This window comes from Acetobacter sp. AAB5 (assembly GCF_050106715.1).
Taxonomy (GTDB): Bacteria; Pseudomonadota; Alphaproteobacteria; order Acetobacterales; family Acetobacteraceae; genus Acetobacter; species Acetobacter oryzifermentans.
Window position 1 is genome coordinate 115,344 of the sequence record NZ_JBNIEW010000003.1, and the last position, 227,969, is coordinate 343,312.

Sequence of the window (227,969 nt, forward strand, 5' to 3'; positions counted from 1 at the left end):
CACCAGCACCTCCGGAAAATACCATCATCCTGAGCTCGGAATTTAAGGGAGCCTTCCGTGCTGACGTTTCCATACACATTGACATCAGCACCGTTATAGAGACCGCTATCCCTGATGATCTCCGTAATCACCCTGCGGGTTTTTCCCGACAGTCAGGGAGTCCTGTATCCAGGCTGATCCCGAACCGCTTCCACCCTGATTGACGACCAGATTGCCATGGTTGATCCATTCATCTCCATTATCGAGCATCAGATAACCATCCGTCATTTCGACATTATCGTTTTCGGTAACTTTCTTATCGACATCCAGGGTGGAGGACAGATGTTCCGTTACACCTTCAATGTGACCCGTTTTGTCCATGTAAGAAAGAATTGTCCCGCCTGATCCTGTGCCAATTTTATCTTCGGAATACAGATCAAACGTATGCACGCCATTCCAGCCAGCAGGCAAACCATTGTCAGGAGACAGACCATTTGTCGCAATATTCCCGGCAAACTGAGCTTCATTCAGATGGGACAGACCAGATGGAATCACGTAATAGGCGTTGTTATTTTTATCTAACAGTTCAGTGGCCTGAACAATCTGGGTGCTGACACCCTGGAAACCTGATCCTCCGGCAATATTTATCCAGCCACCAGCATAAGTCGCAGAAGCTTCGACGGTTCCTGTTGTCGCTGGATTGGCAGACCACTGAATGCCGGCCACATCAGATGTTACGACACCATTTTCTGTAACGGTCTTTCCCTGAACATCCAGGTTATCGTTTTTGATTTTCAGGCCGGTGCCGGGGTTATTTCCCTGATAGGTGATCCACCCATCATTCTGGTCATAAAACCCACCATCATCGGAGATGTCGAAGTGACAGCCGGTGGCGTTACCCTGACAGGCTATCCCCCCGTTATACATATCGACCCGCCCGGTATGGGATGAATTCCCCATCTGGATATCGCTGTTGCCATCTCCATTCACAGCATAGGTGTTGTTCAGACTGTTGTTGTTCATGTCGATATTCGTATGCATCCGGTTGGCTTCAGGGTTTCCGGTGTCATAGCGGTTAAGCCATTCGGAAACAGGAGAGCCGGACGTTGTGAGGTCATACGCTACGTGGCCATATGTCGGTGTGACACCACTGGAAGCCCATGTTGAAATTGGCTGAGACCACGATGCAAACGATCCCTGGATATTCGATGATGAAACACCGGGGGGAGGGCTTTTCATGACCCCGCCACCATTTCCACCCATCTTCGCCATGGCCAGTCCAACCTGCCTGTCATCCATAGCGACTGCCTCCGGATGTCACCAGCATCCCTTCCAGATGCTCGGGGATGGTTCCATTGGCCTGGATATCACGCACCAGCAGATGAACTGTCTGACCCATTGGCATGTTGGTTGTGAAATCATCCGGCAGAAGTCCGGTCGAACGCAGATCGCCTATTCCGTCCCAGTCACTGTTGCCGGTGATGGGGATTTCAACTGGTGTTTTGGAGATGGAGGTGAGCAGTTTGTAATTTGCGGTGATATACGCATTGGAAGCCGAAGCGAGCATGGCCATTCTGTCTGCGGTGGCCTGTGCGTGCAGATTGTTGGTCATATCATTCTGCAACTGGGCGATGTTGGCATACATAGCGGCAGATATCCCCAATGCCAGCAGGACATCCAGAAACGAAAAGCCTCTTCTCCTTTTTGTTGTGGTTCCTGAAATATCTCCTTCTGTAATCATGTCTGTTCTCCTGCAATACATTGATTGTATCACAGAAGAAAACGGGATAAGTTTTTACGGTTTCATACCGGTATAGCACCTGTAATTTGCCGTGTTTATGTAATTTGTTTGTATATAATACTGATACTCTGAAGTCTGTATTATAATACTATTGCCAGAGGTGGCATCCGGCTACCCCTTTCAGGGCTATCCAATGCCATCTGGCCAGGGTTGCACCCGTGGACCCGCTTATAGAATTCTACAATTTGAGGATAATTATTATGAAGCCAAATTTGAACAGAACACAGACCCGTCTATCCGTCAGAGCTTCACGAGATGAATTACAATCATGGAACTCAACCGCCAGGGAGTGCGGATATAAGACGCTGGCGAACTACTTTCGCAGTCTGATGAACTCCGCTCCGATGCTCAATGCTGATAAGATTTCGTTACTCACGGAATTGAAAAACACCAGAGAAGAAGTCAGTCGGATAGGCAGCAATCTGAACCAGATCGCAAGGCAGTTGAATTCCGGCGAAGGCTTCACTGATGCGAATAACAACATGAAACAATGTCTGAAAATTCTTGAGCAGATAGCCGGCATGATTGCTACTATCCGCCGGTAGTTTTTTGCCATGATAGTGAAGTCAGCACGATTGCAAACATCACCCCAGGGAATAGCATCGACCTGTAGACATGTGTTTCGTGGTTCTGACAATGAGAATATTGAAGTGCTCCAGGGTTCTGAATTTGATGTCAGAGCGGAACTTGGAAGAGCCAAGTCTGTCAATTCACGCTATGCTGTTCGACACATAAAAATATCATCATATGAAGACATGACGGATGCACAGGCGATTGATGTCGTGCATATGTATGCTCATGAATTCAAAACCGACCCTGCCACAGCGACCATTGTAAAACACACGAAGCCACGAGCAGATAACAAAGCATCTAATCAACATTATCATGTTTATTTTCCGGAAGTGTTATCTAACGGAAAAATATTGCATTCATCATTTTCCAAAATACGTGAAGAGAAAATTGCGCGTATCGCGGAGATTGATTTCGGGCATAAGCCAGTTCAGGGCAAACACAATGCCTCGGTTATCAAGGATTTAGAACGAACAGGCGGGAAATCATATGCTGATACCATCAGAAGAAACACACCATCATTAGAATCAAAAAATTCTCCTGACGCTTCATATTCTGAGAAGCAGTTCAGACGTTCAAAAGCCAATTGTATTAATCTCAATGAAATTCGGCAGTCGTTGAAAGACCTTCGCATATCATCTGAATCTTTCGGTCAGATGATTGAAGGTCTTGATAATCTGAATCTCAGAATTCAGAAAGGAGATAAGGCCAAAACATACATTATTGTGACTGACGATAATCATATTCTGGGTTCTGCTAATCGTCTTTTCAATATGAAAAAATCTGAGTTCTGTCAGCAGTATGAATCCTATCTCCGGGGGCTGGATACGAAACAGGAATCAGTTCAGGCGCTTCAGCATGTAACGTCTGAAGCGAAAACATCTTATGAGAAAACAGCACAGGGTATTTCTGCAAATACCCGTCATGACCAGATACAACCATCAGAACCCCGGAAACCGACTCAGGCTCCTGTATCTGGTCATGTTCATGCGGATTTATCGAGTGACACGATACAGACGACTGAATCTATGTCATCAGACGAGAAAACTGCTATTAACAGCCAAAACTCGGATAGAATTCAAGCACGCCAGACGACCCGGCAGGCTCTTGCATCTCAGGAAGAATTTCACAAAAAACTGGCAGAACTTGAACAGAAATTCATGGCCCGCTGGCATCATATCAAACCAGAGCCATTTCCTGACGCTGACAGTTGCAATTCTGTTCTTGTTCGTCAGAAGCATGAAAACCGCCTGCGACCGCTTCGGGACAAATATCATCAGGCAAAAGCGTCATGGTTTAACGGCTCTTCGACCCGCAAGGCGTTATCTGAGTTCAATGATGCACTTAAAAAGCTACGTTACGATTTTAAGAATCTCGATATTCTGAACAATGACGATCATTTCAATTATTCTCTCAATTATATGTCTGATCTGTATGTTGTCGGTCGTGAAAGGTCCAGGAGAGAGTGGTCTTCTGACTTATCTGTTCAAAGCTATATCAAAGCGAAGAAAGACTTTGATGAATTGCTTAGATATATAGAGAAAACTGAGAATATTGAGTTGTTAAAGACAGCTCTCGGAAACCCTGTGCGAGCGTTACAGCAAATGAGAGAATTGAAGCAATTAGAACAGCAAGAGAAAGCCCAGATATATAAAAATTCCGGGCGTTCTCATGCGTTTTCGTATGATAAAAGATAATTTCGCATTTCTGATATCCCGCCGGATTGTTTCCGGAGGTTTCCTATGTTTCTGATTTGATTGTGTTTTTCAGCTTAATCGTTCGTATCATTGATTTTCGTGAGATTCCGCACCTTCCAATGAAATTTATGATTTTTGTGCCAATCTGCTTGATGATCTGATATTGTCTATTTTCTGTGACTGATTAAGCTATTCCTCACCCTGAACGGGTGGGGGTTGCCCACGACTCAATTCACATTCCCAATAGAAACTTTCCGGCATTATACCTTCTTGGTTACTATATAAATAAATATAACCAAAATCATCATAATAACTTCTTTTTGTCTCGTTTTTCCGTGGTTTTTCTACTTTGAATACTGATTCTTCAGGATTCAGATATTTCCACATTCCAATCAGATACGAGTATGCATCTGCAAAATCTGTCTTGCTGATATCAGTGCATCTATCGGCAAGCGCATTAATGCGTGAATCACGAAAACCACGTATCACAAACAATGTGTAACCTGGAATATGTTCAACATAATCGTCAATTGATGTTTTTCGAATGAGTTTCCGGAACATCCAGATACGATCATCTGACAGATATGAGAGCGATTTATTTCTGAAATCACAGGTATACAGAGAATGCCAGACTTTCTTGATATCTCTCCGAAGTCCGATAAATCCGATACGAACATTCGGTTCACCGTGATCTTTGAAGAGATAGCGAAGGCATCCGTCAAAGTTCCATATGCTTTGATTGATCGACGAATTTTGTTCGTATCTCTCTTCTTCGTTTTGAAAATATTTGAAAAATATTTGATTCAGTCTGTCTCTATCTCGATCATTCACATAATAGATAATGTGCAAATGAGGGGTTTCATCTTTGTGTCCGTGAATCTTGTAGACCCCAAGCCATGTGATGTTGGCTCTATCGGCATCTTTTTTAATGCTGTTCAGGTGTTTGTTGATTTCGGTGTTTGCGGTCTCAAACGTGCTTTTGTGAAAACGCGGGGGTAGTGTCAGTGATACGAAATAACCGCTATCTGCTTGGCTTGGTGTCAACCACAGAAGCCTTGCCGACTGATCCAGACATTGAGAGATAGCCCAGTCGCGTGCGTAAGCTTGCTTTTGTTTTTTCTCTATCGAATCTAAAACATTGATACCGTTAAATTTCAGACGTTTATAATGATTTTTTTTGGTCGTTATCAAAACGCTGTTGAACGTCATCTTCATCAATCAGAAAACCCAGGGCTTTGCGTAAATTTGTGCGTGCTCTGTTTGCTTTTCTGGTTAATCTGCTTTTCGTGATTCGTTGAATCTCTAATAATTTTAAGTATGAATATGATACGAGTTCGAACGATTCGACGATTTCTTTTCGTAGTCGTGGCAACATTCTGACCATAGCATCAGCCCATATCTCAGGGTTACAGTCGCCGTTTAATCGGCTGTTTTCCTTGATCTTTTCGTATAGCTTGTATCTGTATGTGGGGTGAAGAGCGTCTAAAATGTCGTAAGTTGAAACGTCATTTTTGTATATATATTGCTCTATTTTTTCATAATTCATATTCTCCTTCGCCAAAAAAAACCATTGACATTCGGAGACTTGTGGTATTATAAAAACATCAGTGTCTCCTTGATGTTGTTTTTGTGGTGAAAATATTATACCATAGAAATTAGGAAAAGGCCGGTAATTTTTACCGGCTTTTTTATTGCATGAGCTTTCTGATATCCCAGAAAGCCGGGTATCTAACAGCATCAGTGACTTTTTTCAGATTCTCGACATCGACTTCATCACAATAATCAATTGCTCTGACTGATTTGTTTTCGCTTTCATGTCCCAGGAAATCATCGATCCAGATTTCACGCAGACCGCCTTCGCCGTGTTCATGTATGTTCCTGAGCTTTGTTGAGACATAATGCCGGAAAGAGTGGAAAACCGTAGTCGGAGGAATTTTCAGTCTTGTTTTGTGTGTTGAAAAATTCCTTTGGAACAGTCCGGATCGTTTTTTATCTTTTCCGGAGAATTTCAGATCAGAAAAGATATATCGGCTTTTGTTCTTTCTGGCTTTTTCTACAAGATCAAGAAAACCTGCTTCGATAAGTTTTTCAGCTATTGGAATAACTCTTGTTCCTGCTTCCGTCTTTGCTGACCATTTTGTCCATGGTTGTCCCTTCATTTCGTCGTGATCCTGAACGATGATGCTGGGGATTCCTCTAATGGTTACGATATCCTAGCATCTGAGACGACATATTTCCTCAAGTCTCATGCCGGTATATGAGCCAACTCCGACGATATAAGCATATGTTTCTTTTGAAATCGAAGTGGCGATATTAAATGGAGTATCAACAAGGAGACGCAGATATTCGTCTGACCATCTGACCCGGCGTATTTTCGCTTTTGTGTTGAAATCCCATCCCGTAAAGATGTTTTTGTCCGTGAGATCACGCTGAAAGAAATATTTCCACATGGATGACATTTTGCTGAAATGGTTTTTGACGGATTTCCCGGAAACCCGGCTCAGGTTCTTTTTGTCAGCGTCTTTAACGAGTTGTGGAACGGTTCGGGTGTCTGTTCTGTTCCGTCCATAGTTGTCAGGAAGTTTTTCCATCATCTCTTTGAAGAGACCAGCATCGGCTCCGGTATAGAGCCGGATTTCCTTGTCTCCGCAGACTTCCATGAATCTTTTGAAAGTATTCCGGTAACTACGAAAATCAGCGTCTTTCCACTCTTTGGAACTGGCGAGAATGAACGCTTCTGATGCGTCGCTGAACAGAGGAGATTTTTCCGGTTCTTTTGGCTTTGTCCATTGTTCAATGTTTTGGAAGTGCTTGCTGATCTGCTCGATTTTCTCCGCAATGCTGGATTTGGGAGTATTTTTCATCATGTCGTGAAGGCTGGTAACGTCCTTAATCGCTTTTTGGACAAATTGATCGAACCTGTCCTGCTGTTCAACACGGGCCAGAAGGTGCTCGGCATTCATGACTTTGAATTGCGACCGCATGGATACCAGTTCGATTTCATATCGTCGGATAATTCCGTCAAACAATGTTCTATCATGTTCGGGAAGGTCTTTCCGGATGAAATCGTTTGCGTCCTGGCAGAGTTCGCTGTCAGCCATAATTCTGAGGAGTCCGAATAATTTATCTGTCAAGCAAAAAATCGCACATCCGCGACTTTTTGCAAGTGACCGGTCGTTGGTTTCGAGCGTGACCCATATTTCCCGTTTTCCGAGGAGTGGCCGGAGTGGGAGAGGAATTTTCTGACGATATGAGTAACCGGAGGGGCGACGAATCAGCACGGCGATGCTCTGGTGTAGCAACCCGGTGTAGCAAAATCCGGGTTTCAGGTTGTGGATAACCTGAAAAACCGTTATAAATCAGATGATTGCTGTGGTGCGAACTGCGGGACTCGAACCCACTGAAGTAAATCGTACAATTTATAACGTATTGTTTTCAAACAATATTCTGAACGCTTGTGTGAGAGTTTGTGTAAGACTTTGTGTGAAATCGGTCAAGGTTTTTAAGGGAAGCAAATGCTGGGACACACAAGCTGACTTTTGGAGCGCGGATGATCCCAGAAGATTTGGTTTTCTGCTTGCAAACAGCGTGGTCAGCAGTTTCTACATGACATGCTCATTTGTAGGTATGTCTGCATCAACATTAATGGGCAAACCATAGCAGTTGAGAATGCGGTAAATATGAGTTTTTGATATCCCTGTTTGTCTCATAATTTCCGCTACACCTAATCCGTTGGTTTTGAGTTGTTTCACTCGACCATGGTCATAAGATTGCTTACGGCCTTTATAGACACCTTCTGCCTTGGCTTTGGCGATACCTTCAAGCTGGCGTTCCTTTCTCAGTTCAGTCTCAAATTGAGCAAAGACACCAAGTAGATTCAGGAACATTTTCCCTACAGCGTTGGATGTATCTATGGGTTGCTGAGTGCAAATTAATGATATCTTTTTATCTTCCAGGTATCTGACAATATCCTGCAAATCACTGATTGATCTCGCTAACCTGTCGATACGAGTGACCACCAACGAATCACCCGCCCTTAAAAACTGGAGTAAATTATCCAGTTCCTTTCTGCCTTCCCGGCTAGTTCCAGAGACCTTTTCACCCCGGACAATTTCACATCCTGCTTTTTGGAGTGCTGTTTCCTGTATGGTCAGGTCTTGATCTGATGTGCTTACTCGTGCGTATCCGTATTTCATACCTTTCGTTCCTTATGGGTTATAGGGATGGCGAGACTAACCGTTCCCTAATTCCATTATAGACCCTAAAGGCACATAATACCGGGGTAGGGGGCTATGTCCCTTTAGGGACTACCTAAAAAGAACGTAGGCAATAAATTTTTGTGATTCACATAATCATATTTTAAAAATTGTGCTGATCTTTTTATACTCCATTTTTTATTGGAATCGTTTAATCGATTCCTAATTTTTCAAAAAAGGCCTGATTTCGAGCTTTTGCTGAGCTCAATATCTCTTTGAAAGATGAGATTTCAATGAAAATATTATAATTGGCATCCCACCAATAATACGATGAAGTTCCGGCTCGCTGGGTAAATTGTCCTAGTCCTTTCATTGTTGCTTCCAAGCTAGGAGTAATATCAGCCACAATGTGGCACGTAAAAGGTGTTTCAGGTGATATTGTTCTTAACGGAGTTCCATCAAATTTTATGGCTTCTTTTGACCTGCGAATTTGTTCAACATAGCTTCTAACTTGAGTGATCGGGTTATCCATTAGCGTGTAATCGTCTCTTTTTGGACGCTTAAACTCTACAATTGTGATTGGATAATTATTATCATCTGCTGTAAAGCCGATGCTAATGTCAAGAAGCGTTATATCTGGTCTATCTTTTGAAGCGCTTTTGTCACTTAATTGTTTGCTCATAGGTTTATCGGAATTAAAGTAGGTGTAGAAAGCCAGCCGATCATCTAAGAGCCAAAGGTTATGATTTTCATAAGTTAGTTCTTCGGTGGTCGAGTTTAATGGACAAATAATCCCGTGAACAATTTTTTCATAGTGAGATGTTTCTTTTTCTATATTAGTAAACTTTAGACCCGCTTCAAATATTTCAAGTATTGACTTTCTGCGTGCGACATATTCAGCCAAAGAAGATGTCGCATCTTCTTTCAGAGTTTGCATAAATTTTTCTGTTTGTTGTGCGACATCGGGTAACGATTTGCTATATGCAGTCTCATATGTTTTTTTACGTTTTTTATATTCCCTTAGATATCTTCGGGATAGTTCGATAAAAATTTCTTCTTCACTTTGTGTGGATAGATGCAGGCGGTTTGCTATACTATCTGCATTTCTTGCATCGTAAAAAAAACGTGGGTAATCTTTTCCTATGCTAATTATTTTATCTTTTTGAGACTGCCTTATTTCCTTAATCTCAGGTTCAAGAAATTCTTTTGCTTTTTCTTTCGCTTTATCAATAATTTCTGATATTTGATCTTCGTCTAGGGAAAATGATGTTCTACTATCATTTACGTTTTTGTCGAGGTAAGAAGACTCTACGTACCCTAAAAAAGCATATTGCCCGCTAATGGCTTTCATGCCGAGCACACTGTCCATGTCGTGACGTGAGACTGCCCGGCCATTTGCGCCAAGATAGAGGGCGTTTACACTTTTTTCATCGTCAGAAATGGCTTTTTGTAATAAAAAACAATGTATGACAAAATCGTCTATTAAATTTTCTAGAGTAAATGAGTAGTCTCCATCTCGTTTTACTTTTTCTGAAAAATTATCAAATAAATCAATTTTGGTGTGCTGATCTTCTATTATTATTGTAGGATGAGACATATTTGTAAAAAAACTTACAAAATGTGCTACAATTCTATTAGCTATTGTATCTAGTTTTTTAGGTAACTTTGTAGCATATTCACTTTTGTAAGGATTTATTGTTATAGAGGTAAATGGATTTTTAGGTGTTGCATCTTCAAAATGTACATTATCAATCGGATTTTCGATGTTAAAATCGAATGTAATATTTTTTATTTCACCATTTTCATCCAGATATGTACTTGATACTTTTGTTTTTTCTGAGACTTTTAACCAGAGTAAACGACCAACTCCTTTCCCTCCAATTTTAATTTTTTTCCGACTGTCAAATTTCTGGAACGACTCAATATTGGATTTATTAAATCCTATTCCATTATCAACTATTGTGAAGCCACAATAGGCATTATCTGTGTTTTCGTGTACGGTTATATTTATGGTTCCTTGAGATAAATTGTCTGGACCAAACCGCTCTTCAATAGCATGAATAGAATTCATCACTGCTTCGAATAGAGGGAAAAGAGCATTTTTGGCATTCGGAGCAAGCGAAATATTATCCACTCGCCCGCGACTATCACTAAGCCAGCCTGTCGTCATATTAGCCTCACTTACAACTAAATGATGTTATTTTGAATTTTATGTGTTTTCGTATTGATATGGGTTCATTTATGTATCCAAAATACTCATTTTCGGAAAATTGTTAATAATTTTCATTGTTTCTAGACTAATGGTTATCACACGTAGGAACAGTTCTAGTGGATAGCGAGGGTTATTCATGGTCTCAATAGCCCAGTCATTGGCATCATTGACGATACCGCTGGCTTTGTCGGTCTTCACGCACTGGCGTTCGACAACCCAGTCTAAGGCAGACTTGCCATTCACCACATATTCATAGGCTTCCAGAGGGATGCCTGTGACGGTGATGCGGTCATTATAATGCAGGACGCTTTTGTCTTTACCCTTACCGTATTTCATCTTTTCAACCCGGAAGGCTTCAGGTGTCAGCGATCCCTTGCCGTAATCGACCTTGACGCCCTCATGAATGGGCTGGCTGTCAAAATTGACATGCATCTCACCAAGCCTGCGACCGGCATCAGAGAATGCCTTGAAAGCCTCATATGTCTTTACACGGGGGATGCGGGGTAGTTCTTTCCGCAGGGTGTCGGCATAGCGTTCCCGATATTCCGGGGAGTGCAGAAGCCCATAGACATAATAGAACAGGTCTTCTTTGGTGATGGAATGATCAGGATAGGCATCTTGGAAGTGCTTCAGTCCCTCATCTGTGATGGCTTCCTGTTTGGTCAGGCTGGACTGTGATTTTTCAGCGAACAGGTCGCTGTTGTCTGATGGATCATTATTTTCGTGATATACGAAAAAAGGAAAGCACTGAGAATTTCGACCATCTGCCACGCACAAATCGGGTGTAAGATTCACCATTAATGGTGAAAAATCGTTTAGACCACCGATGCCTCGGAAGCAGATGGCCAGATTATCTGCCTTAGCATCAGGAAACAGCCGAGGCATCTGATAAATCATATCGTTCATCTGCCGGTCAAAATACATCCATTGGTGGAAAAATGGTCGGTAAACGGATTGCACGACATGTTCAGGTTGAAAGGATGACGGTTTATCTCGGGCAAAATCCTGAAGTAATGAACGGTTCCAGCTTATCTTACACGAGTCATTATCGACAAAGTTGCCAGATTTTTCAGATCGTTCTTTCGAAGATGCATCAGGGTATTCACTCCGAAAGCGCTGTCTTTCCGAATTATATACGTCAATCATGGAGAGCATGTTTTCGGTCAATACCTGATGGGATGAGTTGTAGCACCATGCATCACGAGCCGTTGCAACCCCACGGGAAAACAGGTCGAACAGAACTAGCCCGGCATCCTTCTCTTTACTTCCAATAGCGATGAACTTCCCGAAGCTGTCATCTCTCTGCCTGAGCCAGTCTCCATGTTCGTCGGGCGTGATAGTCTGCCATAGACCGGCATCAGTGAGCCCATTGAGGCTGGCCAGTTCCTGAATGCGTTTCAGCTTCTGCTCACAGGTCAGATAATCTCCGATATCATGAAACAGGATACGTCCCTGTTCTTTGGCATCTGGGTTTTTGACCATGATGGAAATGGCAGGAGCGACCATGATGTCGAAAATATTCCCACCTTCCCGTTTGGCTAAATCCCCTGATTTTCCTCGGACACCACCCCGCAGATGGACCACATGAATGGACGAAAACTCTTCTGTCAGACACTGACGCAGACCATTGGCTGTATTGGCGTCCAGAAAGCCCGCATTGGTTACAAACCCGATGACACCACAGTTACCAATGCGGTCGGAAGCCCAACGGATAGCCCGTATGTAGCTGTCATACAGGGCACGTTTGTTGATGGCTGATGAGCGTTCCGCATAGGTCCGGGCAATACGACTATCCAGAGCGGGATAGGACACGTTCTGATTGTTGTCGTTCCCGCTTGTCTGCCCCACAGAATAAGGTGGGTTTCCCATAATAACGCGGATATCAAGCTTTCTCTGTTTTCTGATCCGTTTGTTATTGTCTTCGAGTGTGGACCCGATCAGATCATGTGTTTCATTGAGCCGGAAAGTGTCTGTCAGGCAGATACCTTCAAACGGCTCATATACGTCGTCCATCAATCCAGAGAATGTGGCTTCAATATTAATGGAGGCAATGTAGTAAGCCAACAGGACAATTTCGTTGGCGTGCAGTTCCTGCTGGTATTTGTGCAGAAGTTGTTCCTTCGTAATTAGACCACTTTGCAATAACCGGGTAATGAAGGTTCCCGTCCCGGTGAAGGGGTCCATGATATGAACGCCCTGGCTTCCTAGCGTCTGACCAAACTCACTTTCCAGCACGTCATTGATAGACCGGATAATGAAATCCACCACCTCGATGGGAGTGTAAACGATACCAAGACGGTCTTTCAGGCGAGGGAAGGCGGTCTGGAAAAACCCGTCATACAGTTCCTTGATGACCTTCTGACGACCATAGGCTGTATCAATCCCGGAAGCGCGTTCCCGCACATTGGCATAGAAGTCTTCCAGTGTGTCCGCTTCCTTGTGCAGGCTGTGCTTGTCCAGAGCGTTGAGCACGGACTGCATGGCCTTGGACATGGGATTGTCGGAAACAAAGCTGTGGCCTGAGAACAGGGCTTCGAACACCGGACGGGTAATCAGGTGCTGGGCCAGCATCTCGATGATTTCCTCATCGGTGATGCTATCGTTCAGTTCTGAACGCAGGTCTGTCGCAAAATGGTCAAAGGCTTTACGGGCATCGACATTCTCCGGGTTCTCAAGAATGGTGGTGATACGGATAATGTGAGTCTGGGCGATTTTTGCAATATCACCGGCCCAGTCTTCCCAATGGTGGCGATTGCCAACTTTCTTGACAATTTTTGCGTAGATGGCGCGTTCGATTTCCCCGACTTCGAACTCCATTTTGAACTGTTCTTCACCGGGACGCGAGGCTTTCTTGCCAATATCGTAGGAAGAATGAGCCTTCTGGGCTGTCCCTGTGGTTAGGGCTTTTGTCTTCGGGGTGATCGTCTTTGTAACCGCGATCACTTCCATGCGGGACGTGTCAGGTTTTGCCTGAAGGTCCATCTTGTTGACCATGCTGTCAAAGCGGTCATCGTGGGACCGTAAAGCCTGAAGCACCTGCCAGACCACTTTGTAAGCCTGATTATTATCCAGTGACTGCTCAGGAGGTGTTCCCGCCGGGATGACGACAGGCAGAACAACGTAACCCCGTTTCTTGCCCGGAGCATTCCGCATTACGCGACCGACCGACTGCACTACATCGACCTGAGAGTTGCGGGGTGTCAGGAACAGGACAGCATCCAGAGCAGGGACATCTACTCCTTCGGAGAGGCAACGGACATTGGACAGCACCCGGCAGGTCTTGTTCGAGGTTTCCTCTTTCAGCCAGGACAGCTTGCCTTCCTTTTCACTGGCATTCATCCCGCCATCGACGTGTTCCGCTTCGCAGGTCAGGCGTGCTTCTGGCTCGATACCGTCCTGTTGCTGATATTCTTCCACCACCTTCTGGAACATGTCGGCAATCTGGATGGAACTGACTTTGTGAGCGCGTCCTTTGTAGTCAGGAGAGATAACCTGACAGAACGCCACAGCCCGTTTCATGGGGTCGGGGTCTTCAACGCCATCCTGTGACAGACCGATCTTGGCCAGAGCTTTCCAGCATCCGACAATCTTTGAGGCATCATCAACCTTCAGGCCATTGTCCGGATCATCCAGAAGCTTCTGGAGTCTTGCACTGACTGTTCCTTCATCCACAGCCAGAACGATGACCTTGTAATCGACCAGAAGTTTGCGTCTGACAGCCTCGGAGAAGGTGATGACGTGGAATTCGGGACCAAAAATCCCGGCATTGTTCATGCCATAGACGACGGCCCCTTCCTTTTCGGCCTTCTCCTGAGCTACATCGCCATAAATGCGGGGGGTGGCGGTCATGTAGAGACGACGCTGGCCGTACAGATAATCCTGATTGTGGACCTTCACAAAGGCGCTGTCGTTCTCTTCTCCACCAAAGGTCACGCCGGTTGTCCGGTGAGCCTCATCACAGACAATCAGATCGAATTCAGGGAAGTCATAGTCTTTCTGGGCCTGACTGATGACATCAATGGAATGATAGGTGGAGAACACCACCGTCATATGGGTGGCGTCATGCCGTTTCTGATATTCAGTCGCCAGTCGCTCAGGATTTGTAGTCGCAGGGTAGCGAAGCTCGTGGACCTTGACCTTGATTTCGTCGTCGTCGGACGCCTTCTTCTTTCCCACATCACTATCTGAGCAGACGGCGAAGCTATGCAGGGGAACATGACTTTCCTGGGTCCACTCCGTCAAGGACTGGGAAAGCAGGGATAGGCTTGGAACCAGAAACAGGACGCGACCACCAGCCCCAACCAGTTCTTCTGCCAGTTTCAGGCTCGTGAAGGTCTTACCCGTTCCACAGGCCATGATGAGACGGCCTCGGTTATGGGTCTTGAAGCCAGCCAGTACATTTCCGATGGCTGTTTCCTGATGTTCGCGGGGCTTCTTTTTCTCCCGCAGGACAGGCTTCTGTTTTGGTTGATACTGCGACCAGTCAATGACACTGGTTTCAAGGTCCAGCAGATCAATCTTGCTGACTGGCGGGTGCTGGTTGGCCAGTGTGTCTTCGGCGTTGCTGTTCCAATGGTTTGTGGTTGCAACAATAACGCGATGAGAGAACCAGCTTTTGCCGGATGCTGAGAAGAAGGTGTCGATATCCTTCTTGGTTATCTTGTGGTCAGGAGCATAGAACTTGCACTGGACAGCATGGAGATTGCCTGTGCCCCGCTCCCTGGCCACAAGGTCGATGCCTGTGTCCTTGACGGGATGGCCTTCTTCCTTTGCCCATGCCTTGTAGGGCCAGACCTTGTCATAGAGGTCGACATAGCTGGGTTCTGTCCGCAGGTAGCAGACCACCAATTCCTCAAAATACGTCCCTTTTTCGCTCTCTGTGACGGCCATATGGCGAAGCGTATCGAGAAGCTGAGACAATGCGGACATGGAAGAGGAACCCTGACTTGTAACAATAGGTCTATTTTGCCCTCTGGCCGGACAACCAGCAAGGGAGGGAGGACCTGTCATGATAGCGGAGAGCGCTTTCCTGCTCTGGTGGGGAAAAATTCCGTGATTCACATAATAAGAATTATTTTACCTTTATTGCCTGAATTTCCTTGTGTCGGGCTTTCAGCTCTTCGTCAGACAAGGAGTAGGCGATAGCGATGCATTCTTCTTTGAAAAGATCACGATCAAGTTGCTGATCATATTTTTCCCGTCTGGGACGGGTTTGAGTTTCGTAGGAGATGACTTCCTTCCGTATATTCGTCATCCGGGTAGTATGGGCCTTCATGGCAGGTGAATATTCTTCTTGTTTCTTTTGTTGTTCTGAGAACTGCCTGCAATGTGTATTCCATTCAGCGTCATACACACTTCTGTATGCCACATAGATATCAATATATTTCTGCTCGTCTTCCGGCTTTATACCATTGACGATGAACGGTAATATATCGAGAGCCTTCTGAATTGGCCTGTCATATTCGTTCCGATGAACCATTGTTCCGTAGACCAGTTCCCATATGAATATGTCTCTGAATCTTACAGTTGCATGCATGGTTCTCCGGACGTCTTGATTTTTTTTGCTCTCCCTCAGATCATGTTGAAAACTTTTTCTGGCAATGGAGAGCTGGATGCGGGACCAGAACTCATCGTGCAATTCCACTGGAATAAAGGAGAGAACATCCTGCGTGGTAAACTGGAAAGAGATGTCTGAGCGACGTAAGAAAGCATTGTCCAGAAATCCCGCAGTAGAAGACCACCCCTTATGGATAGGACGAGCCATCACCTCAATCACGGCGTCTGTGATCCCACCGGTCAGAGCCTGACGACGCTTTTGCCGTTCCAAGGCTGACATGGGCTTGCCTGTTTTTGCTGGCCTGCCACGTTTTCTGGGAGCCGGAATTTTCGTTTCAGTCATGTGTTTAATAATGCATAGCTGATACAGAGGTTATGGGACGGCTTTCAGGCTGTTCATGGCTCTCCATGCTGTCATACGTGATACCTGAAGCAGTTCACTGACTTCACGCGAGGAGAGTCCTCTTTGCTTCATGGCGCGTGCCAGAGCCGTTTTTTCAGGCGATAGAGTGGAACGTCTTCCGGGGCGTTTTCCCTTGGCTCTGGCGACATCCAGGCCAGCCATGATCCGCTCACGAATAATGTTGCGTTCAAACTCCGCGAAACCAGCGAGAAGCAGAAGGAACAGGCGACCACCAGCGCCTGAGGTATCAATTCCGAGGTTAAGAATACGCACAGCAATCTGCCGTTTTTTCAGTATGTCTATTAAAGAAAGAACATCCACCGCATTACGGCCAAGCCTGTCGAGTTTGGCAACGGTGAGTGTATCGCCTGCCTTCAGTCTATGAACCAAACGGCTGAGTTCTGGTCTTTGCTTCCACGAGGTAGCACCTGAAAGCGTCTCCGTAATGATGAGGTTGGATGGTATCCCTTCCTTCTGGAGATCGCTGGTCTGGCTGTCGGTGCTCTGTTTTGTCGTGCTGACCCTGGCATATCCATATCGTGTCATTGTTACTCTCCCTTATTGATACATAATTTTGGTATCCGTTCTCTTGTTAGGATTCTTAAGGAGAAGTGTAACAAAAACAGGTGTTTAAGGGATAACATCCAGTGGATTTTTCCGGGATTTCCAGGGGTGTTCATAGGATGGAGACATGACAATGACGATGAAATCCCGCCAGTTTCCGCCTGTTTGGTAGCTTCTTATGGATATTGAGGTTATGGGCCAGAAATACTGGCTCTACGGAATCCGGGGAACTGTAAAAGATGTCCAAAAATGGTCTTCAACGTCTGTACAGTCCAGCAGTGGCTCCCTTCAGAGAGTAGCCGACGGCGTTTATCATATGAACGCTCCACAGATTTCCAGTACGACGAATCAACATCAGGAGTTCTGGATTGTTTCGGCAAGTGGGCGAGAGTGGAAGGTTGCAGGTAATTATGATGTCAGGGCAGGACAGACTGCCTTTGTGATCTGGGGAAACATTAAGGGGAATAACAGCGGGTATAATCTCGTAATCAAGAATGATACTACAGGAAGCACGTGGACTAACGCGGATAGTCTTCATGGAAAAATCAATCGCTCTGGTACTGGAAATCTCACATTTCGCTATTTGATAGTCATGGTGATTGGGGTCTTATTCATCACGACTACAAGTCACCCCAGATATTATCATGATGGAGCAATGTATGTGGGGGACATTGTTGTACCTTGCATCATGTGGATTCTATTTATGATGGTTATCGGATTTTTCCATTTAGTTCGTAAAATTAGAGAAAATCAGAAAAAAGCATTAAGCGAAATTCTCAATGTAATCGACAAAAATCCTCAATTCGTCAAATCATTGGAAGCCTAATGAAGAAAATCATGCCCATGGTTCTTATTGCCATGCCTTTGCTGTTGTGTGCCTGTTCGACTGCATCAGGAGGCACACAGGCTCTCAAGACAGCCACGCCAGAAAGTCTCAATCAGACCATTCATGATGGGGTCACGACTTCTGACCAGGTAAAGGCTCTGTATGGCGCACCTGAAGATGTCAGCTACACGGATAACGGAAGTGAGGTCTGGCATTACCTGTATGAGCAGACAGGCAACAAGATTGCTGATGCATCTTTGTTAGACCCTACCGGGATATCCACATTCCTTGGTAGTAAAAGCAAGAGTCACAATAGATCACTGATCCTGCTTATCAAGAACGGAATAGTTGTTAAGCACACCTTTAACGACGCAAAGAAAACAGTTGGAACCGGAATTTTCAGGCAATAAGATGATAAATTATATAAAATACTCAGGTTTTGTATGTGCATTAAGTTTGCTGACGGCTTGTAGCGGTGGGGAGCCATCCAAAGATGAGATCGCGGATTATTTTATTCAAAAAAATCTGAATCTGGCGTTTATGTTTTAACACCCATCGACTGAACAACGCGCTAAATTTATTGAACAAATAAAGAAAGAGTTAGATATACAAAGCTACGACTGTAAGGCTGTTGAAGGGTTTCAGAAAGTCTGGGATTGTAAAATAAACATCATGGCTGAAAACCAGCCCCAAACCGCCACTGTTCGTTTCAATCGTGATGCAAGCGGAAAAATACACGGGCAAGAGTAATGCGATAGAGATATTTTTATAAAGTCACAGGATAAAAATTTTATCCTGTGATTTTAATCAGAAGGTAGGGATTCATCATGAGAAGATGCTGTAATCGTGCCTTTCCTGATATCTCCAGCCATTTTGTTAAGCATCGCACTTATTTGAACTGATAGTCTGTCAGGAATGCTTATCTCCGCATTCTTTATCTTGGTGATAAGATCAATAAAGTTATTCACGGAATGCATATCCATAGATTGTTTTCCAGTTTTCATGGCAACAATGGATTTCTCGCTGTTCCTGTCATTTTTAATCTTTTCACGGATAGCCAGTTCCAACCACTCACCAATGGTTATTCCAGATTTTTTTGCACGGCTTGATGCACCAGCCCTGACATCTTGGGAAATACCTCTTATACTCCATGGAGTATGAGAAGTTTTGTCTAAGGCTTCTTTGTCCTGTTTTGAATCTTTTTGTATTTGAATGCCTTGCATGTTTTTATCCTATAAATTTTCTTAAAGAGAATTATAAAATACAAAACATGATTTCATATTTTTTGTATGATTTCGTGTAGTGCGTATCAACACTCAGGGACTACATATGGTCAATTTTGTAGTGAAAACATGGAAAATTTATATAACTCAGAAGCAAATACCGGATATTGTATGATGGAATCCATCTGAGGCACTACATATCGTATTTACAGGTGATCAAAAAATAATTACAAAAAACTAAACAAAAATATTGTAATATTACAAAAAATATAGTATGAGAATTTTTACCGGCACAAGAGACCGGGAATATTTGGAATTTATGAAAAAGGAAAATGTTATACGCATTCAGTCAATGATTGACCGGATTAAAGCTCCTGATTTTGATCTGTCAAAGTCTGATAATTATATTAAAGAAATTAGCGAAATATGCCCTCTTCCAGAAGCAGTTGAGATTCTTCGATCACTTCGGGACAAGGCAATTTATGAAAAAAAAGATCAACCAACCAAAGCCACTCTGAACTGTCTGACACATATTGTTGGCTGGACAGTATTTCCGGCAGAAGTGCAGGCGCATTTACGTAATGTTTTATATGAATTGAACAAGCTTGATGATGATTGTTCTATTCTGGTTAAGGATTTGATGGAGCGTGGACGTTATCAGGTTCGATCAACATCCACAGGACAAAAATATATAGAATTCTGTCCAAGAACGGAGGCTGACTCAGAAAAAATATCAAAAGCCAAGAGCCTCCAGATACGTATGAAAAAGTTATCTGGCATTATCGTCGGTTATGATGATTCATTAAGAAAACTTCCAAATCCAGAATATGGATATATTTTTTCTGATCGTCCCAAAGCTTCTCCTAACCTGATTATTACGAATGAAGACCCTATGGAATTTCTTTCCCGCTGGATTAGCGAGAATGGAAGAGTTTAATGGGACGTAAACCCATATTTGAGAAACCCATGACACAGGTAGAACGTAACAGGCGTTATCTGAATAAGTTGAAATCACGGGCCAAAAAGAATATCTCCGGAATTGAGCTGGTAGAGAATAAGAAGGATGCCGATAATAATATATTAAATTCATATCGGTATAACCCCGGTGTGTTACGTTATTGAATAATACAAATTCCTGAAATCCGTTATAATATGAAACCTGTATTATAATAGTATTGCCAGGCGTGGACTACGTTGACCCGTTTCACGGTTTACTCTGCCCAGACTGGCAAGGGGTTTCACCCCGTTGACCCAATTTGAGTGCAGGAATTTTATATAATGAAAAATAACGAAATAAATAAAGGCAAAGCAGGAAGGCCAAATATGAGACGAATGGAAACCCGTCTCTCCATTCGTGCGAACCGTGAAGAGCTGGAGGCATGGAAGCAAACTGGACGTGTGGCCGGGTTTCATAATCTCGCCAGTTATTTCCGCTCTTTGATGTCTTCCAGATATTTTGTGAATGACGAAAAAAAACATCTTCTGGCAGAGTTGAATGAAGCCACCAATCAGGTCGCACGATGTGGGAATAACCTGAACCAGATAGCCCATCATCTGAATGCTGGTGGACATGAGGACGCATCACGAGCAGTTTCTGAATGCCGTGACATCATCAAGACCATGAAGCGTATTATCATGGATATTCGAAGATGATTATCAGCTCAGAGCCTCTTATTGCCTCTCGTGGGTGTGGGGAGACCTGTGATCATGTGTTTCGTGGCTCTGGAAATGAGTCCATAGACGTGATTCAGGGATCAGAGTTTGATGTTATGCAGACTTTTGATGAAGCCAGAGATAACCACGACAAATATGCGGTGTGCCATTTCAAGATCAATCCCAAGCGAAACATTACGCATGAGCAGATGTTACAAAGTGTCAGTATGTTGGCTATGGAATTTGGCTTTGACCCGGATACCTGCACAATAGTTAGGCATAGGAAGGCCAAGGCAGGTGAACCTGATGCGGATGAGCACTATCATCTCTATGCATTATGGCGGAATAGTGCTGGTAAATGCCTGGACAGCAGTTACATGAGAGTCAGGCAGGAAAAGATTTCACGTACGTCTGAATTCCTGTTTGGTCATGACATCGTAAAGGGACGCCATCAGGTTGCAGTCATCCGCCAGCTCCGAGATGAAGGTAAGACTGCCATGGCGGATCATATAGAGGCTCATACACTAGACCTGTATGAACCAGTGCAATCTGCTTTTACAGCTATCCAGCATCAATCAGCCTTGCGTCAGGGGGTTAACCTCGGAAAGCTGAGACAGGCCATCAGAGACCTACGTATAACCTCAGAATCATTTTCAGAAATGGTTGAGGGGTTAAGTTCTCTGGGCGTGAGTATCCAGAAAGGAGAAAAAGCCAATACATACATTATCGTGAATAACGAAAATAATAAGTTTTTTGGTTCTGCCAACCGTCTGTTTGAAATGAAGAAAGGGGAATTTGCCAACCTGTATGAAGCCTTGCAACAGGGAAAGGATACGACCTTTGCACTGCCTGAAGGTCACACCCCCCGTAAAAGCTTCTGAGATGACTGGTGAGGGAGTTCTCGCTCCTGCGCCTCAGGCTATACCGGAGAGCACTCCAATGCCGTCTGTGCCAAAAGTTACTAAAAGTTTTATCCCAAAGCTTACTGCCAAAGGCATTCCGTCAGGAAGTGGAGTTTCTGACATCAAGGCAGATCATTTTGCGATGACTGATGGTATGTCGCGTGAACAGAAGGCTTCCATTGCTTTCCATTTTCAGAAGATATTTTCCTGCGACAGAAGAGGGAATGCAGGGAATCAGGGAATTGATAGACAGCAATAAATTTGATGCACTTTATCGTTCTCAGGCATTCTTTCCGAAGATTAGGAAGACCCAGAGGAAAGAGGATATTTCCGCCATATCCCACGCATGGCTTGATTTGGACATCAATAAGATTGGTGAAAAACGTAAGCTTATCAAGGGAGACAAGGTAAAGGGTATTCTCGATAGATGGGTTGATAATGAGCACTATCGTCCAGAGCTCTTTCAGGAATGGCAATCTCTGGACGATGTAGGCAAAGCTGAATGGCTTATTTCTCATTGCGTGAATAACGAAATACCAGAACCCACTGAAATTGTGTTGTCTGGTGGGGGTGCCTACCTGTTATGGCAATTCACAGATACTGTGTTTATCAGAAGACGACGCAGGAAAGTTGGGCAGAAAAATCCACCTCGCTCTTATATTGATGTGATTGAGGATATTCATAGGAACATCCGAAACAGGCTGGATTATTTGATGGCAGATATCACACCGTGTTCTGCTCAGACTGTTTTGAGGATTCCAGGATCAATCAATTATAAATATTCTCCTTTGGGGCATTCATGCAGGTCAGTGTGGTTTAACGCAGATAATCGTTATAGCTCGGAAGACTTCAAACAGCGTGTTCTGAGTATTGCACCATATGCAGGGGCTCAACGATATCAGCAGGCAAAAGAGATTGACGCTATTCGTGCAAAGGCAAGAAAGCAGGGAGAGAAGACCTACAGGGACAATGCCCTGAAATGGAGCCAGAAGGCATCTCTGAAGGCTGACAATCCTGATAATGGGAATATCGTCCAGTTTCCTGTTAAAGCCTCTAAAAACTCACCCTATAAGCAATCAAGGCGTATCATTGGTGATCTGAAGGAACTGGCAAAGCTGAGATGGGGTGGAAGTGTCATGGAAGGCTACAGGGATATGTTCTGTCATATCGCTGTTTCCATGGCGTCAGCACATTTCCAGAATAATCCCAATGAGCTGTTGCCCTATGTGAAAGCCCAGATGGAAGATATTATTCCCTCTGATTATCTGACTCAGCATTTTGAAAGCGATAATATCACGAGCCTGAATAAACTGATGACTGCGTGTGATGTGTCTGATGTAAAACCGGGTTTCTGTTCATGGCGTTATGCCTACAGCATTGATCGGATCATTGAAAAACTGGCGATCACCGAAGATGAAATGAAGCATCTGGATTGTCTGGTTTCCAGGAGCATTAAGAAAGAAAGGCGGAAACAGACTGACAAGGTTTATCAAGCCAAAAAGCGCAGGAATGCAGGGTCTGTCAGAAGAGAACACTATGAAGGGGAGGCACTGTCAAAAACAAAACCATGGGGAAAACTTGGAATATGTCGCAGGACATGGAAAAGACGACAAAAGAAATCCCAGAGAGCTTCTGTTGATAGTGACGTTAAAAGCTCTGAATTAAAACTTCTGTTAAATGTTGGGTGACTAAAATTTTTTCACCATGATTTGCTATAGGTTCTTATTCTGTTTCCATGTGTCGCAAGTCCATCGCAAATAATATATAGGTTCGTAGGTTGGGGTGTAGGGGTATAAGTTTTCCTAGACCAAAGATTTATTATAAATGTTTCCAATTTATTGATATTCAGAATCCAGAAATTTTTTATGTTTTCGCATGAAAAGGAAGAAGAGAAAAGGGAGGGGTAGGTCCAGGATGCCCCTTCCTGCTTCTTCCATAGATAAGATGCCGGCAACTGATATGAGAAAAAATTATTAAAAATTAAAAAGTTTTCTCATCAAGCCTATAGCCGTCTTACAGGATAAATTCTGTAATTATTGATATTACGTGTTGTTTGGGATGAGATGCCACTCAAAGCCCTATGGAAATGAGTTTTATGCGTCTCCCATAAGGGTCCTGATATCCCAGAAATCCGGATACTGCATGGACTCAGCCACCTGAACGATATTTTCAAGATCGATACCATCCAGATATCGCTTTACACCTTCCGACTGGTGCCCTGACTGATGTCCGTATTCATGGCCAAGAAAGTCATCAATCCAGAGTTCTCTGATGCCTGTGTTTCCTCCGGGTGTGCTTCTGAGCTGGGTGGAAACATTGTGGCGGAAACTGTGAAAGACGACGGTAGCCGATTTGATGCCAAGCCGGTTCTTGAAGGTTGAAAATTTCCTTCCAAAACCCACACTCCGTTTTTATCCCTTCCGCTGAACGTCAGTTCGTTAAATAGATAATAATTGGCACTCTTGGCCCATTCCAGAATCCCGGCTTCAATCAGTTTGTGGTGGATGGGAACAACCCTTTCACCGGCCTCAGTCTTGGGGTTCCACGCCTCCGCTGGTCTGTTGTGTCGTGGCAGATGCTCACAGATATTGAAACACCAGACACCTTTGATGTTGATAACGTCCAGCTTTCGCAACCGGCATATTTCCTCCAGCCTTATCCCTGTATACGATCCAATTCCAACAATCATGCCGAATGTCCGCTTGGAGATTCTGTCTGGTGGCCATGGGTTTTCGACCAGTTTTCTCAGGTCGTCATCCGGCCATTTTACATAGTCATCGCCTTTCTGTTTCCGTCCGAACGACCAGTCCCTGAAGACATTGGAACCCCGATCAACTAGTTCCTTTTTCTCATAAGAAGGTCCACAAGATGGACAGCTTGGAGAAGTGGTTCTTGATGGTCTTGGTTGTCAGAAGAGCTTTGATCCGGTTCCGCTTCGCATATTTAATAAGTTCATCAACCGTGAGTTCCTTGGTTTTGCCCTTGCCGTAGTTGCCGGGAACCTTGCTCATCATCTCGATGTATTTATCGGCATGCCTGCTGGAGTAGGTGCGGATAGGTTCATTGCCATTGATTTCGATCCATCTGCGATAGACGTTAGTCATCATAGCCAGTTCGCTGTTTGGCTTGGTTTTGATGTCTTTTGACGCCATGAAAGTAGAGACTGCTTCTGAGAACAGGGGAGAGGGTTTTACTTCCAGTTGTTGGAAGACAGGAGACAATGTTTCCCGTAACAGTGCGGACTGATTTTCGAAGACTTTGATGGTTTCCTGATGACCCTGAATTCTGGAAGCAAGGATTTCACCTGAACGGATCAGCTTTTCCATTGCGGGTTCGGCTGTATCCTTGAGATATCCGGTGAGCGCGGTCATGCGGTCTGTCTCTTTGACATGGGACAGGAGATGTTCAGCGTTGATGGTTTTGTATTGGGAGATCAGCGACTCAATTTCGAGCTGATATGACCGGATTATGGCCTCAAGGAAATTTTTGGCATCATCATTTTCAAGATATGACCGTACGCACTCTGTCAGGCTCTCTCTCTTGTTTCCTGAGCTCCGCTGGTTTTCGGGGGAAGGATGGAGCGTCTGAGAAGGTCAGCATAGTCCTGCTTTTCCTCATCCGATATAATCCACGGTTCATGAGCCATCGCGTGTTCGATCTTTGCAAAAAGTGCCTGTGTCTGTTCGTATGCTGTTCCAGCACGGATCAGTGCGATTTTCCTTGATCTGGTGAACAGCGAAAAGCAGATTTCATTCTTTTTTACGACATCACGGAATCGTGACGGAACCCGCGTTCTGAAATAGAAACCTGTTGCCCGGCATTGGAGCATGTTTCTGCCCTGTTCATCGTCCCCCGCCAAAGCCTGTGTAAGACCTTGTGTAAGAGTTTGCGGGGTCTGTGTTTCTGGAAATCCAGAATAATGAACAAAAACAATGAGTTATGGTGGTGCGAACTGCGGGACTCGAACCCGCGTCAACCCGCAGTGACATCTATCTAACCCGTTGAAGCAGCAAAAAAAATGACGTGCTGTCTTCTTAATTTAACGGTTATTTTCTATCATTGGGATAACAATCTGGGAAGAGTGATACTTTTGTCGTTAATGGAAGGAAGGTTTATGCCAGCGTGATCTTGATGAAGGGAATCGATTCATGCATTGATGCTATGCTTCTCGCTCACAATAATTCTGAAAAATATCTTGAATTCAGAATGGCCGATATGTTTTTGAACTAGTTTGTAAGAAGAGTTAAACTGAAGTGACTTTTCCAGTCTCTAATGAAAGTATAAAAAAAAGCCACACATCTATTGATGCAGTAGATATGTTTTGTGGGGCTGGAGGGCTAACTCACGGTTTGGAACTGGCCGGGGTTGACGTTCGCTTGGGAGTCGACATTGATCCAGCATGTGCGTATCCATACGAGCATAATAATAAATCAGTATTTCTCTTGAAATCGATTGAAAATTTAGAAAAAAAAGATGTTATTCCGTATATAAATAATAGTAATTTTTTGCTTTTAGCAGGATGTGCGCCTTGTCAGCCTTTTTCTACGTACCGGCAGAAGAATAATATATTAATAGATAAAAGATGGTATTTAATTGAACATTTTTCAAGGTTAATAGATACAATAAAACCTCATTTTGTTACCATGGAGAACGTTCCAAGACTTGCAAAGCAAGATGTTTTTAAGGAATTTGTAAGTAATTTAGAGTCTAAAAATTTCTTTGTTTCATTCTCTATTGTAAATTGTGCAGATTATGGTATCCCGCAAAAAAGAAACAGACTTGTGCTTTTGGCATCGAAGTTGGGTCCTATTAGTTTAATGAAGCCTACGACGCCCATGCCTTTTTCTCTTACCGTCAGAGATGCAATAAAAAATTGCCCACTATTGCATGCAGGAGAAGTCCATTCTCACGATCCATTGCACCAAGCTCCGAGTTTGTCTAAGGTAAACATGCTGCGCATTCAGGCCTCAAAACCTGGGGGAAGCTGGCGGAGCTGGGATAAAGCGCTAGTTACCGATTGTCATAAAAAGACTACGGGTCAGACGTATCCAAGTGTGTACGGAAGGATGGTGTGGGATGCACCGTCTCCCACGATCACGACTCAATATTATGGGTTTGGAAATGGAAGGTTTGGGCATCCAGAACAAGACAGGGCCATCTCACTACGAGAGGGGGCCATTCTACAAAGCTTTCCTCCTAAATATTCTTTTGTTCCGCCCAACTCAAAAGTGAGCAAAAAGACCGTAGGAAGATTGATCGGAAATGCCGTTCCTGTAAATTTGGGAAAAATTATAGGCGAAACTTTCATTGAACATTTACGTGAGATAATTGAGAAGGACATATGAGCATGGAAAATAATTTTGAAAAAAAAGACGATTTTTCTATAAAAGGAGAAGAGCAAATAAAGAGACACATGAGGGATATTGACTATATTATTAGAGAATACCCAATAGAAGTTCTGGTTCCAAAATATTTAGTTGGGGCAGAAGATGGTAAAAACGATATTTTTGTTCCAGATTACCAAAGAGATTTTGTATGGAGTGAAGAGCAGCAATCAAGATTCATAGAATCTGTAATTATTGGATTGCCTATACCTTATCTTTTTGTGGCAGACATAAGTAGTGATGATGAAGATATTGCAGGACGTTTAGAGATAGTAGATGGAACGCAAAGAATAAGAACTTTAAGCGCATATTTTACTAATGAGTTGAAATTATCTAATTTAGAAAAACTGACATTTCTCAATGGGACTTATTTTTCTGATTTACTTCCGTCTAGAAGAAGAAGATTTGGCAGAACAACTATTAGATTAATCGAGTTAACAGAAAAAGCTGATGAGGAAACCAGAAGAGATATGTTTGATCGTATCAATTCTGGCGGAGAACCTTTAAATCCAATGGAAACGCGCTATGGAGTTTTGAAAGGTGAGTTTCTAAAATTCATACGCAGATTGGCAAGTTCAGAACATCTAAGACTTTTAGCCCCACTATCGGCTGCTTCAATTAAGCGTCGTGATTATGATGAGTTGCTATGTAGATATTTTGCATATTCAGATAATTACGAATTATTTCAAAAAAGTGTTATTGATTTTGTGGATCAATATGTGAGAAGCAAGTCTGATTTTATTGAAAGTATAGATGGTCCCCGTCTAGAAGCTGAGTGGAACAAAATGCTTAGTTTTGTAAGTAATAATTTTTCTTGTGGTTTTAGGAAAGACCCCCAAAAAAGAACTACACCAAGAGTAAGATTTGAAGCGATTGCAGTGGGAGTAACTTTAGCTTTACGTGAAAAACCTGATTTAATTGTAATTCCAGAAAAAATTGATACATGGGCGTATGGAGAAGAGTTTGATAAGCTTGTGACTTCTGACGGGGCAAATTCTAGGCCTCGTTTAATTAAAAGAATTAATTACGTAAAAGAAAAAGTGTTGAAATCATGCTAGGAGTTTCGAGTGATTTTTCTAAAAGAAAGCGAGAAGTCAGGAGATATATTACGAGGTTAGTTGTTTTTGAAAAGGAATTACCGTTAACCTCCGGGACTAGGCTTTTAGAAGATTTAAAGATATATAGAGCTTGTGCATTCTTGATGTTATACAACATAATTGAAGCTTCAGCTCGAGAGTGTCTTTTGTCTATTTATGATAAAATAAAGACTAATAATGTTCTCTTTGATCATTTAGTTGAAGGAATAAAAATTAAGTCTCTTGATGATTTTAAAAATCACTGTGGTAAAGAAAAATTTTCTGCATTCCAAAATATTTCTTTAGATATAATAGATGCAGGCTTTGATGTTAAGAAGACATTTAATGGAAATGTTGACGCAAGAAAAATAAAACAAATAGCAGAAAAATATGGTTTTGAAAGTAATACAGACTATAGAGAGACACATCATGGAAAAGAGCTTCTGACGATTAAAATACAACGGCAAAATCTTGCTCACGGAGAAAAAAGTTTTTCTGATGTTGGAAGAGATTATACAGCTTTACAGATTAGAGAAATAGCAGAGTTTTCTTTGTCATATATGGCAGAAATATTGAAAAATGTAGATCTATATGTGGGTCATTGCGATTTTATATTGAGTGATGAAAAATATAAATATTCATAATAATGCAAAGGATATATATAATAAATATGCAGTAGGGTTCTAAAAACCCTTTTTTTCACCGATATAAAAATTGTAACCTATTGATATTTTAAATATCAAAAAGATCACAATGATTTTTTGAATCCTCTGCGTGATCCCTGAACTAGGCAACCACTGTTACTTACCAACTGTTCCCCATCTCCAGTTTGCGTTAGCCTTAGCAGCTTCGTTCGCGTGTGTGACTGTAGAAAACAAGCTGTGCGTTAATGTCTCATGGTTGGTTGGGTCGTGGTTGCAGTCATATTTTGCACTACTCCTTTTGGTATAATCAGTTTTGAGCGCAGGCGTACTATTTCCTGTCTTGCTCTTTCTTTTTCAGGTTGATGGGCCATGTCCCATTGTCTGATGCGGTCTGTTCTCGCCTGCACCAGCCTTTCAAAACGGGAAGATAGCCATGGTTCGAGTTTATCCAGATCAGCTATGGCGGTGAATTCAGCATCATACTTTTTACGAAAGCTCTCAAGGGCCGGTCTGTCTCGTTCTGTTAAAACAGGTCTGACAGGTTCTAGTGGTGTTGAGCGCAACCCCACGATATGCAGCAACGCCTGTATAACAAACCGCAGGACTTCGAGGAATTCGAGCAAAAGTTGCTGGCAGACTTTCTCGAGTTTCCCGGCTCCTCCGGTCATGCGTTGCCAGCGGCTTTCGTCAGCTTGTTTCCACTCTTTTTTGGCACAATGGTAACGCGCAAAGCTGCTCCGCAGTTGCTTCTGGTAGGGTGTGAGCGCTTTTCGCCATTTCGCGAGCATTTCTTCCCTCTTCAGCGGTGCCCAGTCCGCTTCTGGCGCACTCTGGTCGAGAATAGCCTGTTGTTGCGCAATAGCTTTCTTGATCTCTTTCCGAAAACGGGCCTCCCCTGCACTGATGATCCGGATAGAAGATGTGGGGCTGAGTGGTTCTGTTGCTGTCGTATCAACATCAGCCATACGTTGGAGCCAGAGTTCTCTTTGCCATTTGCGCATTTGGGGCCGTTTTATAACGGGTCGTTTTCTGGGGGCAGTCTGAGCGACCGTAGTTTTGGGGATAGGATATTCCTCATAAAAATCAGCGGTTGTCCGGCGGATGGGTAAACGGGTATTCTTAATATCCGCCTCTGGCTTGCTGACTGTGGGGTGCTGTTCTTCTGCAAGAAGCTTTCTGAATTCCGTCATTCTGACTTTTGTGAGACGGGTAAAGCTGCCGATCAGTTTTCCGTCCTGATCTTCAATGATGTGCGCTCCTGGCCGTTTATCTGCCCGGTCTCCTTTGCGTATGGTCAAGCTGTGTTCCGTCAGTGCTGCACGGAAAGACTTTAATCCGTCAGACTGGGTCCAGAGAGAGGCAACAAGCTGTTTGAGTTTTGGCAGGTTAAGTCCCTGTCTTTCCGCTGTGCGGTGGGCCTGCGAGGTATAGGCAGCACGTGGCTTGTCTGCTGGTTGCTCTGGCATAAGGGCATTGATCAGGTCTGCTTCCCGATGTTTGCCTTCTTTACGAAGAGCTTTGGCAATCGAGCGGTCATGACCTCCCGCGACAAGTGCATGACCCAGCCTGATTTCTTCCAGCCTTGCCAGCTTCTCCAGCCGTATCCAGCTAAAACGACTGTCTAAAATATGGTCCTGCTGCCATTCAGGCATGAGGAGGTGACCATGAGTGCTGCCATCCTTTTGATGGATGATCAGCGTCATATGCTCAGGGTCTGCATGGAACTCGTGACAGATTCTTCCGGCAAATTCTGCCAGTTGGTCATCTGTCATCGGTTCGGCAGGATTAAAGGCGATATGGCGCAGACCATAGGTGAGTTTTTCGCGTCTGGCTTCTCGCATAGCATCATGAACCAACCAGTCTGACCCAGCCATGATTCTGATCGCCTCATTCTTGGGGCCATGAAGAACATGCCGGACAATCGCCTTGGCACCGCTTCTGGTTTTAATCCTGCTTTCCTGAATAATCATGGCTCATGACCCGGACAGCTTTCAATGAAGTGTCCTGGCAGGCCGGGCGCACCTGCGTCCGGTTGACTGCCGCCCTGAGCGAGCCAGAAGCAGGTCAATCTGTTGCAGTCTGTTTTCCAGTTCGCTCAACATCGTTTCGCAGTAAACGGTGTCACCACAATGGGCGGAATGAGCCAACTGATTCAGATTGTTGCCAATGCGTGAGAGGGCATGACGCAGACTGTAAAGTTCTGAGCCGACCTGCTGGCCATTGTCACCAGCAAGTTCAGAAGTGGCCAGAAGTGCCCTGATCCAATGGGCGGTGGTGGCGTGGCCAAGGTGGTGGGCAACGCTATTCCAGCGGTCCAGTTCAGCGGGGCTGGCTCTCACAGAGAGATGAGAAGTGCGGACAATCGGCATAACAAGGTTCTCCTTAAAGGGGGTCAACGGGGGAAGTATTCCCCTTTGCCAGATGCTGAATGGGTAGCCATTCAGCACTGCTGGCTCCTCTTAAAGATAACCTATTGAGATGCCCGATTTCCTGTTTTTGTTTTTATGCAAACAAGACTGTCACCATAAGGCTTTCAGAAAGGCATGATGCACTCGGGTGGATAGGTAAGTGCTTCAATGACCTGCTTGAGATTGGCAACTTCAATCCCGCTTGTGTAGTTCATTGTTCCTTGACTCTTGTGGGTTGCTTCATGGCCGAGGACAGTATCAATCCATAACTCTCTAATGTGCGCTTCCTGATTTCTAAGTTTTGTGCTGACGGTATGGCGGAAAGAATGGAATGTCACAGCTTCTGGCAGACCGAGCCTTTTTTTATGCTTTGAGAAAGAGCGAGCAAAGTTATCACCACGTTCACCTGATGCTGAAACAGTCAGATCAGGAAAGAGGTATTTTTCACCATTGTCCTGAAGCAGTTTCAGCCTTTCTATTCCGAGCAGACTGGAATGAATAGGAATGATACGGGTGCCCGCTGTGGTCTTTGGTGACCAGCCATCTTCGGGGTGAGGGCGCACATGGAAGCAAGGCGCACCGTCAATGACTTCAATATCCTGTCGCCTGAGGTTACAGATTTCACCCAAGCGCATGCCTGTAAACATGCCGATAGTAATGATGCCAGCCCATGTTCGGTGAGAGACAGCCGTTCCTGACCAGTCCGCATGCGCGAGTTGTGTAAGCTCGCCATCCGTCCATCCCCTGCGAACAATCTTCTTGGTGACATTGAAGTCCCAGCCAGACCATGGGTTCTTGTCGGCGAAATCCCGTTTGACCAGATGCCCCCACAGTGCAGACAGTCGAGAGAAATGGTTTTTGACAGTTTTTCCGCCAACTGTTTCCAGACCCCGTTCCTGCGCCTGTGCAATGACAACACGTAACGGGAGAACTGTTTTACCCTTCCCATGCGTGGCTGGCAGAGAAGAAAGTAAGTCAAAAAACTCTCCCGCCACGTTGCCCGTAATCTGTCGCACGGGCATATCGCCAAAAGCTTCAATGAACAGGTCAATAGTCTTCTTAGTGGCTTTTATAGTGTCGGCGCTCTTTGCCTTGTCGGAATAGATGAATCGTTCAGCCATGGTCGAGAGAAGAGGGGAGGACGTTTTTGGGGCAGGCTTTCGCTCTTCTTGTACGGGCGGGGCAGGTTTCTGTGGCACCAGCTGGATACTATGGACAGGCTGACGACTCTGGATGTCAACGATCATGCCGGACAGACGGTCAGCTTCCGCCTTGAGCATTTTCTTTTCCTGTTGGCTTAGAGCAATGCCGGTGGTGAGCTGCTGACGCATGCTTTCAAAGTGCTGAACGATCTCGCGTATCTTGTTCGAGCTTTCATCAAGGAAGGCATTTTCGCTTTCAACCCGTTCCAGCAGCGCCATGTTATGGGTGGCGTCGCGGATTTTGCGGTCAAGGGCGTGACACTCTTCAGCAAGGGCAAGTGTCTCTTCCTGGTCCCTGATTGTCTGGGCCTGAACAGCCAGCAGGTCTTTCATCAGATCAGTGTCAGGTTTTTCGTCCATCATCCTTGCTCTTTCAAACAGTGCGCCGGTGGACGCATAGAGGGCCGCCGCCCGCTCTCGGGCGATGAGCTTACTCTGAGTCTGTAAGGAAAGGGAGATTTCGGTTCTGCCGAGGCAGGCTTGCACGGCCTGAGGGACTGCGCGACGGAAGTGGTAATGAGAGCCAATGAGGCGGAGCATCTGCGTTTCCCGTTCTGGGAAGACAAACGGGAAAATCCCGCAGACCCGTCAAATTCTCATTTTACTGTTATATTTCAACAGGTTAGTGGTGCGAACTGCGGGACTCGAACCCGCACGCCTTTTACAGGCTGGAGATTTTAAGTCTCCTGCGTCTACCATTCCGCCAAGTTCGCGCAGATGCAATGGTGCACCTCTGGTGATTGAAAGCGTTTTAGCATGGTCGGAGAGAACTGCAACAGTATGTTTTATCGAGCAGCGTGTAAAATCGGCCCAAAGTGTTGTAGCCAATTTTCTGCTTGCTGTCTGTGAGGGGTGAATGCGTCAACCACTTTCCAGAACTGGGTACTATGGTTCATGTGTTGCAGATGGCTTAATTCATGAGCAATCAAATAATGGCGTACAAAAAATGGTGCCATTATTAAACGCCACGACAACATTATACGTCCAGAAGATGAACAACTTCCCCAACGGCTTGATGTGTCACGAATATCTAACCGTGTAGGGCGTAATCCAACAGCTTGGGCCAGGCAGTGCATTTCTTGAGTAAGAATTTTGGTTGCATGTTGCTTAAGAAAGTCTTCCACACGTCGCGCAAGAAAAGACGGATCTCCGCTTACAAAAAGACAATCATTTTCTAGCCACGCACCACCTTTGCGATCAGGGGCGTGGCAAATTGTGTAGTATTTGTCTTGAATAGGAATATGGGAGCCAATAGCAAAACGTGGCGTTTGCACTAATTTTTCAAGGCGCATTGTAATCCATTGCGCTTGTTTATGCACAAAAGCCAAGGCCTGAGTGTAAGGGAATCCTTTAGGCAAAGTAACAAGAATAGCCTGTTCTTTTGCAGAAATTCGTAAGATGCAGCGTTTGGCTTTTGTTGAAACGCGCCAAATTATTTTTGCAGAACCATATCCTTGCAGCATAACATGCTCTGGCCAAGATGAGTGTTCTTTGCAATTCAAGAAAACATCTTTCTGGGCAAAGGTTTTTTAGAGAGATTCCTCAGCAGGAAGGCCGGGCCAACGGACAATGTAATCTTCCAGTGCCCCTGCGCGTCTTTCACTTATACAGCGTCCTGCAGCAGATTCACCTGCGGTGATAACAGATTGGGCAGTATGCGTCAGCAATGGGTGCCACTGTGGCAAACCGCGCCCTTCCGAAAGACGGCGATATGCACAATCAGGCGGCAACCAATCAAGTTCAGGAATCATCTTTGGTGTTAGAGTAATGCAGTCTTGCACTTTGCGATGACGTTGCGCGTAATCTGTGCATTGGCATGTTTTAACATCTAAAAGACGGCACGCAACAGATGTGTAATGCAGTTCTTCCGTGTCATCATCACGCAGTTTGTGCAAGCAGCAGCGTCCGCATCCATCGCACAGACTTTCCCATTGCTCTGTGGTCATTTCTGTAAGTGGGGTTGTTTCCCAAAAAGGTGCCGTCATTGTGCAATGCCAAAAAAGAGGGAGAGGAAGAAGCTTACGATTAAAGGTTTCCTAAGAAGGGGCCAGATGATGAGCTGTAGGCATGTGCTTCGGTTGGCCCCCAGTTCATGTGCTGTAGGTCCCCATGCTTCTGGTAGGGTTTCAAGTTTGGCAAGTGGCCATAGTGCAAGCAAAGGTAAGCTTAAGGCGCCCTGTAAAAAAGGGGTATAAGGTGCGTTGATGACAACAGGCAAAAAAATACTAAGAACCGATGCTGGAATAAATAACATAAAGAATGAAATATAAAAAATGCGCCCAGCATGTATGGCAAATGCCAGCATGAGCAGAACAAACACAAGAAATATGCTTGTCATGCTTATGCTGATAAACCCCCATAAAAAAGAATAAGGCAATGGGATTTGCATCAGAGAAGGAATCACTTGCGGAGCGCCCATTGTTCAAAGTGTTCTGCAATGATGTTTAAATGATTTATCCAGAAGATATCATCAACAACAAGGGGCGCAGCCAAGTGGCGTAAGTTATTATCCACGGCCATATCTCTCATGGATGGTAGAGATGGCCATGCGTTGGAAAATGCTTGCTGCTGCTGTGCCTGGTCAAGCCATGATACAAAACTGAGTGCGGTAGCGGTGGTGGCAGAACTATGTGGCACTCCCCAGCCGTAACGCACCTGTAAGCGTTGTTGCCAACAGATACCAAAACGCTTGGTATCTCCATCGGCTGTGTTCAGCATTTCCCCGGTAGGCGCAAGCCCCATAAGGGCGCCACCGCTTTTTAAAATCTGTCCGGCTTCTTCCGGGGTGGACCACCACACAATATAAGGCCGTAGCTGATCCAGTTTTCGGAAGGCGCGCATTAACCCATCTTGGGTGTTGAGTGTGCGGTAAACCATTTCGGATGGTACGCCATCAGCCAGTAGGGCAATTTCTAGCGTGGTGCGTGGGTCTCGCCGTAGGCTGCGCCGTCCCGGATGGCGGGCAACGTCCCAAAAGTCAGCCCAGTTGGGGGGCGTGTCAAAACGTGAGCTATCCCACGCAATGGCGTAATCAATGCTGGTGGAATAATTGGGTTGTGCTGCATCTTCAGGCAAAGGGGCAAGCAGGCCTGCGCTGCCTCCTATCGCCAGACTGCTATTTTCCATCATGACCGCAGCCCAATGCTTGGGGCTGTTTTTTTCCTGTTGCTGGAGAGCGGTTAGAGATCCGTCCCATCCAGAGGTGATGATGCGGTGATGTGTCTGACGTGTGTATCCGGCAAAAAGAATTTTTTTCTGTATGTCACAAATCCTGCCCGAGAATGTCAGAACCCGTAAGGCGTCTGTATGCGCCATCGTGTGTTTACGCGCCGGACGCGCCTGAACCATTTGAGGGGCAAGAGAGATTACGCCGCCGCCCAACCCAGCCAGCAGGGCTTTCCGTCGGGAAATGGTCCCGGCAGAAGGCGCTTGTTTCTGAGGGTGGGGTGACGGTGTCCCGCTGGAGCGACCGTGCAGGAAAGAAAAAGAAAACAGGGTGACCTCGCGCATATAGTGCAGCCAGATGAAGGCAGATGAGTTTAGCCTTATTTTGCATCCATCGGAAAGGCGATAGCGTTCTGTGGTTGCCAAGCCAATATGGCCTTGTTGCCGGGGCGGAGTTCACGCGGCAAATGGACCAAGGGGCGGTGAGCTATAATTTCCGTGCCATCCAAGGTGCGAAACCGCATGGCAATGGCGTGGCCAATGTGATGGGCGGAAACAAGAGTGCAGGCAATATCTGTTTTATCTTCTATCTCCATGCCACCAGAGCGAGGAAACAGAACGGAAAGTCGGTCAGGCAGAATGCAAATGCTGGCCAGATCATTTTCTTCTAGATTGTAATCGGCCACGGCTTCCACTGTCTCGCCCGATGGTAGGCGCAATTCGGCAATGTCATCCTCTATAAGTAATACCTTGCCGCTGATAACATTGGCATCTCCAAACTGTGCCGCCACGCTTAGGCAAGCGGGGCGGTTTAGTAGGGTGGCAACATCTCCTATCTGCAACAGGGTGCCATTTTGCATAACGCCAATCTGGTCTGCCGCTATCATACAGTCCTGCTTCTGGCGTGAAAGCAGCAGAATGCTCAATCCTATGGCATGGCGTAACCGATCCAAAAATGTGATCGCACGCCGGATGGTGGGCTGGTCCATGTTTTCGAAAGGCTGGTTCAGAACCACAACGTCGGGCTGCATGATCAGGGCGCGCGCGAGCTGCGTCCGAAATATCTGTTCTGCATTGAGTATGCGGGCCGGTTGGGTGCGCAGGGCTTCCAAGCCAGTTAGGGCCAGTATTTCAGCCCCGCGATGTGTGATTTCAGACTTATGGAGCGTGCCTTTGGCGCGAAGGGGCAGGAGAATATTGTCCAGAACGGAAATGTGCGGAAACAAGGGCGCATGCGGGCCTATTGTTGCCAGTTTTTTATGGCCAGATGTGCCTAAGTTATATGGTGTGCCGTTAATTTCTATCTGCTCAACCGTACAGGGGCGTCTGCCAGCCAATGTTTCTGCCAAACAGGTCAGATCTTCATTGTCTTGCCCGATTCCCAGTATGGCTGTGCAACTTCCCGCCGGTAGAGAAAGCGTGAGGGGTTCTGCGTTGTGAAAGAACGCTAGATTGTGAACCGCCAGTGCTGTGGATGAGCCATGCGTGGTATGCATGCAACTATGTCCCTTTCCGTGGGTTAGAAGTAAAGTGCACTATATTTCAGGCAGGTAAACGGAGGTTTCTTTCATGTCTTCAGATAAAATCAAAGAAGTAAAAGCAGCAGGTGAAGCCGCAGCCGACACGGCGCGGGACGAATTGGAAGCCGTAAAAGCGCATCTTGAACGCCTTGTGACCCAGCATCTGGTGCCTGCGCTGGGCCGTGCAGGGGATAAAGCCGGCACGCTGAAAGAACAGGCGGTTGCCAATGCGCGCGAACTGGCCGATCATGCACAAAGCGATCTTGCTAAGCGTAATCGTGGTCAGTCTTCCTGGTTGTCCATTGCCATTTCTGGCGTGGTGGGCTTTATCCTTGGGCGTCTGTCACGCTGACGCTTGTGCGTCATCTGAACAAAGGTAGCCTCGGAGCCCATGCGTATCTTTGATCTTGGTAAATCCGCCCTGAATGCTCAGTCTAACCTGATGCAACAGATGGCCATACGATACGGCAAGCAAGCTGTATTGTTGGCAATGGCGGCAGTATTTGGACTATTTGCCCTGATTACAGGGCATGGGCTCCTTTGGGTGCTTCTGGTTTTTGTCGGGCATTTTGGCCCGGTAGGTGCGGCGTTTACAGTATTCGGGCTGGATGTGTTTGTGGCTCTGGTTTGTGTGCTGTTTGGCCGTCGTTCTTACCTGACAGTGCAGGAAGTGGAAGCCCGCATTGCCCGTGACCGCAATATCACCATGATGCGCGACTCCATGACCATGGCAGCCGTAACGGCAACCGTTGCAACAGCCATGGGCCGCGGTGGATCTCGCAAAGTGTGGGACGTTGTGCGGCGGAAAAAGGACTGAAATCGTCCAGTCTGGACGAAACCATAGGTTCCATTCCAAATTTGCATTGGCGCGCAGGATTTTTTCTGTAAATGATGGCGCTGTCTTTCGTGAGTGTGCAAATTGTTTGCACGCTCACTAGTGTGGGTAGGGAATGGAACCGAATCATCATCCCGTTATGGCCAATGAGCCCCGCCGTTTCTTTGGGTATCGGCTGGCGCGTCTTGCTGCTGTGTGGCGGCGGGAGATTGATGCCGATCTGCGGGCCTTCGGCCTGACAGACGCCACATGGCGGCCCATTTATTATCTTAACTTCTCCAAAACACCCATGCGCCAGACAGATCTGGCCCGCTCCCTCTCCTTGGAAGCCCCTTCACTGGTGCGGCTTTTGGATGTGCTGGAAAAGCGTGGCTACGTGGTGCGTGAAACGGATGAAGAAGATCGCCGCTCCAAACTGGTAAGTATTACGGAAGAAGGGCGCAGTGTTGCTGCTCTTGTCAGCCGTGTGGCGGATGAAGTGACAGCCCGCCTAACGGAAGATGTTTCCACCAAGGAGCTGGAAGAATGCTGCGGCGTTCTTGACCGGGTTGAGCAAGCCGCCCAAAACCACCGGGATACCATTGGTGGTGATAAAAGAGGCATGCGGTAATGCCAGTTTCCAGAACAGTGCCATGCTAGCTGAATTCAATATATTTGGTGTTTTTATTGCACCTATTGTCGTGTACGCCCTAGCGGCGCTGCCGATTACAATGTTTGTTCGCTTCGTGTTGTGGTGGAGCGGCCTTCTGGGCTGGTTCTGGCATATCGCGTTGTTCGAAGTATCGTTATACGTCAGTATTCTTTGCCTGCTGATCCTCTACGTCTGACCCGAAAAGGCTTTTGAGTCTCCGCAATGCCCCTTCTGCGCACCCTGATACGAGTTGTTCTGACCCTTGCGGTCGTCTCACTGGCCATCGTTCTGGGGATTACCCTGTGGAACGTGTATATGATTGCACCCTGGACCCGCGATGGCCGTGTGCGTGTTTACGTTGTGGACGTGGCCCCCGAAGTTTCTGGCACAGTGGTGCAGATTCCCATCGTGGATAACCAGTTTGTGCATAAGGGTGACCCACTGTTTGTGCTTGATCCGGTGCGTTTCCGTCTTGCTATCCGTGAGGCACAGGCCCGGCTTGATGGCGCATTGGAAGATTTGAAGCTGAAACGCAATGATGCCCGCCGCCGTATGGGCTTGGGTGGCATTGTGTCGGCCGAAGAACAGGAAGTCTTTAACTCCAATGTGGCCACACAGATTGCATCTGTGGATGCAGCGCGTGCCGCTTTGGATGTGGCCAAACTGAACTTGCAGCGTTCGGTTCTGTATTCTCCGGTAAACGGTTACATCACCAACCTGAACCTGCGGGTGGGCGATTACGCCTCTGCCGGGCAGGCACGTATGGCCGTTATCGATTCCGACTCCTACTGGGTTTACGGGTATTTCGAAGAAACAAAGATGTGGGGCGTACACGTGGGTGATGAAGCCCGCGTTAAGCTGATGGGCTATAAGCCTATCCTTACAGGCCATGTTGTCAGCATTGCGCGCGGTATTAACGATACCAACGGCACACCGGATAAGCTGGGGCTGCAGGATGTAAACCCAATCTTTACCTGGGTGCGTCTGGCCCAGCGTATTCCTGTTCGTATTCACATTGACCACGTGCCCGATAGTGTCACGCTGGCAGCAGGTATGACGGCAACTGTGAGCGTAGGCCCTGAACCCAGAGGCCGCCGCGGAAAGTTGACGACCTGGCTGCAAGATCATCTGTAAGCGCAGGACATGAGACAGAACATGAAGGGTCGTCGTCGCCTTGGGCTGTTTCTGGCAACATCCATGTTGTTGTCAGCCTGTACCGTAGGGCCAAATTATCAGCCAGACCGCATGAAGGTTCCGGCAGCGTTCAAGGAGACGGAGGAAGAGCATCCGGCTACGCCTGAAGAGATCGAACGCACCAACAAGGAAATGACAGAGTGGTGGTCTTTGTTCAAAGATCCCATTCTCACGCGCTTGGTGGATGATGCCATTAAGGGCAACTACGATCTGCAGATTGCCGGACAGCGTATTCTGGCCGAACGGGCCATTCGTGATCGGTCTGCCGCACAGTGGTATCCACAAATGGATGCCAATATGGGCGGTGGTGATGTGCGCTATTCCATCAACATCGATAACTGGCCACTGCGTCCGGGTAATCCGGCCAACCAGCCAGAAGCTTCTATGTTGACGTATGGTGTGATGGCATCGTGGGAGCTGGATATGTTCGGGCGTATCCGCCGTGATGTGGAAGCGCATGAACATCAGGTGGAAGCCAATATCGAAGGCCGCCGCGCACTGCTGATGGGTCTGCTGTCCGAGCTTGCGTCCGACTATATGTTGCTGCGCGTTACGCAGCTTCAGATCAAGATCGCCACGGATAACATTCGCGTTGCCAAGGATGCGTTGGACCTTACCAACAAGCTGTATCTGGAAGGTGTGGGCAACACCTTGCAGATTGCACAGGCACAGGCCGAAATGGATGCGCAGATTGCTGCGCGTGAACCGCTAAAAACACGTGTTTCGCAGGTAACACACGCCATTGCCGTGCTGTTGGGCAAAATGCCGGGTGAGCTGGAAGAGGAATTGAAGATTCCGCGGCCCTTGCCAACTGTTCCGGAATTTCCTGCCACACTGCCATCTATCGTTATTGCCAACCGTCCGGATATCCGCATGGCGGAGCGGCAATATGCCGTTGCTACGGCGCAGATTGGTGTGGCTGTTGCCAACCTGTATCCACATTTTGTCGTACCGCTTACATTCAACCCGAATGCATCGGCCATGTATCAGGCGTTTCAGGCAAATGCCATGAGCTGGCAGTTCATGCTGATGGCCAGCTTGCCTTTGATGCATGGTGGCAAAATGACAGCAGAAATCCGTGCTGCACAGGCTGCGGCAGAAGCCGCGCGTCTCACGTATCGTCAGACTGTTTTGCAGGGCTTCAAGGAAGTGGAAGATGCCATGGCTGCATGGCATGATGATATTGAATATGCCGAACAGCTGCATAAAGCCGCAGAAGATAGCGCAACTGCCAGTGAGCGTGCGCGTAAGCTCTACGGTGCTGGTCTGGTAGGATTTCTGGAAGTGCTGACAACTGAACGTACCACCTTGAATGCCCAGAACATGGAGGCTCTTGCCAAGTTGGAGCGTCTGCGTGATGCGGTAAATCTATACACGGCTCTGGGTGCTGGGTGGAAAGGTGTTGCTCTTACCAACACCACTTTGCCCGTTTCTCTTGAAACGCAGAACTTCCTTGCCCGCGCCTTCAAACAATAAGCCGCAGCAGAAGGGCGGGTTAGCCTCGCCTTACGTCAAGCGTATTCTGCTGGTTGCCCTATTGATGACCGGTGGCTTTACGCTGATGTGTTTTACGGGGTGGTCGGTCGTGGCGTACAGCCATCCACAGGATAGCTGGGGCATGCTGGCTTTTCGGTGGTTGTTTCCTGTTATGGGTGCAGCGATGGTTGGAGGCAGCTTTGTGCTTCTCAACCGTCCTGTAGACAATGTATGGGAAGAATTTGAAGCATCCTCAGATGATGAGGATGCAGATGGAATCGTATCCAATATGGATGGGCGCTAGGCAGAATTAGTTGCCTGCAAGCCGTTTAAAGGCAGGGGTTTGCGCCTGTGTCGTTAGAAACGAGATCATGGCTTTACGTGCCAAAGCTGCATCTTGCCCAAGGTGAATAAGCCCACCAATCTGTGTTGGGTGGCGCACGATATCACACATTAACTTACCGATTTGCAGGCCCCCTTCAGGGGAAAGAACAGAGCCTGCAATGGGGGGCAGGGAGCGGTCTGCCGGATCGCAGACAACCCGCAGCACAGCAAAAGGCAGCCCGGCTTCTTCTGCCGCTTTTGCAAGAAAACCGCTTTCCATATCTAATGCTGGGCAATGAGACTGTGCAAAAAGCTGCGCCTTATGGGCTGCATCCATTACGACGGTATCACTATGCAGCAGCGTTCCGCCCTGCACACCCGCCTGATCTCCACCTAAAATATGGCGTAAAGTGGCATCGCATACGGCGTTTGTGCCCCAGCAGGAGACCTTTTCTGGAATAACAATGGTGCCAGCAGATAATGCCGGGTTCAGCCCCGCAGCCAAGCCAAAGGAGAGCAGACAATCTGCCCCGCTGGCAACCAATCTGGCAGCTTCGCGCTTTGCTCCGGCGTGCGTCGCGCCACTGGCGGCAATGGCAGCATGCGGGAAAATAGAGCGGATAAGGCGTGCTTCCGCTTTTAACCCCACCAGAATACCGGGGCGAGATGGCGAAGGCTGAGCAGAGGCTGATGTCATTGATTTAGAACCCAAAGGAAACGCGGCGGGTATTGCTGCTTTCAAGGTTGCGATAGCGGGCTAATGCCATAAGCGGGAAGAACTGCTTGTAGCCGTGGTAACGCAGGTAAAACACCTTGGGGAAGCCAACAGCATTATAGGGGTCTTCATGCCATTCCCCGTTCGCATCCTGCTGGTCTGCCAACCATGCGATACCGCGCGTTACGGCTGGATCATCCCGCCGGCCTGCGGCCATCAGCCCCAGCACAGCCCATGCAGTTTGCGAGGGCAGGCTTTCGCCATACGTGCCGTGTGGGCCGCCTTCATAAGATTCGCAACCCTCGCCCCAGCCGCCATCTGCTCGCTGGACAGAGCGGAGCCATTCCACAGCTTTCACCACGGCTGGGTCATCGTGGGAAATGCCAGCGGCATTTAAGGCGCACAGTGCAGACCATGTGCCGTAAATGTAATTTGTGCCCCACCGCCCAAACCAGGAACCGTCTTTTTCCTGCTCTTTGCGCAGATATTCCAGCCCACGCTTGATAACGGGTTCATCTTCTGGGTTTTTCAATTGGGCCAGAAAGGAAATACAGCGTGCGGTGACATCTGCGGTGGGTGGGTCGAGCAATGCACCATGATCGGCAAAAGGAATGTGGTTGAGAACATCCTTGTTGTTGTCGATATCAAAAGCGCCCCAGCCACCATCTGTGCTTTGCATGCCCACAATCCATGTGCGTGCACGCGCAATGGCTTCAGCATTTGCCGGGTCGCCCTCACGGTGCAACAGCATACCCACTACGGCTGTATCATCTACATCGGGGTAATAGTCGTTGCCGTATTGGAAAGCCCAGCCACCGGGGGCCAGATTGGGGTTACGAACGGCCCAATCTCCCTTCACATTCAGGATCTGCTTACTGCGGAGCCATGCAGAGGTTTTTTTCAACTCGCCAAGCGTTTTTTCTGGCGCAATTCCATTGGGGCCAGAGGCTGCCTCAATCATGGCATGGCCAGAAAGCCCGGTGTCCCAAATAGGGGAAACGCAGGGCTGACAGTAGGCTTCATCGTCTTTTTCAACGATCAGGGCCTGCACGGCTTCCCATGCCGTTTTTGCACGCGGGTCTTTATCCGGCACGCCCATGGCCCGATACATCATCACCACGTTGGCCATGGCAGGGTAAATAGCCCCCAAGCCATCTTTGCCATTCAGACGAGGTTCGATAAAATCAAGAGCGGCTTGAATGGCTTTTTTGTGCGTTTTTTCGGGAATAAACGGTACGATGGGCCGCAAAACGCTATCCAGCCCTTTAAAAACATACCCCCATGCCGAGCGATAAGGACCGCGAACCCAGTCCTGCACTTTTTCTGGCGGAGTAACAAACAACTCACGCACATGGATCTGGCGCGGATTTGCCGCCACAGGGCGGAGGGCTGCCAGCACCAGAAGCGGCGCAATAACTGTGCGGGACCAGTAAGACATGTTCCACACGGAAAAGAATGCCTTGGCAGGCAGCAGCATCAACTCTACTGGCATAACCGGGGTTGCGCGCCACGGCACTTCACCAAACAAAGCAAGCTGGGAGCGTGTGAACACGTTTGAGCGTTCCGCTCCACCATGATCCAGAATGGCTTCTCGTGCACGCTGCATATGGGGGGCATTAATATCATCCCCCACAGCTTTGAGCGCAAAGTAAGCTTTTACAGTGGCGGAAAGGTCAAACTTGCCATTGTGGTAAAGGGGCCAGCCCCCGTGCTCTTCACTTTGGATACGGCGCAGGTAGATGGCAATTTTCTGCTCCAGCGCATCGTCAATCCTGTCCATGAAGTGTTCGAGCAGGATATATTCGGCAGGAATGGTGGCATCGGCTTCTAGCTCATAGACCCAATGGCCATCATCTTGCTGGGCCTGACTGAGAGCGGTATGCGCACTCAGGACCGCACGATCCAGAACCTCTGAAGAAAGGCGTGATTCGGAAAGAGCACTCCCATCGGCGGCCATGTCAGAAAATCCTTTCTGCTTGCAAGCGTAAAGCTGTTTAGAGCGCAGTGCGTTTTAAGGGGATATTACCGAGGGTGCTTGAGGCCCAAAGTATGAACAGCTTGCACGCCAGACCGCATGGCCCCTTCAAGGGTTGCGGGCAAGCCGGTGTTTGTCCAGTCTCCGGCCAGAGCCAGATTTACCAAAGGTGTAGCGGGGCCGCAGCGCAGGCGGTTTTGTTCCGGCGTGGCTGCAAAGGTTGCGCGTTTTTCCCACACAACACGTTGGGCCGCTGGTGTGGCCGGAAGGGGTTGCTCCAGCACGGCATCACAAGCCCGGCAGACTTCCTGCCAGATGGTGCGGGCCAGATCATCCTGATTCTGGTCTGCATAGCGGTTGGCGGCGCTTACGGTAACAGACAGAATGTTTTCGCGCAGGAAAACCCATTCCGTCACGCCGCCAATAACACCCATAAACCCACATTGCGCAAAAGAGCCTTGTGGAATGGGGCGTTCATCCAGCTTGAAATGCAGGTTTAGAATGCTTTCAAATTCTGTTGGGGCGGTTATGCCTGCAATCTTGTTGGCTAAGAGACTCTGCGCCACAGGAGCAGGTACAGCCATGATGATGGAATCATCAGGCCCCAAGGTAATGTCTTCTTCGGGCGTATGCAGGGTTGTAATGCGGCCGCGCGCTTCTTCCACACCGGTAATACGGCTTTGGGTGCGCACTTCTACATTCATGTCCTGCAAATGCTTCAGGGCCGGATCCACCAAGGTTTCGGAAAGGCCGACCTTGGCAAACCACGGAATACAGGCCGTACCCCCCAAGGAAAGAGATTCGCGAATAACAGCGCCCAGCAATGCGGCACTTCCGGTATCGGTAAGCGTATTAAGGGCGGAAATAGCAAACGGCTCTAAAAGCCGCCGGGCGAAGGCACCGGGCAGTAGGCAATCTGCAACTGTTTCGTTTTCACCTGCGTTCATCAAGCGGTACAGGCTGCGCAAATCAGGCAGGCGCATATCTGGCACCCGCCGATGTGGCTGAAATACCCACCACGGCATACGCCCGCGGGAAAGGTTTAATGTCCAGCGCGCATCTTCGGCCAGATCTACAAAAGGGAAAAGTGGCGCGTGGGGGCCGGTTAAGGTGTCCAGCGCGCCGGTAAGCCCCAGATAACGGAAAACGGTTTTGTTGGCAGAAAGCAGCAGATGGTTACCGTTATCAATGCGGCAACCAAGCTGACGGTCCATATAAGAGCGCGCGCGCCCCCCACAGGCGCGGCCTGCTTCGTGCACGATAATGCGTGGGCCAGAGCCCGCCGCTTCTACCGCAGCGGCCAAACCGGCCATGCCCGCGCCAATAATATGCAAAGTGCCTGTCATCACCGTTTCCTTATCGTGCGATCAGGGAAGATAAGAGCAGGCGAGCGCGTAAACCTTGCCTACGGTGGAGCTTTCGGGCCGCTGGCGCAGCACATCAGGTCCCCATCCACGTTTGCGCAGGTTTTTCAGCACCGTTTCATAGCTGGCCCCCATAATGCGGGCTGGCAGCATGGTGCGGGGGCGGCAAAGCTTCATGGTGGCAAATGCCGTTGTGAAGTGATCCTGCGCACGAGCGGCTATAATTTTGGTAACTTCCTGCAAGCCGGGGGCGGTAAGTGCCTTTACCGGATCATGCGGCACGTTAAACCGATCTAGCAGATCGGATGGCAGATACAGGCGGCCACGTGCGGCATCTTCGGGCAGATCACGCAGGATGTTGGTTAACTGCAGGGCACGGCCCAGATGATAGGCAACCTTATTGCCTTCATCAGAGCACTCACCAAAGATACGCACAGACAAACGGCCAACGGCGGCGGCTACGCGATCACAGTAAAGATCCAGCGTTTTTTCATCCGGCGCTACAATCGGGGTGGCTGTATCCATCAGCATGCCATCAATGATGGCATCAAAATCTGCCTGTTGCAGCGCAAAGAACGGAATGGCGGCTAGCAGAACGCGTTCCAGCGGTTCGTGCGGGGCTTCAAGCCTGTCCTGATACAGGTGGGCAATCTTTTTGTGCCATTCTTCCAATGCCTGTGTGCGTTCTGCCAACGGGGCCAGGCCATCGGCAATATCGTCCACCACACGGCAGAAAGCGTAAATGGCATACATGCCATAGCGGCGCATGGGTGGCAGGATACGCATGCCGGCAGCAAAGGAAGTTCCCGCCTGTTTGACCGTGCTTTCCACCCAGGCAAGATCAGCAGGATCACACCCAAGGGGGGTCGGCTCGTCATGCATCTGGATGTCTGGGGTTGTCACGCGCTTCTCACTTGTTGTTCGATTGTCAAAGTTATTTGGTCAGGCTCTTTTTACAGAAGTTCTGCCATTCGGAAAGGTCATGCCCATGCCCGCAGGGCCGCAATGGCTGCATGCATGCCGTCTGCCCGGCGCAAGGCCACACGCCCTGCCAGTGGGTCTTCACGCCGCAGGCGGCGGGTAAGGCAGTGTGCCAGTTCTACAATAGCAGCACATTCCATACGGAACCGGCGGTCACGGATATGGGCAGCTAAGGCAGAAGCCTGCTGGTTAAGGGCATCTACCCCGTCCAGCATGGTGTTGAAAACACGCCGCAGAGCAGGAGAGGTGCTGCCAGCCAGCAGGTCCTGTTGCGATGTGCCGCACCGTTGCATCATATCTGCGGGGATGTAGCAGCGTTTCAGGCGCTTGAGATCACCAGCGCAATCCTGAAGGTGGTTTAAAATTTGCAGCGATGTGCACAGCGCATCGGAGGGCACAAAGGCGGCGGCAGATTCTTCGTGCAGGCCAATCAGATAACGGCCCACAGGGTTGGCGGAATACCGGCAGTATTGCAGCAGATCATCCCATGTCTGATAGACATGCCCGCGCGAATCGTCGCGGAAGGCAATCAGCAGATCCGTTGCTGTTTCAAACGGAACATGTGTTTGCAGAAGAGACCGGCGTAACGTTGCTGCACTTTGGGCATCGGGCCGGTTGATTGGGTCCCGCTTGCCAAGCAGAACCTCTTCCATTGCATTCAGGCGTGTAATCTTGTCATCGGGGGCAAGGGTTTCACTATCTGCAATGTCATCAATAACACGCGCGTAATCATAGTAGGCATGCACGTGCGGGCGCAGCTTTTTGCTGATTAGCAGGGAACCGACGGGAAAGTTTTCATCCGAAGCTCCCTTGCCGGATGAAACGTCTGCTGTTCCCCATACGCTGGTTGTGTTGGTCATGCCTGGCTCAATATGATTGCGCGGTAAGGGCAGCCCCGTGATTTACATGAGGCTGCCGGGAATGCCTATCCCTTAACTGCGGCCCTGCCCAGAGGGAGGCTTCAGATATATTTCAGGCGCGCCGGCTTTTTTGCTCCAGCGTGCGCCCATCATTGGGTATGGCTTCGGTATAGGCGCGGTCTTTCCAGACCACACCTTTGCCCCGGTGGTGGTTAAGGGCAGACCCGATAGTAGCGGCTGTATAAAACAGCGCAATAAACGGCAACGCCAATGCCCATAAAGGCGAAAGGCGAAAGCGCCGCAGCGTAGGTATAAAGGAACAGAGAGAGACGGTAAACGTGGCTGCTCCAACCCATTGTGCAGGCCCATGCGCCAGAAAAGCAAGTGCAGCAGGGGCAAGCCATACCACAATCATGGCTAATACGGTTAACACCAATAGCGTAGGTGAAAAGCGCAACTGCACGTAAGCCGTACGCGCAATCATACGCCAGATATCGCCAGCCGTTGGATAGGGGCGAACAGATTTGGCCAAGCAGGAATGGCCTAGATACAAGTGGCCGCCAGCTTGTTTGACGCAGCTTGCCAGTGTGCAATCATCTATCAGGGCGCCACGCAGGGCTTCAATGCCGCCAATCTGGCGGAGCATATCGCGGCGCAGCAAAATGGTGCCCCCTGCGGCTCCGGCTGTTTTATCTTTGGGGTTGTTCACCTTGGCGAACGGATAAAGCAGGGCAAAAAAGAACACAAAAGCTGGCACCAAAGCGCGCTCAGCAAGGCTTTCGCACTGAAGTTCCACCATTTCGGAAACCATGTGCAAACGGTCTGTTTGTGCCTTGGCCACCAAGGTAGAAACATGTGCAGGAGCATGCAGAATATCTGCATCTGTAAACAGTATGTAACCGCTGCCATCTGCACATTGGCGCTCGGCCTCTGCCACCCCTTGGGCAACGGCCCATAATTTGCCGCTCCAGCCAGCAGAAGGATCTGCCCCATCTACAACGGTCAGGCGGTTGTGAGGGTCCGGCAAAGCCCGCGCGAGATCCCCTGTGTTATCCGTACTGCGATCATTTACCAAAATAACGGAAAGACGGCCCATGTAATCCTGCGCCAGCAAAGAAGAGAGGGCTGGCTGAATGGATTCAGCTTCATCCCGGGCAGGCACAACCACCGTAACATCCGGTGCAATATCCATGCGCGTCCGGCCTGCCTCTGCGGGTTGCAGAATGGGGCCAGCCTGCCAGAACTTTCCATGAAAAAATATCAGCCCAATCCAGATAATGGCGCATAAAATAGCTAGAGCCAGTATCACTGCTGCTCTCCTATTTCAGCATGCCATTATTGCGGAACCAGGTAATGGCATCTTCCACCGCCTTGCGTGCCGGACGCGGGTTATACCCTAGTTCACGCTTGGCCTTATCGGATGAGAAGAACATTTTTTTGCGGGACATGGCCAACATCTCACGCGTTACACGTGGGTTGATGCCAAAGGAGCGGGAAAGCCATTCGGACACAATTGCCACGGGCCAGATGACTTCCTGCGGCAGCCTGATTTTTGGCGGCGGCACGTGGGCAATTTCTGAAACCATGGCGAACAGATCACCCAGCAGGTAGTTTTCTCCGCCCAGAATATATTTTTCGCCAACGGTACCGCGTTCCAGCGCTAGCGCATGGCCTTCGGCCACGTCATCTACATGTACAATATTCACGCCTGTATCTACATAGGCGGGCATGCGGCCTGCGGCGCAATCCAGAATCATCTGCCCGGTGGGGGTGGGTTTGATGTCTCGCGGGCCAACGGGTGTGGAAGGGTTTACGATAACCGCCGGTAGCCCCTGATCGCGCACCAATTGCAGCACTTCCTGCTCGGCCCGGTATTTAGAGCGCTTGTAAATGCCAATAACGGCATGTTCCTGTACGGGGGTGTTTTCATCGGCAATGGAACCATCACCAATCAGGCCCAATGCCGCCACAGAGGAACAATACACAATTTTTTCAACACCAGCCGCTTTTGCGGCCAGCATAAGCTGGCGCGTGCCCTCTACGTTTGCTGTCATCATAGGGGCAGGGTCTGGCACCCACAGCCGGTAATCGGCAGCAACGTGGAATACGTAGCGGCACCCTTCTACCGCACGGGCAAAGGTTTCTGGGCGAGAAAGATCTCCGTCCACCAAATCGGCAGGAATATCCGCAATATTGCGTCTATCGCTGCCTTCGCGCACCATTAGCCGCAGGGAATGCCCCCGTTCCAGCAAAGTGCGGGCTACGGCGGAACCAACAAAGCCTGTTGCGCCGGTTACGAGGGTATGGGCAGTCATGAGAATATACGCTCCCCCAGAGGTACGATACGTAAATAAAAGTGGTAAGGACGTTAATCCCGAACGGCAGGTCTGTTTCTTTATCCTGCTGTCCGAGGTGGCGCCAGACCCCGTGGTGGTGTAAGGGGACGGACCAATCACACACACACACTGATGCGCCGCTTGCTTTTTACCACATGGCAAAGGGCCTTGGGTGTGCTGGACAAACAGAGCTGGGGCCTTGAAGAAGCTTACGGTTTTTCTTACTTTTCTCGGGCTTGTGGCCGTTACGGCAGCAATGGCATGGAGCGGTTTCGATTCCGTTTTGCATGCCGTTATGCGTATAGGTCTGGGCGGCTTTCTTGTAATGGTATGCTGCCAGTTGCTGGTAGATGGCGTTCTGGGGCTGGCTTGGCATGCGGCTTTTCCCGAACTGGGCTATTTTAGGCTGCTATCCGCCCGCATGGTGCGCGATGCCGCAGCAACATGCCTGCCTTTTTCCCAGCTCGGGGGCATTGTTATCGGGATTCGGGCCACGTGCTCATCGCATGGGTTTTATAAAGGCGATAAGCGGGAAGTGGCATTGCCAGAGGCAGCTTGCGCCAATCTGGTAGATATCACCACGGAAGTGATGGGGCAGGTGGCGTTTGTGCTGCTGGCCGTTGCTTTTTTGGTGGCGCATCAGCGTTCCAGCCCGTTTGTGGTGCCCGTAGTGTGCGGTGCGGTATTCCTGATTGCAGGCACGGCCGGGTTTATCTGGACCCAGCGGCACGGTGGTAATCTGTTCCGCAAATTTGGTGGAACATTTACCCGCAGCCTTGCCTCCCAATGGCATGAAAACCTGACCCAAGGCGCTGATGATCTGCAAGAGCAGATGGAAGCGGCATGGAGCCGCCCGTGGCATATCTGCCGCTCTGCGTTGTACCATTTTGTAGGGTGGCTGGGCAGCGCGGCCATGCTTTGGCTCACGGCGCGTTTTCTGGGCGCGCATCTTTCCTTCCCCAATGCCGTTGCTGTGGAAGGCGTAACCTGCGCCATTATGTCTTTAGGGTTTCTGGTGCCCGGTAGCTTGGGTGTGCAGGAAGGCGCCTATATGGCGCTGGGCCATGCTTTTGGTATCGATCCTTCTGTCTCACTTGGGCTTTCTCTGCTGCGCCGTGGGCGTGAGATCGTCATCGGCATTCCTGTTCTGCTGGCATGGCAGTTCATGGAAATGCACGGTTTACGGGACAATAATAAAACTGATGAGGACAAGGCAGCGTATCCTCCCGCTTCTTCTGTGGTGAAGGATACTCACCTTGGCTGAGGATACTGTGCCTGTTTTTGATACGCTGGCTGTTATTGGGCCAGGGCTTATCGGATCTTCCGTATTGCGGCGTGCGCAGGCGGAGGGAAATCTGGCCCGCAAACTCATAGCAGTGGATCAGAGCCCGGATGTGTGTGCCCGTGTGGCAGAGCTAGGTATTGCGGATGAGGTGACAACAGATGCCGCAGCCGCAGCCGCGCAGGCTGATTGCGTGATGCTGTGTGTGCCAGTAGGCGCTATGGGCACAGTAGCTGCACAGGTTGTTCCGGCCATGAAGCCCGGCGCAATATTGACTGATGTGGGCTCTACCAAGGTATCTGTAATTGAGGCTATCAGCCCTTCACTACGGGCAGATGTGCCATATGTGCCCACGCACCCTATGGCAGGCACAGAGTTTTCTGGCCCAGATGCCGGGTTGGCAGATTTGTTTGAGAATCGCTGGTGCCTGATAACGCCGTTAGATTGTACTACGGCAGAGGCGCTGGAAAAAATGCGCACCTTGTGGGAGCGCTGCGGTGCCCGCTTGCGGGAAATGACACCCGCGCATCATGATCGTGTTTGCGCCATTGTTAGCCATTTGCCGCATTTGCTGGCCTTTACCATTTGCGGCACAGCAGATGATCTGGCGAGTGAAACCCGGTCTGAGGTGTTGGATTTTGCTGCATCCGGCTTCCGGGATTTTACACGTATTGCAGCTTCAGACCCCATTATGTGGCGGGATATTTTTCTTTCCAACCGTGAAGCACTGCTGGAAATGCTGGGCCGGTTTATGGAAGATGCACAGGCTATGGCGCGGGCTATCCGATGGGAAGATTCCGATTACATTGTGGATCGGATTGAACGGGGCCGCAAAATTCGCAAAAGTCTGATCGAGAATAAACAGGCCTAAAGGCCAGACCTGCTTGCTTAAAAATCAGGTCGGCTGCCCGTAGGCCTTGATGTGTAGCGCATCCAGCCGTTTGTGGTTGCGGTCTGTCATGGGGCTGAGTTCCAGCACTTTCTGCCAGGCTTTCAGGGCGGCTTTGCCATCATTACGGTGTTCTTCAACACTGGTCAGAAGGCTCCAGCTTTCCGCATCTAGCGGATCGCGCTGCAAGGCTTCGCCTATATCAGCGATGGCTCCTTTAAGATCCCCCGCCACAAGGCGCATTTGGGCGCGTGTGCGCCACAGAATGGCTTGGTCGGGCTGTAGGGCCAGTGCATCGCCTATGTCTTCCACCGCATCATCAGGCTTATCGGTTGTCAGATCTTTTTCTGCCCGACGGACCAAAAGCTGTGTGGTGGGGGAAAGCTTGGCTGAACGGAGGGCCTCCAGTTGTTCTTGCAGGGTATGCGCTTCCTCTGGTGTTTTGGCGTGAGCCAATGCCGTGGAAAGCTGCTTTATTTGTTCTGCAACGCTGCTGGAATGTTGTGATGCTGCATGTGCTGGTGGGGGGGCTGGTGGTGTGGCGGTTTGCGCCCATCCCGTAGCCGGAAGGCCCATATGTATTGCGCAGATGCCAGCAAACAAAAACCCGCTCCTCCGGCAAGCGGAAGAACGGGTTTTACGCATGACATGCGTGTTCAACCAGCCAAAAAGGGCCGGATGATGCATGAGATTAGCCCTGACGAGCTTTCATGCGAGGGTTCTTCTTGTTGATAACATAAACCCGGCCGCGACGACGCACTACACGGCAGTCTTTATCGCGCACTTTGGCCGACTTCAGGCTGTTTCTGATTTTCATGGCCCGTTTTCTCCGCCGATGCTGATGGACGTACAAAATAAGTTGGCTCGGCACATACCGGGTGCGTGCGTGAGAGTCAATATTTCTCGCATTTCTGGGCGCATTTTCTCATAATTCAGATGGATTTTCTGCTTTCCGAGAGGGTGTTGCGGGTGGGGCCAGTGCCGCAAAAGTTGTGGCAAGTGTTTGAAAATCTGCTGCGCGGGGAGATCTTGGCCGCCACGCTAGCCCAATGGTACGCCGCGCCAGATCGCTGGTAAGGGGGCGTGCTACAAGATTACGGCCTCGCAGAATGCCTGCATGAATGGCCAGTTCGGGCATAATGGCAATGCCTAACCCCAGTTCCACCATTTCTGCCATGGAGTGGAGAGACATGGCGGTAAAGGTGGAGTCGCTTTCTCCTTCAGATCCGCTGCGGCTTGGGCTTTGGCGGCAAATGGCTAGAGTTTGATCGCGCAGGCAGTGTCCATCCTCCATCATGATCATGCTGTGTTCGGATAATTGAGAGGCTGGTACGGCAGGTAGGGCAGAAAATGGATGGTCTGGCGGCATAATCACCCGGAAGGGGTCTTGCCATAACGGGTGTGTTTCTGTGCCATCGCACAGGCAGGGCATGGCCACCACCAGTGTATCTAACTGGCCGAGCGAGAGTTTTTCCAGCAGGTGTTCGGTGGTGTCTTCCGTAATGGACAACAGAAGGCGCGGAAAGTGCTCGCGCAAGTTAAGCACCAATTGTGGAATCAGAAATGGCCCAATGGTGGGAATAATGCCGACTCGCAGCGGCCCAGTTAGCGGCGTGCGGGCCGCGGCAGCCAATTGCGGCACGGCTTCCAGTGCCGCCAGTGCTTGCCGGGCCTTGAGTGCAATTTCGTGCCCCAAAGGGGTGAACACCACTTTTTTGCCCACGGTGCGGTCTAGCAAAGGGGCATCAAGCTGGCGTTCCAGCGCCATAATGCCGGCAGAAAGGGTGGATTGTGTGACTGCACAGGCAGCGGCAGCCCGCCCAAAATGGCGCAGTTCTGAAAGGGTGATCAGATAGCGTAATTGCTGGGCAGAAGGCAGCGGCAGCACGGTATGATTTCCTGATGCAATGTATCTGAGAGATAAATCTTCGGCATTTCATCGAATAGTTCAATGATTTTGATATAAAATATTCATTGGCTTAAATGAAAAAGCCGCGCCATACAGGACAACACAGCCGGTGGCACGTTGGTGCTGCATGGCGTGTGCCAAGCTATAAGGAGCAAGATTATGCTGACAGTTGGCGATAAATTTCCAAGCTTTGATCTGACCGCCGTTCCTGGTGGCCCGGAAGGCCTGAAGGGCGAATTCGTTCAGATTTCTGACAAGAGCGATGCCGGCAAGTGGAAGATCGTATTCTTCTGGCCGATGGACTTCACGTTCGTCTGCCCGACAGAAATCGTGGCTTTCGGTAAGCTGGCTAAAGACTTCGCTGATCGCGATGCCGTTGTGTACGGTGTGTCCATCGATAGCCAGTTCGTGCACCTTAACTGGCGCCTGCATAAGGATGATCTGAAGGATCTTCCGATTCCGATGCTGGCTGATATCAAGCGCGAGCTGACAGAAGGCACAGGCGTTCTGGCTAAAGAAGCCGGTGTTGCCCTGCGCGCCACCTTTGTTGTGGACCCACATGGGGTGATTCGCCACGTGTCCGTCAACGATCTGTCTGTTGGTCGTAACCCGCAGGAAATCCTGCGTATTCTGGACGGGCTGCAGAGCGATGAGCTGTGCCCCTGTAACTGGAAGAAGGGCGACGACTTTATTAAAGTCTGAGCCTGAAAATTTCATCCGGCCTACGGGGCGGATGAGGCGGTGCGGGTGGCATATGCCACCCGTTGCCTTCTTTCATGAGAAGAGGGCGGTAGCCTTGATGTGGTTACCAACTGCGCCAAATAGTGGGGCAGTTTACGCGGCAAAAACCGCGCAGGCGCTATGCGTCTGATTTTTCCGAACAACCTGAATATTGGAAAATGCTATGTCCATTGATGCAATCAAGGATCGTATTCCCGATTATGCCAAGGACCTGCGGCTGAATCTCAGCTCTTTGGCGAATGATGTGACACTTACACCGCAGCAGTTGGGCGGCACATTTGTGGCGTCTGCACTCGCGGCGCGGAATGATGAAGTTACATCAGCTATTGTGGCGCAGTTTGCTTCAACACTTTCACCAGAAGCTCTTACGGCAGCCAAATCCGCTAATGCCATTATGGCCATGAACAACATTTACTACCGCTTTGTGCATATGGCAGGTGGTGAATATTCCCAGATGCCTGCACAGTTGCGCATGAGCGTGATTGCCAAGCCGGGCGTAGAAAAAGCTGATTTTGAGCTGTGGTGTCTGGCTGTTTCCGTAATCAATGGATGTGATCTGTGTGTGACCAGCCATGAAAAAATCGTGCGCGAGGCATTAGGAGCATCTGCCGTGCAAACAGCAGCACGTATTGCGGCAACAGTTCATGCCGTTGCAGTTACCCTACAAGGTTCCAGTGCTTTAGGTGATTGAAGCTGAAAAGCCTTGCTTCCGGCTGCTTGGCAGCCGGACAAAAGCAGGTCGCACCACTTTGTGTTCCAAAAAGAAATAAGTTTTTAAGGAAATAAAGTGGCGCGAGTGACGGGGCTCGAACCCGCGACCTCCGGCGTGACAGGCCGGCGCTCTAACCAACTGAGCTACACCCGCAGTTTCAACGCGCTTTCGTGCGTTGGTATGTCGCACTTTATAGCGATGTTTTCGCGTTTGGCAACAGGGTTTTCATAAAAAAATTCATTTCAGGAAGATTTTCTCTCGCTACGCGCAAAAAAGCGGCAATTTCTTTTGAAAGGAATGGCTTATTTGGCCTTTTCAAACGCGCCGGCAATAGAAAGCAACACCTTGTCCGCCACCAAGGGCACATAGGTTTTTATACCATAAGCGCTGCGCTTCAGTTCCCCCGTAGCCTGAAAGCCCACAGTATAGGTTTTGTTCATGGGGTTCTGCCCTGCGCCTATAAAACGTGCGTGCAGGGTAAGTGGCTGTGTAATGCCATGCAGCGTGAATTGCCCTTCAATATCAGCCGTGTCTGTTCCGGTTGGTGTGATTTTGGAGGAAACAAATTCAGCCTTGGGGTAGTGGGCCACATCAAGCCATTCAGAGGTTTTGAGCTCGTTAGTCAGCTTGGTGCTGGGGGTTAGGACGCTGTCTGTGGGAATAGAAACACTGAGCCGCGATGCTTCCGGTTGAGCAGGATCAAGCGCAAGCGTGCCCGATGCGTTTGAGAAAAAGCCGGAATAATTGGTAAAGCCCAGATGGAGTACAGAAAACACCACCTGCGTATGGTTGGGATCTACGGCGTAGTTTCCTTGTTCAACAGCGGAAAAGGCTGGAGCAGCTTGAGCTGTGGAGAGAACAAAAGTTAATCCCGCAATCATAAGGAAAGGGCGCGAGAAAAAAGTGCTCATAAGCTTGTTCCTTTAAAAACGAGGGCTTTTAGAGGGATAGCTCCTGAGCAAACAGAAAGTTGCCGGTAAGTTTTTACGGCCTTTAACCGAAGCGGAAACCAGATAGCGCTTTACCCAAAACGGTATCGCTATAAGTGCGAATCCCTTCATCCTGCCCGGCAGCGCCTGCTGCCACCATAAGTGGCAGCAAATGTTCCTCCCGCGGGTGGCAAATACGTGCGCCGGGGGCAGCGGCCCAGTGCACAAGCTGGGTATCGCGCTTAACTGGTGGGGCTGTAACTGCTTTTTCCAGCCATGTATCAAATTCTTGTGCAGCCTGATTGGTGGCTGGGGAACCGTTCATGAAGTGGCGCAGGTTATGATAGCTCATGCCTGTGCCAATAATCAGCACATTCTGGGCACGTAAAGGCTCCAGCGCGGCCCCGAGAGTAATGTGGGCGGCAGGGTCCATGCTTTTTAGCAGGGAGAGTTCCACAATCGGGATATCAGCTTCTTCAAACGCCAGCATGAAGGGAATAAAGACGCCGTGGTCAAACCCGCGTTTGTCATCTGTGGCGCATGGGATGCCTGCTGCGTGCAAAAGGTTGCAAACACTTTGGGCCAGCGCAGGGCTGCCGGGTGCTGGGTATTGTAGCTGATAGGTATGTGGCGGAAAGCCAAAGTAATCATAAATCAGGGATGGATTGGGCGCAGCCGTAACGGTGGGAATGTCTTCTTCCCAATGGCCGGAAACCACCACAATGGCATCGGGTTTACGGGGGAGCGTGCTTTGCGTGCTGCGGAGATACGCCGCCATTTTGTCCCACGTATTGGGCCAATCCATAAAAAAGCATGGGCCACCACCATGAGGAAGAAAGAGAACGGGTTGGCGCGAGGGAAGGGAAGACCCCGTAATGGGCATGCTGGTTTTCTCCAATATCCGTGCGTCATATTGGAGGCGAAGGGGGCGCTTGATAAGCCGTTTTCTAGGAAAACTGTTTTTGCATAGGGTATGAGGCAAGAAAAAAGCTGCGGGGCAGAAGCCACCGCAGCTTTTTATAAGCAGAGTGCAAAGGCGGCTTATTTGCCTTTTGCAGCTTCCAGAGCTTTCACAATGAACTCGCCCGCTTCTTCCTTTGTGCCCCAACCGGTCACTTTCACCCATTTACCTTTTTCAAGGTCTTTGTAGCGGGTGAAGAAGTGCTCAATGGCCTGCACGGTAATTTCCGGCAGATCGTCCACGCTCTGCACCTTGGTAAACTGTGGGTGCACTTTATCGTGCGGCACGCAGATGATTTTTTCGTCCTGACCGGATTCGTCTTCCATCTTCAGAACGCCAATTGGGCGGGCGCGAATCACACAGCCGGGCACAACATTGTGCGGCGTCAGCACCAGAGCGTCCGTCGGGTCTCCATCAGCGGCCAGCGTGTTGGGGATAAAGCCGTAAGCCGTAGGGTAAGCCATGGGCGTGAACAGGAAACGGTCCACCACAAGGGCGCCGCTTTCCTTGTCGATTTCGTATTTGACAGAAGAACCCTGCGGAATTTCGATCACGACGTTAATATCAAACGGCACATCTTTGCCGGGGGAAAGTTTTGAAACGTCCATTGAAGACTGCTCCAGAGCTGAAAAATTAAAGGCGGCAAACCCTATCTGGCAGATGCCCGCTTGCCAAGAGTAATGCGTTTTTCATGCCAACTGGCAGTTTTCAGCACAGAAACCCTTGCCAAATTGCTCAGGTTGCGTAATCAGGAACCCGCCTGCGCGCCCGTAGCTCAATTGGTTAGAGCGGGCCGCTCATAACGGCTTGGTTGCGGGTTCAAGTCCTGCCGGGCGCAGGCGATAACAGCTTGCTGCGCCGATGTGGTCGCACCCGCCCTTTATCTTACCCATCCGCATTACGGGAGTTCATTATCATGGCATCCTATCAATACGTTTATGTCATGAAGGATCTGACAAAGTCCTATCCCGGCGGGCGTGAAGTGTTTAAAGGCATCACGCTGTCCTTCATGCCGGGCGCCAAAATTGGCATCTTGGGTGTGAACGGTGCAGGTAAATCCACACTGCTGAAAATCATGGCCGGCATCGATAAGGAATTCGGTGGTGAGGCATGGGCCGCAGAAGGGGTGCGCGTTGGCTATCTGGAGCAGGAACCGCAGCTAGACCCTAAGCTGACCGTGGGCGAAAACGTGGCTCTGGGCTTTGGTGATCTTAAAAAGGCCGTAGATCGGTTTAACGAGATTTCCGCCCGCTTTGCCGAACCCATGGAAGATGAGGAAATGAATGCCCTGCTGGCCGAACAGGCCGAATTGCAGGAAAAGATTGATGCCGGTGATGGTTGGGAGCTGGACCGCAAGCTAGATATTGCGCTGGATGCCCTGCGCTGCCCGCCCGCAGATAGCCCGGTAGATAAGCTTTCTGGTGGTGAGCGCCGCCGCGTGGCGCTGTGCCGCCTGCTGCTGGAAAAGCCCGACCTGCTGCTGTTGGACGAACCAACCAACCATCTGGATGCCGAAAGTGTTGCATGGCTTGAGCGCACACTGAAGGATTACGATGGCACCGTTATGGTTATTACCCATGACCGTTACTTCCTGGACAACGTGACCAACTGGATTCTGGAAATCGAGCGTGGCCGCGGTATTCCGTTCGAAGGCAACTATTCCTCTTGGCTGGAGCAGAAGCGCAAGCGTCTGGCACAGGAAGAAAAGGAAGAAAGCTCCCGCCAGCGTGCATTGGCTGCGGAACAGGAGTGGATTAACGCCAGCCCCAAAGCACGCCAGACCAAAAGCAAGGCCCGTATTACCAAATATGAGGAAATGCTGGCGGCCAGTGCTGAAAAAGTTAGCGGCGTTGCAGACATTGTTATTCCGCCCGGCCCACGCCTTGGTGGCACTGTTATTGAGGCCGAAAACCTCACCAAAGGCTTTGGTGAACGCCTGCTGATTGATAACCTCAACTTCAAGCTGCCGCCGGGTGGTATTGTGGGTGTTATTGGGCCGAACGGTGCTGGTAAATCTACCCTGTTCAAAATGATTATCGGGCAGGAAAAGCCGGATGCGGGTGCGCTGAAGATTGGTGAAACCGTAAAGCTTGGTTACGTAGATCAGTCTCGCGATGATCTCGATGCAGACAAAACCGTATGGGAAGAAATTTCCGGCGGTACGGATGTTATCTATCTGGGCAAGCGGGCTGTGCCTTCACGCGCTTATGTTGGGGCCTTTAACTTTAAAGGTTCTGATCAACAGAAAAAGGTTGGCGTGCTTTCTGGTGGTGAACGCAACCGTGTGCATCTGGCCAAGATGCTCCGGCAGGAAAGCAACGTGATCCTGTTGGATGAACCTACCAACGATTTGGACGTGGATACCCTGCGTGCGCTGGAAGATGCGCTGGCAGAATTCCCCGGTTGCGCAGTGGTGATCTCGCATGATCGCTGGTTCCTGGACCGTCTGGCAACGCATATTCTGGCCTTTGAGGGCGATTCCCACGTGGAATGGTTTGAAGGGAACTTCCAGGCCTATGAAGAAGACAAGCGCCGCCGTCTGGGGCCAGATGCGACAGAACCTGGCCGTATCCAGTACAAACCTCTGGCCCGCTAAGTAAGGGGCAATAGGAGCCCTTACTTCATTGGGCTCCTATCTTGATGAAGGCACCATGTATTACCGGCAGCATGCGGAATTAGAGGAAGGGCTTTTGCCTTTCCTTTTCTGCAAGGCGTGAATTGTGGATTCGCGTTCTGTTAGAACTCCGCGCCTGCTGCTTAAGCCCGTAACATGGCGGGATATGGAAGATATGGTGCGCCTCAAAGCAGATGGCGGTGCCTTTGGCCGCATGTTGGGTGGCGTGCGTAGCCGTCAACAGGCGGAACTGGAAATGGCGGATGATATCGCTTTCTGGGCCTGCCATCGGGTAGGTATTTTTACCATTCATGAACAAGGCCGCTTTGTCGGCATGACCGGTATTCATGATCGGCCAGATGGGCGTGGCTTTGCCTTACGCTTTGCGCTTTTTCCGTGGGCCAGTGGTCGAGGTATTGCGCGAGAAGCCGCAAGTGCTGCGCTTAACTTTGCGCATGATGCCGGAATTAATAAAGTGATAGCCGTTGCAGCAGAAAGCAACGTGGCGTCCCGCACCATTTTGGGTGGTATTGGTATGCGGGTGGAAGAAACGTTTCAAAGAGATGGCCAAACAATGCTGGTTTATGAAAGCGTTTGGCCCAAGCCATAAAAAAGGCGCTCCCAGAGGGAACGCCTTTTTCTGCAAACCAAAAACTCTGTATTTATGCGTTAGTTGGCCGCTGTGTGGTGGCTTAACTGGCGCTGCAATGCATCCAGAAGGGCCCCTACGTTACCGCCATTACGTGCGATGTAGGAGGAATAGTCATTCCGCTGTGTTAGGCGCAGGCTTGCACCTTCACCAATCACGTCCACCACTTTGGGGCTGCCAGAGGCTTCGCTAACAATCCACTGCATGGCGGCAGCAGGCTGCTGTGGGCGCACCAGCGTGCTGTCCACGGCGTATTCATCTGGGCCAGAGCTGGTTACATTCCCCAGCGTAAAGTTTACGCCACGGTATTCACCCAGCTTGTCCGTAATGGCGTTCACCAGAACCTGATGGAACAGGCCCAGATAACGCTGCTGCTGGTCTGGTGAGGCTGTTTTCCAGTAACGGCCCAGGCAGTAGCGGCCGATTCCGTCAATATCGACGTTTTTCTGCACCAGCGGCAGAACTTTCTCTTTCTTTTCGCTCAGCGGAATAGGGCTGTTGACGATAGCGACAAGCTGGTTGCCAAACACCTGAATAAATTGTTTTGCGTTTTCCGCAGCACGAGCGGGAGCGGAAAAAAGGCCACCAGCGCAAAGCAGGGCAAAGGCACCCAGAATAACACGGCGGCTTGAAAGAAATTTCATGTCTGTGTACCCTTTTGGCTGTTTTTCTTAATGGTACCAGTCTGGCACGGTCGCGCGGTTATCATTCTTGATGGCTTCAGCCTGTGCCCGACGCTGCTGCTGATAGGCGCTACGAATAGTAGCATAAGGATCCAGCGCGTCACGCTCCAACGCGTCTAGTTCATCCAAATGCTCAGAACGGGCATGAACAACCCCAAACAGGTTATAAGCCCAGTTAAAGCTAACCAACCCGTACCCGCGTGGCACATAGTCCCATGGGGAAAGGCCTTGGTCAATGGCGTAGCCAATACCATCACGGATAGAAGATGGCCCCATTGGCAGGAACAGATATGGCCCCGCAGGAATGCCCCAGTTAGCCAGTGTCATACCGGCATCGTTATCATGGTGCGGGAACCCGGCCATTTTGGCCACGTCAATCAAGCCGCCCAAGCCCACTGTCATGTTCACGCACCAGCGCACAAACATATCACCTGCGCGGCGTGGCTTGCCTGCCCCTACATCGTTAAAGAAAACGGAGGGTTCGTTCATGGTTCTGACAAGGTTGCCCAATGAATTACGTACCGGGCGCGGCACGGCCCACACGTAAGCTTTGGCCATGGGGCGCAGGCCCCATTTATCGAACTTCATGGTTAAGTTGAACATCTTGCGGTTCAACGGTTCGTAGGGGTCGTTCGCTGCCTTGTATTCAGCCAGAGCGTCCGGGTCTTTGGGTACGGGTGCCTTAATAGCGCTGCATCCTGCCGTGCCCAGCAAAGTGGCGGCCAGGCAGAATGTGCCCAAACGAAAACGGCGCTGTGCCGAGGAACCTTCCCGCGTCTGACTTTTTTTTGCCTGCGCGCGAGGGCGGAGCCTTGAGCCGTTCCGTCCTGAAATCATTGCCACCTTTACCTTTGCTCTGTGACGACCGTCTGGCCCATGCTGCATGCAGGCCAATTGCTGTCGCTTTCTCTACCACGAGAAACCAGCGGCGCAATGGCAGGGCTTACTTGCATAACAAACAGGGGCGTAAAATAGACCTGTGTGTGCGATCTTTGACAGGAGAGTGAGAGATTTTTGTGCAACCTGTTGCCAGAAAGTCGCACTTCCTATCTTGCTTCAAAAAGAAAAGAGAATCCTGAAATCAGAGCCCACGATCCCGCTTGATGATATCCCACGCAGCGTTAATGCGTGAAATTTTGACGGATGCGGCTTCAATTTCAACGGCGCTTGCATTGCGGGCCAACAGAATATCCGGGTGGTACTGCCGCACCAGTTTCTTCCACAAGGCACGCAGTTCTTCATTTGAAAGATCTGGCGAGGCACCCATAACAGTATAGGCATCATCTTCGGCCATGGCTGGGGTGGAGCGCCCGTGGGCTGCACGTTCCCACGCACCACGGCTTAAACCAAACAGAGCATGTACCCGTTTGAGAAAACGCTCTTCTTCAGGAGTCAGGGGCTCATCCGCTGCCAGATCGGCGCGCGCAATGGTAAACAGAATGCCCATCAGGTCTTCCAACGGGCGTTTATCTGTTGCGTAAACTTGCCCCAGTTCACGCGCGAAGGCTTCGTAATCATCCGTACGTTGGCGTGCCATATCAAACAGGCGGCCAACTTCACGCATGTTTTCATCAGGCACGCGGAAACGAGATTTAAAGGCGTTGATTTCTCGCCGGTTAACGGGCGCATCGCACTTGGCCAGTTTGGCGCTAAGGATAACGCAGGAAAGCCCGTAAAGCTGTTCCTTCTTGCCAAGGGCCGCAGCCAGTTTGGCAGCCACAAAGGTAGCGGCCCCGTTAGGGTCTGGCCTTGCGCGCGCAGCCCATTTATCGCTCCAGCCACCTGTTGGGGGCTGAAGAATCGCACCTGTATCTGCTGCGTGGCCGAGTGCTGTGCCAACCGCTGCGCCAACCGGACCGCCTACGGCAAAACCGGCTACGCCACCAAAAATTTTACCCCAGATCGCCATAGAAACAGTTTATCACGTTCTGGCAGCCTGCCCAAACATCCCAGATGCTTTAAGCGGACACAGCAGTTCTGCGTTGCTTTCAGGCAGAGGGAATCGCATGAGTGGTAAGCTGCTGTTTCAGCCATTCCAGTGCGTAAACCCGTAAGGCAGAGGCAAGTGATTGCTCGGGGGAGCGTGCGGCATCCACTTTGGTAACCATCTGCGGCAGTGTTTGTGCCTGCTGGTTGGCTATATCTTCCAGCACATCCCAAAAGGTGGGTTCTAACGCCACGCTGGTATCATGGCCTGCCAGAATCAGGCTGCGTTTGCGTAAATGGCGGCTCAAGCTGCATCTCCCATCAGGCGCTGTGTGGCCCAATCTGCTGCTTCCGCCACAACGGCATCGGGGTCTTGCTGCAATGCTTGTGCATAAGGCAGCAAATCCGGGTGGTCAGAATTGCCAATGGCTATCAGCACGTTGCGGATAAATCGGTTGCGCCCGATACGTTTGATAGGAGAGCCAGAAAACATGGCACGGAAAGCCGCATCATCCAGTTGGCTGAGTGTGGCCAGTTCTGGTGCTATCAAATCTGGCCTTGGTTGCAGCTTGATGTGGCGAGATGTCTGGGCAAAGCGGTTCCACGGGCATACGGCCAAGCAATCATCACAACCATAAATATGTGTGCCAATGGCTTTGCGGAGCGGCAGTGGAATAGGCCCTGCATGTTCAATGGTCAGGTAGGAAATGCACTTGCGCGCATCCATTTGATAAGGGGCCGGAAAGGCCTGCGTAGGGCATGCGTTCAGGCAACGGGTGCAGCTTCCACAACTGCCCCCAGAATCGGCAGAGGCTGGAAGTTCCAGCGTTGTGTAGATTTCGCCCAGAAAGAGCCAGCTTCCGTGCTGGCGAGACACCAGATTGGTGTGTTTGCCTTGCCAGCCTAGCCCGGCCTGTGTGGCCAGAGGTTTTTCCGCTACGGGGGCTGTATCAACAAACACTTTCACATCTGGGGCTGTATCCAGCACCATGCGGGCTTCGCGCACGACAAACTGGGCCAGATGCTTAAGCATGCCTTTAACAACATCGTGATAATCACGGTGGCGCGCATAAACGGAAATATTTCCGCATGTGCGATTGTGGAGTGTGCTTAGCGGATTCTCTGCCGGTGTGTAGTTCAGGCCTAACGCAATAACGCTGCGGGCTTCTGGCCATAAGGCCGTGGGTTGGCTGCGCTGTTCCGTGCGGTCTGCCAACCAACCCATTTCACCATGATACCCTTCGGCTAAAAAATCTTTCAGCCGTGCGCGTACTTCTGGCCCCAGATGGGCGGGGCAGAAGCCTATGGCATCAAACCCAAGTTCCAGCGCCTTTATGCGTATTTTTTCCGTCAGTTTTGCTGCTGGTGCAACGGGTTGTAGCGCAGGCGCGGAAAGGGCGATCATAGAAAGACTTATTCAGGGAACAGGTGGAATAGTGGGTTGCGGCATTTCATCTTCCGTCCAATCCTCTGCTGCCCATTCTGCACGTAAAGCGGTGGCCAGTGCATCCAGCCGTTTTTCAACAATAGCCTGCCGAATCTGGCGCATCAGGCGCTGATAATAGGCAATATTATGCCATGTTAGCAGCATGGGGCCGAGTATTTCATTGGCACGGAACAAATGGTGCAGATAAGCGCGGCTATGGCGTGAGCATGCCAGACAGTCACAGTGCGGAGAAATAGGGCGTGCATCTGTAGCATGGCGGGCGTTACGCAGGTTTAGCGTGCCGCGCTCGGTATAGGCGCGGGCAGTGCGGCCTGCGCGGGTGGGCATCACGCAGTCAAACATATCCACGCCACGTTGCACGCTACCAAGCAGATCATCGGGGGTTCCTACGCCCATAAGGTAACGTGGCTTGTCCTGCGGCATGATGGGGGTGGTGGTGTCCAGCGTGGCGAACATGAGCTCTTGCCCTTCGCCTACCGCCAGGCCACCAATGGCGTAGCCTTCGAACCCAATATCGGTGAGCGCTTTTACGCTTTCCGCCCGCAGATCAACTTCTGTACCACCTTGTACAATACCGAACTGACCATATCCTTCACGTTGCACATAGGCTTGGCGGGAGCGTGCAGCCCAGCGCATGGAAAGCCGCATGGAAGCTGCAATGGCTTCTGGGGGTGCGGGCAGGGCAGGGCATTCATCAAAACACATGGTGATGGTGGCATCCAGTGCGTGCTGGATGTCTGTTGAACTTTCCGGCGTGAGCCGATGTTCAGAACCATCGATGTGAGAGCGGAAGGTGACGCCATCCTGATCCAGCCGCCGCAGTGCGCCCAAGGACATCACCTGAAATCCCCCGGAATCTGTTAGAATCGGGCCGGACCAATCCATGAATTTATGGAGCCCACCCAAAGCGCGTATGCGTTCCGCCCCTGGCCGCAACATGAGGTGATAGGTGTTGCCCAGAACAATGCCTGCACCTGTAGAGCGCACGGCATCCATAGTCATGGCCTTTACCGTGCCAACTGTGCCAACCGGCATGAAGGTAGGGGTGGCCACAGGGCCGTGGGCTGTGTGCAGCATGCCAGCGCGCGCAGCGCTATCTGTGCTTTCACACGTCCAGTTAAAGCGGGTCATTTTACTGTTCCGAGGTGGGGGGCATGGATGGAATGGGCGCAGCGCAGCAGGCAGGCATCGCCATAGGAATAAAAGCGGTAACCGCTGGCAACAGCATGGGCATAAATCTGCCGCGCGCGTTCGACGCCCGCAAAGGCGGAAACCAACATGAACAGCGTAGAGCGTGGCAGATGGAAGTTGGTGAGCAGCATATCCACAGCGCGGAATTGATAGCCGGGCCGAATGAAAATGGAGGTTGTGCCATCAAACGGATGCACAATGCCGTTTTCATCGGTTGCGGTTTCCAGCAGGCGCAGGCTGGTGGTGCCAATGGCAATAATACGCCCGCCAGCCTTACGGGTGGCGTTAATACGCACTGCTGTTTCCGGGGTGATGATCCCGCGTTCTGAATGCATTTTGTGCTCAGAAATCTCGGCTTCCCGCACTGGCAAAAAGGTGCCAGCTCCTACATGCAAGGTGAGCGTACAGCGCTGAGCACCTGTGGCATCTACAGCTTTCAACAGGGCTGGCGTAAAATGCAGCCCAGCGGTGGGAGCGGCCACAGCACCTTTGTTACGCTCAAAAATGGTGGCGTAATCGCTGGTGTCCTGCGCAGTTGGCCCTTCGGGGCGATGAATATAGGGCGGCAGTGCCAATGCACCGGCTTTTTGCAGGAATGCATCAAAAGCATCCCCTTCCGCACTGAAGCGGAGCACCGCACCTCCGCCGGGCTCTAACGCCAACACGCGTGCTATGTCCTGCACACCGGGGAATGCAATAGTATCGCCAACCTTGAGCCTGCGGGCATTGCGCACCAACACATGCCAACTGCCATCTGGCTGAATCTGGTCCAGCGTAATACCAATTTTGGCTTCTCCGCGCAGGCCATGCAACTGGGCACGAATAACGGCCGTATTGTTTGCAACCAGCAAATCTCCCCGCTTCAAAAGCGAGGGCAGATCACGGATATGCCGGTCAGCAAATATGTCAGGCTGCGTGGCATCCAGAAGGCGCGCGGCTTCTCGCGGGCGGGCGGGTTCCTGCGCGATCAGGCTTTCTGGAAGGTGAAAATCAAAATCTTCGGTGCGGTCACTGCTCATGATGGCACCGTTTACGCAATAGGCTGGGCCAAGACCAGAGGCAAAGGTGCAGTTCTGCAGGTGGCATGCAGCTTGTGGGGGTTGAAGAGAGGAAGCTTAGGGGCCAGATTCCTTTTTCAGTAATGCCGGAGGGTATTCCGGTGAACAGATATTTAAAGGATGACAATTTATGTCTTACGCTCTTTTGGATGCCGCACGTGTTGCCAAGGCCGCTGAAGTTTCTTTGGGTGTGCTGAAAACCAGCGATGAAACCACAGAAGCGCACCAGCGTAAGGTTATTATGATTGAACGGATTGAAGCTCTGGCCAAAGCAGCAGCAGAATCCAAAGCAGGCGTTACGCTAACATCCGAAGAATTCTGGTTGATCAGCCGTAACTGGTAACAGCACGGGAGCCGCTTTTATGGCATTTGTTCTTACAAGCCCTGCCTTTGTAAATGGTGATACGCTGCCACAGGCGCAGGTTTATAATGGTATGGGGCAGCACGGGCAGAATCTTTCCCCCGCGCTGGAATGGAAAGATGCCCCAGCAGGCACCAAAAGCTTTGTGGTAACAGTGTATGACCCAGATGCCCCAACCGGTTCGGGCTGGTGGCACTGGGTAGTGGTGAATATTCCCGCTACTATTACAGAACTGCCAACAGGCGCAGGTTCTGCCGGAGATAAGCTGCCCAAAGGCGCCTTACAGGTGCGTACAGATTTTGGCGTGCCCGGTTATGGTGGCGCTGCTCCGCCACCAGGGCGCGTGCACCGTTATGTTTTTACGGTTTATGCGTTGGACGTTCCTACGCTGGATGTGCAGGCAGATTCCAGCCCGGCATTGGTTGGTTTTATGGTGAACCACCACAAGTTGGCTTCTGCCAGCCTGACGGCTTTATATGGTAGCGGTGGCTCCCGCGACTAAGCGTTTCTTCCCTGAACCTTTTATAAAAGGTTCAGGGAAAGAGCATGGCAATGGTTGAAATTGCCTAGCGTGCATAGGCTTTAAGATCGTTTAAAACATCATCCGGCGTTACAAGCCCTGTTTGTTCATGCTGCGGCATAACCAGAAGGGGTGGGCCATCATTTAAGAACCGGATGGAAAGTTGCGCCCAGCGAGAAGCCACAAAGCGGCGAAAGACCTGAGCTAATACGCAGCGGTCCATGTCTGTATGATACGGGTTGCTTGGTGAGCATACTGTATTCAAGTAATCGCTCATAAAGGCGGCAATAGCGGGCACAAGCTCGGCTTCACCAAAATAGGCCAAAGCCGTATTCATGCTCCACGGTGCGCCATATTGCTGCTGGCCGTTGTCATCAAACTGAGTCAGATCAAAGCCATATGTTGCATGGGCTTTCATATCTCGCAGCAGGCTGACAAAATTGGCAGGGAAATAGCCTGCGCAATCTCCTATCAAAACGGGCACCCTAAACTGGGCGGCAATATCAGGCAGGATCAGATACCGTAATGCGGGTTCCAGCGCGGCGGCATCTGATTTTGTTTCTCCGTGTCCAAAGCTGAGGCGCAATGTTGTGGAATGTTTTTCCAACCATTCTGAAAGAGTGGACAGAAAGGTAAGCTGATCCACAGTTGGGTTTGCAACACCAAGGCAGATCTGGATTTTGCCAGCGGAGCGGTCTTCTCGGCAGGCATGGATAAGGGAAAGTACAAGCCCCGGAACCAGATCAAAATGTTGCGCTGTGCAGGCAAAGGCTAAGCAGGTAGAAGGCCGTTCTTCTGGCATACTAAAGTGCCATTGCCAGTTTGCTACGCCCGTTACATCCGGTATGGCGCGGCTGGCCAAGCGCCCGCATTCCTGCGTGCTTAACCATGAAAACACCCCTTGATCATACAGAGCCGGGGCCATGTTATCCTGCAAGGCCAGTTTGCGGGCAATGGCGTAATGCGTATCTGCTTCTGCCTGTAGGCCAGCCAACCAGCTTGTATGGCCCATGCCCAGTTCTTCCCACCAACTCAGACCATTTAACCGGGCTTCCGCCGTTAAAAGGCGCAAACGGCTTTCTGTATCCAGTTTCTGGAACGCTTTTTCAAACAGGGAGCTATAGATGCGCCGGATATCTGGGCCATTGTTGGATGAAAGGCGCATAGGCACCAAAAGCGCCTCAAATGGTGTTTCAAAAGCTGGCAGACCTATATTGCTTAAAGCACTAGGCACCAGCAAAAGAGCGCATTCTCCGGCCTGTTGCCGTGCCACTAATGGGGCGAGTAGCGTGCCTATGTCGCGATCAGGATAACGCGTGGCAAGAGATTGCTCCATTAACGTGGCAGCAGTATCGTAGTTTTTGGTGCGTAAGGCCAGAATGGCGGCCATCCATTGCAGTTCGGGCCGTGCATCATGCTGGCGCGCAATGGTTAAAAACCCGTCTGCCAGTTCCCATTGCCCAAAAAGAGCGCACAAACGCGCCAATTGTACGCATGTGGCCGTATCACGCGGAGTAACGCTTAAGCGTAAAATCTGTTCGCGCAGATCATCCAATGTGGCCCACGGTGTTGTGGCGGGGCGCAGAGTGTTTGTTTGTAAAAGATGCAGGGCATCTTCCATTAACCCAGATAGAGCGTGGGAGGGGCAGATAGTAAATGTCACCTTCTCTGGGGCGGTATCGCTCCAGAGTGTTATGGTGTCTTTTGTGCGTTCGGCCTGTAGTTGCTCTGCGGGCCATTTGCGCCCATCCAGTTGCAAATGATGCTCTGCACAGGTGGCACGTCCAACAAAGCGTGTGCCATTATACCATTCCTGTTCCGTAAGATCGCGCAGGACGGAAAGCAGCTCTGGCGGCAAAAGCAGAAAGTGCTCCCATGTAGCGCAAAGCGGCACAACATCGAACACATTCTGGTCTCGGCTAGAAAGATAGCCTTTGCCTGCCCGGATAGACATAAGCGGGCGGCCTGCAAAATTTTCTACAGCTTCTGCTTTGGTAAATGCCCCACCAGGATTTAACGCCGCAGATTGCTCATCCAATGTGGCTGGAGTTGTGCCACGCATAAAGGATTGCGCAAAGGAAACAGGATGCAGACGCAAGCCCGTATACCCCACCAGTGCACCATGCCAGGAGAGAAGATAGAATGGCATGGGCTGATCCTATAAAACGATCGGATAGGTGGGAATAATACAGGAAAATTGCACGGCTTTTATGCCACGGCATCCAGCAGAGCAGGAAGATACTGTTCCAGCTTGATGCGCACGGGCATAAGGTAGGCTTTGCCTTTTTCCTGCGCTAGTTCTTTAAGTACCGTTTGTGCAAACAGGATGTTGGCTTCCAGCGTGGGGGAAAAATCACGCGGGAAAACAATGTGGTTTGTTGTTTCCCAGTAAGAGCGTGATTTGGGGCCGATAACAGGGGAAAGGCCCCAAAATACGCATTCGCCCTGCATCCATTCCCGGCACAGCTCAAACAGCTTCAGGTCAAATACGGGCTGCGTGAAAAAACCAATAGCTCCGGCTTCTTTTTTACGGGCCACATCTTCCAGCTCTTTCCACGGGGCACGGCGGTATGGGTCAAACGCTGCATAGACTTTGAGGTGCGGAGCTTCACGCCGGTAGCGGCGGATAATGCTTTCCGTGCTGTTGGGGTATGTGCGGTGGCTGAGATCTGCCGGTGGGTCACCATGCACAACCAGAATTTCTTCCAACCCTGGTTGATCTGCTCCGGGCAGAGGCGCATCCGGCGCAATATCTATGGCCCGGATATGCGGAATAACGTTTCCAAACTGTGGGCGCACAAGTGCTGCGGCATCCCAACTGCGGAGGGGAAAGCGCATTAGGTCAGGAATATTCAGCGTATCTGCTGCGGGAAAAGTGGTTTTAACTGTGGCCACATCTGCCGCCAGAGCTTCAGCAGAACGCGGAATTAGCTCAACCGAAAGGCGAGAAAGGCTCATTCTGCACTCCCCTCAAGCTGCAATTTGGCTGCGGTGAGCGTGTTTTTCAGCAGGCAGGCAATTGTCATGGGGCCAACGCCACCCGGCACCGGGGTAATGCGGCCAGCCACTTTAACTGCTTCATCAAACGCGACATCGCCTACAAGGCGGGTTTTGCCGTCATCGGTTTTAATACGGGTGATACCAACATCAATCACGATAGCGCCGGGTTTAATCCAATCCCCACGCACCAGTTCACGGCAGCCAGTGGCCACCACCAGAATATCGGCTTCACGCGCCAGTGCCGCCGTATCGCGCGTGTGGATATGTGCAATGGAAACCGTGCAACCTTCTGCCAGCAGCAACAGGGCCATGGGTTTGCCCACCAGGTTGGAAGCCCCGATAACCACGGCGTGCTGGCCTTTCATATCCCCGAGCTGATCACGCAGCAGGAACAGGCAGCCCAGCGGTGTACAGGGAATAAGGGAGGGCAGGCCCACCGCCAGACGGCCAGCGTTGATTTCCCCCAACCCATCCACATCCTTTTCAGGCAGAATGGCATTGGTGACGCGGCGTCCATCCAGCCCGTTTGGCAGGGGAAGCTGCACCAGAATGCCGTGAATTTCGGGGTCTTTGTTCAGGCGGTCTATCAGCGCCAGAAGTTCAGCTTCCGATGTATTTTCGGGCAGCATGTGCATAAAGGAGCGCATGCCAGCATGGTGGGTTTGCACGGCTTTGTTGCGTACATACACTTCGCTGGCAGGATCATTCCCGACAAGAATCACCGCCAGACCGGGTGTTACGCCATGTTTCTCGTGAAACGCCAGAACATCCTCTCGGATATGCTGGCGCATTTTGGCGGCAAAGCCTTTGCCATCAATCAGGGAGGCCTGATGATCGGAGGGAAGGGAGGATGAAGATGCGTTGGTCATGGAGCTGCCAGTTGGTCATGCAGAAGCGTGTGGAGTTTCAAGCCGGGGCATACGCAAAAAAACGCCAAACGACAACGTTTTCAGGTGTATATGTCCGGTATGTGCACGAAATTTCAGGTCATGTTTCACCCTGCCGATAGGGAGAAAGCGCGTTAAGGGCTTCGGCTTCCGCCAATATGGCCGGGCGTTCTGCCTGAAGGAAAGCCCCAACACCGTTGCGGAGTGAGGGATTTTCCAGCCAATGGGCAGAATGTGTAAGGGCGGGTAGATAGCCACGCTGGATTTTATGTTCACCCTGCGCCCCGGCTTCTACTCGTTTGAGGCCGTGGGCAATGGCAAAATCTATGGCGCGATAATAGCACAGCTCAAAATGCAAAAACGGCCAGTTGCCAACGCACCCCCAGTTGCGGCCATACAATGTATCGCCCCCCAAAAGGTTTAGGGCTGCGGCGACTGGTGTACCCTCATGCCGTGCTATCATCAGCACAACACGGTCTTGTAAGCGTTCAGAAAGTAGCGGAAAAAAATCGGGCGTCAGGTAGGCGTTGCCCCACTTTTTATCAATTGTATTTTGGTAAAATGTGTAAAAAGCTTGCCAATCTTCAGGTGTAATGTCTGATCCGCGCAGGGTATGAAAGCTTAGGCCAGCGGCATTGGCATCACGCCGCTCCCGCCGGATAGCTTTGCGTTTGCGAGATGAAAGCGTTTCCAGAAAATCATCAAAGCTGGTGTAGTTTTTATTATGCCAGTGATACTGCAAGCCTAATCGGGGCAGCCATCCGCGTTCAGCCAGATCATCGCTTTCCTGCTCGGTGCAGAATGTAACATGGGCAGAGGAAAGGCCGGTATCGTGGCAGATCTGGCGCAAAGCATCTGCCATAACTGCTTTGGTTTCTGCCGGTGCATCTGGCCGCGTTAAAAGGCGTGGGCCGGGTGCTGGGGTAAAGGGCACGGCAATTTGCAGTTTGGGGTAATAGCGCCCCCCAGCGGCTTCAAAGGCGCGCGCCCAACCTTGGTCGAACACATACTCGCCCCATGAATGGCCCTTGATATAGGCAGGGCATGTGGCGGCCAGTTGTCCATCTGGCGCATGCAGGCTGACATGCTGCGGCAGCCAGCCTGTTTCACGGCGTACGGAACCGCTGTCTTCCAATGCAGAAAGAAAGGCATGGCTGACAAAAGGGTTGTCCACCCCTGCACAGGCATTCCACTCCATTTCTGGAATGGCATGGATACTGTTGTGCAGAGATACGGACCAGTCAGGCATGTCTGTGTCTTTCCTGCAAACTTAGCCGATTTCGAACAGCCCTTCTACTTCAACCGGCGCATCCAGCGGCAGAGAAGGCACGCCAACGGTGGAGCGTGCATGGCGTCCGGCATCACCAAATACGGCAACGGCCAAGTCAGATGCGCCATTCATGGCGGCTGCGTGCGAGGTGAATTCTGGTGTGCAGGCAATAAAGCCACCCAACCGTACCACGCGCTTCACGCGGGAAAGGTCACCCACTGCGGCACGCACCTGTGCAATCACATTGATCATGCTGTAACGCGCGGCTTCAACCGCTGTTTCAACAGAAACGGCATCACCCAGCTTGCCAGTAGCAAACAGCTTGCCATCTTTAAGAGGAAGCTGGCCGGAAACCACCAGCAGAGAACCTGTCTGCACGCAGGCGACATAGTTGGCAACAGGTGCGGCAGGGGTGGGGAGTTCGATACCAAGTTCAGCCAGACGGGATTCAGGAGTGCTCATCACGCTGTATTCCTTGTGTTAAAAAGCTGGGCAAGAAGCAGAAAATTGCCTCTTGCCCCGCAGAATGGACCGTATGCCTTTAGCAGACAAGCCGCAGATTACGGCGCTTGCGCCCAGTGGGCGGCGTATCATCTGCTTCTGGCAGATCTAGCGGCAGAAGCGGGTCTGGGTCAGATTGCGCATCCTGATGCGGGCCATCTGGCAGCCGAACACCTAAATACGTGTCTGACAAAGCACGGAAGGCGTAGTCCAACATAGATGTGGCGTAGGAGGCAACGGGGTCTCCCTCCACGGTGCCAGCCGGGCCAAAACAGGTATAGGCAAAGTTTTCCACAAAGGCTTCCAGCGGGGCACCGTATTGAAGGCCAATGCTCACGGCTTCGCCCAAGCTTTCCATCAGCCCGCGCACCATGCCGCTTTCCCGCGTGGGGGTAAGGGCCAGTTCACCCAGCGTGCCATCCTCATATTCCCCAGTGCGTAGGAACAGGCGATGGCCGCCAATAGTGGTTTTTTGTGTAAAGCCACCGTGCCGTGGGGGCAGCGTGCGGCGCACACCGCGCTCCAGTTTGTTGCGGGTAGGCTGGTTTTGCACTTCTGGCCGTGCGGGCATACGGTCCACAAATCCAGTGAGAGCCCGATACATGGCCAAATGTGCATTGGGGCCGGGTTGGGGGAGAACAGTTTCACCAGCCAGCGCGGCAGCCAAAGCTGTTTCAACCGTAAAGCCGCGAGCTTCCAACCGCAGCAAAGCGCTTCTGGAAAGTTTGCCATCTGGCCGCAACATGGAAAAAGCTGGCGCCAGCCCACAAGCTTCTACGCCCAAAAGCCCGTCTATCGGGTTGGAGGAAGAAAAGCCGGTTTCAATCGGGGCCAAAGGTGTTTCTGTTTCTACGGCCGCTTCGTTCCAAACCGCGCGCAGGGTTTCTCCCAATCCGGGCAGAACAGTGCGCACTGGCGGCAGTGGGAGGGATTCCGGCCCCCGGCCTGCATGGGCAGTTAAGGTGGCCAATGCAGCTATGGCGCATGCAGCGGCGCGGCCATCTTCACTATCATAATCCAGCCCAACGCCCGCAAGGCAGGCATCCAGATTGGTCAGCAAAATATCACCGGCTAGCGGGGTAGGGGCCAGTGTATCTGTTGGCGCGGTGGGGGCTGCTTCTGCTTGTTCCGGTGCAAATAAATCTGGCAGCGGTAGCTCACCATTACGCTGGTTTGCCAGTGTGCTGGCGGCATGGCGCAATACGGAGCAGATCAGCCGCAGGGCCGCAACAAATGTGCGCGCAGCAAACCCTTCACCGGGGGAAACAAAAGCCGCCAGATTAACAATAAAGCCGGGCGGGCGGTCAAAACGGCAATGCCATACGGCTTCTGTTGGCGCGGCCTGCCGCGTAAGCAGCATCCACACCAAAGATCGGGCCGTGGCATCATCTGGTGCCAGCGCATCAATCCAGCGGGAGGCAAGGCTGGGCAGATCCAGCGCTTCATCTCCTGGTACAAGCTGGGCCAATGCCGTTGCGGCATCTGTATCCCATTCTGCGGGCAGCGTAACGGAGCGAAGGGGAGCGTCCGGATCTGCTGCGGCCTCTAGCGTGCTCATCAGCACGCCATTCCAGTGGCGTCTGGCTGTTGCGTTCATGTGGGCAGTTTATCGTTTCCGCCCATCGCGTCGGAACCCGGAATCGTGCTGCCAAAAGGCGGTTAACACTCTGCATAATGAGGATATGGGGGATAACTTTTTGTGAAGTTGCGTTTCCTGTCCAAATACCGGCTGCTCGAGCGCAGTTGATCGGAAGCGCGTGCATATTTCATGGACCGGCTGGTGTGTGGAGTCCTATCATCCACAACATGGCAAACTTTGGAACATGGCTGCATACGCGCCGGAAGGGGCGGCTGGTTGGCAAGGATGCCGATGGCCGCAGTTATTACGAATCAACAGGCCCGGCCCGTCAGGGTGGCGGGGTGGAACGGCCCGAACGCTGGGTGATCTACCTGAAAGGGGAGGATGCCTCTGCCGTGCCGCCAGAGTGGTGGGGGTGGCTGCACCATACGCTGGACGCTCCTATTCCGGCGGAAGAACGTAAGCCCTGGCAGCTTCCGCATCAGCCGAATATGACAGGCACGGCGCAAGCTTACAGGCCAGCGGGCAGCCTGTATTCCACCGGCCAGCACCCACCCGCGACAGGAGATTACGAGGCATGGACACCTGATGCGTGATCTGCTGCGCATTTCCTGCTAAACCGAACAGGTAATACAGGGAGTGCGATGCGGCTTATGGCTTCAGCAATGGCAGAAAAATCTCGGCGTAGTCTGACAGAACTGCTTACAGGCACAGTTGTGCTGGTGGCTATCGGCGGTATGCTGGTGGCCGCCGTGGTGGGCGAAGGCCGCAAGACAGATACAACCGGCTACCAGCTTAATGCCGATTTCACGCACATAGATGGGCTGGATATTGGCTCTGATGTGCGGTTGGCAGGCGTAACAGTTGGGCAAGTGGTAAGTGAAACAGTAGATCCGCACAGCTTCAAGGCGCATGTCACATTTACTGTGCGGCCTGATATTCATCTTTCAGATGATACAGCGGCTATTATTACCAGTGATAGCCTGCTGGGCGGTAAGTATATTGCCCTCTCCCCCGGCGGGGATGACAAAACCCTTAAACCCGGTGAAACAGTTGGGCAGACACAAGGCTCCATCAGTCTGGAGCAGTTGCTCAGTAAGTTTATTTTCTCGGTTACGGATACGCTCACACGTGCCAACAAAGCAGCACCTACCAATGGTGGTGGCACGGGCGGGAATGATCTGCCCTGAAACAGACATAAAAATCCGTTAATTTTAGAGTGAAGCCGGGAAACAACAGCATGGAAAAGCCACGCTTCTGGCCGCAGGATGATGGAAACCCCATAACCTGCCATGAAAAGCTGCGTGTTTTGGAAGAAAACTGGCAGGAAGTGCAGGATATTATGCGCGATGCGTTTGAGGATGCCATGCTGATGGGGGTGAGTGAACAATTTATGCGGGCGCGTTTGAAGGATATGGTTGAGAGCCTCGCCTCCCCTAAAAACGGAGGGCAAGCCGCATGAAGCGCGCAACATATAAAGCCGTGGCTTGTGGGGTTATTTTGGCCGGAGCGCCTGTTTTGGCGCAGGCTGCGGGCTCTGCTTTAGCGCCTCCGGCAGTTTATGCGCCAGATACGTGGCAAGGTAAAAATACGGCTGTTGTGCGTGTTCTGGACAGGCTGGATGCCCATGTAGAGGTGCTTTCGGTTCCGGTAGGCACAACAGCACATTATAAAAGTCTGGACATTACGCCTTCACGCTGTTTGCAGCGCCCCCCAACGCTTTCGCCCGATGCCGCGGCATGGCTGGCCGTGCAGGATAAACACCCTAACGGGGCCGCCTTTCAGGGCTGGATGCTGGCAGCGGAGCCTGCATTAGGTGTGTTTGAAAGTCCGGTTTACGATGTGCGGATGGTGCGGTGCGAGGGTGCGGATACAGAGCCTATGTTGCCCCCACTGCCCAAACCTGTAGCCCCTGTTGTGCCCCCTGCATCTGGCTCGGATACGGCGCCAGCGCCTGCGGGGGATGGGGCATCTTCCGGCCATGCGGGCAGCCCGGATATTCCCGATGCCATACCAGACAAGCAAGAAACCGGCGGCGTTTACTAACGTTAGGTAAGGAACCGTTTCGTTTTTGTGCCGGTTCCGCGCGGCAGGTCTGTAAGATCGGTGGTTGTCGAAGCAGGGGGTGTTCGGCAACGTGTCAAAATACAATGGTCTAGCTGCAAGTGCCTGGCACTCTTGTCATTATAGCTGGACATCACAACAAGGATTGAGGTGCAAACGTGCTAGGTTCTCTCGGTGCGCAGGATTTCCGTTTTCATCTACCCCCGTTAAACGAAACTGCCTTTCTGCTCGATTTTGATGGTACTCTGGTTGATATTGCTCCCACGCCAGAATCTGTTGTGGTGCCAAATGGGCTTCTTGATAGCCTGCGCCGCCTGCGTGAAGCATGCGGAGATGCCTTGGCCGTTGTTTCTGGCCGCCCCATTGATCAGATAGATCATTTTCTGGGTGATGTGCCTTTTGCCGTTGCAGGTGAACACGGGGTAGCTATTCGGCATCGGCCTGGTGGCCCAATTGAACGTGCAGCATTGCCTACCCTGCCGCCTGAATGGCTGGCTCAAGCGCGGGATTTGCTGGCAACATTGCCCGGCACGCGGTTAGAGCACAAAGAAGGCGGTTTTGTTCTGCATTACCGTGCCGCACCGGAAGCAGCAGAAACGTTGCGCCAGGCAGCTAGTGAATGGGTTAAGCACTCTAAAGGCACATTCTTGCTTTTGCCGGCAAAAATGGCGTGGGAAATTCGCCCAGCCGGAATTGATAAGGGCTATGCCGTCTCTCTGTTAATGGAAAGTCCTCCCTTTACGGGCAGAAAGCCTGTGTTTGTAGGGGATGATGTAACGGATGAAGACGCCATAGCTGCTGTAAGCAGAATGGGGGGCGTTGGGCTGCGTATTCCATCTGATTTTCCAACCCCTTCTATTTTCCGGGCTTGGTTGGCCTCTCTTACAGGCGGGAGCCGGTAAGGGATGGGGCGTCTTGTTATTGTTTCCAATCGCGTTCCGGCTGTGCGTGAGCGTGCCCAACCTGCCGGTGGCTTGGCTGTTGCTCTGCGTGATGCTGTACAAGGGCAGGAGTGCCTGTGGTTTGGATGGTCTGGGCAACAAATTCCAGATGATGAAGGGGAGGATCGGCGCGTAAGCATAGACACGGTAGATAACGTGACTTACGCCACTGTAGATCTGACCAAATCAGAATATAATGGATTTTACGAAGGTTATTCCAACGGAATCCTGTGGCCGCTTTGCCATTACCGCGCAGGGCTGATGAGCTATAGCCGGCAGGATCGGCACACATATCATGCCGTGAACACCATGTTCGCGCAGAAGCTTGCCCCCCTTTTGAAATCTGATGATTTGATATGGGTGCATGATTACCATCTGTTCCCGCTTGGGCTTGCGCTGCGGGAACAGGGTATAAAGTGCCGTATCGGGTTTTTCCTGCACATTCCATTTCCACCATGGAGCCTGATGCGGGCCTTGCCTGGTGCCGAAAAGCTGATGCGATCTTTGCGCGCCTATGATGTGATGGGTGTGCAGACGGAAGATGACGCGCGCAATGTTAACGAAGGTTTTTCTGTTGTTGGGGTGCCAGCGCAGGCCCGTGTGTTCCCGATTGGGATAGATCCAGAAAGTTTTCAGCAGCAGGCTTCCTCCGGTTTAGATAGCCCGGAAGTGCAGAAGCTTGAAAAAAGCCTGCGGGGCTTGCCGCTGATTATCGGTGTGGACCGTATGGATTATTCCAAGGGGCTACCGGAGCGTTTTCGGGCGTATGAAGTGTTCTTGCGCAAATATCCGGAATACCGCGGTAAGGTTATTTATCTTCAGATCACCCCGGTTTCTCGCGGCAGTGTGCCAGAATACAAGGTACTGCGCGAAGAGCTGGATGGTGTGGTTGGCCATATTAACGGCACGTATGGAGATTTTGACTGGGTTCCTATCCGTTACCTTACGCACCCTGTCCCGCGTGAACTGTTGGCTCCATTTTTCCGCCTTTCTCATGCAGCGTTGGTGACACCTTTGCGGGATGGTATGAATCTGGTTGCCAAGGAATATGTGGCAGCTCAGGATGCGAAAGATCCCGGCGTGCTTATTCTTTCCCGTTTTGCTGGTGCTGCGCCAGAAATGGAAGATGCGCTTTTGGTGAACCCGCATGATGCAGATGAAGTGGCGGATGCCTTGCATAAATCACTCAGCATGTCTCTTTCTGAAAGACAACTGCGGTGGAAGCGGCTGAAGCCAGATGTCTGGCGCGTTACGGCTGGCAGTTGGGCACGTTCCTTTATTACGGCATTGGCAGAGGTGCGGTCTGAATGAGGGGGAGCCACGCATCTCGGCCGCTGGCGCTATTTTTGGCAGTTGCGGCGTTATTGGCGCTGGGGGTGGTGTGGTACACCCAACATGTTTTGCAAATTATGCCGTGCGAACTGTGCCTGTGGGAACGCTGGCCGTGGCGTTTGCTGCTTGGCACAGCCATTGTGGCTGCTGTGTTGCCCGATAAGGTAGCACGACAGCTTTTGTGGTTGACGGTGCCTTTTATGGTGGCGGATATCGGCCTTTCTATTTGCCATGTAGGGGTGGAGTGGCAATGGTGGCCAAGCCCGCTGCCTGCATGCCACGCGCCCCATATATATGGGCACACTATGGCGGAGCGGCTGGCTTCTATGCCACTGCTGCCTTCCAAACCCTGTGATGCAGCTACGTATCTGGTGCCGGGTGTTCCTGTTTCCATGGCGGCAATGGGCGGCCTGTACGCAGTTATTGTGTTATGGGTGTTTGTGGTTTGGCGTAAAAAGCTGGAACGTGTGACGCGCCGTATTTTCCATTAAATATCATATTTTGAGTGTTAGGTTTTTATTGTTGAAGGCGTGATAACTTCGTTGCCGTATTGTAGCGGTTGAAGCACCGCGTATAAATCTTATACTGTGTGCCTGAATGCAATGTCAGGATATCTCTATGTCTTTAAGTGGCAATATTAAAACAATCGATTGGAGCGTATTTGACGCAACATGGTACGCAGCAAAATATGGAGATGTTCTGAAATTTCTAGGCCTTGAAGGTGCAGAAGTATTAGAGGAATTTTATAGGGAAAAAGGGCCAGCATTACGTCACTCACCCAACCCGTATTTTGATGAGGATTGGTATCTGCGGCGTTATCCTGCAGTTGCTGATGCTGTGGGGAAAGGTGAATGGAAATCAGGGTTTGATCATTATTGCCAAACAGGCTTTTCTTCCCACAATCCTCATTGGCTTTTTGATCGTGAATTTTATTTCAAGCAGCACCCAACTCTTCAGCTTGCAATGTTGGAAGAAGCAGGGTTTCGGAATCTCTATGATCATTACCTGAATGTGGGTGACGAACAGTTTTTAACGGGATCATGGTTTTTTAACGCAACAGCATATCTTAAAAGTGGCCATGCACGCATTGAAGGTTTGGGTGCATTTGCACAATGCGTGCGTAACCTGAAGCCCGAGCAGGGGTATGGTCAGCGTCTGTCTTGGTATTTTGATCCTGAATGGTATCTGGAAACCTATCCGCATGTCCGGAAGGAACTGGCTTCAGGGCGCTGGCTCTCTGCCTTGCACCATTATCTGTCTAATTCCACCCCAACAGATTACAACCCGAATGCCTATTTCTCTGAAGAGTTTTACGGCAGCGTGAATCATGATGTAAGCGGTGCGGTTGAAAGCGGAAACTTCCGTAATTTTTATGAACATTTTCTGCGCTACGGTGTGCATGAACTCCGCAAACCAAGCGCCAATATTGATCTTGAATCCTACTACCGTAATGCCGTTGTGCAAAAGGAAGTTACGCGTGGTGATTTTCCAGATGCGTTCGCACATTATATTGCCCACGGCGGCAGGTTAGAAGATGATATGGAAGGGCTGAAGGAAAGTGAGGCCCTTTCCAAAAAGCTCTATCATGAAATGTGCCGCATTCGGTTGCCTGTTCTTTTGAATCAGACTCTGGATTTTACATACGATGCCCCAGATTTAAGCGTTATTATTGTAGCACATAATCTGTTCGCCATGACCATGAGCGCGTTGGCCTCGCTACGTGCTAATTATAATGGCCAAATGCAGGTTATTGTGGTGGATTCCGGCTCTACAGATGGTGTGCGCCATATTGAACGTTATGTGCGCGGTCTGGATGTTGTGCGTTTTCCCGGTAATGTTGGATTTTTGCTGGGCTGCAATGCGGCATTGGAAAAAGTGCGTGGTCCATTCACACTTTATCTGAACAACGATACAGAGCTGATGCCAGAAGCCATTGGCAATGCCTTGGCTCGGTTACGGCATGAAATAAAAATAGGGGCAGTTGGTGGCAAGCTTGTACGCACCAATGGCTTGTTGCAGGAAGCGGGTAGTATTGTCTGGCGCGATGGATCGGTGTGCGGCTATCTGCGTGATCAGCGCCCTGATGTTCCAGAAGCTAATTTTGTAAGATCTGTAGATTATTGCGCCGGTGCATTCCTGATGATACGCACGCCCCTGCTGCGCCAGTTGGGGGGCTTTGATGTAGATTATGCCCCTGCGTATTTTGAAGAAACAGATCTGTGCTTGCGTATTCATGAAGCCGGGTTTGATGTGGTGTATGACCCCTCTGTGGTTGTGATACATTACGAGTATGGCACATCCAGTTTCATGAGTGGCGCATCCATGATAGCGCGTAATCAGGATGTGTTCCGCCGTAAGCATACGGCATATTTGCGCCAGAAAAGCCTGAACAACCCCAGAATGCTGACAACAGCACGTTTCAGCAAGCAGGATCAGAAGCGCGTTTTATTTATTGAAGACAGGTTGCCCTATCGGTTTTTGGGATCAGGCTTTACGCGCTCAAACGATATTGTGCGCAGCATGATTGCTGCTGGATGCCAAGTAACGGTGTACCCGGTATTTAGACCCACAGAATCTCAGGAAGATATCTGCATGGCTTTTCCGGATCGGGCAGAGGTGATTTGGGATCGAGAATTACCAGAACTGGAAGATTTTATTAAATCCCGCGCTGGGTATTATGATGCCATCTGGATTGCGCGCACGCATAATGCAGACCGTCTGGCCCCCGTGCTTATGGATTGTGCTGATGCCCTAACGGGTGCAATGGTGATTACGGATACCGAGGCTGTATCCGCGCCGCGTGAATATCGTAAAATGGAATTGCGCGGGCAAACGCCAGAAAAAACAGTGGATGAGCTTTTGAAGCATGAATTCAGGCATTTGTTCATGTCTGAAAAAATTATTGCAGTGAACAGTAAGGATTCCAAAATACTTAATGCTCACGGTTTTTCAAATGTTCATGTTCTAGGTCATTTGCAAAACGCTTTAACGTGGTCTCCCGGATGGGAAGAGCGCCGCGATATCCTTTTTCTGGGGGCCATGCATGATCAGGATTCACCAAATGTAGATTCCTTGGCGTGGTTTAGCAAAGAAGTGTTGCCATTACTGGATGATCGTTTGCCAGAAGACGTTAAGTTTACTGTCTGTGGTTACGTAAACCCGCGTGTTGATCTTACATCACTCATAAACAACCCGCGTATTGTGGTAACGGGGCGGGTAGAGGATGTAACGCCTGTTTATAATAGCCATCGGGTATTTGTGGCGCCAACTCGGTATGCGGCGGGTATTCCCTACAAACTGCACGAAGCCGCAGCACATGGTATTCCCGTTGTTGCAACGGATATTTTGTGTGAACAGGTTGGATGGGTGCCTGGTGAAGATATGCTGTGCGCCAGTATATCGGACGCACAGGGTTTTGCGGATGCTATTGTCCGGCTGTATGAAGACAAGCAGTTGTGGGACAACGTGCATGCGCATGAACTCAAGCGGATTTCTACAGAAAACACGCAAGAGAATTATGTAAAAAAGATAAAGGATATTTTAGAAATTTCCTAAAATAATCCTCGCACGTCAGGTGAGGTAAGTGGGATCTTCCATTTTCAAAATCTGACGTGCCAGACTGTGCAGCCGTGCGCTGGCACGCTCCCCTAGTGTGCTGATTTCCTGGTAGGAAAACCAACGGGCCTCCAAGGCATCATCACCAGCTTGTACGGGGTTATGGGGGTGTTCTTGTTCCTCACACCTTACGGCAAGAATGATGTAGTGGAACTCCAGCTTTCCATGGGCATCATAATGCAAGCTATCAAATGCATCTATTACAGAAGTTGCTTTTGCTGATAAGGATGTTTCTTCTAAAAGCTCGCGTTCTGCGGCATAAAAAATAGTTTCCCCCGGTTCAATCCGCCCGCCGGGAAAACCCCATAATCCGGCATCTGGTGCTTTAGCGCGGCGGACAAGCAGAAAATTATTCTGCCTTCGCACAATAGCAAGAACACCGGAACGCGGAAGGCAGGAATGGCATGATGTTTTCATGATCGGGAAGTGTAGAAGGTCATGAATGCTGGTCAACCCTTATCTGCGTAAAAGGGGTTGGGCTGTTTTTTCTCTTTGCCCAAATGCAGAAAATGCGTGTTAAATACAGCCATAACCGTGCGGAATGTTGTGCGCGGAAAATATAAATTAGCTATCAAGGAGCACATCTTATGTCGGCAGATACAATTGCCATTCCGGGTATAGCCAAACCAGCCTCCCGCATTGCGCTTGGCACGTGGGCCATTGGTGGTTCCATGTGGGGTGGCGCAGATGATGCAAACGCCAGCAGGACGATAGATGAAGCTCTGGAGCTTGGTATCAACATGATTGATACAGCACCAGTCTATGGATTTGGGCATTCTGAAGAAGTTATTGGTAAGGCTTTGGAAGGTCGGCGTGGCCGCGTTATTCTGGCTACCAAGGTGGGGCTGAACTGGCAGGATGGAAAGGTTTTCCGGGATAGTCGGCCCGCACGGATTGAAGAGGAAGTTGAAAAATCTTTAAGCCGCCTGCGCACAGATTATATTGATCTGTATCAGGTTCATTGGCCAGATACATGCACACCGTTTGAAGAAACAGCCCGTGCTTTGGAAAATCTGGTGAAAAGTGGCAAGGTTAAAGCCTTGGGGCTGAGCAATTTCTCACCCGCGCAGATGGATGAATTCCGGAAGTTTGCACCTGTTTCTGCTGTGCAGCCGCCATACAACCTGTTTGAGCGCGAAATAGAGCGCGATGTGCTGCCATATGCAGAAAAAAACAATCTGGTGGTGCTGGCTTATGGCCCTCTGTGCCGTGGTTTGCTTTCGGGCCGCATGACGGCAGACCGGAAGTTTGAAGGGGATGATCTGCGTAAAACAGATCCCAAGTTCCAGCAGCCGCGTTTTGGCCAGTATTTGCAGGCCGTGGAAGACCTTAAAGCCATTGCCAATAAGCATGGCAAAAGCATGCTGGCACTGGCTATTCGCTGGGTGTTGGATCGCGGCCCAACTATTGCGCTGTGGGGTGCACGTAAGCCAGAGCAGATTGCAGGTGTGGATGATGCTTTTGGCTGGAATCTGGATGCAGAAGATATGCAGGCTATTGATGCAATTCTGGCCAAGGATATTAAAGACCCGGTAGGTCCGGAGTTTATGGCGCCGCCTTTGCGGGCTTAATCTGGCGGAACAGGAACAGGGCTGGCTTATCCAGCCCTGTTCTACTCGCAAGGCTGGCGGTGGCCCATACGCATTGACTCAGATGTGGCTTTTTTCGCACTCTGTTAAGTTATGAAAGAGCCGCACCCTCCTTATCAGGCTGAGCCTGAGCAGGCGACAGTCTGTATGTTTCCGCTTCAGCAGGTATTGGGGCGGGCAGAGGCTGCGGAATATTTGGGTATTCCTGCCCGAAGGCTCAGATTTTTGGAAATGCTTGGGGGTGGGCCCAAATCTGTTTCTCAGGGCGCAGGGGCCATTCAGTTTCGTAAGGAAGATCTGGATAACTACAGTGCCCAGCAGTTTAGCCGTGCCGGGTTAGGGGCAGATGCACTCTCTCGCTATCGGAGCATGCGCGCACTGGCTGATTATAAAGGGCTTGATCCGTTTATGGATATGGCCAGCCGGGATGAGCTTTCTCAGGCGTGTACCTATATCGGCGGGCGTGTTGGCATCGGGCTGGGGCTGGTGGTGATTGTGCTTTCTCATACCCCGCTTTCCCGCATTCTGTTTCATGTGGTGCGTTAGGGCTGTTTTGTAACGGCCTGTGTGTTTTCATATCTTGCGCAAGGGGTTGCGGCAGCCCATGTTTGAGCAATGGCTTCCAAAACTTCTTCCTCTGCGGCACGTGGCAAAAAGCGCCCTTCATTAAGCGAGCGTGCAGCCAGTCTTCCCCCCGTTCTGTTCGAGCCGGAAAAGCAGGCTCCCCGTCCACGCCTCAAGCGTATGGAAGTGGTGTCAGAATACGAACCGGCAGGGGATCAGCCGCAGGCTATTCGTGAACTTGTAGCCGGAGTAGAAGCCGGAGAGCGCGATCAGGTTCTGCTTGGGGTTACGGGTTCGGGCAAAACCTTTTCCATGGCCAAGATTATTGAGGCCACGCAAAAACCCACACTTATTCTTGCGCCCAACAAAACATTAGCCGCCCAGCTTTATGGAGAAATGAAGCAGTTTTTCCCTAATAATGCTGTAGAATACTTTGTAAGTTATTACGATTACTATCAGCCAGAAGCCTATGTGCCACGTTCTGATACGTATATTGAAAAAGACAGCCAGATAAACGAACAGATTGACCGTATGCGCCATGCGGCCACGCAGGCGCTGCTGGAGCGGAACGATGTAATTATCGTGGCTTCTGTTTCCTGCATTTACGGTATTGGGTCTGTAGAAACCTATTCCCGCATGGTGGTGAAGCTGGAGCTGGGCGGAGAGATAGACCGGGATAAGCTTATAAAAAGCCTTGTTGAATTACAGTACCGTCGGAATGATGCTGCGTTTGCACGTGGCACATTCCGGGTGCGTGGTGAAACAATTGACATTTTTCCCGTGCAGAATGAGGACAGGGCCTGGCGTGTTTCTCTGTTTGGCGATGAAGTTGACGGGCTGATAGAATTTGACCCGCTAACGGGCGAAAAAACGGCTGATCTGCAGGAAATTACAATTTACGCAAACAGCCACTACGTCACACCGCGTCCAACGTTGAATCAGGCCATTAAGGGTATCAAGCAGGAACTGCGTGAACAGCTTGATGTGTTTACAAAGGCCGGCAAGTTGCTGGAAGCAGAACGGCTGGACCAACGCACCACCTTTGATCTGGAAATGCTGGAAACAACAGGGGTGTGTAAAGGGATCGAAAATTACTCCCGCTATCTTTCTGGACGCAAACCGGGTGATCCACCACCAACCCTGTTTGAATATCTGCCAGAAGATGCACTGCTGATTGTAGATGAAAGCCACGTAACAGTGCCGCAGATTGGCGGCATGGAACGCGGAGACCATGCGCGCAAATCCGTGCTGGCAGAGTTTGGTTTTCGGCTTCCTTCCTGCTTGGATAACCGGCCTTTGAATTTTGCGGAGTGGGACAAGTTTCGCCCACAAAGCCTTTTTGTAAGTGCCACACCTGGCCCGTGGGAAATGGAACGCACAGGTGGCGTGTTTGCTGAACAGGTTATTCGCCCCACCGGGTTGGTGGACCCCATTACAATTATTCGGCCTGTAGAACATCAGGTGGATGATCTGTTGGCAGAATGTCGGACTACCATTGCCAAAGGTGGCCGTGTGTTGGTGACAACGCTTACTAAACGCATGGCGGAAGACTTAACCGATTACATGAATGAAGCCGGTATTCGGGTAAGGTATCTGCATTCCGATGTAGATACACTGGAACGGATAGAAATTATCCGAGACCTGCGCATGGGGGCATTTGATGTTCTCATCGGTATTAACTTGCTGCGAGAAGGTTTGGATATTCCAGAGTGTGCGCTGGTAGCCATTCTGGATGCAGATAAGGAAGGGTTCTTGCGTTCCCGCACATCTCTTATCCAGACTATTGGCCGTGCGGCCCGAAATGTAGAGGGCCGGGTTCTGCTGTATGCAGATAAAATGACGGATTCCCTGACATACGCAGTAGAGGAAACAGCCCGCAGGCGCGAAAAACAGATAGCGTGGAATACAGAACACGGCATTACGCCACAAAGTGTGCGCAAGCATATTAGTGATATTGTGTCTTCTGTGTTCGAACAGGATTACGTCACCATTGCGCCGGATGAAGATACGGGCGTGGCAGAGTTTGTGGGGCAGGATCTGGGAGCCGCTATTGCCGGGTTGGAAAAGCGTATGCGTTCTGCCGCAGCAGAGTTGGAGTTTGAAACTGCGGCACGGTTGCGAGATGAAATTCAGCGGCTGGAAGCCTTGCAGCTTGGGCTGGAACCGCCTCCGGTAGCGGCTTCAACAGCAGGAAAAGCTCAGACAAGTGGCCGCAAACCTAAAAAAGATAAGGTGCCACGGCCACTAGGGCCGGGCGGGGGTGGATATGATCCGGCAGCCAGGCGGAAAAAGCGGAAATAACACCCATATTGCGGCAGGCCTTGTTTCTGCCGCTTAACCCTTCTACCGTCCGCATAGCAAACCCTTATTTGTGCGGACATTACGGCATGACAACGTCAGATACTTTTATCCAGCCGGATTATACAGCACTGGAACAGGCTTCTGTTGCCCCTGATCCTTTCCCGCATGTGGTGGTGCCGCATTTTATCCGTTCAGAAGATCTGGGGCGTTTGTTTGCGCATCGGCCGCATATTGTGTCTGGGGGGTCTTTTCCACCAGAGTCCTTGCAGCTTTCTCCCCTTATGGAACATTTGGTGGAAGAACTGGAAGGCCCACGGTTAAAGACAATCGTGGCGGAAAAATTTCACCTCAATCTCGATCATGCACCTTCCATGCTGACCATTCGTGGGCGCACGCGAGAAAAAGATGGCCGTATCCATACGGATTCATTGGCCAAGCGTGTAACCATTTTGCTGTATCTTAATCCATCAGGGGCGGGGGAGGCATGGGAACGGCAGGAAGGCTGTTTGCGCCTTTTGCGTGGCCCGCATGATATAGAGGATTACGCCAAGGAAGTGCCGCCTGTAGATGGCACTTTGCTGATTTTCCCCAACGGCCCAACAACATGGCATGGGCATAAGCAGTTTGTGGGGCAGCGCTATACCATCCAATTAAATTACATGACAGAAGATGCACGCGCCCGGTCTGAACTGCGGCGGCATAAACTTTCTGCACTGGTTAAAAAGTTGCCTTTGCCTCAGTTGGGGCAGTAACTTTTCTTTTTTGATCTGTTTCTGCATGAACAGGAAGCCTGAATGATTTTTCGCAAGCCGTCTGCTGCCCGCACACGTTTTTCACTGCTGGCTATAACGCTGGCCCTGTTGGGGGGAACTGCCCTTTCTCCCACATTGGCTCATGCTCAGGATGCCGCACCGGGTATGCCGTCCGCTCTTGTGCCTCCTAGCCTAAGCAGTGCGCAGGTTGTGCGCGCAACGCTTCCTAATGGCCTCAAGGTGGTTATTGTGCCTAACCGGCTGGCCCCGGTTGTAACCACAGAAATTAATTATCTTGTTGGCTCGGCAGAAGTGCCAGATGGGTTTCCGGGCACGGCGCATGCGTTGGAACATATGATGTTCCGTGGCAGCAAAGGGCTGGATAAAGACCAGCTTGCAGCTATCGGCACGCGTTTGGGCGGCAGTTACAATGCAGATACAACCGAAGATGTAACGCAGTATTTCTATACAGCGCAGGCACAGGATTTACCTGTTCTGCTCAAAATTGAAGCCCTGCGCATGAATGGCTTAACCCTGTCTGAAGCGGATTGGGAAAAAGAACGTGGCGCGATTGAGCAGGAAGTTGCGCGTGATCTTTCAAGCCCGGCCTATCGGTATCTGGAACAGTTGCAGGGCATTTTGTTTGCAGGCACGCCTTACGAACACGATGCACTGGGCACGCGGCCTTCCTTTGATAAAACCACGGCGGCGGATCTGAAAGATTTTTACCAAAAATGGTATGGCCCCAATAATGCCGTGCTGGTGATTGTAGGGGATATTAACCCTGTTTCTACCTTGCAACTGGTACAGGATACATTTGCCGATATCCCGCGTAAGGATCTGCCGCAGCGCCGTAAGATAGCCCCCGCAGCGCCGCCTGCTAAAACACTCACACTTTCTACAGATTATCCTGTTGGGTTTGCCACGCTTGCATTCCCCATGGCAGGCAGTTCTTCAGCAGATTTTGCAACGGCTGATATTCTCTCAGATGTGCTCTCCAGCCAGCGTGGTGCCCTGTATGATCTGGTACCGCAGGGCAAGGCGTTGTACGCAGGGTTTGAATACGCTCCTAAAAAAGAAGCTGGTTTTGGTTTGGCGCTTGCGGCTTTTCCTAAAGGTGCAGATGCTTCTGGCCCCATGAACGCCATGAAAGCTGTGTTGGAAAAAATCCGTAAGGAAGGCGTGCCAGCAGAACTGGTTGAAGCCGCAAAGCAGAAAGAAATTGCCCAGCTTCAGTTTTCTGCCAATTCTGTAAGTGGTCTGGCATCTATCTGGTCCAACGCATTGGCATTTCAGAACCTAGATAGCCCGGGTGATCTGGTGGCTGCTTATCAGGCTGTTACGCCAAAGGCGGTAAATGATCTGGCTGCAAAGCTGCTTGATCCAGCACATGCTGTGTCTGCCATTCTTACCCCGGAAGCATCAGGCAAGGCCGTTTCTGGTAAAGGGTTTGGAGGGGCGGAATCTTTTGCAACCACCCCGGATAAGCCAGTGAAATTGCCGCAATGGGCTGAAAAAGCTCTGGCTCAACTGGAAGAACCTAAACCGACACCGCTGCCTGCGGTTAGCACATTATCTAATGGTATCAAGCTGATTGTCTGGCCTTCTCATGTCAGCCACACCATTCAGCTTTCTGGCCAAATCCGCCAGACGCCCGAACTGCAGGAACCCAAGGGCAAGGAGGGCGTGCATAGCTTAACGGAAGCTCTGTTCTCCTACGGCACAACGCAGCATGATCGTCTGGCTTTCCAGAAAGCGCTTGATGATGTGCCAGCATGGGAAGATGCCGGGGGCAATTTCTCCTTACAAGTTCTTACGCCTGATTTTGAAAAGGGTGTGGATCTGCTTGCCGAAAATGAACTGCATCCAGCATTCCCTGAAAAAGATTTTACGGTTGTGCGTACGCAGTTGGCACAGGCTCAGGCTGGGGAACTGGTATCCCCCGGGCATTTGTTTGATAAAGCTATCAAGGCTGCCATTCTGCCGGAAACAGATCCGACACAGCGTGATGCTACGCCTGAATCTATTATGAGCATAACCCGTGATGATGTGCTGCATTATTACCAAAATGCGTGGCGCCCGGATCTGACAACTATTGTTGTAACAGGTGATATCACGCCCGAAAAAGCACAGGCTGTATTAGAAAAAGCTTTTGGTGGCTGGAAAGCCGAAGGCCCGGCACCTGATGTGAATTTGCCTACCGTGCCACTTAGCAAAACATCCCGCGCAACGGTGCCTGATAAGAGCAGCGTGCAGAATGATGTTGTGTTGGCGGAAACACTGGGGCTAACGGCACAAAATCCTGATCATTTCCTGCTACAGTTGGGCAATGAAGTGCTGGGGGGCGGCCTGTTCTCCTCGCGTCTGTATAGAGATATGCGGGTGAAAACAGGTTATGTTTATTCTGTAAGCAGTTCCTTTGATTGGGGACGTACGCGCGGCGCCTATACTGTTAATTATGGTGCAGACCCGGATAAGGTTGGTAAAGCGCGGAATGTTGTCATGAAAGACCTGAAAGCCATGCAGTCTGCACCGCCTACAGCAGAAGAGCTTTCTTTGGCCAAGGCTTCACTCCTGCGGAGCTTGCCTCTTGCCAGAGCGAGTTTGGCCCGAATTGCTGCGCAGTATCTTTATTTGGAAGATCTGGGTTTGCCGCTTGATAATGCGGATCGGGGCGCAAAAGTTTATTACAAGGCAACAGGTGCAGAAGTACAGGCCGCATTCCGTAAGTGGATCAGGCCAGATGATCTTGCGGTTATTGTAAAGGGGCCTACGCCTACTTGGTAATGGATTACATGTATTCGTAAATGTTTTAAGAAAGGTTCTTTCTGTGCATTTTACGGATACATTGTAAATCGTGTTTGTTTTTCTCGTGTCTAGAAGTTAACAATATTACGAGGGAATTTGGTGTCAGTATTTTCTGGACAGAAAAATAGTTATGCTTGTATTAGGTCTGTCAGAAAATCATTTACGTGCTGAAGTTCTTGATATGCAAAAGATCACGAGGGGGTATTGCGGTGTCTGGTGAAAAAAAGCCTGTTGGTAAGGTTCGTTCTTCTCGTGTAAAAGTGGCACGTAAAAAGGTTGCGGCTCCCGCAGTGTTAGAGACACATGAACCAGAAGCGGAGCCTCAGGTTACAGAACAAGTTGAAATAGCTCCTGTAGCAGAGCCAGCACCGGCTCCAGCAGCAGAACAAATTGCATTGGCACTTCAGTCTCAGGCGGGTATTGTGGAACAAGAAGCTGAAAAAGAACGTCGGGCGGCTATCTTCTTTGATAGTCAGTGGTACCTTAATGCTTACCCAGATATTCGTGAGGCGGGCGTAGATCCGCTTGAACATTTTCTGGATTATGGCGCTAAGGAAGGTAGAAACCCTAACGCGCTGTTTGATAGCCTTTCCTATCTGCGCGTGAATCCTGATGTCGCAGGGTTTGGGCCGGGGCCTTTCATCCATTATATTTGTTATGGTTTTCAGGAAGGTCGGCCTCTGCGCTAGTAGGCTCTAAAGTTTAAAAAGGGGCGTATGGGTATTAAAACCATACGCCCCTTTTTTATTTATGATGTTTTAATAAAAGTGTCAGACTTCTTCTACAACTTCTATGTGAGATGGGAATTCCACTTCTTTCGTCTCATCCAGAATGTAATAGTGAATGTTTTCTGAAACCCAATCTTCCCGGAAGCCACAATCTTTATAAATGTTACGGCATGGCGTATTATCTGGAAGGTTATGGATAGAAGCCGTTATACGGACATTTCCATGTTTTTCCCGAACATGGCTGACAACATCAGCAACAATGCTTTTTTCAACTTCCATGCCCAAAACGCGGCAGCTCATAACAAATTGCACAATTTCATTATTGCGCAGGTAAAGCACACTTACCAATCCGTAATTGGTGAATTTGTCCTGAACAGTTGCAACAATTATCTCTCCGCCTTCACTTAAAAAGCGAGAGAGTTCTTGAAATGTCCAGCGTGTGCCAGAAGTATTGAACTGATTGGTCTTGTTTGTAAGCTCTAGCGCGCGGGCCAGTTCCGGTTGTTCTGTATCTGTGATGTAGGTGAGGGAAACCGTACATTCCAAGGATGCCAGAAATTCTTCACGGTTCAGGCTGGCGCGTGTTTCTTCACGGGCAATCTGTCCTCGGATCATGGTTTCCCGCTTGGCGGATTCCTGCGTGAGACGAGCAACCTGTGTTTCGGGCGACCATAAAAGGATACGGCGCGTGAGATACGGGTTGCCGCCAATTGTGCGAATTTCAGGAAAAGCCGTGTTAACAGAAGCGCGTTCTACAGGATTATCATCTACAAACACAACGCTTTTGGGCTTGATGTTGAACTCCTGACAGATAGCGGCAATGTTTTCTGGTTTGGGAACCCAGTTGATTTTGACAGAGGCAAAATCTTCCAGTTTGATAAACTGCGGGTTGATAATGTCATCCCACCGTTCGCGCACATAGGCTTCATCATTCTTGGAGCAGATCGCCACCAGAATGCCGCGTGCGCGTAAGGTGTGAACAGCCTCCCACAAACCCACGGGCCAACCATCTGTGCGTGGCCAGGGTTGTGCTTCTGGCCGATAATGTTCAGCTATCTGGCCGCGCCACAGGGTATTGTCCAGATCAAAAATAACGGCCTTAACCTGATCTACCTGATGCACAGTGCGGTAGGCGGCAACAATCTGGCGAAAGATGGTTTTAACAAATTCTTCCCGATGAATGGGATAAATGGTTTCCAGTGCAGGAATGGGTTCATTGCGCTCAATCGCACCGAAATCATCCCAATCCTGAAAAGACAGGCCGCCATGGGTGTGGAAGTAAATAATATCATCCAGCACATAACGTTTGCCTAAAGAGGACACAACAGAATCAACATCCAGCACATAAGCATTTTTATAACTGGAAATTTTCTGGGCCAGATACATGTTCAGGCGTCTTACCATGTAGGTGAGATCTGTTTCTGTACCTTGTGAGAGCATGCTGGAAGCGGTGCTCATTTGTGGAACTATGAAATTAGAGACAAATGTCAGTAATCCATGTTCGCGGTTGTAAAGCAGTGCGGCATCCAGCATGACATCCAGCGTGTTGAGTGCATCGTGCAGGATGCTTTCTGCAAAAGCCGGATCATTTAGTTGAAAGCCTTCTACCACACGGTCACTTAAAACGGTGCGTAGTGGAATTTGCACGTATTGTAGATCGTACTGATCTGCTGGTGCGGGCGGAGATTTTGGTAAAATACTTACAAAATTGTAAGGGATGTAATCAAAATTTATATCTGGATAATATCCCTTAAAGGCTTCCAGATATAAGGAAGTTAAACAGGAACCAACAAGAAGAACGCGATTAATTTTGCGCTCTGTTTTTTGGAGATCTGTAGGGAATAGAAAATCCGGAGATGCAAGAGGAGAATTATTTTTTGTTGTTGTAGGCATAAAGAACTCCGCCAATATAGCTCTTATTTTGTTTGGGTTGGCAGTGGAGGGATGATTTGTTTAACAAGAGAGATGGGTAAGAGAATGGAGCCTCATTGAGAGATTATAAAAATTCAATTCATATTACATGATTAACATCTTTATAATCTTCCGACGAGTTGAAAGAAAGTATTTTCAAGCAATTAATCGAAGGGGGGAGATTACGAAAAGCGTAGATAAGTATGATAAATTTATGTAGAGGAATAGTTAACTGTTGTGTTTTTCAGCATAAAAATTTATATTTGGTATAAGTACCTGTAAATAGTGATAGCATTCAAACGGAAAATGCAATGGTAAGTTTGACCGCCTGGAATAAAAAAGATATAAAATCAATAATTGATTCGGGAAAATTCGATAGTGAATTTTATCTTGAAGAAAATCCTGATGTAAAAAAATCTGGTCTTGATCCAATTATACATTATGTTCTTTACGGTGTACATGAAAACCGTAATCCTAATGATAATTTCAATACAGAAATATATTATAATCTTTATAAAAATGTTATTGGGAAAAATGAAAACCCATTCGCGCATTATATTAGAAATAATGACCATCTGTTTTTCTTTGAAAAAGGTCTTTTGCAGGAATATTCGTATGTTTCCATTACGAATGCTCTAAATAGATTAAAGAAATACCCGTTTTTTAACGAAGATGATTACGTGCGTATGAACAGCGATGTTTCATCCGCAAGTATGCCAACAGCACGCCACGCATTACTTTACGGTATTGGTGAAGGGCGAGAAATTTTTTCCAAACGCTCCATTGTTCGCTTTTTGGGCAATGAGTGTAAGCACGACGTTAATTATAAAATCACTGATAAGGTTTACGGCAAGAATTTCCCTAAAACGATTGGGGTATTCTACCATTCCGAAGGCAATTCCTTTATTCAGGAATTGGCAGAGTGCCTCAGTGAATATCTGTGTAATGCTGGCCTGAACGCCAAGGTACTTACTGAAAAAACACCAGAAGAAGACACGCCTGAACTTTGCATTTTCTGTGCTCCGCACGAATTCTTCTTCTTGGATGGAAACGAAATCTGGAAACGTGATGAGATTATTAGAAAATCCATCATGTTTAATACAGAACAACCCCAGACACTCTGGTTCACGCGTGGGATTCTGTACATTCTCATGTCAGCCGGGGTGATGGATCTGTGTTATCAGAATCTTAAATCCTTTTCCGATGTTGGGCTGCCAGTATTCCACTTTGATCCGCCGGTAAAAATAGAAGCTTGCAAGCTTACTGATGCAGACAAAAAGCATCCGTTGGTGCGTATTTTGCCAGAAGGGGCTAAAACAGGGTCTACCCCATTCCGGCCAATTGCCGAACGCGCTATTGATGTCAGCTTTTTTGGGAACGCCTCCCGCAAGCGCGAAAAATTCTTTTCGCGGTCAGCGGCCTTCTTCTCCAACTATCAGTGCTTCTTTTATTATCGTAAGGCAGAAGGGCCTATTCCGTCCTCCGGGGTTTACGATATCCTTTCACGACTCCCGCGCTATGTTGCAGAAAATTCCAAGGTGGCGCTGAATATTCATCGTGATGATAACTGCTTTTTTGAATGGCACCGGATTGTTAAACAAGGCATGGCTTCCGGCACCATTGTTGTAACAGAAGAATGCTTCCCTCATCCGCTGTATAAGGAAGGTGAGCATTTCTTGGCTGAAACGCCGCGGCATATGCCCAATCTGGTAGAATGGTTAACCCAGACTGAAGATGGGCAAAAAGAAGCTGCCAGAATTCAGCAGAATATTTTTGATCTTCTGCAAGATGAGAAAATATTCAACTCCAAGAATATCGATCTCAAAAACTATATTTCTGCTGTGTGGAGCACTGTGAAATGAGCGTTATCAAGCCATGGGACCCCAGCCCGGAAGTTGTTTTTTCCTATAAGAAAAAATCCCGGAAGCCTAAAAACCTGATTACGGTCTGCGTTACCAACTTCAATTATGCTTCTGTTATTGAAGAATGTCTGGATAGCATTGCAGACCAAACGCATGCTGATCTGGAAATTGTGGTTGTTGATGACTGCTCCCAGCGGGATGATTCCGTTGATGTGATCGCGGAATGGATGGAGGAAAACAAGCAGCGTTTTTATAGCCTGCAGTGTTTGACCAACCCGCGTAATCAGGGGCCATCATTTTCGCGCAATATGGCGTTTGAATATGCGCAGTCTGAGTATGTGTTTATTATCGATGCTGATAATACCATTTACCCAACGGCGCTGGAAAAAATCTACACGGCGCTTTTGCAGGGCAAATTCCCGGCAGTTTATACCCAGATTGAAGAGTTTGGAGACCGCAAAGGTATTGGCCATGCCGATATCTGGGATGCCGCACGCATGCGCAAGAATAACTATGTGGATGTGATGGCGCTTATTCGTAAAAGCGCATGGGAAAAGGTTGGCGGCTTCTCTCATATTGAAGAAGGCTGGGAAGACTATGATTTCTGGCTGAAATTTATTGATGCAGGGCTAGAACCCGGATACCTGCCAGAAATTCTGTGTCGTTATCGTGTGCATAATTCTTCGCGCACAGCAACAGAAGCATTGGCCGCACATTATGATCTGGAATTGGTGATGGAGTTCCGTCATCCAGAGCTGGTGGAATAATCAGATTTTCCAAATGCGGTGATATAAAAAAGAGCGGAGGAAACTCCGCTCTTTTTTATTTTCAATGCGCAACGGTTAAAACACACTATTAAATGCCACCTGTGGTGAAACCGAAAACCCGGTATTGTGGCCTGCAAAATAGGTTGAAACCCCCGCAATAACCCCAAAACGAGGGGACCAGTTGTATTCAACAGCAGGGGCTATCAGCCAGTCTCCTGAAGAACTGTTAATGCGGTCTATCCGTTCTATTTTGCCGCTTGTTGGGGTGCGGCCTTTAATGTGAGACCCATCTGCCCAGTCTCGCGCCAGATCCATGGCCAAAACCCATTTCTGGTTTATGCCAAATTCCAGAGAAAACCCGCTTTCTCCGTACATGCCGGGTTGCGCTGTGCCGCGGAAGCCAACATCTGTGCCGTAACTGCTGACGTTATGCAGATGCGCGGTTGTAAGCGCACGGCGGAAGGTTCCCCACATACGCAAGCGCAGTTCATGCTGGCCCGGTAGTGTGTAAGTGGATTGTTCCGTAAAGGCTAAGCGGAATGTATAAACACCCGATCCAACACCATCTTCTGCTCGGCCCAGCCTCTGATAATTACCTGTGGGAAAACCAACCCCAGCAAATACACTCAGAGCCGGAATATAGCGTGCAGGATCTGCATCCAGATAACGCCACATTAAATCAACTGGCAGATCTCCGAATTTGAGCCCGCTACTTGTACCAGCTTTCTTCTTCCACAAATAACTGATCGTGGGAGTAACCTGAATACTGATGGAATCCGTAATGGAGTATTTGTAGAGCGTAAAATTGGAAACAGATTGCTGGCGTGGATGTAGTGGATGGCTGTTGCCGTTTGCATCCAGATATCCCACAGGCAGATTATAGCTGACGTAAGGTTCCCACGCGAACACACCTGCCTTGGAAAGCGCGCCAGAAGGCGAAACGAGAGACCCCGTATACCATTGCGGGCGGGCTTCCCCCGGAGCTTGAGACCCCGCAGCAGCACTATTGCCTGTATCTGCAGCATGTGCTGCGGAAAGGCCGACAGAAAGCAGCAATGTGCCTACCAAAGAGCGACAAACAACAGGACAACACTTAACGCCTGCACGTGCCTGGAGGGAGGAGAATACACTGGCTGCCTGAATCATGATCTGTCTGACCCTTCATGGGGAACCAAAAAATCTTCCGTCAACACAACGGAAGGAACGGTTTGTGGCACGGCGTTATGTTCCGGAACGGAGCGAATGCGGCGCCAGCCCCATGCCAGCGCCAAAGCCAGCAGGGGAATGGCGCATATTGTTGCCGTTCCGGTTGGGTAATCAAACGCCATCAGCCCAACGATGCCAATAAAGAAGGCGAGAGCCAGCCACGAGGTAAATGGCGCGCCCGGCATCGGAAAAGAGGTGGGGGCAATTTCTCCACGGCGGATTTTTTTGCGCAGTTGAATCTGGCACAGCACAATAAAACACCACGTACTGAGAATACCCAGAGAGGCCAGACTGAGCATGATTTCAAAAATCTGGCTGGGGATAAAGTAATTCAGCACCACGCCCACAAGATATATGGCCACAGTGGAAAGAATGGCTGCAGAAGGTACGGCCTGTTTGTTCATGCGGGCCAAATAACGCGGGGCTGCGCCATCTAGCGCCAGTGCGCGCAGCACGCGCCCGGTAGAATAGAGACCAGAGTTCAAGCTGGAGAGTGCTGCGGTCAGCACCACAACGTTCATCACACTGTCTATGCCCGGCACGCCCAACTTGGAAAGGAAGGTGACAAAAGGGCTAACCCCTGCCTGATACGTGTTCCACGGCAGTAGCAGCACAAGCAGCGTAATGGTGCCCACGTAAAAAATGGCAATACGCCAGATAACGTTGTTAATGGCCTGCGGCAGAACGGATTTAACATCCTCGCATTCCCCCGCAGCGGTGCCAATCAGCTCAATACTGGCATAGGCAAATACAACACCTTGCACCAATACCAGTGCAGGCAAAAAGCCGTGCGGGAACAAGCCACCGTTTTCGGTAATCAGATGCAGCCCGGTTGCGTGCCCATCTACGGGGTAGCGCAAGGCCAGAATAACCAGCGCGATAACCAGAAATCCGCCTAAGGCCAGCACTTTAACCAAGGAAAGCCAGAATTCCAGCTCACCAAACCACTTTACGCCGGTTAGGTTCATGCCGGTTATCAGCACAAGGGCCAGCAGGGCAAAAAGCCATTGTGGTACACTGGAAAAAACGGGCCAAAAACGCATGTAAAGCGCCACGGCTGTAATATCCACAATACCTGTTACGGCCCAGTTAAAAAAGGCCATGGTGCCTGCAATATAAGAGGCTTTGGGGCCTAAAAACTCCCGCGTGTAGGAAACAAAGCTGCCACTGGTGGGGCGGTACATCACAAGCTCACCCAATGCACGCAGCATCAGAAAAGCAAAAACACCACACACCAGATAAACTAAGGCAAGAGATGGGCCAACGGCCTGAAGGCGAGATCCAGCCCCTAAAAACAGCCCTGTGCCAATAGCCCCACCCAGAGAGATCATTTGGATCTGACGCTTACCCAAACCACGGTGGTATCCATCTTCAGTGCGTGCGCCTGCATTGGCAGGTGTATGCCCGTCTGAGGTGGGGGAAGCAGTCATCTCGTTAACCTTGATTACAAAATTATGTCAAAACCGATTGGTATCGGGTGCATTGGATTTTGCAGGTTGTAAAGATGGAACCGTTAAATAATCGCAATTAAATATGAATAGTGCGTAAGAATGAAGTTGAAACGTATAAGGAATATACAGAATTCATATGAATATCAGGAAAGAGAAGTGCAAATATTTTGTTTTGATATAGAAATAATTTAAATATAAGTACTGTTGCTTAGGATAAAAATGTTATTTATTATCTATGAAAGTAAAGAAAGCTGCGTTGTGGCTTCTTGATCTTGCGGGCTTAAAAGAGTGGAAAGTGTAATACCCAAAAGTCTTACCGGAGCGCGTACAGGCAGCAATGGCGCAAGTAACCGGCACGCCATCTCGGCTAGAATTTCTTGATCTTGCACCGGATCGGCCAAAGAGAGGCTGCGCGTGCATTGGTTGAAGTCTGTATAGCGCAGTTTCAGGGTGATCGTACGGCCTGTCAGGTTACGTTTTTGGCAGCCTGCCCACACTTTTGCGGCCAGTTCATGCAGAGCCGCGTGTAATTCGGCTGAGGTGCGCAAATCCTGCGCGAACGTTATTTCCTTGCCGAGTGATTTGCGCGGTCTGTTTGGTTCTACTGACCGATCATCTTTGCCACGGGCGATGCCATAATAAAAAGCAGCCGCTTTACCAAAATGTTGGCGTAAAATATCCAATGAAAAACGACGTAAATCTGCACCTGTATGAATGCCGAGTGTATGCATTCGCCGGGCTGTAGCTGGCCCCACGCCATGAAAAGCGTTTACGGGCAGGTTGGCTACAAATGCTTCCCCACGGTTGGGCGGAATAACAAATTGACCATTGGGTTTGCGGTAATCTGAGGCCAGCTTGGCCAGAAACTTATTGTAAGACACACCCGCCGAGGCCGTAAGCCCGGTTTCATGCAAAATGGCCGCGCGTATTTCTTCTGCAATTGCTGTGGCAGAGGGGCGGAGAAGCAGCGGATTCGTTACATCCAGATAGGCTTCATCTAACGAAAGAGGCTGAATAAGGGGGGTATAACGCGCAAAAATGGCGTGAATTTGGGCAGAAACTGCACGATAAACATCAAAACGTGGCGGCACAAAAATCAGGTTCGGGCATTTGCGCTGTGCCTGCACCGAGGGCATGGCCGAACGCACGCCAAATTTTCGGGCTTCATAACTGGCGGCAGCAACCACACCGCGTTCCTGGCATCGGCCTACCGCTACAGGTTGGCCTTTAAGCGCTGGATTGTCTCGTTGTTCAACAGATGCATAAAAAGCATCCATATCAATATGGATAATGCGGCGTACAACTGCTGTCATCACCCGTGGATGTTAGCAGAAGGCAGCGCAAAAGGGAACAAACAGAAAACAAATCTGGCTGAAAATTCTGTGTGTTGGATCTTTTTAACAAAAGCAGAAGGTCTCAACTTTAAAATGAAAGGGGAAAACGCTTCCTAATATTTGGAGCCACGCTTCCCCGTAGAAAAATGATGATGTTGCTTAAGATACCGGAAACCCTTGCGAATACTGGTATTTTGAGGTGGCACGATCCTGCCAATGCGCCACAATTTGCTTGGGCTGCATATCCAGATCATGCCAGCGTGCAAGGGAAAGTGCCGCTGTGGCTGGGTAGGCCCCATAAGCAGATGGACGTTCCGATGCCTTGGTGGGAACAACACGGCTGGAACTATGAGAGAGCCAGTATCCTGCCCCAGCAAGGCAGGCTCCTAGCGTTGTAATGGCGGAAGCAAGGCGTGTACGCAGGCCAGCAAATGGCACAAGCGGCTTAAGTAGGTCTTCCATATCTGCATTACGTTCATTCTGTGCGGCTTCTGTTGCCAACAAAAGGCGATACTCTGTGCTGGTAACAGAAAGAGCGCAGCCTACCCGAATATCCAGTGCAGGCATTTCCAGTGCGGCCATATCTGTCAGGGCATCATGAAAGGTTTGTGCAACAGCCAAAAATTCCCGCCTGAAGCAGGGCAGAAACAGGCCGCCCGATGGCCCGGCTGTGGGCGTATGCGGGTTTGTTTGTATTCCTGCAAGGCGGCGAATGGTCCAAAGTGTCAGCCGTTCGCTGCAGGCAAGATCCGTCAGGTAAACAGGTGAACGTGTCATGGCGCATTCCTGAAGGCAGATGCCTTCATCCTTTGTGTGGCATGTGTGCGATAACTCTCTTTAGATGAGAATAATTCTCATTATCAAGATAAAAATGCATCAACTTTTCTCACGCTTCTGTGGTGGCCCTGTTTTTTCTGCTTTTCTTGAGGCTGGGCATGAGGCAGTACACAAGGCATGTCTGTGCTTGCCTCACTCTCTCTCCCATTCCTGCGCCGGTTAGATCCGGAACAGGCCCATGAACTGGCCTTGGATGCCCTAACACTGGGCGTATCCGTGCCCATAAAGCGGCCCAAGGATGATCCTGCCCTAGCCACGCGTGTGCTGGGTATGCGGTTTTCCAACCCCATTGGCATTGCGGCCGGGTTTGATAAGAACGCCCGTGTTCTGCGCCCTTTGGCACAGTTGGGATTCGGGTTTGTAGAAGCCGGAACTGTTACGCCACGCCCGCAGGCGGGTAACCCCAAGCCTCGGCTTTTCCGCCTTACGGAAGATCGGGCGGTTATCAACCGTATGGGCTTTAATAATCAGGGTATCGATAAGTTTGCCGTGCGTCTGGCGCGTCTGTCCCGCCCGTTGCCATCTGGCCGTGGCGGTGGGGCCGGGGTGCCTGTAGGCGCCAATATCGGTATTAACAAAACCGGTGCCGACCCGGAGCGCGATTACCCAGAACTGGTGGCCCGCGTTAAGCCATACGTTAATTACATTGTGCTAAATGTCTCTTCCCCCAATACGCCGGGCTTGCGTGGCTTGCAGGATGCCGCCCGCCTGCGTGGGATTCTGGATGCCATTTCGGCCCGTCATGCAGAACGGCCGCCGCTGTTGATTAAGCTGGCGCCAGATCTGGAAGATGATGCCATTGGCCCAATTGTAGAAGCTGCCGTAGCCGGTGGTGCGCAGGGGCTGATTGTCACCAACACCACGCTGGCGCGTCCCGATTCTCTGCAAAGTTCGTATCGCACAGAAGCTGGGGGGCTTTCTGGCCGTCCGCTTAAACCGCGCGCTACGGAAATGCTGCGTCTGGTTGCACAGGCTGCGGCAGGCCGTCTGGCACTGATAGCCTGTGGCGGTATTGAAAGCGGAGAAGACATTCTTACCCGAATCCGCCTTGGGGCTGATCTGGTGCAGGTTTACACAGCATTTGCTTATGAAGGCCCCGCACTGGTGGAGCGGCTGAAGCGTGAGATGCAGCACATCATGCGCGCGCAGGGCATTGAAACGTTGGATGATATTCGGGGCAAAGATTTATGACAGCGCAGCAAACTGTAGAAGATATGCAGCAGATCACAGGCCTTGCCGCGCTGGCAGACCAGTACGATGGCTACATTATAGATCTATGGGGCACGGTGCATGATGGTGTGCAGCCATATCCCGGTGCCGTAGAGTGTTTGCAGGCCCTGCGTGCATCAGGCAAAAAAATTGTCATGCTTTCCAATGCGCCGCGTCCGGCAGATGTCGTATGTGCGCAGCTTGAAGCCTTTGGTATTTCGCGTGAACTGCATGATGGGGTGATGACAAGTGGTGAAGAAACGCGCCGTTTGTTAAAAGCCCGGACAGACCCGTGGTTTGCCAATCTGGGCCAGAAAGTGCTGCATATTGGCGGCACGCATGATCTGGGTCTGTACAACGGGCTGGACGTGCAGCGCGTAGCACAGCCTGCAGATGCCGATTTTATTATGAACACCGGGCCAGATGCCGAGCGCGGCGTGGGATCACTGGATCCATATCTGCCAGAACTGCGTGCTTGTCTGGAACGTGGCCTGCCAATGGTGTGCGCCAACCCGGATATGGTGGTGGTAAAAGGTGGCAAGCGGCAGATTTGTGCTGGGGCTCTGGCAGCCTTTTACGCGGAACAAGGCGGCAAGGTTAGTTGGATAGGTAAGCCATACCCCCGTGTGTACGAGCCTGTTTTTGAGATGCTGAATGTGCCACGCCCGCGTATTCTGGCCATTGGTGATGCACTGGCTACCGATATGCGCGGTGCTTCTGCTGTGGGCGTTGCCGGGCTGTGGATTTTGGGGGGCATCCATCAGGAAATGATCGGGGATGACATCCAGCTGGCAAAAGAAGAAGCCAAGGCCGTAGGTTTGGCCCCGGTTGCGGCTATTAAAAGATTGGTGTGGTGAATGCACCACCAACCTCACCCGCAGTAGGGTGTGGCGCTGCTATTCTGAATAATGCAGGCCATATTTTGCTGCTGCGTCGCCTCAAGCAGCCAGAAGCAGGCTGCTGGGGGTTGCCGGGCGGCAAGGTAGATCCGTTTGAAACCGTACCGGCTGCCGTTATCCGCGAAGTGCAGGAAGAAACCGGCTTAAACGTGCAGTTAGGTGCGTTGCTTTGCGTGGTGGATCAGATTGATCCGGCCGCAGGCACGCACTGGGTTGCTCCCGTTTACAGGGTGCAGCAGTACACGGGGCAGCCCCATATCTGCGAGCCCCATAAACATAATGGGCTGGAATGGTTTGCGCTGGATGCGTTGCCGCAGCCCCTTACGATTGCAACGCAGCAAGCTGTGGCTGTCTTGAAAACTCAGGATGCGTAAAGCCGTGCCGGAAACACGTAGCCTGATTTAGAAATCAGGCAGTGTCTGGGCCAGCAAGCCTCCTTGGCGGAGGGGAGCCACACGGCGGGCAAGGCCCGTGGCATCTTCTGTTTCCACCATAATCCCGCATATTGTGGCTTCGCCTTCTGCGGGTTGTAGGCGTTCGCCCGGCATTTTGCGTACAAAACGGGTAACCGCGGGTTCCTTGGTCATGCCAATAACGCTGTCGTAATCTCCGCACATCCCAGCATCTGTCTGAAACGCTGTGCCAGCGGCCAGAATCCGATGGTCTGCCGTGGGGGTATGTGTGTGCGTACCCACGACCAGAGATACACGGCCATCCAGCATATGGCCCATTGCCCATTTTTCGCTTGTGGCTTCTGCATGCACATCCACAATGGCCGCCTGTATGGTAGCGCCAAGGCGATGCTTGTTGAGCAGTTCATTCATGCACCGGAAGGGATCATCCAGCGGGTCCATGAACAGGCGGCCCATCACGTTGACCACAAGAGCTTTGCGGCCATCTGCCAGTTCTACCACCACGCTGCCTTGGCCGGGCGTACCGGGGGGGTAGTTGAGCGGGCGCACAATGCGAGGTTCGGAGGTAATATGCCCGATCAGATCGCGCCGATCCCACGCATGGTTGCCAAGGGTAAGCACATCTACGCCGCCTTGCAGCAAAGATGTGGCAATGGCGGGGGAAAGGCCAAAGCCGTGGCTGGCGTTTTCAGCATTGACCACAACCAGATCCAGCGCCAATTTTTCACGCAGGGCAGGCAGGCGGCTTAAAACGGCTTCGCGGCCAGTGCGGCCAACAATATCACCCAGGAAAAGGAGTCTCACGCCAGAGGTTTCCTGTGTTTGTTGTTAGTCAAAACGGAGAATCTCCTTTTCAGTCACAATACAGGAAAGCGGCCTGTCATACGGGCCAGCAGGAAGACTGTCTAATTCTTGGCAAGATGGCGCATACCCAATGCTGCGTGCATCGGGTAGGGCGGCCAAAGTGCGATCATAATATCCGCCACCATATCCCAGCCGGTTGCCTGTGCGATCAAACCCCAGCAAGGGCACCAATATAATGGTGGGTTGCAGAACCGGGCCATCAGGAAACTCAGTGCCAAAACGGCCTTGCATCATGGGGGCATGGGGCGTCCAGCGCCGAAAAATAAGAGGCTGCCCGCGTGGTGGTGTTTCAGGCAGTACAATAGTTGCGCCTGTATCCACCAATATGTGGCACAGCGGGCATAGATTGACTTCATGCGGTAGGGGCCACACGCCGGCAACAACAGCAGGCAACAGGGGGCGCAGAAGTGTATGCAGGTGGGTAAGGATACCGCTATCCAGCGCTTCATCACGCGCTTTTAGCGTGGCCATGCAGTGTTGGCGCAATTCTTTTTTGCGCGCGGCCACAGCAGGCGGATCACCTTGTGGGGGAAAAATGTGCGGAGCCACCATGAACCGTGGGTCTTTCAACCTCCAGGACCTGCGAGTGCAGGTGGGCGCCGGGTAATGTGACCAGGGCCACAACAGAGCCAGCTCCCTAGGAAGTGCTTATCGGCCCAGGGGATGACTTGCCTCACGCGTTGGGCAGCCCCGCCTCATCTATGTAGGCGCGCTCAAGCTCTGCTGCAAGAGATTCCGCACGTTCGGCCAAATCTGCTAAGCGGCCGGCTGTAAGGGCCTGCTCCGCCCGTAGGCGTTCGGCATCTTTTGCAGCCTGTATGGTGGCATCTGGCACGCGGCTGCCAGAAAGATCCTGTATTTCATCCGCCATTAAAAGGGCGGCCAGAACCAGTACCCGGGCATCTCCGCTAAAGCCCATGTCACGCACGCGCTGCACGCGGCGCTCTACCTGCTGGGCCATGGCCTGAACGTGGCGTTCCTGCCCGTTATCGCACCCTACCGTATAGCTGTGGCCGTTAATCCGAACCGAAACAAGTGCCATGCTGTATCAGTTTCCCTGTTCGTGTTCTGCCGGGTGATAAAAGGTAAGGGAAGATGGCTTTTCTGCCCGTTCCAGCGCATCTCGCACGCGGGAGAGAAGGGCATCTACATTGGCCACCAGTTCCTGTTTTTCCGTGCCCGTGCGGGTTTGCTGTTGCAGCCCTTTTTCAACAGCAAAGGAAATGCGTTGCAAGGCACGATCCAGCCGGGCTATGGGGTCTTGCCCAGCCGGTGGCTGTGTGGCCGGGTGCTGTTTACCAGCGTGTTCGTCAGTCTGGGGCAAAGACGGCTCCACGGCTTGATCCTGCATTCTTGTTTTTGTCAACTGTGCTCAGGAATCACCCGCAAACGCGATGGCGTCAAGCATGCTAACCAAAAACGCTTCATTTTTCTTACCAAAACTGCCGCCAGACAAGTTATTTACGATTGATGGATACGAATCTGGCATGGCTGCCTATCATGCTGCGCGTAAGGTAGAGGGCATGATAGAGGGTGCAAGCGCACGTTTTGGTTTTCTTTCTGCCCCAGGTGCGGCTGGGTTTATGGGGGCAGGGTGGTGGTTGGCACTTATTGCAGCGCTGGAGGATTCGATAGGCCTTGCATTTTGGCATGCGCTGGATTGCGGTGGCAGCGCAGCTTATGCGCTGGGTGCTGTGCGCATGGGCCAAAAACACGCTGTGTTGCAGGCTCCTGCTGCCCAGTTTAATGCGGTAAAAGCAGTTTATACGCAGGAATTTGGCATGCTATTGAGCGCCCGCCCGCCATCATTTCACCTTATACCATCATTATGTCACACGTCTTCTCTTGTCGGGTATTTCACCGACGGTTATTGCCAATCCTCAGATCCGGAAAATAAACTGCCGGACACAAGGCAAAAAAAGGATTGTTACCCATGACACTTACCCCCAAGGTTAAGGCTATTCTCGACCAGTACGAGAGCGATAATCCCGGCACCAAGATGAATCTGGCGCGGCTGCTCAACGCAGGTAAGCTGGGTGGCACAGGCAAGCTGGTGATTTTGCCGGTTGATCAGGGGTTTGAGCATGGCCCGGCCCGTTCCTTTGCAGCCAATCCGGCAGCGTATGATCCGCATTATCACTTTGAACTGGCGATTGAAGCAGGCCTAAGCGGCTATGCAGCGCCGCTGGGCATGCTGGAATGTGGCGCCGCAACATATGCTGGCGAAATTCCGCTGATTCTGAAGTGCAACAGCTCCAACAGCCTTGCAACGGAAAAAGATCAGGCTGTAACGGGCACCGTGTCTGATGCACTGCGTCTGGGTTGCTCTGCTATTGGTTTCACCATCTATCCGGGGTCCGAATACTGCTTCGAGCAGATGGAAGAACTGCGCGAACTGGCAGCAGAAGCTAAGGCTGCTGGTTTGGCCGTTATTGTATGGAGCTACCCACGTGGCCCCGTGCTGGACAAAAAAGCTGAAACCGCAGTGGATGTTTGCGCCTACGCCGCACATATGGCTGCGCTGACGGGTGCGCACATTATCAAGGTAAAGCCGCCGACTGAAGTTGTTGCACTGGATGCCAACAAACCAGTGTATGAGCAGAACAAGATTGACGTTGCCACTCTGGCTGCCCGTGTGCAGCACGTGGTGCAGTCCTGCTTTGCAGGCCGCCGTATCGTGATCTTCTCTGGTGGTGCACATACCAGCACGGATGACCTGTTGCAGACCATTCAGGGTATTCAGGATGGTGGCGGCTTCGGTTCCATTATCGGCCGTAACGTGTTCCAGCGTCCGAAGGCAGAAGCTCTGGCTCTGCTGGACAAAATCACCACCATTTTCAAAGGCTGAAACAGCCATAGTATCTGCGCAGCGGGCATGAGATAAGGAGCACTATGTCTGATCTTTATCTTGTCACGCCTGCTGTGTCTGATGCGCAGGCTTTTTTACCTGTTCTTGAAGCAGGTTTAGCTACCCACCAGCCCGCAGCCTTGTTGCTGCGGCTGGCGGATATGCCTGTGGCAACGGCCCGGCAGGCTGTGTTGCTTCTTAAGCCAGTCATTCAGGCGCGTGATATTGCCCTGATGCTGGAAAATGCCCCGACCCTTGCGCAGGAAACCGGGTGCGATGGCGTACACCTTTCTCCTTCCTATACGGCGGCTTCTGTAAAGGATGTGCGGCGCATTATTGGGCCGGATCTCCAGCTTGGTGTTGCTGTTGGAGAAAGCCGTGATGCCGCCATGTGCGCTGGTGAAGATGGCGCAGATTATATCTGCTTTGGCGCAGAAAATGGTGCCTCGCTTGAAACTGTTTCAGCACTTACACGCTGGTGGTCTTTAATGATGGAACTGCCGGTGGTGGCGCAGGCACAAACACCGGCTGATCTGGCAGTGTTGAGCGCCAGCGGGGCAGATTTTGTTATGCCCTCCGAACAGTGGTGGCAGCAGCCGGACACGTGGCAAGGCTGATTTTTGTCGGGTTTGATACGGGTTTTTGCCATGTTTGAGGGCAATGCTAAGTATCAGAACGCGCTTTCTGATCGAACAGATCATGCTGATCTGCGGATGAAGGAAGCGGCAAGATTATCGAGAACTGGATATTTTCCATGCTGAATAAAAAAACATTCCTGATGCTGGCTATGGCTGCTGGTGTTGTTGCTGCTCCGGCTGTGCATGCACAGGGTTTTGGTGGTGGACTGGGCTCCATTGGTAAAAATGCCCTGTCTGGTGCTGAAAGCGGCGTGGAAAGCCAAGGCGCAAGCATGGCATCCAGCATGCTGCCAAGCCTTTCTTCTGCCAGCACAGGCAATCTGGCCGGTATTCTTGGGTATTGTGTGCAGAACAATGTGCTTCAGCAGGGTTCTTCCACGGCGCAGTCCGTTCTGGGCAGCCTGACACAGCAGCCGGGCGTAACATCTTCCAGCGCGTATGAAGCCGGCCAGCGGGGTCTGCTGCAAACCGGCAATAACCAGATGTTCTCCTTGGCCAACCTGAAGGGTGAGCTGAAAACCAAGCTGTGCAGCATGGTGCTGGATAAGGCGCAGTCTGCCCTCTAATTTTGCTGCGGTATGAGCAGGCTTTTCACCTGCTTTACCCATTAAAAAAGCCCCTGCCAGTGCAAAACTGGCAGGGGCTTTTTGCATGTTCCCAAACTGTTTTTAGGGCAGTTGTAAAACAGGTGGTGTTGTAAGGTTTTCCTTGCGGGATGTGTAGGAGGGGGTGGCCGGTTGCGTGCGGGCTGCAATCGTGCTGGCCTGTGCCTGTGCCTGTGCCTGTGCCTGTGCCTGTGCCTGTGCCTGTGCCTGTGCCTGTGCCTGTGCCTGTGCTGTGGGCAGTGGGCGGCTGGCAGGGGTTACAGAGGCCGCAGAAACAGGCGTGGCAGCACTGGCGCTTTGCTGCGGCACTGGTGGGAGAATCAGATCCTGCATAAAATACAGCACACCGTTAGACTGCGGAATACCCGTAACCCATAGGTGAGACGTCATGCCCTGCCCATTGCCAATAACAACTTGGCCAGACTGACTATCCACCCACGCGGAAAGCAACTGGCCATTCAGAGTAGGAAGCCCGACAGACTGGGTAGGAGAAGCCAGAGCAGCCTGCTTGATTTTGGCCAGTGGCCAACGCCCTTTAACAATGGTGTAAGACAGCATTTCCTTGATAACAGCCGTATTATCCGGGCTTGTCAGTTTGTTGCCTGTCTGGGCGTTATAGGTTTCTAGTGCTGAATTCGGGATACCGAAAACTGTAAATGGCCCACTCCGCTGTAAGGTGGCTAACAGGCCAGTTGTATTGAGCAGATGGGTGTAATCTGCCATTTCCAGAGAACTCGGGAGTGTATCCGACAGCGGGCGGTCACAAAAAGCCGGTGTTTCCGGGTTGGGGTAGGCAACCTGGCTATCTGGAGCACTTTTTGGTTCTACCTCTAGGGTCTGGCTTGGTTTTGCAGGTGCGTAAGTGCGTGTGCCCGAAACTGTTGGCATCATGTACGAACAGGTTGAATTGGCAACTTTATACGTATCCTGCCGTGCGCGGCTTTGCGTGCAGCCGCCAAGTGCCAAGGCGGCAATGCCTATGGCAGCGGGTGCAAGCGCACGTGGGTTAAAGGCTGTTCTGTACAGAACACGCTTAAGGTGCATGGATGTCTCCCAAAAGATCATGCCGCTAAAAGAAAGACTGGCTTCATGAAGTAGAAGACTGCACCGGGCATACTCAGCACCCGTCTCCTCGCATTGTCCAGGCTGTTACAATACCGTTTACCAGTTCAAACGTAGTCTGGCAGGTATAGGTATAGGCTGTGCCCATGCCACCCCCCATACCGCCCCAGCCACCATCCCAACCGCCCATACCCCAGCCGGGGCCGTATCCTCCCCAGCCACCCCAGCCGCCATCCCATCCCCAACCGCTCATGGGCATGGTGTAATCGGTTTGCTGGTTGATATAGGCCAAAAAGGTGTGGTTGCCGGAAACAAACTGCCGCGTGGGCACGCCAAATGTGCGCACCACATCAGTTGTTTGCTTGCCGATCATGGAATCAAGCTGGCGCCGTTCCTTTTTGCTAGGTACTTGGCAACCCGTTAGGGCCAGAGCGCCCAGCAGCAGGATAAATCTTTTATGCATCATGGCAGCTCTGGCTCCCGCCGGCAGTATTGTAACCGGGCATCATACGGATAAATGTTGAACAACATATTATGGTTGCGCCAAATGTTGCAGACTAACCGTTTATCCACAAGACGTTCTGTATACGTGTTGTGCCGCAAGCCAGCATAACCAACCTATCAAACCCCAGTGCAATGCCAGAACAGGCGGGCATATGGGGCAGGGCGCTTAGCAGTTTTTCATCCACTGGCCATTCTGGACGGTTGGGGTACAGAGTTTGGCGCTGGTGGCGGTCGGCCTTAAAGCGGGCACGTTGTTCTGTGGTGTCTGTTAGTTCTTCAAAAGCGTTCGCTAACTCCATGCCCGCGGCATAAAGTTCAAACCGTAGGGCAACGCGTGGGTCTTGCGGGCTTTTGCGCGCCAATGCGGCTTGGCTGGCAGGCCAATGGGTTAGAAAGGTGGGGCGTGTACGGCCAATGGCCGGTTCTATCCGCTCCATCAACAGGCGGAAAAAGAGGTCTTCCCACGTTTCCCCTTCACGCAATGTGCAGCTTGCTGCTTTTGCCAAGGCCTGCGCGTTTCCTTCTGTGGGCAGCAGATCTACACCCGCATGGCGATGGAACGCTTCTTGCATTGTGAGCCGCTCAAACGGCCCAGATATGCTCAGACTATGGCCTGAATGTTGGAGAATCGGCGGTAACACCGCTTGCAAAAGGGCTTCGGTTTCATCCATCAGTCCTTCCAGTGTCATGTTGGGTTGGTACCATTCCAACATGGTAAATTCGGGAGCATGGAGGTAACTGCCTTCTCCATTCCGCCAGACACGCGCAAACTGAAAAACAGGCAGCCCAGTGGCAGCCACAATACGCTTCATGGCAAATTCCGGGCTGGTGTGCAGGAACAGATTTTGTTGCATGCCATCAGGGGTTTCCCGCACGGTATGGAAAGGTTGCAGGTGCACCTCTTCCCCCGGTGTGGGCACGGCGTAAGGTGTTTCCACTTCCACGCAGCCGCGAGCTTCCAGAAAGGCACGCGCCCCGCGCACAACCAGATTGCGGCGCAGCAGAAAAGGAAGCCGGTCAAGAATATGATCGGGGTCTTTTAGACCCGGATTGGGCTGAACAGTTGCAGAGTCTGACATGAGGGGAGTAGAGGCGTGACATGTCTTTCCCGGTCAAGCCCTCTTTTTCGCGGCGCAAAACACTGCGCACCCCGGATGATCTGATAGCAGCCGGTTTGGTGCCTCCCCAACAGCACGAAATGCTGGATGATGTTGCCCAACATTATGCTACGGCCATTCCGCCAGCTTTTCTGGATTTAATCACCTCGCCGGATGATCCGATAGGCATACAGGTTGTTCCTTCTGCGCAGGAATTGGAGATTGCGCCAGAGGAGCGTTCCGACCCTATTGGTGATAACGCACTTTCACCCGTTCCCGGCATTGTGCATCGTTACGCAGATCGGGCGTTGCTGAAGCCCTTGTTGATTTGCCCGCTTTATTGCCGATTCTGTTTTAGGCGCGAGCATGTGGGGCCAGATGGCGGTGTGTTGGATGATGCCGCGTTGGAACAGGCGCTGGAGTGGCTGCGTACACATAAGCAGATTCGCGAAGTGATTCTAACGGGCGGAGATCCGCTTATGCTCTCTCCGCGTCGGCTTGGTCATATTGTAGCGGAGCTTTCAAGTATGCCGCATGTCACGACCATTCGTGTGCATAGCCGCGTGCCCGTAGCGGACCCAGAGCGGGTAACAGACGCTCTGCTGGATGCGCTGGAAACAAACAAAGCCATGTGGATGGCCGTGCACATCAACCATGCGCGCGAGATGTCGGAACCTGCACGAGCATGCCTTAAGCGCATTGTGCGCAGGGGTATTCCGCTATTGGGGCAGTCTGTTCTGCTGCGTGGTGTGAATGATAGCGAACAGGCGCTGGAAGATCTGTTCCGTGCCATGGTGGAAACGCGCATGCGCCCGTATTATCTGCATCAGCTAGACCCAGCCCCCGGCACGGCGCATTTTCATGTGCCGGTAGAGGAGGGGCAGCGCCTGCTTGCAGGATTGCGCGGGCGTGTAACCGGTTTGGCATGGCCGCTTTATGTGCTGGATATCCCCGGAGGGTACGGCAAGGTGCCCTTGGGGCCTGAATACGTGCAAGGCCCGCGGCAGGTAAAAGACCCTAAGGGAGAAACCCACAAGCTGGACAGGCTATAGGCTTATTCGCCTATAGCTGCACCGCCGGGGTGGCGTCTGTCATACCCGCCAAAATAGGGTGGTGCACCTGTGGTTTGGTCTGTTAAGCGCGGGCTGCCGGCCAGAATACCCTCCGGTATACCCCATGGTGCATGCGGGGCAAAATGATAGCCCTCATGCTCCAGCGTGCGTTCTACAGCCGAGGAGACTGTGCCGGATTCTATTTCCACCGCATCGGGCATCCACTGCTCGTGTAGGCGCGGCAGATCAATGGCCTGCTGGATATCTAGGCCATAATCCACAACACCCAGAATAACAGACAGCACAATAGTAGGAATGCGAGAGCCACCGGGGCTGCCTATCACCATAATGGGTTTGCCATTGCGGGAGAGGATGGTGGGTGTCATGGAAGAAAGAGGTGTTTTACCCGGAGCAATGGCATTGGCTGTGCTGCCGGGAATACCAAACATATTGGGCGCGCCGGGTTTGATGGAAAAATCATCCATCTCATCATTCATGAAGATGCCAGTATTGCCACCAATCACTTTGGCCCCAAACCACCCGTTCAGTGTGTAAGTGGTGGAAATGGCAAAGCCATTTTTATCCATGACAGAAAACTGCGTGGTTTCGGGTTTTTCGGCAGAGGCATCCCCGGCTTTCAAGGATGTCGAAGGCACGGCATGGTCTGTGGGGATATGCGTCCGTATTTCGGTTGCGTAGGCTGGGTCTAGCAAATGTTGGCTGGGGTTGGGCACAAAAGCTGGGTCACCCAAGTCACGCCTGTCAGAATAAGCGTGGCGCATGGCTTCAATTTCGCGCTGTAAAGCGGGAGCGGTATGCAAACCAAGGGTTTGCATGTTGTAGCCACCCAGAATGTTCAGCATTTCACACAACGCAACGCCACCCGCACTTGGGGGCGGTGCGGTTTCTACCTCTAATCCACGATAATGACACGTTAGCGGAGGGAGTTCGCGCGGTGCATAATGTGCAAAATCCGCAAGGGTGAGGATGCCGCCGTTTTTGCGAGAAGCCTTTACAATGGCGTGGGCAATGGGGCCTTTGTAAAAAGCATCCGCACCGTGGCGGGCAATCTGCTCAAGCGAGTGGGCGAGATCTTTTTGTACCAGCTTGTCCCCCACCTGTAGGGGAGAACCATCTGGGCGCAGGAAAACGGCCCGTGCGTAGGGGTCTTTACGAAATGCCGCGGTAGAGGTGTTCAGAAGCGCTACGTCTCCGGCTTCCAGCAAAAACCCTTCACGCGCAAGCCGAATAGCCGGGGCCAGCACGGCCTGACGCGGCAATTTGCCCCAGCGTTTGTGCACTTCCTCCAGCCCCGCAACGGTGCCGGGAATGGCAACTGCTTTCCACCCTATTACGGATTGATCGGGCAGCACATTGCCGTGCTCATCTAAAAACATGGTGGGGGTGGCGGCGGCAGGGGCTTTTTCCCGAAAATCCAGAAAAACGCTTTGCTGTTTGCCCGGTGCACGCAGCAGCATAAAGCCACCGCCCCCTAAATTGCCTGCGGCAGGGTAAACAACTGCCAGTGCATAACCCATAGCTACGGCGGCATCTGCGGCGTTGCCACCTTGGGCCAGAATGTGCGCGCCTGCTTCGGATGCAAGGCGTTGGGCAGAAACGGCCATGCCATGCGCCCCACGTGTGGGGGCTAAAGGTGGCAACTGGTCAGGCTGCGTTGTGCTGAATGCCAACGGGTCTGGTGCAGATACTACGGGTGCTGCAGCCCATAGTGGCTGTATGGTAGCCGCCCCCACTCCCATACAAAGCACTGCCATCGCCACCAAACGGGACGGGAGGGAGGAACGCTGTATGGGAGCAGGCATAGGGGCTTATCCTTTTACAGGGTAGGGCGGGCAGGTATAACCGGCAGGAGAAAGGGTGAAGATTTCATACCCTTTTTCGGTTACGGCCAGCATATGTTCAAACTGGGCAGAAAGGGAGCGATCACGCGTAACGGCTGTCCATCCATCTTCCAGAATTTTCACATCTGCTTTGCCAATGTTCAGCATGGGTTCAATGGTAAACACCATGCCTGCCTTCAGCTTCATGCCTTCGCCGGGGCGGCCATAATGCAGGATGTTGGGCTCAGTATGAAAAGTCTGGCCAATGCCGTGGCCACAAAAGTCTTCCACAATGGAATAGCGGTGTTTTTCTGCATAGCTCTGGATGGCGTAGCCAATATCACCCAGCGTGGCGCCGGGGCGCACGGCTTCAATCCCGCGCATCATGCTTTCATAGGTTGCGGTAATCAGCTTAGCAGCTTTGATAGCAACCTTGCCCACCGTGTACATGCGGCTGCTATCACCAAACCAGCCGTTCAGTTTTGGGGTGACATCAATGTTAACGATATCCCCTTCCTGCAGAACACGATCACCGGGAATGCCGTGGCACACAACATGGTTGACGGAAATGCAGCAGGCCTTGGGGTAACCACGATAATTCAGCGGGCCGGGTACGGCATCATGCGCCAGCGTGTATTCATGAATAATACGATCAAGTTCCCCAGTGGTAACGCCGGGTTTGACGTAAGGGGTAATCATATCCAGCGTAGAAGCTGCCAGACGCCCGGCAGCACGCAACATTTTAAAATCTTCTTCAGTATGCAGAATAATTCCGCCTCTGCCGGCCATAATCGCGCTCCCTAAATTTTGCAGGCGTTAAACGAGTCAGCCGCAAGATGGAGCCAGCAAGCAGCAAAGGCAACCCGCTTATGCTGCTGCGGATTGCCTAAGCAGAAAGAATCGGCAGAAAAAACTTAGGTGTGGTTATGCGCTGTGCGGTGTTTGGTGGCACTTTTGGAAGATGTAGCCGTTGCAGGCCGCACCTTGGCGCCAATCAGCCGCACATGGTGGCCCCCAGAAACCGGCATGGCCAGCACGTGTCGGCCACGGCGTGTTGCAGGGGCTGAGGCCACTTCCACCACGCGGCGGTGGGCAGATGCCGCCATGATAAGGGCATGATGGTTGCGGGCTGTGCGTGTACCAACCTGAGCGCGAGCCAGCATAAGGGGCCGTGCAACAGGGGCTACACCTTCTGCATCAAACCCACGGTCTAGCTGATTAGCCATAACTAGTGAGCGCTGGGTATTGCTGGAAGCACCCATCACCACACCTACAAGCCGCACATTGTCGCGTATGGCGGAGGTCACTAGGTTGCGTCCGGCTTCCTGCGTGTAGCCGGTTTTCATGCCATCCGCCCCTGCATACACTTTCAGCATAGGGTTGTGGTTGGGAATGATCCGGCGGTGGAAGCTGAAATACGGCGTTGAAAAGTAGTGATAATATTCCGGAAAATCAGCAATCAGGCGGCGGCCCAAGGTGGACAAATCACGCGCAGTTGTCATCTGGTCTGGATCAGGCAGGCCAGAGGCATTGCGGAAGGTGGTGTTACTCATGCCCAAGTAATGGGCCTGCTGCGTCATCATAGCGGCAAACTGGGGTTCGCTACCGCCACCAATCAGTTCGCCCAATGCGCAGGCAGCATCGTTGGCGGATTTGGTCACAAGGGCCAGAATCGCCTGCTCAACAGTCAGATGGGAACCGGGAACCAATCCGAGTTTGGAAGGTTCCATAGTAGAAGCATGGATGGAAACGGGCACAGCCTGATCCAGTGAGATGGCACCAGCGCGCAGGGCATTGAATGTCATGTACAGGGTCATCAGCTTTGTCAGGCTGGCTGGATAGCGGCGGAGGTCTGGATCATCTTGCGAAAGAACAGCACCAGTGCGGGCATCCACCACAATAGAGCTTAACTGCCCCGCATACTGTGCATGTGCTTTACCGTAAGTGGCTGTGGTGCCAACGGCTAACCCTGCCAGCAGGCCAACCCATTTACGCAAAGAGGGCGTTTTTTTACGTTTCAGCTTGGGCAGTTTGTTGTTTTCTGCCGTTGTTGCGTACCGCATGACTGTCCTGTTTGCCACTGCCACCCCCACCTGCTTCCTGCAGGGTTACTATTCCGTCTGCCGCTTAAGATCGCAAGCCCACGTCTGCATAAATCTGGAAAAATCCGAATCAGGGTTTCAGTTTTAGCGGCGTGGTAGTGTGTATATTTTCGTGTGTTCTGCCTATGTGGCACAAATATGGCGGTGCACAGGGCAGAGCCACGTTATAAAGGTATGGCGTGCTATGCCCTCTTCCATATGGGGTTGCCGTAACCAATATGGTGGAAGATACAGCCCCATGATTTTGTCTGACCTGCTGCCGGAGTTTGCCCATAATGGTTCTGCATCGCGATCCTGTTTTGCATACGGGTAATGGGCCTTTGCGCCGTGGTGGAAGCACGGATTCTTCGGATGATGGTGCTGATATTGGTGTGGTGGTGCGGGCTAAGCCCAAAACCCGCAAGCCTGCCATGTACAAAGTGCTGATGCTGAATGATGATTACACCCCAATGGAATTTGTGGTGTACGTGCTCGAACGTTTTTTTCAGAAGAATCGGGAAGAGGCCACAGACATCATGCTGAACGTGCATCGGCGTGGCGTTGGGGTGTGTGGTGTGTTCACTTATGAAGTAGCAGAAACCAAGGTGGCGCAAGTTATGGATCTGGCGCGGCAAAACCAGCACCCACTACAGTGCACGATCGAAAAAGACTGATCACTTCTGCAACGTTATTGCTAAAAAACGGCATGGTACGCGTTTTTTACGCCGAATAAGACTCGCATTTCCTGAAGAAGCAGCCAAATATGATAACAAGGGCTGCGGGTATGGTGGGTAGCGTTGCTGCCGTGCCTGCAATGTCTGGGGAAAGGAGCGTCTCGTCATGTTGTCACGCAATCTCGAACAGACTCTACATCGGGCGCTCATTCTGGCCGGTGAACGGCATCATGAATACGCCACGCTTGAGCATCTGCTTCTTGCCCTGGTTGATGATGCGGACGCCGTTACGGTGTTCCGGGCGTGCGGGGTGGATCTGGATCGCCTGCGCACGGATCTGACAGGTTTTCTGGATAAGGATTTGGCTGGGCTGGCATCTGATCGGCCAACAGAACCAAAACCCACCGCCGCGTTCCAGCGCGTTATTCAGCGGGCGGCTATTCATGTGCAATCTACCGGGCGGGATGAGGTAACAGGTGCAAACGTGCTTGTGGCCCTGTTTGCAGAACGGGAAAGCCATGCGGTGTATTTCCTGCAATTGCAGGATATGACACGGCTGGATGCCGTTAACTTTCTGTCTCACGGTATTGCCAAAGCGCCGGATCGTTCTACGCGCCGCCCGGTAGCGGGCACGGAATCCAATGCAGAAAAGGGTGAAGAACCCGAACGGGCCGAAAGCAAAAGTCAGAAAGGCAATCAGGATGCGCTTTCTACTTATTGCGTCAATCTGAACGATAAGGCGATTGCCGGTAAGGTGGATCCGCTTATCGGGCGCGATACGGAAATTGAGCGCACCATCCAGATTTTGTGCCGCCGCACCAAGAACAACCCGCTTTATGTGGGGGACCCGGGTGTGGGTAAAACCGCCATTGCGGAAGGGCTTGCCCGCCGCATTGTGGAAGGTAACGTGCCGGAAGTGCTGCTGAAATCCACCATCTATTCGTTGGATATGGGCGCATTGCTGGCAGGCACACGCTACCGTGGTGATTTTGAAGAACGCCTGAAAGCTGTGGTGACAGAGCTGGATCAGGACCCGCACGCCATCTTGTTTATTGATGAAATCCACACCGTTATTGGTGCGGGTGCCACATCGGGCGGCGCGATGGATGCATCAAACCTGCTGAAACCAGCGTTGGCAGCGGGCACGCTGCGTTGCATCGGTTCTACAACTTACAAGGAATTCCGGCAGCACTTTGAAAAAGACCGTGCACTTGTGCGGCGCTTCCAGAAGATTGATGTGCCTGAACCCACCATTGATGATGCGGTGAAGATTCTGCGCGGCCTGAAAGGCAGCTACGAAAAACACCATAAAGTGCGTTACACGGAAGAAGCCATACGCGCGGCAGTGGAACTGTCTGCCAAGTACATTCATGATCGCAAGCTGCCCGATAAGGCGATTGACGTGATTGATGAGGTGGGTGCTTCGCGCATGCTTCAGCCTGAAGGCCGCCGCCGCAAGACGGTGAACCTGAAGGATGTGGAAGATATTATCGCACGTATTGCCCGCATTCCGCCCAAAAGCATTTCTGCGGATGACAAGGAAGTGCTGCGCTCTTTGGAACGCGATCTGAAAGGGATGGTGTTTGGGCAGGATCAGGCTATTGATGCCCTGTCTGCCGCTATCAAGCTGGCACGTGCTGGCCTGCGTGATGCAGAAAAGCCAATTGGCAACTACCTGTTCTCTGGCCCCACTGGGGTTGGTAAAACAGAAGTGGCCCGCCAGCTGGCAACGGCGCTGGGGATTGAGCTGGTTCGCTTCGATATGTCCGAATACATGGAGCGGCATTCTATCTCTCGTCTGCTGGGTGCGCCTCCGGGGTATGTTGGTTTCGATCAGGGCGGTTTGCTAACGGATGCCATCGACCAGCATCCACACGCAGTGCTGCTTTTGGATGAAATTGAAAAGGCACATCCCGATCTGTACAACGTATTGTTGCAGGTTATGGATAACGGAAAGCTGACGGACCATAACGGCAAGACGGTGGATTTCCGCAATGTCATCCTGATCATGACCACCAATGCTGGTGCGTCGGATATGAGCAAGGAGGCCGTGGGCTTTGGCCGCCAGGTGCGTGAAGGTGAGGATGAAGAGGCCATTAAACGCCTGTTCACACCAGAATTCCGCAACCGCTTGGATGCCATTATTCCGTTTGCACACCTTTCGCCTGAAATTGTGGGGCAGGTGGTTGAAAAATTTGTGCTTCAGTTGGAAGCACAGTTGGCAGACCGCAACGTAACCATCGAATTGTCTTCCGCTGCCAAGGAATGGCTGGCAGAGCGCGGGTATGACAGGTTGTATGGCGCACGGCCTCTGGGGCGCGTTATTCAGGAATCCATCAAGAAGCCGTTGGCCGAAGAACTGTTGTTCGGCAAGTTGGCAAAGGGTGGAGCCGTAAAAATTGGCCTGAAGAACGGTGAGTTGGCGTTTGATATTGTTGAAAGCAGCGGTGGATCTTCCAGCAATGGGGAAGACACCCACGGCAGCGAACATGAGGAAGAAGCAACGGGCTAATTGAGCTTAAGCCACGTATGTAAATAACAGCAGGGCCGCCAGAAAATATCTGGCGGCCCTGTTTGTATATACTGTGTGGGCCTGAAAAAAGATCAGTCGTATTTGGTGCCGTTAACCGTAACGGAACCCGGAATTGGCCAAGATTTGCCAGTGCCACGGTGTGTCCAGTCAATGCCCTGCTTACGGTAGGAATCGTAATAGTAACGGCCCACTACTTCCACTTGGTCTCCTTTATTGACCCACGGCCATGATGGTGTGTGCATTTCATCCAGATTGGTCACAATCCGGATAGAAATGTTGGGGGCGACTGTTACGTAAAAATATCCATGCCACCCGCTGCGGGTGTGGCGCGCCTTGGCGCTTACAGCGCGCACGGTGCCGCAGATATGGACGGGCGTATCCCCTTTGGCGCCACCGTTTTCATAGTCCTGCTGTTTGCTCAGAAAATCCTGATTGTTGCAGGTTGCGGGCATAGAGGATGCAGCAGGAGCTTCCTGCTTCCATCCCCATCGGGCTTGCGCAGGAGAGGAAAGGAAAGAGGCTGCCAAACCCGTAAGGCCTGCCAGCATAAGGGCGGGAAAACGTGAAGATGTCATGAAAATTCAGTTCTGTGGTGTGGGGATCTGGCCTTTTTCAGCCAGAAGATGGGCGCGGTATTCATCCAAAAAGTGCTCAACCTCTGGCACGGGCTTGGGTGTAACCTGATGCAGATTTCTAAGGGCGCGAATAATGGTGCCAATAACGACAAGGCGCGCATACCATTTATGGTTGGAAGGCACGATAATCCACGGGGCATAAGGGCGCGCTGTTTCAGCAATAGCATCCTGATAAGCTGTGGCATATTCTTTCCAAAACTCGCGCTCCCTTAAATCGGAAGGGGAGAATTTCCAGCGCTTTTCCGGAATATCCAGCCGGGCCAGCAGGCGTTTACGCTGCTCTTCGGGCGAGATGTTCAGGAAAAACTTAAGAACCACAGTGCCCTGTCGGCTCAGATAGTGTTCCAGATGGCGGATATCGCTAAAGCGGCCTTGCCAGAATTCGGGGGTATTTACATCCCCAGTGAGATGGGCATTCTGGAGCAATTCTGGGTGCACGCGGGTTACCAGCACATCTTCGTACTGGCTGCGGTTGAAAATAACAATCCGCCCTGCCTGCGGTGCCGCAGCATGGATGCGCCATAAAAAACCGTGCTGAAGCTCAGTGGGGCCAGGTTGTTTGAAGGATGTTACGGAAACCCCCTGAGGGTTCACGCCAGACATCACATGTTTGATGGTGCCATCTTTGCCCGCGGCATCCATGCCTTGCAAAATAATCAGCAGGGAGTGGGTCTGGTTGGCGTAAAGAAGTTCCTGCAATATTTGCAAAAGACTTTTGACTTTGCGTAGCAGAAGTTTTCCATCTGCTTTTGTCAGGCCCAGATTGCCGTCATCGTTCGGATTGTGCGCGCTCAGCTTGAACTTGCTGCCGTCCGTAACATGATAGCTGTCTAGCGCATCCAGAAAGCGCGAAAGGGTATTCATGCTATAATTGCCTTACAAAATATTTGCCCTTCACGAATTGCGGTGGGGCATATGTCAGTCATAAAGGCAGGTTCAATCTTGTCAAAAAAAGAGGCGCTTCTCATATTCTTAGTATGAAATCCGTAAATTCTTCTATTTCTATGCCATCCGAGCCAGAAGAGGCACAATCTCTTGCAGGTATGTTGCTGGTGGCTTCCCCCATGTTGGCGCAAACACCTTTTGCTCAGAGTGTGATTTATGTATGCGCACATGCGCCAGATACCGGCACCATGGGGCTTGTGGTGAACAAACGTTTGGCAGTGGCCAGCTTTGATGAGCTACTAACCCAGCTTGATATCCAGCCCATGCCTCCGGTTAGGCGGATTGGTTTGTGCGCGGGTGGCCCGGTAGATGCCGGACGTGGCCTTGTGTTGCATTCCGCTGAATGGGAAGGGGAGAATAGCCTGCCTGTCAGCCCAAATATTGCCCTAACAGGCAGCGTAGATGTGCTGAAGGAAATTGCCGCAGGCAAAGGCCCGCAAGAAGCCCTGCTGGCTATGGGCCATGCCAGTTGGACAGCCGGGCAGCTTGAAGAGGAAATTCTTCAGCAAGATGCGTGGCTGGTGGCACCCGCCACGCGGGATATTGTATTTGGAAGCGATCATGCAGCCAAGTGGCGGCGTGCCTTGGCTTCTATCAATATTGATCCATTGCGCTTAAGCGGGCAGGTGGGGCATGCCTGATGGCAGGCGCTACCGCTGCTTTAAGATCAAAGAGACCGTGATTGGTCAGATAAGGCAGGTTCCACAGGTTTTCTGGCCCAACGCCAAGATGTAATACCTTGCCGGGCCAGTTCACGGTGCATGACCATAATGGGCCATTTACCCGCACCTTCATAGCTGCCCATCCCATCCGGGGCGGAAAGTCTTTTGGCCAAGGCTTCCACAAGGGTTACGGAGCGATGCCGCCCGCCCGAACATCCAATAGCAATGGTGGCGTATTTCTTGCCTTCCTGCACAAAACGCGGCAGCACCAGTTGCAGCATGGCGTGAATTTGGTTCAGGAATGTCAGGTAATCGCGGTCTTCTGCCACATATTCCGCCACATCAGCATCCAGCCCGGTTTTGGGGGCCAGTTCAGGCACATAATGCGGGTTACGTAAAAAACGGGCATCAAACACAATATCGGCTTCCCGCGGCAGGCCCGCAGGATAAGCGAAGGACATTAAAGCTACGGTAAGGCCTTCCTGTGCGCCACCAGTCCAAGGGCTGAAGCGGCTTTCCACAAACTGGCGCAGCTCCGGCGGGGGCATATCTGTTGTATCAATCACCAGATCAGCCGCAGCCCGTAGGGGAGCAGTTAGGGCTATTTCTTCTTCAATGCCTTCTTTAATGCTGCCGTGCGGTGCCAGCGGATGGCGGCGGCGTGTTGCCGTATAGCGGCGTAACAGCACGCTTTCATCTGCTGTGGCATAAATCAGTTCAACACGCAGGTGCGGGTTCATGCGCAGGCGGGCCATGGCTTCCAATACGGCGGAAGCATCAAACCCACGGGTGCGAGAATCTACCCCAATGGCAACGGGGCGTTCTGCGCGGGCCACAATATCATCCAACATCCCAAGTGGTGGGTTGTCGATAACTTCGTGTTCCAGATCTTCCAGAATCCGCAGGATGGAGGATTTGCCCGCCCCAGATAGGCCGGACACCAGCAGAATGCGGCGTGGTGCAGGCGTATCATCTGCCGTAACCATGAACGGCTTTTCCTCTCCATCTTGAGGCTGGCAGGTGCTGGTTGATAATGCACAAAAATGCCAGAACCCGGAATCAGCCAGTAAACCTGTTAAGCGCTTTGCTGCGCCACTTTACTGCAGTTTGGCCCGTTGTGAGAAGGCATTATCCTCAAGGCAGGCATCACTTCGTAACACATCGTTGCGTTTTGTGACGTAAAACAAGGCGTTTGTTACGAAAGAGAAAATTGCGGTTCGCTCGTTCTTGCCCTACGTCCTGACATTATCATGACGCAAAAACAACAGGCAGATAGGGCTTTGGTGAAACAGCATACACCACATCTTAAACATATAACGGGTGGATTTGTTCTTTCAGGCATAACGGCTCCGCATATCAAGGGGCTGGATATGGCTGAGCAGTGCCGTGCAGCGCTGGAGCAGGGGGTAGAGCTTCTGGCCAAGCAGGGGCATGCCTTGCATGATGTCACCCATATTCTCTGCACAGTTGCTGATGCTGAAAACTTTCCTTCCTGTTTTCCTGTTTTCAGGCAGTTTTTTCCTTCCATTTCCCCTATCATGACACTGATGTGGCTTAAGGATGCACCATCTTCCCAGCCCAAAATTATTTTTGAGCTGGTTGTGCAGGAAGAAGTGGCAGAGGTGCAGGAAGAAGATTACGCCTTCTGAATGCACCCAGTTTTGCCAAGCTAACGGGTTACAACAACCCGTGGAAGCTGAATGGTAAAACAGGCCCCAATAACCTGCCCACTCTGGTTGTGCAGATTATCAACAGAAATCGTGCCATGCAGGGCTTCTATAATCTGCCGACTGATAGAAAGCCCCAGACCTGAGTGTTGGCCAAAATTTTCATTCTTTGGGCGCTCGGAATAAAAGCGGTCAAAAATCGAATCCAGCTTGGCTTGCGGAATACCCGGGCCTTCATCCGCCACAGAAATGGTGACCATCTTGCCCGTTGGCATAGCCGAAAGGGTAATATGGCCATTGGGCGGAGAAAAGGAAATGGCATTGCCGATCAGGTTGCGCAAAACCTGCACAAGCCGGTCTTCCACAGCCAGAACTTCTAACGGGCTTTCTGGGCTATCACCCTGTACATTGGTGTGCACAATGGGTTGTCCATCTTGGCGGGTGGCCTGCTGAATTTCCGCCAGAACAGAAAGCAGCGGCGCAATGGCAACAGGTTCAGCCTTTGCACGAGACATTTCAGCATCCAGACGGCTGGCGTCTGAAATATCGGTAATCAGCCGGTCCAGCCTGCGCACATCATCATTGATAATGGTGAGGAGGCGGCGCTGCTGGTTCAGGTCTTCAATACGCAGCAGTGTTTCAATAGCCGAGCGAATGGAGGACAGCGGATTTTTGATTTCGTGGCTAACATCGGCGGCAAAGCGCTCAATGGCGTCCATCCGCTTCCACAACGCTTGCGCACTGGCTTGCAGGGCACGTGCCACATCGCCAATTTCATCACGCCGGGCCAGCAAGCGCGCAGGTACGGTGCCGGTGCGGCCCGTTGCATCACGCATAACTTGGGCCGAAGCCGCCAGCCGTAACAATGGCCGTGCAATGGTAAGCGAGAGATACCACGAAAGCAGTACCGTCAGCACAAGCGCCATGAGAAAAACGGACAGAATGGAAGACCGAATGGCAAACAGGGAACGATCAACCTGTGAGGCCACGCGGGTAAGCTGAATAATGCCAATGGTGCTGCCATCGTGCATGACGGGCTCAGCCACCGTAATAATCAGGCGCCCGCGTGCAGTGCGCCGGATATAAGGCGGTGCTTCCAGTGGAGGCGGCGGCGGAGCGCCTTTTGTTCCGATAGTCGTGCCAGAGGGCCGGGCGGGAATATCTTCCTCATCCGTGTTCAGCGTGACAATGCCCGAATTATGGTTTCCCCATAACCACGTGAGGAACCGTTCATAAATGCCGGGCTGGGTGGCCGGAGGAAAAGGAATGGTTTTGACACGCTGTTCATTGCGCGGTGTGGCTGGGGCGGGCTCTGCCGTTTCGGGCCAGTCTGCCAGATTGTCAGCCACAAGGCGGCCATCCGGGCCAAACAGGCGGGCATGGGCGTTGGGGCTTGGTTCTGTAAGCCGCAGCAGCAGCGGGCGGGCCAGAGATTCTTCCAGCACATAGCCACGGTCTTGCGGGTTGGCGGCGTGGGGGTGTGTGGTGCGTACGGCACTTTGCCCCAGCGCGCCCGCATAAATTCGGGCCTGTTCACGCAGGGCCGTTACTTCTGTTGCCAGAAGGCCGTTCCGAAACTGGTTAAGAAACAGAATAGTAACGCCCAACAGGGCAATAGGCAGAATGTTAACCAGCAAGACCCGCCGCATCAGCGGAGAAATCAGCCGTGTGCGGGAGGCCTGATAAGCCGCTGTGGCTTCTATGCTGCCTTTGCGGGGCTTGTTGCCCGGCATGGACAGATAATGCAGGCCACCAATGCGGCCTGCCAGCGCCTTGAAAAAAGAAGGGGCGGGCTGGCTGGTCATGAACCGTGATCAGTCTTCCCGATATCGGTAACCGATACCGTACAGGGTTTCGATCTGGTTGAATTCGTCATCCACCTGGCGGAACTTTTTACGCACACGCTTGATATGGCTGTCTATGGTGCGGTCATCCACATACACGGTGTCACCATACGCGGCATCAATCAGCTGATCGCGGGATTTTACCAGCCCCGGCCGTTGGGCCAGTGTTTTTACCAGCAGAAATTCCGTTACGGTTAGGGGTACATCTTCCCCTTTCCATGTGCATTTGTGGCGCAGCTCATCCAAGGAGAGGTTGCCACGCACCAGCGCACCACCCGTTGGCTCACCATTGGCTTCTGCACGGCTAACTTCATTCCGGCGCAACAGGGCGCGAATGCGCTCTAGCAGCAAGCGTTGGGAGAACGGCTTGGTGATGTAATCATCCGCCCCAAGGCGCAGGCCCATAAGCTGGTCAACTTCCTCGTTTTTAGAGGACAGGAAAATGACAGGCAGGTTGGAGCGGGTGCGCAAGCGTTGCAGAAGTTCCATGCCATCCATGCGGGGCATTTTGATATCCAGCACAGCCAGATCAACCGGGTAGGCCGTTAAACCCTGCAGTGCCGATTCGCCATCTGTATATGTGCGAACATTGAAGCCTTCTGCCTCCAGTGTCATCTGCACCGATGTCAGGATATTGCGGTCATCATCCACCAGCGCAATTGTCTGCTTGGTGCGCTCTGTCATTGTCTGCGTTGTCCTTCCCTGCTGCCATGCGAGCAAGCCCTATAGACTAGGCCCTGCCATCCTATCCTGCCAAGTGCCCCTGTCCAGAATCGGCCAGCTTTTTTCAGCATTGTGTTGTTAGGGCATAAAATCATGCACATGGCAGGGGTGGCGGGTCTTGTCGGCAGCGTTTGTGTTGCTTACTTCAAAAGGCATGACCCACGATACAGATCCCACACAGGTCGAAACGCCGGCAGCACAGCCGGCCCCGGCCGAGCAGACGGCTCCGGAACACGAAGCTGCTGCTGAAGCTGCGCAGAACGGTCAGGCAGAAGGCCCGGAAGCGCGTATTCACGAACTTGAGCAGAGCGCTGCCGAATTTAAGGAAAAGTGGCTGCGTTCAGAGGCTGAAAACCAGAACCTGCGCGCCCGTGCCAAGCGTGATCTGGATGATGCCCGCCAGTACGCCGTGCAAAAATTTGCGCGTGACGTTGTAGAAGCCGCAGAAAACCTGCGTCGTGCGCTGGCCAGCCTGCCACCTGCGCAGGAAGGCGAAGATTCTGTGCTGACCAAAATACGTGAAGGTATTGAAAGCACAGAACGCTCCTTCATTTCTATTCTGGAGCGCCACGGCATCAAGTGTGATGATCCGGCAGGTAAGCCGTTTGATGCCAACCTGCATCAGGCGATGGCAGAACAGCCGAGTGCTGAGCACGAACCCGGCACGGTCATGCAGGCTTGGACGCCAACATGGACGCTGCATGGGCGTCTGCTTAAGCCAGCTATGGTGGTGGTTGCCAAAGCTTCCTGATCCGGAGGTTACGGCATGGCGGCAGGTAAAAAAATCCTGCCCGCCAAGGTGTTTTCCCTTCTTGAAAAAGAGAAAACGCCACCATACATCAGGTTTATCATTCAGGCCTGCTTCCATACCCCAATTAAGGGCAGAGCAGGCGGGTAAATGAAAGCAAGGGCCTTTTCTGGTGCTTCGGGCCAGATGGGGTCGCTGAAAGGGAATATATAATGAGTAAAGTTATTGGTATCGACCTTGGTACGACCAACTCCTGCGTTGCAGTGCGTGAAGGTAACGAAACAAAGGTTATCGAAAACAGCGAAGGCGCCCGCACTACCCCGTCTATGGTGGCTTTCACCGAAGGTGGTGAAATGCTGGTGGGGCAGGCTGCAAAACGTCAGGCAGTTACCAACCCGTCTAACACTTTCTACGCTGTGAAGCGTCTGATCGGGCGTCGTTTTGATGATCCGACAGTCCAGAAAGACAAGGAAATGGTGCCCTATGCCATCGTTCAGGGCGATAATGGCGATGCATGGGTTGAGGCGCGCGGCAAAAAATATGCCCCCTCACAGATTTCCGCCTTCGTTCTGGGCAAGATGAAGGAAACGGCTGAATCCTATCTGGGTGAAAAAGTTTCTCAGGCTGTTATCACGGTTCCGGCTTACTTTAACGATGCCCAGCGTCAGGCCACCAAGGATGCAGGTAAGATTGCCGGCCTTGAAGTGCTGCGTATCATCAACGAACCCACAGCGGCTGCTCTGGCTTACGGGCTGGAAAAGAAAAGCGGTGGCACCGTGGCTGTGTATGACCTTGGTGGTGGCACGTTTGACGTTTCCGTTCTGGAAATTTCTGACGGCGTGATCGAAGTGAAGTCCACCAATGGTGATACGTTCCTGGGTGGTGAAGACTTTGATAACCGCATCATCGGCTATCTGGCAGACGAGTTCAAACGCGAACAGGGTATTGATCTGCGGTCTGACAAGCTGGCTCTGCAGCGTCTGAAAGAAGCAGCAGAAAAAGCCAAGATCGAACTGTCTTCCTCTAAGGAAACAGAAATCAACCTGCCGTTCATCACCGCTGATGCATCTGGCCCGAAACACCTTGTTCTGAAGCTGACCCGCGCCAAGCTGGAAAGCCTTGTGGACGATCTGGTGCAGCGTACGCTGGAACCCTGTAAGGCAGCGCTGAAGGATGCTGGCCTGTCTGCTTCTCAGATTGACGAAGTCATTCTGGTTGGCGGTATGACCCGTATGCCTAAGGTTATCGAAACGGTTAAAGGCTTCTTTGGTAAAGACCCTGCCCGTAACGTGAACCCCGATGAAGTTGTGGCCATTGGTGCTGCTATTCAGGGTGCCGTTCTGAAGGGTGATGTTAAAGACGTTCTTCTGCTGGACGTAACCCCGCTTTCTCTGGGTATTGAAACGCTGGGTGGTGTGTTCACCCGTCTGATCGACCGCAACACAACTATCCCGACCAAGAAGAGCCAGGTGTTCTCCACGGCGGAAGATAACCAGAACGCCGTGACCATTAAGGTCTATCAGGGCGAACGCGAAATGGCAGCCGACAACAAGCTGCTGGGTAACTTCGATCTTACGGGTATTCCCGCAGCACCGCGTGGCGTGCCGCAGATTGAAGTGACCTTCGATATCGATGCCAACGGCATTGTGTCTGTGTCCGCTAAGGATAAGGCAACCGGTAAGGAACAGCAGATCAAAATTCAGGCTTCTGGTGGTCTGTCCGATACCGATATCGACAAGATGGTGAAGGACGCTGAAGCGAATGCTGAAGCCGATAAAGCCAAGCGTGAGCAGGTAGAACTGCGTAACAATGCCGAAGCTCTGGTGCATCAGACTGAAAAGTCTCTGACCGAAGCTGGTGACAAGGTTCCGGCTGCTGAAAAGAGCGAAGCAGAAAGCGCCATTGCTGCTGTTAAGGCCGCTATGGAAGGCACAGATGCAGAAGCTCTGAAAAGCGCAACCGAACGCCTGACACAGGCAGCCATGAAGGTGGGTGAAGCCGCTTACAAGGCTGGTCAGGCTGGTGAAGCAGCTCCGGAAGCAGAAGCTGCAAAGCCGGACGAAAAAGAGATCGTTGACGCTGACTTTGAAGACGTGAACGACAGCAAGAAGTCCTGATCGGACGCTATGCACAAGGGTGACTATGTGACAAACATAGTCACCCTTTACTTTATTTCTGGCGTCCGCGCTTCATTGTAAGGCGGGCGCTTTTTGTTGTTTCGGACAAATGCTGTGCTCATGCTTTAGAGGCAGCCCCCGATAAGAGGACTTCCATGGCCACTCAGCTCGATTACTACGCAATTCTTGAAGTTTCCCGAACCGCCACGGCTGATGAACTCAAGAAATCCTATCGCAAGCTGGCCATGAAGTATCATCCCGATCGGAACCCGGGGGATGATGCGGCAGAAGCCAAGTTCAAAGAAATCAACCAAGCCTACGATATCCTGAAGGACGAACAAAAACGCGCTGCGTATGACCAGTACGGCCATGCCGCGTTTGAAGGCGGTGGCCCTGGCCCCGGCGGGTTTGACTTCAGCGGTGGTTTTGGTGCCGGTGGTCTGGGCGATATTTTCGAACAGATGTTTGGTGACGTGATGGGCGGCCGCCGTGGTGGCCGTGCCCGCACCGGCAACGATATCCAGACTCATGTTGAAATCACGCTGGAAGAAGCTTTTGCCGGCGTAAAGAAAGATGTGCGGGTGATTACCCGCGTGGCGTGCGAATCCTGCCACGGCACGGGCTCTAACGATGGTGCATCGGGCGTTGAAGTTTGCCCAAGCTGCCACGGTGCAGGCAAGGTGCGGGCGCAGCAGGGCTTTTTTGTTGTGGAACGCCCATGCCCAACCTGTCATGGCGCAGGCAAAGTGGTGAAAAACCCCTGTAAGGTTTGCCACGGTGAAGGCACCATAGAAAAAGAACGCACGGTTGAAGTGCAGATTCCTGCCGGTGTGGAAGATGGCACCCGCATTCGCCTTTCTGGGGAAGGGGAAGCCGGGGGCAATGGCGTGCCGCCGGGTGATCTCTATATTCATATTTCCATAGACGAGCACGGTATCTTCCAGCGCGATGGCGCCAATATCTATTGCCGCGTACCGTTGCGTATGGCGCAGGCTGCCTTGGGCACAGAAATTGAAGTGCCCGTTATTGATGGTTCTCGCACCAAGGTAAAAGTTCCGGCTGGCACGCAAACCGGCGCGCATTTCCGCCTGCGTGGCAAAGGGTTCTCTGTTCTGCGCTCCACAGCCCGTGGCGATATGTACATTCAGGTAACGGTGGAAACACCGCAGAACCTCAGCAAGCGCCAGCGTGAACTGTTGGAAGAATTTGAAAAAGAAGCCGGTGAGGATGTGAAGCAAAGCCCTGAACATACGGGCTTCTTCCGCCGCGTGCGGGACTTTTTTGAAGGGAAGGAATAAGCGCTCATGCGTATCGGTATTGCAGGCATAACGGGGCGCGTGGGCCGTCTTTTGGTAGAAGAAGTGCAGGCCGCAGGGGCAACCCTTTCTGGCGGCACAACACGCAGGCCGGAAGCAGCAAGCGGCCTGCCCCAAGGCGTGGCGCTGTTTAAGGATATGGCGGAGCTTGCAGCCAACAGCGATGTGGTGATTGATTTCACCCATGCGGATACGGTTATCCCTAACGCGCAGGCGCTGGCCGCAGCAGGCACGGCATGGGTGTTGGGCACAACTGGCCTTTCAGCAGAGCAACAGACCGCCGTGCACAAAGCCGCGGAAAAAATTGCGGTGGTGCATGCCGCCAATTATTCCCCCGGTGTTACATTAGTGCAGCGTTTGGCGCAGATGATGGCACGTGCCCTGCCAGCAGACTCCTACGATGCTGAAATTGTGGAAATGCACCATCGGCAAAAGGTGGATGCACCCTCTGGCACAGCCTTGGCTATTGGTGAGGCCGTAGCGCAGGGCCGTGGTGTTAATCTGGCGGATGTGCGCGAAAGTGGGCGTGATGGCCATACCGGCCCCCGCAAGGAAGGGGCCATTGGCTTTGCGGCCCTGCGTGGCGGGCAGATTGTGGGCGAACATGAAGTATTGTTCACATCCGCAGATGAACAGATTGTTTTGGGGCACCGCGCCTTTGATCGGCGCATTTTTGCCACGGGCGCCGTGCGTGCCGCCAAGTGGGTAAAAGGGCACAAACCCGGCCTTTACAGCATGGAAGATGTGCTGGGTCTGCCTCCGCTCTAATGTCAGCCTAAAGGGGCGGGCGGTGTCCGCCCCGCGTTGGGCGCAAGGCTGAAAACGGCGTTTCTGGCTGGCCTGTTTGGCCAATACTCTTGACCGCTGCTTTCTATCCCTTCATACGACCTCGTCCCCCTTTTTTAGGGCGGGCATCTGTTTCCTTTTTCACAGTGCGTGGGGCAAACGGCACCATCATGCGTAAAGACGGCGATTTTCTGTTTACTTCGGAGTCTGTTTCCGAAGGCCATCCCGATAAAGTTGCTGACCGGATCAGCGATACCGTTCTGGACGCTTATCTTGCGGCAGATCCGGAAGCCCGCGTTGCCTGTGAAACGCTGGTAACCACCAACCGCATCATTCTTGCGGGTGAAGTGCGTGGCCCATCTTCCGTAACATCGGACAAGCTGATTGAACTGGCGCGTGAAGCTGTCAAAGATATCGGTTACGATCAGGAAGGTTTCTCCTGGCGTCATGCGGAAGCTGCAAATTACCTGCATGCTCAGTCTGCCGATATTGCGGTAGGCGTTGATAGCGCAGGTGAGAAAGATGAAGGCGCAGGCGATCAGGGGATCATGTTCGGGTATGCCTCGAACGAAACCGATACCCTTATGCCAGCCCCAATCTACTACGCGCACCGCATTCTGCATGAAATGCGTGATCTGCGCCGTGCGGGTGACCCGATTGTAGCTGGCCTACAGCCGGACGCCAAAAGCCAGGTAACCCTGCGCTACGTCAATGGCCGCCCGGTGGGTGCTACTTCTGTAGTCATCTCCACCCAGCATGATGAAGGCATTAATCAGGAAGAACTGCGTGGCCGTCTGGGTCAGGTGGTTAAGAATGTGCTGCCCGAAGGTTGGGTGCCGCCGGAAAAAGAATTCTACGTCAACCCCACGGGTGTGTTCGTTATTGGCGGCCCGGATGGTGACTGCGGGCTAACAGGCCGTAAGATCATTGTGGACACCTATGGTGGTGCAGCCCCGCATGGAGGTGGCGCATTCTCCGGTAAGGACCCCACGAAGGTTGACCGTTCCGCAGCGTATGCCTGCCGTTATCTGGCCAAAAACGTTGTGGCCGCTGGCTTGGCAGATCGTTGCACCATTCAGCTTTCCTACGCCATTGGCGTGTCTCATCCGCTGTCCGTCTATGTGGATCTGGATGAAACCGGCAAGGATGTGGATGAAAACCGTCTGGGTGATGTGCTGCGTGAAGTTATGGATCTTACCCCGCGCGGTATCCGTAAGCACCTGCGCCTGAACCGTCCGATTTATGCTGTTACATCTGCTTATGGCCACTTTGGCCGCCAGCCGGATGCCAAGCTGGACACCTTTACGTGGGAACAGACCGATCTGGTTGATGCCCTGCGTAGCGCGCTAAACCGCTAAGTTTAGGGCGTTCTGTTCATGGCGGAGGCTAAAGGTTCGGCTGAAAATGGTCAGCCTGTGGTAACAGATGTTAAACCCCCGCCAGAGCGGCTGTATGGCCGCCAGCGTGGGCATCCGTTGCGCCCCCGTCAGGAACGGTTGCTGGATGAAACCCTGCCGCGTATGCGTTTTCCGCTAGAGCACGCGGCAGATCCGGCTTCTGTTTTTGGCCATGAGCCGGAACAGATCTGGTTTGAGGTTGGTTTTGGTGGTGGTGAGCACGTGCTTGCCCAAACCAATGCACACCCCGAAGTGGGGTATATTGCCTCCGAAGTTTTCCATAATGGTTTGTGCTCCCTGTTAAGCCGCCTTGTGCCGGTAGGGGAGGAAGCAACTGCACCCGTACCAGACATGCTGCGGCTGTGGGATGATGATGCCCGGCAAGTGCTGAATGTGCTGCCCGATGCGTGTCTGGACAGGTTGTTCCTGATGTTTCCAGATCCGTGGCCCAAGGCACGCCATGCCAAGCGGCGCTTTGTGCATCCGCAAAATGTAGCGCTGGCTGCCCGTGTGCTTAAGCCCGGAGCAGTATGGCGCGTTGCCAGTGATGATCCCACCTATCAGGCATGGGTGCAGGAAGTTATGGCTGCTCAGAATTACTTTGAAGCGCCCGCACCCGTTTTAACCCGGCCAGAAGGCTGGTTCCCCACTCGGTACGAGGCCAAGGCCATTGCTGCTGGCCGACAGCCTATGTACTGGACATTTACCCGCCGCTAAGGCGGGTTTTGTCGTTTTTCACCCTCGGCTGATGGCTTGCATGTGGCATGTGGGTTCATCAGCCCGCATTACGTTTTTGCCATGCGAAAGGTCCGCCATGAGCCAGACGACGCTGCCTATCCGTCGTGCCCTTATTTCTGTTTCCGATAAAACGGGTCTGCTTGATCTTGCCCGTGCTCTTGCAGCGCAGGGGGCAGAAATTCTTTCTACCGGGGGGTCTGCCAAGGCGCTGCGCGATGCGGGCATCCCCGTTACGGAAGTTTCGGATTACACAGGCTTTCCCGAAATTCTGGATGGCCGGGTAAAAACGCTGGTACCCAAAATTCATGGTGGCATTCTGGGGCGGCGCGATCTGCCTGCCCACGTGGCCCAGATGGAAGAACACGGCATTGGCCCGATCGATCTGGTGGCTGTGAATTTGTATCCGTTTGAAAAAACCGTGGCTTCCGGCGCAGATGCAGATACGTGCATTGAAAACATTGATATCGGCGGCCCGGCACTTATTCGTGCTGCAGCCAAAAACCACGCCCACGTGGTGGTGCTGACAGACCCAGCCCAGTATGAAGGGTTGATTGATGCGCTGGGCGATGGTGGCACCACGTTAGAAACCCGCCGTGCCTATGCTGGCGCTGCTTATGCGCGCACCGCTGCGTATGATGCCGCCATTGCCGCATGGTTTGCCAAGCAGGCGCAGCAGCCTTTCCCCGAACGCTTCATTATCGCTGGCCAGCGCGCGGAAATCCTGCGCTATGGTGAAAACCCGCACCAGAAAGCCGCTTTCTATCGTGATGGCACAGTGCGCCCCGGTGTAGCAACGGCGCAGCAGGTGCAGGGCAAGTCTCTCTCCTACAACAACATCAATGATACCGATGCTGCGTTTGAGGCTGTTGCCGAATTTGATAGCCCGGCCGTTGTAATTGTAAAGCACGCCAATCCTTGCGGCGTGGCTGTTGCACCTTCCTTAACGGCCGCGTGGGATCAGGCCCTGCGGTGTGATCCGGTTTCTGCCTTTGGGGGCATTGTGGCCCTTAACCGCATGCTGGATGCAGCCACGGCGGAAAAGATTTCCGCCATCTTTACGGAAGTGATTGTTGCTCCGGATGCGGAAGAAGATGCCAAGGCGCTTCTCTCCCGCAAAAAGAACCTGCGTTTGCTGCTGACTGGTGGCCTGCCTAACCCGGCGGCAGAAGGTATTGTAGTGCGTTCCGTAGCCGGGGGTTTTCTGGCCCAAACGCGTGATAACGGCCAGATCAGCCGTGAAGGCCTGAAGGTGGTGACAAAGCGCGCCCCCACGGAACAGGAAATGCAGGATCTGATTTTTGCATTCCGTGTGGCTAAGCACGTTAAGTCTAACGCTATTGTGTATGCCAAGGGTGGTGCCACGGTGGGCATTGGCGCAGGCCAGATGAGCCGTGTGGATTCTGCCCGCATTGCCGCTTCTAAAAGTGGTGAGGCAGCAAAGGCCGCTGGGCTGGACAAGCCGCTGACACAGGGTTCTGTGGCCGCGTCTGATGCGTTCTTCCCGTTTGCAGATGGTCTGGAAACCATTGTTGCGGCCGGGGCCACAGCGGTTATTCAGCCTGGCGGTTCTATCCGTGATAATGAGGTGATTGCCGCAGCAGATGCCGCCGGTATTGCCATGGTGTTTACTGGTATGCGCCATTTCCGCCACTGACACGCTTTTCCCGCTCTTGTGGGAATAACAGTTCGTGGCAGAGAATAGGGCCACGAATCTCACGCAATGCTGTCCCCCGTGCACATATGGGCGGGGGCGGCGTTTCATAATCGGTTGGGCTATGCGCTATCTGCTTTCTTTGTCTGCTGCATTATTCGTGTCTTCCGTGGCTGTAGCTGCGCCGACGCATAAAACGCCTGCCTCTAAGGCAGAGTCCTTTTCTGCTAGGCAGACGCATACAGAAAAGCAGGCAGATGGTGTGTACGATCTTTCTGGCTTGCCTTCCTTTAGCGGTAAGGTGGCGCAGTTTCTGCCATCTCCGCATGGTGGGGTCTTTGGGCTGGTGCTTGAAGATGGCACGCAGGTTTTTGTCTCTCCCGAACAAACGCATGCATTGGCTGGGCTGGTTAAGCCGGGGGATGTTATTTCCATCCGTGGGTTAAAAGGGCGCACGCTGCCTATTATTCGGGCGTTTGGAATTACCAGCCCGCGTGGCCGTGGCATGCAGGATAACTTTATTGCCATGCCCGTGCATTCTACAGAAATGATTGCGGGCCCAGATTTGGTGCTGCACGGTGAAATCTGGCAGCAGCTTTACAATGCCAACGGAGAACTTTCAGGTGTGATTCTGAAAGATCACTCTGTGGTCTGCATTACCCCGCGTGAAGCTACGCGCGTTGCCAATCTGCTTGCCCCGGGGCAAATGCTCTATGCTGTTGGCACAGGTAGCAGTGGTGAACTGGGCACAGCTATTGATGCGCGAGAAATTGGTGCATCAGCCGAAAAAATGGTGGGTATTGCCGTGGGTGATGCCCCGCCACCCGGACCACCACCCGGCAGCCCGGCTTATGATATTATTCCCGGTGCAGAAGAACACTAAAACCACCTTTTAGGCGTGCAGCGTAAGCTCAAAGCGGTAACAGCAAACTGTTGCCGCTTTTGCGCGTTAGTCTTTCTACTACAGGCCAGTAACAGTCATGCGTGTTGACGTATGGCGGAAGGGAGAAAGTAGATGGCTATTTTACGCTGGGTTCTGATTTTTCTAATTTTTGCCCTTCTGGCATCCATATTCGGGTTTTCTGGCGCAGCAGGTAATTTTACAGAAATAGCAAAAATTTTGCTGTTTGTGTTTGTGGTGCTGCTGGTGATCAGCCTCTTTTTTGGCCGCACTCCCCGAACCTGATTTCAGGCTTTTTCAGATGTGTCATGTGGTGTGCGGTGTGCTGCCGTACACCACAACACACCTGTTATCAGGCAGATAATGGCGCAAAACTCTACAAGGCTTGGCCAGCGATGCGCCCATACAAAGCTGTAAAGTAGGGCAAACAGCGTTTCAAAAATTATCATCTGTCCGGAAAGCGTAAGCGGCAACAGGCGGGAAGCGCGGTTCCATAACCCGTTGGCCACCACAGAAGCCAGAAGCGCCGTAGCGCTGCATACACCCCAAAAACGTGCCCAATCTAACCAAGCATGGGGTGCGGCATGAAAAACAAAAGCAGGAATAACCAGCACAAGAGCCAATGCGCCGGTAACAACACCTGTTAGCAAAGACCAGTCATGATCGCTTACCGTAGAGGTTTTTAACAGCCAGCGTGTATTTTCAACGGCATATAATGTCCAAGATGCCAAAGCCCCCACAGCACAAAATAACCCGATAATTTGCGAAGAAAAAGCAACCGGATGCACGGGGGCGCTTGCAGCATGAGATGTAAAGCTGCGCGAAACAATAAGCAGAATGCCAATAACGCTTAAGCTCATGGGGGCGGCAATCTGTTTGATACGGATGTTACTGCCAGCGCGTATGCCCATCACCAATACAGCAATGGGTAAAAACCCAATAATAAGTGTGGTTACGGGGCCACCTACGGTTGTAATGGCCGTAGAAAGCAGAATGTAATACAGAATATTGCCCAGAATAGATAAGCGGATGAGCGCAATCCATTCGGCTTTTCCCAGAATTTTTTTAAGAATATTCCAACGGGGTAGCAGCAAAATTAGAGAAATCAGGCCGTAAACAATGTAGCGTCCGGCTGTCATTTGCAGAGATGTAAAATCATGCAGCAGCAGGGGAACAATAAATACAGTGCCCCATAACGCACCGCTTCCCATACCATTAAGCACACCAAGGGTGAGAGAGCGGGAAGACGTCATTCTATTCTACCATGCAAAAAACCGGAAAAAGCCAGTTCCGACTTTAATTTTGCCGGAGAAAGGTTTGTGCCTGTCTAAAAGAGTGTTGTGGCAAACACTATGCTTTTTACGGGTATCAGCTACACGCCTGTGTGCAACTCATTGTGTAGAAGTTTAGCCTACATGGGGCGTGCCAAAGCATATACTTGGCTTTGGCTGGCTTGCTGCTTTTGAGATGCAGCAAGCCAAACTCAAGCGATGCGGATAATTAACCTTCAATCTGGCTAAAATCTGCAATCAGCCGCATCATACGCACAACGCGGGAAAGCAGTTTCAGGCGGTTAAGCCGCAGTTCTGGTTCTGGGGCGTTTACCGTAACCACTTCAAAAAACTTATCCAGTGGTTCACGCAGGCTGGCGGCTTCACGCATAGCATCGGTAAAGCGTTCGGCGGCAAAGTCCTTTTCCACGGCAGGTTCCACACGTTCCAGCGCGTCAAACAGGGCGCGTTCCTCATCCTGTGTGAACAGGGCGGGGTCTGGGCTATCTTCGTGTGGGCCGTCTTTTTTGTCTTCAATCCGCAGAATGTTGGCCGCACGGCGCGTGGCGGCCAACAGGTTCTTGCCGTCTTCCGTTTCCAGCATATCCTGCAAGGCGTGGGCACGGGCTAGCAGACGCACGATATCCGTATCGGAATTATCGACGGAAATTGCAGCCAGACAGTCATGCCGTGCACCTTCGGAGCGCACCTGCACGCGCAGACGTTCCGCAATAAACTGTGGCAGCAGGTCCAGATCAGGCGCATCCTGCAAATCAGCAGGCAGGACTTCGGCTGCCAGAACAAACAGACGCACCAGATCAAGCCGCAGATTGTTTTCACGGATCAGGCGGATAATGCCCAATGCGGCACGGCGCAGACCGAACGGGTCTCCCGAACCGGAAGGTTTTTCACCAGCGGCAAAGAAAGCCACCAGCATATCAATCCGGTCGGCCAGCCCCAGCACAACAGAAACCGGCGCAGTTGGCACGGAATCACCGGGGCCGCGCGGGGTATATTGCTCACTAATAGCCTGAGCCACGGCAGCACTTTCGCCATCATGTTTAGCGTAGTAGCCGCCCATTACCCCCTGAAGTTCGGGGAATTCTCCAACCATGCCGGTTGTCAGGTCGGTTTTGCTCAGCTCTGCCGCGCGCTCGCAATCAGCTTTGGGTGCGCCCACCATATCGGCCAGAATACCGGCCAAACGCACCATACGGCGCGTGCGATCACCCTGTGATCCCAAGCTGGCATGGAAGGTAATGGAATCCAGCGCCTTCAGGCGGGAAGCCAGCGTTTGCTTGCGGTCCAGATCCCAGAAATGGCGGGCATCTGCAAAGCGCGCACGCAGCACGCGTTCATTGCCGGTAACAATTAGCGTGCCATCATCTGCGGGGATAATGTTGGCCACAAAAGCAAAACGCGGTGCAGCCGAACCATCGCTGTTGCGCAGGGCAAAATATCGCTGGTTCACGCGCATGGAAACCTGCATCACCTCGGCAGGCAGTTCCATAAACTGGGCATCAATCTGGCCAAGGAACGGCACAGGCCATTCTACCAGCCCAGCTACTTCGTCCACCAATCCAGAATCTGGCACAATCTGCAACCCTTCGGAGGCAGCCAGTGTGTTCAGGCCTTCTGTAATGGTTTTACGGCGTTCTGCCGCATCCACCATCACGTGGCGGTCATGCAAGGTTTTCCGCCATTCCGTAGCACTGGAAACAGCTACGGCACCGGGGTTGAGGAAGCGATGGCTTTCCGTAAGGTTGGAGGCTACCAGATTGTGCCCGTTATCTTCACCCTGAGCGAGGGAGAAAGGTATGGCTTCACCATCCAGAATGCACAGAATACGGCGTAGTGGGCGCACCCATGTAAAGCTGCTGCCAGCACCCCAACGCATGGATTTGGGCCAAGGGAAGCGCCGCAGCAGATCAGGCAGCACAGCCGCAATATGGGCCTGCGCGCTTACGGCAGGTTCTTCGCGCTCTAGCATCCAGAAGCCGTTTTGTAGTGTTAGCGCATCACGCGTAACACCATGCTTACGGGTAAAGCCATCAAGCGCTTTATCTGGTGCGCCTTCACGCGGGCCGCGTTCAGAAACCGTGCGGCCGGGCACTGTGGCATCAATGTTCAGGCTGGCGGCAATGCGGCGTGGGCCGGTGGCGGCCACGGCATTCTGTGGGTGCAGGGGGGTCAGAGCCTCGGTTAGCAGGCGCAGGAGGTTTTCCCCTGCCTGACTTTGCATCCGGGCTGGAATTTCTTCAGAGAACAGTTCTATCAGCAGTTCGGGCATTATCTTACTTGTCCTCGCCAGCCAGCCAGGTTTCACAGCATAGCTTGGCCAGATTACGCACTCGGGCAATATAGGCGGCGCGTTCGCTCACGCTGATAACGCCGCGCGCATCCAGCAGATTGAACAGATGGCTGGCCTTCAGGCATTGATCATACGCAGGCTGGGCCACTCCGGCTTCGGCCAGCGCCACGCTTTCTTTTTCCGCATCTGTAAAATGCTGGAACAGCAGGTCTGTGTTCGCCAGTTCAAAATTATGGCGGGAGTAATCTTTCTCAGCGCGTAGGAATACATCGCCATAGGTCAGGCCCGCGCCGTTGTAATCCAGATCGTACACGTTCTCCACGCCCTGCACATACATGGCCAGGCGTTCCAGCCCGTATGTTAGTTCGGTGGAAGGCAGGGTTACGGGAATACCGCCAACCTGCTGGAAATACGTAAACTGCGTGACTTCCATGCCATCGCACCATACTTCCCAACCAAGGCCCCATGCGCCGATGGTGGGGTTTTCCCAGTCATCTTCCACAAAGCGGATATCGTGCAGTTCGGGGTCAATCCCAATTGCGCGGTAGCTGTCTAGCAGCAGTTTCTGGCTTTCTTCCGGCGTGGGCTTGAGCAGAACCTGATACTGGTAATAGTGCTGCAAGCGGTTTGGGTTTTCCCCATAGCGGCCATCAGACGGGCGGCGGCAGGGCTGCACATAGGCGGCTTTCCACGGCTTGCTGCCAAGCGCGCGTAAGGTGGTATGGGGGGAAAGGGTGCCTGCACCAATTTCCTGATCATAGGGCTGAAGAATGGCGCATCCCTGTTTGGACCAGAACTGGTGAAGGGTCAGGATAAGATCCTGAAAGGAAAGAGGCCGCTCAGTGGGGCGGGCAGACGCCGGGTCCATGATCAGGGTGCTACTCCGGTAGGTTACGTTATAATGCAGCATATATATGCTGCATGCGGGCACACCATACAGCCCCATGCGCCGAACCGGAAGAGAAGGCAGGCCATGGTGCAATTCTTCCTGCGCAGGGCTTCTTGCATCGCGCTTGTATCCGCGCCACATCTTGGACAGAGTGTTGGCGTAAAAACAAAGGCTGTAGCCGCCAGCGTTAGGCCCAAAAGGGCAGGGAAGGTATGGGATGAATAACGACGAACGCGATCTGATCGAAAAATTCTTTGCGCGTGTAAGCGGCGCACCACAGGGTGGTTTTGCCAGCGTGCCTTCTACGCGGCCCAACCTGCCCCCAATAGACCCGGAAGCAGACCAGTTTATTGCGCAGGAATTCCAGAAATATCCGGAAGCCCGCTATCGCATCACCCAGATGGCAGTTGTGCAGGAAGCTGCGCTGGTAGAAGCGCAAAACCGTATTCAGCAGCTTCAGTTCCAGTTACAGCAAGCCCAACAAGCTTTGCAGCAGGCCCAGCAGCAGCAGGGTTCTGGGCAACAGAAATCGGGTGGTTTTTTTAGTGGCTTGTTTGGTGGTGGGCAGAATCCGCAGGCTCAGCCCCAACCGCAGCCAACCGCAGCGCCTCCGGGTTGGGGTGGCCGCCCTGCAGCAGCACCTATGCCGCCGCAATATCAGCCGCAGCCCATGCCTTATGGTATGCGCCCCTCTATGTTTCAGGGTGGTTCGGGCTTTTTGGGCAGTGCACTTTCCACAGCAACAGGTGTTGCTGGCGGCATGATGGCAGCCAATGCGTTAACCAGCCTTTTTAGCGGGCATCATGATGCCGGCGCTGCGGGCGGTGATGCTGGATGGGGTGGCGGTGCAGCCCCTACGGAAACCATTAACAATTATTATGGTGATGCAGGAGCAGGAGCCGGAGCAGCAGGCGCAGATCCTTTTGGTGGTGCAGGCACCAGCGCAGATCCGAATTTTGACGCAAACAGTTCTGACTGGGGCGGAGATGCTGGAGACGCCGGAGATGCAGGCGGAGATTGGGGTGGTGGAGACGATCAGAGCTTCTGATCCACCTACTAAAAAGGGCGGCTGTAAGGCCGCCCTTTTTTATCTGGATACGCTCATTGTTTGCATAAGCTCAAGAATTTTTCGGCGCATTTGCGCGTCTGGAATGCTGTAATACACGCGTACCAGCTCCAGTGTTTCCTGCTTTTTGAATATGTTTTTTGTATCTGATGTAGGTGCCGCGCTAACATTCTTGTCCGATGGCGCACCAAAGCTTTTGCGTGTTTCCGAAAAATGCGCCTGCTTATTGGAAACAGCTTCCGCAGAATGCATGTCATCAAAAAAGAAGCTGATCGGCACATCCAACGCACAGGCAATATGATACAATCGCGAAGCGCCTACCCGGTTTGCTCCACGTTCATATTTCTGGATCTGCTGGAAGGTAATTCCCAAAGCTTCTCCCAGTTTTTCCTGAGAGAGTCCCAACAATGTGCGGCGTAGTCTTATGCGTTTGCCAACATGGGCATCAATGGCACTGGCAGCAGCATGAGGCTGGATCATGGTGGTGTCGATCGGTTCCTGCTCCGTATGTTTCACGCCTCGAAACTTTTCCTGCTTTCACGAGGGAATATGCTCAAGAAGGTTAACATTTTATAAAGATGTTTGCCGTCTCCTCCAAAAGAAAAACAACGCAGACACCTGTTTAAAAGCGAACTGCGCCATAAAACTGAAAAAAACGGTGAACAGGAAATTAAGAAAAATCAGGCTTTGCTGCGCCGGATAGATGCGCCCAGCATCAGCAATGCACAGAATAGTAAAGGAACAGCTTGTCCGTAATGCCCGAAAAACGTGCGAGGAAGGGCCGCAGGCACAGCAGAAACAAGTACACCTGTTTTGTCCCACCCCAATTTGGCAAGAAGATGGCCTCTGCCATCAAAGGCAGCAGAAATACCTGTATTGGCAGCTCTTACGATTGGCAGCCCTTCTTCTACAGCGCGTAAGCGCACGGATTCCAAATGTTGGCGTGGGCCAGCACTGTTGCCGAACCATCCATCATTCGTGACATTGGCCAACCAGCGGGGGCGATCATGAGGGTTGGTCACATCGCCCGAAAAAATCACTTCGTAACAGATTAACGGGCCAACGGGTGGAATGTTGGCCAAATGCCATGTTTGTGGGCCAGGGCCAGCAGCCAATCCGCCCTGCGGTACAATCTGTAAAGGGATGAAGGAGGGTTGATATTCTCCAAAAGGCACAAGGCGTGCTTTATCATACACGGCACTTACGGCCCCATCGGGGGCCAAAGCCAAAACGGAATTACGGTAACGCCCGTTGTCATCCTGCCGGAGTGCACCAATAATTCCTGCATCGGTCCCCAAAGCCCAATCCATAATAACTTCTCGGGCCTTGGGCGTATCCTGCAACAGATCATAGCCGGGGAAAGAGGTTTCCGGCCACAAAAACACAATAGGGCGATAAGGTGCGCCAGAGGCTGCCTGCTGAATTTGTAATTGCCGCGCTTGCTGCACGCCTTGGGCTGTTAGGCGCAGGTAGCGCAAAAAGATATCTCTGGGGCGCAACCTGCCCACTTTTTCAGTTTCGGGCACATTGCCCTGAACCATAACAGCTATTGGGCCGGATTCGCCCTGAGGATAAATGCTGTAAAAGCGTGCGGCGCCCACACCAAGCCACAGCACAGAGGCAGCTATACAGCCCATATAAATTCTACGCCGAACCACAGGTATGCAATATGGGGCTGCCGCTTGTGGCGTAAACGGAATGCGCAGATGAAGGCTATCCAATAAGGCGTTGCCACATAGTAGGCTTGCCAATACAAGCGCCAAAGTTAGTCCATCTTCTCCTACCCATGCGGCAGGCTGGATGAGTATGTCCCCAACAGGGCCGGGTATGGCAAGGCAACTGCCCAGTGCATTCCACGTAAAGCCGCTGAATAAAAATGTGCGGCCCATATCAAAAACCGTCCATGCTCCGGCAAAAAATGCCAGACGGCGCAGCCCTGTGGGCACCAACATGCTGAGTGCTGCCGGTGCCCCCACCATTGGCGCAAGAATGAGGGCACACCCCATGGAAGGGAAAGGCACAAACCACCAGAACTCATCTGCACGGATCAGCACAGCATTGACCAGCCAGTAAAGCCCGGCTGTGTAAAAGCCAAAACCAAACAGGCAGCCCGCCCATGCGGCGTGTTTCCAACTTGTTGTGGTGTTGAGTATCCGGCCGAGTATGCCAAAAGTAAGCAACAATATGGGTAGGAAGTGCAAAGGGGGCAGAGCCAGCGCAGAAAGAGCGCCAACCCCCAGCATAAACCCTATAAAACGCCAATTGTTCCGCCAGCATCGGCGCAGGCGGTTATGCGCCGTTTGAAAAAACGCGGGCAGTTTTACCACGGCGCAAACCTTAGTTTACTGACTGACAGAAAAAGAAAACGGACGTTGAAAAAGCTGTCCGTTATCAGTCCAGAGCATCGCGCAGGCGGCGCTCGTAGTGCCTGTAATATTTATCTGCCAGTAGCTCACTTTTGACCAGAATGGCCACATCCGTAGTGTTGAACTGCGGGTCCACCACCGCGCCATCCCCCACATAACCACCTAGCCGCAGATAGCCTTTAATAAGTGGCGGTAGGCCAGCCAGGCACCGGCGCAGGTTTAGGCTGTGCGGGTCTGTGCGCAGCATTTCCACCTTCCGGTCTGGCAAAGCCCGCACACGCAGGGCCGGAGGGGCCAGATGGTTGTGGTACAGGTAGGTAAGCTCATTGGCCATTTTGTCCGGGTCCGTGCCCGGCAAGCTGGCGCAACCAAACAGCAGATCAATCTGATGCAGGAAAATGTAGGAGGCAATGCCCCGCCACAGCAGTTGCATGGCAGTGCGCCCACGGTAGTTTTTATCTACGCAGGACCGGCCCACTTCCAGCAATTTTCCGGGGAATTCCTTTAAGGGCGTAATGTCATATTCGCTGGAGGAATAAAAACGCCCGATTTTTTTTGCGGCGTCACTTTGCACCAGCCGGTATGTGCCCACCACGCCTCGTGCGTCCGAGGCAATGGAGTGGTCAATCACCAACAGATGGTCTGCCACATTATCAAATTCATCAATATCGCGTTTAAGGCGCAGGGTTTCGCCTTCTGGGCGGGCCCCCATTTCTTCATAAAAAACGCGATAGCGCAGGGCTTGGGCTGCTTCCAGCTCGGCCTCTGTTTCTGCAATGCGTACGCTCAGGGTGCCACCACGCAGTTCAGGAAAGCCTTTGCGTTCCAGATCCAGCGCAGAAAGTCCCCCTCCGTTATTGCGCGTTGCACTCATGCAGCATTTCCTTTCTGGCGGGCACGAGAGGATGTTTTGGTGCCCGGCTTTGCAGCGGATTTTTTGCGGCCAAACAGCTCAAGCCGCATGGAAACAAATTCAAAGCCCAACCGATCAGCCACTTTTTTCATCAAAGCTTCATGTTCGGGATCTTCAAACTCTATAACCTTCCCATTATCCACGTCTATCAGATGATAATGGTGCCGCCCATTTTCCGTTGCCTCATACCGTGCGCGCCCACCGCCGAAATCTCGGCGTTCCAGAATACCTTTTTCTTCCAGAAGCCTTACGGTGCGATACACCGTGGCCACTGAAATGCGGGAATCCAGTGTCAAGGCACGGCGGTACAGCTCTTCCACATCAGGGTGGTCGTCTGCTTCAGACAGAACACGCGCAATCACGCGCCGCTGTCCGGTCATTTTCAGGCCGTGTTCAACACACAGCTGCTCGATCCGCGATTCTGCCGACTGTGCCTTCAAGATCACAAATCCTGCTTTGAGTTACAATTTGTGTTTCAGGTTTCAGGTAGCCGAAAGTGATAGGGTTTGTCCAATTTTACACTCGCTGGCAGTTTTTTTATGCGATGCAGGCCCCTATCTTTTGCAGATGAGCTTACGTTTTTCGCCCTTTTATGGAGTTTCTGAATGACCCGTTCTGCTGCATACGTGCCTGATTTTAACGTGCAGGAAGAGCCACGCATTGCCGTTTTGGATATTACAACGGAAAAATGCCCCATGACATTTGTGCGCACGCGTCTGGCGCTGGATGGCCTGCCACCGGGCGGTTTGTTGGCTGTGCGCCTGAAGGGGGAAGAGCCGCTAAAAAACATCAGCCGGTCTGCTCGGGCGCTTGGGCATACCATTTTGTCCGATGTGCCGCAGCCCGATGGCAGTGTGGTGCTCACATTGCGCAAAAAACAGGAAACGCCTGCTTCGTAATCCGAAGCAGGCGCTCTGTAGAAATGAACTGACGGAAGGAAAGGCGAGAAAAAGCCTGCCCGGTCAGTTGTTCATGGCTTCAAAGAAGTCATTGTTGGTTTTGCTGTATTTCAGCTTGTCCAGCAGGAAGTCCATGGCGTCCATCGTGCCCATAGGGGCCAGAATACGGCGCAGAACCCACATTTTGGACAGTGTAGCCCGATCCACCAGCAGCTCTTCCTTACGGGTGCCGCTTTTGGTGATGTCGATTGCCGGGAAGGTGCGCTTGTCTGCCAGCTTACGATCCAGCACCAGTTCCGAGTTGCCCGTGCCTTTGAATTCTTCAAAGATCACTTCGTCCATGCGGCTGCCGGTATCAATCAGCGCCGTGGCGATAATGGTGAGAGAACCACCTTCTTCAATATTACGGGCGGCACCAAAAAAGCGCTTAGGCCGTTGCAGGGCGTTGGCATCCACACCCCCGGTCAGCACCTTGCCGGATGAGGGCACAACGGTGTTGTAGGCGCGGGCCAGACGGGTAATGGAATCCAGCAGGATCACCACATCGCGCTTGTGTTCAACAAGGCGCTTGGCTTTTTCCAGCACCATTTCCGTTACCTGCACGTGGCGGTGTGCGGGTTCGTCAAAGGTGGAGGCAATCACTTCACCGCGCACAGAGCGCGCCATGTCCGTAACTTCTTCCGGGCGTTCATCAATCAGCAGAACGATCAGGAAAACTTCCGGATGGTTGGCGCTGATGGAAGAGGCAATGCTTTGCAGCATAACCGTTTTGCCCGAGCGAGGCGGGGCCACAATAAGGGCGCGCTGGCCCATACCAATGGGGGAAACAAGATCGATAACGCGCGGGGTAAAGTCTTTCTGCGCGCCTTTCTTGCCTTTTTCGGATTTGGGTTCCGGGGCTGTTGCCTGGCTTTCCACTTCCATCTGAAGGCGACGTTCAGGGTAAAGTGGGGTCAGGTTATCAAAGTTGATTCGGTGGCGTACGGCATCCGGTGGCTCAAAGTTGATCGTGTTGATCTTGAGCATGGAGAAGTAGCGTTCACCATCACGCGGGGCGCGAATCTGGCCCTCTACCGTATCACCTGTGCGCAGGGCAAAGCGGCGCACCTGTGTGGGGGAGATATAAATATCATCCGGGCCGGGAAGGTAGTTTGATTCGGGGGAACGCAGGTAACCAAACCCGTCGTGCATGATTTCAAGCGTGCCTTCGCCGTAGATCGCCTGGTCGTTATCGGCCAGCGCCTTCAGGATGGCAAACATCATGTCCTGCTTACGCAGGGATGACGCGTTTTCAATATTCAGGTCTTCAGCGCAGGCCAGAAGATCCGCTGGGGATTTGGCCTTGAGTTCCGCAAGATGCATCTAGGAAATGCCCTGACTGGCAAAAGTTCATAAGGAATATGTCAGGATTTCTCATGCCATCGGCTGCCGGAAGCGCGCGGCTGCGGCAAATAGGCACCTTGCTGGAAGGTGATGCCGGGGCAGAATAATCCAGACTAAAGGGAGGATGCACTGGGCAGGTGAAGTCAGCCAGTACTATGGGGCCGCATAATAACGGCGGCCAGATGTATCGTCAATAACCTTGTGGTGTGGGCTTCATGGCGTTGGCGCAGGGGTAATGGCTGCATTCCACCCGGCACGGGTCAGCCACACGGCGGAAACCGACATATCGGGGGAAATAAAGCTGTTTACCTGAGACCATAGCTGGGAAGGGTGCATGGTGCGTGTAAGCCCACCGGAAATCTGATCCTGTGAGCATGGGCCATTCAGGTGCAGGCTGTCTTCCTTTAGGGTGGTGGTAAGCTGGCACATGCCGGTTTGCCCGCTTTGCAGATCAGGCGCTGTGCCTTCCACATCCGCACTTAACAGCGGGCGCATGGTGCCATCCAGCAGCATCAGTTCCCCCGCCACATGGCCTGCCGTGGAAGGATGAAGTCCAACAAGCAACCGCTTGCCATTGCGTGAAGATACGGCGGCATAGCGTAAGGGTTCGGTGCTCAGATGGTCAAAAAACGCCTGATACCCATTAGGTGGCGGGGCCTGTGTGGGTGTGGAGGATGCAGCTTGTGCCGTAGCCATGCTACCGACAAGAGAGGCGCAGAAAAAAGCCGCTTTCCAGAACTGATGCATTTTACTTGATCCCTCCCAGCCAGCCTTTTTTCCAGAACCACAGCAGGGGCAATACAATGGTGGAGGCCATAAGCCCGAGTGAATACCAGTACCCGAAAGACCAGTTCAGTTCAGGCATGTTCTTGAAGTTCATACCATAGATGCCAGCAATCAAAGTAGGGGCCACCCCAATAAAGCTGACAACTGTCAGCACCTTCATGACCCCGTTCTGTTCAATGTTAATAAAGCCCAACGTGGCATCCAGCAGAAATTCCACCTTGTCCTGCGCTTGGGAAACATAGGCATCTAGCGAGGAAAGGTCTCGGCTTACTGTGGTAATGCGCATCCGCAGCGGGCTGGAAAGCGCATAGGCTGCGGCAGTATTGCTTTCCCCTTCTTGCGGCACGGAATCCGTGGTGATGTGGCGCGTGCTCAGCATGTACCCGGGGGTGGGGATGGCGCTGGCTGTTTTGCGGCTTTCGCTCAAAAACAGGGCAATGCGCTCCATGCCCAAAAGCGTATCGCGCATACGTGAACACAGATTGCCCGAACTGCCCACGCGCTGGAGCAAGTCACGCTGCCATGATGCAATATTGCGCATGGCTTGGCCGGATGGGCGAGTGCGAAAAATATCGTGCGAAAGAGTATCCAGCAGGTCTCCCACGCTTTCCAGAATATCGGCCAGCCGGTCTACAATGGTTTCAATCAGCGCCACCAGAATTTCACCCGCATGCAGCATGGTATCATGCTGGGTGTGGAGTGGGGCGGAGGGAGCCGCGGTGGATGCCGGTGTGGGGGCCGGTGTTTCTGGGGTGGGAATGGCATGGGGGGCAGGCATAACCTGCGCATGGTCCGCCACAAGCAACGCCACGGTTTCAAAAGACTGGTAGGACTGAAAGCGGATGGTGAACAGCCGGTTTTGCGTCAGAATAAAGCCGACAGGTGTTGTCTGAAATTCCGGGCCGGTTTTCTGCAATAAAGGTGAGGAAAGAAAAGCCGCTCCATTGCGCACGCTAATGCGGGATGAACTTTCAATTTCGTTCAGGTCATCCAGCGTGGGAATGGGCTGGCCGCATAATTGGGTTGCCAGGGCCTGTTCCTGCGGGGTGGGGTCTAGAAGGTCCAGCCATACGGCATCGGCGGCGTCGGCTGCGGTCTCAATAGCCCGTGCGGGCATACCAGGCCGGTGGGCCAGGAACATGCGATTCTCCATTTTGTGTGCGCGCGCTACCGAAGGCAGGCAGGGCCACTGTTTTCTGAACACAGAATGTCAGGTGGCGATATGGGCTGCAAATATTCAACTGTTACAAATTATGCGGCCTTCTACATGTTTCTGGCAAGGTTACGTGGTTGCAGGGCTGTGCAACGCCTTGCGGTATCTGGTAAGCCTGCGGCTTCGTTATGACAGGCGATGCCAGGCTTTTGCATGTCTGGCAGGCGCGGTTTTTCACGCGGTATGGGAGCGGCAGACCAGAAATGGCAGATCCGAAGGAACACGGCACGGCAGCGGTGCAGAGCAATTCCCTCCGGCACCAGCCGGATGAGCGGGGGCATTTTGGTGGGCGTCATGGGGGCCGCTTTGTGGCGGAAACCCTTATGCCTCTCATTCTGGAACTGGATGAAGCCTATAAGGCTGCCAAGGCTGATCCGGCCTTCCGGAAGGAGCTGGATTATTATCTGAAAGATTATGTCGGCCGCCCCAGCCCGCTCTGGTTTGCCCAGCGCATGACGGAAGAACTGGGTGGCGCTAAAATTTTTCTTAAGCGTGAAGAACTCAACCATACGGGTTCCCACAAGCTCAATAACGTTATGGGGCAGATTCTGCTGGCCCGGCGTATGGGCCGCACCCGTATTGTGGCGGAAACCGGTGCGGGCCAGCATGGTGTGGCCACGGCAACCGTATGCGCCCTGTTCGGCCTGAAATGCGTGATCTACATGGGTGCTACCGATGTAGAGCGGCAAAAGCCCAACGTGTTCCGTATGCGTTTGCTAGGCGCGGAGGTGGTGCCCGTTACCTCCGGCGCAGGCACACTGAAAGATGCCATGAACGAGGCCATGCGGGATTGGGTGGCCAATATTGCTGATACCTACATGCTTATTGGCACGGTGGCCGGCCCACACCCATACCCAGCTATGGTGCGTGATTTTCAGAGCGTAATCGGCACGGAAACCAAAGCTCAGATGAAGGCCGCTGAAGGCCGTCTGCCAGATGTTGTGGTGGCCGCTATTGGCGGCGGCTCCAACGCTATGGGCATTTTCTACCCGTTTCTAGATGATAAATCGGTTCGTCTAATTGGTGTGGAAGCCGCAGGCCACGGTCTGGATAGCGGCAAAACCGCAGCTTCTATTGAGCGCGGACGCCCCGGCGTGCTGCATGGCAACCGCACATACCTGCTTCAGAATGCAGATGGCCAGATTGAGGAAGCGCATTCCATCAGTGCTGGGCTGGATTACCCCGGTGTGGGGCCGGAACATTCATGGCTGCATGATATTGGCCGCGCAGAATACGTAGGCATTACGGATAATGAGGCACTGGATGCCTTCCAGTTTTGCACACGTATGGAAGGCATTATTCCCGCGCTGGAATCTGCCCATGCCGTGGCTTATGCCGCCAAAATTGCGCCTACGCTTTCCAAGGATACCCTGCTGGTGGTCAACCTTTCTGGCCGGGGTGATAAAGATATTTTCACTGTTGCCGAACATCTGGGGGTCAAGCTGTGAGCCGTATAGCAGCCCGTTTTAAAGCACTTGCCGCTGAAGGCCGCGGTGCGCTTATCCCGTATCTGGAAGCGTATGATCCGGATTGGGATACATCGCTCGAACTGCTGCGGAAAATGCCCGCTGCTGGCGCGGATCTGATTGAAATTGGCATGCCTTTTTCAGATCCTTCCGCTGATGGCCCCGTTATTCAGGCCGCTGCCCGCCGTGGCCTTAAGGCCGGGGCCACGCTGGCAGGTGTGCTGGATATGGTAACGGATTTTCGCCAGCAGGATAACAAAACCCCCATTATCCTTATGGGGTATCTGAACCCGGTAGAATCTTACGGGTATGAACGCTTTTGCCGTGATGCCGCGAGTGCCGGCGTGGACGGCCTGATTCTGGTGGACCTGCCGCCAGAGGAAGCCGATGTGCTGGCACCATTTGCCAAGGCAAATGGGTTGGATATCATCCGGCTTGTGGCGCCCACCACATCGGATAAGCGCCTGCCTTATGTGCTCTCTCATGCATCTGGGTTTGTGTATTACGTGAGCATTACGGGCATTACGGGCACACGTTCCGCTACCACGCATGATCTGGAAGAAGCCATTCCGCGCCTGCGTAAGGTAACAAAGCTGCCCATCGCCATTGGGTTTGGTGTGCGTACACCGCAGCAGGCCGCCAACGCTTCCAACATTGCAGATGGTGCTGTTGTGGCCTCGGCCTTGCTATCTACCTTGGCGGATACGTTGGATGACAAAGGACGTGCTACGGCGGAAACTTTGCCACGCGTGTTGGCGCAGATTGAAGATCTGGCAAAAGCCGTGCGCAACGCTGGCGGAAAGGCGGTATGATTCCGCTTTTCCGATTCCAGTAATATCTTGCCTATGACACACGCTTCAGCCGCTCATATTGTTATTGTTGGGGCTGGCCCCGCGGGGTTGGCTGCTGCGGAGTATCTGGCACAGGCCGGTTACGGCGTGCAGGTGCTGGAGCGCATGCCCAGTGTTGGCCGCAAGTTCCTTATGGCAGGGCGGGGTGGGTTAAACATCACGCATTCCGAACCGCATGAGGCCTTGATGCGGCATTATGGTGTAGCGCAATCATGGTTGCGCCCGGCATTGGATGCATGGACCACGCAGGACATCCAGCACTGGATGGAAGGGCTTGGGCAAGCCCACTTTACGGGGTCTTCTGGCCGTGTGTTTCCTTCGGCCATGAAGGCATCCCCATTGCTGCGTGCATGGTTGGCGCGGTTGCAGGCGCTTGGCGTTGTTTTTCACACTCGCACCGCATGGAAAGGATGGGACGAACAAGGCCACCTGCTTGTGCAGCGCGAAGGGCAGGATGCACCGCACTCCATGCAGGCAGATGCCACATTGCTGGCGCTAGGCGGGGCAAGCTGGCCGCGTTTGGGCAGTGCAGGAGGTTGGGTGCCAGTTCTGGCGCAGCAGGGTGTGAACATAGCGCCCTTACAGCCCGCAAATTGTGGTTTTGAGACAGCGTGGTCTGATCTGTTCCGGGAGCGTTTTGCAGGCGTGCCGCTTAAACCTGTAGCACTCAGCTTTGCAGGGCAACGCGTGCAGGGCGAAGTGATGGTAACTGCCAATGGGCTGGAAGGCGGCGCGATTTACGCACTGTCTGCTCCTATTCGGGCTGCCATTGCCGAAGAGGGTGTGGTGACCGTGATGGTAGATTTGCGCCCGGATATGCCAGAGCAGGAAGTAGCCCGCCGTTTGGCCGCCACCCGCCCGCGCGAGAGCCTCTCTAATAAATTACGCAAGGCATTGCGCTTACCGCCTGTTGCTGTCGCATTGCTGCGTGAAGGTGGGCAGGATATTCCTTCCTCACCTCAAGCCTTGGCTGCACGGTTAAAAGCTGTGCCCGTAGTGTTGAGCGCCCCACAACCGCTTGCCCGCGCCATTTCCACTGCTGGTGGAATTACGTCCGACTCCTGCACAGATGGCTTTATGCTGCGTGCAGTGCCCGGTGTGTTTGTGGCGGGGGAAATGCTGGATTGGGAGGCCCCAACAGGCGGCTATCTGCTGCATGCCTGCCTTGCCACGGGGCGCGCAGCAGCAAAGGGCCTACAGGCATGGTTGCAGGATACAGGGGCTAAGCGGTATCCCCTCCAGCCATGAGCAGCATGATCATAATGGGTGAAGTGCCGGGGGGTGGCCCGGCGCAATTAGATTTGGCCGAACTTCTGGCCACGCGCCTACTGGTACAGGGTAATTCTGGGTCTGGTAAATCACACCTGCTGCGGCGGTTGCTGGAGCAATCCGCCCGCATGGTGCAGCAGGCGATTATTGACCCGGAGGGGGATTTTGTCAGCCTTGCGGAAAAATTCGGCCATCTGGTGATTGATGGCGCAGACCATTCCGAAATGGCGCTACATGCGGCGGGTGAACGCATGCGTATGCACCGTGCCTCGGTTGTGCTGAATCTGGAAGGTCTGGATGCAGACCAGCAAATGCGTTGGGCTGCTGCATTTTTAGGCGGCATGTTCGAGGTGCCGCGCCAATACTGGTATCCAGTGCTGGTGGTGGTGGATGAAGCGCAGCTTTTTGCCCCAGCCGCCGCAGGTGAGGTTTCGGACGAAGCCCGGCGTGCATCCCTTGGCGCCATGACAAACCTGATGTGCCGTGGCCGTAAACGTGGTTTGGCCGGGGTTATTGCCACGCAGCGTTTGGCCAAGCTGGCCAAAAACGTGGCAGCAGAAGCTTCCAACTTTCTGATGGGCCGCACATTTCTGGATATTGATATGTCCCGCGCGGCAGATTTGCTGGGGATGGAGCGCAGGCAGGCCGAATCGTTCCGAGATTTAGCACGCGGCACTTTTGTAGCGCTTGGCCCTGCCTTGTGCCGCAGGCCAGTGCCGGTGCGTATTGGCGCAGTAGAAACAGAAAGCCGCTCTGCCGGGCCGGTGCTTACACCGTTTGAGCCGCCACCAGCGCCTGTGCATGATCTTATTCTGGCCCCCGTGCCTGTGCAGGATATGCCTGTTCGCCCACGCAAAGCGCCTGCACCGCCACCGCCTGATTTGCTCACTCAACTTGCTGCACATGGTGAGGCACAGGCCGCTCAAGCCGAACAGGAAGCCCCCGAAGAAACATCCGAAACCCAAACCGAGCGTGAAGCCCGCATGCGCGCCATTCTGCGTGACATGATGGAAGATGAAGAAGCTGCTTTTCGACCAGCCCCCGTTTTGTATCAGGACTTTCTGGTACGGTGCCGGATTGCCGGATTGGGGCGGAATGCGCTGGATATGCGGCGCTTTAACCGGGCTTTGGCCACAGCCCGCAGCGGTGTGGATGAAGAAACATCCACACAGCCCGAATGGCAGGAGGCCGAAGCTTTGGCCTCCACTTTGCCGGAAGACCTTCAGGCCGTGGGGCTTTTTCTGGCACGTGCCGCCTTGGATCGGCAGCCATGTCCATCTGATGCCGCTATTGCGCGGGTGTACGGCACGGTTTCAAAAGGGCGTGCGCGCCGTCTGCTAGGGTGGTTGGAAGACCAGAATCTGATTGTATTGCGTGCAGATGGCATGGGCCGCCGTGTGCTTACTTTTATCGGCACAGGGTGGGAAACGCTGCCCGGCAACGCAGATGGCTGAAAAAACCACACCTGTTAGACGCATATAGCGTAAAAAGTGCCCCCTTGCGGGCATGACGGGCACGCCATGCAGTGCTATAGCCCGAAGCATGACGGAAGACCCGCCTTTCAGCCCGGCGCTGCTGCCCGCAGGCTTTGTAGATTTTCTAACGCCCGATGCCCGAACCGAGGCAGAAGGCGTTGCCACGCTTATGGACGTGTTTGCATCCCACGGATACGACCGCGTGCGGCCCCCTCTTATAGAGTTTGAGGACACGTATCTGGCGGGTGCCGGTGCGGCCCTTGCGGAACAGAGTTTCCGGGTGATGGACCCGGATACCCGCCGCATGATGGTGCTGCGCCCCGATATTACGCCGCAGGTGGCCCGTATGGCGGCAACCCGCGTGGCCAGCACGCCACGCCCGCTGCGTGTTTCTTACGCCGGTGTGTGCGTTGTGGTGTCCCCCGTGGCTGCGGAAGAAAGCAGTCGCCAGATTATGCAGACGGGTATCGAACTGATAGGCCCCGATTCGCCAGAAGCGGATGCGGAGGTCATGTCTGTTGGAGCGGAAGCGCTTGAGCGTCTGGGTGTGAAGGATGTTTCCTTCGATCTCACCATGCCGCCATTTATTCCAGCATTGCTGGAAGAAGGTAACGTGCCCGAAGCGCAACGCGCCGCCCTTATGCGTGCGCTGGACCGTAAGGATTCCGCTGCCGTGGCCGAACAGGGTGGCCCACTGGCAAGCACGCTTATTGCATTGCTGGAAGCAACCGGGCTGGCAGAACATGCCGTGGCCCGGCTGATTGAAATTACCTTGCCGCCCAAGGCCCGTGCTGTTCTGGACCGTTTGGTAGATACCGTGGCCGCCCTGCGTGAGCAGTGCCCCAATCTGCGCATGACGGTAGATCCGGTAGAGTTTCGGGGCTGGAAATACCACACAGGTGTGTGTGTCACGCTGTTTGCCGTTGGCCGCTCGGAAGAGCTGGGGCGTGGTGGCCGTTACCTGTGTAATGATAATGAACCCGCCTGTGGGCTGACATTGCGGCCAGATGTGCTGTTCCGCATGATTCCGCCAACACCTGCCCGCCCACGTGTTTATGTGGCGCCGGGGGCAGATAAGCGGGAGGCCGCACGCCTGCGCGCGCAGGGTTACGCCACGCTGGCGGCATCTTCTCTCACCGCAGAGCCAGAGATTGAAGCACGCCGTTTGGGTTGCACCCATGTGTTGCGTGGCACCGTTTGCACGGCCTTGTCATGATTTTCCCCCGTAAGGGGCTTTTTCTCTTTCAGTTAGCGGCAAGATTCTTTCAGGAGCACACCATCCATGTCCAACGTAACCGTGATTGGCGCCCAGTGGGGTGATGAAGGCAAAGGCAAAATTGTAGATTGGCTTGCCAGTCGGGCCGATATTGTTGTGCGCTTTCAGGGTGGGCACAATGCCGGGCATACGCTGGTTGTGGGCAATCAGGTTTACAAGCTTTCTCTGCTGCCTTCTGGCGTGGTGAACAACAAGCTGGGCATTATCGGCAACGGCGTGGTGGTGGACCCGCAGGCGCTGCTGGCAGAAATTGACCGTATTCAGGAACAGGGGCTGGAAGTTACGCCCGATACGCTCAAGATCGCAGAAAACGCACCGCTGATTCTGCCTGTGCATGGTGCGCTGGATCGCGCGCGTGAGGCTGCGCGGGGTGATCGTAAAATTGGCACCACCGGCCGTGGCATTGGCCCCGCGTATGAAGATAAAGTGGCCCGTCGTGCTATCCGCCTGTGTGATCTGGCCGAGCCGGAAACGCTGGACTGGAAGCTGGATGAACTGCTGCTGCACCATAACACCCTGCTGGCAGGGCTGGGTGCACCTGTGTTCACCAAGGAAGAACTTCTTACGTTCCTGACAGATCTTGCCCCTAAAGTGCTGCCTTATATGGCCCCCACTTGGGATATTCTGGATGATGCCCGCCGTGCAGGCCGCCGCATTCTGTTTGAAGGTGCGCAGGCCGTGATGCTGGATGTGGACCACGGCACCTATCCGTTTGTTACCAGCTCCAACACTGTAGCTGCCAATGCAGGCACGGGTTCTGGCATGGGCCCAACGGCTGCTGGTTTTGTGCTGGGTATTGCCAAGGCTTACTGCACCCGTGTGGGTGAAGGCCCGTTCCCCACAGAACTGCATGATGAAACAGGCCGCCGCCTTGGTGAGCGCGGGCATGAATTTGGCACCAACACGGGCCGTGCGCGCCGTTGTGGCTGGTTTGATTCCGTGCTGGTGCGTCATGCTGTGCGCGTTGGCGGTGTAAACGGTTTGGCACTTACCAAGCTGGACGTGCTGGACGGTCTGGATGAAATCCGGGTTTGCGTTGGGTATGAGCTGGACGGGCAGAAGATCGAACGCTTCCCGTCTGCACCAGCAGCGCAGCAGCGTGTGCGTCCGGTGTATGAAACGCTGGAAGGTTGGAAGGAAACCACCCACGGTGCACGCCGCTGGGCAGACTTGCCAGCACAGGCCATTAAATACGTACGCCGGATTGAAGAGCTGGTGGGTGCGCCTGTTACCCTGCTTTCCACCAGCCCAGATCGGGATGATACTATTCTGATGCGTGACCCGTTTGAAGATTGATCTGGTTGCCAGAATATTTGTAACAAAAGGGCCTTCTCCATAAGGGAAGGCCTTTTTTTGTTGCAACTTTATGAGGGTTTCACAAAACTTTCATACGGGTACTTTTTGCCCGATATATAAGCGGTTTTCACACATAATCCCTTTCTTGCGAGGTGGTGGGACGTTGTTTTTTGCTGTGAGAACCCCCTATCTTTCAATCATGTTACAAAAAGCAGGGAAAGCATGAATAAGGCAGATCTTCTGGTGGTTGAGGATGATCCGGCACTCTCCCGGCTTATCGGCTACAATCTTGAAAAGCAGGGATATGCAGTCCGTGTTGTAGGGGACGGTGAAGCAGCGCTTGAAGAAGTGCGCCAAAAACGCCCTGATCTGTTGCTGCTGGACTGGATGCTGCCGGGTATTTCCGGTTTGGAAGTGTGCCGCCAGCTACGGGGACAGCCCAAAACAGCGACACTTCCGATTGTGATGCTCAGCGCACGTGGAGAAGAAACAGATACGATCCGCGGCTTAGATACCGGGGCGGATGATTATCTTGTAAAGCCCTTTAGCATGGAGGCATTGTTTGCGCGTGTAAAAGCCATGCTGCGCCGCCTGCCACCAGCAGATAAAACATTACGGTTTGATACGCTGGTGATGGATCGGGTGAGCCACAAGGTGGAACGTGGCGGACGCTTGCTGGCGTTAGGGCCAACGGAATATCGGCTGCTGGAATTTTTTATGCTTAACCCAGGCAAAGTTTTCTCGCGCGAGGAACTTTTGAAACATGCTTGGGAACGCAGCTCTTTTGTGGAATTGCGTACGGTAGATGTGCATATTCGTCGCTTGCGGCAAACCCTGAATGAAGGGGATGAGCAAGATCTTATCCGTACAGTGCGGGCCAGAGGGTATGCGCTGGATCTGCCGCAAGGCTAAGCAGGGTAAATTTTCGGCATGGTTGCACAGGCATGGCTGATAATGGGGGAAGGGGCCATAGCTGGTGCAGCCATGGCAACTTTGGGTGGCATGGTGCTTGGGCGTATGCGTGCTTCTGCAAGCCATGTGCCTGTTCTTGCGCGGCGCAGCCCCAGTAAGGAAGTTTCTCAACCCTGTCTAGAACAGGTGATGGCCTGCCTGCCTGCCGCCATGTTGGTAATAAATGAAACACGTGGTTTGTGTGTGGTTTCCAAAATGGCTGAACAGCAGTTTGATGGAGACCTTGGCAGTATAGTCCGCCATCCGGCGTTTCAGGCCAAGCTGGATGTGGTGCTTGCGCAAAAGGCAGGAAACACACCATCGGGCCGTGTGCGTGTTATTCTGGATATTCCACGGCTGCGGGTGGTTCAGGCTGTTTTGCAAAAACAAAGCCTGCCAGCAGCATTGTTGCCAATAAGTATGCGCAGGGAAAACACAGCACCCAATGCGCAAACAACATTGGTGTTTGTTGATCTGCATGATGAAACAGATGCTGTTGTTGCGGAACGTCAGCATACGGATTTTGTGGCATTTGCCAGCCACGAGCTACGCACACCTTTGGCGGCTTTGCTGGGGTTTATAGAAACTTTGCAGGGCCCTGCTGCAGATGACCCATTAGCACAAAAAGAGTTTTTGGAAATTATGGCCCAGCAGGCCAAGCGGATGCAAAACCTGCTGAACAGCTTGCTCTATCTTTCCCGCGTGCAAATGCAGGAACATCAAAAACCGCGTGAAGCAGTGTGTCTGGTTGATCTGTTTGAGCAATGCCAGACAGAAGGAGATCTTCTATCTGCCGGTTTACCGGTTAAGGTTGATGTGCAGCCGCCAGAAAATAAGAGCTGGCAGGTTGCGGGGGATGAAACGCAGCTTTTGCAGGTTGTGATTAATCTTGTTGAAAACGCTATAAAATATAGCCTTGTTTCAGAAAAAACAAAGTCCGGTAAACCTGTATCTATTACCATAACCTGCCATCAGGCAGAGGAAGATCAACGTTGGCCGAGTGCTGCAGGTATTGTGCTGAGTGTAACGGATAACGGCCCCGGTATTCCGGCCCGGCATCTGGCGCGCTTAACAGAACGGTTTTACCGCGTGGCTAAAACTGCGGCCGCTGTGCAGGGCAGTGGGTTGGGGCTTGCTATTGTGCAGCATATTGTTACCCGGCATGGGGGCCGGTTTGTGGTGGAAAGTGCAGTGGGCCAGGGCACATCCTGCCATATCTGGCTACCGCTTTTGCCATTGGTGGCTGATCCTTCATTAAACTGTCACCAAACTGTCTTGCAGCCGTAACCCATTTTTGCATTCACTCCCTTACGAAGCAAAAGCGGCATGTACTGGTGCCGTTATGTGTTGATGCTTAGGGATGCTCCCCAAAATGCGTTTTTCTTTTCGGTCTGAAACCTGTGCTGCTGCGGTTGCCTGCTTGCTGGCAGCTGTACCCTCTTTTTCTCATGCACAAAGTGTAACTGGTGCGGGGTCCAGTTTTGCTGCCCCGATTTATGAGGCTTGGGCCTCTGCCGCCAAAGCAGATACAGGTGTTAATGTAAATTATCAGACTGTAGGTTCCAGCGCCGGGCAGAACCAGATTCTGGCAGGCACGGTAGATTTTGGGGCATCTGATGCGCCTATGGATGCCAAAAAGCTGGAAAGCGCCCATCTTTTCCAGTTCCCCACTGTTATGGGCGGGATTGTGCCGGTGGTGAACATTCCGGGCATTAAGGCAGATGTGTTGGTGCTGAGCGGTGATGTGCTGGCCGCCATCTACTCTGGTGATATTACCAGTTGGAATGATCCAAAAATTGCAGCACTTAACCCCGGTGTTTCTCTGCCAGATACGGCAGTAGCACCTATCCATCGTGCAGATGGGTCTGGCACAACGTTTGTGTTCACATCCTACCTCGATCAGTCTTCCAAAAATTGGCATGATCAATACGGTGCGGGCACATCCATCAGCTGGCCGGGTGGTTTGGGCGCACGCGGGAACGATGGCGTAGCCGCTACCGTACAGAATACGGAAGGTGGTGTAGGGTATGTGGAATATGCTTATGCCAGCCGTAACCACCTGACCACCATTCGCCTCAAGAACGGTTCTGGTCAGGCTGTTGCAGCCTCTCAGGCCAGTTTCTCTCAGGCAGCAGAAGCCGCAGATTGGAAAAATGCTTCGCATTTCTCTGTTAATTTGCTGAACACTTCTGGCGCGCAGGCATGGCCAATTGTTTCTGCCACGTATGTTCTGGTGCCACTGCCTGCACGTAATCCCGCGCGTGATGAAGCTGTAAAGCGCTTCTTTATCTGGGATTTTGCAAAGGGTGATTCCATTGCGGCAAAGCTTGATTACGTGCCGTTGCCCAAGGCTGTTAAAGATAGCATCCAATCTGCATGGCAGGCTGGTAAATAAGCTTTTTTAGATACCCTTATTTCAATAATATATTTTATTATGGAAAGCGGCCCCTTTGCGGGCCGCTTTTTTCATGAAACTGTCATGAAACCATCATCTAAGCGTCACGCACAAAAAGTTGGAATAAAGTTATTCACCACGCATCGCTCCTCTTCTGTTTTGGAATGGCCATGATGCGTCGTTGTTCACCGCTTCTTCCATCTTTTGCGTTTGCTTCAATTTTGATGTCTGGAATTGCCCCAGTGGCCGAGGCTTCCAGTTCAGATGATGCCCAGATCCGCGCATTGAAAGCCGAAATGGCTGAAATGCGGCGTGAAATGATGGGGCAGATTACACATCTTAAATCTCAGATCGCCCAAAATGAAACACGGCAAAAAGGCCCTGCTTCACGCCGTGCTACACGTACAACGGCACAAAATGGGTATAAGTTCCCGGAAAAATATGCTGATAACGATGTAGATCCTAACGTAAAGTTTGGTGAACAAACACCACGCAAAAACATTCTGCTGAACAACGGTGTGGGCACGCCTCCTTCTGATCGCGGCATGACGACATCTTGGAAGGACTTCAAGGCTGCAACGCAAAAAGATGAAAACGTGCACGTTGGGGGCATGATCATCGGCTTCCCCAAAGGGCGTTTTACGGTTGCATCAGAAGATGGAGCTTATGGCCTGTCCATTGGTTTGGCATTTCATGAAGACTTTGGTGGCTTTATGGGCATGTCTCCGCGCCGGGGCGAAACCAAAGGTGATTTCTCAAGCTTAACAGAAAATGCACGCCGCCTGCGTATTCCATTCACCTTCCGGTATAAAGATTGGGTGGCAAACATTACGCCTGATTTCGGGTCTGGTAGTGCGGACGGATCGGATGGTCTGTATGAAGCCAACCTGAACTATACCGGCCTGCACAACACTATTCTAACAGTAGGTTATTTTCAGCCGCGTGTGACGGAAGAAGATTCCGAAAGCTCCAACGATTTCGAAATGATGGAACGTCCTGCCATCACGGATATCGTGCGTAACATTGCCGCAGGCGATGCCCGCTTTAGTGTTGGTGGCTTGCATTATGAAAAACGCTGGTGGATTGCAGGGTATTTCACTGGCCAGACATTTGGTAACCGTGCCAAGGATGCCAATATTGGTGATAGCCAGACAGGTGGCACCTTCCGTGTTGCCGGGCGCCCCTATGTTTCTAAAGACATAGATGTGCATCTGGGCCTTTCCGCCATTAGCGCATTCAAGGTGAATGATGGCACCAATGGCCGCACATATACCTTTAAAGAAGCCCCGGAAGTTAACCTGACAACAACGGCACTGCTGAACACAGGCGCGCTGCGCAACATCGGCTCCGTATGGTCTGCTGGGCCGGAACTGGGTTTCCGCTGGAAAAAGCTGGTGCTGAAGGGGGAATATTACCACATCGGCGTGACCCGCAACCAGCAGCAGGGTGGGCAGTCTCTGCCATCTCTGTCGTTTGAAGGTTACTATGGCGCAGCCAACTATACGCTGTTCGGCAAGCCCCGTATGTATAATGAAAAAGAAGGTGCGTTTTCTGCTCCGGGTGTGGAACACGAATTTGATCCCGCACACGGTTACTGGGGCGCGCTGGAACTTTCTGGCCGTTACAGTGTGGCTGATTTTGATGATACGGCAAACAGTGTGCGCGGTGGCCGCCAAACGGTATGGTCTGGGGGGGTAAACTGGTATCCTAACCGCCACTTCCGCGTGATGCTGGACTTCAACCACTTTATCGTAACGCGTAATAGCCAAGCCTATAACATTCTTGGCCGTGATGGGAATTCTGTGGCTGCCCGTGTGCAGGCTGCATTCTAAACCCGATATTCTGCCATTAAAAAAGGGATCGTTCCGAAAGGAACGATCCCTTTTTGCTGTTATCAGCCCACAAAATGCGTGTGGGCTAAGATAAAGCGTGGTTTTTACTGCTGAGGCATATAACCAGCATTGGGGGCAGGCAGCACGTTTTTGTAGGCAACCATGCAAGCTACATACGCATTGTTGTACTGGGTCTGAATGCCACCTTGCTGGCTGTTGGAATAAGCACTGCCACCAAGGCCGCCACCCAAAGCACCTGCGGCTGCACCAATACCAGCGCCTGTGCCACCACCAACAGCAGCACCCAAACCTGCGCCCAACGCAGTGGTTGCCAGCCCACCATAGAGGGCCTTCCGATTCTGGCTACCTGCCTGACCATGCACAGCAGCAGCAGCCTGAGAGCGGCAGAAATTTTGTTCCTGCAAAAAGGTGCCGTAATCTTTGCCGGGGCCGGGCAATACCTGTGCGGTAGGGCCCATAGGTGTTTCAGCGCAAGCTGCAAGCAAAAGAGCAGGCAGGAAGGCAAACGCCGCTTTATGAAGCTTCATGTATATTTGTCCTTTGTATATAAGCCATGATACATGCGTATATATGGTAGATAATCATGCCATTTTTAAGGAAAAGAAAGAATGAAAATATGATCAGGCAGAGTTTTCTTACAAGATAAACAGCTCAACGGTCATTAAAAAATAAACTAGCCTTACTTCCGTTTGAAGCGTTGGCTCTTTCTGTTATGCAAACGTTTATTCTAATAACAAAAAATCAATATGAAAGACCTACGAATGAATGCCGTAGTTAAACTGTTTATTGGCTGTGATCCAAACGATTGCGACCTAGAGCAGTTAATGGTGTTACACTATAGTATTACAAAATATAGTAGTCTGCCGGTTGATATTACTTTCATGCAGCTTACGCGTGATCCTTCTAGTTTCTGGTATTCTGGCTTTAAGCCGGAAGAAGGCTGGAACACGACGGAATGGCCAACGCCGTTTTCTGGCTTCCGTTGGGGTATTCCTGCCTATTGTGGTGGCAAGGGGCGTGCGCTGTATATGGATGCTGATATTTTTGCCCTTTCAGATATTGCCCAGCTATGGAACCTGCCTATTCCAGAAGGCAAGGTGATGCTGGCATCTGGCCAAGGGCGAGATTTGCGGCTGGGCACCCTGATGTGGGATTGCGAAGCCGCCATGAAGCGTCTGCCTCCGTTAGCGGAAATTAAAAAAGACGCATCGGCTCATAAAAAGCTGAAAACGTTTTTTGAAAAGCATCCCGAATATATTCAGCCGCTAGATCCCGCCTTTAGCAATCTGGATGGCGATGGCATGCCGTTGGAAGCGCTAAAGTTCCTGCATTATTCAGATATGGGCACGCAGTTTTCCCATAAATATTCTTTGCAGCGCTTAAAGGGTGAAGACCGCAAACACTGGTTTGATGGCACAATTTACAATCACCCGCGCCCGGATCTGCAACAGAAGTTTGATGAGCTTTATAAGGAAGCGCTGGAAGCCGGGTTCAGCCTGGATACCTATCGGGTAAAAGAACATTTTGGCGTTTTACCCAAAAAAACGCAGGTGCGGTACAAGGGTAACAAAATTACGCGCTCGTTATTTCGGTTTCTTAAACCGATCAAGTAAAACGCTGTGGCCTATGCACTGGTGTTCCAATGCATAGGCTATCCTGCGTTAATGTTGTGGCACGTTTTGGCTTAAGTTTTCCAGCCAGCAGGTTTTGTTTTTGGTTTGGTTACAAAGTGTGCTGGTTAAAGGCAGGGGCGCACCTTGCCCCGGAACGTTGTCTAGCTTCAGGCCATCTCGCAGTTGGGCGAGAGATTGATGGAAAACAGCAAAGCGGATTTCTTTGCGCCCATCAGGGTGCTTCCATGTTTCAAAAGCCAGTGTTGTATCTGGGGCTGTGGGGTCTGGCTGGTCTGTAAAGGTCCAATCCAGCCCAAATAGCGTTGTCAGCATGTCCAACGTGGTATCGTGCCCGGCAAACATAACCACACGGGCTTGCGTAGGCAGCACATTGCCATCTGGCAAGGTCAGGGGCTGTTCATTCAATAATGTTAGAATAGCTTGGGCCAGCTTGCCGCCACGTGGGATGGCAATGGCAGGGGCGCGACGCATACGCGCACTTTGATAATTATGCACCGGCAGAACGCTGTTGAGCGTATGCACGGCATCTGTATTTGCTACGGTTATGGAAGAAGGGAGCCCCTGCGCATATTCCAGCAACAGGGCTTCTGAAACAGTAGAACCTAATGCCAATCCGTTTTCTGCATGAGGTGTACCTTTTTTCCATGAGAGGGGCGCATGCTTGAAAAAACATGGGGTTGTGCCCGTGGTGCATGCGCTAGGGGCGAACAGAGTCTGCAAGGTTTGAACGCCGGATTGCACAGGTGGCGGCAGTTGCGTATCCGGCATCAGTTCCGGATCTAGGGCTTTTTCAACGTCATCTGTGTCCAGCGTCGTTTTTTTGGCAGCTAAAGCGTTAAACAGCAGATCATGTGTTTTGGCAGGCATGGAGCGGGCCTGTGTCTGGCATCCATCGCTTAATGCAGCAGCCAGAATATCGCCACTGTGCTGCGTGCGACTGCTGGCGGAATCTGCCCATATAAAAGCTGGTTGTTCTGGCAAGCAACGGGCCGAAGCATCTCTGCTGGCAATGTGGTAATAGCTTTTTAAAAATTGCCCCATAAGGCCAAGATCAAACTGGCCATGTGCTGTCATCTCACCAGGGGGAACAGGCCATGGTGTCCATGTGTGGCGGGTCTTTTTTTCTAGCTTGTCTAAAGGTTTTGTTGGGCTGCGGATTCCGTGGCGAGAAACCAGCACAACCCGTTCTAATGTCGCCTCAGAGGTATTCGCCTGTGCAGCGGATGCCCCTGAAATAGCGATTCTGGGTGAAAAGACTGAAAGTGAAGTGCCCAGAAGGCAGGCAAGAAGGAAAGCGGAGGAACGGGAATAGGAAAAATTCATGAGGTCTCGGTCATACGTGTCACAAGCAGCTGGTTGATACGGAACCCTTCCACATCCACCACTTCAAAGCGGAAACCCGCGGCATCTACCCGGTCTGCCTTGCGGGCCATACGGCGCAGACGGTGCATAATAAAGCCGCCGATTGTGTCAAACTGCTCGCTATCAGGCAAATCCAACACATGCAGTTCTCGGATAACATCCCCAATCGGGGCTGCGCCATCCACCAGCCATGAGTTTTCATCACGCTTTACAATGGCCTGTTCTTCAAACGGGCTGGCCAACCCATCCATCAGCACGCCCATAATGTCTTTAAAGGTAATCAGCCCCACAACCAGCCCATATTCATTAACTATCAGGGCAAAACCGGTGCCGTGGGTATCAAACTGGGCCAGCGTATCCCAAAGGTTTAATGTTTCGGGAACAGAGAGAACTTCACGCCGCATCCGGGCAATGGGGTTGCTGTGGGGGCGGCCAGAAGGCGCAATGGAAGGGTCCACCACAGATGCCAGAACGTCTTCCGCACGGATGGAGCCAATAACCTTGTCCAATCCGCCGTTGCACAGCGGATAGCGGGAATAAGGATTGGTGCGTACCTTTTCGTGGTTGTGTTCGGGCGTGTCCTGAATATCCAGAAAGATAATTTCATCACGCGGTGTCATGGCGGAGGTAACGGAACGTGCCTGTAGGGCCAGCACGTTCTCAATCATCTGGTGTTCCTGTTGCAGCAGCACGCCGGATGCCGTGCCAGCGGCCAGAATGGCGTGCAGGTCTTCCGGTGTTATGGGTTCCACCGCAGAAGCCGCCGGGATTTTCAGTGCATGCAAAATGGCATCAGAAATTTTGGAGAAAATCCATACAAACGGATACAGCACCCGTAGCGCCACGCGGGGGAACCACCCAACCGCCATGGCTACTTTGTCCGGGTTGTTCATGGCAACGCGCTTGGGCAGCAGGTCTGCAAACAGAACAAAGGCGCCGGTTACAAAAATAAAGCTGAAGGTGGAGGCCAGATTTTGTGCCCACCAGTCTGACATACCCCAGCGGCTTAAAAATTCGGTTACAGGTGGGGTGAACATTTCGGAGCTGGCAATACCGCCCAGAATCCCCACACCGTTCAGGCAGATCTGGATGGCAGTCATCACCTGCCCGCTGTTACGGCGCAGGGCCAGAAAGGCCTGTGCACGTTTATCTCCTGCTTCTGCACGACTGCGAAGCCTGACCTCCCGCGCAGCTGCGAAGGATATCTCGGAAAGTGAAATTAGGATGCTGACAGCAATCAGCAGGACAAGGGTCAGCAGACCCATAATAAACAGGAACAAGAGAACGTCCGAAATAAAGTGAAACCTGTAATGGTGGCTTCATCTATACCCGCAGGCCGAACAGATACCTAGTTTAATTTTTGATCCCAACCGGAATGAGAAGAAACTTCAAAATACTGTCATGCAGGCACAGATGGGCTTTGCAGGCGTTGGTGTAATGCGTACCGTGCCCCAGATTTTGGCCGGTTGATGGGTGGCAAAAGCTTAACCAGCGGTGAAAAAAACATGTTTAAAGCCCTGTATGTAGAAAAAACAGAAACTGGCCAGCAGGTTACGCTGCGCGAACTGGCAGAAGCAGACCTGCCCGAAGGGGATGTAACAATCCGGGTGCAGTGGTCATCCCTTAATTATAAGGATGCGTTAGCACTTACAGGCAAAGGCCCGATCATACGCAACTGGCCTATGGTGCCGGGTATTGATCTGGCCGGCCGGGTAGAGGCCTCGGCCCACCCTGCGGTTCCTGTTGGGCAGGATGTTATTGTAACCGGACATGGCTTGGGGGAAAGCCGCTGGGGAGGTTTTGCCCAATTGGCCCGTGTACCGGGCTTATGGGCGGTGCCGCAACCATTGGGGTTGAACGGGCGGCAGGTTATGGCGCTTGGCACGGCTGGTTTTACAGCCATGTTATGTGTGCAGGCTCTTCAGAGAGAAGGGGTGGAACCCGCAAGTGGGCCGGTGCTGGTAACAGGTGCGAGCGGCGGAGTTGGTAGCGTGGCTATCATGCTGCTCTCCCGGTTGGGGTATCAGGTTGTGGCGGTAACCGGGCGGTTGGAGGAACAACCTTATCTGCACAGTTTAGGAGCGGCGGAAGTATTGCCGCGCGCGCATTTTACCACGCCATCCCGCCCGTTGGAAAAAGCTCGCTGGGCAGGTGCGGTTGATGTTGTGGGGGGGCAGGTTTTGGCCTCGGTCTGTGCAAGCATGCGCCCACAAGGGGTGGTAACGGCTTGCGGGTTGGCCGGAGGGATGGATTTTCCTGCAACAGTGGCCCCATTTATTTTGCGAGGCGTTACCTTGGTGGGTATTGATAGTGTGCAATGCCCCCGGCGGGAGCGCCAGGATGCGTGGGCGCGTATGGCTGAACTGATAAACCCCCGGCAGCTTGATGACATGGTGCGTGAGATTGATCTGGCGGAAGCGCCGCAGGCCGCAGATATGCTTCTGGCTGGCCATGTGCGGGGGCGGCTGGTTGTACGTATTCCCTAAGCCAAAAGGTTAAGATGCCGCCCTGTTCTGTTTATTGGGGGGCTGGTATTGCGTCAGCACGCCACCGGGCTGGAAGATATAGATGGTATCCGCATGTGCGATGGTTGCCGGGCGATGCGCAACCATAATGCGGGTTACGTTCATGTCGCGCAGGGCTTCGGCTACCCTGTGCTCGGTAAGTTCATCCAGATGGCTGGTGGCTTCATCCAGAAACAGGATTTCAGGTTTACGATAGAGCGCACGCGCCAGAATGACACGCTGCTTCTGTCCGCCAGAAAGCCCGCTGCCCATATCACCTACCAGGGTTTCAAACCCCATGGGCATGCGCTTGATATCATCAATAATGGCAGCGCGGGTGGCACATTCCACCAGCCATGCTTCATCCACCTGTTCGGAGAATCCGCTGATATTGTCGGCAATGGAGCCAGAGAACAGGCCATCATCCTGCAATACTCCGGCAATGCGGTTGCGATAGCCTTCAAGCGTCAGGCTTTCCAGATCTGCGCCATCCAGCCGGATGCTGCCTTCCTGCGTTTCCATCAGCCCCATCAGAGCTTTGAGAAAGGTGGTTTTGCCACAGCCTGAAGGGCCAACTATGGCCACACTGCTGCCGGCAGGCACTTCTAGCGAGATGTTGCGGAAGATCCACGGGTCCTGCGTGCCGTAGCGGGCAGATAGGCCGGAGCAACTGAGCGTGCCACTGGCTGGTTGTTCATCCAGACGGGGCGGAGGGATGGCCGCCGTGGTGCTTGTGGCTTCCGGGTCTGTCATCACAATGTCAGACAGGCGGTCTGTTTGCACATTGAGCATGCGTATCTGGAAGCCGCTGCTGATCAGGTTGCCAATGCGTGTGGCGAACTGATCTTTGTAGGAGAGAAACGCCACCAGCATACCAACTGTCATGTGGCCGCTCATCACTGCGCCTGCGCCCAGCACCATCATAATCAGACGGTCAGCACCAAAAATCAGATCGCCCATACGGCCATAAATCAGATCATACCGTTGTAGGCGCAGACGGATGTTAATACTGTCTACTAAAAGGTTTAGCCATGTGGTGCGGCGGCGCTCACGCAGGCCCAAAAGTTTCACGCTGGCCATGCCGCGCAGGGTTTCTATAAAATGGCTTTGCTGGCGGGCATCAATAACAATCTGTTCTTCAGATGCCTCGCGGTAGATGCGGTAGGTGATCAGGCGCAAGAGCACATCCAGCCCCGTGGCTACCATAGCCACCATGCCCAGCCAGCCACCATAAATAAACAGCATGATGGCCATTCCCACAGCCATCAGCCCATCCATGACTGTTTGCACCATATCGGTGGTAATGGTTTTCTGGATGGTGCCCAACGCGTTAAAGCGCGAGAGCACATCGCCCACATGACGTTTTGAGAAGTAATCCAGCGGCAAGCGGGAGAGGTGGTCGAACAGGCTGGTGTTCCATTGCAAGCCCACCCGTGTGCTCAGGAGCAGCACGGCCCATTGGCGTACGCAGCCAATAAGCATTTGCAAGAGCAGAAGCAGGGCCATGCCGCAAGCAATGGTGATAAGCAGTTCGTGATCAGCCGTTACCACCACTTCATCAATCACTACCTGCGAAACCATGGGCATGACCAGCGCAATAACTTCCAGCCCAAGTGAAAGCGCCCCCAGCACCATCAGCGCCGGGCGCAGCCCTGCTACATGGCGGAACAGATCGCGCAGGCGTAGGGTTTCACGATCATCCTCGCGGCGGAAGCTGTCATTAGGGGTGGCTTCTAGGGCAATACCCGTAAACTCGCGTGAGACTTCGCCCATGCTGAGCGTGCGGCGGCCCACTGCTGGGTCATGAATGGTAACTTTGTTGCCCTTAACCTGTGTAAGCACCACAAAGTGGTTCATGCTCCAGTGTAAAATGCAGGGCATGCGCAGGTTGGGCAGATCTTCCAGTTCCAGCCGCACGGCGCGGGTAGATAGGCCCACCGTATCGGCCGTAGCGATAAGATCGCGCAGCGTAACACCTTTTACAGATATGGAATAACGCCTGCGCAGTGTGGCCAGATCAATCTGGTTGCCATAATGGCCCATAACCATGGCCAGACAGGCCAGACCGCATTCCGCGGCTTCTACCTGCAAAATAACAGGAGTGCGCGAACGCCATCCGAATTCAAGGGATTTGAGGGTGATGCCCATTACCTCAATCCTCCGCTCACGGCGTAAAAATCATCACGCATGCTGATAACGGGATCGAAAATCCACTGGTAGAGCCTGCGGGTATCAATGGCGATATCGGCTTCCACTTCCATGCCCGCTTCAAGGGGTTTGTGTTGGCCATAGGCTTCTACAAATTGCTGATCTGGGCGCACACGAATGCGATAGATATCCTGCCCCGGATTTTGCGATTGTGTTTTATCTTTGTCTGAAGGCGCGGCTTTTTGGCCTGTGCCATCTGTTGCCGTTACGGGTGCGCGCGTGATCTCACTGACATGGCCGCGGTACAGGCCAAAGCGCTGATAGGGAAAGGCCGCATAGCGCAGCAGAACGGGTTCGCCCTCATGCAAAAACCCTATAGAAGCAGAGCTAACATACAGTTCAGCCTCTAAAGCATGGCCTGTGGGCAATAGGGTGAGCAGGGGGGTGCCGGAGGAAACCTGTTGGCCGGGATTAACGCGGACGGCAGTAAGGGTGCCATCATCCGGGGCCAGTATAATACTGCTCTGGTGGCCTTCGCTTTCGGCAATCTGTTGGTCAATCTGGGCAATTTGTTTATCCAGATCGTTCAGATCATGCGCCAGTTGGCCATCATAGCGGATCAGCTTTGTGGTAAGATCTGCAATCTTTCCTTCTGTATCCGTATAACTTTGTAAAAACTGTGCGTGACTGCTGAGCAGTTGGGCATAGGTATAAAGTTGGCTCTGGAATTGTGTTTCTGTCACCAAATGCGCGGATTGTGCCGTTTGCATACGGCGGACGGCAGCTTCCACCACGGGCAGCACATGGGCATCATTATCAAGCTGGTGCCCGATATGTTGGTGTTGCTGGTTAAGGTAACGGATTTGGGTCACCATAGATTGTTTTTCTACGGGAGCATCCTTGGCACGAATTTCCTTTTGCTGCTGCAACAGATCACGCTGATGGCGCAGTTGGGAAAGAATATGCTCCTGCGTAGGGCCTGATGCGGATGTGGCTTCCAGATCTATCGTGAACAGCACATCACCTTTTTTAACGTGGCGGCCTTCTATGGCGTTTTGTTGGGCTATGGTGCCCGTTGTATTGGCGTTAACGGTAATGAGGCCCGAAGGAGGAACCATCAATCCGGTGGCATGCACACGCCGGGTATAAACACCCCAAATGGTGTAGAGAATGGCCAGCACCACAAGGGCGAGCGTAAACCACGCCGCAATTCGGATGGAAAGCGGTTGAGAGGCCTGAACCTGCCCAAGCCATGATTGGCGCCGCGCTTCTAGAACCTCGCGCCTAAAAAGGTCCGAACTCATGCAGGCTTTTTTGAAGAGTGCAAAGTTTTACCACTTAGTGTTTTTGTAAAATAACCAGGCGGCTTTTTGAAAACCGCCTGGAAATTCCTGAAATTAAACTTTCAGAATCTGACCCAGCAGGGAGGTCACGCCGTTGGTTGTGGCGTCCAGACCCGTCAGCAGGCCATCAGCAATCGTGGTCACGCCGCTTGTTGTGGCAGGAACCAGAGCATTAACCGTGCTGTTCACGCCGCCAAGAATGGTGGCCAGGCCAACATCCAGACCAGCCAGTGTGTCTGTCAGTGTGGTACCCAGAGCATCGCCCAGCGTACCGCCAGCAACCATAGCGATTTCGGAATCGTTCAGAGTTTTCATAGGTTTTCACCTTAGACCAAGAAAGTTGTGCCATTGCGGCAAAGCTATATTCTGGCAAAATATATTTTCTGACAATAGTATAGTAAAGTAAATAACAGAAGAACACTTAAGAAAGGAGACAAATAAAAAATTATATATTACACAATGCGTATTTATTTTGTTCACTAATATTTATCAAAAATAAATAATCAAATCAGGTATGTGATTTTTGCATTCATGAGCGCAGATAAAAAGCCCTTACGTTTTGCCGTGTTTTCATGAAATTTATATGGTGATTCTCAGATGTCAGATTCAAATACTATAGAAATTACCTTACCAAATCAGGATGTATCTCTTTCAGGTGCATCTGCAATGACGGGTTCCAATTATTATGAAATTAGCAACCCGTCTGATTATCATTTTACATTAGATCTTTCGGTTACCACATCTGATTTATACGCAACGTATGATCCAACAAATAAAGAAACAATTATCAGTACGGATCTTAACGCAGGCAGTGGTTATGCAAACCAGAACCTTTACGTTGTGATACCAGATACAGCTACAGTTAGTAATCCGTTAAACATTGCGCATAGCTTATCTGGGGCGTACCAAATTACAAATATTACAACAGATGGAACGTATAGCGATACATTTGCATGCTTTTTGAAAGATTCATTCATAAAAACAGAAAATGGATATGTGCCGGTGCAGGATATTGCCCCCGGTAGAATGATTTCTGTTTTTATGAATGATGCAGAAGAACAAAAAGAAGTTGTATGGGCCGGAACAGCGCGTGTTGTTGTGAATAGCAATTTGCCAGAAGATCAGACCGGATATCCTGTACGTGTTTTAAAAAATTCTATTGCAGAAAACGTACCTTTTAAAGATATGTTGATAACGCCTGAACATTGTCTATTTGTGGAAGGAAAGTTTATTCCTGCACGTATGTTGGTAAATGGTCGGTCCATTTATTATGATACAAGCGTGACATCTTATGATTACTACCATATTGAAACGGAAAAACATTCCGTCATCATGGCAGATGGTATGCTGACTGAAAGCTATCTGGATACAGGAAATCGCCGTAACTTCCAGCAGGCCGGAAAAGTTATCAGAATTGGTGGCAAGCAGAAAAACTGGCAGCAAGATGCCGCTGCGCCATTGGGTGTTCAGCGTGAGTTTGTTGAACCAATTTTTCAAAAAATTGAAGAAAGAGCAAAAGATCTGGGAATTGAAAATCGCGCGGAACCAAAAGTTCTTATTGAAGATCCAGATCTTAAGCTCATCACAAATGTTGGGGCGACTATTTACCCCTTCAAAAAATCCGAGAACACTTACAGCTTCATGCTCCCAGCAGGGGTGGAAAGTGTGCGCGTGGTCTCTCGCTCCAGCCGCCCCTGTGATTCTATCGGCCCGTTTGTAGATGACCGTCGCCAAATGGGTGTTGCTGTTGGCAAAATCCATTTTGGTTCTATCCGGGCATCACAGCAGGTTACGGAGCACCTGGCGGCCTCCAAGCCAGAAGGGTGGCATGATATGGGGTGGCAAGATTGCGCATGGACAGATGGCAATGCCCTTTTGCCACTGCTTAACATTGCTACAAACAAAATGGGTATTCTCAGTTTAGAAATCCGAGCATCCGGCCCGTATGTTGTGTGTGCCGATCAGCAGGAAGATGTAGCGCTGTCAGCATAACGTCTGCGGCAGGGTTTTTGACCGGCTTAACAAAAAGCCCCAGCATCCTAAAAATGGATGTTGGGGCTCTAAATAAAACTTCGTTAGAAAAAGTGGAAGGCTTTAAGCTTCCAATCCACCATCTACCGGAATGGCCGCGCCTGTAATGTATTCTGCCTGTGGGCTGGCAAGAAAAGCAACTGTAGAGGCAATATCCGCCACCGTGCCATAAGCACCGGTCGCCACAAAGCTGCTGATCAGTTTAGCAACTTCGCCTTCAGCCGGGTTCATGTCCGTATCAATTGGGCCGGGTTCTACCACGTTGGCTGTAATGCCTTTTGGCCCCAGATCACGCGCAACACCCTTGGCAAAACCGCGTAGCGCAGCTTTTGTTGTGGCGTAAAGAGAAATACCGGGGAAGGGCGCGCGTGCACCAAAAGCAGAACCTATAAAAATAAGGCGGCCACCTTTTTGCATGTGCTTTGTGGCTTCGGCTGTTTCAATCATAACAGCGCGCACATTCAGGTTGAGAACTTTTTCAATATCTTCAACGCTGGTTTCATGAATGGGGCCATAAGGGAACATGCCCGCATTGCACACAAGCGCATCAATACGGCCAAAATCTGCAATGGTTTTGGCAATAACAGCCTTGTTGCCTTCTACCGTGGCTCCATTGGCTTTAATGGTGATTGCCTTGCGGCCTAGTGCACGCACCTTTTGGGCAATTTTTTCGGCAGCATCTGCACTGTTGGCGTAAGAGAGGGCAATATCGTAGCCATCTTTTGCCAGAGCCTCAACAATAGCGGCACCAATGCCTCGGCTTCCGCCGGTTACAAGCGCAACACGGTTGCTCATAGTTTTTAACCTTTCTTTTGTTTTGCGCGGGCAGGATCAGGGCGCGTTCAGGCCCAGCATCAGCCGGATGTTCTGCAACGCGGCGCCAGATGCCCCTTTGCCCAGATTATCCAGGCGGGCTGTAAGCAACGCCTGCCGGTTTTGGGTATTGGCATGCACGCGCAGTTCCATTCTGTCGCTTCCAGCAAGGGCTTCGGCAGAAAGTTTTGGCTCTGCGGCCAGCACACGCACATGGTCTTGCCCTGTGTAGTGTTTTTCCAGAATGTTGTGCAGGTCTTCCCCGCTCACGTTTCCGTTCAGATCATCCAGATGCAGCGGAATGGAAACAATCATGCCGCGTGCAAAGTGCCCAACAGATGGCACAAAAACCGGCCTGCGCTTAAGCCCTGCGTGCTGGTGAATTTCGGGCACATGCTTGTGCTCAAGCTTCAGGCCATACAGTTCAAACGCCGGGCCGCCATCGCGCTCATGCGCCTCAATCATGCTGCGGCCCCCGCCAGAGTATCCGCTAATGGCGTTAATGCACACGGGGTAACGCGCATCCATAATGCCAGCATCAACCAATGGGCGCAGCAGGGCAATGGCCCCGGTGGGGTAACAACCGGGGTTGGCAACGCGGGGGGCAATGGCAATGGCTTCAGCCTGTCCGGCTTCTAGTTCGGGAAAGCCATAAACCCAGCCGGGTGCTGTGCGGAAAGCTGTGCTGGCATCCAGAATGCGCGGTGCCGCATCGCCTAACTCGGCAGCCATTTCAACAGCCTCGCGCGATGCATCATCGGGCAGGCACAGCACAACCAGATCTGCGGCCTGCATGGCTTCCTTACGGGCGGCCGGGTCCTTACGCTGTGCATGATCTATGGAATGGAGTGTGACAGGCAAAGGGGCAAGGCGTTCGCGAATTTCAAGCCCTGTTGTGCCGGCTTCGCCATCAATAAAGATTACGGGTTTCTGTGTCATGCCTTACCTCATTCTGGTTCTGGCGGCAGATTAGGCTTTCTGGCTGCTGCCGCATAGACGGCGCAGCTGTTTATGGCAAAATGCCATCATATCTTTTGCACCGGGCTGCGGTGTATGTATGCAAACCAAAGGCAGAAACAAGCATGGTCACTTCACCTACGCCAAGGCAACCGGCAGAAACCGCAAAACAGGGCAGCAGCCAACAGGCCGCATATGAACTGCAACGTCTGCTCGCCCTTATGGCCCGCTTGCGAGACCCCAAGGAAGGCTGCCCGTGGGATAGAGAGCAAACGCATGAAACCATAGCTCCCTATGCCATTGAAGAGGCGTATGAAGTGCTGGATGCCATACAAAAACAGGATTGGAATGCGTTTCCCGATGAACTGGGAGATCTGCTGTTACAGGTGGTGTATCAGGCCCAGCTTGCACAGGAAGAAGGGCAGTTTGATTTTGCAACCGTAGCACGCATGATTACGGAAAAAATGATCCGCCGCCACCCGCATGTGGTGTTTGGTGCCGATGTGCTGGAAGATCAAACCGTAACTGATTCTCCCAAGCCAAAACAGGACATTCCCGGCCAGTGGGAAATGCTAAAAGAGCAGGAACGCCGCCGCAATGCCGGGCAGAAGAATGGCAAAGGGGCAGCAGTGCCAGGAGCCTTGGCGGGTGTGCCACCAGCATTACCTGCGTTATTGCGTGCTTCCAAATTGGCTGCGCGGGCTGCCCGTGTGGGGTTTGATTGGCCAGATATTTCCGGCGTAGTGGCCAAGGTTCATGAGGAAATTGAAGAGTTTTCTGTTGAACTGGAAGCTGGCAACCGTGAACGCATGCAGGATGAACTTGGCGATGTTTTGTTTTCTATTGCCAGTTTGGCGCGGCGGCTAAAGCTGGACCCGGAAGCCAGCTTGCGCCAAGCGTGTGACAAATTCACCCGTAGGTTTGAAGGGGTAGAAGCTGTTTTGGCAGAGCAGGGGCTTTCCATGTCTGACCAAAGCGTGGAAATGCTTGATGATATTTGGAAAGATGTCAAAAAATCAGAAGCAGAAAACAAAAAATAATGCCTGCCGCGGGTGGGGCTTGGCATATCCCTAATGTGGGGCAGCCTGTTACGGCATGCCCCGTGCATATAGGGTGTTAGTCTGTTAGGCTTTGGCCTTTTTTTGTGAGGTCACTGCACAGCTTTACGCGCTTGGAAAGGTCAAGCGTGGCAATATCAAAGGGTTTGGAAGTGCTGTTTTGCAGCAGCCCTTGCCCGCCCAAAGAGTAACCTTGATCGTTTCGTACATCAGGCCGTTTGGAAAGATTGCGTGCAACGCTGCGTGGTGTGGTGCCAGAGGCATAATTTTTATGCACACAATAGGAAAGCAGCCCCGCCACGTTTCCGGTGCTTGCGTTTTCTATTGATGGCAGGCCGCCTTCTCCCAAAACGCCGGGAGTGGACGTGGTAGAGGTGCCCGACACATTGCCCACAACCTGCGCACCATTAGTAGGGGCAGAAGCCGGATGAGCAGGATCTGTTACCGGAAGGGAACCGGCAGGAGTGGCTGGAAATGTGGTGCCTGCTGGAAGATGGGAAGGCATGTCCTGTGCTTGTACTATACCTGCGGCGCTTAACCCCAGAATACAGCTTGCAGCCATTATTGTTTTTTTGGTGGAGAACATTTAGATAGCCCTTTCAAAATTTTCCATACAACAGGTCTTATTCAAAAAGTGCCGCTATCTTTTTGTAATAAAAGCTCAATAGCGGGTTCTGCCCACTAGAATGCACCAGAGCGGGAAAAGTTCTTTTTGAGTGTAATCCGCCAGATATTTCTGCGGCGTTGCTGTCATGAGGTTTTTGAAAAGTTTGTGCTGTAAAAAGGAAAGGCCCGGCAGAACCGGGCCTTTTTGAAACATATAAATATTTTGTGAAGCCGGGCCTCAGGCTTTTGGGGCCTCAGGTTTTGCATCCTGCGCCAGATATTCCATCAGACGGCGAGAAAAGGCATTTACATCCTTGGGTGTCTCACCATTCTGGATACTGGCAACATCCAGCAGGATATGGGCCAAAGCATCTACTTTTTCCCCCGCTTTTACCTTTTGCGCCAGCGTGTGCACGATAGGATGAGCCGGGTTGAGTTCCAGAATGGGTGCCGCTTCTGGCATGCTCTGCCCACTGCGTTGCATGAGCTTGCGCAATTGCAGATCAGGCCCGCCTTCTGGCGCACTCAACACCATTGCGCTGGAAACCAGACGGTCTGTGGCGCACACGTCTGAAACATCTTGCCCGAGTGCTTCCTTCAGAGCTGGAATCAGAGTCTCCATATCTGCTTTTTCGGCTGCTGTTTCTTCTGGCGTGCCAAATTTTTCCAGATCAGTCATACCCTGAGCCACGTTGCGCAGGGTTTTGCCCTCATACGTGCCCAAACGATCTGGCCAGAAGGAATCCACTGGGTCAGACAACAGCAGCACTTCCACACCGCGCGCTTTGAAGCCCTCAATCTGCGGAGATGCTGCCAGCACTTCTGCGCTGTCACCCGTTACATAGTAAATGGCATCCTGTTCTGGCTTCATGCGGCTGACATACTCATCCAGAGATGTCAGACCATCTACGGCGCTGGAACGGAAGCGGCTGAGTGCGGCAACTTCCGTACGGTGTGCGGGGTCATCCCACATGCCTTCTTTTAGAACTGGGCCAAAGTTTTCCCAAAATGCAGCGTAGCTTTCGGCATCTTTGGCGCGGGTTTTGAGTTCACCCATGACCTTGCTTGTAACAGCCTTGCGGATACGGGCCAGAACAGGTGTGGCCTGCAACATTTCGCGCGAGACGTTAAGCGGCAGATCTTCCGTATCTACAACACCCTGCACAAAGCGCAGCCATGGCGGCAGAATTTCGGCTTCATCGGTAATAAACATGCGGCGCACATGCAGGCGCAGCTTGCTTTCACGCGTTTGTTCCGCAAATTCAAAAGGCCGCATGGAAGGGATAAACAGCAGGGCTGCAAATTCAATGGTGCCTTCTGCGCGCCAATGCAATGTATCCCATGGTTTATCAAAATTATGGGTGAGATGGCGGTAGAATTCTTCTAGCTGTTCTTCTGTAATTTCACTTTTGGGTTTTAGCCAAAGGGCCTTACCTTCGTTGGCTGTTTCTTCTTTGCCATCATGCAGAATGGTAACAGGCCATGCAATGTTGTCCGACCATTTGCGAATAATAGTTTGCAGACGGGCAGGGTCCAGAAACTCTTCAGCGTCAGACTTGATGTGCAGGGTAATATCTGTTCCCGGCTTGTCCCGCGTGGCGGGTTCCAGTGTGTAAGATCCACGCCCATCGGAAGTCCAGCGCCATGCTTCATCAGATCCGGCACGGCGAGAAACCACATCCACTTTATCCGCCACCATAAAGGCCGCATAAAAGCCTACGCCAAACTGGCCAATCAGGCTGGGGCGATCTTCCGGTTTTGCGTTTTCAAGCTGCTGGCCAAAAGCACGGGTGCCAGAGCGCGCAATGGTGCCAAGGTTGTTAATCAATTCTTCCTTGGTCATGCCCGAACCATCATCGGTAATGGTTAGCAGGCGCGCATCTTTATCCGGGTTAATGTGAATTTTGGCATCTTCTGGCAGGGAGCGGGCACCATCTGTCAGGGCTTCAAAGCGCCTGCGGTCTGTGGCGTCTGCCGCGTTGGCTACCAGTTCGCGCAGGAAAATTTCTCTTTCAGAATAGAGAGAGTGGACAACCAGATCCAGCATCCGCCCAACTTCTGCACTAAACTCCCGCGTTTCGGCATTGGGTGTGGTGTTCTGGGTTGTTTCTGTCATGTTTACGTCCTGTAATGCATTGTTTGCTTTTATGTGATTATCAGATGTGGTGGTTAAGCCGCGTTTTCAATATCCACCCCGTTAGATAATACGCATGCTTCTTTTCTATAAACCGTGAGATGCGGGAAAGAGCTTCAACAGTTCTTCTGTAACACATGCCAATGCGTTGGAGAGCGGTGCAAAGCCTGCGTGGCAGATGTGGGTTTCTTCATCCATGTACAGGCTTCTGCGCATTTCAATTTGCAGGGCATGCAGGTTTTGCTGCGGTCTGCCGTAATGGCGGGTGATATATCCGCCCGCATAAGGCTGGTTGCGCGTGGTGCGAAAGCCTAAACTCTGCAAGGTTTGTTCGGCTGTGCTGATAATGTCTGGGTGGCATGTGGTGCCGTGGGCATCGCCCAACACAAAGTCTGGGCAGGCAGCTTCTGGCATATCGGGCATGGAATGTAAGTCTAGCAGCAGGCAGGTGCCGTGTTTTGCGCGTGTTTTATCCAGCATATCGGCCAATGCTGCGTGGTAAGGCATCCAGTAATGGCGGATGCGCAGGGCGGCTTCCATAAAGGGCAGACGGTGCCGGTAAATGGGTTTTCTGTTACCTACAATGCGCGGAATGGAGCCAAGGCCAGCAAGGCCACGCTCTGTAGGGCGCACAAAAGCGGGAATGGGGCCGTGAAACATGCGGGTATCCAGATCCCACGCGCCACGATTTACATCGCAAAACACACGGGGGAAGGTGGCATGCAGCAAAGCAGGCCCTAGCGCGTGTGCCTGTTCTGCCAAAAGGTGAATATGGCTATCCTCTCCACTGCGTAAGACAGAAAGCGGCTGACGGGCGTTTTGCACAAAGGTTTCTGGATAAAACTGCCCGGAATGCGGAGAAGCCAGCACAATAGGCGCGCCCACGGTACCTTGCACCTCAAACGGAGCAGGGGAGATGGCCCGGCCTGCCTGATCTGGCAAATCTGTCTGTGGTGCGTTTTCCAGCAAACGTGCCAAATGGCGAGGCAACAGGGAGTGGGCAAGATTTTTCATGTTGCCGCTATTCTAAGGGGTTGCGTTTGCCACGCAAGAAGGATAAAAGGCGGCCCACGGTTACAGATGGGCGCATAGCTCAGCGGTAGAGCACTATCTTGACATGGTAGGGGTCACAGGTTCAATCCCTGTTGCGCCCACCATCTGTTCCCGGCAGTTTTCTGCGGATTTTGAGCATAACTCTCCCTGAAAACAAACTCTTATAGCCTCCCATAAATTCCTATATTTTCTTACCAATTTTTACACGTTTCTGTGGAAAATCTGTGGAGTTTTTTAGGGGCAATTTCCTATGGCCGGCCCGATTCTCCACCATTCCTCAATCTGCTCTTTATAGGCCTCTGGCATTAACTTGGCGTAGATCAGTACGGTTTTGATGTCGCTCCAATCCCCTTCGGTTTGGAGCTTAATGATATCTCTATGCACACAGTAGTGCCACGAAGCCCAAGTGTGACGTAGAGCATGTGGAGTGTAATCGGGCACAAACCACTCTTTTGGCTTCTTTTCCCCTTTAGGAATCCATTCCCTGATGCGCCCCGGCAGCCCTGCACGGCGACAAGCCCCGGACCATCCGCTTTTAATTTGCCCACCATATTGTCGGGCGGAATCATGGTAACGCTCCCCAACATCCGGCCCTTTACGGGTAATCTTTACTGGCCGGAATACATGGCCATCTCGCCATTCAATGGTTTTCAGCCATTTTATAACCACTGGTGGTAAATCCACATGGCGTTGGCGTCCTTGCTTTTGCCAGACAACGGCTCGCTTCCCCCAAAGATCAACATCCTTCCATTCCAGATCCAGCGCTTCGGACATACGGCATCCGGTTCCTAGGAGGAAAACAAATAGGGGTTGAAGGTGAGGGGCCGCATTTTCCACTAAGTATGTTGCTTCTTCTGGCCTCAAAAACTTCTTGGGTTTCACCTTTATAGAAATGGGGGTAAAGGCCGGCCTATCGCACCAGCCCTGTATTGCTCCAAACTCCAAAACAGCTTGTAATGGCGTGCGCACTGCCCGCTTTTTAGTAGATGGACTGGCATTCTCGCCGTCTTGCAGAATTGCTTTGTAAGCATCCTTTAATGATTGCTGATTAATGTCTGTGAGTTTGCAGGTTCCGAAATGCTTCAGTAGGCGCAGAAGATAACGATTGGTAGCGGGCGATCTGGGCTTATCATCAATATAAGCCGTTACAGCCTCTGCGAAGGTTATGACTGCGCGTTTTCCATAAATCGTTTCATTCCAGAGCTCGGCCTCGCGCTTGCGCCTGATTTCCTCTGCGAGTTTTCTGTCAGACGTGCCAGTGCTTTCGAATACGCTTTTGCCGGAGACAGTGCCGCGGATATACAGGTTTTTCGATTTTGGTGTTTTGACGAGCTTGAGGGGCATTCTATACTTTCAATAAGTCTTTCATAATCCTGAGCAGAAAAAAGATACTTGGCACCCCACTTTCTATGCGTGGGACCGCCATTGTATTCGGGCGTTTCATTTAGGTGCTTGACCAGCCTTGACCGTCCTATTCTTCCCTTTAGGCGAGATAGAACGTCTTTGATGGTCATAAGATCCGGCAGTGCTTCACCCATTCCCGCCTCCCTCCAGCGCTAAAGGGTTTGCCTGAGCAATACAGGCAACAATTTCTGCGGCGCCCTGGTATTGCGCGCGATAGGCTGCCGATGCGGGCGTGGTCTTTATTTCTTCCAGAAACCAAATGGGTTTCGGATTATTATAAAACTCACGAGCATGGGCCTGCATTGTGTCGGACAGCAGCCCTAGTGCTGATGACACCACTATTGAATCCCCCTTTTGCACTGGGGCTGATGTCATGACATTCCATAGCTCAGATATTTTTGCATCGTTTAGTTTAATGCGGACTGCCCATGTATCCGCTCCATTATCTATACTGGCACGTACCAAATAAAGAACAGAACCTGCATTATCTTCTGTAGGCGCTACTTTCCCAGCTACATACGCCCCACAGTAAAAAACATGCACCATTCTGGGCTGTATAAATGCAGGAACACTATCCTCGGCCTCGTACGTTTTTTGGTTCTCTGTCACCATTGTATGAAATTTTTTCCGCCGACAGGCTTTCAAAAAACCCTTAGGAAAAATCATATTCGCTGGCTCTGTAATGCTGCCATTCGGGTCGCGAACAATAACGCAAGAAAATCTCCTGCGGGCAGATAGAAGAACTCCGCCATCAAGGTGAGGCGTTGCATCAATTCCAAAAAAACGCTCGTTTTCGAAGTGGTCAATAGAACCTGTAACAGAAAATGCTTTTAAAATTTTAATTGATAGGATCAGAAATACTAAATATCGAGCATCCGTAACGAACGAGAATTTATCGTTCCCTTGTGTCATGCCAGCTTTCCTGTCGGCGGAGCAGGAAGGGACTGCCATCCCACGAACCATTCATCAGGCATTCCCCCATATCCCACAGGGCAGTAACTGACCAACCTATATCAAATTCATAGTTAACGATGCCCTCATGCCTAATCACCACATTCCACTCAGATCTATTGTGAGTATCTGGGAAAATATCAGCCCGTTTTTTGGCGAGTATATCTGTTCTATTTCGTGGCGTATCTGCCATCATCCTCCAAGTCGTCGTGTCTGCCGCTTCAATGGCAAGCACAATCGCTTTGTGAAACTATCCAGCAGCATCTGGGCTTTTGTCCTGATATTGAGAAAAAGACATACCGTTTTTAAATTGGAACGTATTGCTTCATGCAGTATGAACAGCTGCCTCAATCCGTGGGTCAGTCATTTCTGGTATATCCTAAAGCCGCACCGCCTGCATTCTGTGTAACCTTTACCGGTTTTGTATTTTCATTCTCCCTAGATATGACCTGAATAATTGCAATTATGATTAAACGGCAGATCGAGAGAGAACGTTTTGTCAAACCAGTGGTCAAAACCCACCACCTCACTTCCCGGGCTGAGTCTATGACAGGTTTAGCCTTCAATATTTTTTCCAGATTTTCACCGCGGCATATCCACTGATACGAACCGGGCGGCGTAGTATTGGCTGTGGATTTCGGATTTCACTTACGTTTCCACATGGTAGGGCTTTGTGAATTCCCCGAGTTTTGTGGAGACGAGCACTCCGTGAGATAAAAGATATTCATGACCCATACTTAAGGCGGCTTCAAACGGCCGCGTATGTTAGTTACCCCTTTATGGCATCCGAAGCTGCACGTGAAACATCGGCACGTTACATAGCAAATATTGTAGCATGTCTCGAACAGGAAGAGCGCCCAGCGTTGTCGTGTGATGTTGCTTGTAGATATTGACTATAGAATAGACTGAAAAAGGTAAAAGTCCTGAACATGAGTTATATATGCTGACCTGATGATTGATAGAAAGGCTCTGTGGTACGATTTAATCACAACGGCTGCTTTGGGTGGAGCTGCAAAAGGTGGTGTATGCAGCATCGGTCATGCTTAGTGATTTAGAGGTTATGCCATGGTTTGATATGATATTGAACGATCAACAAATAACTAATATAGTAAATTATATTCACAAATTTTAGTAAATATTATAAAATTAGGTAAAAACTGATATAATTACAATTATTCGACATAATGACACGGATAAATATGAATAATATTATATTATTTATAGATTAAACTATATGAGATATCTGTTTTCGATACCAGACTAATCCATTCTGAGGTTCCTGTAAGCAAGTAATATCGGCTACCGATGCAATAATGATTGTGTGTGTTTGTGTCTCTATGGTTTGTGCAATAATGCAATCAAAGGACACCGTAGCTCCGATAAGTATAGGTGCGCCGCTATGACGCTTATCCCATTTTGCAAGAGCAAATCGCTCAGTCTGCGTTAGGGTGCGATTGCTAAAACCCGCGCACAGAGCTTCCTGCGAAGGTGCCAGTACATTAACAGAAAGGCATTGATGCACAAGAATATGGTCATGCGCAGTTGTACTTTTATTGACACAAACAAGCAAAGAGGGTTGTTTATCGGAAACACTGCATATAGCGGTCGCTGTAAATCCATAGCGGCCATTTTTGCCATCTGTTGCAATAATACAAATGGCACCAGGAACAAGAGACATACCATTGCGAAAGGTTTGGGAATCTACTGTAGGCAAAAGTGTTGTTGGGGACATAAAATCTACTTTCAATTTTCAGAAATCAACTTGGACAGTGCCAAAATACTGCCGCGGAGCGCCTAAAACGACGGACTGATAATCTCCAGACATGGGAAAGCCATTTTGTCCCATTGTGGAAATGTAATGCTCGTCGGTAATATTATAAACATTAAAGCTTAAGAAAGCATGTTTGATAACATTTCCTATTTTTCCTTGATTAAACAGAGGTGTCAGGTCGTATCTTGCACCTATATTTGTTAACCAATAGGCTGGCACTTTCTCGTCCCCCGTATAGCTGAGGTTTCTGCTACCTATATATTGTGTATCGGCATGTATTTCAGCGTCGTGCCATTTGTAGGAAATCTGGCCTTTGTACATCAGCCTAGGGTAGGCAACCACCTGCTTGCCTTTTAGTCCATAAGTAACATTGCCAGAACTTGTGGTTTCTGTAACGTTGTCTGAGTAAGTTGCATGATTGTAGCTAATGCTGCTGGCAAGTTGTAGCCCTTCTATAGGCCGTAACACAAAGCCTGCATCCACGCCGTTCATACTAACACCGCCAACATTTTTGATAACAGTATATGGGTTGTTGGGGTTACCAGTAGAAATCTGTTGCAAACGGTTAGAAAAATCTGTGTGATATGCGTAAACATTTCCAGTAATTAGGTGGGATGTATAGCGATATCCTACAGCATAATTCCAATCAGTTTCTGACGTTAGGCCTGCTTTAGATGCGTCAAAGGCAGCTTGCGTTGTCGCAAACGGTGATGCTCCGCTATTATACCCTGCTACAGGTAAAACCTTAACATTATTGGCAATATCAAAATAAAACTGGTGGCCCGGTAGAAAGCTCCATTGGCCGCTAATATGCGGCAGAAAAGGTTTACTTGTGGTAATACCATCGCCACCAGCAATGGCATCTGTTCTGGTGTAAGTAGACCAGTTTGCTAACTGTCCCACCCGCGTAGTGTTGAGCACAGACCGAAATCCGAAATGGAATGCCAAATTAGAAAGAGGATGATAAGTATCTTGCAGGTAAGCAACAAAGGTATTGGTATTAAAAACTTGCTCATATTCTCGCTGATAAGGAGATGTTAGGTGCATACCGTCAACCGAACGAGCATTGCCCGAAAGAACGTCTTCTAATAGAGGTTCTTCATACGCCCTTTTATCAGCAATAAATTTGGTGTTTTCATACCAGACGCCACCATTGATTTCATTTTTGGCAATTGTATATGTCAGAGAAGAAAGCAAACCAAATCTATTGGTACTGGGCATGGTAGCCTGCTCAACAAAAGGTGCGCCATTCGGAGATGAAATAAGCGGGCTTGTAACCGTTCCAACTTCCCACGAGCGATGACCATAAAAAGTAGAGTTCCAACGCAATCTATCTGTAAGCGCGAGATCAGCATTTACACCGCCAAAGTACTGCCGCTGATTGCCTGCACCATCATAAAAAGAAGCCGTATATGGGCTAGAAAGATTTTGATAAGCGGCAGGCACACTGCCTCCAGGCATACCATTGGAGGCAAGAGCAAGACGGTAGGCTGTTTCATAACCATTGGGCGTGCCAGCAAGATTATCAATATGATAGCCGCCGTGGCGAAACATATTCATACTATAGTCCTGATAATTCTGCATTTCTTCATCAGCATAGTTGAAAAAAGCAGTCAGCTTGCTTTGTTCTCCAATAGGGTGCAGCAGCTTGGCATTTATTTGCTGCATGAACTGATCCTGTCCGCCACGCCATTTATCTGTGTCATTCCGCATATAGGACACATAAAAACGTGTGCCTTGTTTATTCAGGTCACCACTATCTGCCCGCACAAAGGTATGAAACATGGAGTTGCTGCCAAAAGTTTGGCGCACAGTGCCTCCAGCTTTATGCGATGGATCTCGGGAAACAAACTGCACAGTTCCGCCCAGATTACTGATACTGGCGGCTCCTTCAGACCCCGCAGAGGCAGATACATCTAGCCGACTGATATTTTCGGAAGAAATAGCAGCAGACGGGCTAAGACCATTGGAATTGCTCCATAATTGTCCCCCTAAAGGCATGCCGTCTAATGTCATGCCGATCTGGGACTGGTCAAAACCGTGCATCAGAAAGGATTGTCCCCATAGGTTCAAACCTTGAGGATCCGCAGAGTTATACATCACGCCGGGGAGGGTGGTGAGCGCTTTTAAGGCGTTGGTGCCAGGTGTATAATTCGCAATCGTAGAGGATGAAACAGGGGTAACAACCCAGTTGGCTTGCCTTTGCCCTTGTATATTAACATGCTCTACAGACTGTGCATCAACAGCTGTGATGGCTTTCTTTTTTTGTTGAGATGTAACGGGATTATGGCCCGTTACCAGAGAATGTTCAGCCTCTGGCTTACTTTGTGCGTGAGCTAGGTTTTCTGCCCAAAATACAGAGGATACAGCAAGCGCAGTTGTGGTGGCGTAGTGCCAAGCTCTTTTTGATTTCACTTTGGTCTCCAGAACATGGCATTTCACGTTAATTGTTCGTTGTTATGATGTCCATAAAACAATCTATAAGAATCGTTAATTAGAATGCATTTGCATATAACAACGAGTCAATATGATAAAATTATAAAAAACGAAATTATATTCTTGTTAATAACGTGGAATATATGACAATACGAATTATGAGAGTGATTCGTAAGCATGGAAAAGTTTCCATGTGATTCGGGAAAACCTCTTTTTGTGGAAACAAAATTAGAAACAGAATGGCAGAACCATTCTGCGCGGGAGGTTTAAGGTGTTGAAGCGAAATAGATCTGTTGAGCAGGAGCGGAGCGCTGTTTTGTGGGAGGAAGCATTTCCTTTGCAATATCCGACAGAAATAAGTGGATATGCTGTACTGCTGGAAGATATTCGCCAACAGTCTGCCAAGGCTGAGGTTGAACGCGTGCTCCCTTTTGAGGCGATCAAGCGACTAAAACAAAGTAGTTTTACTGCTTTACGCGTGCCTGCACAGTATGGCGGGCTTGGGCGTCCACTTTCTGAATTGTTTTCTGCAGTTATTGATCTGGCAACAGCAGATTCAAATGTGGCACAGGCCCTGCGTGCACATTTTGGCTTTGTAGAACATCTGCTGTTTGAACAACCTTCCGCTTATACAGACCAATGGTTTGAGCGTGTCGGAAAAGGGGAAACAGCAGGAGCAGCCGCAGCCGAAAAAGGCACTGGGCGAGATCGCTTTGCCACTACGGTTTCCCGCAAGAATGAACATTTTGTGATCAATGGAAGTAAATTTTTCACAACTGGCTCTTTATATGCCGATTGGTTGACTGTTACAGCCTCTACACAGGATGGACAGACAGTTAAATGCCTTGCCTCTCGCCATGATTCTGGGTTGAGCATTGTTGATGATTGGGATGGGGTTGGCCAGCGATTAACAGCAAGTGGCACAGCGCATTTTCAAGATGTGCGAGTGCATGATGATATCTTGCGTTATGGCAATACCGAGTTTCCATATTCTCAAGCATTTTTCCAACTTTATCATCTCGCAACAGTGGCGGGCATTACGCAAGCGGCAGCTTTGGATATTGCGGGAGCTGTAAAAAACAGAAAACGAGCCTTTAGCCACGCTAACCACGAATTACCTGCACAAGACCCTCAAATTCTGGAAATTGTGGGACAGGTTGCGTCTGCCGCACATGCAGCCAGATCTATTGTCAGGCACGCAGCAGAAGCGCTGCAAGCTGCAGTAGATAAGAAAGATGAAGAAAGAGGCCCCGATATTATCAAGGCAGAACTCGAAATCTGGCAAGCTCAGGAAATTATCTTTCCGCTTACGTTAAATGCAACGTCTTTGTTGTTTGATGCCTTGGGAGGCACAGCAACATTACGCAGCGCTGCACTAGATAGATATTGGCGCAATATCCGTACAATTGGTTGCCATAATCCACGGGTCTATCGCACCAGAATTGTGGGAGATTACTTGGTGAACGGCAATCCACCGCCCGGTCAATGGCGCGTAGGGACTGTTTGAACGTCTGTTTTACCATTTCTTATTTGGAAATCTCAGCATGGCTTATACCGCACAAAAAACAGATCCAATCATTCTCAATGCGTTTACCATGGCCACCGTATCACACCTTAATTACGGGCTATGGCGTCATCCACGGGATAGAACATATAGATATACAAACGTTGAGTATTGGGTTGAACTTGCACGATCTCTAGAAACTTCTGGGTTTGACTGCCTGTTTATAGCAGATGCTTTGGGGCTTATTGATGTTTATGGTGCAAGTCCTGCGCCCTCTCTCAAGCATGGCATTCAGTCACCTTTAATTGACCCACTCCTGCTTGTTTCCGCAATGGCTGCAGCAACAAAAAAGCTGGGATTTGGCGTTACACTTTCCACAACGTATGAACATCCTTATCAGGCCGCACGTAAGTTCAGCACGTTGGATCATCTTACCAATGGGCGTATTGGTTGGAATGTTGTGACATCGCAGCAAGAAAGTGCCGCGCGCAATCTTGGGTTAGGCCATCAGATGGTCCATGATGAGCGTTATAATCTTGCTGATGAGTTTATGGATGTTACTTACAAACTTTGGCAAGGGTCTTGGGAGGATAATGCTGTTATCCGGAATACTGATCTGGAAAAAAGTATTTATACAGATCCGTCCAAGGTACATTCCATTCAGCATAAAGGTAAGTATTTTACCGTGCCAGATGGGCATGTTGTACAGCCCAGCCCGCAACGCGTGCCTGTAGTGTTGCAAGCCGGCACGTCTGCCCGTGGTTCAGACTTTGCCGCCAAGCATGCCGAGATTATTTTTGTTGTAGGAGCAGGCGCAAATGGCGTGAGAGAAAACGTGCGCCGTATCCGTGCTCAGGCAGTGAAATATGGAAGAAAACCAGAAAACATAAAATTTATTACAGCGGTTGCCGTTGTGACAGCAGAAACAGATGAAGCCGCATGGGAAAAGTTTGAGGAATATTATGGATATTATGACCCTATAGCATCAATTATCCATTATTCATCCATGACAGGTGTAGATTTTTCGCAAACGGCTCCTGACAATGTAATTCGTTACCAAAATACGGAAGCCAGCCAATCTGTTCTACGTCAATTTGATCCGCAAGTCAGTGGGCGCCAATGGACATTGGCTCAAGCCACTAATCCGCAAAATGGATTTGGGCGCGTACGTACATTTATAGGTTCAGCCACAACCGTGGCGGATGATCTGGAACAGTGGTTGGATGAAACCGAGACTGACGGCATCAACTTGATTCAGCTTGTTAATCCAGAAAGCTTTGAAGATTTTGGTCGTCTGGTTATTCCAGAACTTAAAAAGCGCGGGCGTATTCGGGGCGATCAAGGAGCAACCTTAAGAGAAAAGTTCTTTCCTAATAACGAAAATGGCCGTCCCTCAGCAGATCATCCGGCTGCACGCTATGCGTTTGATCAGAAAATTCCAGCCTGAAAGAAACAGTCTGATGGTGCAATACTTACCACAAGCAGGAAAAATGCCACGTGATTTTGGTATGCAGTATCTGGGGCTTTTGTTTTTTATGATTGGAGATGGGGTGGAAGTTGGTTACCTGTCACCATTTCTGGTCTCCTCAGGCATAAGTGAGCATCAGGTAGCATTTATTTTTACATTATATGGCTTTGCTGCTGCAATTTCTGCATGGGGCGCTGGATTGCTGTGCGAGTATGTGGGCTGCCGCAAGGTGATTATTGCAGGTGTGATATTATGGGTGGTGCCACAAGTGCTTTTTTTGGCCTGGGCGCTGCCATCGCATACAGCATGGGGTATCTTGCTTACATACAGTATCAGAGGGTTCGGGTACCCTTTATTAGCATACGGTATTCTCACTCTTATTGTTAAAGAAGTAAATGCAGAGCAAAGAGGGTTGGCTTCTGGCATTTTCTGGTTTTGCTTTACGTGTGGGCTGCCCACACTCGGCACTGTTGTAGCTGCTGCAAGCTTACCGATACTAGGAGAATATCTTACTTTTTGGGTTGCACTAGGCGTTGTTATACTAGGTGGAAGCCTGAGTGTAATTGCTTTGCCCAACAACTTGGATCAGCCAAAGGCTTTATCTATACAGCAGGATAAACATTTTTTGCAGTTTCTGAAGGACGGATACGCACACCCTTCTTTGCTGCTTGTATGCATTATCAGAGCAATTAATTCAGCAGCTACGCATGGTATTATCGTATTCATGCCATTCTATTTTGTGCAAACGCTTGGATTATCAAACGAATTATGGATCCATTTTTTAGAAACCATTTTTGCCAGTAATATCGTTTTTAACGTGCTTTTAGGGGCCGTAAGTGATCGTTTGTCTTGGCGTGGAACTGTTTTGTGGGCTGGTGGCATAGGAAGCAGCTTTGCTTGCGCCCTGCTATATTGGGTGCCGGCCTTATATGGGCATAGCCATCCATGGAGCGTGTACGTAGCCGCAATTCTGTTTGGCCTTACATTAGCCGGATATGTCCCTCTTTCGGCCTTAACGCCATCTCTTTTACCGGAAAAGAAAGGGGTTGCTATGTCGTTTCTTAACCTAGGAGCGGGGTGTAGCGTATGGCTGGGGCCACTTATTGTTTATATTTTCCAGCCATTTATCGGCGTTGCTGGTGTTATCCATATTTATGCATTTCTCTTCTTTGTAAGTGGCATTCTGGTGTCATGTATCAAAATTCCACACCCATCTGGTAAGGGTCTACATAGCCAGAATTCTTCCCCAATGTTCTCTCTTATCTAGTCCTAACCTAGAGGAAATACTGTAATGTCCGAAACACTCAATACAGAGCATCTTATTTCTGAAAAAGTTGGATCAAGATTAGGAGCTGTTATTTATGGGATTGACGCAAAAAAAGAGATCACAGAAGGTCAAAAAGACTTTTTGAATAAGGAACTTATAAAAAATAAGGTCATTTTTCTAAAAAAACAGTTTTTGGATGATGAGCAGCATGAACGTTTAAGCTGCGTATTTGGTGAACCTATTCTACACCCAACCATAGCACCGCCCAAGGGTACAAAATATATGTTTGAGCTTAAATCTCGCTATGGGCGTTCAACAGATTCATGGCATACAGATGTTACGTTTATGACAAATTATCCAAAAGCCTCAATTTTGCGGGCTTTACATATTCCCCCATACGGAGGCACAACAATTTGGGCAAATACAGCAACCGCGTATGAGGCATTGCCTGCACCATTAAAAGCATTCGCAGATGCTGCGTGGGCCATTCATTCTAATGATTATGATACAAATTATTATAAATTTGATAGCCGAAAAGAAGAAATGTCGGCTTTCAGAAAAGAATTTATATCTAACATATATAAAACAGCCCATCCCGTTGTAAGGGTTCATCCAGAAAGTGGAGAAAAAAGTCTGGTATTGGGGCATTTTGTGATTGGATTGGATGGGTTTTCTACTAAAGAAACAAATGCACTTTTCGAAATATTTCAGGGTTATATTACAGAAATTGAAAATACTGTTACATGGAGATGGGAACCAGGAGATGTGGCAATATGGGATAATCGTAGTACCCAGCATTATGCTCCTGCAGATTTTGATCAACACCGCAGAGAACTTAGGCGTATTACAGTTAAAGGTGAAGTGCCTGTAAGTATTGATGGAAGGTGCAGTTATTATCTCTAAGATATTTTATTGATTGGTGGTTCTGACACCCTTGCCACGCATGGCATCTTTCAGTTCCATGCTGACGCATCAGCCACTCTACCGTGTAGCGGGCGATATTCCTGCCTTCGTGTCTGAGTTGGTGTCAGACCTTGCGCGCCCCATACACGCAGAAATTATCTTTCCATACCAGACGGATTTTATCGCAGAGCCATCTGTCTTTTTCTAAGTGACAAAAGACGGATGCAGCCGCTGTGCTGGATGCTGGAGCAGCCAGACAGGAAAGAAAGCTTCTTTCCGTTATACGCCGGCTATGCTGCCAGTTTCGCTGGCAGCCGGCATCATCGTGCTTGCTTCGGTAGTATTGTCCGATCACCAGTTTTTTGAAGACCGGGTTTTCTGGGATCCTTCAGAATGTCAGATTGCCTGTAAACCACTCACGCCAGAGACTTATGTGATGTGGCTGCATCCGAAAGTAAGATCATGGGGCCGACAGATCGTCATTACACCGTTTGGCTTGTAACTTAATTAAGGAATTTCGACAAACCTTCCTTTTTCCGGGTGCCCGACCTACGTGCGATAAGTGGAATTATCACAAGTAGGTGGAGGGAAGGGGCTGATTTTCAGAAAAAGACGGAGTTTGGAGTAAAGACCGATATAGAATAATTATTTCAGACAGTCGGTGTTACGTTAGTGGTGCCGTAGTGCGCAAGGAATCGTTGTTGTTGTGAACAACGACAACACCTTAAATAAATTATGATTCACGCCATGACGAAAGTCTGTTCCATTATAAAAGAGAAAATCACCCTTTTAGAACGGGTGTTTATCGAATTGGTGGTCTGGGGGTCCTTCTCCCTTGAGAGGCAGTTTGCACCACTACAAGTATTGTCTGGCTCTGATATCGGATGGTAAATGCATTCTGCGATATGACAATGAGTCAGGAAAAGGAGGCCATCAGCACATAGGAGTTGTAGAATTTTCTTACATATTTCAAGATTTGCAGACCCTAAAAGATAATTTTTTGGAGGATGTGAGAGAATGGTTGAAATGAAAGACGCTCTGCGTAGCCAGAAGAAGAAAGGAATTCTTCTGATTGGTTTCGATGGTTTGGATGAAGTAGGCAAACGATTGGCAGCAGGGTTTGAAGGTAAAAAATAGGAGCCCCGACATACATTCATAATGCTTGATCTCATGTGGAGAACGCTGACACCACGCCGTCAGGAATTGTTGCAGGTGATGGCAGGTCGAAAACCCATGTCGATAAGAGGTCTGAGTAAGCTCATTGGACGGGACGTGAAGGCTACTCACGGTGATATTCAAATCTTGTTGGCAGCAGGCCTACTGGAAAAGGTCGGAAATAAAGCCGTATTTCCCTACGATGGGTTTCATGTGGACTATGAATTGAAAGCAGTAGCTTAAATTATCAGAACTGATGAGGTTAAAGATGACTTATGAGAGGCATTGGAGACTTCTGGTGTGAGATGTTCTGCTGTCAGCTGTGTAGTCTGATTGCCGTGTGGAGCGTCTTCACAAGAGATCTGTTCATCCCCCATTTTTAGAGGGACGTTGAATGAGAATTCAAGCAGCTGTTTTTAGTTTCTGGGCGGGGGATAACCCACATTTCCTCATGTAGGGTCTGTTATGGTTATATGTCCAGAGCCATTGTGTCGCGATTTCCTGTAAACCTGAATGCTTTCAAACAAGATACTGCTCCAGCCATTCCTGTCGAATAGTTCTGTTGTAGCGTTCAATATAGGCGTTCTGCTGCGGATTGCCCGGTTGCGTATAGATTAGGGTAATTCTGAACTTGTATTAGTTGAGTGCTGATGAACTGAGCCTGTTATGGTTTGCGGAAGAAGACTGCTTTGATGACGAAGCATACGAAAGAATCTAAGCGCGAAGTTGTCAGACTTTCCCTGAGTAATCGTCTAACCCGGGTTCGTATTGCGCAGGATCTCGGGATAGGGAAGTTGACCCGACATAAATGGATTACAACGTATCAGGAACCAGAGGTTTTGCCTGTAGCCCTCGGTAGGAAAGCATGGTTGTTCGCCGGATCAGACCGGAGTGGAGAACGCACTGCCGCCATGTATTTTCCCTGATCTGGCTGAACCATGTCGATCCCAAAGCAAGCCTTACAGACGTTCTCGCCCGTAGCAACAATATGCCAAATCCACGCCTCCATGAACTTCTGCCATTGCACTGGAGAAAACCCGGTACCAAAACAATAATATCATCCAAGTATGACTACTCCTGCGGCCCTCTCCTGATGTTTACCCGTTCTCTACACAATACCACCAACTGTTCCACCGCTTAAAACCACGGGATTGTCGCTTTCGAACTCAGGCCATATCCTGAAAATTCTCCGGGGACAGGCATATTGAAAAGCGAACCATGTTTGATAAAGATTGGATATGAAAAAGTAGATGTTCCTTTACTGCACATTAAAATCGAAGGAAACTGCAACCGCCTTTCAACGCTGTCCGGAATGCGACGCTCTGCGTCCTCCGCTGAAATATCATGTCGACGCATCAACCGCCGTCGTAGGCGTGGAGCACTTGATTTCGCGCGTACACGACTTACGCATCTGTATTTCACCTGTTCCGGCACGACCATGATCCCTGAAGAAAGCGTGTAGTCTTCCATCCGAAACAGCCATCCACCATCAAGAACCCTGGTAAGTATATTTTCCGATCCATGTACGCGTAGTACATCGCCTACTGACGTCAATGTATGATTCGGAAAACTCGCCCCAATTTCAGAAGTCTGAAGGCTCGCAATAGCACCATGTAAACGATAGAAAAGACGCGACATGATATCAGACGCCAAAATCTCCTGATCTGGCGATAAACACCTGATCTGAATGTAGTGACTCAACATTGAATGGCCCTTTATTCGGCGCTGCCGAAGACACCACCGCGAATGATACATGCCATAACATAATGCTGATCCCCCTCTGAGGGCACTTTGTTCTTAAGCATCCAGCCATCGAGAAGATTATAGAAGTCGCGCTTCTGGCGGGGCTGGCGGAACGCCTTGCTCATGGTCGTCACGGCCCCGTACATCTCGGCGGCAATTGGCATACCGTCACTTCCAGGATACCACGTATCGACAGTCCGCAACGCATTCCCAACTTTCTGCGAATGCAGTGCGGCAACTGGCCCGGATTTCGTCTCGACTGCATACAACGTCCGACTTTTGCCATTGCGCGTGCGTTCCATGATGAGTTCTTGTGATGGAAACACTTCTAGTCCTGGGGCCATCTGGGCTCTGGATACCACTTCCAAGAACACAAGGCTTTTCCCAGCGAGAGCGCCTGCAATCACCTCTCCAAGTTCTATGACATCTCTATTCTTACTGAGGCCAGCTTCATTCAGATGCAATGAGAAGCTATCGAAAGTCCATGCTTTGGCAGTTTTGCCATCCTGAAGAAATTTCACTGTTGTCTCAATAGACTGTGCACTCAGGCGGTTGCGCCACAATGCGCGCGCATTCGCGAGATTTTCAGCGTAACGCAGACCAAGAGTGCGAAAACCATCACGCGCGGCATATTCGTCCACAACGCTCCGTAGTCGATTACGATAATTAGGTTCATTGCAGGCGCAAGGATCGCCCACATTTCCTATCACGCGCACATTAAACGTGACCTCCAAAGTGTCTGCACCTTTTCCATCGACAGGCAACGTTGCTACATCAACGGTCTGAAGGTTAGGCGATTCAATCGCCGCGTCCAGTTTCGCTGGATCGGCATCCTTCTCTTTTTTGATGCGGTTGGAAATTGTGCCACGCACCGCTTTTTCCCGCAGAATAATCGGTTCGCCACTGCCTGATGTGAAGATGGCATCGGACGGGTCAATTTTGCGTTCAAAGGCAAGAACAGATGGATTGGAGATTTCGTTTACAGGAATGCTCTTCGAAGATGCGCGTGAGAGGTCCGTCATCGAGAAAATCCTTTTGTGATGAATAAGACTGAAGGAAAATCAATCGTCATCAGGCCGCGTTACAGCAACGATATATTCCCTTTACCGGGTCGCTCTCCGCATGCCAGAGCAAACTGGTCGGAGATGATAGCCGATGAGGACTAATCCATTCTCCTATTGAATACAAAGCTTCAGCGAACTGGAACGGCACATCAGACTGCCTAGCCCCTTCAACCGTTCCCGCCGGACAGGCTGGCAAAAGTCCGGCATACCCAACGGTGATTGGCACCAGCCAATCGCGCGACGCTTCGCTCTTCCACTCACCATTTTCAATATCGCCCTCATGGTCAGCGGGAACCCACTTCCATTCGTGGCGGCACATCGAAAGCCAAGCATCCATCAGGTTAGCTTGCGGTGAGATGGCACGAAGGTATTTCAAACGGGACGTCAGAACGTCCTGTCTTTCGATCAAGGCGAACCCAGGCATCAAACGGTAGCGTAACCGCTGATAGGATCGGTCTTCGTCATCGACCGGCGCATCGAATATCCATGGCGCCGGTATAATTGTACCAATTCCATGATGGGCCATAATGGAACCACCGGCACAACGCATCCCAGAGACAATTTCGCGGATGATTCCTAAATCCTTTGCGTAGGTCTCACTATTATCTGTGCGCCAGCGCTCACATGTAACACCGAATACGATTGAGATATCGAGGTGGATGCGTCCTTCTTCAATAATAGGCGCCGTGGCTCCGCTCTTCGTGAGAGGATTTCTGGTAAGCCTGAACGCCTTCCTAAAGCCATTGCCTCCTGTTAATTCCTGAAAATCATGACACACTACGCCAACGGCTTCGAAAAATACGTCCTGTATTCCGTTTTGGTGCAATCTGCGCCCAAGCGCCCACATAAATCCCATAAATGCGGTAATCGATGGAAATCCATGTGTCATCGGACTGGAAATAGCGTTGGCATTCTGTACCCACAGGCGGGGCAACACCAGACCATGCGTAAAATTCGGTAACTTACTCATGTCATGCCTCCATGAACCATGCCAGTGAGAAGCACCCGGTACCAATGCATGAATTCCACATCCCCCATACCGACAACACCCTGCTTTGCCAGAGCCGCATTCAGCGCATTTGCAATGCGCGTACTGACTTCATCCACCCATCGGTCGTGCCATCCTGCTTCATGGATATCTCCATCTACAAAACCGGGATCAAGCCATACTTTTTCTGCCCACGAAAGACGGCAATCAACTGCTTCTGTCCATCCTGAGCCTTCGTAGGCACGCACAGACTCAGTAAATTCCGCGAGAGCTTGACACAGATCATCCTCAAAAATTTCACGCCGTTTTCTTGTTTCAAGATTTGGTGCTGGCCTGGTCTTCAGGAATGTCGCTAATTCCTTAACAATGTCACAGACACGATGCGACCTGATAAATATAGGCACAGCACTGTCTCGTCCCCTTAAGTCAGGAACAGAGCGCGCTTTCCATTTGGGCGGTAATGATGACAGAAGATAACTAATGCCTCGTCGAGCGGAATTAAGTGGTGAGACATTCTGCGGATTAGCACCTCCTACATGCCATTCGACAACATCATGATAAAAGATACAGGGATGGTCTGATGGTTTACCCTCTCGTCGTGCCTTCCTAGCCTCCTTGCTCTCTTCCGAAAAATTAGCAGACTGCACAGACGTGTATAATTTATGCATCAGCGAACTGCATGCCAGCGGCGCAAGAACTATGAAGTCCTGATCTTCTACTGGATCATTCCCGGTCAGCCAGAGCACCTGTTTCATTAGGGTATCGACGCGTAACGTTTTGGGCGGAGCTACGACAGACGCAAACGCCTCCATCATTTCATCACCCTGCTCGTTGGTCTGTGCCAGCGCATCTCGTAGCGCTGTGTCTGCAGACATAACGTAATTGAGCAGCCGTTTTCCCTCGACCTTAAGATTGAGAAATGCCACCACATAAAGAGCAGCTGCGTTTTGCGCAGATGCATCTTCAGGAAAATTTTCTCCTAGTGCATTACGCGCTACGGCATCACAGTGCGAAAGCGTATCTGGCGGTGCATAAATACTGCTCGCCTGTGAAGATGAATGTGTAATCTTGGCAACGTGCGTGGCAAACTGAATCGCATACGCGTCTGTCGCGGCTTTCTTGACCCATGTCTGATAATCGTAGCGCGGATCGCCTTTCGGCACTTTTTTTGCCGTCCGCCGCTCTTCAATAAAGTCGGAGATAGCCCTCCTGAAAGCCTGTGTTCTTTCAGATTGTGGTGACACAGCAGATTCCTTTTTTATTCACCACCCCGGTAACAAGCAAAACCGAGAACGGGATGATAGCGCCAGCCAAGATCGCACTGCGGAACGCGAACTGACAGAAGCGCTGCCTGCATAGGTGATATTGTGCCATCGACACTTCGCATTTTAACGCCATATTTCGCTACAGGAACCCATGCATGAGGTGCATTGAGGTGCACATTATGCCGTAGACTTTTTTCAATGGGAACATACAGACGCTTACCAATCTTCCCGTCTTCACGGTAAAGTCGAGGAATTCCGTCTTCGTCTTGCACCAGCACAAGCGTCACATCTTTTCCCGATGATGCGCGAAACGGCTGCTGCTGCTGAAGAAGACCGGTCATCAATGCCTGCGGGAACTTCCACACGAGGTAAGACATGAATTTCGCAGGTCGAAACTTGGATCCCGCCTGAAAGCGCTGACGACGAGACCCTTCTGGAGAAGGTGCCAAGCCCCCCGCCTGAGATGGATGGCCTGCTGCCGGCACCATGCTGCGCACTACAGCTGCCTGTTCTAGATCTGCAAGACTTGTTGTGGAATGCCATTCAGAGCGGGGCGGAGGACATATCCTCGGACGTGCATCGATATGTCTTACGAAGCCCTCATTAAGGAGATTATGCACATGATGAGTCGCAAGCCGGAATTCACCTTGCTGTCCCTCAAACCCCGGCCGACAGAAGGCCGCCTCAGATGGCTTCAAGATCGCCCGAACCGGCATATCGAGGATCGCCATATTCGGGAAGACTGGAATCAGGCGACGGTGCCGCTGAACGCGCCCAGCCAACTGTATCACAGACCGAACAGATGATGGCTCTATAACAGCCCAATCGGCATCCCAGTCGCGGCCGACTTCGCACACAGGCGATGCAAGCACAATAAAGATGTGTTCCTTGTCCGGAGCAGCATCAATTGCAGCGCGGATCTCCGGCTCGGAAAAAACAGCATTCGGCTTCTTGCGGGTAAACGATCGATCCAGCATGTTTTCTATTGCCGCTCTATGCGCCAACGGAAATCGTGAGTGATAAACGCAGAGATGGACGCGCACACCTGGTATGTCATCTGCCCGAAAAAGAATCCGCGCTACGTCAAAAACCGGCTCCACGTTCGCCATGCGCACAAGGCCAAAACTGACCCGGCAACCTGTAGCAGGATCAGCTCCGGCATGGCGCTCATGCATTCTCAGAGATGAGGTAAGAATGGTCTTTGCATAAGCTTCCAACACCTCATGGCGTTCACTTCCTGCAGAGATGTCCAGGGGCACAGTCTCAGCAACCCGAAGAGCGGGACATCCTGCAAGTTCGGATGCCCGTGCTGAAACAAACTCTTCATGCTTCTTCAGGAAGGCGGCAACATCCGAAGGCGTACCCGATATACAGGAAAATTCATCCACCCACATGCAGGAAACACCAAGCCACTCACTACCGTCTTGGCCATGATTTTCATCGTAACATTTCCTCCCGATCTGATAGGCCTCATACATACCTTCGACCATCGCTGGAGGAAGGGTGGCAGACGAGAGGATCACGCGTGCTCCAAGAAGTCCGGCAAGATGCACAAGTCGCGTCAGAGCAGGCATATCGCTGAGATCGTAATCATCAAGTTCATCAATGACGAGGTCGGATGTCATCAGCCGAAAAGCCGGGATAATATGACGTCCCCCCCGAAGGGATTCTGTAGCAGGTACAATGTGATCAACCGTGCAAACGACCACTGGAGACGCTAGAAGCTTCTCACTTTGCTTATCCCCGACCAATCGCCCTATGACCGGATGAGAGCTTTCGCATCCTCCTTCCACGACATAGCCTTTGTCCATGATGGACTGCGTTGATTCTGATCCCGATGCTGCCGCTTGGTCCGCGTAATGTTCGAACAGTGCGCGACTGGCAATTCCTCCAACAAGAATAGCAAGATCATATGCGGCGAAACCAACTTCTTTCCGGTAAGCTTCTCCTGTCTGCAGTGTCAGAGATCGCAGACCGAGAGCATAGGTCAACCTCAGACCATTACGTTCATTGGAAAGAGCATTTACTATTTTGGCATTTGCAATGGTTTTACCACAACCAGTGGAAGCCATGCAGACAATGAATGCCCCGCCTTTTTCCGACCGGACACGCAAGGAGTGAGCTTCATCCACCGCTATATCTTGCCAGCGAAACCGGTCGATAGATGAACGTTTCCGCAGGCCACGATGACGTCTGATAGCGGGAAGCGACTGCCTAACCGAAGAAAGAGCATAAGTCACCTGGCCCGCCGCGCGCGCCACACCAAGAAGATGATCTGTCAGTGGTTCTTTCAGGCACCCTTTGTTGTCTGTATTCGCAAACAATGTCTGCTTCGGAACCTTCGACATCTTTCCAGTCCAAGGTAAGCTGGAATGATGATGGTCTGCCAACATAAGACTGAGCCGGGCAAGATACAGAACGTAGGCATCCTGCGGAACTGCCGCATCCTTACCAAAGACATCGCCATCACGATCCAGCATCTCTATTGCTTTAAGAGCAAAACGCCGTGCAGAAGCTCCCCACCTTCTGTCGTACACCGGATGATCTTCCTGCTTCCCAGCCATGCGCCAGCATGCTTCTATATCGTCTGGATCATCATCGTCATGGACCTGACTGTTCCATTGCGCTGTAATCTCCGAAAGCGGCTTGGTAAGACGAGACAAAGAAAAAGAAGGAGCTTCTTTCCCTAACCATTCCTGCCTGCCGCCTTTCATCACTGGAACCAGAGGAAGTCTATGATGTGATACTATGAGCCACGCTACACTGGCAGCAAGCGGCGGGAGCCGTGAAAACGGCATATACTGTCCGCTCCTGGCATCATCGCGCACGAAAAACGCCGGATCGGTCCACCGATCCGCATGAGCTGGAGCATCCGCTAGACGTTCGAGCCACCCCCTGTCGTTGTCAGAATCCCCGACAAAAGCAGCAAGCATACGAACAGAAATCCACTCATGACGATACGGACTTCTTTTGGGAACACGAGCTCGCAGCTTATCTTGGAATTCCTTACTGCCTTTGCCAAGATCATGGAACAATCCGGCCATCTGAGACAGCAAAAGAACAATATCCTTCGACCTCCATGTGGTTTCATCATCTGTTCGTAAAATGTCATGGACCGTTGTGTTTGTAGGGACATTGCCGGCTTCATCGAAGCGACTGCGGTCACCAACGAACCACAAAACATCGGCTCCACTCGCCCCTGTTAGTTTATGGCACGCAACAGCAGTATTTCGTCGCGCTGTGCTGCGAAGGAGAACTCGAAGTGTCTCAAGCCCTTGCTCAGTAATTCGGGTTTGCCACGTTCGTGCGCCTTTCCTCTGCGCGAACTGATCCAGAATGCGGCGTGTTTCAGTAAGCGCACGTTTGTCACACTGAGAAATCAGCAGAATATTCATGAAATCTGGTGTTTAATTTTTAGACCTGTGCAGATTGCCTTGACTCCCTCAATCATGAAATCAAGAGCATGACCATCGACAAGAGTATCTATACTGGCTGCGCGGAACGTAGCTTCCTCATCTCCGCGCATAGCCGATATGAAGGCCTGAGGCAGGATCAGAGCATCTTTTACAAGATCCGCAACATCGAACACTAGCCCACCTCTCCTTGTCTTGCCATGCAACACTGCAAAACCATGTGATATGCCAAGAACCCACAAAGCCGTGGAAGCAAGGCCATAGGCCAGATAATTTCCATGATCGAGAAATCTGTTTGCTGGATCGCCAGCATCACCATTCCGGGAACGGGTAAATTTTCCATAGCTGACCGCAGAAGCCGCCATGCGAAAGAGAAACTTCGTTACCCGCGCTTCCTCAAGCAGCAACGTCTGGGTATCTGGAGATGCACGAATGGCGACCTGGGCTTCACGAAGCAGATCATCAAGAGCGCCATAGTCTGGCGTAAAACCGATTTTCTGAAGGCGGGGTGACTTCCATGCGATAGCTATTTTTTCGCAACGCATGATCTGGAACATTTTTGCCGCTTCAAGACGTTTTGCGTCATCGAACCAGAAGGACATCCATGCTTGAACATATTCCGTAGGACGGTATTCGCTTTGAGCAGCGATCCAACAAAAATCTGCTACGCCAGACGTCCCAGCAAAAAGTGGTGTTCCTCCCCCCGCGCAAAACCCGATCATGACGCCAGCTTTCCCAAGTTCTCGGACCGCCGCTTGCGTAATCGAGGTGCCAGGCCCAAGGAGCATCGTGGTAGTATTAGCAATCGGCACATTCCAATAGAGCCGTTTCCTGCCTGCGTCTGTCACGTACTCAACGCGACCTCCATTCACGAGAAGCCGGCAGTATTCTAGATAATAAATGTTAGCCCGTTTGGAGTGCAGAATGGTCTTAAGAGATGAAGGAGAAATTTCTCGCATGGGACAGATAGCCCCCAATTATAATGTTGACGTTCTTCTGCAGTCGTAGCAGTGTCCACCGGAATTGAGACCCTCTTTTTTTGCTACCCACAAATTTCGTGGAAAATCAATGAGTTGAAAAAGCCCTAAAAAAAAGGGGTCAAGGCGAAAACGGAGGGTTTCTGGCGGTTTTCCGTCACATAGTGCCGGTTTCTCTCTACCTCACCGCCGCATAGGCGGCTTAGAAAATCAAGGACCCATGCGCCATTCTGGTAAACGTCCTCACCGCCGCATAGGCGGCTTAGAAAAATATCGAGATGCACAACAAGACGCAAAACGCCCTCACCGCCGCATAGGCGGCTTAGAAACAAAACCAGCCAGTGCTGTATTGGGAACCTGTCCTCACCGCCGCATAGGCGGCTTAGAAACGACAACAAGCCCGTTTTGTTTCAAAACACGGCCTCACCGCCGCATAGGCGGCTTAGAAAAGTCCGTGCAGAGTATGATTAATCAGGTGGCGCCTCACCGCCGCATAGGCGGCTTAGAAAAGAGGCGGAATACACCGTATTGCCACCAGAACCCTCACCGCCGCATAGGCGGCTTAGAAACACGTCTGATGAGACGTAACGCCACCGACCGTCCTCACTGCCGCATAGGGGGGTGGCATTAATATGACATCTCAACATGGTAGCAATATACGTTTTTCCTAGGGCGTGAAGGTCATGTCGGTGGGATGGCTGCGGATACCGTCTGTTTGTGGAAGCCGTGCTGTATCGTTATCGCCAGGCATTCTCTGGCGTGACCTGTCCGTCCGCTTTGGGGACTGGAATAACGCGTGCACCAACGGCTGCGTTGCTGGTGTGAAAGCGGTGTGATTGAACGGATTTTCCGGCATCTGGCTGCTGACCATGACAACGAATACATAATGATCGACAGCACGATTGTCCGCGCTCACCAGCATAGTGCGGGAGCCCGAAAAAAAGGAGCACGGATTAGGCCATAGGACGGTCCCGTGGCGGACTGACCACCAAAATCCGTGCCATTGCTCGATGAAGTCGATCCCAAGGCCTTCATCGCCGACAAGGTTTATGAATTGCTCCGGGTTTTGTGGAGACAGTAAGACCCAGAGCAATTAATCCACATTCAAGATGAGTCGCCTCAAATTTTCCGACCAGCTTTACCCCTGAAATCCCTCCCATAGCCCGCCCTGTTTCACTATGGCAGCAATAACGGCACGCAGCAGCGCGCTATCGTTCAGCATCTGTTTGCCCATTTTTTCATGCGCTTCCATCAGCTCAATGGTCGCATTCAGCCCTTCTTCCTGAAGGTCAGGTGAGTTAGCGAACTGATCCTTGGTATTAGCCTTTGCCTGCTCTCGCAATTTTTCTGATTCTGCTAGCTTGGTTTCTAACCCAGTGACAAACGCGACTTTGTCACCATCCGTCAGATCGCCTTCGAACAAATCATTGATTGCCGCAATGATGCGGGAAAGCTGCACCTTCACCTTGTCCTGCGGTTGCCCCGAACCGGCTTCCTTTATCGGCTCCAGCCCATCGCCAGCTTCGTTCTTCAGCCCAAGCTTCTGCTTACCAAGGTCTTTCATACGGTGATGCGTCAGACGTAAAGCCGTTGTGTCAATGGTCTCTCGCTCGCGGTCGAACTTCAGCAACGGCCACAGCATCTTTGCAAACAGGTACAGCTTTTCATAATCCGGATTGCCGTAGTTCAGCATCTGACTGAAAAACTCATACATCCGCACATAAGATGCCAGATCGCTCCGGAACTGAACCAGTCCGTCAATGCGTTCCTTTGCTTCCTTCCGCTTTTGTGAACCTTCCGGTTCGGCCTGAACAATTTGCCGGGCATCACGATACCGGACCAGCACACGGGAACTAACCGGCACAATAGCCGCATCAAGCTGCTGCTGCGTTGCTTTCGGATTTGTCAGGATGTGGGCCACTCGGTCCACTTCAGGCTGGTCATACAACCCGGCGTCATCCAGCTTGTGGCGCAGGTTTACCACGCAGTTCGGATCACTGAGATCCGCCAGTTCGGCCTTTGTGTAATACTTCTGGAACGCCTTGAGGATGTCTTCGGGATCGTTCTCGAAGTCGACAACGAATGTCATGTCTTTGCCCGGATAGCAGCGATTCAGGCGCGAAAGCGTCTGGACGGCCTGAATCCCGCCGAGCTTACGATCCACATACATGCCGCAGAGCAATGGTTGATCGAAACCTGTTTGGAACTTGTTCGCCACAATCAGAATCCGCCATGGGTCTTCAGCAAAGACTTCCCTCAGGTCGCGGCCCTTCAGTGCCGGGTTGATATTGCTTTCCGTAAAGGGCTCCGGACCACTTTCCGGGTCATCCACTTCGCCCGAAAACGCTGCGAGAAGCCCGAATGGGTAATGCTTTTCCTTCACGTAACGATCCATAGCCAGCTTCCAGCGCACAGCCTCCTTGCGGCTGGCTGTCACGACCATGGCGCGCGCCTTGCCCCCAAGAAGAGGTTGCACATTCTGACGGAAATGCTCCACCACGATCTGCACGCGCGCGGCGATGTTGGTGGGATGCAGTCGCACCCACTTCATCAGCGCCTTCTTTGCCTCCGAAGCCTCGACTTCTGCGTCATCCAGAATCTGCCCGTTCTGGCTCAGGCGAAACGCCTGTTTCCAGGACATATAATTCTGCAACACATCAAGGATAAAGCCTTCTTCAATAGCCTGCCGCATGGAATAGACATGGAACGCCTCAGGCTTATTGTCCTTGCCCTTGGGCTGATCCGGATGCGGTGGGCGCCCGAACAGTTCCAGCGTTTTGGTCTTTGGCGTTGCCGTGAAAGCGATAAAGGAGATACCCGCATCAGCCGCACTCTTCTGAGCCATTTCCACAGCCAGCAGGTCTTCCGTGCTGACCTCTCCACCGTCGGCAAGCTCCGCCAATTCACCGGATGAAAGCGCCGCCTTCAGTTTACTGGCCGATGTCCCGGTCTGGGAAGAATGGGCTTCATCCGCAATCACAGCAAAATGCTTGCCCTGCGTTGCTGCAAGCTGCCGGATTTCCTCCAGCGCGAACGGAAAGGTCTGGATCGTGCAGATAATGATTTTCTTGCCCGCATGAAGGGCTGACGCAAGTTCCTGACTCTTGCTACCCCCGTTGCCGGAAATCGAGGCCACCACGCCGCGCGTGCGCTCGAAACTCTCAATCGTTTCCGAAAGCTGCCGGTCCAGAACGGTACGATCCGAAACAACAATGACAGTATCAAACAGCTTGTGATTATGCGCGTCATGCAGATCGGATAGAAAATGTGCCGTCCACGCAATGGAGTTTGTCTTGCCCGACCCGGCAGAGTGCTGGATTAGGTAACGCTGCCCCGGTCCTTCCTTTAGAATAGTGGAGACCAGCAGCCGTGTGGCGGCAAGCTGATGATAGCGCGGAAAGATCCAGCCCGAGATCTTCCCTTTTTTCTTCACCGGAATGACGTAGCGGCCCAGAATATCCAACCATGAATCTGGTTGCCAAACATCCTGCCACAGATACGCCGTAGTGCTGGGATTGCCCGCACCGCCAGCATTCCCCTGATTGAATGGTAGGAAGCGGCTGTGCGCGCCATCCAGATGCGTGCACATCATCACTTCACTGTTGCTGACAGCAAAATGCACGACCGCTCCGCCGGGCACGGACAGCAACGGCTCTGCTGGCTTGCCCGGCGGCTTGGGCAGGCGGTCGGTGCAATACTGCTCCACCGCGTCCTGAACTGACTGCGTGTAGTTTGATTTCAGTTCGGCGGTCGCAACCGGCACGCCATTCAGAAACAGAACAAGGTCCAGTTCATTGCCGTTGCTGGCTGAATAACGCACTTGCCGCACCACGCGCAGGCGATTGGCGTCATAACGATGTTGCAAATGCGGGTTCATTGTCAGGGCTGGACGGAACTGACAGATTTTCAGCGTTTTCGTCAGCCCTATAATGTCCAGCCCGTCCCGCAGAACAACCAGCGCGCCCCGTGTGTTCAGCGCATCCCGCACCCGCTGGCACAACACGGCGCCCGCCGAGCCGCCATGCGTTTTCTCCAGCGTCTCCCACGCCTCAGGCTCGCATTCGCGCACCCATGCCAGCAGGTCTTCAGGGAACAGCGCCAGCCCCACGTCATATCGGGCCGCCGAGCCTTCCTCATAAAGCCAGCCGGAGCGTCCAAGGTAATCGCAAATTTCGGATTCTAGATGGTGCTCCTTGTGAAGATCGGTCATTCAGCTGCATCCTCTGTGGGAAGAGCATCAAGCTGACGATTTTCCCATTCTTTATAAGTGATCCCAGAGTGGACCTGATGCCACTTGTCCGGGCCATTCGCGGGGCGTCCATAGATGATTGCTGCAGCCGCACTTGGGCTGGAAAAAGCATAATCTTTCACAAATACAGCGGACTGCCCCTCAGATCTTATAACACCGCCTCTCTCCAGTTCATCACGTAGTGGGTGATAGCTTGTTCCTTCCTTCCCTTGCCAACACGGGTAGAGACGAGAACCGGTGAGAACGATAAATTCGCCATCCTGTAAGACAGCATGCGCTTCAATTTCATATTTCGGATATTTGAGAATGAACTCTGGCTCTAAATCTGAGCTTTGTTCATTTACCGCGATTGCTTGTCTGGTGACAGCAGAAGTCGTTGACCCCGCCGGACGGCTACGCTGGATGAACATATCCACCCGGATAGCAGGCAAAACCACCATCAGGCTGGCAAGAAACGCTTCCATCTTGGCAATATCCGCTTCCGTCAGCCCCGGCAGCTTTGGAGAATTGCCGTTATGTAGCGGTGTATGCCCGATCTCCCGCGCCATAGCGATAAGCCGCGCTTCCAGATACTTCACATGCGCCTTGTTTAGCCGGTTAGCACTGGCCGATACCAGAACGGCTGTTTCCCACCAGTCCTTATCACTCGCCGCCGCGTGCTGCTTGAGCCTGACACCAAGATCCTCGGCCTCCCCAATATAGGCGAAGTCTTCTCCTTCTTTCTCACCCAGCAGCAGGTAAACCCCGGCGTAACCAGCTTCCTCCCGTTTGAGCGCCTCCGTCAGGCGCGTGCGAGGCGTGACGAACACATGCCCCGTCCAGTTGAAGAGTTCAGCGGTAATCATCCCGTCCGGATGACCATCAATATAAAAAAGCTCCAGAGAGCGGCCTTTAGTGTCGATCATGCTGCAACGGCCTTGCTCTGGGCGCGAACGTCGATCTTGCCGGTGACGGCGGCGGAGATGAGGGCAGCTCGGCGTTCTTTGAGGAGAACAATTGATTTTTGCGAAGCGTCCGTCAGAATTCGAACATTTGAGAGTTCGCCCTCTAAAGAATCGACAATTGCAAGTTGCGTTTCATAAGGTGGTAGGAGCAGCGGCAATGCACCTACATCGCCCACTCTCAAATGACCAACTGTACTTCCTTTTGACCTCTCAATAATTCTCTCTCGTGCAAGACCTCCATAAATAGAATATAGTAAGAATTTATTCGAAAGTATTTGGGGTAAAGGTCGAATAAACATCATTCTTTGCCCCAAACAAAATTCAATATTTTCAGGAGCAAGACAAGCCTCACCAGCGGGGGCTTCGCGTGTAAATAGCACGTCACCAAATTGAGGAACGCCTTTTTCGGTCCATTCAACGAAGTTGGCTTCATCTGTAAAATATCCTGAATCAGGGATAAAAACGCCGTCCTTGATACAAGAAGTTCTTACAACAAAAAATTTTCCGGCTGGATGATTTTCTGGCGTACGATTTTTACAATCGACTATTCTACAACCACAATCCTTAATCCGCTTCATTTCCCACCCTTCCGGCACCATCCCGATCCACGGGATGCCAGAGTCCTTCATGGAGGCGTTGGGGTTCAGGCCCTTTGTAACGGCGTGGGAGATGACAGCCTGCCGCTTTTCCGCAAGGAGGGCAATCAGTCGTTCCTGTTCGGCAATCAGGGCATCAAGCTTTCCGCACTCACGATCCAGAAAGCTGGCTATTGCCTGCTGTTCGGGGAGTGGTGGAAAGCATAATAGAAATGATGCTAGACTATCCGAAGATAATTCGAGAAAAGTTGTACCTTTCCCAAGAATTTGCAATTCAGACACTGCTGAATAAAAAAAATAGAGGAAAAACTTGGACGACACTCCTTTGTCAGGAACAAGGGAACGACAGCCCTGATTTGTACATAGATCGGTCCCAGCGAGTCCGATACTTCCTATCGGCGCTCGTGTTGAAATAATAATACTACCTTTAGGAACAATACTGACGGCGCAGCTTTCAGCGCCTTTTACAGAAATAGTTCTTTTTGAGTGGGTGATAATCTCGGGTCGTTCAGAATTTAAATCTGCAGGGGTTATCCACGTAATTTCACCGTCCCAGAAATCACTCTGACCGGACTTTGGAGTTGCTCCGTTTTTTAAAGAAAATATTCGCTTGAGTGGTAGGACGTCCCACCCAACCGGAATCTCCCCAATCCACTCAACCCCGCTGTCCTTATAAGCCGGATACTTCGGGAAACTCATACCGAAAGCTCCTCAAGCATCGTCATGATTTTCGCGGTTACCTCTTTCAAATCCGCATCAATTTCCGCAAGTGGGCGCGGGGGTTCGAACACATAGAAATATCGGTTGAACGGAATTTCGTAGCCGATCTTTGTCTTGTCCTCATCAATCCACGCATCTGGAGCATGGGGCAGCACTTCGCGTTTGAAATAGGCGTGAATGTCCTCATTCAGCGGCACGTTTTCCGTATCGCGCAAGCTGGTATCGGGCATTTTCTTGCCCTTCATCTTACCACGCTGGCCGAGGACGATATTACCATCTTCATCGCGTTGCGGGCGCTCCACGGTGATGGTCTGATAGCCGAAATCCTTGTTATTGAAGATGCGGCTCAACGGCGCGAGCCGGACCTTGCCGCCTTCGGGCGCTTCCGGTGGCGTCTCGCCCTGCGTTACGACTGCGCGTGTCTGCGTGCCATCCGCACCGGTGATGGTGGCAAGCTGTGCCTCCTGCGCATTGCGGAACAGGCGAGTGACAAGGGTGATGTCGTCCTCTCCCATTTCCTTGCGTTTGGAGCCGAGGCTTTTGCGCATTTTCTGCCAGAAGGAGGAGGCATCGATCAGCTGCACCTTGCCCTCACGGTTCTTTGGCTTGCGGTTGGTCAGCACCCAGACATAGGTGGCGATGCCAGTGTTGAAGAACATATCGGTCGGCAGTGCGATAATGGCTTCGACCAGATCATATTCCAGAACGAAGCGCCGGATTTCGGACTCACCGGAACCAGCTGCGCCCGTGAACAGGGGGGAGCCGTTCAGCACAATGCCGAAGCGTGAACCACCGTCCTTTGTCGGGCGCATTTTGTGGACAAGGTGGAGCAGGAACAGCATGGAGCCGTCCGAGATACGCGGCAGGCCGGGGCCGAAGCGCCCATCATAACCCAGCTTTTCATGCTCGGCCCGAACGGCCTTCTCGACCTTTTTCCACTCCACGCCAAAGGGCGGATTGGAGAGCATGTAATCGAATTTGTGGTCCGCCAGTTCATCATCGGAGAGCGTGTTGCCCAGACGGATATTGCTGACATCCTGATTACGGATCAGCATGTCAGCCTTACAGATGGCATAGGATTCCGGGTTCAGTTCCTGCCCGAACATGGTCAGGCGGGCGTCCGGATTGTGGTCGAGCAAGAATTCTTCCGCAACGGAGAGCATGCCGCCGGTGCCAGCGGTGGGGTCATAGATGGTGCGGACGGCGGCGTTGCCGGGGGTCAGCAGGCTGTCATCTTCGGCGAAGATCAGGTTCACCATCAGTTTGATGACTTCGCGCGGGGTGAAGTGCTCACCAGCGGTCTCGTTAGAAGCTTCCGAGAACTTGCGGATCAGTTCCTCGAACACCTGTCCCATCTGGTGGTTATCAACGGCCTTATCACTGAGGTCGAAGCTGATGAATTTTTCGAGCACCAGATAGAGGAGATTGGCTTTGGCCAGCCGGTCTGTCTGTTCGGTAAAGCGGAAGTGGTCGAAGATGTCACGGGCAGCAGGAGAGAAGGCGTTGATATAAGCCGAGAGGTTCTGGGTTAGGTTATCCGGATCGCCCAGCACGCCTTTCAGTGTGAAGTCAGACGTGTTCACGAACCGCAGACCTGCGGCTTTCTCCATGAAAGGCATTGGGTCGATCCCTTTGCTCTCCCACTTTTCCTTTTCCTTCAGCACCTTGTCACGGGTCGGAGCCAAAACGGCATCAAGGCGGCGCAGAACGGTAAAGGGCAGGATGACCCGACCGTATTCGGCTGGTTTGAAATCGCCTCGCAGGAGATCGGCGACCTGCCAGATCATGGAGGACAGGGAGGCAGCGCGGGGTGTCGTACTCATAAGAAAATCTGGTCCGATGTCGAGAATATGTGAATCACTGATTTTGAAAATGCTGCCGCAGCCACGCCGCAAACGCGTCTTCCTCCATTGCGCCAGACGCAAGAGCCACCATGGCCTCGACGGCTTTCGGAGCGCTGGCCTGCACACGGGTTCCATTCAACCGAAGGAAAAGGATGCAGCAGCTCCAGGCTGTCCGTTTGTTGGCGTCGTTGAAGGGATGATTACGCGCAATGCCGTAAGCGTAGGCCGCCGCCAGAGTCGCAGTATCTGGTCGAGGCGTTTCAGCATAGTGCCAGCGGTTTTCGGCGCGCGCTAATGCGCTGTGCAGCAGGTTCTCGCTTTTGAGGGCATGTGTCCCACCATATTCCTTCAGGGCCTGATCGTGCATGAACAGCACCGCATCGGGCTCCAGAAACTCAGGCAAATCCTGCATCAGCGTTTGGCCAATTCCTGAAGAACGTCAGCCTGCTCACGCAGTGTCTCGCGCGCCATCTGCATCTGGCGTTCAAGTTTGAGATTGCGCTTTACCAGTTTGATTCCGTCGGCCATTTCGACCAGCGTGAGTTCCTGCCCGACCTCCAGGCCAAGGCGGATGCGCGTTTCCGCCGGAAGAGTAACACCGACAGAATTACCCTGTTTGCGAACGACAACCGTTTCCATAGCTTCAACTCCGTATTACGTGCCGTAATACGTAACAGGACCGCATCAGCAGTGACAAGCGCAAATACCCTTTAGCAGTGCTGGTCAGATAGAACTGCGGGTCGGATGGTTTGCTAACGCAAGATAACAGATCAACAGAGTGTGCGCATCTCACGACACCATTTAGGGTGTTTTTTCTGGATCAGGTTTTTCAGAGCCGGATGGATATCCTTCTCACGGCGTGAACATTTGTTCTCATTTTGTTCTTGACGTTCCTGCGTGGTCACTGGTATCTCTGTTCCATCATCTCAGGAATGAAAAATATCATCTGAGATGTAAAAATCAGGAGATTTTCGAATAACGGCACAGATTGTCGCTCGGAATCCTATTTCAAAAAATGGAGGCGTCCTTATGGACGAACGCAAATAATGTCGGGGACGACGACGTCCTCTGGCACCCCTATCTCGTCTTTGCCGCAGGCGAGTGCCGTATCTGGAACGGATACACTTGTGGGTGTCGTTACATCATCTGGCACAACGCAGGCTGAGCAGGTGCCGGTTTCCGTTTTAGCGCAGGGTATTTCTGAAACTATCGGTTTATCAGATGCGGTAACAGCAGCACAGGCAGCCGCCGCAACAGCCGCAGCGCAGGCAGAACAGGCAACTGAGAACGCAACCAATGGGGTAAATGCTGCACGCGGTAAAGCAAACGGTGTGGCTGCATTGGATGCAAGCGGCAATCTGGCACTAACAGACGGTACGGTTTTGCAGTCTGCTTTGTCTGTTTCCCCTGCCACACAAACTCAGACAGCAACGCTTACCCCTTTGCTTACGCTAGATGAAAGCGCAAAGGTGCGGACTGCATCAGGTGATATTTCTATTTCAAGTGTTGCTGATGCAATGCAGGATGCGGATTACCTGACCGTTCTAGGTGGTTCTGTTGTATCGCGCCCTACCGTTACGGGTACCATTCCATCGGATTGCACGATGAATGGAAATATCTATATCGCGCCAGCAGCTTATACCAACGGCGCGAGTGTTCTCCCTGCCGGTCTGTCAGTTGATGCGAGTACTGGAATTATCCTGACAGACGGCAGCGTTTTCTTCCCCAACACAATCAACAATATTGGCGTTCTGTGCGCCATTTCGGAGTAATTTAGCATGGCTACAACTTATGGTGCACCTACGGGTTTGGATCTTTCTACTTGTTCTGTTACGGCAACAGGAAGCACAGCAAGTCAGACACTTGCTGCGCTCGGCAAGGCTGTTTCGGATAATGCTACCGCTGTAGCAACTGCACAAAGTTCGGCATCTTCTGCACAGGCATTAGCAACAACAGCTAATAGTAATGCGGCTACAGCACAATCTGATGCTTCTAATGCCCTTACGGTTGCCCAAGCCGCCCAAGCTGCCGTTGGCACGCCCGTTCAGACTTCTGCCGCGGGTGAAGTGGGCGGTTACGTAGCCTATGATGCATCTTCCGGTAATGCACGTATTGAAGCAATTACCCCAGCTACACCGTGGGTTCCTATTTCCGCCTGCTTAAACATGAATCCCGCAGCGGTATCAACGGCATCATCTTATAGTCAGTTCAATATCAATGCCAGTAGTGGCACATCCGCTGTTCAGGGCCTTATTAACTGTATGGCGGACAGTAATGGTAAAATCAATTTTGCGTTTAATAATGCATGGGGGAATATTGGCCCAGATGCAGATGGTAGCATGGATCTAGGCGCATCAGGTTTTGCTTTTAATAACTGTTATTTGAAAACCTCTGCTACAATCACGTCTGATGCAAACGAAAAAACCATTATCGGTTCGCTGGCAGATACGTCCTATGCAGATGGTCAGAAACTACTGGCCGCGGCCGATGCTGTAGATGCCAAGGTTTACCAGCTTAACGCCTCGATTACTGAAAAAGGTGCGGCTAATGCCCGCCTGCATATTGGTTATATTGCGCAGGAATGGGAAGCAGCACTGGCCAACGCAGGTCTTGATGCTGGTAAAATGGGTCTGCTGATTTCTTATCCGCTGACAGAACAGCAGGAAAAAACTGCAACAGATGCTCATGGTAAAATTGTAACATATTACGAGACTGTTCCTGTTTACGAGGCAGATGGTAAAACGCAGAAGTTTGGTTACAGCCTGCGCTATGACGAATTGCAGTGCTTGCTGCTAGAAGCACGTAAGCAGAAACAGATTACACTTGAAGCGCGTATTGCGGCTCTTGAAGCCAAGGCAGGTGCCTAATGCCAACCCTGCTTGATTTTACGGCAGGTGTGGCAACCGGAGCGGGTGGCAACACCCTCTCTGGCGGCCAGATTGTAGATGCCGTAACCAGTGGCCCTCCTGTTGTCGTGCATGTAAATCCTGATACATCCCTTGCTCTGTCATTTTCGGGGTGTGGCAGAATTGCACATCGGGTTTTGCCTGTTCAGGATACAGAAATTTCCATTATCGGTGGTGTATCTGGGTTATTTCAAGAAATGCTCGTTATGGTGCAGCAGTCAGCTATGGGAAATGCCGTGGTTGCGTTGCCTTCGGGTATTGTTTGGCAAGGGGCTGCGCCGTTTATTGATATACGCGCAGGCGCAGTCACTTTCTTTCGCCTTTGGACGCTGGATGGCGGCAATACGATTTACGGGAAATCCATCTAATGAGTGAAACGTATTCAACTGGGTTCAGTAATAACGGTGGCGTTGCCATGCTCGGCAACCCCGCTGCTGCCGATGCCGTTCAGGATATTGATACTCTTGTCCTTAACAAACCGAATGCGCCTTGGCGTGTTGTGGTAGAGGGGGCATTTCCTACAGACACCAGTGACGCCAGAACTCCTGTTGATGTTGCGGTAAGTGTTTATGAAGGGGGTATTCCTCTTTTTTCAGCCAACGCGGAAATGTCTATTCAGGGACAATCCAGCGCAACTGACAATAAAAAGGGTTATAAGTTCAAGTTTACGAACCCAACAACAGGCAATAAATTATTGATAAAAATCGGTGATTGGTTGCCAAGCAATAAATGGGATCTCAAAGGCTATGCTGTTGATAGAACGTTAGTTCGTGATACCGTCAGTGCAGCTTTTTGGCGTAATATACGCAGAACAGCTCCATTCCCGCATAACCTTATTGCTCCAAAAAATGTATGGGATAGCCTGCAATATAGCGATTTGAGCATGAACGCATCTGCCTTGTTTTCGACAGATGGTTTTCCTGTTGAAATGTGGCAGCAGGACGACACATTTTTTGGATTATTTGTTTGGCGCACCACGGCTGATTTACCTGATTTTCTTTTGGATGAAGATAACCGTAATCATATCCAGATACAGCCGCAACATGCGGGGTTTATCTGGGATCATGCCTTTACGGGTACAGATTGGGTTGTTGCATCTCCAAAAATTAAAAAATATACTGACCAGATGGATATTTCCAAAGCGGCCCCAGATGTTCAGGCAGCAGGAACACGCTTCATACAGTGGTGTATGGATGTGCGGGCCGGAAATGTAGATATGCGTGCTACATATCCTTACTATATCAATCTGCAATCTTGGTTGGATTATATTCTGTTTTGTGAAGCGGCAGGGAACGGGGATGGCCCGCAAAATAACTTCAACCTGACAACATGGGACGGCATGATCTGGCATCAATGTGCTTATGACATGGATGAAACATGGGGGATCATGTTCAATACAACAGTTGAAACATCTGCTCCCGAAAATTGCGGGTTCATTATGAATCAGAATACGCAATCCATTTGGGCTGGAACGAACTTTTTCCAGATGTTTTATACTTACTTTCTTCCTGAATTACGAGCACGGTGGGCAGAGCTGCGTGATGCGGGAACTATAAGTTATGAAAGTATTGCCAAGCTGGTCAAACAACAGGCTGATTTTATTGATCCGGCCATGATTGAACAGGATTTGGCTATCTGGCCTCCTAATGGTTCTGATGTCATCGATTATGGTGTTACGGGCCGCAACTATTACACCTTCATTCTAGATTGGGCCAACCGCCGTATTGCCTGGATTGATGCGCAGTGGGGTTATAGCGGAGCATAACCGCATGGGCCATCTTTAAGCGGGTGGCCCACCTTTTTCGGACAAAAGAATGATAGATGAACAGAGCGCGGGCAGCCCCTGCGTGGCTGATGGTGTGCACGCACGTCTGGATGACCACGAAGAACGCCTTGCCGCTGTAGAACGACGGCAGGACGTGACAGATGGCAAGCTGGATAGCATCAGCCGAGATATTGCCGCTGTGCGGGCAGAAGGCAACGCGCGCCAGCAAGCTACAAATGCCGGAATGGACCGGATTGGTATCCAGCTTTCTGACCTTACCCGCCAACTGGCGGCCCATACGGGTGCGCAGGAAGAACGGAACAGACTGGCAGAAGACAGTTTGCGGCGTTGGAAAAAATTGGCGGTTATTGTGGGAATTTTCTGCACGCTTGGTGCGGCGGTTGGGTCCACATTGCTTTCAGATCAGGAGGTAGCCAGCACGATCTGGGTAAAATGGCTGCACTGGCGCGAACCATGGGATGTGCCTGCCCAACCCGCGCCGCAGCCGCAGGAAACGCAGTTCATCCTGCCCCCGCGTGAAATGGAGGCAACGTGATACCCGCAGTATGGATGTCTGACCCTGTGCAGGTTGGTGCGCGCACAGCATGGGGAGAGGCGCGGGGAGAAGGCAATAACGGTATGGCCGCAGTGTTGTGCGTTGGCCGCAACCGCGCCAGCCGTCCGGCATGGTGGGGGCATGATCTGTGTAGTGTGTTCCTGCATCCGTGGCAGTTTTCGTGCTGGAATGCGGCTGATGTGAACTTGCCCAAGCTTCTGACCATTACTGACATGGACGCGCAGTTTCGTGAGGCCACTGCTTTGGCGCAGGCGCTTGTGGGCGGTCACCTTACTGACATGACGAAAGGGGCGGATCATTACTATGACACGCGCTCCCCACGCCCTGCTTGGGCTTCTTCGCAATTTTACTGCTGCACGATTGGTCATCATGCGTTTTACCGCGTGGGGCCTTTTGGAGAAGGCTGATGACAAAAGAAGAAATAAGAGAAATCGCACGCGCTGTCGTAGATGAGTTAGACGTGCGGTGGGGTTCAAGGATACACCGCAGCCCGAACGGAAATCTCACGATTGAGGTTGTGGAAGTAAACACACTGCCTGTCAGCCTACGTGGGGGGATGTCGCATGACTGATGCACCCGCTTCCGTAGCGCCAAAACGCTCTACCGTTGTCGCGCAAACAGCCAAGGCTATTACGGCTGGCCTATCCTTGCCCGCTATGGTAGCTGCACTTCCACAGCCCGAAGCAACATGGGCGCTGTATGCCTGTGTTGTGTTTGCCTCGGCAGGGTTTACTGCAACCCTCTTACCTCTTCCGGCCAATCAGTCCGGTAAGCTGTGGCTGGTTTACCGGATCATCAACTTCCTTGCTCTCAACTGGAAGTATGCAGCCAATGCCGTTCTGCTTCTGCGCGGTAGCATGTCTTCCAAATCCGAACCGCCCCAGGCTGGACCGGGTTCTGTTGTGCAGATCCAGCAGGATAGCAAGTGATATCATTTTCGTGACACCGCGAAAATGATCTGAAAATGAAAAGAGACTCAAATGAAAAAATTATTCCTTGCTCTAGGGCTTTTGCCCCTTCTAGCCGCCTGTGCTGATACCTCGCAGGGCAAATTGCATCAGGCTGTTTATGATGTGGACAGCGCTTATCATGTGCTGGCCAACCCTATGCCAGATGTGATGGCAGGCAAGGTTCCCGGCGTGGCGTTGACCGACACGCAAAAGACCATTGCCAAAGCAGCCAGCCAGACCGTGTTTAATGAAATCCAGTCTCTGGAAACCTCTATCGAAAGTAGCAGCAGCATTACGCAGACTGCCGTAAGCGCATTGCAAGCAGACTTCGCATCTTTTGAAACCTGCTGGGCAGGCCTGAAAACCGGCACCACGCCGGATGCCTGCGCAGCCCTTGGCGGGAGCAAATAACATGAACGCAACAGAAATCAGCGCCATCTTGGGCGTTGTAACCACCGTAGCCGGTCTGGCTGAGAAATACGGGCCGGAAGTTTACGAGACGGTGAAAGAGGCTATTGAACAGTCCAAGAGCAAGACTGGCCCAACTGTGGCGGATATTGAAGCCATTTTTGCCAAGTGCAAGGCTGATAATGCGGCTATTCAGTCTGCATGATGCCAGATTTTGAATGTGGGATGATTGTTGGTGGCGGAAGCATGTTTCTTGCCATCATCATCTTGGTAATAGGCTGGCGATTGCTGGTGGTGCGGTCTGATTTTTAGGTAAAGACGCTAACAGATTATGACCAAGAGCCACCATAGGTAGCGGACAGGCTCTTGGCTGATAATATTATGCCACTGATATGTGGCGAAACTTTGATGGGATGGTTGCCAGAAATTGCCTGTATCTTAAGTTATTGTAGAAGGTTTTGATTTTACTAATAGATCATTCTTTTTTGGCAGAAATGAATGAGGAAAAAACTGTTATAAAGCTTATAAGATCCTGTGCTGTTTGAAAATCAGTGCCATCAATACTTTCTTTGCGGGAAATGGAATATAAAAGAGAGTTTTCTGTTTTGGAGGTGATGTTGCATGTGTAAAGATGATCCTCACGCTGGATAAAATTCAAGGCAAGGAGATATTTGTTTTTATAAAGTGATAGAGTTTTTGAAAGCTCATCAAAATCACTTTCACAAATTCTTTGAGAAATACAGATAAATATAACCTTTCTATCTGAACGTAGTAGATTTAAAAATCTGTCAACGCAGCGTTGATAATATCTATAAACGTCATCAATAGATATATCATAGTGATTGAATGTAAAAAGAATACCATAGTGTTCTTTATAATATCTGTGATCGCAAAAATTTGCATCGGGTGAGAGTTTTTCACTGTCAGCAATTTTTATGTGCTCTGATCTGTCCAGAAAAGTTGAAAACCCGTCCTGAATGCAATGGTTTACCATGCGGATATCACTAAATATCCAATCAAACGGGTAGGAGTACTTTTTAAGCCCAAGGTTTTTGAGAACTGAAGCTGTCAGGCAATGATCCCCCACAGAAACCACTTCAAACCCCTGAATATTCTGCGCGATATTTTTGAACTGGCGGTAATATCCAAGTAAAGAGAGCAGTTCTTTTGCAGATCTTTTGGCTTTTTTCAGACTGTTCATGAGCGCTCTTGGGGTTGGATATGGCCGACGATAATGTGGGTCTATTTATATCCTTACATTGGAATATTTTGGCATTTCCTTCAACATTGTTCTTATAGGGTTATGCAGGCAGCATTATGCCTATCTTGATAGAGGCACTTTGTTACGTATGTATTTACTTTAAGCGCGGTATTTTGTTATTCGTAAAATAAATCATTACAGATACGATATTCTATATGTCATAAAAAAATATTCATGATGCATGATGAGCTTGCCTATAAGGCACATGGTATGTCTCTTTCCATACAGGCTGTGTCGGTTTTTCTTGCCTGTGTACAACCTTGTGGAAAGTGTGAATTGATACCTTGCAGCGCGCATCTGCTAAGGCCACATATAGGCAATTATCAATGTTAAAGAGAAAGTTCGCCCTATGAGCACTGTCACCATTTCTGTTCTAAAAGAGTTTGTTTCCAAGGCATCTGCCCTGCATCAGACCTGGAAAGCAGGTAAGCCTTCTGCATCAGAACTTTCCTGGCGGGAATGTGTAGAAGATGAGAACTATAAGGATGCCGTAGTGGAGAGAGATTTTTTGGCAGAGCTGACAAAAGCCAATATTCCGTATGAGATGTCGGAAGCTGTTTAAAACAGCAGATGCATTTTAAGAATTAGGTAAGAAAAAACCGCCTTTCGGCGGTTTTTTTTGTGCTTACTTCAAACTTGGCTCCAAATCAGATTTCTTTCTATAAAATGGTAATTCAATAAAGAAATAAGAAAGCGTAGCAAAAAGAATGGCCATACTGATGCCTGAAACGGCAAACAGTTCAGATGATATTCTTAAACCGTAAGACTGGCGAATATCCTGCATAATATCCCAGACAACAATGTGGCACAGATAAAAGGAGTAAGTGATTTCTCCACCCCAATAACTTAGAAACACCAGTGGCTTTGGCACTGTAAGGGTGCCGCATTTTAAGGCGGCATACACCACGCACACACACGCCAGAATAGAAACAATGCTGATAGAAAAAGGCATCATCTGGTTCTGAAATGCAGCAGGTATGGCTGTGGATGCCACGAGGCCAAAAATCAGCAAGAAAAAAGAAAGCGTTGCAGGAATTTGCGGTGCTTTTGCCCGAATAATATCGCCTATGCCCTGCGTGTTTACAAGATGATAAGCAATAAGCCCCCATATAAACCCTGTGGGGCGGTACCATCCCCAATCAACACCACCCGGCAGCCAAAAAAGCAGTACCACAGCCAAAGTATAAATACAGGGGATAAAAAACTTTTTGCCTATAGTGAAGAACAGAAGAGGCAGAACAATATAAAACTGATTTTCAAGCGATAAAGACCAATACCAGCCTAATGGACTGGGAGAGACTGCGTTTTCAAAGTTTCTGATATAAAAAATAGAAGTCAGCCATTTATAAAACAGGCTGGTTTGATCCCCCCACAACCCGCGATCGGATGAAATAAGGCCCGCAGTAAGTGTGACGGTTATCCAGAAAAACGCAGCCGGAAAAAGCCTGAGAAATCTTTTCTTGAAGAAATCAAGAGAGAAGGAAACTTTCTCCGCCAGGTCCATATTGGGTTTGGATTTGCCCAAAACCATGTAACCCATGAAATAACCGGATATAACAAAGAAAATATCCACCCCCAACCAAGGGCGCAAAACTGCTCCCAAACTTTCTCCAAAATGAGGGTGGATATTGGTGCGAAGTGATGCCTGATGCGCCATAACAACCAAGGCAATGGAGATAATGCGCATGAGCTGTATTTCTATGTTTTTGTTATATTTGCCTGCCATCTGACCCTGCTTTTTTGATATTTCTAAAGGTCATATCGGGCAGGGGAGCAGTTGACCAGATTCCTCGCTGCATAGCATGCAAAGCACAGCTATGCATGCTGCAAAATGGGAAGTGAAACTACGAAAAAACCCTTCAACCGGATGCATAGGCTGAGATGGAGCATGAGGAAATCATCAGCATGACTCACATGGGTTGTGCCCGTTATCCACAGGCTTACCCACCGGAGCATCCGCAGAATCTGTGGACAAGGCCACTAAGCTTGGCAGTCAAGATACCTGCGGATAAAAACTTCAGGGGTGGTATAAATCCTGCTCCAGAAAGGTTTTAACGCGCAGGAAGGCTTCTTCTTCCGTTTCGTTTTCAGCAATACCCAACCACGATGGCTTGCGCCGGGCAATCCAGCCCAACATCTTACCGCTTAGGCTCCGAAAGAGCGGAATATCTTCTGCCAGCAGCAAGATGCCCAAAGGCAGCATCCACACACCCAACACAGGTAAAAAGGAAAGCAATCCACCCAAAATTAACAACAGCCCAGAAGGCAAGCGCACCCATTTTTGCTGGGGTTTGCGTAACCACTGTATGGCGCGGCGCATTTTGGCGGGTAGCTTTGCCGTTATCATTTGTGTGCGGTGTTCGCGCAGGGTTTCTGGCGTATCGGTGTTGGAAGGTGATGGCTGCTCCATTTCTGCTCCATAACTGTGGCTGATTTTGTTTTATGTGCCTTTATTTGGGCGTTATCTTTTTTATAAAGGCATTTCGTAGTTTATAGCATTTAACAAAGGCAGCATTGTGTATTTAAAACAGGGTTTCACGCTGGTATCCGTTCAATGAGCTTGCGTGTTGCTAAAATATGCTTAGGCATTGTTGTGGCATGTCTGCCTGTTTCTGCCGCTTGGGCGCAGGAAAATGCAGCATGTCAGGTTTTTGGGCCAGAAAACAGATTGCCCGCACTAACGCGGCCTTTCATGTTGAAGCAGACAGAACTGCTTTGTAACACGGGTTATGCCGTTTTGGTTTCATCTGTTACGCACACACCTTTGTGGGCCGCAGAGCATTTGCAGGCAGATAATGTGCGTCTTGCAGAACGCCTGATGCGTGCTGGCACTTTTTATGAAGATTCTCGCTGGGTAAATGGCAGCCGAGATCAGGATTACAAAAAATCTGGTTACAGCAGAGGCCACATGGCCCCCAGTGCGGACCAGCCAACTCCCGCCGCACAATTTGAAACTTTTGCGTATTCCAACATGGTACCGCAATCCATTACGCTCAATCAGGGCATTTGGGCGCGTATTGAATACACAGTGCGGGAACTGGCTGTGCAGGAAGGTGATTTATATGTGGTCACCGGCCCTGCCTTTCATGGCCATCCTATTCCCACCATTGGGCCAGACCATGTGTTTGTGCCGTCTTCTACATGGAAAGCTGTGTATTCTGCGCAGCGTCAGGCTGCGGGCGTATATGTCTGCAAAAACGTGCAACGTTCTCCACACTGCGATCAGGTAACAGTGGCAACCCTTATCCGCAATACAGGGGTGGATCCATTTCCGGGTGTGGCAGATCGTATCAAGCAGAGTTTCTGGCGCTTGCCGTCACCACGTAAAATACGGCGGTAAGCGTGGGGAGGTGAGAGTACAGGCCACGATTTTCACGCAGGTTGTACACGTTATCCACAGGCTTACCCACCGGAGCATCCGCAGAATGTGTGGACGACTCTATTGGCAAGGGGTTTTATTGGCTAATGCCAAGCCAAGGTCCGGCCCAGATCATCAGCAGATATAAAACAATGGTTAAGCCGCAGCCGCTGGCCAGTGCGGGCCAGAAATGCACGCCACATCGCATAAGCCACGGCATGAACAAAAACATGGGCAAGGAGGGCAACACATACCAGAATGTGGCGCTCACATGGGCTTCCATCCGCGCGGGATCATGCGTTTCCAGCCAAAGCCAGATCATCCCAAATACGGAAACAAGGGGCAGGGCGGCAACCAACGCACCAAAACCAGGGTAACGGCGCGCCAAAGTGGAAACCAGAGCAATAATCAAAGCTGAAAGCAGGGTTTTGAGAAGAAAAAACATTCAGGTATCAGACAATAAATAAAAAACGCCTGACTATAATATATTTTTTAATATAGATGAATTGTATCACCCCACTTGGCGCATTAAATTAAATTTCAGGATATCATCCGTTATCTTTAAATATTTAAATCAGTTTGGATTAGTTTTTATGCGTTTAAAAGCTCTTTTTGCAGCATCCGCTGTATTGCTCACCAGTTTTTCTGTGGCTCAGGCAGGTACTGTGCACACCACGTGGGAAAAGTTTAAGGCTGGCCATGCCATGCACCGGCTTTCTGTTGATGGCCAAAAAGCCATGATGGACGTGTTTCAGGCGCGTGATCTGCTGGCTCAGGGCAAAACCGATGCAGCTATTCCCCCGCTCTATGATGCACAAAAGCGCTTTAAGGCTGCCAGTGCAGATAACAAGAAGTTCTTTGCGGCAGAAAGCCAGCTTCAGCCAGCGCCGCAGCATCCGGTTTCTGCAACCCATACGCCAGTGGCCAACCCCACAACATGGGTGCCTGTTGGTGGTGAATTTATTGTAAGCGAAACACTGGCCCCAGAAAAACAGGCTGCATTGGCAAACGCCAACAAGCAGTTCCAAGCCGGGCAGACCCAGCAGGCGCAGCAGAGCCTACAGGTTGTGGGTGAAGATGCAGACTTCATTCTGGCTCTTGCCCCGCTGGAACAGAGCGAAGGTGCCCTGTACCGCGCAAAAGTGTTTACAGAAGGCCGCCAGCCACAGCAGGCTGTAGAAGCACTTAACCAGCTTCTGGATGGCATTGTGTTTGTTTCGGACGATGTGGTGGAAAAAGTTGCACCCTCCACACCGGCTAAAAAATCCAACTAAAACAATACGCTGCGTTATACGGCAGGGGTGGAGAGCAAAAAAGTTCTCCACCCTTGCTTTTTTCTGTTGCGTTTATTGAGAATGGTTCTTATTATCAATCTTGTCGCGGTGATGAAGGCGTTTCTGCTGGTGGGGCAAGGGGCATCGCCGCGACAACTCTTGGTTCGTCTTGATTTATCCCGTTCAATCCCCGGTTCCTATCTGGAATGTTTTTGCATCCCCGGTCATTCCAGATAGGTTTTTTAAGTTCCCCTTGCCCCACCAGACTATCTTCTTCCTTGCAAGATATCAGGGTTTTTCAGGTAGCGCCCGATAGGGCACAACGCCTCTGGCATCGCTTCCTGTATCCAACATGCGGCCCGAAACAGGCAAAGATCTGTGGCTGCAATTATCCCGCATACATGCGCGGCAGCCGGGGCCAATGGGCACAACCAATCTGTGGTCATTCAGGTTTAAACCATCTGCATAAACCGTTTTTGCGGCATCACTTATGGTACAGCCCAGCACAATGGCAATCTGGCGTGGGCGGTCTGTATAGGTAACCCCCTCATGCCCTACAGTGCGGGCAACATTGAGGTAAATGGAATCGTCCGTGGTTTGAGAAAGCTGTACCTGCACTTGCCCGGGCGTGGCAAAAGCCCGAAAGATGTTCCATAACGGGCAGGGGCCACCAAAACGGGCCTGAGAAAAGCGGTTGGCCGAGAAACTTTTAAGAATATTTCCTGCAATATCCAATTTAAGAAAATAAAAGGGAATGCCCTCCATGCCGGGGCGCTGTAACGTGCTTAACCTGTGGCTTATCTGCTCAAAACTGGTGCCAAAATGGCGGCGCAAGCGTTCAATATCGTAACGCATGGTCTGCGCCGCATGCAAAAAGCGCGTATAGGGCAACAGCAATGCTCCGGCAAAGTAGTTGCCCAGGTAAACACGCCCCAACTCCAGCGCATTTTTCTCCTTTGGGCCTTCACGGCGTAAAATGCTGCTTATCAGGCGGGTTTGGTCGCGTTGGCCAATAATTTGCGCCAGATAGAACAGCGTGCTTTCTGGTGGTTGATCTGGTGGCAGAAGAATGGTGCGACGGTGCCGATCTATCCGCCACACCAAGCCGCCTTCTTCCAGCGCCGGGTCTTGCTGCGTATGCAAACCATGATGATCAAGAAGGTAGGTTTTTAAGGCTTCGGACAAGCCATTTTTGAGATCAAGACTTTCGTAAAATTTTTCGGCTGCACAATCAAGTTCATGAAAATAGTTGCGGTGTTGCTGCACCCAATCCCCTACCGTTTCATAGGGTTCCAGATTGGGGGTTGGTAAAAGCGCGTTGTCTTCACGCTCCTGCTCAAATTTATAAGCCCGGTAGAGGGTTAGAAACGCGGCGCATAAATCCGGATTGGTGAGCACGGCATCCGCCATTTTGGCCAAAGGCAAAGATGCGTTTTTAAACACGGGGTCAGCCATGGTTTCGCGCATGGCCTGCACAGTATGGGCTTCTTTGGTGTTGCTAAACCATGCCGGGCTCAGACCAAAACGCTCACATAGTTTTTGCAGCAGGTGGTGTGGAAGGGGCCTATGGTTGCGTTCCAACTGGTTAAGATAGCTTGGTGATATGCCAAGCATTTCCGCCAGGTTGGCTTGGGTTAGGGTTTCACGTTGGCGCAACTGCCGCAAGCGTGGGCCAGCAAAAAGCTTGGTTCTGGTTTGTGGCATGGTACGAACTTCGCAAACTTCGCAAACGGGAACATTCCCTTCGCCTCTTTTTACTCTTATCTCTCTGCCGTTCAAAACAACACTCTGCAACACTCGCCTCACGATCAAATTCCGATCATGAGGTAAAAACAATGCAGTATCATGATGTGCGCGTTCACCCAGAAAGCGACCGTCTGCCACGGCCCGAACAGCTTGCGTGGAAAATTGCGCAGGTAGCGGCAGATCCGGTGCCGGTGGAGGCCGCTGTTACGGATATGATCATCAACCGGCTGATAGATAACGCATCTGTGGCTATGGCATCTGTGAACCGTCATTCCGTCATGAGCGCACGGGCCGAGGCTCTGGCCCACCGGCGCGAAGGGGGTGCTACGGTGTTTGGCATGGGGCCAAATGTGCGTGTGCATGCAGAATGGGCCGCATGGGCCAACGGCACAGCCGTGCGTGAGCTGGATTTTCACGATACATTTTTAGCAGCAGAATATTCTCATCCGGGTGATAATATTCCGGGCATTTTGGCAGTTGCCCAACAGTGCCGCCGGAGCGGTGCGGATTTAATTCGTGGTGCTGCCACAGGGTATGAAATTCAGATAGATCTTACGCGTGCCATTTGTTTGCACAAACACAAGATAGATCATGTGGCGCATCTTGGCCCATCTGTGGCCGCAGGTATTGGCACGCTTATGCGTTTGCCGCCAGCAGTTATCTACCAGGCCATTGGGCAGGCTTTGCATGTAACCACAGCCACACGCCAAAGCCGCAAGGGTGAAATTTCATCATGGAAAGCCTACGCGCCTGCGCATGCCAGCAAGATGGCGGTAGAGGCCGTTGACCGTGCCATGATGGGCGAAACATCTCCCACCCCGATTTATGAAGGGGAAGATGGTGTTATTGCTTGGATGCTGGATGGTAAAAATGCGCATTATCGCGTGCCATTGCCAGAAATGGGTGAGCCAAAACGTGCCATTCTGTCTTCCTTTACCAAGGAACATTCGGCAGAATATCAAAGTCAGGCGCTTATTGATCTTGCCTTTCGTATGGGCCAGAAAATCAAAAACTGGGATGACGTGGAAGATGTGCTGATAGAAACCAGCCATCACACGCATTATGTGATCGGCACGGGTTCGAACGATCCGCAAAAGTTTGATCCGCAAGCCTCGCGGGAAACGCTGGATCATTCCATTATGTATATTGTAGCCGTGGCCTTGCAGGATGGCAGTTGGCACCATGTGCATTCCTATGCCCCGGAACGGGCACGCAGGCCAGATACCGTGCGGCTCTGGCGCAAGATCCATACAATAGAAAAACCCGAGTGGACACAACGGTATCACGAAACAGATCCGGATAAAAAAGCGTTTGGCGGCCGCATTGTTATCCGCATGAAAGATGGTTCGGTTATTGCGGATGAGCTGGCTGTTGCCAACGCCCATACGTTAGGGGCCACACCTTGGCAGCGGGCTGATTACATCGGAAAGTTTCAGACCCTTTCAGAAGGCATTGTGCCCCATAAAGAAGCAGACAGGTTTTTGGAAGTTGTGCAGAACCTGCCAAACCTGAAAGCAGGTGAACTGCATATGCTGGAAATTGCCATTCCAGAGCGTGATATCCGCCAGAACACAGCGGAAGGCATTTTCAATTTCGGGCAGGCCAAGCCTGCTGCGGTTGCGGCCTCCACCACCACGGCTCTGGCTTCCTAAACAGGCGATAACGCACAGGAAGGAATAGAACAATGACAACGCATCTGCACAGAAAACCAAAAAAATCTGTTGCGCTGTCAGGCACGGTTGCGGGCAACACGGCGCTCAGCACTGTGGGGCAGAGCGGGAATGATCTGCATTATCGTGGGTATGATATCAAAGACCTAGCGCGTGCCAGCACGTTTGAGGAGGTCGCACATCTGCTTATCCACGGATATCTGCCCAATAGTGCAGAACTGGAAGCCTATAGGCGGCATCTGGCCAGTATGCGGGATATTCCTGCCATTGTGCGTGCCGCTTTGGAACGTCTGCCAGCCGCCACGCACCCTATGGATGTTATGCGCACGGCAGTTTCCGTTCTGGGCTGTGCACTGCCAGAACGGAGCGATTGCCCCACCGCAGGCGCACGAGATATTGCAGACAGGTTTGTGGCCTCGTTAGGGTCCATGCTGCTATATTGGTATCATTTCTCAAACCACGGGCGGCGGATAGAGACCAATACGGATGATGAAAGTGTAGGCGGTCACTTTTTGCATCTCCTGCATGGCAAAACTCCATCGGAGGATTGGGTGCAGGCCATGCACACATCCCTTATTTTGTATGCCGAGCATGAATTTAATGCCTCCACATTTACCGCCAGAGTGGTGGCGGGTACGGGTTCGGATATGTATTCCGCCGTTACGGCAGCCATAGGGGCGCTGCGCGGCCCCAAACATGGTGGCGCCAATGAAGTGGCGCTGGATATTCAGCAACGCTATCGCACTGCGGATGAGGCCGAAGAAGATATTCTGCGGCGTTTGGAAAGCCGTGAAGTTATCATCGGTTTTGGGCATCCTGTTTATACAATAGCTGATCCGCGTAACGAAATTATTAAGGAAACAGCCCGCAACCTTTCGCGCCGTAATGGCAACATGCGCCTGTATCATGTAGCCGAGCGTATTGAGCGGATTATGGATGAGCAGAAAAAAATGTTCCCTAATCTGGATTGGTTTAGCGCGGTTTCTTACAACGCCATGGGTATTCCTACGGCCATGTTTACACCTATTTTTGTAATTGCCCGCGTAACAGGGTGGTGCGCCCACATTATGGAACAGCGGCAGGATGGTAAAATCATTCGCCCATCTGCCAATTATGTGGGGCCGGATAATCGGCCTTTTGTGCCCCTGCGTGAACGCGATGGTCTGGAGCATGCAGCATGACATATCTGGTTGGCAAGGACCTGCCACAAACACCAGCCGGGCAGCGCTTTCGCGCTCTGCTGAACAAACAAGGTATTCTGCAAATTCCCGGGGCACATAATGGGCAGGCGGCCTTGCAGGCTAAGGATAATGGCTTTCAGGCTCTTTATCTTTCAGGTGCGGCTATGTCTGCCAGCATGGGGCTGCCAGATCTGGGTATTATCACCATTGAGGATGCGTGTTTCTTCATCCGCCAGATTGCACGGTCTTCCGGCCTGCCGCTTTTGGTGGATGGAGATACCGGATACGGTGAAGTGCTGAATGTCATGCACATGGTCCGGGCTTTTGAAGATTCCGGTGCCGCTGCTGTGCATATTGAAGACCAGATCCTGCCCAAAAAATGCGGGCATCTGAACAATAAAAAGCTCGCCTCCCCGCAGGAGATGGCACAAAAAGTGGCGGCCGCAGCCAAGGCCCGGCGCGATATGCTGATTATTGCGCGCACAGATGCCGCCAGCTCAGAAGGGCTGGATGGTGCCGTGGCCCGCGCCCGTTTGTATTACGAGGCCGGGGCTGATGCCATTTTTCCAGAAGCATTGATTTCTGAAGATATGTTCAGGGAATTTGTGCGCCGTATGCCAGATGTGCCCCTGCTTGCTAACATGACAGAGTTTGGCCGTTCCCCTTACTTCACGGCATCTCAGTTTGAAGATATGGGGTACCGTATGGTCATCTGGCCTGTCAGTTCCCTGCGGGCAGCCAACAAGGCGCAGGAGGATTTGTACAAAACCATTGCGCGCACAGGCGGTACGCAGGACATGCTACCGCGCATGCAAACGCGAGAGGAACTGTACAAAACAATCCGGTATTACGATTATGAATCATTGGACGCAGGCATTGTGGCCACGGTTCTGCCGCACATCGGTCAGGCCGATCGCAACGCCGCCTGAACATTCTCTTTCTATCCCGAACAACAAAAAACAAAAAAGTAAGGGGGACAGAACAATGTCGGAAAACATCACTATCCCACACACGCAGTATGCAGATTATCCAGCCCTGATGCCGCCAGAAGAGCTGGCGGCCATGCAGCGCCAAGCGCAGCGGGACCCGGATGGCTTTTGGTTGCAGCAGGCAAAGCGCGTGCACTGGCACCGCAAACCCAAGCATGGTTTTACGGGCAGCTTTACGGATAATGTGTCCATAAGTTGGTTTGAAGACGGCCTGCTGAATGCTTCGGTCTGCTGTATTGATAAACATCTGACAGATAAGGCCGATCAGGTTGCACTTATCAGCCACCGTGAAGGGCAGGCCGAGGCGGAAAAACTTACCTACGCCATGCTGCATGAACGGGTTTGCCGCTTGTCCAA

General features: G+C 51.2%; 214 protein-coding genes, 4 tRNA genes, 1 other RNA gene, 4 pseudogenes and 1 CRISPR repeat array (1 of these 224 only partly in view). Of the genes and pseudogenes, 107 read left to right on the forward strand and 116 right to left on the reverse strand.

Annotated features, from left to right (window positions below; genetic code table 11):
• Positions 1-105 precede the first annotated feature (105 nt).
• On the reverse strand, positions 106-1,278 hold the full coding sequence (pilV, locus tag ACP7IZ_RS04575; protein ID WP_426848031.1) for a shufflon system plasmid conjugative transfer pilus tip adhesin PilV: 1,173 nt from the start codon (positions 1,276-1,278) through the stop codon (positions 106-108).
• Positions 1,271-1,720, reverse strand: coding sequence for a hypothetical protein (locus ACP7IZ_RS04580; protein WP_426848032.1), 450 nt, complete (start codon positions 1,718-1,720; stop codon positions 1,271-1,273). Before ACP7IZ_RS04580 ends, pilV begins: the two co-directional genes overlap by 8 nt.
• Positions 1,721-1,980: 260 nt before the next feature.
• On the opposite strand from ACP7IZ_RS04580, the gene mobC (ACP7IZ_RS04585) reads away from it, so the two are divergent.
• Positions 1,981-2,325: a plasmid mobilization relaxosome protein MobC gene (gene mobC / locus ACP7IZ_RS04585; protein ID WP_426848033.1), complete on the forward strand. Its 345-nt coding sequence runs from the start codon at positions 1,981-1,983 to the stop codon at positions 2,323-2,325.
• A 9-nt stretch (positions 2,326-2,334) separates the two neighbouring features.
• On the forward strand, positions 2,335-4,047 hold the full coding sequence (locus ACP7IZ_RS04590; protein WP_426848034.1) for a hypothetical protein: 1,713 nt from the start codon (positions 2,335-2,337) through the stop codon (positions 4,045-4,047).
• A gap of 189 nt (positions 4,048-4,236) precedes the next feature.
• On the opposite strand, the gene ACP7IZ_RS04595 is transcribed toward ACP7IZ_RS04590, so the two are convergent.
• The 9 genes from ACP7IZ_RS04595 to ACP7IZ_RS04635 form a co-directional block, all read right to left on the reverse strand.
• Positions 4,237-5,262: a replication endonuclease gene (locus tag ACP7IZ_RS04595; protein WP_426848035.1), complete on the reverse strand. Its 1,026-nt coding sequence runs from the start codon at positions 5,260-5,262 to the stop codon at positions 4,237-4,239.
• A complete protein-coding gene (locus ACP7IZ_RS04600; protein WP_426848036.1) occupies positions 5,210-5,785 on the reverse strand; it encodes a hypothetical protein in 576 nt (191 codons plus the stop codon). The genes ACP7IZ_RS04595 and ACP7IZ_RS04600 overlap by 53 nt, the downstream gene beginning before the upstream one ends.
• The gene (locus ACP7IZ_RS04605) at positions 5,736-6,206 is read right to left on the reverse strand and encodes a tyrosine-type recombinase/integrase (protein ID WP_426848037.1); all 471 of its coding nucleotides are present in this window, start codon (positions 6,204-6,206) and stop codon (positions 5,736-5,738) included. The genes ACP7IZ_RS04600 and ACP7IZ_RS04605 overlap by 50 nt, the downstream gene beginning before the upstream one ends.
• A 54-nt stretch (positions 6,207-6,260) precedes the next feature.
• Positions 6,261-7,328, reverse strand: a complete 1,068-nt coding sequence (locus tag ACP7IZ_RS04610; RefSeq protein ID WP_426848038.1) for a DUF6538 domain-containing protein — start codon at positions 7,326-7,328, stop codon at positions 6,261-6,263.
• Between the two features lie 321 nt (positions 7,329-7,649).
• Positions 7,650-8,243: a recombinase family protein gene (locus ACP7IZ_RS04615; RefSeq protein WP_426848039.1), complete on the reverse strand. Its 594-nt coding sequence runs from the start codon at positions 8,241-8,243 to the stop codon at positions 7,650-7,652.
• A gap of 211 nt (positions 8,244-8,454) precedes the next feature.
• The gene (locus ACP7IZ_RS04620) at positions 8,455-10,413 is read right to left on the reverse strand and encodes an ATP-binding protein (RefSeq protein WP_426848040.1); all 1,959 of its coding nucleotides are present in this window, start codon (positions 10,411-10,413) and stop codon (positions 8,455-8,457) included.
• A 69-nt stretch (positions 10,414-10,482) separates the two neighbouring features.
• Positions 10,483-15,384: a DEAD/DEAH box helicase gene (locus tag ACP7IZ_RS04625; RefSeq protein WP_426848041.1), complete on the reverse strand. Its 4,902-nt coding sequence runs from the start codon at positions 15,382-15,384 to the stop codon at positions 10,483-10,485.
• Between the two features lie 142 nt (positions 15,385-15,526).
• Positions 15,527-16,354: a hypothetical protein gene (locus ACP7IZ_RS04630; protein WP_426848042.1), complete on the reverse strand. Its 828-nt coding sequence runs from the start codon at positions 16,352-16,354 to the stop codon at positions 15,527-15,529.
• Between the two features lie 30 nt (positions 16,355-16,384).
• Positions 16,385-16,960: a recombinase family protein gene (locus ACP7IZ_RS04635; RefSeq protein WP_426848044.1), complete on the reverse strand. Its 576-nt coding sequence runs from the start codon at positions 16,958-16,960 to the stop codon at positions 16,385-16,387.
• Between the two features lie 196 nt (positions 16,961-17,156).
• Between ACP7IZ_RS04635 and ACP7IZ_RS04640 the strand changes: the two genes are divergently transcribed.
• Together ACP7IZ_RS04640 and ACP7IZ_RS04645 are read left to right on the forward strand one after the other, a co-directional pair.
• Positions 17,157-17,804, forward strand: a complete 648-nt coding sequence (locus tag ACP7IZ_RS04640; RefSeq protein WP_426848045.1) for a hypothetical protein — start codon at positions 17,157-17,159, stop codon at positions 17,802-17,804.
• Positions 17,805-17,815: 11 nt separating this feature from the next.
• Positions 17,816-18,214: a hypothetical protein gene (locus tag ACP7IZ_RS04645; RefSeq protein WP_426848046.1), complete on the forward strand. Its 399-nt coding sequence runs from the start codon at positions 17,816-17,818 to the stop codon at positions 18,212-18,214.
• Positions 18,215-18,607: 393 nt separating this feature from the next.
• Here the strand turns inward: ACP7IZ_RS04645 and ACP7IZ_RS04650 are convergent, their stop codons facing one another.
• On the reverse strand, positions 18,608-19,027 hold the full coding sequence (locus tag ACP7IZ_RS04650; RefSeq protein ID WP_426848047.1) for a hypothetical protein: 420 nt from the start codon (positions 19,025-19,027) through the stop codon (positions 18,608-18,610).
• Between the two features lie 319 nt (positions 19,028-19,346).
• Here ACP7IZ_RS04650 and ACP7IZ_RS04655 point away from each other — a divergent pair, with 319 nt between their 5' ends.
• The 5 genes from ACP7IZ_RS04655 to ACP7IZ_RS04675 all read left to right on the forward strand — a co-directional run bounded on the left by ACP7IZ_RS04655 (position 19,347) and on the right by ACP7IZ_RS04675 (position 23,270).
• Positions 19,347-19,964 carry a hypothetical protein gene (locus ACP7IZ_RS04655; protein ID WP_426848049.1) on the forward strand — a complete coding sequence of 206 codons (618 nt, stop codon included), beginning with the start codon at positions 19,347-19,349 and terminating at the stop codon, positions 19,962-19,964.
• 341 nt (positions 19,965-20,305) lie between these two features.
• On the forward strand, positions 20,306-20,680 hold the full coding sequence (mobC, locus tag ACP7IZ_RS04660) for a plasmid mobilization relaxosome protein MobC (protein WP_426848051.1): 375 nt from the start codon (positions 20,306-20,308) through the stop codon (positions 20,678-20,680).
• Positions 20,677-21,561 (forward strand): hypothetical protein, encoded by an 885-nt coding sequence (locus ACP7IZ_RS04665; RefSeq protein ID WP_426848052.1) that lies wholly within the window; start codon positions 20,677-20,679, stop codon positions 21,559-21,561. Before mobC (ACP7IZ_RS04660) ends, ACP7IZ_RS04665 begins: the two co-directional genes overlap by 4 nt.
• Before the next feature lie 58 nt (positions 21,562-21,619).
• The gene (locus ACP7IZ_RS04670) at positions 21,620-21,841 is read left to right on the forward strand and encodes a hypothetical protein (RefSeq protein WP_426848053.1); all 222 of its coding nucleotides are present in this window, start codon (positions 21,620-21,622) and stop codon (positions 21,839-21,841) included.
• Positions 21,825-23,270, forward strand: coding sequence for a hypothetical protein (locus ACP7IZ_RS04675; protein WP_426848054.1), 1,446 nt, complete (start codon positions 21,825-21,827; stop codon positions 23,268-23,270). The genes ACP7IZ_RS04670 and ACP7IZ_RS04675 overlap by 17 nt, the downstream gene beginning before the upstream one ends.
• A 509-nt stretch (positions 23,271-23,779) precedes the next feature.
• On the opposite strand, the gene ACP7IZ_RS04680 is transcribed toward ACP7IZ_RS04675, so the two are convergent.
• From ACP7IZ_RS04680 to ACP7IZ_RS04690, 3 genes are all read right to left on the reverse strand, one after another.
• The gene (locus ACP7IZ_RS04680; protein ID WP_426848055.1) at positions 23,780-24,271 is read right to left on the reverse strand and encodes a hypothetical protein; all 492 of its coding nucleotides are present in this window, start codon (positions 24,269-24,271) and stop codon (positions 23,780-23,782) included.
• Between the two features lie 160 nt (positions 24,272-24,431).
• Complete coding sequence (locus ACP7IZ_RS04685; RefSeq protein WP_426848056.1) at positions 24,432-24,953, reverse strand: hypothetical protein; 522 nt, start codon at positions 24,951-24,953, stop codon at positions 24,432-24,434.
• Between the two features lie 155 nt (positions 24,954-25,108).
• The gene (locus ACP7IZ_RS04690; protein ID WP_426848237.1) at positions 25,109-25,411 is read right to left on the reverse strand and encodes a DUF6538 domain-containing protein; all 303 of its coding nucleotides are present in this window, start codon (positions 25,409-25,411) and stop codon (positions 25,109-25,111) included.
• 424 nt (positions 25,412-25,835) lie between these two features.
• Here ACP7IZ_RS04690 and ACP7IZ_RS04695 point away from each other — a divergent pair, with 424 nt between their 5' ends.
• From ACP7IZ_RS04695 to ACP7IZ_RS04705, 3 genes are read left to right on the forward strand one after another with little or no spacing between them, the layout of a single operon-like run.
• Complete coding sequence (locus ACP7IZ_RS04695; RefSeq protein ID WP_426848057.1) at positions 25,836-26,927, forward strand: DNA cytosine methyltransferase; 1,092 nt, start codon at positions 25,836-25,838, stop codon at positions 26,925-26,927.
• Between the two features lie 2 nt (positions 26,928-26,929).
• The gene (locus ACP7IZ_RS04700; protein ID WP_426848058.1) at positions 26,930-28,024 is read left to right on the forward strand and encodes a DUF262 domain-containing protein; all 1,095 of its coding nucleotides are present in this window, start codon (positions 26,930-26,932) and stop codon (positions 28,022-28,024) included.
• Complete coding sequence (locus ACP7IZ_RS04705; RefSeq protein WP_426848059.1) at positions 28,018-28,686, forward strand: MAE_28990/MAE_18760 family HEPN-like nuclease; 669 nt, start codon at positions 28,018-28,020, stop codon at positions 28,684-28,686. The genes ACP7IZ_RS04700 and ACP7IZ_RS04705 overlap by 7 nt, the downstream gene beginning before the upstream one ends.
• Before the next feature lie 242 nt (positions 28,687-28,928).
• Here the strand turns inward: ACP7IZ_RS04705 and ACP7IZ_RS04710 are convergent, their stop codons facing one another.
• The 9 genes from ACP7IZ_RS04710 to ACP7IZ_RS04750 form a co-directional block, all read right to left on the reverse strand.
• Entirely contained in the window at positions 28,929-30,656 is a 1,728-nt protein-coding gene (locus ACP7IZ_RS04710) for a hypothetical protein (protein ID WP_426848060.1), read from the reverse strand.
• A 21-nt stretch (positions 30,657-30,677) separates the two neighbouring features.
• Positions 30,678-31,055 carry a plasmid mobilization relaxosome protein MobC gene (mobC, locus tag ACP7IZ_RS04715; protein WP_426848061.1) on the reverse strand — a complete coding sequence of 126 codons (378 nt, stop codon included), beginning with the start codon at positions 31,053-31,055 and terminating at the stop codon, positions 30,678-30,680.
• 164 nt (positions 31,056-31,219) lie between these two features.
• Positions 31,220-32,836, reverse strand: coding sequence for a DUF6538 domain-containing protein (locus ACP7IZ_RS04720; RefSeq protein WP_426848062.1), 1,617 nt, complete (start codon positions 32,834-32,836; stop codon positions 31,220-31,222).
• A gap of 86 nt (positions 32,837-32,922) precedes the next feature.
• Positions 32,923-33,009, reverse strand: a tRNA-Leu gene (locus ACP7IZ_RS04725).
• Between the two features lie 72 nt (positions 33,010-33,081).
• Positions 33,082-33,759: a M48 family metallopeptidase gene (locus tag ACP7IZ_RS04730; RefSeq protein ID WP_426848238.1), complete on the reverse strand. Its 678-nt coding sequence runs from the start codon at positions 33,757-33,759 to the stop codon at positions 33,082-33,084.
• A gap of 66 nt (positions 33,760-33,825) precedes the next feature.
• Positions 33,826-34,281 carry a YcgN family cysteine cluster protein gene (locus ACP7IZ_RS04735; RefSeq protein ID WP_426848063.1) on the reverse strand — a complete coding sequence of 152 codons (456 nt, stop codon included), beginning with the start codon at positions 34,279-34,281 and terminating at the stop codon, positions 33,826-33,828.
• Positions 34,278-34,715, reverse strand: a complete 438-nt coding sequence (locus ACP7IZ_RS04740) for a spermidine/putrescine ABC transporter permease (protein ID WP_426848064.1) — start codon at positions 34,713-34,715, stop codon at positions 34,278-34,280. Before ACP7IZ_RS04740 ends, ACP7IZ_RS04735 begins: the two co-directional genes overlap by 4 nt.
• Entirely contained in the window at positions 34,697-35,887 is a 1,191-nt protein-coding gene (locus ACP7IZ_RS04745) for an extracellular solute-binding protein (protein WP_426848065.1), read from the reverse strand. The genes ACP7IZ_RS04740 and ACP7IZ_RS04745 overlap by 19 nt, the downstream gene beginning before the upstream one ends.
• A complete protein-coding gene (locus ACP7IZ_RS04750; protein ID WP_426848066.1) occupies positions 35,842-36,957 on the reverse strand; it encodes an ATP-binding cassette domain-containing protein in 1,116 nt (371 codons plus the stop codon). The genes ACP7IZ_RS04745 and ACP7IZ_RS04750 overlap by 46 nt, the downstream gene beginning before the upstream one ends.
• Before the next feature lie 73 nt (positions 36,958-37,030).
• Between ACP7IZ_RS04750 and ACP7IZ_RS04755 the strand changes: the two genes are divergently transcribed.
• From ACP7IZ_RS04755 to ACP7IZ_RS04785, 7 genes are all read left to right on the forward strand, one after another.
• Positions 37,031-37,333, forward strand: coding sequence for a hypothetical protein (locus tag ACP7IZ_RS04755; RefSeq protein WP_003625602.1), 303 nt, complete (start codon positions 37,031-37,033; stop codon positions 37,331-37,333).
• 39 nt (positions 37,334-37,372) lie between these two features.
• On the forward strand, positions 37,373-37,798 hold the full coding sequence (locus ACP7IZ_RS04760; protein WP_006116764.1) for a phage holin family protein: 426 nt from the start codon (positions 37,373-37,375) through the stop codon (positions 37,796-37,798).
• A gap of 133 nt (positions 37,799-37,931) precedes the next feature.
• Positions 37,932-38,426, forward strand: coding sequence for a MarR family winged helix-turn-helix transcriptional regulator (locus ACP7IZ_RS04765; protein WP_426848067.1), 495 nt, complete (start codon positions 37,932-37,934; stop codon positions 38,424-38,426).
• 22 nt (positions 38,427-38,448) lie between these two features.
• Positions 38,449-38,643 carry a DUF1656 domain-containing protein gene (locus ACP7IZ_RS04770; protein WP_019088863.1) on the forward strand — a complete coding sequence of 65 codons (195 nt, stop codon included), beginning with the start codon at positions 38,449-38,451 and terminating at the stop codon, positions 38,641-38,643.
• A gap of 26 nt (positions 38,644-38,669) precedes the next feature.
• Positions 38,670-39,581 (forward strand): biotin/lipoyl-binding protein, encoded by a 912-nt coding sequence (locus ACP7IZ_RS04775; RefSeq protein WP_003625609.1) that lies wholly within the window; start codon positions 38,670-38,672, stop codon positions 39,579-39,581.
• A gap of 9 nt (positions 39,582-39,590) precedes the next feature.
• Complete coding sequence (locus tag ACP7IZ_RS04780; protein WP_426848068.1) at positions 39,591-41,117, forward strand: efflux transporter outer membrane subunit; 1,527 nt, start codon at positions 39,591-39,593, stop codon at positions 41,115-41,117.
• Positions 41,095-41,421, forward strand: coding sequence for a hypothetical protein (locus ACP7IZ_RS04785; protein ID WP_426848069.1), 327 nt, complete (start codon positions 41,095-41,097; stop codon positions 41,419-41,421). Before ACP7IZ_RS04780 ends, ACP7IZ_RS04785 begins: the two co-directional genes overlap by 23 nt.
• A 6-nt stretch (positions 41,422-41,427) precedes the next feature.
• Here ACP7IZ_RS04785 and ACP7IZ_RS04790 read toward each other — a convergent pair whose 3' ends face one another.
• From ACP7IZ_RS04790 to hpnA, 7 genes are all read right to left on the reverse strand, one after another.
• Entirely contained in the window at positions 41,428-42,138 is a 711-nt protein-coding gene (locus tag ACP7IZ_RS04790; protein ID WP_426848070.1) for a hypothetical protein, read from the reverse strand.
• A 4-nt stretch (positions 42,139-42,142) separates the two neighbouring features.
• Entirely contained in the window at positions 42,143-44,113 is a 1,971-nt protein-coding gene (gene shc / locus ACP7IZ_RS04795) for a squalene--hopene cyclase (RefSeq protein WP_426848071.1), read from the reverse strand.
• A gap of 65 nt (positions 44,114-44,178) precedes the next feature.
• Positions 44,179-45,477, reverse strand: a complete 1,299-nt coding sequence (gene hpnE / locus ACP7IZ_RS04800) for a hydroxysqualene dehydroxylase HpnE (RefSeq protein ID WP_426848072.1) — start codon at positions 45,475-45,477, stop codon at positions 44,179-44,181.
• Between the two features lie 21 nt (positions 45,478-45,498).
• Positions 45,499-46,377, reverse strand: coding sequence for a presqualene diphosphate synthase HpnD (gene hpnD / locus ACP7IZ_RS04805; RefSeq protein WP_426848239.1), 879 nt, complete (start codon positions 46,375-46,377; stop codon positions 45,499-45,501).
• Between the two features lie 98 nt (positions 46,378-46,475).
• Positions 46,476-47,336, reverse strand: a complete 861-nt coding sequence (gene hpnC / locus ACP7IZ_RS04810; RefSeq protein WP_426848074.1) for a squalene synthase HpnC — start codon at positions 47,334-47,336, stop codon at positions 46,476-46,478.
• Between the two features lie 112 nt (positions 47,337-47,448).
• Complete coding sequence (locus tag ACP7IZ_RS04815; protein WP_426848075.1) at positions 47,449-48,645, reverse strand: glycosyltransferase; 1,197 nt, start codon at positions 48,643-48,645, stop codon at positions 47,449-47,451.
• A 10-nt stretch (positions 48,646-48,655) separates the two neighbouring features.
• Complete coding sequence (hpnA, locus tag ACP7IZ_RS04820) at positions 48,656-49,651, reverse strand: hopanoid-associated sugar epimerase (RefSeq protein ID WP_035352761.1); 996 nt, start codon at positions 49,649-49,651, stop codon at positions 48,656-48,658.
• A gap of 193 nt (positions 49,652-49,844) precedes the next feature.
• Between hpnA and ACP7IZ_RS04825 the strand changes: the two genes are divergently transcribed.
• Together ACP7IZ_RS04825 and ACP7IZ_RS04830 are read left to right on the forward strand one after the other, a co-directional pair.
• Entirely contained in the window at positions 49,845-50,936 is a 1,092-nt protein-coding gene (locus ACP7IZ_RS04825) for a lysylphosphatidylglycerol synthase domain-containing protein (RefSeq protein WP_426848076.1), read from the forward strand.
• A 7-nt stretch (positions 50,937-50,943) separates the two neighbouring features.
• Entirely contained in the window at positions 50,944-51,825 is an 882-nt protein-coding gene (locus ACP7IZ_RS04830; protein ID WP_426848240.1) for a prephenate/arogenate dehydrogenase family protein, read from the forward strand.
• Between the two features lie 24 nt (positions 51,826-51,849).
• On the opposite strand, the gene ACP7IZ_RS04835 is transcribed toward ACP7IZ_RS04830, so the two are convergent.
• The 3 genes from ACP7IZ_RS04835 to ACP7IZ_RS04845 all read right to left on the reverse strand — a co-directional run bounded on the left by ACP7IZ_RS04835 (position 51,850) and on the right by ACP7IZ_RS04845 (position 53,731).
• Positions 51,850-52,530 (reverse strand): tetratricopeptide repeat protein, encoded by a 681-nt coding sequence (locus ACP7IZ_RS04835; RefSeq protein WP_426848077.1) that lies wholly within the window; start codon positions 52,528-52,530, stop codon positions 51,850-51,852.
• Positions 52,531-52,534: 4 nt separating this feature from the next.
• A complete protein-coding gene (ykgO, locus tag ACP7IZ_RS04840) occupies positions 52,535-52,660 on the reverse strand; it encodes a type B 50S ribosomal protein L36 (protein ID WP_003625637.1) in 126 nt (41 codons plus the stop codon).
• Between the two features lie 108 nt (positions 52,661-52,768).
• Positions 52,769-53,731, reverse strand: coding sequence for a hydrogen peroxide-inducible genes activator (locus tag ACP7IZ_RS04845; RefSeq protein WP_426848078.1), 963 nt, complete (start codon positions 53,729-53,731; stop codon positions 52,769-52,771).
• A 180-nt stretch (positions 53,732-53,911) separates the two neighbouring features.
• Here ACP7IZ_RS04845 and ACP7IZ_RS04850 point away from each other — a divergent pair, with 180 nt between their 5' ends.
• On the forward strand, positions 53,912-54,454 hold the full coding sequence (locus ACP7IZ_RS04850; protein ID WP_426848079.1) for a peroxiredoxin: 543 nt from the start codon (positions 53,912-53,914) through the stop codon (positions 54,452-54,454).
• Positions 54,455-54,656: 202 nt separating this feature from the next.
• A complete protein-coding gene (locus ACP7IZ_RS04855) occupies positions 54,657-55,184 on the forward strand; it encodes a carboxymuconolactone decarboxylase family protein (RefSeq protein ID WP_426848080.1) in 528 nt (175 codons plus the stop codon).
• Positions 55,185-55,281: 97 nt separating this feature from the next.
• On the opposite strand, the gene ACP7IZ_RS04860 is transcribed toward ACP7IZ_RS04855, so the two are convergent.
• From ACP7IZ_RS04860 to ppa, 4 genes are all read right to left on the reverse strand, one after another.
• Positions 55,282-55,358 (reverse strand) — tRNA-Asp (locus ACP7IZ_RS04860).
• Positions 55,359-55,507: 149 nt separating this feature from the next.
• Positions 55,508-56,116 (reverse strand): YceI family protein, encoded by a 609-nt coding sequence (locus tag ACP7IZ_RS04865; RefSeq protein ID WP_426848081.1) that lies wholly within the window; start codon positions 56,114-56,116, stop codon positions 55,508-55,510.
• An 82-nt stretch (positions 56,117-56,198) separates the two neighbouring features.
• Positions 56,199-57,017: a DODA-type extradiol aromatic ring-opening family dioxygenase gene (locus tag ACP7IZ_RS04870; RefSeq protein ID WP_426848082.1), complete on the reverse strand. Its 819-nt coding sequence runs from the start codon at positions 57,015-57,017 to the stop codon at positions 56,199-56,201.
• Between the two features lie 158 nt (positions 57,018-57,175).
• A complete protein-coding gene (gene ppa, locus ACP7IZ_RS04875) occupies positions 57,176-57,703 on the reverse strand; it encodes an inorganic diphosphatase (protein WP_006116780.1) in 528 nt (175 codons plus the stop codon).
• Between the two features lie 156 nt (positions 57,704-57,859).
• Between ppa and ACP7IZ_RS04880 the strand changes: the two genes are divergently transcribed.
• The 3 genes from ACP7IZ_RS04880 (at position 57,860) to ACP7IZ_RS04890 (ending at position 60,319) form a co-directional block, all read left to right on the forward strand.
• Positions 57,860-57,933 (forward strand) — tRNA-Ile (locus ACP7IZ_RS04880).
• 78 nt (positions 57,934-58,011) lie between these two features.
• The gene (gene ettA / locus ACP7IZ_RS04885) at positions 58,012-59,691 is read left to right on the forward strand and encodes an energy-dependent translational throttle protein EttA (RefSeq protein ID WP_006116781.1); all 1,680 of its coding nucleotides are present in this window, start codon (positions 58,012-58,014) and stop codon (positions 59,689-59,691) included.
• 124 nt (positions 59,692-59,815) lie between these two features.
• Positions 59,816-60,319 (forward strand): GNAT family N-acetyltransferase, encoded by a 504-nt coding sequence (locus ACP7IZ_RS04890; RefSeq protein WP_006116782.1) that lies wholly within the window; start codon positions 59,816-59,818, stop codon positions 60,317-60,319.
• A gap of 59 nt (positions 60,320-60,378) precedes the next feature.
• Here the strand turns inward: ACP7IZ_RS04890 and ACP7IZ_RS04895 are convergent, their stop codons facing one another.
• From ACP7IZ_RS04895 to queA, 7 genes are all read right to left on the reverse strand, one after another.
• The gene (locus ACP7IZ_RS04895) at positions 60,379-61,002 is read right to left on the reverse strand and encodes an MlaC/ttg2D family ABC transporter substrate-binding protein (RefSeq protein WP_426848083.1); all 624 of its coding nucleotides are present in this window, start codon (positions 61,000-61,002) and stop codon (positions 60,379-60,381) included.
• A gap of 27 nt (positions 61,003-61,029) precedes the next feature.
• Positions 61,030-61,878, reverse strand: a complete 849-nt coding sequence (locus ACP7IZ_RS04900) for an MlaA family lipoprotein (RefSeq protein ID WP_026019323.1) — start codon at positions 61,876-61,878, stop codon at positions 61,030-61,032.
• Between the two features lie 244 nt (positions 61,879-62,122).
• A complete protein-coding gene (locus ACP7IZ_RS04905) occupies positions 62,123-62,950 on the reverse strand; it encodes a TerB family tellurite resistance protein (protein WP_426848084.1) in 828 nt (275 codons plus the stop codon).
• A 79-nt stretch (positions 62,951-63,029) separates the two neighbouring features.
• A complete protein-coding gene (locus ACP7IZ_RS04910; protein ID WP_063353361.1) occupies positions 63,030-63,275 on the reverse strand; it encodes a ribbon-helix-helix domain-containing protein in 246 nt (81 codons plus the stop codon).
• On the reverse strand, positions 63,272-64,372 hold the full coding sequence (gene queG / locus ACP7IZ_RS04915; protein WP_426848085.1) for a tRNA epoxyqueuosine(34) reductase QueG: 1,101 nt from the start codon (positions 64,370-64,372) through the stop codon (positions 63,272-63,274). Before queG ends, ACP7IZ_RS04910 begins: the two co-directional genes overlap by 4 nt.
• A gap of 12 nt (positions 64,373-64,384) precedes the next feature.
• Positions 64,385-65,545 carry a tRNA guanosine(34) transglycosylase Tgt gene (gene tgt, locus ACP7IZ_RS04920; RefSeq protein ID WP_426848086.1) on the reverse strand — a complete coding sequence of 387 codons (1,161 nt, stop codon included), beginning with the start codon at positions 65,543-65,545 and terminating at the stop codon, positions 64,385-64,387.
• Positions 65,542-66,624 carry a tRNA preQ1(34) S-adenosylmethionine ribosyltransferase-isomerase QueA gene (gene queA, locus ACP7IZ_RS04925; RefSeq protein WP_426848087.1) on the reverse strand — a complete coding sequence of 361 codons (1,083 nt, stop codon included), beginning with the start codon at positions 66,622-66,624 and terminating at the stop codon, positions 65,542-65,544. The genes tgt and queA overlap by 4 nt, the downstream gene beginning before the upstream one ends.
• 169 nt (positions 66,625-66,793) lie before the next feature.
• Here queA and ACP7IZ_RS04930 point away from each other — a divergent pair, with 169 nt between their 5' ends.
• Together ACP7IZ_RS04930 and ACP7IZ_RS04935 are read left to right on the forward strand one after the other, a co-directional pair.
• Positions 66,794-67,006: a hypothetical protein gene (locus tag ACP7IZ_RS04930; protein ID WP_003624836.1), complete on the forward strand. Its 213-nt coding sequence runs from the start codon at positions 66,794-66,796 to the stop codon at positions 67,004-67,006.
• Positions 67,007-67,025: 19 nt separating this feature from the next.
• Positions 67,026-67,526: a kinase inhibitor gene (locus tag ACP7IZ_RS04935; RefSeq protein ID WP_426848088.1), complete on the forward strand. Its 501-nt coding sequence runs from the start codon at positions 67,026-67,028 to the stop codon at positions 67,524-67,526.
• Between the two features lie 64 nt (positions 67,527-67,590).
• Here the strand turns inward: ACP7IZ_RS04935 and ACP7IZ_RS04940 are convergent, their stop codons facing one another.
• The 6 genes from ACP7IZ_RS04940 to ACP7IZ_RS04965 form a co-directional block, all read right to left on the reverse strand.
• Positions 67,591-69,693 carry a hypothetical protein gene (locus ACP7IZ_RS04940; protein ID WP_426848089.1) on the reverse strand — a complete coding sequence of 701 codons (2,103 nt, stop codon included), beginning with the start codon at positions 69,691-69,693 and terminating at the stop codon, positions 67,591-67,593.
• A 59-nt stretch (positions 69,694-69,752) separates the two neighbouring features.
• Complete coding sequence (locus ACP7IZ_RS04945) at positions 69,753-70,502, reverse strand: methylenetetrahydrofolate reductase (protein WP_426848090.1); 750 nt, start codon at positions 70,500-70,502, stop codon at positions 69,753-69,755.
• A complete protein-coding gene (gene folD / locus ACP7IZ_RS04950) occupies positions 70,499-71,413 on the reverse strand; it encodes a bifunctional methylenetetrahydrofolate dehydrogenase/methenyltetrahydrofolate cyclohydrolase FolD (protein ID WP_426848091.1) in 915 nt (304 codons plus the stop codon). The genes ACP7IZ_RS04945 and folD overlap by 4 nt, the downstream gene beginning before the upstream one ends.
• A 118-nt stretch (positions 71,414-71,531) precedes the next feature.
• On the reverse strand, positions 71,532-72,680 hold the full coding sequence (locus ACP7IZ_RS04955; RefSeq protein WP_426848092.1) for a GNAT family N-acetyltransferase: 1,149 nt from the start codon (positions 72,678-72,680) through the stop codon (positions 71,532-71,534).
• 21 nt (positions 72,681-72,701) lie between these two features.
• Positions 72,702-73,166: a RidA family protein gene (locus tag ACP7IZ_RS04960; protein WP_003624824.1), complete on the reverse strand. Its 465-nt coding sequence runs from the start codon at positions 73,164-73,166 to the stop codon at positions 72,702-72,704.
• A gap of 76 nt (positions 73,167-73,242) precedes the next feature.
• On the reverse strand, positions 73,243-74,799 hold the full coding sequence (locus tag ACP7IZ_RS04965; RefSeq protein ID WP_426848093.1) for a vitamin B12-dependent ribonucleotide reductase: 1,557 nt from the start codon (positions 74,797-74,799) through the stop codon (positions 73,243-73,245).
• A 209-nt stretch (positions 74,800-75,008) separates the two neighbouring features.
• On the opposite strand from ACP7IZ_RS04965, the gene ACP7IZ_RS04970 reads away from it, so the two are divergent.
• The 8 genes from ACP7IZ_RS04970 (at position 75,009) to ACP7IZ_RS05005 (ending at position 82,673) form a co-directional block, all read left to right on the forward strand.
• A complete protein-coding gene (locus tag ACP7IZ_RS04970) occupies positions 75,009-75,377 on the forward strand; it encodes an NADH:ubiquinone oxidoreductase subunit NDUFA12 (RefSeq protein WP_426848241.1) in 369 nt (122 codons plus the stop codon).
• Between the two features lie 48 nt (positions 75,378-75,425).
• Positions 75,426-75,971 (forward strand): outer membrane lipid asymmetry maintenance protein MlaD, encoded by a 546-nt coding sequence (gene mlaD, locus ACP7IZ_RS04975; protein WP_426848094.1) that lies wholly within the window; start codon positions 75,426-75,428, stop codon positions 75,969-75,971.
• 50 nt (positions 75,972-76,021) lie between these two features.
• Positions 76,022-76,243, forward strand: coding sequence for a hypothetical protein (locus ACP7IZ_RS04980; protein WP_035352796.1), 222 nt, complete (start codon positions 76,022-76,024; stop codon positions 76,241-76,243).
• On the forward strand, positions 76,240-76,827 hold the full coding sequence (locus ACP7IZ_RS04985; RefSeq protein ID WP_426848095.1) for a DUF2155 domain-containing protein: 588 nt from the start codon (positions 76,240-76,242) through the stop codon (positions 76,825-76,827). Before ACP7IZ_RS04980 ends, ACP7IZ_RS04985 begins: the two co-directional genes overlap by 4 nt.
• Positions 76,828-77,003: 176 nt before the next feature.
• A complete protein-coding gene (otsB, locus tag ACP7IZ_RS04990; protein WP_426848096.1) occupies positions 77,004-77,747 on the forward strand; it encodes a trehalose-phosphatase in 744 nt (247 codons plus the stop codon).
• A 3-nt stretch (positions 77,748-77,750) separates the two neighbouring features.
• Positions 77,751-79,097, forward strand: a complete 1,347-nt coding sequence (locus ACP7IZ_RS04995; protein WP_426848097.1) for an alpha,alpha-trehalose-phosphate synthase (UDP-forming) — start codon at positions 77,751-77,753, stop codon at positions 79,095-79,097.
• Positions 79,094-79,609, forward strand: a complete 516-nt coding sequence (locus ACP7IZ_RS05000; RefSeq protein ID WP_426848098.1) for a disulfide bond formation protein B — start codon at positions 79,094-79,096, stop codon at positions 79,607-79,609. Before ACP7IZ_RS04995 ends, ACP7IZ_RS05000 begins: the two co-directional genes overlap by 4 nt.
• A 106-nt stretch (positions 79,610-79,715) precedes the next feature.
• The gene (locus tag ACP7IZ_RS05005) at positions 79,716-82,673 is read left to right on the forward strand and encodes a glycosyltransferase (RefSeq protein ID WP_426848099.1); all 2,958 of its coding nucleotides are present in this window, start codon (positions 79,716-79,718) and stop codon (positions 82,671-82,673) included.
• A 15-nt stretch (positions 82,674-82,688) separates the two neighbouring features.
• On the opposite strand, the gene ACP7IZ_RS05010 is transcribed toward ACP7IZ_RS05005, so the two are convergent.
• Complete coding sequence (locus tag ACP7IZ_RS05010) at positions 82,689-83,186, reverse strand: NUDIX hydrolase (protein WP_426848100.1); 498 nt, start codon at positions 83,184-83,186, stop codon at positions 82,689-82,691.
• Positions 83,187-83,320: 134 nt separating this feature from the next.
• Here ACP7IZ_RS05010 and ACP7IZ_RS05015 point away from each other — a divergent pair, with 134 nt between their 5' ends.
• From ACP7IZ_RS05015 to ACP7IZ_RS05040, 6 genes are all read left to right on the forward strand, one after another.
• Complete coding sequence (locus ACP7IZ_RS05015) at positions 83,321-84,304, forward strand: aldo/keto reductase (protein ID WP_426848101.1); 984 nt, start codon at positions 83,321-83,323, stop codon at positions 84,302-84,304.
• A gap of 111 nt (positions 84,305-84,415) precedes the next feature.
• Positions 84,416-84,868 (forward strand): helix-turn-helix transcriptional regulator, encoded by a 453-nt coding sequence (locus ACP7IZ_RS05020; protein WP_426848102.1) that lies wholly within the window; start codon positions 84,416-84,418, stop codon positions 84,866-84,868.
• A gap of 69 nt (positions 84,869-84,937) precedes the next feature.
• Entirely contained in the window at positions 84,938-87,187 is a 2,250-nt protein-coding gene (gene uvrB, locus ACP7IZ_RS05025) for an excinuclease ABC subunit UvrB (protein ID WP_426848103.1), read from the forward strand.
• A gap of 86 nt (positions 87,188-87,273) precedes the next feature.
• A complete protein-coding gene (locus ACP7IZ_RS05030; protein ID WP_426848104.1) occupies positions 87,274-87,939 on the forward strand; it encodes a 2OG-Fe(II) oxygenase in 666 nt (221 codons plus the stop codon).
• Positions 87,940-87,981: 42 nt separating this feature from the next.
• Positions 87,982-90,726, forward strand: a complete 2,745-nt coding sequence (locus tag ACP7IZ_RS05035) for a M16 family metallopeptidase (RefSeq protein WP_426848105.1) — start codon at positions 87,982-87,984, stop codon at positions 90,724-90,726.
• A gap of 230 nt (positions 90,727-90,956) precedes the next feature.
• Positions 90,957-91,436: a hypothetical protein gene (locus tag ACP7IZ_RS05040; RefSeq protein WP_426848106.1), complete on the forward strand. Its 480-nt coding sequence runs from the start codon at positions 90,957-90,959 to the stop codon at positions 91,434-91,436.
• A gap of 81 nt (positions 91,437-91,517) precedes the next feature.
• On the opposite strand, the gene ACP7IZ_RS05045 is transcribed toward ACP7IZ_RS05040, so the two are convergent.
• Complete coding sequence (locus ACP7IZ_RS05045) at positions 91,518-93,368, reverse strand: HAD-IIIC family phosphatase (protein WP_426848107.1); 1,851 nt, start codon at positions 93,366-93,368, stop codon at positions 91,518-91,520.
• A 329-nt stretch (positions 93,369-93,697) separates the two neighbouring features.
• On the opposite strand from ACP7IZ_RS05045, the gene ACP7IZ_RS05050 reads away from it, so the two are divergent.
• Both ACP7IZ_RS05050 and ACP7IZ_RS05055 read left to right on the forward strand, forming a co-directional pair.
• Positions 93,698-95,248 carry a hypothetical protein gene (locus ACP7IZ_RS05050; protein ID WP_035352854.1) on the forward strand — a complete coding sequence of 517 codons (1,551 nt, stop codon included), beginning with the start codon at positions 93,698-93,700 and terminating at the stop codon, positions 95,246-95,248.
• Positions 95,245-96,015 (forward strand): glycosyltransferase family 2 protein, encoded by a 771-nt coding sequence (locus ACP7IZ_RS05055; RefSeq protein WP_035352815.1) that lies wholly within the window; start codon positions 95,245-95,247, stop codon positions 96,013-96,015. The genes ACP7IZ_RS05050 and ACP7IZ_RS05055 overlap by 4 nt, the downstream gene beginning before the upstream one ends.
• Positions 96,016-96,090: 75 nt before the next feature.
• Here ACP7IZ_RS05055 and ACP7IZ_RS05060 read toward each other — a convergent pair whose 3' ends face one another.
• From ACP7IZ_RS05060 to ACP7IZ_RS05075, 4 genes are all read right to left on the reverse strand, one after another.
• On the reverse strand, positions 96,091-97,161 hold the full coding sequence (locus ACP7IZ_RS05060; protein ID WP_426848108.1) for a hypothetical protein: 1,071 nt from the start codon (positions 97,159-97,161) through the stop codon (positions 96,091-96,093).
• A complete protein-coding gene (locus ACP7IZ_RS05065; protein ID WP_426848109.1) occupies positions 97,158-98,651 on the reverse strand; it encodes an amino acid permease in 1,494 nt (497 codons plus the stop codon). The genes ACP7IZ_RS05060 and ACP7IZ_RS05065 overlap by 4 nt, the downstream gene beginning before the upstream one ends.
• Before the next feature lie 254 nt (positions 98,652-98,905).
• The gene (gene dinB / locus ACP7IZ_RS05070; RefSeq protein ID WP_426848110.1) at positions 98,906-99,985 is read right to left on the reverse strand and encodes a DNA polymerase IV; all 1,080 of its coding nucleotides are present in this window, start codon (positions 99,983-99,985) and stop codon (positions 98,906-98,908) included.
• 180 nt (positions 99,986-100,165) lie between these two features.
• A complete protein-coding gene (locus tag ACP7IZ_RS05075) occupies positions 100,166-100,783 on the reverse strand; it encodes a hypothetical protein (RefSeq protein ID WP_006116815.1) in 618 nt (205 codons plus the stop codon).
• 177 nt (positions 100,784-100,960) lie between these two features.
• On the opposite strand from ACP7IZ_RS05075, the gene ACP7IZ_RS05080 reads away from it, so the two are divergent.
• From ACP7IZ_RS05080 to ACP7IZ_RS05090, 3 genes are read left to right on the forward strand one after another with little or no spacing between them, the layout of a single operon-like run.
• The gene (locus tag ACP7IZ_RS05080; protein ID WP_006116816.1) at positions 100,961-102,034 is read left to right on the forward strand and encodes a quinone-dependent dihydroorotate dehydrogenase; all 1,074 of its coding nucleotides are present in this window, start codon (positions 100,961-100,963) and stop codon (positions 102,032-102,034) included.
• A complete protein-coding gene (locus ACP7IZ_RS05085; protein WP_426848111.1) occupies positions 102,031-102,909 on the forward strand; it encodes a TIGR01459 family HAD-type hydrolase in 879 nt (292 codons plus the stop codon). The genes ACP7IZ_RS05080 and ACP7IZ_RS05085 overlap by 4 nt, the downstream gene beginning before the upstream one ends.
• Positions 102,903-103,325 carry an NUDIX hydrolase gene (locus ACP7IZ_RS05090; protein WP_426848112.1) on the forward strand — a complete coding sequence of 141 codons (423 nt, stop codon included), beginning with the start codon at positions 102,903-102,905 and terminating at the stop codon, positions 103,323-103,325. Before ACP7IZ_RS05085 ends, ACP7IZ_RS05090 begins: the two co-directional genes overlap by 7 nt.
• Before the next feature lie 27 nt (positions 103,326-103,352).
• Here the strand turns inward: ACP7IZ_RS05090 and ACP7IZ_RS05095 are convergent, their stop codons facing one another.
• From ACP7IZ_RS05095 to ACP7IZ_RS05115, 5 genes and pseudogenes are all read right to left on the reverse strand, one after another.
• On the reverse strand, positions 103,353-104,168 hold the full coding sequence (locus tag ACP7IZ_RS05095; protein ID WP_006116819.1) for a TIGR00282 family metallophosphoesterase: 816 nt from the start codon (positions 104,166-104,168) through the stop codon (positions 103,353-103,355).
• Positions 104,169-104,192: 24 nt separating this feature from the next.
• A complete protein-coding gene (locus ACP7IZ_RS05100; RefSeq protein ID WP_426848113.1) occupies positions 104,193-104,780 on the reverse strand; it encodes a 5-formyltetrahydrofolate cyclo-ligase in 588 nt (195 codons plus the stop codon).
• Positions 104,767-104,922: non-coding RNA, 6S RNA (gene ssrS / locus ACP7IZ_RS05105), on the reverse strand. The genes ACP7IZ_RS05100 and ssrS overlap by 14 nt, the downstream gene beginning before the upstream one ends.
• 21 nt (positions 104,923-104,943) lie before the next feature.
• Positions 104,944-105,270 (reverse strand): annotated as a pseudogene (locus ACP7IZ_RS05110) (cell division protein ZapA); the annotation flags it as partial.
• A 6-nt stretch (positions 105,271-105,276) separates the two neighbouring features.
• Entirely contained in the window at positions 105,277-105,579 is a 303-nt protein-coding gene (locus ACP7IZ_RS05115; protein ID WP_035352829.1) for a hypothetical protein, read from the reverse strand.
• Between the two features lie 55 nt (positions 105,580-105,634).
• Here ACP7IZ_RS05115 and ACP7IZ_RS05120 point away from each other — a divergent pair, with 55 nt between their 5' ends.
• The 4 genes from ACP7IZ_RS05120 to ACP7IZ_RS05135 all read left to right on the forward strand — a co-directional run bounded on the left by ACP7IZ_RS05120 (position 105,635) and on the right by ACP7IZ_RS05135 (position 108,280).
• On the forward strand, positions 105,635-106,165 hold the full coding sequence (locus ACP7IZ_RS05120; RefSeq protein ID WP_426848114.1) for a hypothetical protein: 531 nt from the start codon (positions 105,635-105,637) through the stop codon (positions 106,163-106,165).
• Positions 106,162-107,076 (forward strand): class I fructose-bisphosphate aldolase, encoded by a 915-nt coding sequence (locus tag ACP7IZ_RS05125; RefSeq protein WP_426848115.1) that lies wholly within the window; start codon positions 106,162-106,164, stop codon positions 107,074-107,076. Before ACP7IZ_RS05120 ends, ACP7IZ_RS05125 begins: the two co-directional genes overlap by 4 nt.
• Before the next feature lie 44 nt (positions 107,077-107,120).
• Positions 107,121-107,693, forward strand: coding sequence for a thiamine phosphate synthase (locus ACP7IZ_RS05130; protein ID WP_426848116.1), 573 nt, complete (start codon positions 107,121-107,123; stop codon positions 107,691-107,693).
• Positions 107,694-107,854: 161 nt separating this feature from the next.
• On the forward strand, positions 107,855-108,280 hold the full coding sequence (locus tag ACP7IZ_RS05135; protein WP_426848242.1) for a DUF2501 domain-containing protein: 426 nt from the start codon (positions 107,855-107,857) through the stop codon (positions 108,278-108,280).
• Between the two features lie 102 nt (positions 108,281-108,382).
• On the opposite strand, the gene ACP7IZ_RS05140 is transcribed toward ACP7IZ_RS05135, so the two are convergent.
• The 3 genes from ACP7IZ_RS05140 to epmA form a co-directional block, all read right to left on the reverse strand.
• Positions 108,383-109,384, reverse strand: a complete 1,002-nt coding sequence (locus ACP7IZ_RS05140; protein ID WP_426848117.1) for a fasciclin domain-containing protein — start codon at positions 109,382-109,384, stop codon at positions 108,383-108,385.
• Positions 109,385-109,436: 52 nt separating this feature from the next.
• Positions 109,437-109,847 carry a hypothetical protein gene (locus ACP7IZ_RS05145; RefSeq protein WP_006116827.1) on the reverse strand — a complete coding sequence of 137 codons (411 nt, stop codon included), beginning with the start codon at positions 109,845-109,847 and terminating at the stop codon, positions 109,437-109,439.
• Positions 109,848-109,938: 91 nt separating this feature from the next.
• Positions 109,939-110,964, reverse strand: coding sequence for an EF-P lysine aminoacylase EpmA (gene epmA / locus ACP7IZ_RS05150; RefSeq protein ID WP_426848118.1), 1,026 nt, complete (start codon positions 110,962-110,964; stop codon positions 109,939-109,941).
• Positions 110,965-110,984: 20 nt separating this feature from the next.
• Here epmA and ACP7IZ_RS05155 point away from each other — a divergent pair, with 20 nt between their 5' ends.
• Positions 110,985-112,034 carry a lysine-2,3-aminomutase-like protein gene (locus ACP7IZ_RS05155; RefSeq protein ID WP_426848119.1) on the forward strand — a complete coding sequence of 350 codons (1,050 nt, stop codon included), beginning with the start codon at positions 110,985-110,987 and terminating at the stop codon, positions 112,032-112,034.
• Positions 112,035-112,036: 2 nt separating this feature from the next.
• Here the strand turns inward: ACP7IZ_RS05155 and ggt are convergent, their stop codons facing one another.
• The 3 genes from ggt to ACP7IZ_RS05170 form a co-directional block, all read right to left on the reverse strand.
• Positions 112,037-113,857, reverse strand: coding sequence for a gamma-glutamyltransferase (ggt, locus tag ACP7IZ_RS05160; RefSeq protein WP_426848120.1), 1,821 nt, complete (start codon positions 113,855-113,857; stop codon positions 112,037-112,039).
• A 6-nt stretch (positions 113,858-113,863) separates the two neighbouring features.
• The gene (gene map, locus ACP7IZ_RS05165; protein WP_063353396.1) at positions 113,864-114,664 is read right to left on the reverse strand and encodes a type I methionyl aminopeptidase; all 801 of its coding nucleotides are present in this window, start codon (positions 114,662-114,664) and stop codon (positions 113,864-113,866) included.
• 125 nt (positions 114,665-114,789) lie between these two features.
• Positions 114,790-115,938, reverse strand: coding sequence for a D-alanyl-D-alanine carboxypeptidase family protein (locus ACP7IZ_RS05170; RefSeq protein ID WP_426848121.1), 1,149 nt, complete (start codon positions 115,936-115,938; stop codon positions 114,790-114,792).
• A 314-nt stretch (positions 115,939-116,252) separates the two neighbouring features.
• Between ACP7IZ_RS05170 and clpS the strand changes: the two genes are divergently transcribed.
• Both clpS and clpA read left to right on the forward strand, forming a co-directional pair.
• Positions 116,253-116,630 (forward strand): ATP-dependent Clp protease adapter ClpS, encoded by a 378-nt coding sequence (clpS, locus tag ACP7IZ_RS05175; RefSeq protein ID WP_081461458.1) that lies wholly within the window; start codon positions 116,253-116,255, stop codon positions 116,628-116,630.
• Between the two features lie 166 nt (positions 116,631-116,796).
• Entirely contained in the window at positions 116,797-119,142 is a 2,346-nt protein-coding gene (gene clpA, locus ACP7IZ_RS05180) for an ATP-dependent Clp protease ATP-binding subunit ClpA (protein WP_006116834.1), read from the forward strand.
• A 92-nt stretch (positions 119,143-119,234) separates the two neighbouring features.
• Here the strand turns inward: clpA and ACP7IZ_RS05185 are convergent, their stop codons facing one another.
• Together ACP7IZ_RS05185 and ACP7IZ_RS05190 are read right to left on the reverse strand one after the other, a co-directional pair.
• Positions 119,235-119,738 (reverse strand): DUF3465 domain-containing protein, encoded by a 504-nt coding sequence (locus tag ACP7IZ_RS05185; protein ID WP_019088793.1) that lies wholly within the window; start codon positions 119,736-119,738, stop codon positions 119,235-119,237.
• A 6-nt stretch (positions 119,739-119,744) separates the two neighbouring features.
• Entirely contained in the window at positions 119,745-120,662 is a 918-nt protein-coding gene (locus ACP7IZ_RS05190; RefSeq protein ID WP_426848122.1) for a polyphosphate kinase 2 family protein, read from the reverse strand.
• A gap of 113 nt (positions 120,663-120,775) precedes the next feature.
• On the opposite strand from ACP7IZ_RS05190, the gene ACP7IZ_RS05195 reads away from it, so the two are divergent.
• On the forward strand, positions 120,776-121,384 hold the full coding sequence (locus ACP7IZ_RS05195; protein WP_426848123.1) for a YqgE/AlgH family protein: 609 nt from the start codon (positions 120,776-120,778) through the stop codon (positions 121,382-121,384).
• Positions 121,385-121,410: 26 nt separating this feature from the next.
• On the opposite strand, the gene rapZ is transcribed toward ACP7IZ_RS05195, so the two are convergent.
• Complete coding sequence (gene rapZ / locus ACP7IZ_RS05200; RefSeq protein WP_063353398.1) at positions 121,411-122,391, reverse strand: RNase adapter RapZ; 981 nt, start codon at positions 122,389-122,391, stop codon at positions 121,411-121,413.
• Between the two features lie 264 nt (positions 122,392-122,655).
• Between rapZ and ACP7IZ_RS05205 the strand changes: the two genes are divergently transcribed.
• A complete protein-coding gene (locus ACP7IZ_RS05205; protein ID WP_426848124.1) occupies positions 122,656-123,054 on the forward strand; it encodes a RidA family protein in 399 nt (132 codons plus the stop codon).
• Between the two features lie 20 nt (positions 123,055-123,074).
• Here the strand turns inward: ACP7IZ_RS05205 and ACP7IZ_RS05210 are convergent, their stop codons facing one another.
• Both ACP7IZ_RS05210 and ACP7IZ_RS05215 read right to left on the reverse strand, forming a co-directional pair.
• Positions 123,075-124,877 (reverse strand): ATP-binding protein, encoded by a 1,803-nt coding sequence (locus tag ACP7IZ_RS05210; protein ID WP_426848125.1) that lies wholly within the window; start codon positions 124,875-124,877, stop codon positions 123,075-123,077.
• A 9-nt stretch (positions 124,878-124,886) separates the two neighbouring features.
• Positions 124,887-125,600: a response regulator transcription factor gene (locus ACP7IZ_RS05215; protein ID WP_003623821.1), complete on the reverse strand. Its 714-nt coding sequence runs from the start codon at positions 125,598-125,600 to the stop codon at positions 124,887-124,889.
• Positions 125,601-125,793: 193 nt separating this feature from the next.
• Between ACP7IZ_RS05215 and ACP7IZ_RS05220 the strand changes: the two genes are divergently transcribed.
• The 10 genes from ACP7IZ_RS05220 (at position 125,794) to ACP7IZ_RS05265 (ending at position 135,578) form a co-directional block, all read left to right on the forward strand.
• The gene (locus ACP7IZ_RS05220) at positions 125,794-126,390 is read left to right on the forward strand and encodes a nucleotide exchange factor GrpE (protein WP_426848243.1); all 597 of its coding nucleotides are present in this window, start codon (positions 125,794-125,796) and stop codon (positions 126,388-126,390) included.
• 15 nt (positions 126,391-126,405) lie between these two features.
• Positions 126,406-126,537 carry a hypothetical protein gene (locus ACP7IZ_RS05225; RefSeq protein ID WP_426848126.1) on the forward strand — a complete coding sequence of 44 codons (132 nt, stop codon included), beginning with the start codon at positions 126,406-126,408 and terminating at the stop codon, positions 126,535-126,537.
• Positions 126,538-126,599: 62 nt separating this feature from the next.
• On the forward strand, positions 126,600-128,504 hold the full coding sequence (gene dnaK, locus ACP7IZ_RS05230; RefSeq protein WP_006116843.1) for a molecular chaperone DnaK: 1,905 nt from the start codon (positions 126,600-126,602) through the stop codon (positions 128,502-128,504).
• 155 nt (positions 128,505-128,659) lie between these two features.
• Positions 128,660-129,802, forward strand: a complete 1,143-nt coding sequence (dnaJ, locus tag ACP7IZ_RS05235; protein WP_426848127.1) for a molecular chaperone DnaJ — start codon at positions 128,660-128,662, stop codon at positions 129,800-129,802.
• Between the two features lie 6 nt (positions 129,803-129,808).
• Complete coding sequence (gene dapB, locus ACP7IZ_RS05240) at positions 129,809-130,588, forward strand: 4-hydroxy-tetrahydrodipicolinate reductase (protein WP_426848128.1); 780 nt, start codon at positions 129,809-129,811, stop codon at positions 130,586-130,588.
• Between the two features lie 188 nt (positions 130,589-130,776).
• On the forward strand, positions 130,777-131,964 hold the full coding sequence (gene metK, locus ACP7IZ_RS05245; RefSeq protein ID WP_426848129.1) for a methionine adenosyltransferase: 1,188 nt from the start codon (positions 130,777-130,779) through the stop codon (positions 131,962-131,964).
• 18 nt (positions 131,965-131,982) lie between these two features.
• Positions 131,983-132,720 (forward strand): tRNA (guanine(46)-N(7))-methyltransferase TrmB, encoded by a 738-nt coding sequence (gene trmB, locus ACP7IZ_RS05250; RefSeq protein WP_426848130.1) that lies wholly within the window; start codon positions 131,983-131,985, stop codon positions 132,718-132,720.
• Positions 132,721-132,817: 97 nt separating this feature from the next.
• Positions 132,818-134,395, forward strand: a complete 1,578-nt coding sequence (gene purH, locus ACP7IZ_RS05255) for a bifunctional phosphoribosylaminoimidazolecarboxamide formyltransferase/IMP cyclohydrolase (RefSeq protein WP_426848131.1) — start codon at positions 132,818-132,820, stop codon at positions 134,393-134,395.
• 121 nt (positions 134,396-134,516) lie between these two features.
• Positions 134,517-135,275: an OB-fold nucleic acid binding domain-containing protein gene (locus ACP7IZ_RS05260; protein WP_063353402.1), complete on the forward strand. Its 759-nt coding sequence runs from the start codon at positions 134,517-134,519 to the stop codon at positions 135,273-135,275.
• A gap of 132 nt (positions 135,276-135,407) precedes the next feature.
• A complete protein-coding gene (locus ACP7IZ_RS05265; protein ID WP_003623804.1) occupies positions 135,408-135,578 on the forward strand; it encodes a DUF1328 domain-containing protein in 171 nt (56 codons plus the stop codon).
• 2 nt (positions 135,579-135,580) lie between these two features.
• Here the strand turns inward: ACP7IZ_RS05265 and ACP7IZ_RS05270 are convergent, their stop codons facing one another.
• The 3 genes from ACP7IZ_RS05270 to ACP7IZ_RS05280 all read right to left on the reverse strand — a co-directional run bounded on the left by ACP7IZ_RS05270 (position 135,581) and on the right by ACP7IZ_RS05280 (position 139,905).
• Complete coding sequence (locus tag ACP7IZ_RS05270; RefSeq protein WP_426848132.1) at positions 135,581-136,546, reverse strand: DMT family transporter; 966 nt, start codon at positions 136,544-136,546, stop codon at positions 135,581-135,583.
• Between the two features lie 247 nt (positions 136,547-136,793).
• A complete protein-coding gene (gene glyS, locus ACP7IZ_RS05275) occupies positions 136,794-138,854 on the reverse strand; it encodes a glycine--tRNA ligase subunit beta (protein WP_426848133.1) in 2,061 nt (686 codons plus the stop codon).
• Positions 138,855-138,858: 4 nt separating this feature from the next.
• On the reverse strand, positions 138,859-139,905 hold the full coding sequence (locus tag ACP7IZ_RS05280) for a glycine--tRNA ligase subunit alpha (RefSeq protein WP_426848134.1): 1,047 nt from the start codon (positions 139,903-139,905) through the stop codon (positions 138,859-138,861).
• A 76-nt stretch (positions 139,906-139,981) separates the two neighbouring features.
• Between ACP7IZ_RS05280 and ACP7IZ_RS05285 the strand changes: the two genes are divergently transcribed.
• Positions 139,982-140,812 (forward strand): DUF2076 domain-containing protein, encoded by an 831-nt coding sequence (locus tag ACP7IZ_RS05285; RefSeq protein WP_426848135.1) that lies wholly within the window; start codon positions 139,982-139,984, stop codon positions 140,810-140,812.
• 39 nt (positions 140,813-140,851) lie between these two features.
• Here the strand turns inward: ACP7IZ_RS05285 and ACP7IZ_RS05290 are convergent, their stop codons facing one another.
• From ACP7IZ_RS05290 to ACP7IZ_RS05305, 4 genes are all read right to left on the reverse strand, one after another.
• Positions 140,852-141,346, reverse strand: a complete 495-nt coding sequence (locus tag ACP7IZ_RS05290) for a helix-turn-helix domain-containing protein (protein ID WP_426848136.1) — start codon at positions 141,344-141,346, stop codon at positions 140,852-140,854.
• A 164-nt stretch (positions 141,347-141,510) separates the two neighbouring features.
• Positions 141,511-143,157: an apolipoprotein N-acyltransferase gene (lnt, locus tag ACP7IZ_RS05295; protein ID WP_426848137.1), complete on the reverse strand. Its 1,647-nt coding sequence runs from the start codon at positions 143,155-143,157 to the stop codon at positions 141,511-141,513.
• 64 nt (positions 143,158-143,221) lie between these two features.
• Positions 143,222-144,070, reverse strand: coding sequence for a GNAT family N-acetyltransferase (locus ACP7IZ_RS05300; RefSeq protein ID WP_035351195.1), 849 nt, complete (start codon positions 144,068-144,070; stop codon positions 143,222-143,224).
• Entirely contained in the window at positions 144,067-144,555 is a 489-nt protein-coding gene (locus ACP7IZ_RS05305) for a Fur family transcriptional regulator (protein ID WP_006116856.1), read from the reverse strand. The genes ACP7IZ_RS05300 and ACP7IZ_RS05305 overlap by 4 nt, the downstream gene beginning before the upstream one ends.
• Before the next feature lie 159 nt (positions 144,556-144,714).
• Between ACP7IZ_RS05305 and ACP7IZ_RS05310 the strand changes: the two genes are divergently transcribed.
• Positions 144,715-145,008, forward strand: a complete 294-nt coding sequence (locus ACP7IZ_RS05310) for a sulfurtransferase TusA family protein (RefSeq protein ID WP_003623789.1) — start codon at positions 144,715-144,717, stop codon at positions 145,006-145,008.
• A gap of 63 nt (positions 145,009-145,071) precedes the next feature.
• Here the strand turns inward: ACP7IZ_RS05310 and rho are convergent, their stop codons facing one another.
• From rho to ACP7IZ_RS05325, 3 genes are all read right to left on the reverse strand, one after another.
• Positions 145,072-146,370 (reverse strand): transcription termination factor Rho, encoded by a 1,299-nt coding sequence (gene rho, locus ACP7IZ_RS05315; RefSeq protein WP_426848138.1) that lies wholly within the window; start codon positions 146,368-146,370, stop codon positions 145,072-145,074.
• A gap of 234 nt (positions 146,371-146,604) precedes the next feature.
• Positions 146,605-147,138, reverse strand: coding sequence for a hypothetical protein (locus ACP7IZ_RS05320; protein WP_426848139.1), 534 nt, complete (start codon positions 147,136-147,138; stop codon positions 146,605-146,607).
• 1 nt (position 147,139) lies between these two features.
• A complete protein-coding gene (locus ACP7IZ_RS05325; RefSeq protein ID WP_426848140.1) occupies positions 147,140-148,330 on the reverse strand; it encodes a magnesium transporter CorA family protein in 1,191 nt (396 codons plus the stop codon).
• 188 nt (positions 148,331-148,518) lie between these two features.
• Here ACP7IZ_RS05325 and trpB point away from each other — a divergent pair, with 188 nt between their 5' ends.
• From trpB to ACP7IZ_RS05375, 10 genes are all read left to right on the forward strand, one after another.
• Complete coding sequence (trpB, locus tag ACP7IZ_RS05330; RefSeq protein WP_006116859.1) at positions 148,519-149,838, forward strand: tryptophan synthase subunit beta; 1,320 nt, start codon at positions 148,519-148,521, stop codon at positions 149,836-149,838.
• Positions 149,835-150,668: a tryptophan synthase subunit alpha gene (gene trpA / locus ACP7IZ_RS05335; protein ID WP_426848142.1), complete on the forward strand. Its 834-nt coding sequence runs from the start codon at positions 149,835-149,837 to the stop codon at positions 150,666-150,668. The genes trpB and trpA overlap by 4 nt, the downstream gene beginning before the upstream one ends.
• Positions 150,669-150,701: 33 nt before the next feature.
• Positions 150,702-151,955: a TIGR03862 family flavoprotein gene (locus ACP7IZ_RS05340; RefSeq protein ID WP_426848143.1), complete on the forward strand. Its 1,254-nt coding sequence runs from the start codon at positions 150,702-150,704 to the stop codon at positions 151,953-151,955.
• Positions 151,952-153,430: a helicase HerA domain-containing protein gene (locus ACP7IZ_RS05345; protein ID WP_426848144.1), complete on the forward strand. Its 1,479-nt coding sequence runs from the start codon at positions 151,952-151,954 to the stop codon at positions 153,428-153,430. The genes ACP7IZ_RS05340 and ACP7IZ_RS05345 overlap by 4 nt, the downstream gene beginning before the upstream one ends.
• A 52-nt stretch (positions 153,431-153,482) precedes the next feature.
• Positions 153,483-154,667: an ATP phosphoribosyltransferase regulatory subunit gene (locus ACP7IZ_RS05350; protein WP_426848145.1), complete on the forward strand. Its 1,185-nt coding sequence runs from the start codon at positions 153,483-153,485 to the stop codon at positions 154,665-154,667.
• 66 nt (positions 154,668-154,733) lie between these two features.
• Positions 154,734-156,023, forward strand: a complete 1,290-nt coding sequence (locus ACP7IZ_RS05355) for an adenylosuccinate synthase (RefSeq protein WP_426848146.1) — start codon at positions 154,734-154,736, stop codon at positions 156,021-156,023.
• A 222-nt stretch (positions 156,024-156,245) separates the two neighbouring features.
• The gene (gene phoB / locus ACP7IZ_RS05360) at positions 156,246-156,935 is read left to right on the forward strand and encodes a phosphate regulon transcriptional regulator PhoB (protein ID WP_063353408.1); all 690 of its coding nucleotides are present in this window, start codon (positions 156,246-156,248) and stop codon (positions 156,933-156,935) included.
• Positions 156,936-156,953: 18 nt separating this feature from the next.
• Entirely contained in the window at positions 156,954-158,261 is a 1,308-nt protein-coding gene (locus ACP7IZ_RS05365; protein ID WP_426848147.1) for a sensor histidine kinase, read from the forward strand.
• 73 nt (positions 158,262-158,334) lie between these two features.
• On the forward strand, positions 158,335-159,369 hold the full coding sequence (gene pstS, locus ACP7IZ_RS05370; RefSeq protein WP_426848148.1) for a phosphate ABC transporter substrate-binding protein PstS: 1,035 nt from the start codon (positions 158,335-158,337) through the stop codon (positions 159,367-159,369).
• 164 nt (positions 159,370-159,533) lie between these two features.
• Entirely contained in the window at positions 159,534-161,201 is a 1,668-nt protein-coding gene (locus ACP7IZ_RS05375) for an OprO/OprP family phosphate-selective porin (protein ID WP_426848149.1), read from the forward strand.
• Positions 161,202-161,305: 104 nt separating this feature from the next.
• On the opposite strand, the gene ACP7IZ_RS05380 is transcribed toward ACP7IZ_RS05375, so the two are convergent.
• Complete coding sequence (locus ACP7IZ_RS05380) at positions 161,306-161,749, reverse strand: glycine zipper family protein (RefSeq protein WP_006116868.1); 444 nt, start codon at positions 161,747-161,749, stop codon at positions 161,306-161,308.
• A gap of 219 nt (positions 161,750-161,968) precedes the next feature.
• On the opposite strand from ACP7IZ_RS05380, the gene ACP7IZ_RS05385 reads away from it, so the two are divergent.
• A complete protein-coding gene (locus tag ACP7IZ_RS05385) occupies positions 161,969-162,835 on the forward strand; it encodes a glycosyl transferase (RefSeq protein WP_426848150.1) in 867 nt (288 codons plus the stop codon).
• A 48-nt stretch (positions 162,836-162,883) separates the two neighbouring features.
• Here ACP7IZ_RS05385 and ACP7IZ_RS05390 read toward each other — a convergent pair whose 3' ends face one another.
• Complete coding sequence (locus ACP7IZ_RS05390; RefSeq protein WP_426848151.1) at positions 162,884-164,179, reverse strand: histidine-type phosphatase; 1,296 nt, start codon at positions 164,177-164,179, stop codon at positions 162,884-162,886.
• Positions 164,176-165,498, reverse strand: a complete 1,323-nt coding sequence (locus ACP7IZ_RS05395; protein ID WP_006116871.1) for a hemolysin family protein — start codon at positions 165,496-165,498, stop codon at positions 164,176-164,178. Before ACP7IZ_RS05395 ends, ACP7IZ_RS05390 begins: the two co-directional genes overlap by 4 nt.
• Before the next feature lie 225 nt (positions 165,499-165,723).
• Here ACP7IZ_RS05395 and ACP7IZ_RS05400 point away from each other — a divergent pair, with 225 nt between their 5' ends.
• Positions 165,724-166,704 carry an MDR family oxidoreductase gene (locus tag ACP7IZ_RS05400; RefSeq protein WP_426848153.1) on the forward strand — a complete coding sequence of 327 codons (981 nt, stop codon included), beginning with the start codon at positions 165,724-165,726 and terminating at the stop codon, positions 166,702-166,704.
• Between the two features lie 9 nt (positions 166,705-166,713).
• Here ACP7IZ_RS05400 and ACP7IZ_RS05405 read toward each other — a convergent pair whose 3' ends face one another.
• From ACP7IZ_RS05405 to ACP7IZ_RS05415, 3 genes are all read right to left on the reverse strand, one after another.
• The gene (locus ACP7IZ_RS05405; protein WP_426848155.1) at positions 166,714-168,870 is read right to left on the reverse strand and encodes a peptidase domain-containing ABC transporter; all 2,157 of its coding nucleotides are present in this window, start codon (positions 168,868-168,870) and stop codon (positions 166,714-166,716) included.
• Positions 168,870-170,174, reverse strand: a complete 1,305-nt coding sequence (locus ACP7IZ_RS05410) for an HlyD family secretion protein (RefSeq protein ID WP_426848156.1) — start codon at positions 170,172-170,174, stop codon at positions 168,870-168,872. Before ACP7IZ_RS05410 ends, ACP7IZ_RS05405 begins: the two co-directional genes overlap by 1 nt.
• A 93-nt stretch (positions 170,175-170,267) precedes the next feature.
• On the reverse strand, positions 170,268-170,528 hold the full coding sequence (locus ACP7IZ_RS05415; RefSeq protein WP_426848157.1) for a hypothetical protein: 261 nt from the start codon (positions 170,526-170,528) through the stop codon (positions 170,268-170,270).
• Positions 170,529-170,810: 282 nt separating this feature from the next.
• Here ACP7IZ_RS05415 and ACP7IZ_RS05420 point away from each other — a divergent pair, with 282 nt between their 5' ends.
• Positions 170,811-172,205, forward strand: a complete 1,395-nt coding sequence (locus tag ACP7IZ_RS05420) for a Hint domain-containing protein (RefSeq protein ID WP_426848158.1) — start codon at positions 170,811-170,813, stop codon at positions 172,203-172,205.
• Between the two features lie 102 nt (positions 172,206-172,307).
• On the opposite strand, the gene ACP7IZ_RS05425 is transcribed toward ACP7IZ_RS05420, so the two are convergent.
• Positions 172,308-173,039 (reverse strand): SDR family NAD(P)-dependent oxidoreductase, encoded by a 732-nt coding sequence (locus ACP7IZ_RS05425; protein WP_426848159.1) that lies wholly within the window; start codon positions 173,037-173,039, stop codon positions 172,308-172,310.
• A 36-nt stretch (positions 173,040-173,075) separates the two neighbouring features.
• The gene (gene argC / locus ACP7IZ_RS05430) at positions 173,076-173,996 is read right to left on the reverse strand and encodes an N-acetyl-gamma-glutamyl-phosphate reductase (RefSeq protein WP_426848160.1); all 921 of its coding nucleotides are present in this window, start codon (positions 173,994-173,996) and stop codon (positions 173,076-173,078) included.
• A gap of 143 nt (positions 173,997-174,139) precedes the next feature.
• On the opposite strand from argC, the gene mazG reads away from it, so the two are divergent.
• Positions 174,140-175,054: a nucleoside triphosphate pyrophosphohydrolase gene (gene mazG, locus ACP7IZ_RS05435; RefSeq protein ID WP_426848161.1), complete on the forward strand. Its 915-nt coding sequence runs from the start codon at positions 174,140-174,142 to the stop codon at positions 175,052-175,054.
• A 76-nt stretch (positions 175,055-175,130) separates the two neighbouring features.
• Here mazG and ACP7IZ_RS05440 read toward each other — a convergent pair whose 3' ends face one another.
• The 3 genes from ACP7IZ_RS05440 to ACP7IZ_RS05450 form a co-directional block, all read right to left on the reverse strand.
• Entirely contained in the window at positions 175,131-175,658 is a 528-nt protein-coding gene (locus ACP7IZ_RS05440; protein WP_426848162.1) for a DUF2501 domain-containing protein, read from the reverse strand.
• Between the two features lie 258 nt (positions 175,659-175,916).
• On the reverse strand, positions 175,917-177,794 hold the full coding sequence (gene htpG, locus ACP7IZ_RS05445) for a molecular chaperone HtpG (protein ID WP_426848163.1): 1,878 nt from the start codon (positions 177,792-177,794) through the stop codon (positions 175,917-175,919).
• Between the two features lie 105 nt (positions 177,795-177,899).
• Positions 177,900-178,826 carry an N-formylglutamate amidohydrolase gene (locus ACP7IZ_RS05450; protein WP_426848164.1) on the reverse strand — a complete coding sequence of 309 codons (927 nt, stop codon included), beginning with the start codon at positions 178,824-178,826 and terminating at the stop codon, positions 177,900-177,902.
• A 68-nt stretch (positions 178,827-178,894) separates the two neighbouring features.
• Between ACP7IZ_RS05450 and ACP7IZ_RS05455 the strand changes: the two genes are divergently transcribed.
• Positions 178,895-178,969 (forward strand) — tRNA-Val (locus tag ACP7IZ_RS05455).
• 130 nt (positions 178,970-179,099) lie between these two features.
• Here ACP7IZ_RS05455 and ACP7IZ_RS05460 read toward each other — a convergent pair.
• From ACP7IZ_RS05460 to ACP7IZ_RS05475, 4 genes are all read right to left on the reverse strand, one after another.
• Complete coding sequence (locus ACP7IZ_RS05460; RefSeq protein ID WP_426848165.1) at positions 179,100-180,209, reverse strand: tyrosine-type recombinase/integrase; 1,110 nt, start codon at positions 180,207-180,209, stop codon at positions 179,100-179,102.
• Between the two features lie 186 nt (positions 180,210-180,395).
• Positions 180,396-181,181, reverse strand: coding sequence for a hypothetical protein (locus tag ACP7IZ_RS05465; protein WP_426848166.1), 786 nt, complete (start codon positions 181,179-181,181; stop codon positions 180,396-180,398).
• Between the two features lie 1,264 nt (positions 181,182-182,445).
• Positions 182,446-182,952 carry a flavin reductase family protein gene (locus tag ACP7IZ_RS05470; RefSeq protein WP_426848167.1) on the reverse strand — a complete coding sequence of 169 codons (507 nt, stop codon included), beginning with the start codon at positions 182,950-182,952 and terminating at the stop codon, positions 182,446-182,448.
• A gap of 18 nt (positions 182,953-182,970) precedes the next feature.
• On the reverse strand, positions 182,971-185,406 hold the full coding sequence (locus tag ACP7IZ_RS05475) for a TonB-dependent receptor (protein WP_426848168.1): 2,436 nt from the start codon (positions 185,404-185,406) through the stop codon (positions 182,971-182,973).
• Positions 185,407-185,698: 292 nt separating this feature from the next.
• Here ACP7IZ_RS05475 and ACP7IZ_RS05480 point away from each other — a divergent pair, with 292 nt between their 5' ends.
• The 6 genes from ACP7IZ_RS05480 to ACP7IZ_RS05505 all read left to right on the forward strand — a co-directional run bounded on the left by ACP7IZ_RS05480 (position 185,699) and on the right by ACP7IZ_RS05505 (position 191,967).
• Positions 185,699-186,934: an acyl-CoA dehydrogenase family protein gene (locus ACP7IZ_RS05480; RefSeq protein ID WP_426848169.1), complete on the forward strand. Its 1,236-nt coding sequence runs from the start codon at positions 185,699-185,701 to the stop codon at positions 186,932-186,934.
• Between the two features lie 37 nt (positions 186,935-186,971).
• A complete protein-coding gene (locus tag ACP7IZ_RS05485; RefSeq protein WP_426848170.1) occupies positions 186,972-188,378 on the forward strand; it encodes an LLM class flavin-dependent oxidoreductase in 1,407 nt (468 codons plus the stop codon).
• Positions 188,350-189,666, forward strand: a complete 1,317-nt coding sequence (locus tag ACP7IZ_RS05490; protein WP_426848171.1) for an MFS transporter — start codon at positions 188,350-188,352, stop codon at positions 189,664-189,666. The genes ACP7IZ_RS05485 and ACP7IZ_RS05490 overlap by 29 nt, the downstream gene beginning before the upstream one ends.
• A gap of 24 nt (positions 189,667-189,690) precedes the next feature.
• Positions 189,691-190,569, forward strand: a complete 879-nt coding sequence (locus tag ACP7IZ_RS05495) for a TauD/TfdA dioxygenase family protein (RefSeq protein ID WP_426848172.1) — start codon at positions 189,691-189,693, stop codon at positions 190,567-190,569.
• A gap of 847 nt (positions 190,570-191,416) precedes the next feature.
• Complete coding sequence (locus tag ACP7IZ_RS05500; protein WP_426848244.1) at positions 191,417-191,599, forward strand: toxin-antitoxin system TumE family protein; 183 nt, start codon at positions 191,417-191,419, stop codon at positions 191,597-191,599.
• A 128-nt stretch (positions 191,600-191,727) separates the two neighbouring features.
• Positions 191,728-191,967: a hypothetical protein gene (locus ACP7IZ_RS05505; protein WP_426848174.1), complete on the forward strand. Its 240-nt coding sequence runs from the start codon at positions 191,728-191,730 to the stop codon at positions 191,965-191,967.
• Positions 191,968-192,126: 159 nt separating this feature from the next.
• Here the strand turns inward: ACP7IZ_RS05505 and ACP7IZ_RS05510 are convergent.
• Positions 192,127-192,348 (reverse strand): annotated as a pseudogene (locus ACP7IZ_RS05510) (integrase core domain-containing protein); the annotation flags it as partial.
• A gap of 221 nt (positions 192,349-192,569) precedes the next feature.
• On the opposite strand from ACP7IZ_RS05510, the pseudogene ACP7IZ_RS05515 reads away from it, so the two are divergent.
• Positions 192,570-192,763, forward strand: a pseudogene (locus ACP7IZ_RS05515) (IS66 family transposase); the annotation flags it as partial.
• 98 nt (positions 192,764-192,861) lie between these two features.
• Here ACP7IZ_RS05515 and cas6f read toward each other — a convergent pair.
• The 6 genes from cas6f to cas1f are packed head-to-tail and all read right to left on the reverse strand — an operon-like array spanning position 192,862 to position 201,156.
• Entirely contained in the window at positions 192,862-193,479 is a 618-nt protein-coding gene (gene cas6f / locus ACP7IZ_RS05520; RefSeq protein ID WP_426848175.1) for a type I-F CRISPR-associated endoribonuclease Cas6/Csy4, read from the reverse strand.
• Positions 193,440-194,489 carry a type I-F CRISPR-associated protein Csy3 gene (csy3, locus tag ACP7IZ_RS05525; RefSeq protein ID WP_426848176.1) on the reverse strand — a complete coding sequence of 350 codons (1,050 nt, stop codon included), beginning with the start codon at positions 194,487-194,489 and terminating at the stop codon, positions 193,440-193,442. The genes cas6f and csy3 overlap by 40 nt, the downstream gene beginning before the upstream one ends.
• Before the next feature lie 49 nt (positions 194,490-194,538).
• A complete protein-coding gene (gene csy2, locus ACP7IZ_RS05530; RefSeq protein ID WP_426848177.1) occupies positions 194,539-195,501 on the reverse strand; it encodes a type I-F CRISPR-associated protein Csy2 in 963 nt (320 codons plus the stop codon).
• Positions 195,498-196,763: a type I-F CRISPR-associated protein Csy1 gene (gene csy1, locus ACP7IZ_RS05535; protein WP_426848178.1), complete on the reverse strand. Its 1,266-nt coding sequence runs from the start codon at positions 196,761-196,763 to the stop codon at positions 195,498-195,500. Before csy1 ends, csy2 begins: the two co-directional genes overlap by 4 nt.
• 14 nt (positions 196,764-196,777) lie before the next feature.
• Positions 196,778-200,179 (reverse strand): type I-F CRISPR-associated helicase Cas3f, encoded by a 3,402-nt coding sequence (cas3f, locus tag ACP7IZ_RS05540; RefSeq protein WP_426848179.1) that lies wholly within the window; start codon positions 200,177-200,179, stop codon positions 196,778-196,780.
• Positions 200,176-201,156: a type I-F CRISPR-associated endonuclease Cas1f gene (gene cas1f / locus ACP7IZ_RS05545; protein ID WP_426848180.1), complete on the reverse strand. Its 981-nt coding sequence runs from the start codon at positions 201,154-201,156 to the stop codon at positions 200,176-200,178. Before cas1f ends, cas3f begins: the two co-directional genes overlap by 4 nt.
• A 199-nt stretch (positions 201,157-201,355) precedes the next feature.
• Positions 201,356-201,743: a CRISPR direct-repeat array (repeat unit 28 nt; unit sequence CCTCACCGCCGCATAGGCGGCTTAGAAA).
• Positions 201,744-201,835: 92 nt separating this feature from the next.
• Here cas1f and ACP7IZ_RS05550 point away from each other — a divergent pair.
• Positions 201,836-202,179: pseudogene (locus ACP7IZ_RS05550) on the forward strand (IS5 family transposase); the annotation flags it as partial.
• 133 nt (positions 202,180-202,312) lie between these two features.
• Here ACP7IZ_RS05550 and ACP7IZ_RS05555 read toward each other — a convergent pair.
• The 6 genes from ACP7IZ_RS05555 to ACP7IZ_RS05580 are packed head-to-tail and all read right to left on the reverse strand — an operon-like array spanning position 202,313 to position 210,166.
• On the reverse strand, positions 202,313-205,384 hold the full coding sequence (locus tag ACP7IZ_RS05555; RefSeq protein WP_426848181.1) for a type I restriction endonuclease subunit R: 3,072 nt from the start codon (positions 205,382-205,384) through the stop codon (positions 202,313-202,315).
• Positions 205,381-206,328 carry a GIY-YIG nuclease family protein gene (locus ACP7IZ_RS05560; protein WP_035351277.1) on the reverse strand — a complete coding sequence of 316 codons (948 nt, stop codon included), beginning with the start codon at positions 206,326-206,328 and terminating at the stop codon, positions 205,381-205,383. Before ACP7IZ_RS05560 ends, ACP7IZ_RS05555 begins: the two co-directional genes overlap by 4 nt.
• Positions 206,325-207,662 carry a restriction endonuclease subunit S gene (locus tag ACP7IZ_RS05565; RefSeq protein ID WP_426848182.1) on the reverse strand — a complete coding sequence of 446 codons (1,338 nt, stop codon included), beginning with the start codon at positions 207,660-207,662 and terminating at the stop codon, positions 206,325-206,327. The genes ACP7IZ_RS05560 and ACP7IZ_RS05565 overlap by 4 nt, the downstream gene beginning before the upstream one ends.
• The gene (locus tag ACP7IZ_RS05570; RefSeq protein WP_426848183.1) at positions 207,659-209,506 is read right to left on the reverse strand and encodes a type I restriction-modification system subunit M; all 1,848 of its coding nucleotides are present in this window, start codon (positions 209,504-209,506) and stop codon (positions 207,659-207,661) included. Before ACP7IZ_RS05570 ends, ACP7IZ_RS05565 begins: the two co-directional genes overlap by 4 nt.
• A gap of 34 nt (positions 209,507-209,540) precedes the next feature.
• Positions 209,541-209,939: a type II toxin-antitoxin system death-on-curing family toxin gene (locus tag ACP7IZ_RS05575; protein WP_426848184.1), complete on the reverse strand. Its 399-nt coding sequence runs from the start codon at positions 209,937-209,939 to the stop codon at positions 209,541-209,543.
• The gene (locus ACP7IZ_RS05580; protein WP_035382081.1) at positions 209,939-210,166 is read right to left on the reverse strand and encodes an AbrB/MazE/SpoVT family DNA-binding domain-containing protein; all 228 of its coding nucleotides are present in this window, start codon (positions 210,164-210,166) and stop codon (positions 209,939-209,941) included. The genes ACP7IZ_RS05575 and ACP7IZ_RS05580 overlap by 1 nt, the downstream gene beginning before the upstream one ends.
• A 407-nt stretch (positions 210,167-210,573) precedes the next feature.
• Between ACP7IZ_RS05580 and ACP7IZ_RS05585 the strand changes: the two genes are divergently transcribed.
• From ACP7IZ_RS05585 to ACP7IZ_RS05625, 9 genes are all read left to right on the forward strand, one after another.
• A complete protein-coding gene (locus ACP7IZ_RS05585; protein ID WP_426848185.1) occupies positions 210,574-211,299 on the forward strand; it encodes a hypothetical protein in 726 nt (241 codons plus the stop codon).
• A gap of 6 nt (positions 211,300-211,305) precedes the next feature.
• Complete coding sequence (locus ACP7IZ_RS05590) at positions 211,306-212,394, forward strand: tail fiber domain-containing protein (RefSeq protein ID WP_426848186.1); 1,089 nt, start codon at positions 211,306-211,308, stop codon at positions 212,392-212,394.
• Positions 212,394-212,801, forward strand: a complete 408-nt coding sequence (locus ACP7IZ_RS05595; protein ID WP_426848187.1) for a hypothetical protein — start codon at positions 212,394-212,396, stop codon at positions 212,799-212,801. The genes ACP7IZ_RS05590 and ACP7IZ_RS05595 overlap by 1 nt, the downstream gene beginning before the upstream one ends.
• Entirely contained in the window at positions 212,756-214,198 is a 1,443-nt protein-coding gene (locus tag ACP7IZ_RS05600; RefSeq protein WP_426848188.1) for a CotH kinase family protein, read from the forward strand. Before ACP7IZ_RS05595 ends, ACP7IZ_RS05600 begins: the two co-directional genes overlap by 46 nt.
• Positions 214,199-214,247: 49 nt before the next feature.
• On the forward strand, positions 214,248-214,754 hold the full coding sequence (locus ACP7IZ_RS05605) for a hypothetical protein (RefSeq protein WP_426848189.1): 507 nt from the start codon (positions 214,248-214,250) through the stop codon (positions 214,752-214,754).
• On the forward strand, positions 214,751-215,182 hold the full coding sequence (locus ACP7IZ_RS05610) for a cell wall hydrolase (RefSeq protein WP_426848190.1): 432 nt from the start codon (positions 214,751-214,753) through the stop codon (positions 215,180-215,182). The genes ACP7IZ_RS05605 and ACP7IZ_RS05610 overlap by 4 nt, the downstream gene beginning before the upstream one ends.
• 156 nt (positions 215,183-215,338) lie before the next feature.
• Positions 215,339-215,704, forward strand: a complete 366-nt coding sequence (locus ACP7IZ_RS05615; RefSeq protein WP_426848191.1) for a hypothetical protein — start codon at positions 215,339-215,341, stop codon at positions 215,702-215,704.
• 51 nt (positions 215,705-215,755) lie between these two features.
• Positions 215,756-216,136 carry a hypothetical protein gene (locus ACP7IZ_RS05620; RefSeq protein ID WP_426848192.1) on the forward strand — a complete coding sequence of 127 codons (381 nt, stop codon included), beginning with the start codon at positions 215,756-215,758 and terminating at the stop codon, positions 216,134-216,136.
• Between the two features lies 1 nt (position 216,137).
• Complete coding sequence (locus tag ACP7IZ_RS05625) at positions 216,138-216,338, forward strand: hypothetical protein (protein ID WP_426848194.1); 201 nt, start codon at positions 216,138-216,140, stop codon at positions 216,336-216,338.
• A 270-nt stretch (positions 216,339-216,608) separates the two neighbouring features.
• Here the strand turns inward: ACP7IZ_RS05625 and ACP7IZ_RS05630 are convergent, their stop codons facing one another.
• On the reverse strand, positions 216,609-217,334 hold the full coding sequence (locus ACP7IZ_RS05630) for a DUF1796 family putative cysteine peptidase (protein WP_426848195.1): 726 nt from the start codon (positions 217,332-217,334) through the stop codon (positions 216,609-216,611).
• A 409-nt stretch (positions 217,335-217,743) separates the two neighbouring features.
• Here ACP7IZ_RS05630 and ACP7IZ_RS05635 point away from each other — a divergent pair, with 409 nt between their 5' ends.
• Entirely contained in the window at positions 217,744-217,956 is a 213-nt protein-coding gene (locus ACP7IZ_RS05635; protein ID WP_426848196.1) for a hypothetical protein, read from the forward strand.
• A gap of 63 nt (positions 217,957-218,019) precedes the next feature.
• On the opposite strand, the gene ACP7IZ_RS05640 is transcribed toward ACP7IZ_RS05635, so the two are convergent.
• Positions 218,020-219,120 carry an acyltransferase family protein gene (locus ACP7IZ_RS05640; RefSeq protein WP_426848197.1) on the reverse strand — a complete coding sequence of 367 codons (1,101 nt, stop codon included), beginning with the start codon at positions 219,118-219,120 and terminating at the stop codon, positions 218,020-218,022.
• 291 nt (positions 219,121-219,411) lie between these two features.
• The gene (locus ACP7IZ_RS05645) at positions 219,412-219,804 is read right to left on the reverse strand and encodes a hypothetical protein (RefSeq protein ID WP_426848198.1); all 393 of its coding nucleotides are present in this window, start codon (positions 219,802-219,804) and stop codon (positions 219,412-219,414) included.
• A gap of 144 nt (positions 219,805-219,948) precedes the next feature.
• Between ACP7IZ_RS05645 and ACP7IZ_RS05650 the strand changes: the two genes are divergently transcribed.
• Positions 219,949-220,734 (forward strand): DNA/RNA non-specific endonuclease, encoded by a 786-nt coding sequence (locus tag ACP7IZ_RS05650; protein WP_426848199.1) that lies wholly within the window; start codon positions 219,949-219,951, stop codon positions 220,732-220,734.
• Positions 220,735-220,849: 115 nt separating this feature from the next.
• On the opposite strand, the gene ACP7IZ_RS05655 is transcribed toward ACP7IZ_RS05650, so the two are convergent.
• Positions 220,850-221,197, reverse strand: a complete 348-nt coding sequence (locus ACP7IZ_RS05655) for a DUF3147 family protein (protein WP_003625037.1) — start codon at positions 221,195-221,197, stop codon at positions 220,850-220,852.
• Positions 221,198-221,345: 148 nt separating this feature from the next.
• Between ACP7IZ_RS05655 and ACP7IZ_RS05660 the strand changes: the two genes are divergently transcribed.
• A complete protein-coding gene (locus tag ACP7IZ_RS05660) occupies positions 221,346-222,026 on the forward strand; it encodes a YfdX family protein (protein ID WP_426848200.1) in 681 nt (226 codons plus the stop codon).
• A 288-nt stretch (positions 222,027-222,314) separates the two neighbouring features.
• Here ACP7IZ_RS05660 and ACP7IZ_RS05665 read toward each other — a convergent pair whose 3' ends face one another.
• A complete protein-coding gene (locus ACP7IZ_RS05665; protein WP_426848201.1) occupies positions 222,315-223,730 on the reverse strand; it encodes a helix-turn-helix domain-containing protein in 1,416 nt (471 codons plus the stop codon).
• Between the two features lie 131 nt (positions 223,731-223,861).
• Here ACP7IZ_RS05665 and ACP7IZ_RS05670 point away from each other — a divergent pair, with 131 nt between their 5' ends.
• The 4 genes in view from ACP7IZ_RS05670 to acs are tightly spaced (at most 55 nt apart) and all read left to right on the forward strand, a layout consistent with a single transcriptional unit that may run on beyond the window.
• Complete coding sequence (locus tag ACP7IZ_RS05670) at positions 223,862-225,424, forward strand: MmgE/PrpD family protein (protein ID WP_426848202.1); 1,563 nt, start codon at positions 223,862-223,864, stop codon at positions 225,422-225,424.
• 32 nt (positions 225,425-225,456) lie between these two features.
• On the forward strand, positions 225,457-226,623 hold the full coding sequence (gene prpC, locus ACP7IZ_RS05675; protein WP_426848203.1) for a bifunctional 2-methylcitrate synthase/citrate synthase: 1,167 nt from the start codon (positions 225,457-225,459) through the stop codon (positions 226,621-226,623).
• A complete protein-coding gene (prpB, locus tag ACP7IZ_RS05680; RefSeq protein WP_063353517.1) occupies positions 226,620-227,552 on the forward strand; it encodes a methylisocitrate lyase in 933 nt (310 codons plus the stop codon). The genes prpC and prpB overlap by 4 nt, the downstream gene beginning before the upstream one ends.
• 55 nt (positions 227,553-227,607) lie before the next feature.
• Positions 227,608-227,969: the start of an acetate--CoA ligase gene (acs, locus tag ACP7IZ_RS05685; protein ID WP_426848204.1), read on the forward strand. The gene runs 1,627 nt beyond the window's last position; only the first 362 of its 1,989 coding nucleotides appear in the window; it begins with the start codon at positions 227,608-227,610; the stop codon falls past the right edge of the window.

What these genes read in the sequence shown, in the direction of transcription:
- ACP7IZ_RS05650 (WP_426848199.1), top strand. Translation starts at nt 219,949, where the DNA reads ATGAGCTTGCGTGTTGCTAAAATATGCTTAGGCATTGTTGTGGCATGT.
- prpC (WP_426848203.1), top strand. Translation starts at nt 225,457, where the DNA reads ATGACAACGCATCTGCACAGAAAACCAAAAAAATCTGTTGCGCTGTCA.
- ACP7IZ_RS05340 (WP_426848143.1), top strand. Translation starts at nt 150,702, where the DNA reads ATGACACACGCTTCAGCCGCTCATATTGTTATTGTTGGGGCTGGCCCC.
- ACP7IZ_RS05140 (WP_426848117.1), bottom strand. Translation starts at nt 109,384, where the DNA reads ATGATCTTTTGGGAGACATCCATGCACCTTAAGCGTGTTCTGTACAGA.
- ACP7IZ_RS05385 (WP_426848150.1), top strand. Translation starts at nt 161,969, where the DNA reads ATGAAAGACCTACGAATGAATGCCGTAGTTAAACTGTTTATTGGCTGT.
- ACP7IZ_RS05260 (WP_063353402.1), top strand. Translation starts at nt 134,517, where the DNA reads ATGCGCTATCTGCTTTCTTTGTCTGCTGCATTATTCGTGTCTTCCGTG.
- cas1f (WP_426848180.1), bottom strand. Translation starts at nt 201,156, where the DNA reads ATGCGAGAAATTTCTCCTTCATCTCTTAAGACCATTCTGCACTCCAAA.
- ACP7IZ_RS05670 (WP_426848202.1), top strand. Translation starts at nt 223,862, where the DNA reads ATGCAGTATCATGATGTGCGCGTTCACCCAGAAAGCGACCGTCTGCCA.
- ACP7IZ_RS05580 (WP_035382081.1), bottom strand. Translation starts at nt 210,166, where the DNA reads ATGGAAACGGTTGTCGTTCGCAAACAGGGTAATTCTGTCGGTGTTACT.
- ACP7IZ_RS05080 (WP_006116816.1), top strand. Translation starts at nt 100,961, where the DNA reads ATGTCTGTGCTTGCCTCACTCTCTCTCCCATTCCTGCGCCGGTTAGAT.
- ACP7IZ_RS04730 (WP_426848238.1), bottom strand. Translation starts at nt 33,759, where the DNA reads ATGCTGCAAGGATATGGTTCTGCAAAAATAATTTGGCGCGTTTCAACA.
- ACP7IZ_RS04580 (WP_426848032.1), bottom strand. Translation starts at nt 1,720, where the DNA reads ATGATTACAGAAGGAGATATTTCAGGAACCACAACAAAAAGGAGAAGA.
- ACP7IZ_RS05015 (WP_426848101.1), top strand. Translation starts at nt 83,321, where the DNA reads ATGTCGGCAGATACAATTGCCATTCCGGGTATAGCCAAACCAGCCTCC.
- ACP7IZ_RS05145 (WP_006116827.1), bottom strand. Translation starts at nt 109,847, where the DNA reads ATGATGCATAAAAGATTTATCCTGCTGCTGGGCGCTCTGGCCCTAACG.
- ACP7IZ_RS05310 (WP_003623789.1), top strand. Translation starts at nt 144,715, where the DNA reads ATGACCCGTTCTGCTGCATACGTGCCTGATTTTAACGTGCAGGAAGAG.
- pstS (WP_426848148.1), top strand. Translation starts at nt 158,335, where the DNA reads ATGCTCCCCAAAATGCGTTTTTCTTTTCGGTCTGAAACCTGTGCTGCT.
- dapB (WP_426848128.1), top strand. Translation starts at nt 129,809, where the DNA reads ATGCGTATCGGTATTGCAGGCATAACGGGGCGCGTGGGCCGTCTTTTG.
- ACP7IZ_RS04625 (WP_426848041.1), bottom strand. Translation starts at nt 15,384, where the DNA reads ATGTCCGCATTGTCTCAGCTTCTCGATACGCTTCGCCATATGGCCGTC.
- ACP7IZ_RS05620 (WP_426848192.1), top strand. Translation starts at nt 215,756, where the DNA reads ATGAAAAAATTATTCCTTGCTCTAGGGCTTTTGCCCCTTCTAGCCGCC.
- ACP7IZ_RS05560 (WP_035351277.1), bottom strand. Translation starts at nt 206,328, where the DNA reads ATGATCGACACTAAAGGCCGCTCTCTGGAGCTTTTTTATATTGATGGT.
- ykgO (WP_003625637.1), bottom strand. Translation starts at nt 52,660, where the DNA reads ATGAAAATCAGAAACAGCCTGAAGTCGGCCAAAGTGCGCGATAAAGAC.
- ACP7IZ_RS04705 (WP_426848059.1), top strand. Translation starts at nt 28,018, where the DNA reads ATGCTAGGAGTTTCGAGTGATTTTTCTAAAAGAAAGCGAGAAGTCAGG.
- tgt (WP_426848086.1), bottom strand. Translation starts at nt 65,545, where the DNA reads ATGACCCGCTTTAACTGGACGTGTGAAAGCACAGATAGCGCTGCGCGC.
- queA (WP_426848087.1), bottom strand. Translation starts at nt 66,624, where the DNA reads ATGAGCAGTGACCGCACCGAAGATTTTGATTTTCACCTTCCAGAAAGC.
- ACP7IZ_RS04720 (WP_426848062.1), bottom strand. Translation starts at nt 32,836, where the DNA reads ATGCTCCGCCTCATTGGCTCTCATTACCACTTCCGTCGCGCAGTCCCT.
- ACP7IZ_RS05485 (WP_426848170.1), top strand. Translation starts at nt 186,972, where the DNA reads ATGGCTTATACCGCACAAAAAACAGATCCAATCATTCTCAATGCGTTT.
- ACP7IZ_RS04750 (WP_426848066.1), bottom strand. Translation starts at nt 36,957, where the DNA reads ATGCATACCACGCATGGCTCATCCACAGCACTGGCGGTTCACAATCTA.
- rapZ (WP_063353398.1), bottom strand. Translation starts at nt 122,391, where the DNA reads ATGGTTACGGCAGATGATACGCCTGCACCACGCCGCATTCTGCTGGTG.
- ACP7IZ_RS05075 (WP_006116815.1), bottom strand. Translation starts at nt 100,783, where the DNA reads ATGACACGTTCACCTGTTTACCTGACGGATCTTGCCTGCAGCGAACGG.
- ACP7IZ_RS05380 (WP_006116868.1), bottom strand. Translation starts at nt 161,749, where the DNA reads ATGAAGCTTCATAAAGCGGCGTTTGCCTTCCTGCCTGCTCTTTTGCTT.
- ACP7IZ_RS05100 (WP_426848113.1), bottom strand. Translation starts at nt 104,780, where the DNA reads ATGGTGGCTCCGCACATTTTTCCCCCACAAGGTGATCCGCCTGCTGTG.
- ACP7IZ_RS05415 (WP_426848157.1), bottom strand. Translation starts at nt 170,528, where the DNA reads ATGAAAACTCTGAACGATTCCGAAATCGCTATGGTTGCTGGCGGTACG.
- ACP7IZ_RS05575 (WP_426848184.1), bottom strand. Translation starts at nt 209,939, where the DNA reads ATGCAGGATTTGCCTGAGTTTCTGGAGCCCGATGCGGTGCTGTTCATG.
- ACP7IZ_RS05640 (WP_426848197.1), bottom strand. Translation starts at nt 219,120, where the DNA reads ATGGCAGGCAAATATAACAAAAACATAGAAATACAGCTCATGCGCATT.
- ACP7IZ_RS05350 (WP_426848145.1), top strand. Translation starts at nt 153,483, where the DNA reads ATGACGGGCACGCCATGCAGTGCTATAGCCCGAAGCATGACGGAAGAC.
- ACP7IZ_RS05655 (WP_003625037.1), bottom strand. Translation starts at nt 221,197, where the DNA reads ATGTTTTTTCTTCTCAAAACCCTGCTTTCAGCTTTGATTATTGCTCTG.
- ggt (WP_426848120.1), bottom strand. Translation starts at nt 113,857, where the DNA reads ATGCCTGCTCCCATACAGCGTTCCTCCCTCCCGTCCCGTTTGGTGGCG.
- ACP7IZ_RS05005 (WP_426848099.1), top strand. Translation starts at nt 79,716, where the DNA reads ATGCAATGTCAGGATATCTCTATGTCTTTAAGTGGCAATATTAAAACA.
- ACP7IZ_RS05555 (WP_426848181.1), bottom strand. Translation starts at nt 205,384, where the DNA reads ATGACCGATCTTCACAAGGAGCACCATCTAGAATCCGAAATTTGCGAT.
- prpB (WP_063353517.1), top strand. Translation starts at nt 226,620, where the DNA reads ATGACATATCTGGTTGGCAAGGACCTGCCACAAACACCAGCCGGGCAG.
- htpG (WP_426848163.1), bottom strand. Translation starts at nt 177,794, where the DNA reads ATGACAGAAACAACCCAGAACACCACACCCAATGCCGAAACGCGGGAG.
- ACP7IZ_RS05590 (WP_426848186.1), top strand. Translation starts at nt 211,306, where the DNA reads ATGGCTACAACTTATGGTGCACCTACGGGTTTGGATCTTTCTACTTGT.
- ACP7IZ_RS05285 (WP_426848135.1), top strand. Translation starts at nt 139,982, where the DNA reads ATGAATAACGACGAACGCGATCTGATCGAAAAATTCTTTGCGCGTGTA.
- ACP7IZ_RS05585 (WP_426848185.1), top strand. Translation starts at nt 210,574, where the DNA reads ATGTCGGGGACGACGACGTCCTCTGGCACCCCTATCTCGTCTTTGCCG.
- ACP7IZ_RS05045 (WP_426848107.1), bottom strand. Translation starts at nt 93,368, where the DNA reads ATGCCTACAACAACAAAAAATAATTCTCCTCTTGCATCTCCGGATTTT.
- ACP7IZ_RS05365 (WP_426848147.1), top strand. Translation starts at nt 156,954, where the DNA reads ATGGTTGCACAGGCATGGCTGATAATGGGGGAAGGGGCCATAGCTGGT.
- ACP7IZ_RS04635 (WP_426848044.1), bottom strand. Translation starts at nt 16,960, where the DNA reads ATGACACGATATGGATATGCCAGGGTCAGCACGACAAAACAGAGCACC.
- trmB (WP_426848130.1), top strand. Translation starts at nt 131,983, where the DNA reads ATGGCGGAGGCTAAAGGTTCGGCTGAAAATGGTCAGCCTGTGGTAACA.
- ACP7IZ_RS05420 (WP_426848158.1), top strand. Translation starts at nt 170,811, where the DNA reads ATGTCAGATTCAAATACTATAGAAATTACCTTACCAAATCAGGATGTA.
- hpnC (WP_426848074.1), bottom strand. Translation starts at nt 47,336, where the DNA reads ATGACCAACACAACCAGCGTATGGGGAACAGCAGACGTTTCATCCGGC.
- ACP7IZ_RS05645 (WP_426848198.1), bottom strand. Translation starts at nt 219,804, where the DNA reads ATGGAGCAGCCATCACCTTCCAACACCGATACGCCAGAAACCCTGCGC.
- ACP7IZ_RS05570 (WP_426848183.1), bottom strand. Translation starts at nt 209,506, where the DNA reads ATGAGTACGACACCCCGCGCTGCCTCCCTGTCCTCCATGATCTGGCAG.
- ACP7IZ_RS04650 (WP_426848047.1), bottom strand. Translation starts at nt 19,027, where the DNA reads ATGCAAGGCATTCAAATACAAAAAGATTCAAAACAGGACAAAGAAGCC.
- ACP7IZ_RS05215 (WP_003623821.1), bottom strand. Translation starts at nt 125,600, where the DNA reads ATGACAGAGCGCACCAAGCAGACAATTGCGCTGGTGGATGATGACCGC.
- ACP7IZ_RS05195 (WP_426848123.1), top strand. Translation starts at nt 120,776, where the DNA reads ATGAAATCCGTAAATTCTTCTATTTCTATGCCATCCGAGCCAGAAGAG.
- ACP7IZ_RS05565 (WP_426848182.1), bottom strand. Translation starts at nt 207,662, where the DNA reads ATGAGTTTCCCGAAGTATCCGGCTTATAAGGACAGCGGGGTTGAGTGG.
- cas3f (WP_426848179.1), bottom strand. Translation starts at nt 200,179, where the DNA reads ATGAATATTCTGCTGATTTCTCAGTGTGACAAACGTGCGCTTACTGAA.
- ACP7IZ_RS04765 (WP_426848067.1), top strand. Translation starts at nt 37,932, where the DNA reads ATGGAACCGAATCATCATCCCGTTATGGCCAATGAGCCCCGCCGTTTC.
- ACP7IZ_RS05400 (WP_426848153.1), top strand. Translation starts at nt 165,724, where the DNA reads ATGTTTAAAGCCCTGTATGTAGAAAAAACAGAAACTGGCCAGCAGGTT.
- ACP7IZ_RS04970 (WP_426848241.1), top strand. Translation starts at nt 75,009, where the DNA reads ATGGCAAACTTTGGAACATGGCTGCATACGCGCCGGAAGGGGCGGCTG.
- ACP7IZ_RS05300 (WP_035351195.1), bottom strand. Translation starts at nt 144,070, where the DNA reads ATGAGTGCAACGCGCAATAACGGAGGGGGACTTTCTGCGCTGGATCTG.
- ACP7IZ_RS05225 (WP_426848126.1), top strand. Translation starts at nt 126,406, where the DNA reads ATGGCGGCAGGTAAAAAAATCCTGCCCGCCAAGGTGTTTTCCCTTCTT.
- ACP7IZ_RS05460 (WP_426848165.1), bottom strand. Translation starts at nt 180,209, where the DNA reads ATGCCCCTCAAGCTCGTCAAAACACCAAAATCGAAAAACCTGTATATC.
- pilV (WP_426848031.1), bottom strand. Translation starts at nt 1,278, where the DNA reads ATGGATGACAGGCAGGTTGGACTGGCCATGGCGAAGATGGGTGGAAAT.
- ACP7IZ_RS05425 (WP_426848159.1), bottom strand. Translation starts at nt 173,039, where the DNA reads ATGAGCAACCGTGTTGCGCTTGTAACCGGCGGAAGCCGAGGCATTGGT.
- ACP7IZ_RS04835 (WP_426848077.1), bottom strand. Translation starts at nt 52,530, where the DNA reads ATGCATCATCCGGCCCTTTTTGGCTGGTTGAACACGCATGTCATGCGT.
- ACP7IZ_RS05450 (WP_426848164.1), bottom strand. Translation starts at nt 178,826, where the DNA reads ATGAAAAATCTTGCCCACTCCCTGTTGCCTCGCCATTTGGCACGTTTG.
- ACP7IZ_RS04780 (WP_426848068.1), top strand. Translation starts at nt 39,591, where the DNA reads ATGAGACAGAACATGAAGGGTCGTCGTCGCCTTGGGCTGTTTCTGGCA.
- ACP7IZ_RS04595 (WP_426848035.1), bottom strand. Translation starts at nt 5,262, where the DNA reads ATGAAGATGACGTTCAACAGCGTTTTGATAACGACCAAAAAAAATCAT.
- ACP7IZ_RS05615 (WP_426848191.1), top strand. Translation starts at nt 215,339, where the DNA reads ATGACTGATGCACCCGCTTCCGTAGCGCCAAAACGCTCTACCGTTGTC.
- ACP7IZ_RS05405 (WP_426848155.1), bottom strand. Translation starts at nt 168,870, where the DNA reads ATGGGCATCACCCTCAAATCCCTTGAATTCGGATGGCGTTCGCGCACT.
- cas6f (WP_426848175.1), bottom strand. Translation starts at nt 193,479, where the DNA reads ATGTATCATTCGCGGTGGTGTCTTCGGCAGCGCCGAATAAAGGGCCAT.
- shc (WP_426848071.1), bottom strand. Translation starts at nt 44,113, where the DNA reads ATGGCCGCCGATGGGAGTGCTCTTTCCGAATCACGCCTTTCTTCAGAG.
- ACP7IZ_RS04700 (WP_426848058.1), top strand. Translation starts at nt 26,930, where the DNA reads ATGGAAAATAATTTTGAAAAAAAAGACGATTTTTCTATAAAAGGAGAA.
- uvrB (WP_426848103.1), top strand. Translation starts at nt 84,938, where the DNA reads ATGGCTTCCAAAACTTCTTCCTCTGCGGCACGTGGCAAAAAGCGCCCT.
- ACP7IZ_RS04640 (WP_426848045.1), top strand. Translation starts at nt 17,157, where the DNA reads ATGGATATTGAGGTTATGGGCCAGAAATACTGGCTCTACGGAATCCGG.
- ACP7IZ_RS05470 (WP_426848167.1), bottom strand. Translation starts at nt 182,952, where the DNA reads ATGTCCCCAACAACACTTTTGCCTACAGTAGATTCCCAAACCTTTCGC.
- ACP7IZ_RS05065 (WP_426848109.1), bottom strand. Translation starts at nt 98,651, where the DNA reads ATGACTGCTTCCCCCACCTCAGACGGGCATACACCTGCCAATGCAGGC.
- mobC (WP_426848051.1), top strand. Translation starts at nt 20,306, where the DNA reads ATGAAAAATAACGAAATAAATAAAGGCAAAGCAGGAAGGCCAAATATG.
- ACP7IZ_RS04965 (WP_426848093.1), bottom strand. Translation starts at nt 74,799, where the DNA reads ATGAACGCAACAGCCAGACGCCACTGGAATGGCGTGCTGATGAGCACG.
- metK (WP_426848129.1), top strand. Translation starts at nt 130,777, where the DNA reads ATGCGTAAAGACGGCGATTTTCTGTTTACTTCGGAGTCTGTTTCCGAA.
- mobC (WP_426848061.1), bottom strand. Translation starts at nt 31,055, where the DNA reads ATGCCGATTGTCCGCACTTCTCATCTCTCTGTGAGAGCCAGCCCCGCT.
- ppa (WP_006116780.1), bottom strand. Translation starts at nt 57,703, where the DNA reads ATGGACGTTTCAAAACTTTCCCCCGGCAAAGATGTGCCGTTTGATATT.
- phoB (WP_063353408.1), top strand. Translation starts at nt 156,246, where the DNA reads ATGAATAAGGCAGATCTTCTGGTGGTTGAGGATGATCCGGCACTCTCC.
- ACP7IZ_RS05440 (WP_426848162.1), bottom strand. Translation starts at nt 175,658, where the DNA reads ATGTTCTCCACCAAAAAAACAATAATGGCTGCAAGCTGTATTCTGGGG.
- glyS (WP_426848133.1), bottom strand. Translation starts at nt 138,854, where the DNA reads ATGCCCGAACTGCTGATAGAACTGTTCTCTGAAGAAATTCCAGCCCGG.
- dnaJ (WP_426848127.1), top strand. Translation starts at nt 128,660, where the DNA reads ATGGCCACTCAGCTCGATTACTACGCAATTCTTGAAGTTTCCCGAACC.
- ACP7IZ_RS05185 (WP_019088793.1), bottom strand. Translation starts at nt 119,738, where the DNA reads ATGACATCTTCACGTTTTCCCGCCCTTATGCTGGCAGGCCTTACGGGT.
- ACP7IZ_RS04865 (WP_426848081.1), bottom strand. Translation starts at nt 56,116, where the DNA reads ATGAGCACTTTTTTCTCGCGCCCTTTCCTTATGATTGCGGGATTAACT.
- ACP7IZ_RS05265 (WP_003623804.1), top strand. Translation starts at nt 135,408, where the DNA reads ATGGCTATTTTACGCTGGGTTCTGATTTTTCTAATTTTTGCCCTTCTG.
- ACP7IZ_RS05375 (WP_426848149.1), top strand. Translation starts at nt 159,534, where the DNA reads ATGGCCATGATGCGTCGTTGTTCACCGCTTCTTCCATCTTTTGCGTTT.
- ACP7IZ_RS04620 (WP_426848040.1), bottom strand. Translation starts at nt 10,413, where the DNA reads ATGACGACAGGCTGGCTTAGTGATAGTCGCGGGCGAGTGGATAATATT.
- ACP7IZ_RS05120 (WP_426848114.1), top strand. Translation starts at nt 105,635, where the DNA reads ATGCTAACCAAAAACGCTTCATTTTTCTTACCAAAACTGCCGCCAGAC.
- ACP7IZ_RS04655 (WP_426848049.1), top strand. Translation starts at nt 19,347, where the DNA reads ATGAAAAAGGAAAATGTTATACGCATTCAGTCAATGATTGACCGGATT.
- ACP7IZ_RS05035 (WP_426848105.1), top strand. Translation starts at nt 87,982, where the DNA reads ATGATTTTTCGCAAGCCGTCTGCTGCCCGCACACGTTTTTCACTGCTG.
- ACP7IZ_RS05085 (WP_426848111.1), top strand. Translation starts at nt 102,031, where the DNA reads ATGACAGCGCAGCAAACTGTAGAAGATATGCAGCAGATCACAGGCCTT.
- ACP7IZ_RS04740 (WP_426848064.1), bottom strand. Translation starts at nt 34,715, where the DNA reads ATGGGCGCTCCGCAAGTGATTCCTTCTCTGATGCAAATCCCATTGCCT.
- ACP7IZ_RS04770 (WP_019088863.1), top strand. Translation starts at nt 38,449, where the DNA reads ATGCTAGCTGAATTCAATATATTTGGTGTTTTTATTGCACCTATTGTC.
- ACP7IZ_RS04985 (WP_426848095.1), top strand. Translation starts at nt 76,240, where the DNA reads ATGAAGCGCGCAACATATAAAGCCGTGGCTTGTGGGGTTATTTTGGCC.
- ACP7IZ_RS04850 (WP_426848079.1), top strand. Translation starts at nt 53,912, where the DNA reads ATGCTGACAGTTGGCGATAAATTTCCAAGCTTTGATCTGACCGCCGTT.
- ACP7IZ_RS04685 (WP_426848056.1), bottom strand. Translation starts at nt 24,953, where the DNA reads ATGACCGCGCTCACCGGATATCTCAAGGATACAGCCGAACCCGCAATG.
- ACP7IZ_RS05030 (WP_426848104.1), top strand. Translation starts at nt 87,274, where the DNA reads ATGACAACGTCAGATACTTTTATCCAGCCGGATTATACAGCACTGGAA.
- ACP7IZ_RS05630 (WP_426848195.1), bottom strand. Translation starts at nt 217,334, where the DNA reads ATGAACAGTCTGAAAAAAGCCAAAAGATCTGCAAAAGAACTGCTCTCT.
- ACP7IZ_RS05055 (WP_035352815.1), top strand. Translation starts at nt 95,245, where the DNA reads ATGAGCGTTATCAAGCCATGGGACCCCAGCCCGGAAGTTGTTTTTTCC.
- ACP7IZ_RS04790 (WP_426848070.1), bottom strand. Translation starts at nt 42,138, where the DNA reads ATGACATCAGCCTCTGCTCAGCCTTCGCCATCTCGCCCCGGTATTCTG.
- ACP7IZ_RS05325 (WP_426848140.1), bottom strand. Translation starts at nt 148,330, where the DNA reads ATGGAGAATCGCATGTTCCTGGCCCACCGGCCTGGTATGCCCGCACGG.
- ACP7IZ_RS05635 (WP_426848196.1), top strand. Translation starts at nt 217,744, where the DNA reads ATGAGCACTGTCACCATTTCTGTTCTAAAAGAGTTTGTTTCCAAGGCA.
- csy3 (WP_426848176.1), bottom strand. Translation starts at nt 194,489, where the DNA reads ATGACGGACCTCTCACGCGCATCTTCGAAGAGCATTCCTGTAAACGAA.
- dinB (WP_426848110.1), bottom strand. Translation starts at nt 99,985, where the DNA reads ATGACAGCAGTTGTACGCCGCATTATCCATATTGATATGGATGCTTTT.
- ACP7IZ_RS05320 (WP_426848139.1), bottom strand. Translation starts at nt 147,138, where the DNA reads ATGCATCAGTTCTGGAAAGCGGCTTTTTTCTGCGCCTCTCTTGTCGGT.
- ACP7IZ_RS05270 (WP_426848132.1), bottom strand. Translation starts at nt 136,546, where the DNA reads ATGACGTCTTCCCGCTCTCTCACCCTTGGTGTGCTTAATGGTATGGGA.
- mlaD (WP_426848094.1), top strand. Translation starts at nt 75,426, where the DNA reads ATGCGGCTTATGGCTTCAGCAATGGCAGAAAAATCTCGGCGTAGTCTG.
- ACP7IZ_RS04710 (WP_426848060.1), bottom strand. Translation starts at nt 30,656, where the DNA reads ATGATTATTCAGGAAAGCAGGATTAAAACCAGAAGCGGTGCCAAGGCG.
- ACP7IZ_RS05205 (WP_426848124.1), top strand. Translation starts at nt 122,656, where the DNA reads ATGACGCAAAAACAACAGGCAGATAGGGCTTTGGTGAAACAGCATACA.
- ACP7IZ_RS04605 (WP_426848037.1), bottom strand. Translation starts at nt 6,206, where the DNA reads ATGAAGGGACAACCATGGACAAAATGGTCAGCAAAGACGGAAGCAGGA.
- ACP7IZ_RS05170 (WP_426848121.1), bottom strand. Translation starts at nt 115,938, where the DNA reads ATGCGGTACGCAACAACGGCAGAAAACAACAAACTGCCCAAGCTGAAA.
- ACP7IZ_RS05000 (WP_426848098.1), top strand. Translation starts at nt 79,094, where the DNA reads ATGAGGGGGAGCCACGCATCTCGGCCGCTGGCGCTATTTTTGGCAGTT.
- ACP7IZ_RS04935 (WP_426848088.1), top strand. Translation starts at nt 67,026, where the DNA reads ATGGCATTTGTTCTTACAAGCCCTGCCTTTGTAAATGGTGATACGCTG.
- ACP7IZ_RS05190 (WP_426848122.1), bottom strand. Translation starts at nt 120,662, where the DNA reads ATGAATACCCTTTCGCGCTTTCTGGATGCGCTAGACAGCTATCATGTT.
- hpnE (WP_426848072.1), bottom strand. Translation starts at nt 45,477, where the DNA reads ATGACAGGCACTTTGCATATTATTGGCGCGGGCATGGCCGGTTTGGCC.
- mobC (WP_426848033.1), top strand. Translation starts at nt 1,981, where the DNA reads ATGAAGCCAAATTTGAACAGAACACAGACCCGTCTATCCGTCAGAGCT.
- ACP7IZ_RS04930 (WP_003624836.1), top strand. Translation starts at nt 66,794, where the DNA reads ATGTCTTACGCTCTTTTGGATGCCGCACGTGTTGCCAAGGCCGCTGAA.
- ACP7IZ_RS05210 (WP_426848125.1), bottom strand. Translation starts at nt 124,877, where the DNA reads ATGACCAGCCAGCCCGCCCCTTCTTTTTTCAAGGCGCTGGCAGGCCGC.
- ACP7IZ_RS04900 (WP_026019323.1), bottom strand. Translation starts at nt 61,878, where the DNA reads ATGATTTCAGGACGGAACGGCTCAAGGCTCCGCCCTCGCGCGCAGGCA.
- ACP7IZ_RS05115 (WP_035352829.1), bottom strand. Translation starts at nt 105,579, where the DNA reads ATGCAGGATCAAGCCGTGGAGCCGTCTTTGCCCCAGACTGACGAACAC.
- ACP7IZ_RS05490 (WP_426848171.1), top strand. Translation starts at nt 188,350, where the DNA reads ATGCGTTTGATCAGAAAATTCCAGCCTGAAAGAAACAGTCTGATGGTG.
- mazG (WP_426848161.1), top strand. Translation starts at nt 174,140, where the DNA reads ATGGTCACTTCACCTACGCCAAGGCAACCGGCAGAAACCGCAAAACAG.
- ACP7IZ_RS05465 (WP_426848166.1), bottom strand. Translation starts at nt 181,181, where the DNA reads ATGACACAAGGGAACGATAAATTCTCGTTCGTTACGGATGCTCGATAT.
- ACP7IZ_RS05660 (WP_426848200.1), top strand. Translation starts at nt 221,346, where the DNA reads ATGCGTTTAAAAGCTCTTTTTGCAGCATCCGCTGTATTGCTCACCAGT.
- ACP7IZ_RS04665 (WP_426848052.1), top strand. Translation starts at nt 20,677, where the DNA reads ATGATTATCAGCTCAGAGCCTCTTATTGCCTCTCGTGGGTGTGGGGAG.
- ACP7IZ_RS04600 (WP_426848036.1), bottom strand. Translation starts at nt 5,785, where the DNA reads ATGCTGTTAGATACCCGGCTTTCTGGGATATCAGAAAGCTCATGCAAT.
- ACP7IZ_RS04855 (WP_426848080.1), top strand. Translation starts at nt 54,657, where the DNA reads ATGTCCATTGATGCAATCAAGGATCGTATTCCCGATTATGCCAAGGAC.
- hpnD (WP_426848239.1), bottom strand. Translation starts at nt 46,377, where the DNA reads ATGCATGACGAGCCGACCCCCCTTGGGTGTGATCCTGCTGATCTTGCC.
- ACP7IZ_RS04630 (WP_426848042.1), bottom strand. Translation starts at nt 16,354, where the DNA reads ATGACTGAAACGAAAATTCCGGCTCCCAGAAAACGTGGCAGGCCAGCA.
- ACP7IZ_RS05280 (WP_426848134.1), bottom strand. Translation starts at nt 139,905, where the DNA reads ATGTGGCGCGGATACAAGCGCGATGCAAGAAGCCCTGCGCAGGAAGAA.
- clpS (WP_081461458.1), top strand. Translation starts at nt 116,253, where the DNA reads ATGGTTCTGCATCGCGATCCTGTTTTGCATACGGGTAATGGGCCTTTG.
- ACP7IZ_RS05505 (WP_426848174.1), top strand. Translation starts at nt 191,728, where the DNA reads ATGCTTGATCTCATGTGGAGAACGCTGACACCACGCCGTCAGGAATTG.
- ACP7IZ_RS05355 (WP_426848146.1), top strand. Translation starts at nt 154,734, where the DNA reads ATGTCCAACGTAACCGTGATTGGCGCCCAGTGGGGTGATGAAGGCAAA.
- dnaK (WP_006116843.1), top strand. Translation starts at nt 126,600, where the DNA reads ATGAGTAAAGTTATTGGTATCGACCTTGGTACGACCAACTCCTGCGTT.
- ettA (WP_006116781.1), top strand. Translation starts at nt 58,012, where the DNA reads ATGGCATCCTATCAATACGTTTATGTCATGAAGGATCTGACAAAGTCC.
- ACP7IZ_RS04870 (WP_426848082.1), bottom strand. Translation starts at nt 57,017, where the DNA reads ATGCCCATTACGGGGTCTTCCCTTCCCTCGCGCCAACCCGTTCTCTTT.
- ACP7IZ_RS05135 (WP_426848242.1), top strand. Translation starts at nt 107,855, where the DNA reads ATGCTGGCTATGGCTGCTGGTGTTGTTGCTGCTCCGGCTGTGCATGCA.
- ACP7IZ_RS04760 (WP_006116764.1), top strand. Translation starts at nt 37,373, where the DNA reads ATGCGTATCTTTGATCTTGGTAAATCCGCCCTGAATGCTCAGTCTAAC.
- ACP7IZ_RS05130 (WP_426848116.1), top strand. Translation starts at nt 107,121, where the DNA reads ATGTCTGATCTTTATCTTGTCACGCCTGCTGTGTCTGATGCGCAGGCT.
- ACP7IZ_RS04945 (WP_426848090.1), bottom strand. Translation starts at nt 70,502, where the DNA reads ATGAGCCTTTCTCGCCTTTCGGTTGAGCTAATTCCGCGTTCTGCTGAA.
- ACP7IZ_RS05020 (WP_426848102.1), top strand. Translation starts at nt 84,416, where the DNA reads ATGAAAGAGCCGCACCCTCCTTATCAGGCTGAGCCTGAGCAGGCGACA.
- ACP7IZ_RS04775 (WP_003625609.1), top strand. Translation starts at nt 38,670, where the DNA reads ATGCCCCTTCTGCGCACCCTGATACGAGTTGTTCTGACCCTTGCGGTC.
- ACP7IZ_RS04690 (WP_426848237.1), bottom strand. Translation starts at nt 25,411, where the DNA reads ATGCTCCAATGCCGGGCAACAGGTTTCTATTTCAGAACGCGGGTTCCG.
- ACP7IZ_RS04735 (WP_426848063.1), bottom strand. Translation starts at nt 34,281, where the DNA reads ATGACGGCACCTTTTTGGGAAACAACCCCACTTACAGAAATGACCACA.
- ACP7IZ_RS05155 (WP_426848119.1), top strand. Translation starts at nt 110,985, where the DNA reads ATGTCTTTCCCGGTCAAGCCCTCTTTTTCGCGGCGCAAAACACTGCGC.
- ACP7IZ_RS04755 (WP_003625602.1), top strand. Translation starts at nt 37,031, where the DNA reads ATGTCTTCAGATAAAATCAAAGAAGTAAAAGCAGCAGGTGAAGCCGCA.
- rho (WP_426848138.1), bottom strand. Translation starts at nt 146,370, where the DNA reads ATGCATCTTGCGGAACTCAAGGCCAAATCCCCAGCGGATCTTCTGGCC.
- ACP7IZ_RS04670 (WP_426848053.1), top strand. Translation starts at nt 21,620, where the DNA reads ATGCCGTCTGTGCCAAAAGTTACTAAAAGTTTTATCCCAAAGCTTACT.
- ACP7IZ_RS05060 (WP_426848108.1), bottom strand. Translation starts at nt 97,161, where the DNA reads ATGATTCAGGCAGCCAGTGTATTCTCCTCCCTCCAGGCACGTGCAGGC.
- ACP7IZ_RS05345 (WP_426848144.1), top strand. Translation starts at nt 151,952, where the DNA reads ATGAGCAGCATGATCATAATGGGTGAAGTGCCGGGGGGTGGCCCGGCG.
- ACP7IZ_RS04895 (WP_426848083.1), bottom strand. Translation starts at nt 61,002, where the DNA reads ATGAAATTTCTTTCAAGCCGCCGTGTTATTCTGGGTGCCTTTGCCCTG.
- ACP7IZ_RS04980 (WP_035352796.1), top strand. Translation starts at nt 76,022, where the DNA reads ATGGAAAAGCCACGCTTCTGGCCGCAGGATGATGGAAACCCCATAACC.
- ACP7IZ_RS05625 (WP_426848194.1), top strand. Translation starts at nt 216,138, where the DNA reads ATGAACGCAACAGAAATCAGCGCCATCTTGGGCGTTGTAACCACCGTA.
- queG (WP_426848085.1), bottom strand. Translation starts at nt 64,372, where the DNA reads ATGATCGCCCTTTCCGCGCCTGCGCTACAACCCGTTGCACCAGCAGCA.
- trpB (WP_006116859.1), top strand. Translation starts at nt 148,519, where the DNA reads ATGACAGGCGATGCCAGGCTTTTGCATGTCTGGCAGGCGCGGTTTTTC.
- ACP7IZ_RS05220 (WP_426848243.1), top strand. Translation starts at nt 125,794, where the DNA reads ATGACCCACGATACAGATCCCACACAGGTCGAAACGCCGGCAGCACAG.
- csy2 (WP_426848177.1), bottom strand. Translation starts at nt 195,501, where the DNA reads ATGAGTAAGTTACCGAATTTTACGCATGGTCTGGTGTTGCCCCGCCTG.
- ACP7IZ_RS05050 (WP_035352854.1), top strand. Translation starts at nt 93,698, where the DNA reads ATGGTAAGTTTGACCGCCTGGAATAAAAAAGATATAAAATCAATAATT.
- ACP7IZ_RS04905 (WP_426848084.1), bottom strand. Translation starts at nt 62,950, where the DNA reads ATGGCGATCTGGGGTAAAATTTTTGGTGGCGTAGCCGGTTTTGCCGTA.
- folD (WP_426848091.1), bottom strand. Translation starts at nt 71,413, where the DNA reads ATGACCAACGCATCTTCATCCTCCCTTCCCTCCGATCATCAGGCCTCC.
- ACP7IZ_RS05595 (WP_426848187.1), top strand. Translation starts at nt 212,394, where the DNA reads ATGCCAACCCTGCTTGATTTTACGGCAGGTGTGGCAACCGGAGCGGGT.
- ACP7IZ_RS04615 (WP_426848039.1), bottom strand. Translation starts at nt 8,243, where the DNA reads ATGAAATACGGATACGCACGAGTAAGCACATCAGATCAAGACCTGACC.
- ACP7IZ_RS05125 (WP_426848115.1), top strand. Translation starts at nt 106,162, where the DNA reads ATGACACTTACCCCCAAGGTTAAGGCTATTCTCGACCAGTACGAGAGC.
- map (WP_063353396.1), bottom strand. Translation starts at nt 114,664, where the DNA reads ATGGCCGGCAGAGGCGGAATTATTCTGCATACTGAAGAAGATTTTAAA.
- ACP7IZ_RS04955 (WP_426848092.1), bottom strand. Translation starts at nt 72,680, where the DNA reads ATGCCTGACTGGTCCGTATCTCTGCACAACAGTATCCATGCCATTCCA.
- ACP7IZ_RS04645 (WP_426848046.1), top strand. Translation starts at nt 17,816, where the DNA reads ATGCCCATGGTTCTTATTGCCATGCCTTTGCTGTTGTGTGCCTGTTCG.
- purH (WP_426848131.1), top strand. Translation starts at nt 132,818, where the DNA reads ATGAGCCAGACGACGCTGCCTATCCGTCGTGCCCTTATTTCTGTTTCC.
- ACP7IZ_RS04590 (WP_426848034.1), top strand. Translation starts at nt 2,335, where the DNA reads ATGATAGTGAAGTCAGCACGATTGCAAACATCACCCCAGGGAATAGCA.
- argC (WP_426848160.1), bottom strand. Translation starts at nt 173,996, where the DNA reads ATGACACAGAAACCCGTAATCTTTATTGATGGCGAAGCCGGCACAACA.
- ACP7IZ_RS04995 (WP_426848097.1), top strand. Translation starts at nt 77,751, where the DNA reads ATGGGGCGTCTTGTTATTGTTTCCAATCGCGTTCCGGCTGTGCGTGAG.
- ACP7IZ_RS04940 (WP_426848089.1), bottom strand. Translation starts at nt 69,693, where the DNA reads ATGCCATTCTATCTTCTCTCCTGGCATGGTGCACTGGTGGGGTATACG.
- clpA (WP_006116834.1), top strand. Translation starts at nt 116,797, where the DNA reads ATGTTGTCACGCAATCTCGAACAGACTCTACATCGGGCGCTCATTCTG.
- ACP7IZ_RS05495 (WP_426848172.1), top strand. Translation starts at nt 189,691, where the DNA reads ATGTCCGAAACACTCAATACAGAGCATCTTATTTCTGAAAAAGTTGGA.
- epmA (WP_426848118.1), bottom strand. Translation starts at nt 110,964, where the DNA reads ATGTCAGACTCTGCAACTGTTCAGCCCAATCCGGGTCTAAAAGACCCC.
- hpnA (WP_035352761.1), bottom strand. Translation starts at nt 49,651, where the DNA reads ATGACTGCCCATACCCTCGTAACCGGCGCAACAGGCTTTGTTGGTTCC.
- ACP7IZ_RS04680 (WP_426848055.1), bottom strand. Translation starts at nt 24,271, where the DNA reads ATGATTGTTGGAATTGGATCGTATACAGGGATAAGGCTGGAGGAAATA.
- ACP7IZ_RS05410 (WP_426848156.1), bottom strand. Translation starts at nt 170,174, where the DNA reads ATGAGTTCGGACCTTTTTAGGCGCGAGGTTCTAGAAGCGCGGCGCCAA.
- ACP7IZ_RS05665 (WP_426848201.1), bottom strand. Translation starts at nt 223,730, where the DNA reads ATGCCACAAACCAGAACCAAGCTTTTTGCTGGCCCACGCTTGCGGCAG.
- ACP7IZ_RS05605 (WP_426848189.1), top strand. Translation starts at nt 214,248, where the DNA reads ATGATAGATGAACAGAGCGCGGGCAGCCCCTGCGTGGCTGATGGTGTG.
- ACP7IZ_RS05390 (WP_426848151.1), bottom strand. Translation starts at nt 164,179, where the DNA reads ATGAATTTTTCCTATTCCCGTTCCTCCGCTTTCCTTCTTGCCTGCCTT.